The sequence below is a fragment of the Leptospira sarikeiensis genome, assembly GCF_004769615.1.
Lineage (GTDB): Bacteria > Spirochaetota > Leptospiria > Leptospirales > Leptospiraceae > Leptospira_B > Leptospira_B sarikeiensis.
This window is the reverse complement of the sequence record NZ_RQGF01000028.1, coordinates 230,230-460,915: the sequence shown is the minus strand read 5'-3', so window position 1 is coordinate 460,915 and position 230,686 is coordinate 230,230. Positions and strand designations below refer to the sequence as shown.

The following is a 230,686-nucleotide window of genomic DNA, read 5'->3' as shown; positions in this document are numbered from 1 at the left end:
TTATGAGAAGTTAGCGTATTATTATTTGGTAGATGGGGACCCGAATTCTGCCGAAAAAGTATTAAAATATATTATAGATCGCCAAGGAGAGATGGCTCCTACTTATAAAAATTCTCTCTACTTGAAATTAGGAACCCTCGCGTATCTGCAAGGTGACCCTGCTCGAGCACTCGAATATTATTTAAATCTAGACTTTCTAAATTGGTCTTCTAGGATCCTACATCCTTTATTGGGAGAACCGATTTCTATCAATAGTGCAAGGGACTTGGTTTCGGTTGCAGTTTGGAAATCTAAAAATTCTCATAAGGCAGTGGATGCTCTTCAATCCGTTAGCACTCCTAAAAATCTGACTGAAGATGATCTATTTACTAAATTAAGGATCATACAAATACTTTCGGAAGACGAGCCTGAAGTCGCTTCTAAGCTTGCGATGGATTTGAGTTTTCTCGCGCAAAGTAAGGGTTGGAGAAGAGTGGAATATTCTGCGACTCTCTTACACGGGTTCTTACAATTAAAAACCAATAATTTAAGAAAAGCGATTATAGAATTCACTAAGGCCGGCGGTATTCTCAAGGAAGATCCTGGATATAAGGAAGAATGGATCCGATTGAACGGACTCTTCCTTTCTCATAAGGAGTCTACGAATATACGTGGGGTAAAAGGTTTCCTGGATCAGGCTCTGAAAATTTCCGCAATGGGACATACGGATGATAAAACATTCGAGATCAAAAATTATCTCCCCCCTTCGTACGGAAGTAAGGCTTTAGAAAACACTGCAGTTGATTTTTATGCAAGACATGGATATATCCATGATCTTCTTTCTTTTATGATCCATTCCGAGGAAAATTCGGAATTACAAGAAGAGGATTCTCCTCCGGATCTTGCGATCCTGAAAACGGATACTCGGATCTCTAGATATAAAGGATTTTACCCGCCGGGAAGAGAGCCTTGGAAATCTCAATGGTCCGAAATGAGGCTAAAAGAATCCTCTCGCATCCGAGAAGAATCCGATCCTCTTAAAAATGCGAACTTTAAAAGGCTGACCCAACCTTTGATCGCTCTTTTTGTAAAAGATAAAAGGACCTTTTTATTCCATAAGGATTCCGATTCTTCCGAATTGGAAATGAGGGAATTGAGTACGGACAATGCGACCAGTTATACTGCTCAGTCCGCATTAAGGTCCACTTTGGAATCTTTTTCTAAAAAGGATAAGATCCAGATCTATTTGAATTCTCCCGGAGTGGATGCTGCTGAATATTTGAGAAAAGAATTTCCTGATTCAGAGATCAAATTGTTCCTACGTTTTGATAAGAGAGAAGAGTCCGATTCCGTTAAAAAAGTATACGGGCCCGCATGCGATAATCTTTTCCCAAAAACTCTTCCGGAAGGAGAAGGCCATTTGGGTTGGCAATCTTTTCCATTACAGTATTATGATGGATCCAAATTGCTCCAGGGAAAATCCGCTCTACTCGTTTGGAACATGAAAGTCTCCGTAAAGTCCCCGAACGGTTTAAGGGATTATGAATGGTCCTGCGGCGCCGAATCGATTTCTTTCAGAAAGGCAAAGCGCAGATTGGATTTTAGGAATTTACCGGATCGGATCGCGTTTACCAAAGATTCTCTGAGCGGTTCAGGTTGGGGGGATAAGTCGGAAGATTTTCTAGACTGGGCCAGATTCTGGTTATCCGTAGGAACCTCTCGCCTATACTTCGTTAAGTATTGGAATCCAGAGTCTGAATCTGACATAAATTTATTAGAAAGGCTCGCTAACGAAAATGGGGATCCGATCCTAAATTCCAGGATCCTCAAAATGGTCAGAAATGCTGAGTAAACCTGAAAGATCGTGTTCGGAAACGTTCGAAAATTTCATTTTTCCGGTCCCAAAACACTCGACAATGGGCCCTTTTTCAGGGATGTTATCACTAAAAGATGGACCCCGACAGTAGAAGCCGGAATTTTCCGGACCAAATCGTATTCTTCCCCCCTTTGTTTTATTCTTTCGAGCTAGCAATCCGCCTAAATCTTAATTTCGGAAGATCTTGCCGTTAATGGACTTGATTGGATTTTTCGTAATACTGGTTCTTATATTCGCGAACGGATTTTTTGTGTCCGCAGAATTTGCTTTGGTCTCGATCCGTCCTTCCAGATTGGAAGAGATGATCCGAGATAACCGTCCGATGGCGGCTCTTACCAAAAAAGCTGCAAGCATGTTAAACGACATGCTTTCGGTATGTCAGGTAGGGATCACGATCGCGAGCCTACTCTTAGGTTGGGTGGGAGAAGGTTATCTTTCCAGTTGGATAGAGCCGATCTTTCATTATGCAGGTTATCCGGATTCGGATCTGACAGTTCACGGATTTGCGGTTGCGATCTCTTTCACATTGATCACTTTCCTACATATCCTTCTTGGAGAACTTCTCCCTAAAACTGTAGCGATCCAAAAGACAGAAACTCTCGCTCTGGTGACAAGCGCTCCTATATTCTTCTTTTATTATCTATTCTTTCCCATTACGTTTATCTTAAACGGAATGACTTCTTTACTTCTGAAGATGATCGGATTTAAGGAAGACTCTCATCGGATCATTCATTCTCCGGAAGAATTGATGATCTTGATCCAAGAGCAGAATAAACAGGGGAATATCGATCAGGAAGAATTCCAGATCATCCAAAATACATTTCAATTCTCTGAACATCTTGCAAAGGATGTAATGACTCACCGTCTGAGCATTGTAGGAATTCCTGCAGATAGTCCGATGGACGTAGTTCTTTCTGTAATTGCAGAACACCATTTTTCCAGATATCCTGTCTTCGAAGGAACTACGGATAATATAGTAGGTATTATACACGTTCAATCTTATCTAGCTTGGCTTTCCGAATCCAAAAGAAATAAAAAAGCTAAGGTAACAACGATCATGCAGCCTCCTATCGTAGTTCCGGAAGGTATGTCGATCGAGAAAGTCCTTCAGAAACTTAGGACCGCAAAACAACATATGGCGATCGTGATCGACGAATACGGCGGAGTTTCCGGGTTACTTACCATGGAAGATATCGTAGAAGAAGTTTTCGGAGAAATTCGGGACGAGACCGATGATCATGAAATAGATGCGGTTCCTTCTCATTCTCCGGACGCTTTTGATATAGATGGAGAAACCGAGTTGGATGAGTTGAAGGAAATTTTAATCGGGATCCAAGAAGAAGAGTTAAACGATATCCGTACGATCGCAGGTTTCATTTTAGAAAAAGTGGAAGATATGCCTAAGGAAGGAACCGAAGTGGTGATCCCGGAAGGAAAACTTACCGTGGAAAAAATGGACGGGAATAAGATCATGACTGTCCGTTTTACAAGACTTTCGGCTCCTTCTTCATTCGCGATTTAAGTTGTAAATCTGATCCTTTGGTGGGTAATCTGTAAGAATGGACAGGAAGGATATTCTAATCGCAGTTTCCGGCAGTATCGCAGCATTTCGTGCCTGCGAGCTTGTGCGTAATCTTACCAAGGAAGGTTATCCTGTCTCCGTGATCATGACGCAGAATGCTACTAAGTTTATCGGTCCGATCACTTTCGAAGCTCTTACCGGTAAAAAAGTCCAAGTGGACGAATACGAGCATGGAATGGCGCATATAGACGCACGGAATCGCGCTGCATTGATCGCTGTTGTTCCAGCTACTGCCAATCTGATCGCAAAAATGGCGAACGGAATTGCGGATGATCTTGTAACTTCTACTTATCTTGCTGCGAAATGTCCAGTACTCGTTGCTCCGGCTATGAATCCGAATATGTTCACTCATCCTGCTACTCAAAGAAATCTTGCTCGTCTCAAAGAAGATGGGGTGATCATTCTAGATCCTCAAGAAGGCGTGGTAGTTTGTGGTGACGAAGGTTACGGGAAATTGGCCGATGTTCCTGTGATGCAGAAGAAGATCATAGAATTATATCTTCAAACTTCTAAGTAAGATTAGGCTCTTGGACAAATATTCTAAAATTATAATTAGCTCCGGTCCCACAAGAGAGTGGATCGATCCTGTTCGTTTTATTTCCAATGCTTCTTCTGGAAAAATGGGTTTTTGTTTAGCGAATGAAGCATCCAAACTCGTAAACGAAGTAGTTTATATTCGCGGATTGACTGATCCGAAATATTCCGAACCAAAAGGTGCAAGGATCGTTTCGGTGGAAACTACGGAAGAAATGAAAGACGCGGTATTGAATGAGATCAGCTCTTCTGCCATTTTGATCATGGCCGCTGCACCAGCGGATTTTCGTCCTAAAAATTCCAATGAATCCAAGATCAAAAAAGAAGAAGGGACCGACACTCTCGTTTTGGAATTAGTGAAAAATCCGGATATTTTGGCCTCAGTACATGAGAAGATCCAAGCAAATTCTTTGAGTAATATTCTTCGGATCGGATTTTCAGCGGAGACACATTTTTTAGATGAGAATGCTCTCGGGAAATTGAAAAGAAAAAACCTGGATTTTATAGTAGGGAACTACGTCGGAAAAGATTCCAAGGGTTTTGGAGATCTGGACACTAGTGTAATTGTTTATGGAAAAGAAGGTTCCAGAAAGGAATTAGGCCCAGCTTCTAAAGAAACGATCGCTAAAGAAATTTTAGAATATTTGAATATTCGATCTAAAGAAGGGACTTTTTAGTTTTATTTAAAAACTGCTTTGGCTTCGTCCAGGGTATGATAGATCGCCACTTTTTTAGGAAGTTCCATCAATCGGATCACATTCTCTAAGAAATGGTTTAGCCCGCCGATCACGATTTTTCCGTTATGCTGGTCTACTGTTTTGATCAGAGTGAGTAGGGTTGCTACTCCCACACTATTAATATATTCCAAGGAAGAAAGGTCTAAAATGATTTCGTAGATCCCCTCGTCGAAAACGAAATTGATCTTTCTGGAAATTTCGAAAGCGTTCGAATTCGTCACCTTTCCGTTCATGATGACGACTAAGATCTCCTTCTCTCCGACAGAGTCTTTTTTCGTTTCTATAAATAGGCCTTCGAATTCCGTTTTTGCCATTTTGTCCCAATCCGCGTTAAAGCATCAATGTTCCGTCTTTAATGGATGCTGTCAATTCAGTCCATCCGGAGACGTCGTCCGGTTTAAGATCCAATTTTGCGTTTCCGCGAAAAAGTATCTTAAGTCGCCCTTTCTCTTCGATTTCTCCTTCCAAGTCCAGATAAACTCTTCGATGGTCATTCTTTCGTTGAAAGGTTATTTTCGAACCTTTTCGGAGCGGCTCCCAATTAGAGGCAGCTGTTCCGAAGGTGATAAGACGAGAATTTCCGTCAATATCCAAAAATAAATCCAAATGTGGATCCCCAAATCCTTCATGTAAGGATAATGTAGCGGGGAATTCCCTCATACTTTACAATTTGTCTTCGAGTCGAATTGCGACAGAAGGTTCTAAAACCACATCCGAAGTATCAATTCTTCCTAAAGAAGCGGAAATGGAAGCTTCCACGCATGGATGTGTGACCACCACTACTTCCGCAGGTTCTTTTTCAGATTCGTTTTGGCGAACAGAGGAGATGGATACTCCATTTGTTCCCAAATCTTTCGCAATTTCCGCCAAAACTCCCGGTTGATCCAGAGTGTTAAATCGCAAATAATATCTAGCTTCTGTTTGATTCGCTTCGGATATGGACGCTTTAGGAAACCTGTTTTTTTCCATCGGAAGATTTTTGCCTCTTCTTGAGCCGTAGTAAATCAAATCGGAGACTACTGCGGATGCAGTCGGTAATGCCCCGGCTCCTTTTCCTACGATGAGTCCTGGGCCGGCAAAAGAGGTCTTATAATATACCGCGTTTGTCTCGTTCATCACACTTGCAAACGCATGATGTTTAGGGATCATTACAGGTTGCACTCTTGCTTCAATTTTGCCGTCCAACTTTCTTACTAGACCGAGTAGTTTGATCCTGTAGCCCAAGTCGGAGGCAAAAGCTATGTCCAATCGTGTAATCTTTGTTATCCCCTCTACAACAATGCTCTGTAAAGGAATTTTCTCACCAAAAGCTAACGAACCTAAGATGCTGATTTTATGTGCGGTATCAATGCCTTCTACATCGAAGCTTGGATCTGCTTCCGCAAATCCTTTTTCCTGGGCTAATGAAAGAGCCTCTTTATAATCAAGCCCTTCAGTTTCCATTTTAGAAAGGATAAAGTTAGTCGTTCCGTTCAAAATGCCGTAAAGACCTAAAATTTTATCTCCAGCCAAACAGTTTCGGATCGCTCTAATGATCGGGATAGAACCTCCAACCGCAGCCTCGAAGCCTATTTCGGTCCCGCTTTCTTCGGAAGTCCTGTAGATGATCTCTCCTTTCTCGGAGAGTAAGGCTTTATTGGCAGTAATGACCGTTTGTCCTGATTTTAAAGCTCCTAGTACGATCTCTTCGGAGATTGTAGTACCTCCAACAAGTTCGATTACCGAATCTATTTCGGGGTTTCCAACGACTTGTTTATAATCTTCTGTTATTTTTGTTTTGGAAAAAAGTTTGGGAAGACTGGAAATTTTTGAAGGGGTCCGGGTGCAGATAGAATGTACTTGTATGGATATACCGTATTCTTTTTCGAATCTTGCGGATTCTTCCGAAAGAATTTTTAATACTCCGGTTCCGACCGTGCCTGCACCTATTAATCCGATTCGAATCGTCTGCATTCTGGGACAATCCTTTCGTCTATACTGGAAACGTTCGACCTTTTTCCGAATGTCTTAGGGCTTTCCTTTCGGTCGGGCGGTTTTTTCTTTACTAAATGAGCTAGTCTTGGTAGAGAATCTTTTACAGACGATTTTAAGAATACGTCTTGGACTGATCCGAAAGATCCGGTCCAAATCCATCGACTGAAAGGATAACCCATATTATGGCGAACCGTCGTAAGCCTCCCCGCAAAACATCCGGGAATAAAAAACAAGAATCTTCCCACAAACATCAGGGAGGAGGAAATCGCGGTCACCAACAGAAAAAAAGACCCGATCATGGGCGCTCCAATCGACACCAGCAACAGACCGTAGCCTCTAAAATTTCAGAAACAATGAAAGAGTTACCGATGAAGGCCCCTCAATCGAGCGGGAATTCCAGCACTCTTGTAAAGGTCATTGGATTTGTTGCGGTAGCATTGATCGTGTTTTTCGGATATTTTATCGTTCAGGAATATTTAGATAAGACTCCAGTTTACGGAAAACATGGATGGGACGAAGAGGCCGGGGCTCCGGTAGCTTGGGAAGACGCTGTAAGATATTGTTCTTCCCACAAAAAGAGACTTCCTGATAAGGAAGAGCTAAAGACCTTTTCTAAAAGAGCGGATAAGAAGATCAAGGCAATCGGTCTATTCTGGTCGACAAGCGCTGCCGGTGACAAAGGCGATTATATGACTGTTAATCTAGGCAGCGGCGATTTCTCCCCAAGCCCAAGCTCTAACAAATTCGCAGTAATCTGCGTGAAATAATACTTTTCTCCCCGATGAAAGGTTTCTAAAATCGGGAGCGAAAATTTAACCGATAGAATTCTCCTTAACGATCCTTTTTTTCCGACATAGTTCGGGGAAAAGTCGTAAGGAATATCCTCGAAAAGACGCGGACATATCATGCCTGTTTTAACTTTTTCTAGCGTTAGTTACTTAACCGGTTTTATAGTCTCCGGGCTTTGTGCTTTATTCCTTTTACTTCGCAAGGAAAAGTATGAGACTACTCTTCATCTGGGTTGGGTGTTTCTATATTGCGCATTACTTGAGCTTTCTTTCTTTCTTGGGACTTCCTTCTTTCATCCTCTTTCTTTTTTGCACAGATGGATATCACTTCCTGCCGCGTTTTTGCTTTGTGCACATCTTTGTTTATATTTTTTTCTGCTTAACTCCCAGGCTTCCGCTAAGACTGGAAGAATATTATTGGGGGCCGGATACGTACTTGCGTTAAGCATTTTAGTTCTACATATCATCGGAACGATCGTAGCTAAACCAGTATACGATTTCGGGGGCGGGGTTTACGACGTTGTTTATAGGACCGACGAAAGGATCATCTTTTGGTTTGGAATTATTTATATTTCCATAATATTACTTTTTGGGGTATGGAGAGGGTTCCAGGCACATAGATCCGATATCCAACTCATGGCTCTTTCTCTTTGGGTCCCATTCTTGCTTCTTTTAGGAACTACGATCCTTTTTCATTTAAAGGAGATCGCTTTACCTTTAGATAGAGCGGTCGGACTTTCTTTTTGGAATCCTATATTTTTAACTGCGTTATTTTTAGCGTGGTTAGTTCATCTACGCGCTTCCGGAGAAGCTTTTAGTCTTAGAAATCCAATTCTTCTGGGAATTATAATCCTATTATTATTCGTATTCCAAGGAAGTAGCTGGTTATTTCTCCAACCGGGTCTGGAATCATTTAATGAAACTGTGAAAGAAAGATTGAAGGCGCAAGATCTTTCTCCGGAATCTTATTCTCTTTCTCTTCAAGAAAATGACGGCTTTATTCTTTCCGCTTCCGGAGGTTTGGAGACCTCTTATTTTGCAGAATCTAAAAGAGATCTGATCTTGTCTTTTATTTGGACAAGTCCATCGTCCTTAAACAAGGAATTTCCTTCTTACGCAAAAGTTGCGGAGTCCTTTAAGGGTTCGGAGAAATATTCAGAAAGTCTAATGAGTTTTTCCAAAAGCCTGGAAAAGACCAGAAAGAAGATAAAAGCTCTTCCGTCTAGAGAAATTCGTGAGAGTATTCTGGAACAAATTTCTCCGGAAGGAAAAGAAGAAAAACTCTCCTTATTCCTAAAAATACTATCCGGATCCGTTAGAAATTCTTCCGTAGAAGGAGAAACTCTTAGGGCTTTCACGTTGGATCAAATGAGAGAGTTGATACCGGAAGGAGAACCCAGATTTAGAAGGGTTCCCGGGCTTCCTATCGGAGAATATTATTATTCTGTAATTCAAAAATCACCTGGTAAAACCCAGATGAAAGAGATCGGAATTCCGTATAAGGAATATCTATCCTTTGAGACTGGCTTATTAAAAAAACCGGTTCTTGCTTTTCTGATCTGCCTTTTGCTTTTTTCAATCGCTGCTAATTCATTCTTTTCATTCTTTATTCTTCACCCTTTGGAGAGATTATATTCTGCTCTTGAATTGGCTACGGAAGGAGATCTACAAAGAGAGCTTCATCCGGAGGCATGGGATGAGATCGGGAGTTTAGCAGATCAATTTAATCGGATGATCCAGGCAATTCGAGTAGAAGATGGGGCCGGGGCCTGGCAAAACGGAAGGAACGATCTAAGTTCAGGACCTGTGATCAATTCTTGGAGAGATATATCTGATCGAATTAAACGTACGAATTCCGTCTCTGAACTGAAAAGATTTCTTTCCGATCTACAGGGGAGCGCGGAGTCACATCCAATCCGATCCAAATTAATTTTGAAATTGGGATTGAAGATCAAAGACTATCAAACTGCATACCTTGCCGCTCAAGAATTGAGAGCAATGGGGATCGTAAAAGACCCAGAAATGCTTTTTATTCTATCTTATTGCGCAAAAAAAATAGGGGATCTCCAAGAAGCGATACAACTGTCCGAGGAATTGAGATCTATCTCTCCGGAACATACTCAGAATAATTTGCATTTGGCGGATATGTATTACCATACGGACCGTTTGGAAGATGCAAGAGACTTGGCGATCGAGATCCGTAAAGACCAAGGGCCGTCTGCTGCAGTTACGAAACTTTTGAATGCGATAGAAAAAAAAGGCGCCTAAGATAAATTGGGCTCGATGGCTTCTAAGATCCGAAAAATTTCCGGAAGATTCCAAAATTCCAAAGGTTCCTTTGTTGGGACAATCCATTTAGACCCGGAAACTGGGCTTATACAGTTCGTGCAAAAGGATATCATATTCAATTCTTCTAATGAAGAAGAGTTGGCTTTCGATCCCGAAAAATTTGTGATCTTCTCCGGCTTTGGAGATATCCATGTGCATGCAAGAGAAGATGAATCAGGAAAGCATAAATATAAGGAAGATTTTCTATCTGCAGGTTTAGCCGCGATAAATGGGGGAGTCATTCATATTGCGGATATGCCGAATAATCCGATCCCTCCTACGGACGATCAAACTTATTCTAAAAAGAGAGAACTTGCGGATCATTCTCCCGTTCGGATCACATTATACGCAGGTATTGGGCCGAATACAAAACCACTAAACTCTAATGTTCCATACAAAGCATTCATGGGGCCTTCTATTGGAGAATTATTCTTTTATTCGAACGAACAATTGGAAGATACGATCCGCCATTATAAAGGTCGTAACATCAGTTTTCATTGTGAAGATCCTGAGATCTTAGAAAAAAATCAAAACGAAACTTATCACGAAGATAGAAGACCTGCAATTGCGGAAACACTCGCTACTGATTTTGCTTTATATCTGATCGAAAAATACGAATTAATCGGTAAACTTTGTCATTATTCGACGGAAGATGGTTTAAAAAAGATCATAGATGCGAAGAAGAGGGGAGTAAATGTTAAATGTGAAGTAACTCCTACTCATTTGTATTTCGATAGAACTATGTTAACCGATGAAAACCGTCATTGGTTCCAAATGAATCCTCCTTTAAGAGGACCTGAAGACAAACATGCATTGCTTCAAGGAGTGAAAGACGGTTGGATCGATTTTTTAGCAACAGATCATGCGCCTCACTCTATCGAAGAAAAATTAAAAGGAACTTCCGGGATTTCCCAACTGGATACATTTTCTCTATTCGTAACTTGGCTTCATAAAACTGCAGGGATTTCTTTGGAGAAAATTTCTGAAATTTGTGCGGAGAATCCTGGCGACTTTGTGAATGAATTTCTTCCGAAAGAGTACGGAAAAGGATTCGGCAAATTGGAAGAAGGCTTTTGCGGAAGTTTTACAGTCTTAGATTTTCACACTCCTAACACTTTCAAAAAAGAGGATATTAAGAGTAAGAGTGGCTGGTCTCCTTTTGAAGGAGTCACTTTTCCCGGAAGTATCGTTTCGGTCATTCACCGGGGAGAAAAGGTAAAGTAGGAGAATCCGAATTTTTTCCTTCTAACTCGAGTAGGAATTTTTTTCTCCATAAACCTCCACCGTATCCTGTTAGGTCACCATTTTTGCCTACGATCCTATGGCATGGGATTAGGATCGCGATACGATTTTCGCCGTTTGCTTTTGCGACTGCTCTCACTGCATTTTTATCCCCGATCTTGATGGCCTGTGCTTCATAAGAATTCGTTTTTCCGTAAGTTACGGAATGTAATGCTTCCCAGGCTTTCTTTTGGAAATCGGTTCCGAGAACGATCAATGGGATATCGAACTCCTTTCTTTTTCCTTCGAAATATTCTTTTAATTGAGATTCTAAAATAGGGAAAAGTCGATTATCCCCATATTCGAGATCTTCTCCATATACTTTTCGGAGACGACCAAGTTGGAGTTCCAACCTTTCTTTTTCTGTGAATTCCAATAAGCAGATGCCTTCATTTACGGCTCCTGCGAGCAGGACTCCGACCGGACTTTGGATTTCTTTTAAGACCATAAGTTTTTATAAGAAGAGTATAAAAGGTTTTTTGAATTTAGCACAACCCGAAAATTGCTATAAATAGGCTCATGCTAAAATGAGAGAATTTTAGTTTGAAATCGACCCGGGACTAAAGCGGAAATAGAAGCGTTTTTGCCGATCTCAGTTCGAAGTTCGTCTAATTATAGGAAAGGAATACATGGATACCCAACTTAAAAATAAAATAGCATTAGTAACAGGATCAACCGCAGGGATCGGACTCGCCATCGCAGAAGGTCTCGCAAGAGAAGGGGCCCAAGTCATTATCAATGGGCGAACAAAAGCAAGGGTAGAAGAGGCAATTGCCTCTATTCAGAAAAAAATCCCGAATGCAAACTTACTAGGCGTAGAGGCGGATTTTTCTAACCAGAAGGAGATCAGCCAAATCGTTTCAAAATTTTCGAATGTAGATATTTTAGTGAATAATGTCGGGATCTTCGAACCGAAAGATTTCGTGGATATTCCGGATGAAGATTGGATCCGTTTTTTTGAAGTAAACGTATTAAGCGGGGTTCGTCTCTCTAGGGCATATCTTCCTTCTATGCTGCAAAAAAATTGGGGAAGGATCCTATTTATTTCAAGTGAGTCCGGTATACAGATCCCGAACGAAATGATCCACTATGGAGTAACTAAGAGCGCACAAATTTCTTTAAGTAGAGGGATTGCAGAACTTACAAAAGGAACGAATGTAACTGTGAATTCCGTTCTTCCAGGTCCGACTCGCTCGGAAGGTGTGGAAGGCTTTTTAGAAAATCTTGCAAAGCAGCAGAATGTTTCAACGGATACTGTAGAGAAAGAATTCTTTAAAAATGCAAGACCTACTTCCTTATTACAAAGATTCGCTACCGTAGAAGAGGTGGCAAATTTAGTAGTATATCTTTCTTCTCCTCTTTCTTCCGCTACGAATGGTGCCGCGCTTAGAGTAGATGGCGGAGTTGTGAAGTCGGCATTCTAATTTATGATCCAATTAAGCGTTCTTGATCAGTCTCCGATCCGAAAAGGAGGGACTGCTTACCAGGCAGTCCAGGAGACGATAGAGTTAGCGAGACTCGCAGATAAATTAGGTTACACAAGGTATTGGGTTTCCGAGCATCATAATATTCTTGGACTTGCAGGATCTTCTCCCGAAGTTTTGATCTCTCATCTTGCAGGAGAGACAAAGGGAATACGTTTGGGTTCCGGAGGTGTAATGCTCCCGAACCATAGCTCTCTTAAGGTCGCAGAAAATTTCCGGATGTTGGAGACTCTTTTTCCTGGTAGGATCGATCTAGGTCTCGGAAGAGCTCCAGGAGGAGATCGACTAACAGCCGCTATACTGAATCCTTCCAATAGTTTTGTTCAAAATGATTTTATCCAACAGTTGATGGATTTGCGGGATTTTTTGACGGATCATGCGGAACCGGATTCTATCCAACAAAAAGTAAAAGCGATCCCGGTTGCGGAAACTTGTCCTGAACTTTGGATCCTGACTTCTAGTGGAGAGAGCGCGTTAATTGCTGCTCATTTTGGAATGGCATTATCTTTCGCTCAATTTATCAATCCAACGGGTGGTTACGCTAGTATACAGGCCTATAAGGATAGATTCCAACCTTCTCCTGGTTTGCAAAGACCTCATGCGAGTGTGGGAATTTTCGTACTTTGTGCGGAGACCAAGGAAAAGGTGGATGAGCTTCAAGCAGTGATGGATAGACAACTTTTAAATATTGAAAAAGGAATTAGCGAAGGTATACTATCCTACGAGGAAATTAAACCTTATGTTTATTCCGATATGGAAAGGGTAAGGTTGCTGCATAATAGAGGTAGAATGATTGCCGGGACTCCGGATATCGTCAAAGAAAGAATATTGGATCTAACCGAGGAATATGGGATAGACGAGGTGGTTGTTTCTACCATAACCTACGATTTTAAGGATCGGATCCGCTCTTACGAACTTTTGGCGGAAGTATTTGAATTAGAAAAAAGATTATAAAAGCGTAAACTAGGGAAGTGAGAACTGGACTAGGTCCTGCTATTTGAATGCGGGACCTAGTCTTTTTTATTTAGGATTAAGCTTCCGGGTTTTCCAGAATAAGAGCGATACCTTGACCGCCTCCGATACAAAGGGAAGCGACTCCGTATTTCGCTTTTCTGCGTCTGAGTTCATAAGCCAATGTAATAGTTACTCTCGCTCCGCTTGCTCCTAGAGGGTGTCCGATCGCGACTGCTCCTCCGTTTACGTTCGTAATTTCAGGATTCAGCCCCAATTCTTTTTGAACTGCAAGGTATTGAGCTGCGAAAGCTTCGTTTACTTCCACAAGGCTCATATCGGAAAGTTTTAGTCCTGCTTTTTTAAGAGCGATTGGGATAGCAAGTGCAGGTCCAATCCCCATTTTTGCAGGATCGCAACCTGCGTGACCGTAACCTCTAATGATCGCCAAAGGTTTTTTACCGATCTTTTTTGCATAAGATGCGGAAGTCACTATGGTCGCTGCGGCTCCGTCGTTTAATCCGGACGCATTTCCAGCAGTAACAGTTCCACCTTCTCTGAATGCAGGTCTTAAGCCGGAAAGTTTTTCAATAGAAGCTGCGCCTTTGATAAATTCATCTTTTTCTAATGTAATCGGTTTTTTACCGCCGACTGTAACAGGAAGGATCTCTTCTTTGAGTCTACCCTCTAAAGTAGCTTTTTCAGCTCTTGTTTGGGAAATTCCTGCCCACTCGTCTTGCTCTGCTCTACTGATCTTGTATTGGTCCGCAAGATTTTCCGCAGTTGCTCCCATGATCAGACCTACATATTGATCAGTAAGTCCTTGTTCGAGTGAATCTTCGAATTCTGCAGAACCGTATTTGATTCCCCATCTAGCGTTACGCACGACATATGGAGCGTTGCTCATGGATTCGGATCCGCCTGCGAGAACTGCGTCAGCCTCTCCCAGATAGATTTTTTTTGCTGCTTGGATGATCGCTTCCATTCCGGATCCGCAAAGGCGATTTAATGTAAGTGCAGGTACTGTAATCGGAAGACCGGTTTTTAATCCGATATGCCTTGCGAGGTAGATTGCCTCTTTTCCTGTAGGAACAACGTTCCCAAAAATCGATTCTCCGATGTCGGATGCCGAAACTCCTGTTCTTTCCAAAAGGGATTTGGAAACTAAAACTCCTAAATCCACAGCGCTTACGTCTTTTAGAGTTCCTCCGAAATTTCCGAAGGGGGTGCGGATTCCGTCCAATAAAACTGCTTCTTCCATTTTTCCTGTCCTAAGAAATATTAAATCTTAATGCAATCGTTCGAATTACAGATCCATACGAGATACTGCCATTCCAATTTTACGTATTGGTAAGTCATACCTATTTTAGCTCGAATTCCGGGCAATGGATCGAGAAAGGCACCTCTTTTCCTTCCTTATTTATATAAAAGGAAGAATGTTTGAGTCTATAGACCCCCGGAAGATCCGTTTTTTCTGTCTGCCAAACTAGATCCATTTTGTCCTCGAATAAAGGTAAGAAAGATTTTTTGTAATAGAATTTCGTAGACCAATCGGAATCCGTATAAACGGTAATCCAGTTATCTCCTTCTTTCTTTTCTACATCGAAATAGGATTTTTGTTTGGGATAAGAAACATTCGGATTCACTGTGCTTACTTCACAATGGACCAAATCCCCGATCTTAACTTTATTTTCATTTTCAGTTTTTACTTTTGGTTCAAAGGAATTTATCTTTGAAGTTCTTGGGACTTCTGAATGTTCAACGCTTGCACTCAAATCTTTTGGAGCAATGCCTTGTTTACTTGTTTGGTTCTGTAATAAGTCTTTTGCCAATCGATCATATTCTTGTCTGAATAGATCCAAACTGAACGGGCCATGAAGGGTATGTCCGCCCTCGTATTGTTGGGTAGAATATTCTTCTTTAGTTGTAATGTATCCTGCAAAGTCATTAGTCAATCCGGATAAGGCGATCTCCTGGATCTTATCTCCTAAAACCTTTTTGATAGTGGATTTCATTCTCCTGCTGGACATCGTAGTGACTTCGTTAGGTGAAACGATGAGTGCAAAGTCTCCGATGATCGCAATTCCTAAGGGTAGAATTTGAGATAAGGACGGATCCGGTTTTGTTTCTCCCATTGGGAATAGGATCGCTTTCGGTTTCTGGCATTCTCTCAATTCATCAGTCGGGGCTTGTAGAAGTCTTGCTGCCAACCAATCGATATAAAATTTTCTGTCATTCACAGTCATCCCTTCATGGAACAACCAATGGCCGCCACCTTCTTCCGTTGAACCTGCAGCTAAAGCATAACCGTATGCGGATAAACAGGTCCTTTCGTCTTTTCCGGTTTCGGAGAATTCTTTTCTGACGATAGAGTTAGGCATATCTATGAATGATTGAGTGAATTGTAAGCCGGAAGGTAAGGCCCTCAGTTTATCACTGTTTAAGATCTGATTGCTCGCAAGATATTGGCGCTCTCCGATAATTTTCGTACTTTCGAACATATCTTTTCCAGGACCTGTATTGTTCAAATTCAGATTAGGAGTTACATCCCCTTCGTTTGCTTGGGCATAGATCGCAACAAAGTCTTTTTGTCCTTTTTTAGAAGCTTCCGATTCGGAAAGATATGCTGCGTATCCTTTATTGTCTGTAGAAACTAAATGGTTATCGAAAGTCATACTCGTAGTATGAACTCCATACCAGTTCACGAGACCGATCGCTCCACGTCTGGTATTTACCACGAGTTGGATCATTGTTGTATCCGTATTAGAGCCGTATTTGTTTCTTTCTTCTTTCGGGTTCGCTTCGTATGCTGTTACGGATCTATTTACTCCTGCACCTTCTACGTTTGTTGTTCCGATCAATAATTGAGCAGGTTCTTTTTTGGAATAGGCTTCCTTTACAGATTGAACAATACCGTTTACGATCACATTGTAATATTCCGGGAAAAATTTGGTAGTATATATGGAATTTTTAATATAATGGAAAAATCCAGCAGGAGCACTATGCGTATGAGAGGCGTTTAATAGAACATTTGCCAGATTAAAATTTGGATCCACTTCCTTTTGTAATCTTGCTACCACATCCCTTTGGACTTCATGAGGAACTCCACCTAATTCGGCGGTAACATACGCGAGAATTTTGCCGCTCTTTTTGTCCTTCAAGACTAAAGCTCTTGCGAATTGCCTGAGATGGATCCCTTCTCCTTTTTGTCCCTCCTGGGCATATCCCCAGAACATGATCCCGATCGAAGGGCCTGTAATATCCGCTTTGGACATTCCCGCTTCGAAATTAAAATCCTTTAATTGTGGCTTTGCGGTTCCTGAAAATGCAGGCTCTAAACCAAACAAAATGAGAATCGATAAGGAAACGATTATGGAAGAAAACTTTTTCAAGGTGCACCCTCCTTCGGGGATCTGTTCTAGAAATTATATTAAGAAATTTGAATGTATCTCTTATTCTACTATTTCCGCGACTGGGAAAGTAAGATTGAAAGGTAAGGCACTGACCCCTGTTTTCATTCCTCCACCTTTGATGAAGTCTGGAAAAACAGTCTCATCGGACCAAACGGATTCGATTCTTGCAAATTTACCTTTGCCTTTTCCAATGAATGCAGTGCTTAATTTGGATCCATCATCCGCTTTTTGAAGAAGAACATAAGGAAGAATGGATGTGCTGATTGGAAAATTAAATCCTAAGGAGCGGATCTTGATCTTGAAAAAAGTTTTTCCATCTCTGGAAACTTCTATCTTTGTCACTGAACCTTCTTTTTTCCAAACGAAGTCCGCTCTTTCTTTCGGGATCGCCCAATTTCTGATCCCTTCTTCTACTGATGTTTGGCTGGAAACAAAGATCCGCGTGATCCTTTTGTATTTTGAATCTTTAAATTCAAAATTGCCCGGAATATATAAAAGTTCGTAATAAGGTCCGACGTCTGACCTTTCGTAGTTCACTAACATCAAAGAACCTAGTCCGCCGGTATAAGACTTCCTATCTTCTTCATCTAAAAACGCCATTTCCATATTGTAGGACTTCCTACCGAAAAGGGGAAAAAGGAAACCTTCGCCGGTTAAGGACCAAGGGGCCGGAAAATGTCTCTTATTGGATGGGGTTTTGCTCTTAGAGTTTATGGCTTTTTTGAGGGATTGTTGTGTAGTTTTTGAGGCTTTGGACTTAGGTTTTGCCTTGGAGGCGGCCGTTGATTTCATTCTAGGAACCCGTTTCTATATTTTTTGTATCCTATCTTGTGAAAATCCCCAAATTTGAAAAGGAAACTCTTGAACATCCTGCCCATTTTTGGGATAACTGGACATGGCGGACGATATTCGAACCGTTCTCGGCTTTCGAATAGCATCCCGAAGGCAAAAAGTATGACTGCAGTAGCTACGCGTCCCAGAAGACGCACTAGAAATAGTTTAAATAAAGAATCCATTGTCCAAGCGGCCTTGGATATATTGAACGAAGAGGGAATCGACGGACTTTCGATGAGAAGGATCGCCGAAAAATTAGATTGTAGTGTAGCGAGCCCTTACTCGCATTTTAAAAGCCAACAGGATATTATAAAGATTATCATCTCTCAGGGAGAGGCTCAATTGACCGAGACCTTGAGAGCATCCAGATTAAATGGCACTTCTTGTTATGAAAAATTGACTTTGATCGCAAGAGCCTATTATGATTTTTCCGGAAACAATCAGGAATTGCATAAGGTAATGTTCAATACTGTTCATGGCCATATGCACAGGAAAGCGTTCCCTAAATTACCGACCAGTTACCGCGTATTCTTAGAGACCATCCGCGCAGGTGTTAGATCCAAAGAGTTCAGAATTAAAGAAGAAGATTATCCTTCTTTAGCTAGGACAATGTATTCTTGGATGTATGGGATCATCGTTCTGGATATGACCGGAATGTTGAAAAAAAGAGGGATGGGAGATCCTCTCGACGAAGGATTTTTATTTTTCCGTAAAATACTTTTAGGCGAAGAATGAGAAAGAAACTAACTCTTTCTGCGGTAGGATTGATACTCATCATTCTTACCGCTCTTCCATTTGTTCGCTCTCGTGAAAAAGTAGAATTAAACGAGAACGTTCGAACCAATACCAGCGGACAATATGCGAAGTTATCTTCCGGCATAACTCATTACGAGTTATCCGGACCAGAAAAAGGAAAACTAGTCGTTTTAGTTCACGGGTTTTCCACTCCTTATTTTATTTGGGATCCTGTTCAAAAATATCTGAATGCAGGAGGATATCGGGTCTTAAGATTCGATCTTTATGGTCGTGGTTATTCTGACAGACCGGATGCAGTCTATAATCTGGACCTATTTCGAAATCAGATTATAGATCTATTAGATTTTCTGCATATATCTGGGTCTTTCGATCTTATGGGGCTTTCTATGGGAGGTCCGATCGTTGCTAATTTTACTTCCAAACATCCTGATCGTGTTAGAAATATTGTCTTACTAGATCCGTTTACTGCAAAAGCGAATACGTTTCCTCTCGGTATTCCTTTAGTCGGAGAATATTTGAATTCGGTCGTCTATGTTCCTTCTCTTCCCAAAGGGATCTCTGCGGATTTCGTGGATCCGTCTAAGGTTCCGGGAGATTGGGTGGAAAAATACGAAACTCAGTTGAGTTTTAAAGGATTTAGCAGAGCGATCCTATCCACGATCCGAAATATCATTTCAATAGAACCTAAACCAGAATTTGAAAATCTCGCCTTAACTAAGAAACCTGTTTTGGTTTTTTGGGGAGACCAAGATCATACGACTCCGTTGGAAAAAGGAGAATATGTGAAAGAACTTTTAAAGGCAAAATTCGTTTTGGTAAAAGATGCAGGACATCTTCCTCATATAGAACAGCCGGATACAGTGTTACCGGCCATCTATGAGTTCATTTCTAAATAATATTAATATTTAGCGAGAGAAGGATCCACTTCGTCGGAGTAGAAAAGAATTCCGCCTTCCAAATTGAATACTTTGGAAAATCCGGAAGATTTTAATAGTCCGCAAGCGTTTGCGGATCTCGCTCCTGAGCGGCAATACACTACCACTTCCTTTCCGGAAGATTTCCAAGGATCCAGCTCTCCGATCCTTGCAGGAAGATCCGCAACAGGGATCAAAAGATCAGTGCCTTCGATCGTTGCGATCTCTTGCTCATTCGGATTTCTTACATCCAATAGATAGAAGTCGTCGTTTCCTGATTTTCTTGCGTCTAGTCTAGTTTTTAATTCTTTAGGATTCATTCGGTCTCCTTGATATGATACGATTATACCGCTGAAGAAAGTTCTTCCATTTCGATCTGAAGTTTTTCCCAGGTTTCTGTCAAACGAGAGATTTCTTTTTTGGTCTCGTTGTAATTATCCAATTCCATTTGGTAACTACGCTTTTTATAGAATTCAGGGTCTGCCAGAAGTTCTTCGGAATTCGTTTTATTCTTTTCTAATAGAGCGATCTTGCCTTCGATTTGTTCGATCTCTTTCTGTAATTTTTTAACTCTATTTTTGTCTGCGTTCTTTTGAGATCTGGATTTGTTTTCTTCGTTTTGAGTTCCGGATTTGGCCTGAGGTCGGATGAAACCTCCCTCTGCTTCCAGTTCTTCCGGTGGGAATCTAAGATAATCGGAGAAACTCGTATTTAGATCTTTAACTTTTCCATTAGAGACGGAGACGGTTCTTGTGCAAAGGTCCTTTAAGAAATCCGGATCGTGAGAGATTACAAGAACAGCTCCCGGATAGGCCTGCAAAGCCCTCTTCAAATTATCTCTTACCACCAAATCCAAATGGTTGGTAGGCTCATCCAAGAATAAGGTATTCGAACCAAAACGAACTAAAAGTGCGAGCCTAAGTCTACTTTGTTCTCCCCCGGAAAGAAGGCTTACCTTTTTGAAAACTCTATCATCGCTGAAGGAAAAATATCCGAGTAGTTTCCTTGCTTCCACATCCGCAAGATCCGGATAAACTGAAAGGACAGTTTCTAAAAGATTTTTTTCAGGATCCAAATGTTCATGATGGTTCTGAGAAAAATAACCGATTTTTGTTTTTGGGCCGAAGGTCACAGATCCGCTGGTTAATTTATGAATTCCTAATATATTTCTGAGAAAAGTAGATTTACCCGCCCCGTTTGGTCCTATGATCGCTATCTTATCTCCGTTGGAAACATGTAGCTCTGCATTCGAAAAAATATCTTTATTCGAATTCTCATATGCGAAGGATGCATTTTCGATCCTAAAGGAAAGGTTTCCGCAGGGAATATAATTAAATGTGTATTCGGTTTTGGAGTTCCAGAAAGAATCCTCAGGAGCTTCTACCTTATCTCTTTTTTCCAGTTTTTTGATTACGCTCTGGACTTGTTTTGCCTTTGTTGCTTTGGATCTGAACCGTTCTATCCATTCGGTTCTTTTCTTGAGATATGCTTCTTCTTTTTTGAATTGAACTCTTAGTTTGTCTAAAAGTTCATTTTTCTGTTCGAAGTATTCTTCTAAGGTTCCTTTAAATTCGATCACTCCGGAAGGATTCAGTTCTGCAATCGTATCCGTGGTCGCATTTAAAAATTCAGGATCGTGAGTAACAAGTACGAAGGAACGATTTGTATCCACAAGATATTCTGCAAGCCATGCCTTGGATGCATGATCCAAATGGTTGGTAGGCTCATCCAAGAGTAGAAGGTTTCCCGGATTTAGGATCGCGATAGCAAGTCCCAATCTATGTTGGTATCCGGGAGAAAATTCTTTTACCTTCATCTCCATTTGATCGTTGGAGAAACCTAAGCCCCCGATGATCTTTTTTGCCTGAGCTTCTAGTTCGTGAACTCCGTAAGTAAATGCGTATTCTTCTAGAGAACTTTGTTCTTCCAGTAGAGAATTGAATTCGGAAGAATCATGATCCGTTTTATCCATTCTCGCATGGATATCATTCGCACGTTTTATATATTCGTTATAATGTTTATGTTTGGAAAGTGCAGTATCGATCACCTTCGCTTCGAAATTGAAATCCGGGATTTGTTGGAAGAGTGAAATTTCTGTATGTTTGGACTTACTAACGAGACCTTCTTCCGGGTTTAATTCTCCCACGGCCATTCTGAATAACGTGGATTTGCCAGAACCGTTCGGCCCGACTAAGGCGATTTTGGATCCGGGCTTTATATGCCAGGAGAAGTTTTCGAAAAGTGTGGAGCTACCGAACCGGTGCTTTATATCGATGAATTGTAGCATGGTTCCCGGAATTTTGGAGGTCCCTCCGCACGAGTCTGCGGAGGGAAAAAAGGGTTTTGAAAGTAGTGCTTACTTCTTTTTAGCGAGTTCTTCTTTTCTCGCTTTAAGATGTTGTACGTACTTGCTCGTTTCCCCGTTCATCTTCTCGACTGCGTCTTTTAAAGCTTGGTCAAGCTCTCCGGCGCTCATCTTGTTGATTTTCTTGTTTTTCTTTTCGGCTGTCTCTTCAGACATAGGTACCTTCCGATGCGTTCGTATTGCCAAAATTTACGGAAATACCCTGTTCGACAACCTATTTTGCCCGGAAGGGAAGGGATAGTTCCTACATAGAACATAAATTAGAATGGAAATAAGTCAGGATTTAGGTTCCTATGTGACTTAAATCCATGCTCTATCATCTTTTCCAAACGAAAGAAGGTTTAGGCCCGATTTTCATACGACTTGGCCTTGCGATTTGTATCTTCCCACATGGTGCCCAAAAAGCTTTAGGTTGGTTCGAAGGTTCCGGCTTTTATACCGCCATGGACTATTTCACATCTACCTTAGGAGCTCCTTATTTCCTGGGGGTTCTTGCGATCGGTTTTGAATTCATCGGAACGGTCTTTTTGGTGTTCGGATTTTTAACCAGGCTTTCCGCTTTGGGGATCGCGATCACTTTGACTGTCGCCGGATTTACTCACCAAGAATACGGATTTTTTATGAATTGGTTCGGGGACAAAGGTGGAGAAGGTTTCGAATACCATATTCTCGCAGTGTCTGCAGCCTTATCCTTATTCTTTAGGGGAGCAGGTTCTTTTTCTTTCGATAAAAAATTGGGAGAATGGATAGTTTAAGAGAAGGTATAAAAAAACCCGGGAGGTGTAGCCCGGGTTTTAAGAAATCATCTATTTAAAGTTTTCTTAATAAATGATCTTTTCTACCGAATTTTCATCCAGGATATAAGATCCTTTTAAGGTTTGAACGATCAGTTTTCCTTTTTTCTGGGAAACGACCACACCTCTGATCTCACGTCCGTCTTTCATGATGATATGCTCGATACTTTTATCGTAAATTTCTTCCAACTCTTGTTCGGTCTTAGCAGTTTTAAGGTTTTGAGTAGTTTCTAAAACCTCTTTGTCTAAACCGTTCAAGTTCTTGCGCATATCGCCGTATTCAGGCTCTTCGGATTTAACTCTTCTTAGATCTTGGATCACTTCTACTTTTTCACTGGTTACGATGATCAAACCACCAGTGATTAAAGCTCTTCCAGTCTTATCATGAATAAGAGGAGTCACTTCGACTGCACCATCCACTACAAATACGGTGGATTCTTTATCCGAAGCAGTCACTTCGAAAGAAGTTCCTCGAACCGCAGCAACTACAGTAGGAGTATCTACGAAGTAATTTGCGTTCTTCTTTTCCTTTTCTACAAGGTTCAGGATCTTTCCTGACATTAAGGAAATTCTGATTTGAGAAGCTTCGGTTTGTCTTAGACTTTTAAGTACTAATTCGGAATTTTCTTTTAAACGAATTACGCTGGAATCGGTAAGGCCGATATCGATAGACCCACCTTTACCGGTTACGATCCTATCGCCTTCGCTAAGAACATCACCTAAATGTAATGCAACAGGACCTTCCTTAATGGATTTAGCGTCCCCTTTAACGAACACGACTGCAGCTTTTAAAAGAGTTCCTTCTGAAACAGGAGCTTCTTCTTTTTTGAGAACCGTAAAATAAGTTCCGACTCCGATGCCTACGAATAAGATAGCTGCCGCAGCTAAAAACCAAACCTTATTCTTGGAGCCGTTCAATTGAACTACGTTATCCTTGGTAGGAGATTGCATGATATTTGCCTCCACAGAGAAGCGAGGAGACATGCCGATCCAATTAGGATCGAAATCGGGGGCCTTGGAATTCGGAAGAGTCTTTTTGAGGAGCTCTGCGAATGTTTGGAATTCTGAGTTCATTCTGTCCATCCTCTACCGTTTTCTAATCCCGGGCCTGTTTGCCGTGTCCTGCCCGCTCAGTTGGATCAACAAACTGAAGGAAAGTACCTTGCTCGTTTTTTTGAGTGGGGATGGCTTTTTTGACGAAATGAATCACTTGTTCGAAATACATAATTTAGTAAAAATCCTAAGATTTTAAAAAAGAAGAAGGTTGTAGCCCTTTCTTTTTTCCTTCCTGTAAGAGTTGTTTTTCTGCTCTTTCTAACAGTCTGGAGACCCCTGATACGGATAGATCCAATACGGATGCTATCTCTTCTAACTTGCAGCCTTGTGTGTAACGTAACTCAATAGCTGTCTTTTGTTCTTCCGGCAGGGTGTTTAATAGTTCGCTTACGATTTTTCCGAGATTTTGGGCTTCCATCTCGTCCAGGACCTGGCTTTCAGGCCCCTGTCCTTTAGATCCGAATAAGGACGATGTCTCTTCTCCAACGAGAGCAACGTTCTTTTGATAATAGGACTTCCCATGATTAATCATTAGATTCCGGGAGATACGGAATAGGATCATTCGGGAGACTTGCTCATCCGGAAGTTCTTTGCCCGAATAATGTTTAAAAAAGTTCAAAAAGGTGTCTTGTAATAGATCCAGAGCTGTCGATTCATCTTGAACAGAGCGCCGAATAAATGAAAACAAGTGATCCTTATTTTTATTGTATAGTTTTTCGAAAAACAAGGTTTCAGACACGGTAGAATAGAAATTTTTTTCTATTGGTCTTTTTTCAAGTAAATTCGGTTTTTTCTTGTAGAAAGCAATCCGTTTTAAAACGGTTATAGCCAGACAATTTTGGTGTCTGTAATCCTAGATCGAAGGGATTTAACAAAATCATGCCTTATCGTTGGCTTTTTGCAATTTGTTTCCTAACCGTTACGACCTCTATTTTCGGCTCTAGCCTAACCTTAAAAAATGGAAAGGTGCTGAATGGAAAGGTTGTAAACCAAACTCGTACAGAAGTTCAGATCGAAGTGGATGGAAAGGTTCTAACCATTCCAAAGACAGAGATTGCTGAATTGAACTTAAAAGACACTCCTAAGCAGGAAGTAAAAAAAGATCCTGTTAAACCCAAGGAAGAGCCCAAAAAAACGGAAGAAGAAGTCGTCCAGAGATGGTACCAAAAGCCTCGCTGGAACTATACTCTAAAATCTGCAGTGGTTCCGGGTTGGGGGATTTGGAAGGGTGAGAAAAAATACGTGGCAGCGGCAGCATTTGTGGCAGTTGTAGGGATCGCGTATAAGGTAGTCGATACCCAGCAAGATTTTTCCGCGGCAAGGAACGATTATAAGTCAAATGCAACAAATTATTTCGCATTTGCCTTGCAAGATCCTGTCTTATCCTTACCGGCAAATACACCTCAGCGCTTGATCGGGGCTTTCTTAGTTAATAAAGGTTCTTTCAATCATTACCAAAATTTGGCTGGGGAAGGAAATAATTATCAGTATCTACTCGGGATTGCATACGGTTTGCAGTTATTCTACTCTTATTATCTAGGGGTGAAAGCAGAGCAGGGAGCTGCAGAAGGTCCTAGCTCCGGTTTTAGATTCAGCTTTGCTCCGTCTTACCAACCGATGACAGTCGGAGGAAACGGACTCGGTTGGAACGGAGAACTCAAATACGAGATCCGCTATTAAGATCTAAAGTCGCTCTCTAAGTATGAGAACGACTTCTTCTATTATTGAATTACAGTCTTAGGATTTTCGATCCCATTTGAATCTGTAGGATAAATGGTAGAAGTTCCGCCAATTCCCCCCGTAAAATCCGGATCGAATAAGAAAATAGCATCCGAATATTCGTCCCCTGCGCTAATAAAACAGGTAGAATTCGAAGTTCTGCATGTGACGGAAGAGCCTGAGGTTCGATTCGAACCTATTTCCGAAGTGGAATAATCCGTAAAACCTCCCGGGGCTCCGGAAGAGATCGTAACAGGGAAATCGGATACCTCGTTGTAAACCCCCATATCCGCGCAGAAAGAGTCATAGGAAACGAGTAATGTGGTTGCATTTGCCTTTGCAACGAACGGGAGCATATATTGATCCCCACTATTATTCTCAGGGTCGCAACCATAAGGATTTGTTTCCGTTCTTACCGTGCTTGCGGGTGTAGCTAAATTTTTTGCACGCATCAGAGTTGCACTTGTTACATCTCCTGAGCCATTCGTATTTGTTTGGCTATAGAATAACCAAGAGATGGACCCGTCCCAAAAAAGTGCCGGGTAATCTAATACAAGTGAATCCGTTCCATTAGCTGTGCTATAATTCCCGATCAAAGTTCCGGTCCCTGTTGTGAAGCTATATGCGAGTAAGCTATTAGTTCCACTGGTTGTTTTTTGGCGAAATGCTGTAGTATAATTACTTCCATTCCAAATAACATCTGCGCTATAAAAGTTTAAGGAAGTGGTTGCCGGTCTCACATTCGTGACACTGCCAACCGTCGCTCCTGTGGAAGAGTTGATCCTTTGGTATTTGATTGCATTAGCGGCTGTCGCGAATTCTGACCATACGATCGCAAATTCGGAACTACCGAAAGCTGCAGAAACTTTATCTATGGTTACGCTTGTGCCTGTATATACGGTGAAACTAGATCCGCTAGCAGATAGTTCTATATCATAGAATTGCCCTTTGATTACTGAATCGCTGGATTTCCAAACAAGAAGATATTTTGTTCCGTTCCATACTAAATCAGGGTCCACAGCACTAGGGCTTCCTCCAACTGTTAACGAAAGATTTTTAGTGACTGAATAGGGAGAAGAGGAATGATTCACGCCGAATAATTTTAAAACCGGAACTCCGCTGCTTGTTTTCCAGGCAGCTGCGATCGCTAATTGTCTTTCGCAAGTAATTGTTGCCGCTCCTGTGGTTCCTGCGGTCCCGCTTCCAGTTGCTATTGTGCAAGTCTGGCCGCCTGTATAAGTACCAAAAGTAATCGAATACGAATCTCCGTCTGCGAGTTCGGTAGGAAAAGAATAAGAACCATCGGCACTCAATTGTAAGCCCTGAGTAGTACTTGTAGTCGAATCTGTCAGAGTGAGATTCAGATCTTTGCTAGTCACATTGACGTAACCGCTTAAGGTAATGTTGACCGGTGAGGTCGCTGCAGGTGTCGTTCCACCGGCCCCGCCGTCGCTTGTTCCGGTATTTCCGAAGATCCCAAAATCTCCATCGGAGAGTAAAACTCCTACTGCGGAAGAGCTTGCGTCTATATTCATTGCCTTGGCATTATTACAGCCTTGTGTCAACGGAATGAGAATAACTAGAAATAGATACGAATAGTTAAACTTGCACGATTGAAAGATAGTTTTCATTTTTATTCTCCACTGCCAGGTGAGGAAAATTAAGGCGGTTCTCGCCTTCAACAAATCCAACAAATCGCCCTAAACGGGTTGCTTACTTTTTCTGAAGTTGATAATTTTTTTCCAAAGATAGTGGGATAACATTTAAACCGTTATATTAAGAGAATAGAAAAATGGCAGAGTGGTATTTATTCTGCCGTTTAGCCAGGAATGGAAAGGCTAATTTTATTGGGCGATGCAGAGGAAATAGCGAGATTTATCGCATGTATTATAATCAGGAAGTCCGGAACTAGCTTCTTTAGAGATCAGATTCGAATCCTTTGCTGCTAAATTTCCTACAATGCCAGAAATTGTAATCAATTTGCTGGACCAAGATGTTAAAGGTGCACCGGAAGGGCCTAAAGCATTACATTCGCTAAAATTTTTAAGTGTAGCATCGGACCAATTTGGAAGTAATCCCGTCCAAACTAATCCGTTAGAAAGCGTCTGTGAAATCTCCGGATTAAAGTCGTAAATTCTTCCTGCATCAGTGGTAAACATTTTCTTACTATGAATTCCGAAGTAATAACTCGTATTTGCTAAGAGAGGCCAATCATTGTATTGGATCCCTCTTGTTTTCGTCCCATTGCTCGGGCCGGTCACACTTAATAATGCTTTATAGGTTGACGCCACAGGAAAATTGCTAGGCTTACTCGAAGAAGAATTACAAGCATTATCTGCAAATCCCCTCGCGTCATCGTTCAACTTGCCATCGATCGCAAAATTGCCTTGCCAACCTTTTCCGTCATTCGTTGCAACGAAGGCGCATTTATCCAAATCTCTGGTACTGAATGCAAGTTGCTGTGGAACATTGGTCACTGAATCCACTGCTACGATATAATATTTCTGTTCTATACAATCCGCATCATCCAAGTAAAGAGTTAGAACAGCCTGGCTCGCTTGTAATGCAGGATCAAAAGTATATGTATTATCATTACTTCCTGCAACACTTCGGATCTGAACGGAACTGGTATCGTTCGTACCAAATGTAAAAGTAATCGTATCCGAAGTATTTGGATCTAATGGTGTTACTAATTCTAAAGTAAGAGAAGAAGGGTTACGTTCTGAAACAACCGTCGCAGCCGTTGCTCCGGGAGGGTTAATTATTTGTAAGGGGATTGGAGTTCCTACACCGAAAAAGATAGTAGGATCGATCATAATTGCTCCGGTAATCGGGCTTTTGCTACTATCAATATCGATACTATCCGCCTTATTACAAGAGTAAGTGAGAAGGATAAATAATATCAAACTAAGAATACAATGAGAACGATACATACAGGCCTCATCTAATTTCGCTTAAGGGTTTGCCCCAAATATACTACAAGAAGACGAACTGTTATCGAACTTTTTTATGAATTAGGAAAAAAATTTCCTTACTTAGTCTTACTGCCCTACGCAAGCAATGTACCGTTTAGCAGAACATATGGTCTCGATTACTGTAGCAGGATCGGTTGTAGTCATTTCTGCTATAGACTGTCCATTGACAGCGGAGAGAACTCCTTGGGTTCCAGTTGCAGAAGAAGAATACCAAGATGCTTGTGCTCCTTGAGCATTATATATACCCGCGCATTGTGTTGCAGATGGTGTATCGATTCCCCAATCTATAGAACTAAAGCCTGTCCATATTTTACCGGAAGTCCCTAAACTATTTGTCCAAGTTTCAGCGTTTGCAAATCCGATTGTAGTACCGGAAGTAAATGTTTTCGCGAGTTTTAAACCGCTTTGACTATAATAACTTGTAAAGGAAGAAAATACCCAATTGCTTCCGGGATATCTTATACTTGCAGGGCTATTGGTGGCTGCTATCATCGCCTTGTAGGTTACGTCTTTATTAATGCCAGTCGGAATATTCGCATTACAGATCGCATCAGCCACTTCTACCGCACCTAAGCCATCATTATCTATTCCCTTTTTAGCAAAGTTGCCCGCATAACCAGCACCGTTATTCGTAGCAATAAAGATACATTTATCAGCATCACCTACTTTAACTTTGAAGGTCTGTGAATTTCCGGATTCTACTTCTATAGCGACGAGATCATAAGTATTATTTACGCAATTATTGTCTTCTGCACCATTAATATTAAAGCCATTCACATATGTTTCAGTTTGGGGGTTGTACACAAAATCTATGGTAAGATAATTTTGACCGTTATCGGTTACAAAAGTGATCTGATCGGTTGGATAAAATCTGTAAGAAACAATTGTGCCAGTATCAGACGGATTTGCCCGCACTTTGAATGATATATCCGCCTCATCATTTTCTTCTACAGTGATAACAGTTTCACCTTCGTTTAGAAGTGGATCCAGAGGGTAAAGAGGTGAGGGTGTGAAAAAGCTAAGTAGAATTTGTGGGTCTATAATAATTGCACCGGCAACACTTGGTTTACTTCCGTCCAAGGCAGTGGTTTCTGCATTATTACATGCTGAGAGTGTTAAGCTGAGACATAATAGAATAAAAACAGTTTTAATTGATTTTGACCCTTTCATGCTCCCACCCAATCCTAAAGGGAAAATACCCCTTAATGTATGAAAACAGCCAGGCCGCCAAAAAATTGAACGATTTTTTGGAAATTTTTATCCAATTTCTCGGGATCTTTTTAAATGTTAAGAGCTTAGGAATTTTCTCTTCATAAATTAATCCGGAGAATACACACAAACAAAAGGTAAGGAAAGGGGAGAAGAGCAATTCTCTAATGTTTTATACGCTGCATCTCCCGACACCACACTAGAAGTTCCTAAATTTGCGCTGACAGATCCCGAGGTTTCCGTCCAGCTTTCGGATCCTCCTAAACAAGTATTCGAATCCATTCTATGCCATCCAGAATGCATTCCCGTCCAGTAATCTCCTGATTCGATCAGAGGGTTTTCAAAGTCAGAACTAGGAGGCCAGGCTCCATAGATCGCGAATAATTTCACCCAAGATCCATCCGCTTGTTTACGGACATATCTTTTATTATTTCTGAAGAAGGAAGTAGAAGATAAATTTTCCCCTGGGTCTCTATCTCCGCGCGTTGCGGAAATAGCTCCGACCATAGCTTTATAATGAGCCGGATTTCTAGGTAGGTTTTTATTAATAGCAAGATTTTTACAGTGATTGTCCATACCGTCTAATCCTCCCAATTGAGCGAGAGACTTAGATGCCGATTGAAATACACAGTAATCCCCATCTTTTACGTTTACATTATATACGAATGAATCTCCCGTAGAATCTTTCGTGACTCGGAAGCTGAATTTATCTCCGGAACGATCTAAACAATTATCATCATCAGCATCCAAGGCGAAACCGATCGAGTATGTACCGGTATTTGCAGGCAAAGTGAAATTACTATAACCTATAAAATGAGGATGATTAACAGTTGTGTAATTTACTATGGCCATAGTGAAATTTTCGTCTACGGAGCTTTGTGCGGAGAAGTTCAGATCAATAAAAGTATCTCCTGCATCATAGATAGTGTTTGTAGAAAGTTCTGGCAAACCTTCCGGGATCGCGGTATCTGATCCGATAATATCCGGTATAGCAATATGCAAAAGAACTCCGGCAGCACTATTGCTGCCGTCCAAATTGATCGGGTTTGCCTGATTACAATTCGAAAAAATGGAAAAGAATAGATAAAAAAAGGTATTAGAACAAAGAAGTTTCGATCTCAAATCCATAGCTAATGCAGAAATATCTCTTTCGAAGGACTACAAATCTAATGTGAGTTTTTGCTCATTTTTTCTTTTTTTAGGGAATTTTTTATTTTAGCCTTCAAACTTTTCCAACTAGTAAGCGAAAGAAAAACCGGTTTTTCATATTTATATGTCTTGGAAGGACTAGGCTTAGATTTCTGGAGTGGGGGGAAGCTATAGGTCTTGATCGGAGGATTTGGGGTTATAAAGAAGGTATTGATCTTTTTAAGATTTATTCACTTTTCTTAATTTATCAATCTCCTTTTTAAAAGATTCAAAAGGATCTTCCGGATCTGATTTTCCCTTCGGAGCGTTTGGATTCCCTTTTTCCGCAGCCTTATGAGATGCAAACCACTCATCCACATGTTTTATGATCTTAGAGATCCTATTTCGATTATCTTCTTCCTCGGGAGTTCTTACTTTATTTTGTAGGACTTCCAATTTTTCCGAAAGGACCTTGTGTAATTCTCTTGCTTTGTTCCGAAATGATTCAGTTGGAGGATAGCAGATTAACTGATCCATTCTCTCTTTCCCTTTTTCCCAGGCGATAAAGACGAACTTTTCGCGATCTAAAATTTGATAATATAGATCGGCGGAAAAATCCGGGATATTTTCTTGGATCTCGGAAGCGGTAGGAGGAAAACTTTTCCTAAAATAGTATTCGTCCATTACCGAGGAAATTTTGGATTTTTGATCGGCTTGGCGGATCTTCTCTTCTTCTTTGATCTTTTCTTGGATCCTTGCCTGCTCTTCCTTTTTAGAAGTTTCGTGATTACGGACCTTCAATTGGTTTTGTTGCAGTCTGATCTTATCCTTGGCTTGTGCAAAAAATACGTCTTGGAATATTCTTCCGATCCCGAACCAGTCCAGAATGGTATAATACCAAGGAAAATAATCCATATAACCTTTTCTTAATACTTTTCCGTAGGCTTTTACAAGATCTGGCTCTTTAAAGACCGATTTGATCTGAGGCTCGTTGGATTCGACCAATTGCCTGATACAAAGAATTTTCCAAGTTTCAGCATTTGTAGACGCACCTAAGCTTAGAATGATCTGGCGCACGCTGTTTGCGTTTTTGTGAAAGAAGGCGTGGATCGTGGAGGTTTTTGTTTCCCAAGTAGAATAGCCGATCTCCAGATCATCTATTAACATTCTCTTAAGTTCTTCAGGATGCGATTTGAACTCTTTATCTGTTAGAAGAAGTACTTTTCTTTCCCAGGATCCTCCCTCCGATATTAAATTCCTTTTTATTTCGTGGAATTTGTTCCGATCTCTTTCGGAAGATTGACGATGAAGTTCTTTTTCGGCGATTTCAGCGAGACTTCTTAGTAATACTATACTTAGCATTCCGGGAGTTCCGGGGCTTGGATTGCCATTCGGTAAAACTTTTGCGAGAGCTTCTGCCCTGGCTATTTTGAATTGAGAAGTTTCAGGATTGGAAGAATTAGAATAATATAATTTTTCTTCCATAGCGATTTTCTGGAATTCTTCCATCAAAACGTATCTTAAAGGTTTTGCCGCTTTGGATTGTATAAAATCGTCGATATAGTCCATTATCTGGACTGCTTCTTTAGGATTTCGGATCCCGAACAAACCGTAACCGGGAACGTCTATAACTCTTCCTTTTTTGTGAAGATCATCTTCTAATTCGAATAAGAAATCCTTAATAAACTCTGAGTTTGCCGGTATTCTGAAATGTTCATTTTGAAATGATTGTCTTAAGTATAGGAATAACTGAGGGAAGGGCGCTTCTTTCCTGGCTCCCCATTCCCAATCGGATTCTAGATTTTCCCAAATCAAAGATTTGTTCGTTTCCGATTTTCTATCTAGATAATTTAAGAGAGAAGAGACGGAGTAATCCAATAACTCCAAATAGATCCTACTTAGATCCAGGGATTCCGTTTCAGGAAAGGCCGCATAGCAAGGAAGTGCTTTCGGTTGTTCTGCATCGTCACTTACTAAGTATGCAAGTTGTGAAACTGTCCCATCTTCTAAAAGCCTTTTAAGATGAAGATCGATTTCCTTAGGGCCTAATTCAGCTACTTCTGGAACCCTATGATGAGGTTCGAATAATTGCCTTTTTTTGACGTTCTTAAATGAGGTCGCCGCCGAAATAGCTTTGTAAACCGAGTGAGTTATCTTGTCGTTCATGTAATAACTCACGACTTCGTTTAGCTTCTTTACTTTTAAGAAGCTTGGGACGGCTACGTTTCCCGTATGCGGATCTAATGGTTTCGGCCCTTTTGCACTCATCTTGTTAACAATTAATTTATATATTAAAATTTCAGCATATACTTAGCGAAAGATCTCGTTGTGATCCGTTTGGCGGATCGAGATGTTTGAAACCATCATATAATGCTTTCTAATCACTTCCACCGAAAAACCTAAATCTTCCATCTTTTTCTATAAAACCTATATAAACCGAAGTACTTACGCCGAAGTCCTTATGTGAATCCTCTTGACTATGTGTGCACAGGAGCTTTCCTGGAACAGAATGCAGCTGAAGAAAAAAAATCCGTTCTCTCCAAAGAAGTTATTATTCGTGATCTTAGATGGGGTTGGTTATACCCCCAGGGGACCTGAGTTCGGTAACGCGATTGCCGGTGCGAATCTCCCTTTTTTAAACAAGCTTTGGAAAGAATCTCCTACGATCCTTTTGAAAGCACATGGAACTGCTGTTGGAATGCCTTCCGACGAAGATATGGGTAATTCTGAAGTCGGGCATAATGTGCTCGGTTGCGGACGCATTTTTGATCAGGGAGCGAAACTTGTCAATAACTCGATCGCAAAAGGATTGTTATTCGAAGGTAAAGCTTGGCAAGAGATTATACAAAATACTAAAACTAAACAATCTACACTTCATCTAATTGGGCTTTTTTCCGACGGAAATGTCCATGCTCATATCGATCATACCAAGGCTTTGATAGAAGCTGCTATCAAAGAGAAGGTTCCTAAGATCCGTCTTCATATTCTTTTAGATGGTAGGGATGTTCCGGAGAAGTCCGCTTTGGATTATTTGATCCCTTTTGAAGAATGGCTTAATAAATTCAGATCAAACGGCGCTGACATTAAGGTCGCTTCCGGTGGAGGAAGGATGACCATCACTATGGATCGTTACGAAGCGGATTGGTCAATGGTGGAAAGAGGCTGGAAGATACATGCAGAGGGAGAAGGTAGAAAATTCCCGGATGCAAAAACTGCGATTGAAACTTTCAGAAAAGAAGATCCGGCGGTAATCGATCAATATCTTCCTTCTTTCGTGATAGAAGAGAATGGAAATCCGGTAGGAAAGATCGTAGATGGAGATTCGGTCGTATTTACGAATTTTAGAGGGGACCGTGCGATCGAAATCTCCCAAACATTCACTCAAAAGAATTTCGATAAATTTGATCGGAGCTATTTTCCGGAAGTATGTTACGCAGGGATGATGCAATATGATGGAGATCTACAATTACCGGAAAGATTTTTGGTAAGTCCTCCCGCAATCGATCGAACTTTAGGTGAATATATGGCGAAATCCGGTATCGGCCAATATGCGTTATCCGAAACACAGAAGTACGGCCATGTGACTTTTTTTTGGAACGGAAATAGATCCGGAAAATTCGATTCTAATACTGAAGATTATAAAGAGATCCCTTCCGACGTTATTCCTTTTGATCAAACTCCTGAAATGAAGGCAGAGGCAATCACAGTCGAACTCGAAAAAGTTCTAGGGGAGCATAAATCTGATTTTTATAGGATCAATTTTCCGAATGGGGACATGGTCGGTCATACAGGAAATTATCAGGCTACCGTTAAAGCAATGGAGTTTTTGGACGGATGTATGGGCCGTCTTGCAGAAGCATGCAAAAAAAATAATGTAGTTTTACTTGTGAGTGCGGACCACGGAAATGCGGACGAAATGTATCAATTGGACAAAAAAGGAAATGTGGAAAAAGATAAGGAAGGTAAGCCGGTTCCAAAAACTTCACATACCCTAAATCCGGTTCCGTTTAGCGTTTTAGATCCGGAAAATAAGATCAAATTAAGGACCGATGTCAAAGATCCTGGTCTTGCGAATGTTGCAGCGACAATTTTAGATATTATGGGTTTTGAGACTCCGGAAGATTATCATCCTAGTCTAATCGCTCACTAAAGGATCAATCGCTTACGCAATGAACTGCGTAGGAAATGGTCTTATCGAATTCGTTATAGATCCCGTAAGCGAATACGATGGTTCTAGCAAATTGCGGATAAGGAGTGTTTGTTACTCCTCTGGAGGCGGTCCAGGTTGCGGTTGCAACCGGATTTGGAAAGGCGGTCGTGTTAATGAAAGGATTGCTACTACCTTCTACCAATGAAAACAATTCGTCTGCAGTAGGAAGTCTCCAGTTTTGTCTTTGCGCGTATCCGATCCCGGTTCCGTGAATACTGTTCAAGTAGGCACAACCATCTATTGCTTGGTACCAAGGCATTTCTGTCCTGGTTCCAGCTCCGCAAGTTGCTCCACTTATTCCTTCCCAACATGTTTTCCAAGTTAAGCCTGTAGAAGAATCATAGGTCGTATAATCCGCAGTGTATGTCGGATTTTGTGTCGGTCCAGTATAAGTTTGAGTTCCAGAAGGAGTGCTACCAATTCCGGTACTAAATATTCCTGTTTGCGTCATGCTGTTTCCGGCCAAATCTTTTAAAGAGCTGGAAGGAATGGTCCAACGAATCGAAGAACTTTCCGGAAAATAAACCCAACTGATCGTGATGACTAATGTTTGTGGATCCGCCCAATCAAACATAGTATAACTATTGTAAGCCGCCACCCAATTGGTCCCGTCATTAATTTCAGTAGTCATCGACATGGTAAGGCTAGTATCCATCGGTTCGGCAAATTGAATTGTAATACTTCCCGGAGATACAGGTATTCCTGCGGCGCCGTTACTTGGATTAATTGAGGTAGAAGTTGGAGTCTGAGTATCTGTCGCTACTGTAGAAGTATAAACCGTGGATACATTACCCGACTTATCTCTTGCAACGAACTTGAATGTCGTGCTAGTATTTGCAGCAACATTGATCGGAGAAGTGTATTGGGTCCCAACATTGATTGTTCCGGTATCGCCCTGTATATCCGGAGTAGAGCTGTCAGTAACGTATGCGATCTTACTACAACCGGCTCCTCCAGTATCTGAACATACGATCGAAACATTTTTGGAACTATTATATATTCCATTTATAGGATTTGTATCTACACTCGGAGCAGTATCGTCTCGAATAATATTAAAAATTCCTGATCCAAGGTCTCCATCTTCATCATCGATTACGCAAATCCTGAGATAAGTATTTCCGATTGGAATATCCATTGCATCGATTGTTAAGAGATTATTAACTCCTGCTGTCACTGCCCCGGAATCTAAGACAGTTCCATTTGAGCAATTCGTTGATCCGGTAAGAACAGTATAAGTTCCAGTACTGTCAGAGGTCCAGTTTAGGCTAGTGATATTGATTGCGCCGGAAGAATTGCTGATATATTTACTTACGAGTGCCCCGGTGATTTTTGGTCCGGGAACGCATGCTTCTAATTCTCCGGTGATACAACGAACGAAAGTGGTTTCCCACCATTCATTTGAATATAAAATTCCCGGGTTATGCGTATCTACTGGTTTGCATAACATTCCGAATCCAAGTATAAGAAGAATGAAACGGGCTCGCATACAGGCTACACTCAAGGGATGGGTGTTTCGAACTATAGGACGAATTTATCCTAAGATCTATGTCCATCTGGTAAATAAGTTTTTTATCTCTTATTTACTTATTCTATAGAAAAGCAAACACCGACAAAATAAAACGCATCCCATCTCTAAATTCAGTTTTTTTTGGACTGTTTTTCTTTCTTTTTTGCGGCTTCTTGTCGGCGAACTTTTGCGAATCCTTCCCATAACATTTCTGCGGATTGTTCTAAAATAGAAGGTTCTATGTTGTTTGCTTGGATCCTGTGGAATCTTAGTATCCCTGTAAAAGATCCAAGGATTAAGGAAGGATAGATTTGCCTTAGAGATTTATCATGCTGAGAAGGAGCAAAATAATCCGAAATTTTCTGTTTTAAGAGAGCCGCTGCTCTCGCGCTTTCTTCATCCAAAATATAAGAGGATAGATTTCTTTCTATCATGATCAATTGATCTAATTTGCCCTGAGAGAAAAGTCCTAACCCTTTCCAAAAATCAAAGAATTGCTCCTTGGGACTTAGGTTCTTAGAAATAGCTTTATCCAAAAATTGAGAGAACTCTTGAACTGAGATCCGAAACGCCTCGTTGAATAGGTGATCCTTATTCCGAAAATGCCTATACATTGTTCCGACTCCCACTTTTGCATGCGCAGAGATTTCCGGAATTCTCGTTTCGAAAAAGCCACGTTCTGCAAAGAGTTTAAGAGCAGATCGTATAATTCTTTCTTTAGATTCATCTTGTTTCTTTGGGGATTTTTCTTCTGTAGACTCCTTGTCTGTTTTATGAACGGGATCCTGATCCGGTGTGAGCTCTGGATCCGAGGAAATACTTTGGGTTTCTGGCAGAGGGTTGTTTTCCATTCGGGGTACCATTTTCAAATTTTCTTTTTTATTACGAATTCTTTCTATAAAGTAAGGCTGAAAATTTCGCCTAACGGTAATTATTGTCAAGGATGAAAGCCGAAAGATACATAATTTATAGTAAAGCTCAAATCTGAAGTTCTGAATCAGTATGGAAGATCTTGATCAGATTGGATTAGCCATTCTTAAAAAGATTTATCCTAACGGCGGAATCGGAATTCAGATTCCGTAAATCATTAGAATCTAATATATAAACATATTAGAAAGAGATGTTATTTGAGAAATGATAAATTGTGATTTTTATAATGTTGGGTTTGGAATATTGTTTCCGTTTTAGGGAAGAGGGCACTATAAGGGCTGAATTGTTCTGTAAGAAATAAATTTAATGATCAGATCAGGTGGTCATAATAATAGAAAGAGGTTTAATCGATTTGGTTATAAGATCTTACTTTGCTAGTGCTTTCCAAAGAGTAAGTCCTGAAGCATGTAGAGTCTCTGGAGAAAGTCGAATATATCCTCCTTTAGCCATTTTGACCATGCCTACAAAGCTACCATAACATAAGGAGACAAGTTCCATCGAACCTAGGTCGGATCGAATATCTCCTTTTGATTTTGCCTGTTCCAAGAAAGTGCAGATAAACTCCATAGTTTGGGAAGTCGCCTGCTTGCTTGCCTGATCCAAATATGGAGAATGATAATGAAGCTCTAAGAACTCGAATGCTTCTGGATAACGATGGTAGAAGTTCGCCAATGCTTTCCATAAATGGATGAATAGGTCTTTTGATTTTGCATTTGGAGGATAATCTTCTGCAAGAGTTTCTCGGAGTTTATTCTTCCAATATCGATAGAGTTCGTTTACCAACTCTTCCTTATTTTTATAATATCTATAAATGGTCCCTGCTCCGATCCCGGCATCCTTTGCAAGATCGGGTATAGGAGTTCCTTCAAAACCTTTTTCTGTAAAAAGCCTTAGGGCTGAGCTAAGGATTCTTTCTTTTTTATCTTCCGGATCTCGAACTACTGGCATTTTATTTTCCTGGAATCAAGGAATGGAACCGAAGTATTCCACTTCCCTTTCTAAAATTACACCCGTTTCTTTTTCCACTTTTTCTTGGACCGTATTCACTAATCCATATACATCGGAAGCCTTTGCACTGCCGGTATTCACGATAAAATTACAATGTTCCGGAGAAATTTGAGCACCACCGATCTGTAGACCCCTAAGTCCCACTTTGTCTATGAACTGCCAAGCTTTAGTTTCTTTCCCTTGTTCGTCGAATACCTTAGGGTTTTTGAACATGGAACCAGCGCTTTTTTTATTTTGAGGTTGGGAAGAATTTCTTTTGTCTCTTTTCTCTTTTAAAGAAGCTTCGATCTCTTCCAAGTCTCCTTCTTTTAAACCGATCTTTATGGAAAGAATGATAGAATCTTTTCTTTTTAAGAATTCGGTAAATCGATAACCATGTTCGATTTCGGATGGTTTTCTTTTTAAGATCTCTCCCGCTCTTAAAAATTCCACTTCTTGGATCAGGTCGAAAAGTTCCCCTCCGTAACAACCTGCATTTTGGATCACTGCTCCTCCGGTCCAACCCGGGATTGTACTCAGGAATTCTGCTCCTGTATAACCTTTTTGGGAAATTTGGCGAAATACAGGCGTTGTGTTTGTTGCAGCCCCTAATTGGAATACACCGTTTCCTAGGTGTTCATATTCTTTAAAACCGCCGGAAAGTTTCAGGATCACAAAATCATTCGGATGATCTGAGATGAGTATATTCGTTCCACCGCCTAAGATTTTCCAGGGAAGATCTAATTTTTTGAATACGGATAATGTTTCTAAAATTTGCTCTTGGGTTTCCGGTTCTACGATTATGGGGGAAATTCCTCCGATCTTAAAGGAGCAATGCACGCTTAGATCCTGATTTTCTCGGAAGGGTAGACCGGTTTCCGATAATGAATTCTTTAATTCTTTAATCTGTATTTCGGAAAGAGGTGCCACTTTATTCAAGTTTCCTTGTTCGGATTTAGTAGCAAGAAAAAAGTCTCGGGTCCAAAAAAGGCTTATGAGTCGAGTAAATCGGTCCGAACATTCTTTTAGGGGGCCGAAAGAATATGTTTTATTTGCTCTTACAGTCCGTTTACCAAGATTATATCACCGGAAGATCGGATCGGGAAACTTATATCAATTCAGTGATCCGATTGGCTCTGGATCAGGAAAAACTGGCCGGTCTGGTTTAAAACTTAGATCAGACGTACGTTTTTTCCGTCTCCTCTTTCCATTCTTCATCTTCTTCCCAAAGCCTAGACTCAGATAATTTCGCTTCTGCCTGGGCGTAGATCCGCTCTTCTATCCTATGCAATAATGTTTCCAAACCGAAACCTTGGATCGCGGAAACATAGATCGTATCAATATCCGCCTCTCTAAGTAATTCATTTCGAGCTTCTTCCGGAAGACCATCTACTTTATTAAAGACTAAGATGCGCGGAATGTCGGAAAGATTCAAATCTTCTAATATAGTTTCTACCGCTTCCATTTGTTGTCTGAATTCCGGATTGGAAACGTCCACCACATGAACAAGAAGGTCTGAATCCCCTAATTCTTCCAGAGTCGCTTTGAATGCATTTGAAAGTTCAGGGGGAAGATCATGGATAAATCCGACCGTATCCGATACGATGATCTCTCTTTCTTCAGGAAAGCGGATCCTTCTGGAGGTAGGATCTAAGGTCGCGAAAAGTTTATCCTCGGATAATACTGTAGAGTTGGTCATCGCGTTTAGAAGAGTTGATTTTCCTGCGTTCGTATAACCGACGATTCCGCAAACCGGGATCTCGTTTTTCTTACGTCTTCTTCTGGCGATCTCTCTACGTTTTTTTAAGGACTTAAGTTCTTGTTCTAGTCTGGAGATCCTTTCTTCTACTCTACGTTTTCCGATCTCAAGTTTGGTCTCTCCAGGTCCTCTTCCTCCGATCCCCCCGGTCAGCCTGGACATATTATCATCCAATTCGGAAAGTCTTCCTTTCAGATATTTTAACTGAGCAAGTTCCACTTGAAGTTTACCGTCTCTACTAGTCGCGTTCCTTGCGAATATATCCAAGATCAACTGGGTTCTATCCAATACTTTTAGATCTGCATAGTCCGAGATCTTTTTTGCTTGAGAAGGAGTTAGTTCAAGATCGAATACTAAAAGTTCCACTTGTTTCTGGATCGCTTTCAGAACGATCTCTTCTAATTTACCTTTTCCTAATACTGTAGATGGATCCAAACGATTTTTTCTTTGGATAAACGAATCAACTACATGTACCCCTGCTGTTCTGCAGAGTTCTTTTAATTCTTCGATAGATTGAGCAGGAGGGCGGATCCGATTATTCTCAGGATATACTCCTACTAAGAATGCACGGTTCTCTTTTTGGGCGCCTTTTAGGTTCCTACGATATCTGGCCATTCTGCCTTCGATATCCAGGATCTCTTCTAAGATACCTTCTTGTAATTGTCCCGGGACTTTTTTAGAAATTACAGTCCAAGGCTCTCCATCTTCGTCTTCTGGGTTTACATGAGCGGAATAATATGATTTGGGAAGACCCTTCTCATCCATTGTGACTGCAGTTATATAATCTAAACGTAATAAAGCTAAGTCGGTCAAATCTTCCTGGTTCAGACTTTCTTCTTTTAAATGACTATGGACTAATCGAAGTCCTCTTAATCTTGCTTCGGAAGTCCTGATCCGATCCAACCAAGGGATGTCTATGGAGCTATCGGAACCTACGGTAACATGGGTCACATATCCATTGCGATCGATTAGGATCCCGATTTGGCGGCCGATTTCTAAGGAAAGTTCTGTGAGTGTTCGGGAAACTTCTGGTGTGATGATCACATCTTCCCGTATTCTCCGTTCGGAGAGCTTTTTGAGTCTTTGGATTTGGTTGGACTTGAGTCCGGAGAGGTTTCCGCTGAGCTTACTAATAAATTTGCCTCCGCTCTGAGTATTAGACTTCTACCATTTCTTAAAAACAGAGTCAAGCAGTTCCAGGCGGAAGATATTTTCAAAGATATGAAAATTCAGTCAGGATTTTCGGTTATAAAATGGAGAAGGGCTTTCCCTCGTTTGAGTCGTTAATTTAGCAGGATCGGCTAGATAGAACGTAGTATGTACCCGAAATATATCCCGTTCTGGAAAGAAATTATTACTTTTAAGGTTACATTTGTTGCATTCAAGGATTTGCCCCTAAAAAAAGGTAAACGGCCGATAACGGATGGTCGAAAAAAAGAATAGAGGATAGCAAAGGGAAATGTTTCTTGGACCAAAGCTTGCTTTTCAATTCATAAGAATGTTTGCCCGATTGAATTATCGATTTTTACTTCCAGGTTTATTCCTACTCTCCTCGTTTGGGGTATGGTTTTCTCCCGTTTTCGCTCAAGCCGCGGATGATCCAGGTACGAGTTCCGATGTAGGGAATAACTCTACTGACAATTCGGATAATAATGTCGAAGAATCCGATGAAAACCCGAAAAATAAGCCTAAAAAGCCGGTCGTTGACCCGGAAACAAAACGTTATAATGATCTGCTAAAGACCGGCTTATTGAAGGTTTTCGAAGGGGAAGCCACTTTTAATTATGCTCGTTTGGAAAAATTCGGTGCCACTCATCCAATCCCAAGAGTAAGGGCCGCTGTAGCCTTAGCATTAGGAAGGATGGGAAGACCTGCAGGGATTAAAATACTGCATAGAATGATAGAGAGGGATGGAGAGTGGGTAAGACAGGCTGCTTACAAAGGTCTTGCTGATATCGGTTCCAAAACTTCATTAGAATATTTTTATGTAGGTGCTAAATCTTCCGATCGTGAGATCCGGATCGCCTCTTTTCGAGGTATGGGGAAGACCAGAGATCCGGGTGCAAGAGAGGTCCTTTTAAAGAAGGGCTTAAAATCGGATGATAAAGAGATCGTAAAGGCTTCTATTCTAGGTCTTGGATACTATCAAGTTCCAGAAGACATCCGTACTTTTATAGATTATTTAAATTCTAACGATGAAGAGTTGCAAAAAGCATCTGTGGAAGCGCTGGGAAGGCATAAGACCAGAACTTCTATGAAAATTTTGGAAGATTCCTTTAAGGATAAGGTAAACCTAAGGAACCAGATCCTGGATACTTTGACTGAACAGAAAAACTCTTTTGCTATTTTTGCTTTATTAAGGATCCTTGATGCAAACTCAGGCTCTCCGGATATCGTTAACGAGATCAGCGCGAGATTATACAAGTTGAAAGCGGTCGGAAAATATATGACCGTTATTGCAGATAATACTCCTCTTCTAAAAGAACCATACGTAGGAGCTCCTAAGATCAGAGATCTGGAAGTAGGAGAGGTCGGAAAGGTAGTTACTAAAAATTCGGTGGCATATATCCTTCCGGTAGACGGCCAGAGAATAGAGGATTTCTATTTTAAAGTTTTAGTAAATACCAAATATAAGGACGCTTTTACTGAGACTGTCCAAGGTTGGGTTTTCGGAAAGTATATCCAGATAAGAACTATATCCATTCCGAAAGAAGAGAAGGAGCCGAAGAAAAAAGGCAAAAAACCTTCTATCTTAGATGATATGGGGCCTTCCGAACCTGAACCTTCTACTCAACCAGAAGAGTCAAATCCTTGATACTCGGTTTCGTTTCTCCGATCTGATCTCGAATATAGGAGAAAGTTTTGGAAATTGCAGAACTTCAACCTTTTGCCTATTACTTCTTCAGAGTTTCTCCTGCTCTTATATTTACCGGTTTACTTTGGGTTTTAGTAAAACCGGAACCTAAACTTAGAGTTTTAATTTATATACTTCTGTTTGTTCTATTTAGGGATGCAATGACCGGGGCCGGACTTTGGTCTTTGGGTTCAGTCGGAGGTTTTTGGATCAGACTATCCAATTCCGCATTAATTCTGTATTTACTCGGCCTTCTATCCTTGGTCCTGGTTCTTACATTATGGAAATTTGATATTGAAAACCGAAAATGGATCGTATGGCAAAAAGGAAATCCGATCCCCGGTATTGTCACCGGAATTCTTGCCTCACTTCTAATCGCTTTTCCTGTTTGGGCTTTGAATAAGAGTTTATCGGATACTGTTCCCGGTGGCCCTGTAAGCAATTCCCTTCTTTTACCAATGCTTTGGTTTTCATTAGTCGGAAATATGTACGAGGAATTTTTATTTAGAGGTTATGTAAGGGGAATTGCCGAGGAAAAATACGGTTGGGTTAGAGCCTCGCTCATTTCCGGGGCGGCATTCGCTTTCTTTCATATCTTTTTAGCGACGACTGTTACTTCTATCGGATTTCCACTTCTTCTTTTTACTCTATGGGAAGGAACGATTTGTGGATTTCTTGCTTCACGTTTCGGGCTTATATCTTCCACCTTAGCTCATGGATTCGGGATTTGGATCATAGCTTCCGGAACTGTTTAATAAATTTATAATATTTTTATTTATCATAGAATATGATCTCCGATCCTGAAATACTTTCCATTTTTAAGTTTGCTTCTAAGGCGGCAGGAGAAGAAATCTTAAAGTCTTTCGGAAAATTGGGAAACTTCGATCTAAAAGATCCGATGCAGATCTTAACTCAAGCAGATCTGGATTCTCATCTTATTTTGGAAAAGATCCTGAAAGAAAGATTTCCCGATCTACCTTTTGTGATGGAAGAACAACACAATTCCGAACCTCTTCCCGGATCCTTTATCGTTTGTGATGAATTGGACGGGACTACTTTATTCTCCCGAGGGATCAAAGAGTTCAGCGTAATTTTGGCATATGTGGAAAATGGTTCACCTAAGGTAGGATGTATTTATTTCCCTGCCTTAAATATTTATGTAACTTCAATACGCGGCAACGGAACTTATATCAATGATGCCAGGATAAAATTGCAGAATGAGAGGAGTTTGGATCATTCCGTTCTTTCCTTAGAGATCAATAATACGTTTCAGGATGAGGATTACCGTTGGATCTCCAACATGAGTAAAAGAACCTTAGCAACTAGAGCTTTGGCAGCAACCGGAGCCGGATTCTTAGAGTTGCTGGAAGGTAAGACGGACATCTTTATGAACTTAAGCGGAGCTAAGATCTGGGATTTTGCCGCGGGGGTTTTGGCTTTTGAAGAAGCTGGAGGTTTCGTTTTGGATAAGAACGGTAAATCTTTGGAATGGAATAAGATCCGTATGTCTGCGATCATGGGAAAAGTTCCTGAGTTATTAAAAAAGGTTTACGAATACAAATCCTAAATCGTTTCTTTTTTCGCCTTTCTCAAATATTCGCTTTTCATTCTTTTTAAAATACATATTCTCTATTTGATCTAACAAATCGAAGTCTATATAGAAAAAGAGAAATTAAGTCCGAGGAATATGCAGGAACTTTTCACCATTTTAGATTCTAAAACAATCGATACGGTCACAGTCAGTATTCGAATTAGTATGATCATTCTTCTGGGAGGAGTGGTCGGTTGGAATAGGGAAGGTAAAAACCATGGGGCGGGTTTCAGGACACATATCCTGATCGGACTCGCTTCTACCGTGCTCATGCTTCTTTCTATATATATTCCGGAATACTATTCAGTGGTAGGGGGAGATCCTTCCAGAATTGCTGCTCAGGTAGTTTCCGGAGTGGGCTTCTTATGTGCAGGTGCGATCATGAAATTCGGCCTGACGGTTAAGGGACTGAATACTGCAGCTTCTATTTGGATCGTATCTGCTATCGGTTTATTAGTGGGGGCAGGGCTTTATTTCGCGGGATTTCTTACAACGATTGCTACTTTAGTGATCCTAGTCTTATTCGATTTGGTAGAAGAAAGATATTTCGGAAAATATGAATACAAAGTCCTGATCCTTGATCTGAAACAGAAAAAATTCCATCGAAAAGGTTTCAGAGAATTACTATTAAGGAACAAATTGAGACTCGTTTCCGAATCGTTTATGCAAGATTATCAAACGAAAAGTGCTCAGATCAAATTTACCCTAGCAGTTCCTAGGGAATTTGATATCTTAAAAATTGCGGATGAATTTCGCGATTTAGCGGACGTTATAAAGATAAGCATCGAATCGGCATAATTTATTGACTCTAACTTAAAACATGAAATGGGTCGGACAAAAGTAAGGCGAAACTGCTTCGTTTTCTTTTCATAATTTTTCTAGAATAAAAAACCTATCTAGTATTCGAAAAAGTTTTTTCCGATTTTGAATTCATAGAGTATACTCTCACGCAACGATTTTGAACTGCAAAATCCGTACGCATGAATACTCAAGATAGATCCCAAGAAATATTTAATAATCCGGAATTGCTGAGAAAGCTTGGAGATTTTATTCCATGCCCATTGGGCCTATCACATGGAACTCCCGGAAACGGTGACGTGATCTATCTAAATCGATCTTTTTTAGAACAGATCGGTTATAACTATGAAGATATTCCAAATGGTGAAAGATGGTTTGAAGCTGCATTGCCAGATCCTGTATATAGGGAAGAATTTTTAAGAGAATGGAAGGGAAGAGTTTTAAAAGCTAAGGAAGAAGGCCGCGATTTTGCGACTATGACCGTAAGAATCAGATTAAAGAACGGCCAAGATAAATGGTTCGAAATTAAGGGATCCGCTTGGGAAAATTATCTTCTAGTCGCTTTTTTGGATATAGACGAGGTATACAATCAAAGAGAAGAACTACAAAGAAGAAGTGATTTCAAGGACAGAGTTCTTTCCGTATTAACCCACGATCTTAGAACTCCATTGGCACAAGTGAGTGCACTTGCAGAATTGATCGCTACTACGGATATAGATCCGAGTGAAAGAGAAATGTTTGCTAAAAAGATCGTGAATGAATTAAAATCAGTAGGGCATTTTATCAATAACACTGCCCATTGGGCATCGGCTAATTTCGGTTATTTGAATATTAAGAAAGAAGCATTCGACCCGAAGGAATTATTCCTGGAGATGAGTTCCTTTTACGGTGCGATTGCGGAAACAAAAAAAGTGAATTTAACTGTCGAAGTATCTTCGCCCACGATAGTGATCTCGGATAAGGAAATCCTAAGTATCATACTCCGCAATCTCATCTCTAATGCGGTCAAATTTACTCCCCCTGGAAAGAAGGTGATCGTTCGGGCGCATTCGGAAGATCAGAAATATAGATTTTCGATCCAGGATGAAGGAGGAGGGATAGACCCGGATCATTTACGTGATTTGAAAGAGGGTAGGTTGAGCTCCAAACTAGGAACTGTCCGAGAAAAAGGTTTGGGCATCGGTCTATCGATCTGTTTCGATATGGCTAAACGGTTGGATGCCTTTTTGGATTTTGAAAGCGAGCCCGCGATCGGAACCCGGGCCATTCTTCTAGTTTAAAAAATCAGCATGTATTTCTCGTTTTCCGAATAGTGTAAACGGTTTATGTCCCACGAAGGAATCGTTTCAGAATTCGGAATTTGCTATGCTTTTTCTGCGCTTATAAAATTCTACTGACCTGGAACTGATCGGATTTTTCGCCTAACATCCTGTTTCAATTCGGCGAAAAACCAAGTCCAATGGGACAAAAAGATCCCTTTTACAAATGGCCGAAAAAAGAACATCGATCCCCCAGGATCTCGCACAGGAACTAGTAAAAATCATCCGTCTTCTTGCCATGTCCGGCAAAAAGAATTTCAAAAAATATCTGTACGACCCATTCATATACGCAGGTTGGGAAAGAGAAAAATCCCACTCGGCTCTCGCAGCAAGTAAGATGATAGATAAGATCCAAGAGGATTCTAGGAATCCTTCTTATCTTCATACGATTCCTCATCAGTGTAAGCGCCTTATTTCCCAAGGAATTATAGAAAGTCTCTCTGCGTTGGGTGATTCATGTATTTTCTTCTTAGAAAGGATCCAAGAAGCGCAAAATATTGCATTTTCTCCGGAAGCATTGGAATTTGTCGCCGTATTAGAAAAACCTTTAAAAGAATTCGAAAAGGTTACGAGTAATAATAACGAAAAACTATTCGAAGACTCGATCAAAAATTTTTCCAAAGAAGAACTAAAGTCTGCATTCGAGCCGGTAAAACTGGACGGGACAAGGCAGAAGGTATATTTGGACACCGAAGTTCATACTTTATACCAACAAATATTATCCGCGGCGAAAGTGAATAACCTGGTCCGTTGTAAAAAACTACTTTCTAGATATATAATTAACTACAGCGATTCGGAAACTTATAGCGAACAAGAGGTTGATAATCTTTTAGACGCATTAGGAAAACGTGAACCTGGTTTTAAGGAAACGTTAAGGGATTCTTTGGCAATAGAACTTTACTTTTCCATAACAAAAGGTATATTAGAAGGGAACGCCAAAAAAGCGATTCAAGGTATTCGGAAATATGCTCATATTTTCGAAGGAGACCCGAATACAAAATATTATTATGAAATAGATGCATTAGAAAGAAAACTATACGGAATCATACAAGCGAAGGATTTAATGAAAGAATTGAGGAAGGGTGTATAAATGGCAAATCTTACATTCAATGAAAAAGTCGACGGAAGCAAATTGATCCTTAAGGTCGCGGGAGAGATCGATGCTAAAACAGCTCCCGATCTGAAGATCAAATTGGAAGCAGCGGTAGGTAATGGGATCAAAACTATTATCTGTGATTGTTCTGCGTTAACCTATATTGCATCCGCAGGGATCGGTGTTCTGAACTCTATTCAGAAGTTTTTAAAGGAGAAGTCCGGAGAGATCGTTTTCTGCAGCCTAAAGAAGGAAGTGAAGGATACGATGGAACTGATGTATTTCACTAAAAAAGTGAGAGTGTTCCCTTCTTTAGATGATGCAATAGGCGGAGTGTGAATCCTTACAATGGATTCCTCTCTTGAAAAAATACTCTATTACTCTGTAGATTTGGATGAACTTTCCAAAATTCGCGGCGAGGTTCGCGAATTTTTAGGAGAGGAATGCACCGATATCGTTAAGGGTAGGATCGTATTTTGTTTGGACGAGGCGATGACAAATGTGATCGAACATGGTTTTACGGAACCGATCTCTTCTTCCAAAATAGAACTAAGAATGAAAAAGAATAAAGGGAGTTGGAAATTTTCCATCCTTGACGAAGGCGTCCCTTTTGATCCCACCAAAGAAAAAAGCGAAACTTGGAAAGAATTATACGAAAGCGGAGCCGATGGAGGTTTCGGATTACGTTCCATCAAAAAGATCATGGTAGTCCGCTACCAACGTCTGAAAAATCCTCCGCGTAATAAACTTACTCTGATCCATACGAGATAATAAGATGATCAAAAATAAATTCCTTAGAGCAGTTCTTCCCGGCATTCGGGCAAAACTTTCCTTTTTTACCGCGGCATTAGTTATCTCGATATTAGGTTTTACTTCCGTAATTCATTATTCCCAACAAACGAAAGCTTTAGAAGAGAAACTTGAATCCGAACTAAAGGCTCCTTTGGAATACGTCAACTCAGTCGTTTTGGATCTGGAAAACCTGAGTAGAAGTATGATCCTGATTGAAGAGTTCAAAGTCAGGGTAAAAGAAAAAAAGAAACAGCTTAGTAAATTTAAGAGAACTGTGGTTCAGAAAGAAGGCGGATTTTTCGGAGCATTAAAGGCCTTCGGACAATCCATCGGTTTGAATGTTAAAAGAGGGAATGTTTATAAATCGGTAGATACTTATTTTACCAGATATCTTTCCGAAAAAGAGATCCAAGAATTCGAATCTAAAGTACGTAACGAATTAAGAAAAGAGAATGGAGCCCCGATCGATGCCCCCGTATACGAAAGAATACGTGCGATCGCGGAAAGGACAGCTTCTGCAAGAATTAGTGCGGAAACTTCTAAAATCCGAATAGAAGAAATTGTCGAAGAAGTAAAGTTCTTGGACCAAGAATTAGCGAAACCGGATCTGGATCCTAAAAAGAAAAAAACGTATTTATCGGATAAAGATAAGTTAGAAAAAGAAAGAAAGGCCGCAGAAAAAGCAATCCCGGAAGGTGAAAAAAAAGCTGCCGCAGGTGAAACTGCATTAACAAAAGCTCTCCAGAATTTTTTCAGAGGTTCCTTCAAAGATAGGATCTCTTCCTTAGGACTTCTTCCTGATAAAATTAGAATTTTAGCATATGATCGTGTTGGTAAGGAAACTTTAGATACCGGATTGTTATTCTCTCAAAGTTCTGAAACAGGAAAGAAACTTTTTACCCAAGCCGATTTTGTGGAAAGCCGCAAGGGACTTTTTGGAGATACGGATGTTTTGGAAGTTATCCATAATAAATCCGAGGCGGAAAGTTACGAAGTCGGCGGGAGACAATACGAAGTAGTCTATCGTCCTGTATTCCGAAATCCTAGTACTGCGGAAAGATCCAGGGCCATGGCGGAGGAAATCGCGGAAAATCCGAAGGATTGGAAGGATTACTTAGAAGAGGATCGTAAAATTTCTGCAGAGATCGCTGAAATTTCCCAAAGATTGAAAGCTAGAATGGCAGAACTTCGTAAGGACGGAAAGGCCAAACCTTCCGCGGATAAAGAATTTAAGAATCTGGCTCTTGCATATAGACAGATGTTAAAGAAGCGGGATACTAAGCTAGAACAATTACAACCTTATAACTCTGCTTTTGAAAAGGCGGATAAAAAGTGGGCGGACGATCATAAATCCCTAAAGGAAAAGATCGCCAATACCTCTAAAGAGATCTTGGAATGGGAGAAGATGCTGAAGTTCCCTGCAAAAGAAGGAGAGAATAAATCTTCTCCTGAGGAAATCCAAGAAAAGATCAGGATCTTAGAATCTCAAGAAGAGGAATATAAGGATTCTTTAATTCGTTTGGAAGGGACCAAGGGTGATTGGGGGAATTCCTACGAGCATAAGGCCGAAGATGCTTTTTACGGGCTGAGAGAAGCCGCTTTAGAAGATTTTACCTTTATTCCGTTCAAAACCGGCCCTGCTGCTATCAGAAGATATTATAAAGATGAGAACGAAAGAAAAGAGGTCCGTATCAAATGGAGGCTCTTAAGAGAATGGGTACTTTCCGGGAACTCAGAAACCGAACTTCCGAAAACTCCTAAAGGGATCGCTTGGGATTCAGGGATTTTAGTGAGAAGTAGGAGTGAGGCGGAAGAAGTGATGTGGGCTCTGGATTCTACTCCTTTGCTCGCTCCAGGTGAAGAGGAAGGGAAAGGTCTAGTCTATGACCTGCTCAGAAAAGACCTATTAGGATATAATATTATATTAATAGATAGAACGGAAGGTGTTCGTCAAATGCGGACCAACCGAGAGGAGATGATCCGTTATACGGGTATCATCGGAACGATTGCTATCTTACTCGCTTACGGTTTGGCTTGGTTGGTCGTAAGAAGGATCAGAGTGATCAGTAAAAACGCTGAAACGATCGGAGAAGGAAATCTGAATGTGGAATTCCCACCTTCCGGCTATGACGAGATCGGGGTCTTAAGCGAATCTTTGAACGATATGGTTCATGGGTTGAAAGAAAGGGAAGAGATGAAAGGTGAACTTCTCGCTGCAGAAGAGATCCAAAAACGACTTCTTCCTGAAAAACTTCCTTCTAGCTTGAATGATTACGTAGAGTTCGGAGCTTTCTATAAAGCGATGACCGGAGTTGGCGGGGATTATTACGATTTCATTGAGTTAGGTGGAGGAAAGATCGCAATTTGTATCGGAGACGTTTCTAATCATGGTGTCGGTCCTGCGATAGTAATGGCATTATTCAGGGCTCAGATACGGGCAATTTTTAGGAAGGGAGAAAGAGACCTGAAAAAGATCCTGCTCGAGGCCAACGGTTATTTATACGAAGATACACCGGATCATATTTTTATTACCTTCTTCCTTGCAATCTTCGATTCTAATACATCCAAATTAGAATATATTTCCGCAGGACATGTGAAACCTTTATTCTTCGATGCATCCGATGGAAAGATCAAAGAACTTCCTGCGGGAGGACTTCCGATTGGAATGGATGAGAATTCTTTCTTCGAAACTACGATAGAGAAGAGAGTATTAACTCTAGATTCTGGAGATATTTTCTTCGAGTATACCGACGGTTTGGACGAAGCGAGAAGTCCAAGTTCGGATATGTACACTCGTGAAAGACTTGCAAAACTATTACATGCAAACGGCGAGAAACGTCCTGAAGATCTGATCAAAACTATTGTTGCAGACGTGGAAGCTCATACACAACAGGACTTAAGTAAAACGGGATTATCGAAACTATCCGACGATATTGCTATGATCGCGATGAGAAAAAGATAAGGAGCTCGGACTTTTCTGTCCGAACCCCTTAGTTTAAAGATCGAGTTATGGGAGGATGAGATCTTTCCAATCTTCTTCCGGATTTTGAGGACGCGGATATACTTCTCCTTCAGAGTATTTATTCTTATTTTTTCTCCAGGAAGAAAATTTAAGATCCGCTTCTTCTAAACCGGTCTTTATTATATCTCTAAGCTGCAACATAGAGTCATAAGTTCCATCCAGTACACCGGTGTTCTTTGCATCCGAATCTGCTCTGGATTTTTTTAGGAAAGAATCGAAAAATTCCTTTTGTACGGCCCCTATCTCTTCCGTTTTTCCTTCCTTGCGTAGTGCGGAAACCTTTGCTCCTTGGAATAGATCGAAGGCTGAGTTTCCTCCCATCACTGCAAGAGTTGCATCAGCTAACGAATAGTATGCGATTCCAGGTCTTAAAAATCCGCTGAAAGCATGGATCTGTCTTCCCCCGTAATTTTGCCTAAGTATAACTGATACTACCGGGATTTGAGATAGAACATTTACATCTAAAGATTCTCCGCCTATTTGTTGTATTCTTGCTCTTTCTTGTTTTGTTCCTGGCACAAACCCGGGAGCATCGGAGATCATTAAGAGTGGAATGTGATGTTTGTTTGCAAATTCAGTGAACACTCTGAATTTTTCAGTTCCTGGAGCGTCCGGGGAACCTCCTCCTTTAGGTTGATCTGCGATGATCGCCACTGTTCTTCCTTGTACTCTACCTAAACCTGTGATCAGACTTGTTCCCGGATCCCATTCTCCGAATTCTAAAAAACTATTTTGGTCTAAGATCTTATAAACGATCTCTTCTTTCATATCGTAAGATACATTGATCTCGTTTGGAAGTTTTATCGTTTCAGAATTCGGTGTGAATTTGTTTGTTCGTCTTTGGTTCATTAAATAAAAGAATTTTCTAATGATGTCATATGCTTGCGTTTCATTCTTTGCGGTAAATGTCGCCCATCGTTTTTTGTTTGAAAATTCTTTATGTGCTGATGTCTTACTTTTTTCGTTCGGCTCTAATAATAACCAAACGTCCGCGCTGGATGCAAGTTCTGGGATCCTTAATCCTTCTGGATCTTTTACAAAATGTAAACATGCTCCTTGGAAGTTTTGTAATGATTTCTGAAAGTCTCTTCTTGGTCGTAGGGAATCATAATCATCTAGATGAGAACTTCTGAACCATTTTTTCCCATAGATTAAAAGTAAACTTGCGCCTGTTTTCTCCGCGATACGCACCGACTCTTTTGCCTTGATGATACAAGGTAGAGAATGGAATCCATCGCTTGTTCTAGGTCCCATAGAAAGAAGAGAACTTTCCCCCAATCTAATGAATCCGGAAACTAATGATCCTGAGCCTGAATAGTTTTCTTTAACAGGAAGAAAGAAGCCGCTTTCAGAATGATGAACTAATTCGTTTTCATCTAAAACATTCCAATCCTCGGAGAATACTCTTTGGGTTTTTTCTTTTTTGGAAAAAGAACATCCGATCAATGAATCTTGGATCCTTCTGATAAACCAGATCAACTGGATCTTATCGTTGGCTACAAAATCCACAGTTCCTGTTGCTTGGCCCATGATCTTGGCACCGCCGATCTCATAGTTCGTGAATTTTTCTCCAGTCACGGACTCGATTACTGAAGATCCGGTTAGAACTCTGTAAGATTCGTCTTCATTCAAAATTAATTGTAAAGAAGCTTGAGAAGATCCGTAAACGTCCAAGCCGGTAGACGATCCTGTTCCTACTGCAATCGTAAAACTATGGGACGGCTTTTCTTCCGGGCCATACTCTCTAAATTCAGAACAGAATTTTTTCTCCATCGAAGCACATACTTCTCTTAGGATCGGATCCGGATGTGACTCGATTGAGGCTCTGAACTCGGCTGCATTTATTCCTCCGGTCAAAAGGGAGTTCATAAAAAAGCCTTCGGCTGCTCTGTTCAATGAGACCATTCCTTCTTTAATGTTTGCTCCCGCTCCATCGTTCCAAACGTATAAAGGCAGATCTTTTCTATAGGAATAATATGCTACAGCGAGATATTTTCTCCCTTCTATATCTCCTGTGGCTCCTCCTGCGACTCTGGAATCTTTAAAAAAACATAATGCAGGTTTCCCACCTATGTTTCCTTCGAAAATTTTTGCCCCGGGTATATATTTTTCTTCTAATCCTGTTTTTGGATTTTTTCTTAATAGCCCATCTGCACCCGGTACGAGGATCTCATGATATGAATTCGCATCAAAAATTTCGGATACCCAGCATTCGAGAGGCCATTTACCTTTTTGAAAAACAGCCAAGTCTTTAGGATTTGTTCCGTTGCAATAAGGGAATCTGGGATCGTTTGGATGTGCTATATCCATTCTAAGTTTCCCATCTTTGAAGAAGAAAGACAAGGTTACTTGTTTACCTGAATTTTCCGAGAAAAAGTCCATAGTAAACTGGCTATACAATCCGTGTAGGAAGAATCTTAAGACCGAGTTCGCGGACTCCATTATACTATTATAATTAAATATGTTCTCTTCGTTGGATCCTAGATCGAATTGTACTTTTACCCCGGAAACCAATACTTCTAATCTGAAAATATCGGCTTTATGAAGAAGCTGTGCACCTTGTAAGATACATGCTCCTATTTTAGAAGTAGTTTCTAGATCGAATCTTGAAGTTCTTTTTTCGGGAATTCCGGAAAGAGTGGAGAAGAGGATATATTGTTTTTCCCGATCAGTTTCCAAATAATATAGAAAATGTCCTGGAGTAGGGGAAAATACTCTTTTGATCTTTCCGATATTTTCCCAATATTCTATTTTCTTCTCTAACTGGGAAACAAGAGCCTTATCTAAATTTTCCGGCAATAAAGGTAGAGAGTTTGAGAATGATTTTTTAAATTCGGATTCTAAAACTTCAGATCTTTCTTCTGAAACGGAAGACCAAGGAGATTTTAGAAAACGAATATAATCGAATACGTGTTCTCTGGAAATGGTCGCATCTCCTCCCTTAAATTTCTGAGGTCGATTTCCTCTTGAGTTTAAGATCTTTCTCGCAGTTTTTTCGAGTAAAGTTTCTTTCTCTCTTTCTTCAAGATATAGGATACCATTCAAGGCCAGATCGATAGAAGGAGTAGGAGGAGCATAGACGGAGAGAGTTTCCAATAATTTTGCTACGATTTCTTTTCCTTCTCTCAGATTTGCATACGCCTTTACTAAGAACAAAAAAGCATCTTTCTGATCTTTACTTCTGCGAAGTGGGCTCCAAGGTTTAATGCCATAATAATGGAATGCATTTGATAAAAGTTTTTTTGTTGTTTTAGGGGGATTATAACCTTCCGTATCCCATTCTGAAAGTGCTCTTTGGATCTCGCCGTAATGAGAGAATTTTGTTCCGGGATCGGAAGAAAATATTCTTCTTACTAATACATGGAACTTTAAGATCTCTAAATATAGATTCCCCCAAATTTTATTCTCGGAATCGGATCCTCTGGAAAATTCGAATTCTGAAAGTATGGATCCAATTTTTTCAATCGCATCTTGTTCTCTGAATGTTCCTAGGATCCAAGATCTAAATAGGATCCTGAGATCTTCTCCTTTGAATGGGTTCTTTTTTGGGGAGAAGTTTGTATCCGCCTTTTGTTCTATACTTTGCCAGATTTCCCAAAGAGATTCGCCAGAAGCATTATGATTATCTAAATCGTTTTTAATTTCCGGTTTTTCATCCGTTTCTATTTTCGCCAGGATTTCTCCTTCACTTAGCCCTTTTCCTAAGACCATTCCGGATGCGGTTGTTCCTCTAACTAACTTGCTGATGTCTCCATGCTCGATCAGATGTGAAAGTTTTCCCGAAGAAGGCGAAGAAAGAACGGTTTCCATCTTCATAGCAGAAATCACTAAAATTGGATCTCCTGCTTGGATCTTATCTCCTTCTTTCCAAGGAAAATTTGTCTTCGGATTATTGCAGATCTTTACGAAAGTGCCTTGGAAAGGAGATCTTAATAATCCTTGAGTAGATAAATTATTTTTTTTGTCTTTGGATTGAACGGAGAATCTTACGTATCTCATTGTACCGTTCTTATCTAAGAATCGGATGGAATGAAAAGAAGGTCTTCTGTCTACTCGGACTGGAATTGTCCGTCCGGAATATTCTACCATGAATTCCTCTCCGGATTCTCCGCTTAAAGAAACTGAGATCTTTCCCGAGTCTTTTCCGTTTACTAAGATCCTATAATTAGAGAGAGAAGTCCTGAAAAGGCGTGTTTTATAGTTTTTGGTTTCCGATTTTAATTCGAATTCGTAGGAAGAATATTCTGATTCTTGAGAATGAAGAAGTTTAGGTAGGTCTCTATCTCTAAATGATTTTTTAAGATCATTCTCAGAGATAAAAACGGTTTCCGCTAAAGAACAGATGAGGGCTCCTTCTTCTTCCGATTCCGTATCCGGCCTAGTCAATTCTTCATTGATCGCTAAGATCAGATTATCATATTCTCCGGATTTAAATTGATCATGTCTTATGAGTTTGATCAATTGTTCGATGTTTGTGGTGATCCCTTTGACATAAAGTTCTGAAAGTGCTCTTTCCATTCTTACGAGAGCTTCTTCTCTCGTAGTTCCAGTGGTGATCAATTTTCCGATCATCGGATCGTAATCGCCTAAAACTCGATCTCCTTTCCTGAATCCGAAATCACAACGCACTCCGTTAAATGTGGGAAGTTCCAGATCTTTGATCTTTCCGGGAGAAGGGGAATAGTTTTGAAATGGATCTTCAGCATAGATCCTACATTGAATGGAATGATTTCTATCCGAGAACCTTCTTCTGATCACGGACTCGTAAGGTATTTCTTGTTCTCTTCCGTCAAAGAATAGGATTTGCCATTTTGCTAGATCGATCCCTAAAGATTGATCCGTAACAGGATATTCTACCTGTAATCTAGTATTCATTTCTAGAAAACCGAAATTGCCTGTTTCGTTGTCTAGTAGGAACTCCACTGTCCCTGCGGCGCAACCTTCCGAATAACCTGAGATATGAGCGATCTTTTCGGCGGAGGATAATAATTGTAATAGGGTCCTGTCGTCTAAAAATGTTTCTCCACTTTCTTCGACCACTTTTTGGTTTCTTCTTTGAACTGCACATTTACGAATTCCAACTGCAGTGGAGTTAAAGATTTGCACTTCGAAATGTGCAGGTCTTTCTACATACTTTTCGAAGAAGTAAGTACCATTGCCGTAGGATTGGATCCCGATTCGTACTGCACTTTCGATTGCGGGTAAAAGTTCTTTGGAATTTCTTACGATTACCATTCCCTTTCCACCGCCGCCACTATCCAGCTTGATCATTACCGGATAGCCGATCCGTTCGGCTTCTTGAATAGCAATCTCTTCTCCTCCGGTGATAGGTCCGCTTCCTTTTAAGAGAGGGATCCCGTTATCTAAGGCTAATTTTCTTGCATCCAGTTTGTTGCCGACTTTTCTCATTACGGAAGCTTTGGGTCCCATGAATATTATATTTTTTTTATATATGAGGGATGCTTCTTCTAAAGATTCTACGAATCTGAAATCCTCAGATAGGAAGCCGTATCCAGGATATACCGCATTTGCATCGGACAATAAAGTGGCCGCGATGATCGTTTGGGAATTCGTATATTTGTCTGCGGTTCCGATATAAATGATCTCGTCTGCGGATTCATACCATGATTGGTCTCTGTCCGGATCGGTTACAACTGCTACGGATCGGATCCCTTCTTCCCTTAATGCGAGAAAGAATCTTTTTGCGATCTCTCCTCTGTTCGCGATCAATACTTTTTTGAGGATCCCTTTTCTTTTTTGGATCGGTTCATTTTTTTCTGAACGACCTGGGTTTAGTGCTCTTAATTCCTTTAATACGGATTCTATTTCAGGAATACTTAATATTCCTTGGGTTACGGATTCTGGTTCCGGTTTTGTGATTGGTAACATTCGCTTTCTCCTAAAAAACCAAGAGGACTTCCGAAAACGCGTAATCCCCTGTGTGGCTGATACTTACCCGGATCGAATTCGGTTTGAGTTCGTTCAGATAAGTCTGAAAATTTCCGTAAAACCTGAAATAGGGCCTTCCATAATCATCATTACGGATCTCTATTTCGGAATAATTGATAATGAGTTCCGGTTTTTGGAAGAGCCTATATCCATCCAAGGCTTTTATCAATGCTTCCTTTGCTGCGTATCTTCCTGCAAAAAAAGAAGCCCTTTGATTTTCAGGTTTAGAAGTTCCTTTATTTCTTTCCCATTCAGTAAATGTAATTTTAAAGAAGAAAGTTGCCTTATCGTTTAAACTTTCTCTAAACTCAGGCACATAAGTGAGATCCACTCCGACAGAAACGATCGGATTTGAAACAGGATCGGAAAATGAAAGTGGCTCGGACTTTAATTTCATTTTTTTTCTCCAGATCGATACGCTGCATTCAGAAGTATTCCTGTTTCTTCTTCAGGGAAATAGGATTTGGTATGCCTTTCATAGAGAGGTTTTCCGAGTCCCATTCTGATCTCATGATATCTATTTCTGGACTTAGTCTCTCTTTTTTTTCTTAACTCTAGATATCTTGTTCTTTCCTCAGGAGAAAGTGCTGCCAAGAAATAATCCGAATGAACGAAAAGGCAAAGTGCTCCAACATGCCCGAACCCTAATGTGGTAAGCATTCCTGCTTTTATATTATGTTTTCCGAATGTAATGCTTTCGTCGGTGAATGTGACGAATTCGTATTCGTTCATATCCGGATCCACTTCTTCCAAATTCCTGTTCCCGGTCACGATACCTTCTTCTAAACTTTGAAGAACTCCGATCGTTTGCCAAGCGGCAGCGCCCCCTTTAGAATGGCCTGTTAATGATTTTTGAGAAACTACAGGGAGAAGATTTCCTGGAGTTCTTCCTAATTTACTAAGAAGATTGAATAGAAGTTTATTTTCATTCTTATCGTTCGCCTTAGTTGAAGTATCATGTTTGTATGCGACCCCGATATCATCAGCGGTTAATCCGAATGCAGACAAAGCGTTTCTTAGAGGAGATTTTTCTTTCTCGGATTCTGCACCTAAGGTTAGTAATCCTAATCCTGGAGCCGGGATGGAAGCTTGGATACCGTCCGTTTTCGAACCTGCATATGCAAGAATCCCGTAAACCGGAAGCCCTGCTTCCAATGCGAGATCTCCTCTTGCAAGAAGTATGATCCCTCCTCCTTGTGCTTCTACGAAACCTCCTCGTCGAATATCGTTAGGGCGGCAGATCCCTGTAGGATCTATTCCTTGTTCGGCCATCTCGATACTGCTAGCGGTTGCTTGCATATCTCCAAAACCTACGAGGCCTTCTTCTGCAAAATCATCGAAAGCACCTGCAAGCATAAATCCCGCTTTGCCTTCTTTGATCAGACTTGCTGCCATTTCTAAAGATACACCTGCAGTCGCACAGGCTGCTACTGGAGTTTGGACAGGACCATATCCTCCTACATAGGAAGTTAAAGCCCATGCCGCGGTTACATTGATGAGTGATTCTTGCAATGCGTCATGCTGTCTTTCCTTCCCAAGTAGAAAATCTTGGAACATACGTTTGAGTTTTCCCATTCCGCCCATTCCGGATCCGACTGTGGATCCTACGAGCCCAGGATGAATAAATTTATATAATTCTATCGGTTCCATTCCGGAACGTAAGAAAGCTTCGCATGTACAATACAGATTATATACTGTGATCGGATCTACTTGTTTGACTAAGTCTTTCGGAATTCCATATTTTGCAGCGTCCCAACCTTTCGGTATTTGCCCTGCGACTTTTCTTGTGAAATCTATTGTTTTACGTACTTTGATCTGGCTTCCTTTTTTTCTTCTGACAAACCATTTGTCTTTTTCGGGATCATGATATACTTCGGTTGCTTCCGGTTCTGCATTTTTGAATTCTTCCGCTTCTTTTGCATTTGATACCGGCACAAAGAAGTCTTCTTCCAACACAACGTCTACAAAGGAGAATAGAGAAGATGGGTCGAAGCCTACACAATCCTTGTCGATGATCCTAATCCCTGTATGAGCAAGGATCTTCTCCTCGTATTTGGATTTGATTTCCCATTCTTCCACCGCTTCTCCGGTTTCAGAATCTGTCCAGGATCTACCTTTGTCGGAGGCCTGGTATTTTACAAATCCCATCATCCAAGCTAGCTCCAAGGAAGCTTCTAAAGAAAGTATTCCTGATTTTTCCAATTCCCATCTGGTATTGGAGCTTCCTGCAGGACCCAATTCTGCGAATCCTACAATACAAACAGTTTTAGATAAATCTAATGTGTTTAGAGGGCCGATCTCTTTTATCCTATTTTCGTCAGGAATAGAAGGATATTTGTAAACTTCTTTAGGTAGGAACTCCTTCGCCTGTTTTTCTTTCTGTTTCGGTATGAATTTACTCTTTAGCTGAAAGGTTTCCTTTTTGATCTTTGCTTCAGAAAGAATATCATTTCTGATCTGTGCTAAAGTTTTTCCTAGATCGGATTGAGAATCCAAACCTCCGGTAAAATTTGCCTTACTGATCTTTTCTGAAGAATGGAATACAGAATGATGGATCAAACATCCTAAAAGAAGTCCCATTTCTCTTCTGGAGAAAGTTAAAACTCCGGACCTTTCTTCGAGTGCTTGAGAAACTAGGTCGTTCGCTTCCATAAGGCCTGTGCCTCTGACCCAACCGATCACGCAGCCGTGAATTCTTGTATGTTTTCCCCAATCTTCTTCTTCCGAGAATTTTTTTCTAAATAATGTCTCGAGCCCGAGTTTGGTTTCGGCATACATTCCATCTCTTCCGAAAATCCCATGATTTGGCGAAAGAGGAAGAATAACATGAAGAGGGGAATTTTCTGTCGGAGTATTTTTTGTTCTACCAAGAGTTCCGATCAGTTTTTCAACACCTAGTAACATTACTCGAAGTGAATTTAAGGAAGAATCATCCAACTGAGAAGTTGAGTTCTCTTCTCCAACTGCGCCGAATGGAATTAGCACATCCGGTTCCCAATCTTTTTGGATCAACCATTCGGAGAGTAAACGTATGTCCTCCAAAGAACCTTGAGAAAAAGGAACTAAACTTATAGAGGAACCTTTTGCCCCGTATTTTTGGAATACTTGTTTATAGAATTTTACCTTTTCGGAAGAATAAGACGTAGTAGTTAAAATTACATCTGCACCTCCTGATAGAAGAACATAAACAGTTTCTAATGCGATTGAATTGGGTCCTCCGCCTGTGACTAAAACTTTCAGACCGGAGAAAGAGATTCCTTCTTTATAAGATTTGGAAATCGATCCCAAGACGGATTCGGTTTCACTCGGACTTTTTTCCCAATTAGATCCTTGGTCTCTACTTGTCCCGATAGAGATTTTTTCTTTTAGGAATTCTTTTAAATCGGTAAAATATTCAACTTCCTTAAAGTTTAAATTTCCTTCTTCCGAGATGCTAAGATTAGGCCTCAAAACAGAGTTAGAAGATCTGAAAACCGGTTTTTGATCTTGGGTTAGAGATTTGCCGATTGTTTGAAGATGTTTTCTTACGGGCTCTATTCTTTTCTTTTGGTCAGGATACAGATTGAGATCTTGTGCAAACAGTCTATCCCAATATTCTAAAACTTTTAAAAGTAACGGGCTTTTTTGATTTTGGAAATAATGTTCTTCTTCCTGAGTAAAAGTTTCTCTCCGATTTGTTCTAAGTTCCGCTAAACCTTGTAATAATTTTTTCTTAGCCCATTGCTCTGAGTTTGAAAAACGTACGATCTTTTTCTCTTGGAATATGGAAACAGGTGATGTGTCTGCTAAATTTTTAGACCTTGCTTCTTCTAATGTATTTAGATCCTTAACTAAAAATTCTATAAAAGGATCTTCACCTAATAATCTTTTCCGGAAGTCTTTGATCGTTTTTCCGAAAATACCTTCTATCCCGAAGTATTTTTTTTCCAATTCTTCTAATGCCGCCGCATCTACTTTTGCTCCACCGGAAGAACCGGAACCGGAAGAGGATACTTTGCCTATTCGGATTCCTTTAGATTGAGCGAAAAGATCTACCGCATTGTCCAACCAAGAAGAAGCCGCTTTTGAATTTCCAAATCTGGCATTTAGTGAAATAGGGCTCAAAGCTCCTTTGCGAATTGAATCTCCCTCTCTTGCGTATAACGGAAGATAAACGGTAATCGCAAAAATTCCGGAACTACTTAAGCTTCTTTCTTCTTTTAAATGTTTAAATACTTCGGTCCTTCCGAAATCTGGCGGGAAAAATTTCTTTAAAGTTTCCTCAAAAGAAGTCCTAAGATAAGGTCCCGGTTGAGTATAAGCGGATTGTTCTTCCAACAATTTTACCAGATCCTTGATAGACTTCTCGTGAGCTCCATCCAGACTTGGAGTTTTGAATTCAGCTCCAAGATCCGCCATTACTTGATTTCTTTTGGAGGAATTTCCACCGAATAAAGTATCGATACTCTCTTCTTCTGAAATTTCTTCCGGTCTTACGCCGGCCTTTAAGGATAATAAGGAGAGTAACGCGTCCTTTTTGGTTAAAATTACTGAAGCTTCATCTCCTCCTGAAACCTGTATTTCTCGAACCGGTTCTTGGACTTGGACCGATACTATTTTAGGAGTCTCGATATTTTCAGTTGGGATATTAGAAGTCAGAATTTCCGGCGTTTCTTCTATTTTTGAAAATTCCGCATTCTCACAGTCTTCGGATTCGTAAAGGACTTGGTTACGATTTTCTTCTATATGAAGGATCTCGAATGCAGAAGGATCGGATTCCTCTCTGATCGTTTGTTTTGCCATTCCGGCGAGATCGCCTCTCGCTCCCAAGTCGATCAGTCTTTTTACCTTTAAATTTTGGAAGAACTGATCTTGGGTTAAGATCCACTGGACAGGCATCGCAAATTGATACGCGAGTAATTCGATTAATAATGTTCTTCTTAATTCTTTAGGGCTTAATTTAGAAGTTCCTTTTAGAAGTTCGTTCAATATCGGGCTTCCGGAGACTTCCGCCGTATATTTTATAAAATCTTGATGGATTGAAAATGGTTTTGCGACTAAGTTCGGAATGTACTTGCCGTCCAATTCTTCAAAATCTGAATCAGCAGGTATATTCGATTCCAATGTTTTTCTGAATTCGGATACTCCGTTCACTAATACTCTGGAGTGGAAGGGAACATCGATCCCTTCCAGTCGGATCGTAGTTTTTTTACCCCGAACAATTTCCTTAAAACGACTTTCCATTTCGGATAAAGCCTTCAGATCTCCAGTTACGGAGTATTGTTTGTCCCTGATGTTTAAATTGACTACTTCTAACGGAAGTCCTGTCTCTTCTTTTATCTGCTTTACAACTTTGAGGATCGTAGCTTCATCCAATCCAACATGACGATTTCCTAATACTACGCTCATTCCAAAAGGACTTCTGCCTTCGCTGTCCCTTGGGACCAGTCCTTGCATCGTAAGCCCTCTTCCATAAACGATCCGTATTACGTTTTCTAGGCCTAAAAAACCTCTGGCGGATAATGCGGAGAATTCGCCCAAAGAATGTCCTGCGAATGGAGCAGTCTGATCTAAGAAACCTCTTTCTTTCAAAACTTCCCAGTCAGCCATGGACTTGGTTACTAAGGCGACTTGGGTGAATTGAGTAAGATGAAGAACTCCTTTCGGATGGTTCCAAATCTTCTTTCCTACTTTTAATGAAGTCGGATTGTCTTGTACGATCTTTAAAAGAGAGAATCCTAACTCGTCTCTTGTAGTATTTTCCGCTCTCTGCCAGATTTTTTTGGCCTCGGAAAATTCTTCCCTGAGTTTCATTCCCATTCCTTGGGACTGGGAACCTTGTCCGGTAAATACGTATCCTGTTTTTTTAGGAGAAACGATTGCCTTTGCTCCAAGCTTTGTTTCTCCGGCTCTATTTTTCAGATTAACTGAAAGGACTTGGTTTCCTTTCCATTGAGAAATGTGAGAAACTTCTACTAATAATTCTTCTCCCAGGTAAACCGGAGCTTCGAAAGTTTCGTCGAAGGAAATCATTCTGGATGGATCTCCCTCGCATACATCTATTACAATTTGTTTAATTACTCTGGATGATGTCCAAAGTCCATGAACGATCTTATCTTTCCATCCTGCGTATTTTGCAAAGTCCGGATCCGTGTGGATAGGATTTGTGTCTCCTGATGCAGAGGAATACTCGCTCATATCCGAAGGTGCAAGAAAGATCTCAGATATAATTTTATAAGGCTTCTGGAGAGATATTTCAGGATCAACTTCTTCAAATAATGAAAGAAGACGATCGAATGAAGAGTGACCTACGAAAACTTTTTCTTCTAATTTGAATTTCCCCCATTCTTCCGAATAATTTCCCGAAATTCTTTCGATCGTCCCTTCAATAGTATTTAATTCTAAATTAGATCCTAAACCTAATGCCAAACGATTGTCGGAGGAGAATTTTAGTTTAGTTCCGATCTGAACTTGTTTCAAGTTCTGGATCCAAGGGATAGAATGTAGAAGATTCAATTCCGCCTGATTTCGAACGATGATCGTTTTGACCAAAGGGATAGAATCGAATTCATCGAATTTAGAAGAAACGTCCCGTATCAAAAATCCGGTTTGAAAGGAGCATAAAATTTTTCCGTCTTTGGAAATTTCACCTTGGATTTGAATTTCTTGGCCAGTACCTAATTTGCGAAGTTTCGCAAGTTTTGCCTTTGATCTGAGAGTATCTCCTGGAACCAATTCAGTGATCTCTTTTTCCCAACGGAATTTCTGGGAGAAGTGGAGAAGTTTAAATAAATTCCGATTTTCTAATGTAAATAGTGGAGCCAGTAACACTTTCCATGCGAAAGCAGTACTCATTCCTAAAGGAGGATTTGGATCGGATTTTAGATCTGCTCTTCTTAATTCTCCGATTGCTTTTCTAAAGTTTAGGATCGAATCCTTATCGATGGTTATTTCCGATTCTAGTCCTTTCGAGAAATTCGATTTTGATCCTAAATTGTTTCCGTCAAGTCCCCAGGTCTTTAAATACAATTCTAATCCGGATCTTTCTTTAAGAATAAGATCTTCTTCTATAAAACTTTCTGAAATTTTGCCGGGATAGAATCTTCTTTGGAATGGAATGACAGATTGATCTTTCGGGTTATAAAAGAGAAATTGTAGTTCTGCAGAATCTTTTTCCAAAAGTTTAAATTCAATTTTTAGTTTATTATTCTCCAAAATCTGGATTAGTATCAATTCTCCCGCCGAACTTGTTTCCCAAATGAATTTTCTTCCGATCCTAGGTTCTAGGATAGATCTTATATCCGATATGTTTGGACCGATTTTAGAGGATTTTAAAACTGCAGAAAGGAAACCTTCTCCCAGATCCGAAAGCGCTAGGGCCCAATCTTTCTGAGTTATATCTATATTTTCTAATATAGAAACCGAGTTGTTCTGGATTTGTTCTTCCGGAAAGTATTGAAAAATATTTTTAGATGGTTCGGAAGATTCGAATAAACTTTTCCAGGAGATCTTTTTGAGTCTCGAAGACTCCAAATTTTTATGTAAAAACGATCCGAATATTTCTGAGATAGGTTCGTTAACTTTATAGATACCTCGAATGGCTTTAGGTCCCGGGATCCAAGCGCAAGTATCCGGGTCCATTCCGATACAATGAGAATACCAGAGAGAATCGGAACGGATCCATTTTACAAGATCTTCATCGATCACTGGGATAAAGTTCACAGGCTTTCCGGGACGTTTACATACATCTAAGAAAAAGATCCTGTCTTCCGGAAGGATCGCAATATTTCCCGCATTTGAGTATTTCAGTTCCCAGCTTTGTAGGAATTCCTTCGGTTCAAAACTTTCTTCTATATTTTCTAATATGGAATTAGTATCCGAAGTTTCGGATACTCTGGATTCGAATCTTCTAGCTAGTTCCAAAAATCTGGTTCTATAACTTTTATCTATAAAAGGGTGATCCGGCCAATTTCCTTCTGGAGAGCGAAGTTTTTCTCCCGGGCAGGTCAGTTCCAAATATCTGAATAATATTTCGGAATAGCTCATTTCTTCCAGGTCCCCGAAATATGGCTTTGCCGTAGAATCAATCAGTGAAATAAGTTCATTCTTTTTTTCTAATACAAGTCTTCTTGCTTCTTCTGATTCTTTTCCTTTGGTCAATTCTTCTGCAAATGAAGAAAGTTTAGTCCAAGAGTTCTCGGCATAATAAATATCCGCACCTAAACCTGATCTTCCTGAGATGATTCCGCCTGCGTTTTTACCTTCCTGAGTTTTTTTCCAAGTTTCGGATCCGGCGATGGAGACTAAGGATTGTTTGATCTTTTCTGAAGTGGCACATTCTTTTGCGGCCATCAATCTGGTCCCAAGGAAAACTGCATCAACAGGCATAGGATTTTTTCCTGCCCAAGTCCCGAATAACCAAACTTTTGAGTCTTCAGGTTCCGCGATCCCTCCGCCTACCGCTAGTATGATATTTTTACATTCTCTGATCTCTGAGTAAGTAGAACGGACCAAATCTTCCAGATCTTCCCAGCTATGATGACCGCCAGCTGCGCCACCTTCGATTTGCATTAAGATTTTTGAATCCTGCATCTTGTTTGCGATCGATATGACTTGCCTGATCTGTTTTTGTGTTCCAGGTTTAAAAGAATTCAGCCAAATCCCATGTGCTTCGAAGTCCTTTAGGATCTTAACGGCTTCTTCAGTCTCTGGAATTCCTGCGGAGATGGTTACTCCTTCGATAGGAGCTCCTTCAGATTTCAGACGTTTTACTAAGGGAACTTGCAAATTCCATAAATAAGCATCTAAATAGAGAAGGTTTATTACAATGCCGACTCCCTGAGGCAATTCCTTCCGAAAGATCTCTATTCTTTTTCGAAATAACTCTTCGGTTACCTGTCCTCCGCCAGCCCATTCGACTAGATAGCCGTCTTTTGCTGCTGCGATAACTATTCCAGGCTCGACTGTAGAAGGAGTCATCCCTCCGCCGAAGATAGGAGGTCGTCCTGTCCAGACGGAGTAATTGTTTTTTAAAAGGGTTCTTCCATTCGGAAGTTCTACCGTTTCAGGTTGGAATTCCTTCCAGGATTTAGGAAATTCTAAATTAGATTCTTTAGAGAAGGATCTATAGAGATCCGGCTTACTGATGTTTCGGATTAAGTAAGACTTTCCTCTTAAAGTTGGGATACAAAGTTTTTCGGCGTCAGAGCCCGGCCCAAAGGAAAGAAGAAGAATTCTACCTTCTTCTTTTTGTAAACTTTCCAAACAGACATCCCAATCTAAAAGTTCTGCGACAGCCATTCTGGATAAGGAAACTGCGAGATCGGATTCCTCTCTTAAGTCTCTTCCATCTCTGGTATCGTATAATGGGATCCTAAGATCGGACGGTTTTGGGTTGAAGCCGATATTCTTAGCATCATTTTCTAGAAGGATCGGAACTCTTCTTAGTAAAGGAGAATGGAACGGAGCTGAAATTTTTAAGAATACCCAAGACTCCAAATTAGGGAAATTTGTTGAGGATAAGAAGTTACGGAACTCAAGTAATGTTTCCGGCGATCCGCATATGACCCTAATTTTAGGACCATTCTTCAAACCCAGATAGGCCATGTCCTCTGAAGTCCTACCTGAATTAAATTTTTCTAACTCTTCTAAAAGTAAGTGATCGTTTTCAGATTTGATCGCGGCCATTGGAGACGGTGTCTCGTCTTGTTTAATATATTTTTTGGATGAGACGTCCAATTCTAGAATAGGGAATTCTTCTTGGGCCCTTATCCCCAAATGGATCAAATTTTTTAGGATAAGAGATAAATTACTTAGAAATGATTTTTTATTCGAAGAAGAAGATAATAAAAGACCTGCATAAACTCCCTGAGAATGCCCGAAGATCCCAGAAGTCTCTTTTAATAGGATCTCCCAGTTCACTTCATCCTTTACTATTCTAAAAAGACTGGATGCTTGTGCTAAAAATATCAGAGGAATACTGTAGGAACAATTCTTTAGGACGGAATGATTCGGAGTGGATTCGGGTTGGTTTAGCCATTCTCTTAATTGGAATCCGAAAGGAAAATATTTATGAAATCGATCTCTCTCGATCTGTTCAGATACTTCATCGATCGAAGAGAAAACGATATCCCAAAATTCTGAGTTTGAATGTCCTTCTTCATAGAAGGAGCGAAGTTCAGGTATTGGATCTATCCCTTGACCCCCGAATACAACGAAGGTCTTTGCAACTTGGGAAGAGATATATTTAAAGACAGGTGATGTTTGTTCGGATGATAATGCTCCGTCTGAATAATTCGTTTTCATTAAATGACCCTTCCATCTTGTTTTTTCAAATCTTGATAATCTCATTTGTAATCGGTGAGTTTACGTTTTGATTTCAAGAAAAAAATTTTTTCTAGTTAATAAAAAGAAAAACGTAACTTACGAACAGTGTTTGAATAAATGTAACAAATGCTATAGCTAATCTATTTTCCTAATTTATAATATGAATGTACGATTATTATACTAATGAACGAACATTAACTAACATAAGTTAATTAACAAATGTTCGCTAATATAATGATCAACCAGTATTCCTTTTTATGCTTAGATAAACATGGGTTCATAAAAAATGAACAAATGTTTATTATATATTAATAAAACATTAAATACTTTTGAGCATTCCTATGCTGTTCTTATCTTTTGGCTATTCTTTTTCTGGGCTATTTATGAGAAAGGGAAGGCAATTTGAAGCCGGTTATCTTACTTGACCGATCCTTAGGTAAAAGGCCTATACTTTCCGATAGATTTGTTTGTGAGAATATCCTTAGAACATGAAGAAATACTCTCTTTATAGTATTATATTGATAATTGCCGTATATGTAGTTTGGGCAAATACGGACTTAGCTTCCGGGGCTGCGGGTTTCAATTATGAAATCTCTTTTTTTTCCTATGGAAGTGATTCAAAGAAAGGAAACTTGATTGGTGTGGAGCCTTTTATGACTCCTGAGGATTATTCTAGTCCGAAAAAATTTTTAGATAAAACCGAATCTTACTTTTTAAAAGCTAAAGAGCAAGGTTGGACAGGAGAAAAAACTATATTTGTTTTTCCTGAGTATTATGCAACCTGGCTCGTAGTATCTGAAGAAAAATCTTCTTTATACAGTTCACCGGATTTGGGATCGGGGATGTTGTATTTTATACTTAGAAATCCTTTTAAATTTTTATTCTATTTCCTTTCTTCTAAGGAGAAGGATCCGGTCCAAGCTGCAATATTTAAGACAAAATCGGAACGGATGAAAGAGATCTACGAACAAACTTTTGCAGAGCTTTCTAAAAAATATGGAGTTACAGTTTTAGCAGGATCCATTGTTCTTCCTTCTCCTTCTGTCCAATCAGGCAAGATCAAACTGGATATAGATCGTGGTTTGTACAATACAAGTTTTGTTTTTGGAAAAGAAGGAGCCGTTTTAGGAGAATCTATTCGTAAAAAATTCTTAACAGAGGATGAAAAACCTTTTTTGGATATTTCTTCCGAGCCTGGGGCGGTAGTCGATACTCCCGCGGGGAAATTAGGAGTTCTTGTATGTGCGGACTCATGGTATCCTGAGTCTTATCAAAACTTAAGAATAAAAAGAGCGGATCTAATTGCCGTTCCTTCTTATATCAATCGTGGAGAAGAAACAGTTTGGGATAAACCCTGGGCAGGATATAATGGAGAAAAAAATCCGTCTGATGTGGATTTTAGGGACATTGGAAAAATTACAGAAGGGGAGGCCTGGAAAAAATACGCATTGGAATCCAGGGCTTTGAAGTCAGGCTTTAAGAACGGAATTAACGTATTTTTACAAGGTAAACTTTGGAATTTAGGATCGGACGGAAACGCGTTCATTCTGCGAAACGGAAAAGCTGAAACCGTTCCCGCATCGGATCATAATAAAAATAGAATATATAATGTTTGGCTTTAGGCTTTAAGTTTTGTAAGAAAATCCGAAGAGTTCTCATTTGTGGGAAGGAGCAAAACTTCTCCTCTTTTTAAAGGAACTTTCGGGACCATGTATTCTATTCCAGCAAACCATGGAAGAACATATTTGCTAACAGCCATAACACCGGCTACGTCGAAACCTGTGGTTGCGATTACCTTGATCCCCTTAAACCCGTCTTTGTGGATTTTTCGGATCATCCAAAGTCCGGAAGTCTGGGTTTCCATAGTAATATCAGTGATTACTGCTTTTAAATTCTGTTTATTTGCAAGGTAAAGATCCCAACCTTGAGAAGCGTCGATTGCACGAAGCACCTCGCAACCGTTTTCAGATAAATATGTTTTTAAATTATTCGCATAACGATCATTATCGTCGACTACAAGAACTAAAGGTTTCAAGGTAATATTCCCGCTCCGGCATATTGATTGTCGGTAAGTTTACGATATAATCCGTTTTTTTCCATTAGAGAAATATGATTTCCCTCTTCTACGATCCTACCGTTATCCATGACAAGGATCCTCGGAATATCTTTGATCGTAGAAAGTCTATGTGCGATCACGAAAGTAGTCCTGTTTGCGAATAATCTTCGGAATGCGTCGCTTACCAAACGTTCCGATTCTGCGTCCAATGCGGAAGTCGCCTCGTCCAAGATCATAATTTCCGGATCTCTTAGTAAAGCGCGTGCGATTACCAATCTTTGTCTTTGGCCGCCCGATAAATTTAAACCTCTAACACCCAGGATACTATCGTATCCATTGTCCATTTTTTTGATAAAGTCGTGAGCGTGTGCAAGCCTTGCTGCACGGATCACATCTTTTCTGGTCGCTCCAGGTTTTCCGTAAGCGATATTGTCTGCGACTTTTCCATGAAATAGGAAAATGTCCTGGGTCACGATCCCGATCTTTTTTCTTAGATTGGAAAGAGAGAAGTCTTTAATATTTTGTCCGTCGAACTCGATGGATCCGATGCTCGGATCGAAGAATCTAGGAATTAAATCCATCAATGTGGATTTTCCGCAGCCACTTGCTCCCACGATTGCGATCGTTTCTCCGACTTTTACGTTCAGATTGATGTCTTTTAAAACTTCTGCGGTTGTACCCGGATATGCGAAGTTGATCCCTTTGAATTGAATGGAATCAGAGACTTTATGAACTTGTATTTTTTCTTCTTCGCTATGATCTTCCGTCTCTAGATCGATGATCTCGAAGATCCTTCTTCCTGCAATGATCGCCTGTGAAATTTTTCCGACCATCTGGGATAACTGAGTTAAAGGTCTTAAAAGGAATAATAAGGTCAGAAGGAAAACCATAAACTGACCTACGGTAAAAGGAGATCCTACGTTCCCCGCTAAAATATATCTCGCTCCCAATGCAAAAAATCCGAGAGCCACGAGAGAAGAAGTCAATTCGACAAGGCTTGGAGCGATCTGAAGATAATACTGACCTTTAAAATTCCTTCTATAAACATTCTGATTGATCTTTCTGAATTTTTCCTTCTCGTAGTTTTCCGTATTAAAAACACGGATTACTTTGATCCCGGAGATCATTTCTTGTAAATTTGCATTTAGATCCGCAAGTTTCTCTTGGAATCTTTCGGTTGATCTTGTGATCTTTTTAGTGAATAGAGTTACAGGAAGAATGATCAAGGGAACTGTTCCACACGCAATAAGAAGAAGTTCCGTATTCAAATAAAGTAATACTAATAGGTGGGTGATCACATAGAAAAAGTTGATCGTAGCGTCTCGGAAGTTGGAAGATATCACTGCGGCAACCACTTCTACGTCATTGATGATCCTACTCATCAATAACCCGGTTTTCTCCTTAAAGAAGAATGTAAGAGGGAGCATTTGATTTTTTTCGAATAGTTCCTGTCGGATATCCCTGACGGCCCAGTATCCTGCGGTAGCAAGACAATATACGGAAGCGAGATAGGTCAGAAGTTTTAAACCGTACAATGGGAGTATCAAAAGACATACTGCCCAAACGACTTCCTTTGGTTCCATGTATTTGGTGCGTCCGTTGGACCATCTTTTAACGTCTATTAATACTTTTTTAGCACGTTCGACGGGATTTAATCTAATTTCTAAATTGGATTCTTCCTTAGTGATGATCTCTTGTTCCGCTTCTGTGAATTCGAATTGGAATCTAACATTCGGGTCTGCAGCCATCGTATCGAAAAGTGGAATGATGGAAGTTAAGGAAACCGCGTTCAATACCGCAGTGAGAAGAGCGAAAGCGATACCTAATGAAAATCTGTACTTATAACGTACTGAATAACTCATTAAGCGGAAGAAAATTTTCATTTGATTTAAGCTTCTGATACGATTCTAGAAAAGTTTCTTACTATTTCCAATCCGTCTTGTGTCATTATTGATTCAGGATGGAATTGAACTCCATACAAATGTGGTTTCGTTTTATGACGAACTCCCATAATAATTCCATCTTCCGTTTTAGAGGAAACTTCCAATTCTACAGGAAGGCTTTCCGGTTGGATCACAAGAGAATGATATCTAGTCGCTAAAAAAGGAGAAGGTAGGGATCTATAAATATCCTTACCGTCATGTTGGATCAAACTTACTTTCCCGTGCATGATCGTAGGAGCGTTTACTATCTTTCCTCCATGCACTAAACCGATCGCCTGATGTCCAAGGCATACTCCTAAAATAGGAAGTTGTCCTGGAAGTTCTTTTAGAACATCGATACAAACTCCGGAATCCTCCGGGCGCCCTGGGCCCGGACTAAGAACAATACCTTTCGGATTTAATCTTTTGATCTCACTCAGATCAATTTTATCATTTCGGAATACTTCTACTTTATTCCCGATCTGTGAAAAATACTGATATAGATTGTATGTAAAAGAATCGTAATTGTCTATGAGAAGGATCATCTATTCCATTCTCCTTTCAATCCGTTTCGAGCAAAATCAACCGCTCTTAAAAGGGCCGCCATTTTATTTTTGGTCTCTTCTAATTCGCCTTCCGGAGAAGAATCATAAACTACACCACCGCCAGCCTGCACGAACGCCTTCTCTCCATAAAAGGAAATCGTACGGATCACGATCGCCATGTCTGTATCTCCCTCGTAGGAAATATAACCTAAGGCTCCCGAGTAAATCCCTCTACGAGTTCTTTCTAGTTCGTCGATGATCTCCATTGCTCTGATCTTAGGTGCTCCGGAAACGGTTCCAGCAGGCAAGGTCGCTCTTAATAGATCGTATACGGATTTTCCTTCCTCTAAGATCCCGGAGCATTGGCTTACGATATGCATTACGTGGGAATATTTTTCGATGATCTTAAAATCTTCCACTCTCACACTTCCTGCTTCGCAAACCCTACCTAAATCGTTTCGGCCTAGATCTACGAGCATGATATGTTCTGCGATTTCTTTGGGATCTGCGAGAAGATTTTCTTCCAAAAGTTTGTCCGCTTCCGGGGTTGCTCCTCTTGGTCTTGTTCCAGCGATCGGTCTAAGATAAGTTTTTCTATCCTTACACTTAACCATAATCTCAGGAGAAGAACCTACTAAAGAGATATCATCCAATTTCAGGAAATACATATAAGGGCTTGGATTTACGGTGCGAAGTCCGCGATATACTTGGAAAGGAGGAACTCCAGGTCGGAACTCCAACTTTCTGGAAGGAACTACTTGGAAGATATCTCCAGCGTAAATGTATTCCTTCGCTTTTTGGACCGCTTTTTTATAATCTTCATCAGGAATATTCGGTTGGTATTCCAACTTCTCTTTGGACTCAAGAGGATGTTTCACCCAGCCAGGGAGTTCTCCTTCTCTAAGTTCCTTTTCGATTGCATCAATTTTTTCTAATGTAGCTTCGTAACAAGCCTTAGGATCTTCGTATTCCGATAGCCTCGCGTTGACTACGATCCTAAGAAGGCGATCCACATGATCCACTACCAAAACTTCGTCATATAATGCGAAGTAAGCGTCCGGTGCCGGTTCGTCCTCTGGTTTTGTATCCGGGATCTTTTCGTAATAACGTACTGCAGCGAAAGAAAGGAATCCTACAGCACCACCTTGGAAAGAAGGCAATCTATGATCCGGTACGTATTTATCATCTCCCATACAATATTCTAATAAGAATAATGGGTCGTAAGTGATGATCTCTGTTTCAGGTTCTTTTCTTTTGGAAAGGTAAAATAATCCGTTCTTACCGTACAATAATCTGTAAGGATCTTTTCCTAAGAAGGAGTTTCGACCTACATTTTCTCCGCCTTCTACGGACTCTAAAAGAAAAGAATGTTTTGCCTCGGTGCCACCCCATTTTGCAAAAAGGGACACCGGGGTCTCCAGGTCTAGAAAGACCTGTTTAAATACCGGGATCAAATTTCCGGAATTGGTTCTTTCCAGAAATTCTTCGTATGTTAAGGAAAATTCCTTCAGATGTTTGGTCCTTCGATTCCCTTACCTTCTGTAAGATAACGAGAAATGATCAATCTTTGGATTTGAGAAGTTCCTTCATAGATCTGGAATATTTTTGCATCTCTCATCAACTTCTCTACCGGATATTCGGAGTTAAATCCGTAACCGCCCAGAACCTGGACCGCATCGGTAGTAATTCTCATACAAGCATCGGCACAGAAAGCTTTTGCAATAGAAGCTTGGTAAGTATTGCGGAAACCATTATCGATCAACCAAGCTGCTTGGTGGCAAAGTAATCTTCCTGCCTCGATATCTCTCGCCATCTCAGCGATCATAAAAGAGATTGCTTGGTTCTCTATGATTGGTTTTCCGAAAGCGGTCCTAGTTTTAGCATATTCTAATGCATGTTCCATAGCAGCTCTTGCAACTCCGACAGCACCTGTCGCAACTCCCGGACGAGTATGATCGAAAGCTCCCATCGCGATCTTGAAACCGTCGCCTTCTTTTCCGATCATCTGGCTTTTATGGACTTTTACTTCTTCGAAAGTAATTCCTCTGGTGTCGGAACATCTTTGTCCCATGTTCAATTCTTTTTTGCCGACTACTACACCCGGAGTTTTGGAACTTACTATAAATCCAGTGATCCCTTTATGTCCAGCTGCAGGATCCGTTTTTGTAAGAACAAAGAACCAATCCGCATAACCCGCGTTAGTGATCCACATTTTGGATCCGTTGATGATATATTCGTCCCCAACTTTACGAGCAGTAGTACGAATACCTGCAACGTCGGACCCTGCACCCGGTTCAGTCACCGCATATGCACAGAGTTGGAATTGTTCTGTCATTGGTTGGACCCATTTTTTCAGGACCTCATCGCTTGCTCCGATCAGAACGGGAGCAAGTGCAAGGTTATTTGCTAGAATTGCAGTCGCCATAGCGGAACAACCCCAGAACAATTCCTCGCCTATGATGGTGTCATCCAATTCGGCCATTCCGGCGCCGTTATATTTTTCCGGAATGTGGATATTCATCAAACCGATCTCCCAGGCTTTTTTCAAGATCTGAAGAGGATATTCTCCCGTTTTGTCATGATGTTCTGCCTTAGGGCGGATCTCATTTTTTGCGAAGTCTCTCGCGAGGCCTCTAAGCGCTTTTTGATCGTCTGAAAGAGCGAAATCCATAATAACTAACCTTAATTGGAATGAGGGTCTCTAAGGGAGAACGTGATGTACGGGATCACGTTTCTTTTGAAAAGATTAGCAAATCTTCCAAAAGATAAAAATACGATTCCAATCCTAAATTCGGACCGGATAAAAAATCCCTACGAAAAACCCTAAGGAACAGGTTCTAAGCGGAAGGGTACCGAGTCAAGAACGTACGGCTGGACTTGAACAAGTAGTCTGAATCCTGAAATTAAATAAATGCCGAAATTAGGGCACTGAACGGGCGCTCAAATATTGGAAATAAATTTCCAATGGAGTGAAATCGGGGGAAAAACTCTCTTCCGCTAAGACCCAAAATCGAATTTATTTCGTTCCATTCTCATTCTCTTAAATTAAGATTTTAAATACGTTTTATAAAAAAAAGAAGAAGGCTATTTTAGCGAAATTTTATATAAAGTCGCGAATTTTGATTGTGGGCGGCCTATAATTTTTTGGATTATCTTTTCCCTTGAGTTCGGAAAATTCCGGGTTCAAAAAACTAAAAGGATAAAATCCATGAAAAAACTAGTATTAGCGCTTACAGCTCTTTCTCTCGTTGCAGCTTTCGCACTTAGCGCAGAAGAGAAAAAAGAAGCTCCTAAAAAAGAAGAAGCTAAGAAAGAAGCTCCAAAGGCTGACGTAAAAAAAGACGCTAAAAAATAATCCTACAAGGGTTTAAAAGCGTCCGCACTGGATATAAGAGTGCAGCGACAAGAAGGGCCTTCGTTGAGAGGGCCCTTTTTTATTTATACATATATAAAGAGTCCGTTCAGTTTAATAAAAGCTAGAGATAAATAAGATCATTAAACGAATTGATCCGCTTTAAGAAAGTATTCTCGGAGTTGGATCTGATCTTAAAAAAGAATCCGGCCAGATTAGACAGCGCCGGATATAAGAGTGAAGCGACGATGGAGTCCTAAGACTCCTGTTTCTTATTCATAAGATCCTTTTCTCACTGTCAGCTACTTTTTCCCAATTGGGTCCCCGGACGCGGTTCAAAGATCCTTTGAAATGCCGAATACTCAGGCTTTAGGTCTGTCCTTAGGCGATTTTTCTGAAAAATGGTCGTAAATGAATCGCGATGTTATTTTGAAAAAATATTCTGTTATAGTGAATTTTATGCTTGTAAAACAGACGGATTGCTGTATAAGAATTCTACTCCAACTCGGGGGAATCCGAGGAGGAAGTTCAGAAAAGGAAGAATCCAAATGAAAAAACTAGTATTAGCAATCACCACTTTATCTCTCGTTGCAGCTTTTGCATTAAGCGCGGAAGAAAAGAAAGAAGCTCCTAAAAAAGAAGAAGCAAAGAAAGAAGCTCCTAAAGCTGATCCTAAAAAAGACGCTAAGAAGTAATTTAAGGACTGAGAAGAAATTCTCAGACGATTATTCTCTTATCATTTCTCCGGGCCGTCCGTTTGGGCGGCTTTTTATATTATAAAAGATTAATTTATCCGATTAGGATTTTCCTAAGATCTGATCCTTCATAAAATGAGCGGACCTTCTTCCTAATTCCAAGGCCAATCTTCCGTTTTCCATTTTATTCGGATGAAGATATGGAGTATTTGTGACGACCCGTATAATCTTCTTCCCGTATTTTTTGGCCAAAAGTTCTTTTAGATCTTTTGTTTCGCTTGAGATCACGCTTACGCAAGAATCGAAAGCTCTCAGCAAAATTTTATCCGAAACTGGTTTACGGTTCTCAATATCATGGACCACGATCCTTTTGATACTCGGATCCAAAATAAATTCTTTGATCGGTTCCGCATCCGCAACCCCTCCGTCCAAAAATTCTTCTCCCTGAAAGTTCGGGATCTCGAATAGGATCGGAAAAGTCATAGAGGCAAGGATCATATCGATTATATTTCCTTCGGTCTTAAGTTCTCTAATTCCTTTGGTAAGATTAGATACAGCGATCCCCATTCTGGTAGGCATATCGGAGATATCTTTTCCACCAATATATGGCTCTAATAATGCTCTGATCTTCTTTCCGGACAATAGGCCGGAATAATTTTTAAGCCCTTTGCGGAAAGGTTTCAAAATTTGACTGAATAGATTTCCGTCCCAAAAATCGCTCTTTTTCAAAGTGAGTATAAATCTGGTGATCTCTTCCGGGGGAAGTCCTGCTGCAATTAAGGATCCGATCAATGCTCCTGAACTAGAGCCCGCAATTGCAGCCGGCTGAAAACCAATCTCTTTCAACCCCAGGGAAAATCCTGAATGGGCATAAAAGCCGAAAAAAGCGGAGTTCAATGCAAGGGCATCGTATGATTTTCGAAATATAAGGTTCGGCGATTTTTTAGAAGCCATTGCGAATTTCTTAATTTGGAGCCAAACTTTGTCCAGAATTTTCCCTCTTATACAAATCCTTAGGAATATGGATTTTATATCTTTGGAAAACGATTTTAGGGTAAAATTATCCCTCGTTTTTTCAGGAACTTTTATCGATCCGAAATTCTGATTTCAACGAATCATTCTTGAAACAAAGCTTTCTCGGGAGTATTACTAAGGAATGAGCTATCGAACTTTTTACGTCACCACTAAAAACGAGGACGAGGCTTTGCATATCGCGGAGACTCTAGTGAATGAAAGATTAGCGGCTTGTGCCAATCTAATACCTGGAATGAAATCCATTTATCGATGGCATGGTAGGCTCGAGCATAATCAAGAAACCGTTCTCCTATTAAAAACCAAAGATTCGGTTGCGGAAAAAGTTTTGGCTAGAATTTCGGAACTCCATAGTTACACGGTTCCATGCATCGTGTCCTGGGAAATCAAAGAGGCCAACCAAAAGTATTTGCAATGGGTAGATTCGGAAATCGGAAAATAATTCTTTCCCTTTAAACAATCTTTCCATACATTCGGATATTTTTGTCGAATCTTCGGAGCCGAAATCCCGATAGATTTGTAACCGAGGCGGATGAATGGAAGAAAAAGCGGAAAAGTTTTGGACCTGGTTTTCCCAAAATAGCCGGTATTATACAAAACTGGATGATCTGGAGGATAAGGAAAGAGACCGTCTTTTGGACGATCTCATGGACAGGCTCCAGGAAGTGAATTCCGAGTTTTATTTCGAAATAGGCGGCGGAGACGAGAGTCCTTACGAATTTACTGTAATTACCGCCGGAGACGAGGATCTGTACACTGATGCAGAAAGGTTTGTAGATCTTGCTCCTGAAATTTCAGGCTGGGACGTCTATTCCGTCGACCAATACCAGGAAAAAGGAACCGTTATCTTTCACGAAGGTTTGGAATTAGATTCGGAAGAGATCTGGTTTCTTCCTTTAGAAAACACAAATCTTCCCAAAAGTTTCGGAGTTAAAATTTGTTTTCCTGATTTTCCGAATGTGGAATCTAATCCTCACCTAAATAAAGCGGTTGGACTTCTACTCGAGACTCTACTCGGAGAAGATACATTCACAAAAGAGATCGGACATTACGAGATTGGAATGCTTCCAGACGACCCTGAAGAAGAAGGATTTATAGAACTGACCGAATTGCCTGATTATATCCAATGGAGAAAGGAAAGAGAGGCATAAAAAAGGGCGGGTCTAACCCGCCCCAAAGAGGGATGGAAATTCAAGACAGATTATTCTGCTTGGACCACTAAAGTAGACTGAGGTGTTTTACCATGTTTTACATCTAGTCCGTAAATCAAGGCCGTAGGAACAGAATACATTATATCGAAAGTATCGATCGCAATCGCGATTTTATTTCCGACAGGAACATCGTAAGCTACTGCGTTTAAGTCTATAGAAATATCCCTAGTTTCATACCAGCCCGCGTCGAAAATAGTCCCGGTTCCATGAGTGATCAAGGTCGCAGTTCCATATTTATCCACATCGTAGAAATAAACGTTAATATTCGCTTTTCCTAAACTAGAAGAAACTCTTCCGTTCCAGAACATTTTCCCTCTGATCTTTAAAATAGAGCTTAGATTGGAAGATTGGTAAACGATCCCATTCACTCTACTTACAAAACCTAAATTGGTTTGTACCGGAATTTCCGCATGAGAAGCGAGAATATCCCCTAAGATTGGAAATCCAGTCGTAGCAACCGTATCCGCTCCTGAAAGAATTCCAGTCGAAGTGGTAGTTGTGTTCTGGCTTGTGGAAATTTCTCCGTTAGAGAATAAACTTCTAGGTTTCAAATAGAAAGTTTTATCGGATACAGTAGGAGAAGGCCAAGAAGGAAGAGTAACTCTCGGACCGGCAAAACGTTTTTGGAAAGTAACCTGAGGTTTTGCCATGATCCCGTTATTGATCCCTTTCAACCAATAATCGAACCAATCATACGCGTTATCCCAAACAGTACCGGAAAAACCAAGTATCCCACCGATTTCCGCGGATGCATGAATTCCTTCGTTCATTAAAAGTTTTTTCGGGATTTGGATTTGTGCGTAATAGTCCAGAACCGCATTCGGATTGAACAAATAATCTTCGAAATTATTCGAGATCAATACCGACTTCCCGGTTGAAGCATTCAGTTGTCCTACAAAAGTTTCAGGAGAACGGTCTGCTGCCCAAGTAGTTACGAAATCAATATCCGTATGTTGGATAAGTTTTCCGAAATTTTGTGCGATAATTGGATCAGGTTTTCCGGTGATATAGCTGGAAGCTACTAAAAGTAAGCCCCAAACTAATCTTGGAGTATCGTTTCCATAAAGAGAACGTTTTAGGTTTCCCCAACCACTCATTGCGACTGCAGTTTTAATTCTAGGCTCAGTGCTAAGACCTGCGAGGGCAATTCCAGCTCCATAAGAAATTCCAGAAATACCGATATTTGCGGGATCTGTAGGGCTGTTTGCAAGCAACCAATCTATAATTTTACCTAAATCTGATCTATCTTTAGGACCTGCAGTGTCGATCAAACCGCCTGAAGCTCCAAAACCTCTGGTGCTATAGGTAATTACTATAAACCCTTTTTTTGCAAGTTTTGCGGCCGGAACCAAATACTCGTATTTGTTCAATGCCCAGCTATTTACAAAAATCACAGCAGGATACTTTCCTGTAGGAGAGGGAGCTGTAGGTTGGAAGAGACTTGCTTCAAGTACTACCCCGTCGAACGCAGTCACCTTAACATTATTATTAAAAGTGAAAGTTCCGTCGTTCTCTTGAGCAAACGCGTTTTGGATTTGAGTGCTGGAATCTTCTAGTTCGGAAACTTTTCCGGATCCAGCAGCCTGTCCTAAACTAGGATCTAAGGAAGCAAGCAGTGCAGCAGCTTCCGTATTTTTTGAAGAATCACTATTACAAGATGTAAAGGACCCTACTATTAGCATCGCAAGTATGCAAAGTTGCATACCTAACGTTCGATATTGTTTTCTCATCACTATTCTCCATAAGCTTTTCAGTCATTGCTAATTTATCGCTTAATGGAGAAGGAGTATAATCCGTATGTAAGTTAGGGTCGTCTTGGATTCGGATTTTGGACAAATTAAAAGGTCTTAATTTTTTATTTAAACAAATTCGGAGTAAAACGTTCGTTCAAATTAGGACACTTTAGTTTTACGTAAAAATTCTCTAGGGGAAACACCTTGGATAGATTTGAATGCAAGGTTAAAAGTTGCCTTTGAATTGAATCCGGATCTGTACGCTACGGAAAGAATGTTCGCTCCGTTCTCTTTTTCTAAAATACGAACAGCTTCCGCGACCCTGTATCCGTTTACAAACTTTGAAAAGTTAGTTCCCTTTATTTGACTTAAGAATTCGGATAACTGATATGGTTTGATATCCAATTGACTGGATAGTATTGTTAAAGAAAGATCTTCTTGTAGATAGATTTTTTCTTTGGACATCAAATTATCTAAACGATTTTCTAAATCTTCCGTATCGATCCCTTCTAATCTAGAATTTCTATAAGCGTCTCTCATAGAAGGTCCGATCTCTCGAAATACTTCCGGCAAATAAATTTGGGCCAAGTAACCTGTTACCGCATATACAACCGTACCTAAAACCGAAGCGAATAACAGGTGTATGTCTCTGAATAAATAAGCTAATACTAAAACTAAGGTAGCGCTTCCACTTCCAATAACTATATAAAGAAGAAGTCTTGCTCCTGAATCTCTTTTTAATCTATCCCACTGAAAGGATCTTCTGGTTTGCCAAACGATCGCGGAATAATAAACTAAATTGCTGGTATAAGCTCCTACTAGTAGGAGGTCCAACCAACTAGTGGATCCTTGCTCAAAGTAGTCTATGGGATGGGCTTGAAAGCTTTGAGGTAAAACTAAATGTATGATCGGGAAAAGAATAGATAATCCGATCCCGGGGAAGTAAAAACTTCTTTCGAATGTGCTAAATTTTTCCTCTCTTACGGTAACTGAATATAAACTGTACATTCCCGGCCCTAAAAACCAAGCTAAGGGAATATGTAGATGGTTTAAAAACGAGGGTTCGAAATAAATACCCTTTAATAGAAAGTAAACATATAAGAATTGGATCGAAACACAAAAAGATAATAGGGATAAAATCTTAAAACCAGCGGTTCTTTCCGGCCGAAGTAATCCTGCCACACATAATAACATGCAGAATAGAACTCCAAAGAACACAATCTCTTGAAAATGAGGAAGCACGAAGAATTGGATGGAATTTTTATCCCTTCTTGTCAAGTTCTTCCGATCGAAACTTAGGTTTCTAAGTAGTATTATAAACAGGAAAAAATCGGTATTTTTAGTCTAAGTCTTTGGAAAGGGGCCTGTTTTTTAAGATTCCTTTCTAAGTTTTTAGGGAAAAATTTCGAAACTATAACTATGGCACTACGAGGGTTTCTACTCTTATTATTCCTAATACCCTCCTATGTATTTTCAGAATCGCCTGTCTTATTTCGTTGGAAAATGAAATCTGGAGACGATCTAGAATTAAACGAATTTCATAGAGTAAAAGCCCGCCAAGGTTCTAGGGTCATCCATAGGGAAGATAAAAATAGGATCTTACTAAAAGCGGTCTCCTGCAAGAAGGAAGGTTGCGACTTTTCTGCAATATTCGACACCTATATTAAGTTTCCGGAATTAGATCCCGCATTCTATAAGGACAAAACTTTCAAGAGTAAATTTTATATTTCGGAAACCGGTCAATATACCGTGCCTCCCGAATACAGTATGCCCAATCTTAGATCGTTGCCTAGCTTTTCCTCCAAGGAAGTTGCAGTGGGGGAAGAGTGGGTTAAGCCTGCTTCCGAAAGTTTTCAATTTCCTTCCGCCAGAATAGAGATCCCTGTTCAAGCAAAATACTCATATCAAGGAAAAGAAGATTGGGAATATGCAGGCAGAAGAGGTAATGCGGACCTTATAGAATATAATTATAATCTAATGAAAGAATCCGAACCTCAGGCGCAAAATCTTCCGTATAAAATTTATGGATTTGCGAAGGGGAAAGTATTTTTTGATTCGGATGCTGGTGTTCCTCAATATAAATATGTTCAACTTGCATATACATTCGTCTTTCCGAACGGGATCGCACAGGAGATGTCTTTTGAGATCCATGGTCTGTATAATAAACAAAACTCTGTAACAGAAACTGATAAGGACAAAATTGCCGACGAAGTAAGAAGGCTTTTAGGTCCTTTTCCGGAAGGATCGACTCGTCCTAAAAAACAACCGAATGGGAAAAAAGGGAACGGGTTGGAATGGCCGGAATGGGAAGGAAATCCGGAAGAAGAAGTTGCGGATCGTGCTCCCGTTGAGATCAGAAAATCAAATGAAGGAGTTGTTCTTTCGTTAGATAATCTTCTCTTTGATTATAATAAGTCAGATCTAAAACCAGAATCCAAAAAAGTTTTGGATAGAATTGCAGACGTTCTGAAAAAGTATCCGGATAGAGAGATTAGGATCAGCGGCCATACAGACGACAGAGGAAGCCAAGAATATAATTTAAAACTTTCTCAAGATCGAGCATTGAGCGTCTTACAGGAATTAAGAGATTCTCATGGGATTGAAGAAACTAGAATGTCTTATAGAGGATACGGTAAAACCCAGCCTGTCGTAGAAAATTCTAGCGAAGCAGGCAGAGCTAAAAACCGAAGAGTAGATATCACTATCGTTTTAGAATAAACGATAGTTTTCGTTAAAAGTAAGTTTCGTTCTGACAATCGCTGAAATGGTTACTTTCCAATAAACAAGCAGTTAATATATCGTTATATGATTGTGTTCCGGGTTCGTGAGCGCCCACCGCTTGGCAGACCGCGTCTCTCATTACTTTTCTTCTGTCTTCGCAACGTTTCACTGGATCGCTGCCGCAGGATAAAAAACTAAATATTAAAGTAATATAGAACGCGTAATTTCTAACTTTCATTCTTTTCACCTGATTTATATGGATTGGCAATCGGATAAGTTAAAGTAGGAAACGGAAATTGCAAGGAGTTTTGGTGGAAAGGTGCCTAAACTTTTATATAAAACGTTTTTTATTCGTGAATATATCCCCAACTTTCCAAAACTTTTCTCACCTCTTTTCCTAAAGCTGCTTGTTCGGTCGAATCCGAGTTTCCGGAAAGTCCGGCGTCATTGTATATATATGGTATTTTAGAAGTTTTGAATTCGTATGGTTGTCTATTTGATGCGACTATTTCCGGCGAATCCCTATAAATTTTAGAACTTGCTTCGGAGAGAATTCCCCATTTTCCGGATTTATAATCTTCCGTTTTTCCGTCTTTCTGAACGGATAAACGAAAACCAAAAACAGGTTCTACTGTAAGAATGGAAATAAGAGCATCTTTTCCTTTTGGTTGAGAAACAGTTAAGGAAGCGGATTTTGTGTCTACTCTGTTCTCAGTTACGGGATGATCGGAGACTATCTTATAGATCCCGCCTTGGATCCCGATCTCGATTTTTCGGATACAATCTTGTTCGCATGCAGGTAATCTTAATTTAAAGACATTCTTTTTTAGGCTGTGAGAATTCAGATCGTTTCTGGCCTGTTTTAAAAGTTCCGGATCCTGAGTGATTAGATTTTTTGATTCTCCCGGATCTTTTTCCAAAGAATAAAGTTCTTCCTTCATTTTATGAGGTTCTCCTTCTTTGGTCCTTCTTACGAAATCATAACCTGGATATCTGCGTATCAGTTTGTATTTTTCAGTGCGGATGGATTCGGAAAATCTTCCTTCCGTATATACGAATTCCTCCGTATCAGGACCGTCTTCTCCAAATATCACTTTGGAATAATCGTTTCCATCACATTGATCTTTACTGCAAGGGATCCCTAAGGCTCCTACTAAAGTCGGAAATAGAGAAAGAAGAGAAACTTGCTTTGCGAATTTCTTTGTTTGAATATCAGATCTTGCAGAAGCAGGAGGGTGAATGATCCAAGGGACTTTTATCTCTTCGTCGTAATGAGTTTCTCCGTGAGCATGTAAATTCTCCGCGACGAAATGATGATGATAATAATGTTCTAAGGATTGAAGTTCACCATGATCTGCTACTACAGCAATCCAAGATCTATCGAAGGCTCCGGTTTTTTTTGCTTCTTCTAAAATTTTGCCGATCACTTCATCTGTGTATAAAATTTCAGCCAGATATTTCTTAACATATGGATCGTATTGGTTCCAAACTTCAGGAGGAGTCTGTTTGGAGAGCTGATCCAGATATTTTCTCTCAGGTAGATATGGATAATGAGGGGTGTTGATATTGATATGTAGGAAGAATCTTCTATTTTTGTTTTGGTTCAGGAATTGGACGGATTCCGCAAGTATGAGCTCAGTATCGTCTTTGTCCTTTCCGGGTTGAAATAGTTTATGAAAGCCTAAATCTACTCCAACTCCGGTATAATCCAAAAGAAAAACATTATTCATTAAACTTGCAGTCAGATAACCCTTGGATCTTAGATGATTCGGGAGTGTACTCGGCTTTTTTGAATAGAAAATTTTTCTATGTAAATTGCTTGAATAGAACCAAGCGTTTCCGAGTCCAAGTTCAGAAGCGATCTTTCCTGTAAAAAATGAGATCATACTTGGCTTGGTCCAATTTCCGTTTGCAAAAGTATTCTCGAAAATCACCGAGTCTTTTGCTAACTCATCCAAATGTGGACTAGTTGCAACGGGAGAACCTCCAAATCCCAAACGATCCGGCCTCAAGGCATCTACTACGATCAATATTACGTTTTCTTTAGGTCCCCATAATTCCGGATCGGTTACGGAAGAATACAGTATCGGTTGTCCTAAGAATAGTAGATCTCCAGGATTTTTAGGGGCCCATTCGAATTTCCAAAGAGGTTTTGGATCTTCTTCCAAACTTCTTGCTAGATGTTCAGGCAAAACGATCTTATGATCGATCCATTCTTTGCCCTTACTTTCCAATTCTTGAGAGAACACGACACCTTCTCCCAAGCGGATCGTTAGTTTTCCGGAAGAAGAAATATTTTCTCCTACCGAAGAGAGTTGTGTGTTTGAAAAGTCTAAGGTAACATTTTTAAAATCCGAGATCTTTCCTTCAGGAATCAGAAACTCGGATGAGATCTCACAATCTCCATTTTGGAAAAGTAATAAACTATCTCTAGATTCATTCAGAAGAGTTTGTTTATCTTTTAATATAGTAAGTTGAGTGTTTCTCCATTTTTCCTGGATAGGAAGTTCCGAATATCTGGAAGGATTTTTTTTATAATGATAAGAGATCTTTTGGATTGCGATCTCCGGATTTCCTTTGCAATGACTTCCGGTTTTTTTTAAGGAGCGTAGGCCGTCCCAAATCGGAATTATGGTCTCTTCTTCTCCTGAAACTGATCTTGAAAATATTTGTCTGCAATCATAAATGAATAATAGAAGCAGGAAATAAGCCAAAACCCTGAAAAGTTTGGAGTCAAAAGAAATCATAACAGAACAAATACAGGATTTTTTTTAAGGGGAGGCTTTACAACCTTTATCATCCTGATGAACAGTATTCGGTGAACATTCGTTTTGTCGAACAGAACGTTCGTTAGTAAAAATTCAATGGACCGGAGGAGTCGGTGTCTAAATAATAGGGCCATAGAAAGGATCTTAGATCCTTCAAAGGTTTTTAAACCAATCCCAAGGAAAAGGATTATGGCAGAAAAAGGCATTTCAAAAGACCTGATCGGCACAAAACTCGACGCCTACGAATTCGACGTTGAACGCGGAAAGATTAAAGAGTTTTGTTTAGCGATCGGTGAAAGCAATCCGATATACTTCGATGTAGAAGCAGCAAAAAAAGCAGGTTATGAAGACATTCCTGCTCCTCCTACATTCCCAACAGTGATCCAGTTTTGGGGATATCCTAAAATTTGGAAAGATATGGAGAACATGGGAGTAGACACTTCCAGAATTCTACATTTAAAAGAAAAATATAATTATGTTAAAACTCTTTATCCTGGTAAAGTTTCTTCCCAGGGAGAATGTGTTAACGTAACCGTCGGTAAGATGGACACTATGACCTTCCGTACTACGATCCGTAACTCTAAAGGTGAAACTGTTATCGAAGCGGAAATGTCCATATTCATCCGTAAGCCGGAACAATGATCGGAGGAAGACAATGAGTAAAATTGAATTCGACAAATACGAAGTAGGACAAGAACTCCCTCCTATAAAAGTGGACGCAATCACTCATGCGCATTTAGTGCGTTATGCGGGAGCAAGCGGAGACTTTAATCCGATCCATAATGATCCTGATTTTGCGCGTAAGACCGGATTGGACGGTACGATCGCTCACGGAATGTTCGTAATGGCTCAGATCGGAAGACTTTGCACTTCTTGGGCAGACCAAAAGCAAATCAAAGAATTTGGAGTCACTTTCAAAGCTATGACTAAACCAGGACAAAAATTAACTTGTTCCGGTAAGATCAAACGTAAGAAAGAAGAGAATGGAGAAAAACTTCTGACAGTTGCTGTTGAAGCTTCCGACGAATCCGGAGAAGTAAAAGCTTCTGGAGAATTAGTGGTTTCCTGCTAATATATCCATTTCCAAATTTGAAAAGCCTCCGAAGTTTCGGGGGCTTTTTTATGCCCGCGTGTAAAAAGCGGTTGTTCTTCGATTAATTTAGGATATGCATACTGCCCATGATTAACGCGGCAAAAAGTGTGCAATATTTCGGAGTATTCCTTTTGGTGGAAGGCCTGCTTTTAATAACGATCCCAAATCTTTTCTTAAGTTTATTCCTATTGAGTGCAAGCGATGTCTGGGTCAGAGTAGTAGGGCTTACTCTTGTCATATTAGGATATTTTTATTTTAGAATGGGGCAAGAAAATATCCGACCTTTCTTGAAATTAACGACTCATTCCAGAAGTTTTCAATTTTTGGTCCTGGCGATTTTTGTAGTATTAGGATGGATCCATCCAATGATATTATTACCGAGCGGTTTCGAATTTTTATGCGGGATCTGGACTCTTCTTCTTTTAAAAAAGGAGAATTCCTAAGTTTTTCGAGCTAACTTAAGATCTCTCTGGATTCTATGGCGATGATCGTGATATCATCGTATCTTTGTTCGTCGCCTCTGGATTTTTCTTCCATTACAACAAGATCTTCTAATAGTTTTTGAAGACTTACGCCGGATAATGTGCCCGCTCTTGCAGCGATCGTTTCTACTGTGCTCCATCTATTTTCTTTTCTACGATTTTCTATAAGACCATCAGAAAAAAGTAATAAACGACTTCCTAAGGGGAATTTGTAAGTAGAGAATTGTATTTCCAAGTCATCGAACAATCCAAGGATCGGCCCTGTCTTGTGCAATAATTCAAATTTACCATCCGGAGATAGTAACACTTGATCAGGATGTCCTGCAGATGCATACAAGACTTCCTTTTGTTCTAGATAAATATCCGCTACGAAACAAGGAAATATACTTTCTAAGGTATCGAATTTACGTAAGAATCTTCCGTTCAATTCTTTCAATACATGAGTAGGGCAGTCTAATTTTTTTAATTCTTCGTATTCGGTTTTGAGGGCCATAGTCATCAAACTGGCCTGAACACCGTGACCCACTGCATCCGCTAATAGAACTCTGACTTGTCCAGGATTGATCTCTGAAATATCTAAAAAGTCCCCGCCCACTTTTTCCAAAGGTTTATATACATAGTCGAAACGGATGCCTTTGATCTCCCTTTCCGGCGGAGTGAGGATCTTTCTTTGTACGTTCTGGGCGATCTCTAACTCTCGATTGATCTGTTGAAGAGTGTCGTTTAAGGTTCTTGTTCTATCTTCTACCTTTTGAACTAACTTTTCTTTCATTTCAAAAAGTTCTAAGTTCATGGTTTGAAGATCTTCAGTAAGTAGTTTCGCTTCTTTATATTTAGAAGACCTATCCGAAGCGATTACCAAAGATTGAAGAAATACGAAAAGTACAAGAGCGATATGAGAGATCTGGTGAGAAGACACTTTCAGAACATATGTATAGAATAGATCTATCATAACTCCCAAGAATAGTATCCCTGAACCATAAAGAATGTAGGAAGAGTTACTTTCTTTATCGAAATCGATCCCGAATATAACGTACAAGACGTAACCGATCGTAAGTCCTATAAATAGGTGAAAGTAAGCGATCTTATTGCTATTAAATTCTAATGACCCGAATAATGTGATCAGTATAAAGATCGCTACTATACCGAGAGAAATTTTAACGTACAATTTAGAAACGTACAGACTAAACGTTTCATAGAAGAATAGAATATATAATGCAGTCGCAGACATCATAGAGATCTGCTCTATCATTTGTATTCCGCCCTGCGGGATTGTAGGAAAAAATTCCATAAGTAGTCTGGTGTTCGTTACGAGAGTGCGTAAGCCGATTGCCATACTCATAAATCCGAAATAAAGAGGGGCCTTACTGGATCTTAAATATAAATACAGGGATATATGATAGATCCCCATGATGACTAAACTTGAAAATGCGAAAATATCAGTAAAGATGGTGCGGGTCCTAGTGGACAACATAACTTCTGAAGGACCCAGTTTCACTGGAGAGGAGATCCCTCCTTGTCTAGCAAAATTATTCGTAACGAATAAGGTGATCTCTATCTGACTAGAACTTGGAACGAAAGAAAAAGACCTAGGCTGCACTCTTGCAACAATTTGTTCTGGGGATGTGGCGGGAATACCGGATTCTCCTAAAATTTCCCCATCCAAATAGATCCTGTAGGAACTCCAAACCGTTCCCATTCCGATAGTCAGGACCTTTCCTACCCAAACATCAGGTAATAGGACCTTTAATCTATAAGTAGCATATCCGAATCTTTCATAAGAAGAATGTAATTCTGTTTCTCTATTCCAGGAACCTGGAACGGTCATATTTCCATGGAAGGATTCTAGGATCTTGCCTGGCTCTTGGCTCCAAAAAAATTCCCATTCTCCGGATAGATCGACCGGGCCTGAGCTCGCACTTTGGATCCCTCGAAGATCGATCGCTCCCCGATATGCACGTAAATTTTCTTCCTTATGCCATGGAGTGAGGGAAAGAAGGAAAATTAAAAAGCCGATGGGGCCTAATAGAAAAAATAAATATTTAGACGTGTGCATTTAGCAGGAAGGTAGAACCATCCTCCATCGGTTTATATTTTCTCGTCAATCTTTCTCCGACTAACAAGAGTATTCGTTCGTAATTTAGGAAAATAATAATTTCCAAAATCACTTTAGGAATATTTAGCCTTACGCTGTTTATTTGGTCTTCGCTTATAGAGAGAAGTCGCCCTAAGGTCTAATTCGGGGAACTTCAAAGATTATTAGAGGAAAAAAAACGAGGAATCATACGTCCAATACCTCCTTTTTTCTTAAAAAAATAGGATTTTAGAGATTATCGTGGATCACTTGGAAATTCCTGTTGCCTTGTCGGTGATCAGATCCAGTATGAAAAAGAATAGTACGTATTCTAATATGAGATCCCCGAACTTACTACATTCTACCTTACTCGTTTTAGCTATTGCTACATTCCATTTTGTTTCCTTTCTCGCATGTTCGGGGGAGAAGGATGAGCCTTCTATTTTAGAGATCCGCGATTTAATGGACTCGGGTCATTTGGCTGAATCTGTGCAAAAGGCTAAGGATAAGGCGATAAAGACAGGCAAAACGGATCAGGTGCATTATTTAAGAGGTTGGATCTACTATCTTCGTAAGGAAGACGCGGCCGCCGAAAAAGAATATAAACTTTGTTTAAAAGAGAATAAGAACTCTATCGATTGTCTGAGAGGGATCGCTCAGTTAGAAAAGAATAAACAAAATTATGAAAAATCTGAAACAAGATACAAACAAGCTCTCATAATTGCGCAAGCGTCCGGAGATAAGGAATATACTTCCATGCTCCTAACCGATTTAGGTAATCTTTCTCTTGCTCAAGACGAAAGAGAGGAAGCTATCGATTGGTATAATAAATCTGTCCAAGTAAAACCGGAAGGTTCTGCATATTACGGACTTGGTTTCGTAAACTTATTGAATAGAGATAAACTTTCTTCCGTTCAGTTTTTGAAGAAGGGACTTGAGACCGAATACAGAGATCTGATCATCAAAGCTGAAACATACTACTTACTCGCAAAGTTACAAAATGATTTCGAAAAAAATCCGAAAGCAGCAAGTGAGTCCGCAAAAAAAGCCTTCGAATTATTCCCTGCTATGGAGAAATACTCTAAATCTTGGGAACAATATTCCAAACTTTCCCGTTCTAATTAAAACAGGGACCTAGATGAATTTTTTAAGAATGATCTGGCGGATCATCCATAAACAGATAATTTTACCTTTTCAGGAATCTCACGCACCGATCCACGAAGTTTGTTTAGGAACAACCGTTGGATTGATCTGGTCTATGACTCCTCTTATTGGAGTACAGATGTATTTAGGTTTAGGAACCTGGCTGATATTCCGTTTGATTGGGATCCGTTTTTATCTTCCTATCGCAATCGCTATGATCTGGATCACAAATCCGATCACTCTTCCATTTTTCTATTCCTTATTTTATTGGATCGGAAAGCAGGTGCTCATCGTATTGGGGATACAATTCCAAGAGATCAGTTTCGATACATTATTGTCGATTGCGAAAGAATCCGAATCCATGGATCTGTTATCCGGGTTTTATCATTGGAGCGTTTTTCTTTTGGATAAGATGGGACTTCCTATGTTTATCGGAGGTTTCGTTTTTGGAATTCCGTTAGCGCTTATCGGATATCCAGTCACTTATAATTTATTAAACGCTTATCGTGCAAGAAGAGCTTCGGAAGAAGGGATCAGTCTTTCCGAATGGGAAGAGAAACATGTCCGCAAAGACGTGGGATTATTCTCTTCTTCCGAAAAAGTCACTTAAAGGATCAGATCATTCCGAGTTCTTTGGAGAGAGATTCTGCGCTGTATTTTACAGTTCCGGATCCATTCTCAGCTTCTTGCACCAAGGAAACGATCTTACGATTGATCGGTGCCTTATGACCGATCTGATCCGCAAGTTTTAGGATCTCTCCGTTTAAATAGGAAATTTCAGTCTTACGGCCATGATGTAGGTCTTCCCACATAGAGGATCTCGCTTCCGGGTCGATCTTTACCATGCTAGATGCAACAGTGAAAAAAAGAAAATCCGGTAATTTAAGAATGATCGGAGCAAGCCAAGGGATCATTTTTCCAGCCCTTGCAGGTTTGATCCCGGAGAGTTTTAAAATTTCGATCCCTTCTGAGATCATATCTGAAAGTATCTTTCTAAATCCTCTTTGAGATAATTCTTCTCTTAAAGGAATGCCAACCAATGCGTTTAAACTATTATTTAAGTTGAATAGAAGTTTTCCCCAAAGAACACCTTCCATATTTTTATGGACCATGGAAGGTAGTCCGGATCCTTTTAGATAAGAATTAATTCTATCTCCAAACTCGTTGGATTGAAGTACTAGTTCTCCGCTTGTCCCTCTATGGAATTTACCTTTTCCTTTTGCGACCACATTGAATGGAACCATACCGGGGATATTTCGATCGCCTAATTCAGGTAATACGGATGCGAGTTCTTGGGAATTTCTGACTCCATTCTGAAAGCTTACGACTATAATTTTAGAAAGTTCTTCTAGGGAAAAAAGGGAGCGGATCGATTTTCCTAATTCTATAGTATCCTTACTTTTTACCGTGATCAGGAAGATATTGGAATCCTTAGCTTCTTTGATATCCGTAACATATCTGACTTGGTTAGGTGCGAGTGTGAAAGAGCTGCCCGTATAGTCGCTGATCCCCAATCCGAATAATTGTATTTCTTGTTTTAATCTTTCTCTTCCTACAAAAACGACGGGATAGCCCGCCTTTACTAAATGTGCCCCAATGTATGTTCCGATACTTCCGGAGCCTAAAATTGCAAATTTCGGAGAAAAACTCATAACAGGAAAGAATGGGGAAAGATTGGAAAATACCAACTATAAAATGGATCGAGCGAGAATGGATTTGGGCATAAAAAAAGCCGGGTTTTAAATCCCGGCTTTTTCCTTCAAATTGTTCGAAATTATTGGTTTGATTTAGCGTTAGAAGCCATTTTCAAGAAATAACCTTCTACGTCATACCAAGGTTTTCCGGAATTCAAAGTGTTAGAAGCTTGTAAATGGTCTACACCGGTTACAAGAAGACCGTAGTCAGGTCCACCTTTGAAAGTTCCCCAAGTTAGAGAAGAATAAGGAACGAGACCATCACAGGTTCCGCCTTGCCCATTAAACAATCCCCCAGCAACACATGCAGGTTGAATGATCCCCATTAAAGGGTGTTGGATCAGGTCCGGAATAGTGATATAAGATCCGTAGGAGTAGTATTTAACTGCAGAAGCGTTAGGAGTACGGTTATTGAAAGCCGCAGTTCCGCTTGTAGTTAAGGAACCTAATGCTGCAAGAGCGTCTTGGTTTCCTCCGCCATAAACTAACTGAACTACTGCTCCTAAGATTGAACTTACGAAAGGTTTGATCCAATCAGGAAGAACTGTAGTTACGATGTCCGCAATTGGGGATCCTCTGTGAGGAGTGTTCAAAGTGGTCAAAGTAGACACTTTAGAAGAAAGTCCGAGGTTGGAAATTGCGTAACGGCTATCTAGTCCACCTTGAGAGTGGCCGATGATATGCACTTTGCTGAAGCCGTTTGCTGCAATATATACTAAAACTTTATTATTTAGCTCTACACCGCGAGTTTCATTGGATTGAGCCGCAGTTTTTGTAGGAGCATATACCGTTGCACCTTGGGATTGAAGATATGTGTCCATTCCTCCCCAGTAGTTAACGATACTGATGATTCCAGAAGAATCCTTTCCCCAACCGAAAAGTCCATGGGAAAGAACGATCGGATAAGATCCTGCCAAAGGCTTGGAGGAAGATCCCCCGCCGGAAGCGAACAACGAGCCGCTACAAATAAATAGGATTAATACCGCTAGTCCTAATTTACGCATTTGAGTTTACCTCTTCACTATTCTCTTGATGTCTGTGTGTTTCTCAGATTGAGATTCGCTTAGTTCTTGTTCGCTTTTTTCTCTGTATCACTCGGTACAAACCCGAGCTTTTGAACGTTAATTCATCGCTTTTAACTGTCAAGATAAAACGTTCGAAAAAAGTTCTCTAAATATAACGTTTGATATGAAACTAAAATTTATTTCTAACGGTCGGTTTGAATAGCAAATCCCTTGAGTGGTGATTTCGGAAATCCACTCTAGTTCCCGCTAAATGAGAAATTTCAAGAATGTCTAACGTGAATTCCGGTTCTTAAGCTTCTCTTTTCTATATTTCTAATCAGAAATTATATCATGTTCTATTTTGTAAAAAATTATGTCTCATTAGATAGAATCTCAAGGGCTGAGTTTCTGAAGAATATACGACTAACGCAGAGAATTTCTGCGGATCGGTTCCTTATCCTCCTGAGTGGAAGGGGCAAGCCTGGGTATTTGGAGAGCGCCTTTCTTAGCAGCAATGTAAGAAAAGGAGGTTCTAAAGCATCCCGGATCCTTAGAATCGCGAGAATCTTTGTTCTATAATAGCCCTTTCGCTTAGAAAAAAAATAAACAAAAGAAGGACATCTCTTCAATATTGAAGAGATGTCCTGGCTTGTATTGTTAGTTCTACTTGAACAACTGTTTATTCTACTTTCATTGCAATATTTCAAAGGAAGAAAAATTCTTTGAGATTAACAAACCTTATTCCATATAACTCGAATTGAGTTTTTGAGTAAAAGGATCCTATTTTATAATTAACGTTTTAATATAAGTTTCACGTTATTTGTAAACGTATGTTCATCTATATGCAAAGAACATGAAAAAGATTGACGCTGAATAATTATAAAGTTTCGTATCGAGTCTCATAGATATAGAATAGTCGAGGAGATAACCGAGATGAAATACGATGTGCTGATCAAAAACGGCAGAATATTCGACGGTGAGGGGAATCCATCTTTTATCGGGGATATCGCAGTGTTGGATGGAAAGATCGCAGCAATTGCTGAAAGTATTCCAGTAGATGCAGTTAAAGTTTATGATGCAAAGGGTCTTTGGGTAACTCCGGGTTTCGTAGATTTACATACTCATTATGATGCGGAAGTGGAAGCTTCTCCAGGATTAAAAGAATCGGTGATGCACGGAGTGACTACCATTACGATGGGAAGTTGTTCTTTGAGCCTTTGTATTGGAACTTCTGAAGACCTAGCTGATATGTTCAGTAGGGTAGAAGCAATTCCTAGAGAGCAAGTCCTTCCTCTATTACAAAAAAAGAAAACTTGGAACTCCATGAAGGAATACGCGGATCATTTGAATTCGCTTCCCCTTGGACCGAATGTTTCCACCTTCTTGGGTCATTCTGCAATAAGAGCTTATACGATGGGTTTAGAAAGATCTCTTTCCTACGGCGTAAAACCTACTGAAGAAGAGATGCTTAAAATGGAGAAACTTCTGCAAGAAGCGATCGACTGCGGATATCTCGGCCTTTCTATCAATACTCTGACTTGGGACAAAATGGATGGGAATCGTTTTAGAAGCCGACCTCTTCCTTCTACATTTGCAAAATGGTCTGAGATCAGCAGATTGAATAAGATCGTAAGAAGAGAAGGTAGGATCTTCCAAGGCGTTCCGAATGTTTCTACCAAATACAACGTATTATTATTCTTTAAAGAAAGCCTAGGGATTTTCAGGAAAAAATTAAAAACTACGATTATCTCTTTAATGGATCCAAGATCCAATCGTTCTATTTACAGAGTGGTCGCATTGTTGACTCGGATTGTGAATACGGTTTTCAGAGGAGATGTGAGATTACAGGCAGTACCTGCAGTATTCGATCTGTATGCTGACGGTGTGGATGTAGTTGTTTTCGAGGAATTTGGAGCGGGAACTGCAGCGATCCATTTGGCGGATCTTGCGGAACGTAGAAAGTTACTAATGGATAACGGATATAGAAAATGGTTCCGTCGCCAATGGACCAATTGGTTCTTGCCTAGAGTTTTTCATAGGGACTTTAATCAATCTAAGATCGTGGAATGTCCGGATCAAAAATTGGTCGGAAGATCATTCTCTGAATTAGCAAAAGAAAGAAAACAGCATGTTGTGGAGACTTTCTTGGATCTTTGCGCGGAATATGGAAATGATATCCGTTGGTACACAGTAATAGGAAATGATAGAAAGGGACCTTTAAAATATATCGTAAGCCATCCAGACGTTTTGATCGGTTTCTCCGATGCGGGAGCTCATTTAAGAGGAATGGCTCATTATAATTTTCCATTACGTTTTCTGAAATTAGTCAGGGATGCGGAGTTGGAAGGAAAACCTTTTCTCTCCACTGAGAAGGCTGTATGGAGAGTGACTGGAGAGATTGCGGATTGGTTCGGATTAGATGCAGGCAAATTAAAAGTCGGAGCACAGGCTGATATTGTTCTTTTGAACCCTAAAGGATTGGATGAAAAGGTGGAAACTATCCAAGAAGTTCCTATGGAAGAATTCGGCGGAATGGTTCGTTTAGTCCGTAGGAATGAAGATGCAATTCGTGCAGTCTTAATTAACGGTAAGGTCGCTGTCGAAAAAGGAAAAGTTTTACCTGAGATCGGTAATGAAACAGGTTTTGGAAGATTTATGGCCTATAAAGAAAAAGATTATCTTTATACTTCCAGAAAAGAATCCAAACGAGTGCCTGCGTCTGTAGCTTAACTTAAAAGGAGAGGCGGAAAATATTAAGGAATTCGAACAACGATCTTTCCGAAATGTTTTCCGTCTTTCAGATACTCTAAAGCATCTTTAAATTCAGAAAGTTCGAAAACTTTATCCACTACAGGCTTCAATTTCCATTCTTCTATTGCTTTGTTCATAGCAAGGAAACCTTCTTTATGGCCTACCACAATCCCTTGTACTTTGATTTGATTCATTACCAAAGGTAGAAGATTCAGATCTTTGATTGCTCCGGCTAAAATTCCGATCAAATGGATCGTGCCGAAAAGTTTTACCGCTTTTATGGATTGTTCTAAGGTTCCAGCCCCGCCGACTTCTACGATATGATCCGCTCCTTCTCCACCTGTAAGTTCTCGGATCTTTTCTCCCCAAGATATTATGTTTTTATAATTGATTAGATGATCTGCGCCTAAGGCTTTCCCTCTTTCCAGTTTTTCATCAGAAGAAGATGTCAGATATACTGTTGCTCCGACTGCTTTAGAAAATTGTAATGCGAACAAGGAAACTCCGCCGGTTCCTTGCACTACGACGGATTCTCCTTTTTGTAGTTTGTTTTCCACGAAAAAAGAAGACCAGGCGGTTAGAGCAGCACAAGGAAGAGTAGCCGCTTCTTCAAAGCTTAAATGAGAAGGCATCGGAACTACTCCGGTTGCTGGGAGGATCGCATACTGTCTCAGAGTCCCGTCTAAAGGTCCACCTAGAGTGGTTCTGAGTTGTTGTTTATTCGCGGGGCCTGATAGCCAATACGGAGCGAATGTTGCATTTACTTTATCGCCGGACTTAAAGCCGGAAACCCCTTCTCCTACTTCTACTATTTCTCCCGCTCCGTCGCTGCAAGGAACCATTGGGACAGGGAATTTCGGGTTATATTTTCCTTGGACCACTAAGTAGTCTCTGAAATTTAAGGAAGCCGCTTTGAAACGAACCAAAACTTCTCCCGGGCCAGGTTTTCCAGGATCAGGTAAATCGATTAAGGAGAGATTTTCTTTTCCGAAGGAGGAGAGTTGTACGGCTTTCATGATTGTATTTTAAGATTTTTGAATGGAGTTAAATGAGAAGGGCTCGGGTTTTAATCCCAAGCCCTTTTTGTTTCAGGTTATTTTCTACCTAATCCGAGCTTATCCGCTCCGACTAAGATACTCATGTTCCCTGAAGGGTGTTTGTTTTCTTTCATCAACTGGTGAGCCTGTGCAGTCTCTTCAAACTTATATGTATGAGAGAGAGCAGGATCCACCTTTTTGTCGATTACTAGTTGGTTCAGACCGGCTGCGTTTTCATCGTTTGCGAAGTGAGAACCTTGCAGGCGTTTTTGGCGCATCCATAGATATCTTAAGTCTACAGTTGCGTTATATCCTGTGGTTCCCGCGCAGATAACTACCATTCCGCCTGTCTCGCAAACGAATACTGAAGTAGGGATGGTTGTTTCACCTGGATGTTCGAATACGATCTTAGGATTGTTTCCTTTTCCTGCGATGTCCCAAATAGCCTTTCCGAATTCTCTGGCTTGTTTAGTCCATTCTACAAATACTTCAGGCTTATTGATATCCGAAGTAAGTGCGCCCCAATGTTTGAAGTTATTTCTGTTAATAACTCCTGCAGCGCCAAGATTCTTACAGAATTCGATCTTATCGTCGGAAGATACAACAGCGATCGGGATTCCACCTGCTGCCTTTACGATCTGGATCGCCATTGCCCCGAGTCCGCCGGCTCCTCCCCAGATTAAAACCACGTCTCCAGGTTTTACATCGTTCGGTTTCCAGTGATGAAGCATTCTGTATGCTGTTGCTCCAACGAGCATATAAGCTGCAGCTTCTTCCCAAGAAAGATGTTTTGGTTTAGGAAGACATTGGTGGTCTTGCACTTTACAGAACTGAGCAAAAGATCCCCAGTTCGTTTCATATGCCCAAATCAATTGAGAAGGTGCAAACATAGGATCGTTGCCCGCTTTGATCCAAGGATCGTTTTTGCCCCAGATCCCACAGTGGAGAACTACCTCGTCTCCTACTTTTACGTTCGTAACTTCGGAACCTACTTTGTATACGATCCCGGAAGCGTCTGAACCACCGATATGGAATTTTTCAGGTTCGCCTTTTTTATTCCTAGCGCCGATCACATCGACTGGAAATCCGAGTCCGGCCCATACGTTATTATAATTAATTCCGGCTGCCATCACTGCAACCAGCACTTCGTCTGGAGCGATTTCAGGGACATCTATCTCTTCAGGTTGAATAGATTTGATCGGGTCTCCAAAACGCTCTGGTCGGATGACCTGTGCATGCATTTTTTTAGGGACAACCCCTAACGGAGGGAGTTGGCCAATTGGTACGATTTCAGGTGCGCTCATGGGGACCAGAAAACCTAACCGACCGAGGCTTACGAGAAAAAAAAGGGTCTTAAATCGGCTCTTTCTACCTAATTCAGTAGGATATGATCGATCCTATCTTCCAAACCTCTGACCCGATCTTCGAAAAACCGCTCTGAGGAGATAGATAGTATCAAACTATGTAATAAATCTACGAGAAGCGAAAGTTTAAGCTCTGCATTTTTTGCAGGAGGGTTCCTGTCTACTGCCGCATCCAATAACTTCCTATATTGGGCCCCGTAATGGTTCGTATATTCTTGAACTAAGTTTTCAGGTGCAGAATATACTAAACTGAACGGAAGTTTAGCTCTATCAGGAAATTGCCTAGCGATATCCGAGATCGCTCTGAATACGGAGACAACCTCTTCTCTTAAACCTCTATCTTTCACGACTCTACTTCTGATATCGTTCAAGATCATAAGGTGAGTTGCAACCAAAGCCTTTCTGAATAAATTTTCTTTGGAATGAAAATGATGATATATGCTAGGCTGTTCCAACCCGCATTCTCTGCTGATCTCTCTTAAGGAGGTTCCATGAAAACCCTTGCGGGCAAAAGCAATCGCAGCTCCTTCTAAAATTCTTTCTCTAGAATTTCTGAAAACTCCATTTGTGGGGTAGACTGGGCTACCGTCCTTCTTTTTCACCGATCCAAACCTCTTTTAGAATAGATCCGACGAATTAGTATTTATGTCTTAAGATCGAAGATCCAGAAAATCGTCGGAAGGCTATCCTAAGGGATAGAATTAATCACTTTATGCGAAGATATAACAAACGCCAGAATTCCGCAATTCATTAACTTATTGGGAATGTTTAATTACACCATTCCGCACTAGACTTGGATTCAATTGATCTATATCAGCTTTTAAGGTCTCAGAACTCTTTCTTAAAAACTTCGAAGTAGTTATTGAGTTCGCTAGTACCAGGAAGTCTTCCTTCTGCCCCCGGTTGTTTTTTCCCAGGTGAGCCTGGCTGATTCAGGTTTTGATCCTTTTCTTCTCTTCCGAATGCAGCTGAAGGAGTATATAATTGACTACCGAATAGAAGTTCGAAGTTTGCAACGTTAGACTCTGATTCGTCCAATCTGATCTCTACTAAGAAATGGTTCTCACCAAACCTTGCTTCCCACTCATAAACGAAAGTCGGCTCTACGAATCCTGTGAACAAAGGAGATAATTTTCTGTCTTCACTATCCGATTGAAAGATATGTACCATTACGGATTGGTCTGGATTTTCATGAGCGAGACCGACCCCTAATTTCCGTACGATCTTTCTGTCCTTTCCTTCCGGAAACTGAAGTTTAAAAGATACTGTATTTCCTTTGAAAACCGAGCCGCTGAATTGGGATCTCCGATCTACAATGTAACCTCTGTCTTTTAAGGAAACTTTTACATCCTCAACGAGTTTTTTGAATGTAGGAACTCCACCTGCGATGGATTCTTTAGAAGTATTTGGAGTTGTCGGTCCTGGCTGAGCATACGAGCCGGACTGGCTAAATAAAAATAAAAGTAAAATTGCGGGAAAGAATCCTACACGACGAAGTTCTAATAGAAAGGATTGCATGATTAACTAACAGACTAACTCGGATAAGACATTCTCGCCAGATTTTTTCGAAAATAATTCAGAAAATAACGGAGAAACTCTACCGAAAACTCCAAAAAAAACGATAGTTATTAGTATGCAGCCCCATTCTGAGAACAAACTCGGAGGAATTATGAGAACGACTTTAGGTTTTCTTGTAGTAACTTTTATTACTTTTTCGTTTTTACAGAATTGTGTCACCCAAGCCAAGTATGATGCCTTACAGGCACTTTATGATCAGAAATCTAAAGATCTTTCTTCTTTAGAGAATGATAAATCTTCTCTCCAAAGATCTGTCGACGACATGAAAAGGATCCAGGAAGAATCAGAGAAGAGGATTGCGGATTACCGGAACTTACTTGCGAGTTTCAAAAGTATGATCGACTCCGGAAAGCTGAAGATCAGGATCGTAGACGGTAGAATGGTCGTAATACTTTCTTCCGATATTCTATTCCCTCCAGGGTCTTCTACACTTTCTTCCAAAGGGATAGATGCGATCAAAGAAGTGACAGGGATCCTCTCTTCATTGCCAGGAAGAAGATTCCAAGTAGAAGGCCATACGGATGATGTTCCTACTGGGATCAAAGGTTTTTCCAACTGGGAGCTTGCTTCTGCGCGAGCATTGACCGTTCTACATACGATGGTCAAATCCGGAATGCCGGAAGATAGGATCAGCGCCGCTTCTATGGGATCTTCTCGCCCTTCCGTTCCGAACGATAGTGTGGAGAATAGGACCGCCAATAGAAGGATTGAGATCGTGATCGTTCCGGACCTAACCAATCTTCCCGGGATTGAAGAGATCAGAAAACTTAGTGAGTAAGTTTTTAACTTATTCATATGATTTGAATTCTTTCTTTTGAATATACTTGCCCGATCCTCATCGATCGGGCTTATGTTTCGTATCCTTTCCTTTTAAATTGCCAGTAGGTTTCGCTTGGCGGATTTACGCCTTTTCGAAACTATGACTTATCCCCTCTTTTTTAAAATTCCTTCGGTGTTTAGGTAGGTTGTATGATCAGCGTTTCGGGTCTCTCTTTGAATTTTGGCAAAAAAATTCTCTTCGAAAACGTTACTGTAAAGTTTAAGGAGAACTGCAGATACGGTCTGATCGGTGCAAACGGATCGGGTAAATCTACTTTTATGAAGATCCTTGCTGGAATGGAACAGGCAGCGGCCGGTTCTGTGGCGATCGACGTAGGTGTTAAAGTCGGTTACTTAAAACAGGATCATTACGAATACGAAAACGAGACAGTGATCAACACTGTAATGATGGGGAATAAGGAACTTTGGACGATCGCCAAAGAAAGGGACGAAATTTATTCCAAACCTGAAATGTCCGATGAGGACGGGATCCGAGTTTCCGAATTAGAAGAAGCGTTCGGAGAGATGGGGGGGTATGAGGCGGAAAGTACCGCAGGCGAGTTATTGGAAGGTTTAGGAATTCCTACGAACATCCATGGCCAGACTCTTTCTTTTTTGACCGGCGGTTTTAAACTTAGGGTTTTACTCGCACAGGTTCTATTCCAAAAACCTGATGTTCTTCTTTTGGACGAACCTACCAACCACTTGGATATCAAGACGATCAACTGGTTGGAATCTTTCCTACTGAATTATAAGGGAGTAGTTATTGTAATCTCCCACGACCGTCACTTTATTAACTCGGTCGCTTCTCATATCTGTGACTTGGATTATCAGACTATGACTGTGTATCCAGGTAACTACGACGAGTACATGGAGGCTTCTCAAGCAGCTAGAGAAAGAGCTCAGTCGGACAATAAAAGATCAAAAGAAAAAATTGCAGAATTGCAAGAGTTCGTAAGTAGATTCAGTGCCAACGCCGCAAAATCCAAACAGGCGACTTCTCGTCAGAAAATGATCGAAAAGATCAAAGATAATATGACTGAGATCAGACCTTCTTCCAGATTATTCCCATATATAGTATTCAAGATGAAACGTGTTTTGGGAAAAGATGTGATCATTGCAGATAATATTTCTAAAGCCTATGAAGATCGAGTGATCTATAAGGATTTTACGATCAATATCACTAAGGGTGAGAAGATCGCGATCATCGGAACGAACGGTGTAGGAAAAACTACCTTATTAAAAACTTTGATGAAACAGATTAATTCCGATTCCGGTTCTGTTGCATTTGGAGATTCGGTGGAACCTTCCGTATTTCCTCAGGACCATAGAGAAGGGATCGGAGAAGATGCAGATTCTATTATAGAATGGTTATATAGATATGCTCCTCCAGGCACTGAGATGGAAGAAATTCGTGCAGTTCTGGGAAGAATGTTATTTAGCGGCGATATGGCTAAAAAACCCACCCAGGTTCTTTCCGGAGGAGAGAAGTCTAGGATCATTCTGTGTAAAATGATCATGGCCCAAGACAATCTTTTGGCCTTGGACGAACCTACGAACCACTTGGATTTGGAATCTATCGAATCCTTAAACTATGCCTTAACTAAATTCGAGGGAACGATACTTTTTGTTTCTCACGATAGAGAGTTCATAAGTTCGATTGCTACTCGAATTCTAGAAGTGACTACAGAAGGAATTCGAGACTTTAAAGGAACATACGAAGACTTCTTAGAAAGAGAAGGTCAAGAATTCTATAAACGTCTTGCCGGCGGCCCGGTCTTAACTGAAAACTAATCAGATCTAAAAGTATTTATCTATTAGTTTGGAAATAATAGGAAGGAATACCGGGATCGCAAGAGCGGTCGCCAGGATCCATTTCGTTTGATTAGAGATCGTTTCTTGGATCTTTAATAATTCTTTGTAAATATTTAAGAACCCGAATTGCATTTCGGTTCGAAGAGTTCCGATCTCATGTTTTAGTTCGGCTCTGATATCTGATTTGAATACTTCGAAGTCCATTCTTAATTCTTTGATCTCCCGTTGGGTTTTTTCAATTTGAGCACTCATTTCTTTTGAGCTTGTCTCAAGCTTCGTTATCCTTGTTTCCAGATCGTAGATTTGTTTTCTAATGGAAGCGATCTCATTTCTTGCGCTTGCAAAAGTATGGATAACGGAATTTTTGAAGTCGGAGAGCTCTTCTCTTATTTTACCAATTTCGTCCGAGAGAAGTTTTTCGAATCTTCTTTGAGACTCTTCCAAAAGCATTTTGCCTCCTGATTCCCAATTCTTATGTAAAAAATCCAAGAACGCGTCACTCGCTTCTGCGCCTAAAATTTCCTCTAATTCTCTCGGGAATCTTTTGTTCATAGGTAATTTCATTGTAACCTCCGGGAAGTTTCGATCAACTCCTTAATGGTTACGTGTCGGGAAAGTAGATTTTTGCTTACGTTTTTTGGGAGAAAAACGCGGAATTTTCGTTCTGAATGTATATTCAGTTTTATGAATGCTTTTTTAGGAATTCTACAAGCTGATCTAATGCAAACTTGCGATGAGAAACTGAATTCTTTTTCTCATCTGTCACTTGAGAAAAATGAGCAGAGAAGGGAGGATAATAAAAAATAGGATCGTATCCGAATCCGTTCCCACTTGTTTCGTAATGGTCCGAGATCAGGCCCTTACATTCTCCTTCGAATGTATATTCTCCGTCTGGAGTAACAAGGGACATGACACAAACGTATTTGGCATTTCGATCGGATTCACCCTTCATTTTTTCCAGAAGAAGCCTTGCTCTTCCTTCGTCATCCAGACCTTCTCCTCCGAATCTCGCCGAGTAGACCCCGGGAGCTCCGCCCAGAGCATCTACACAAATTCCGGAATCGTCCGCAAGAGCAGGAAGTTTAGAAAGATAGAATAATTCCCTGGATTTAAGAAGAGAATTTTCCGCAAAAGTTTTCCCGGTTTCCTCCGGACCGAATTCAATTCCTAACTCCTTCGGGGTCGACAGTGTGAACCCTAAAGGAGAAAGGATGGCTCGAATTTCGCGAACTTTATGGGAGTTGTTGGAAGCGATTATAAGGGATTTCAATTTCCCAATTTGAATTCGTCAAAAGCGTCTTCGATAGTAGGAAGAACTTTGAACACTTTATCCAACATTGTGATTTCGAAAAGTTGGAGGAGATCGTCGTCGTTTACAACGATGATGATATCTCCTTCTGCGGAGTTGAATTTCTTTTTGTAGGAGACTAAGATCCCCAACGCAGTCGAGCAAATATGACTTACCTCTGTAAGATCGATAATGATCTTAGGGGAGGGTTCGAAATTATGGTCGCTCAGGTTGCGGTCCAGTTCCTCGCTGTCGGATTGCAGAATGGATCCGGAAATTTTGATGATGTGGATGTCGCCTTGAACCGTTATTTCCATGTGGGTAACGAACCTTGTTTGCATATTCGATTTTTTAATAGCAAGCAAAAAACGCCGTTTCGCGGGTTTCTAGACCGCTTCTTCCGGAATAAATGCCGAAAAAGATCTAAGACCTTCTTATTTTTACATATTCATCCGGAAAAAGTTCATTTATGTCCCACTAAGACAAAAACCGATCTGGAATTTCTAACCAAAAAACATTAGTTCGAAGAAACCTTTTGCAATTGCTCGCTGAAAATTTGGGAGGTCATCTTGACCTTGTATTTTGCGATCAATTTATCCTTCAGGATCGCAAACGGTTTTTCAGTGAGCAAATGATAGAAATACGCGAAGAAGAAAACCGCCAGTCCAACCGGAATAGTATAGAGCAAGAATTCATGTTGTTCTAATTTTTTATCCGCATATAACAATTTTCTAGAGATAGGCGTCATCACCACTATGTGGATAATGTAAGCGCAGTAAGATAATTTTGCAAAAGGAGAGAAACCTTTCCATGAAAGGAATTTTCCGATCGGATCTCCTTTTCTCATAGAGAGTATGAAAATTCCGATCCATAGTAGAGCGAAACTTGGGTAACGAATTACTTGATGAAATCCCATTTCAAATTCGTTCGCTAATGCTGTGTAGGTTAGTAGGCCGATCCAAAGTCCCGCATGTAGATAATTTGCCCAAGGCCCTAATTGAAGCGCTTTTTCGACCCATGTTTTATGAAAATTGAATATATATGCGAATATGATCCCGTAAAGAACAGAATCTATATGTCCATGGAACGGATAATAAATATATCCATTATACAGATCCACACTTTCAGAACCTGAGGTTTTTAATACAACCGTATACATAAATATCGCACGGTAGATCAGAGGAAGTGCCGTAAGAAAGATCAAAAATCCTAATCTAAATCGTTTCGGAACGTATCTGAAAATCACTAAAAGAAAGATAGGGAAAGCGATATAAAATTGTTCCTCTAAAGAAAGAGACCAACCGTGGAACATGGTTCCCTTGAAATAGTCTGAAATATAAAGAAAATCGAACCAGATCTTACTTTTAGCGGCTATTATCTGATCTACGAATTCAGGCGGTGCACTTTTAAGCATCGCGGGAATGAATACGAAATATTGCAGTATTAGGAAAATATAAAATGGAGGGAAGATCCTCAAAGATCGTTTTAAATAGAAAAATTTCCAATTGATCGTGCCTTTGGATTCTAACTCAGCGAATAATGGACTAGCGATCAAAAATCCGCTCAATGGAAAAAATAGATCCAAACAAACTGAACCGTTATTTAAGAAATTTCTTAAGTAGGGGTCTATATCCGGAATAAATACCTGAACAGTACGGTACATATGCCCGTAGATCAGCATAAAAAAGCCCAAGGTTCTTGCCCCGTTAAAGGGTGCGATCTCCCTTTCGTCGGGTCTAAAAATTCCTAGGAAATATTCTTTCATTCAATGATCCTTAAGATTGTGGATTTATAGAGAAAGGAGTTCCTTTCCAAAGTTTGGAAGTTCTCACTTTCTTTTTCGGGGGTCTCCAGAGTTATAGTGGTTGCTGACTCTGAATCTAGGCAACGGAATGATTTCGGAGCTAAAAAATGCCATTCTTCATTCAGGCAGGCTTGGTATCCTTCTCTTACAAGTCTTAAGAGGATCCCCAAACTCAAATCTCCTTGGCCGAAGTCTTTTGGATTGGATTTCCACTGGATCCTATATTTCGTTTCTTTATTCGGATGGATCGCAGTTATGAATTTTTCCGGTCTATCATCATATTCGAATTCCGTATTTTTTCCATACAGTGCGATACAGAGGAATAAAATGGAAATAGAGTAGATCCGAAAATTCTTTATATCTGGGAAGTCGATATTGGCCAGAAAGATTTTTAAATTTAAATAATATAGAATTCCTGCAAGTATATATGTGAACCAATAGATATGGGATATTTGCCCACCTTTCATTTTGAAGGCACCAAATAGGGTGATAAAAAACGCCCAGATCAAAACTTTAAGTAAAGATCGGTCAAATTCCTGTAACTTTTCCTTCCAGAAAATCGGAATACCGAATAGTAATCCCACGATTAAGAATGCCGGGAAATTTTTCAGAAAACTGATCGGTGAAATATAATAAGAAAGAACATATTGAAGAGTAGGTCCTAACTTATGAAAAGTGGAATTTTTTAATGCGAGTCCTACAATTTTCGTAAGATTTCCGGGAGAATTGGAGAATTCTTCCGCGAGAGGTGGGATCCAGCAAACTATCGTGAAGATTACGGAAGCAATGATCGCTATTATAAATTCTTTACTTTTGTATTGTGAGAACCCTTTATTCTTATAAAAATAAAAACTTCCTACCAAGAACATTGGCACTATGAATGAGATCCCAACGATCTGATTCTGAACGATAATATTTGCAGAGACCGCAAACCAGAAAAAATTCTTGATCGAACCATGTGAAAGATCTGCAAGAGAAAGGATTAATAATAAAGTAGGGAATAATACTACGCCTGGTCCCCAGATATTAGAGATCGCATTCGGAAGAAGGGGAGTTAAGCCGAGTATCAATGCCGCTGAGAATATACTTATAGATCTTATACTTTCGATCCGAATATAAAGAATTCTTAAACTAATTATCAGAAAGAAAAGATTATACAGAACAATTCCGATAGAATGAGCTCCATGTGGAGATTTAACAAAGAAGAATATTTTTTCTGCGAGGGCTAAGTAATAGAATACGATCGGCCCAGGATGATTCACTACAAATCGCGAATATGCTCCTAGGGCCTCCTGAAATTTTCCTGCCTTCCATATTTGGAGTGCATTAGCGGCGTAATCTCCCGTTTCCTGATAAGGTTGGGTGAAAAATCCAGGATTAGCCAGTAAGAAGCCAAACGCGAATAAGATTGGTATGGAAAGTAAGAAGAGAGGGTATTTCTTGTTAGGTATTGTTTGCATGAATCGGAGGAATTATGGAGGGCCGATATTTCGAGTAAAGTTCCGATAATAACCTGCTCGGTCAAGTAGATTCTTTTTTAGAACACGCTTTATCCCAAAAAGTCTTAAGATCCGATGGGATACAAATTTTGTAGGAGTTCCTAAGAAATTTTGGAAATAAATTCCGCTTGATTGGAGTCCGATTCTTCTTCTAAGCTTCCGAGACCGCTTTCAGACACCAAATAATGAATCCTATTTTTTTTAATTTTTACTCCTTCGGTTCGATCTTAATCGTTCTCTACTTTTTATACACCGGGTTCTTCTTCCTTACGATCAAAGAAAGAAGTAAGGCAGCTTTTCATTTAGGCGTATGTGCGTTAACTACCGTATTTCATAATATAGGATATTTCTGGGGATTTATATCCTTCGAAGAAAGTACCATCCATCATAGGATCATCGCAGTCGCAGGCCCCTTGATGAGCTTCACTCAGCTTGTTGGATTCTTTATTTATTTTCCAGAACCAAGGAAGAAAGGGATACTGCCAGGTTTGATATTTTATTGGCTTTTGTATCTTGGAGTTCTATTAGTAACGGGTTATTACGCGGTTATTTGTTGGAACGCTCCTAGATCTTTCGTTCCGGGATCCCATTATTGGGATTATGAAGTGCATGTATTTTACAGTTATTTTATATACGTCATTCTTTTTTATGAGGTGTGCTATCTAGTTATCGGGATCTGGAAAGCGATTATAGAAACCGGAAAAGAAAGAAGATCCGTAATCTATATTCTACTCAGCTACGCCGTTATCACTGTGGTCCCCGGATTACTAAATGCTTTGAGCCGGAACGGAACTGTCGCTCGTGCGACATACCAGCAATCGTTTAACCTTGGAATGGTTACTGGAATGTTCCTGATCATGATCGTCTACGTAAACGCAACTAAGGAAAGAACTACGATCTTGAATCGGATCATAGGAGTTTCTTTGGCGACCTTCTTCGTATGTTATCAATTAGTAGGTTATTCAATTCTGAACGGGTATGAAAGATCCTACGATGAAATGAAAAGGCGAGACAGTTCCATTGCCGTTTTGGAAGGGAAAAATCCGGAAGGACTTGCATATATCGTTTCTTTTGATCCCGAAAAAAACGAATTTAGGTCCGAACGTGGCAAAAAGGACCCCCGCTTTAAAAAAGAAGACGAGTTAGAAGTCCGCTTCTTTCGAGAAAAACAAAAAATCAGCAATCTTGGAAATCTGCCCGGAGATAAGAGACTAGAAAGAACAAAGGAATTATTGGAGACTTCTCCTTCTGATTTTAAGGCGTATGAAGAAGGGTTGATCATATTCCTAAAATCTAAAGGAAAACAAATAGTAACTGATCAGGATATAGAGGATTATTTCAAAAGTATATACGGAAAATTGAATATTATCCGGAATAAATACTATAGGCTCCCAGATAGAACGAAGGAAAAATCGATCACCGGCTTATTGAGCTCTACGGATCTTGGATTGTCTGAAACCCTGAAATTTACGCGCGAAGCTGCATTAAACGCAATACATTCGGGAAAGCCCGCAGACCAGGTCTCTAGGATCGTATTAAATTCCCTATCTCCGATACATTCTGCTGGAGATAGGATCTACAGAGGGACTCGCATCTATTCCCCTTCCGATCCTAAGCCGGTGATGTATCTTTCCTATTATTTAGCTCCCGATCCGAACGGAAAAATTTATGAAGTAGGTTTTGAATATAAGGATTATAGAATATTCCATAACGAACCTAGCTCCATCTTAGTGATTTCCATGATCCTTACATTTATAGTAATCGTGATTGGATTTAGATTCTTCTTTCAAAATGCGATCGTATCCCCAATGGACGAAGTCGTAGTTGGTTTGACGGAAGTGAACTCAGGTAATTTGGAATATAGATTAACTCCAAGGGTAGAAGATGAGATAGGTTTTATTGCAAGATCCTTCAATAAGATGGCAAGGAGTATTCAAGCAGCTCGAAAAAGGCTCCAAAAATATGCGGATGAGTTAGAGGAAAAAGTAAAAGATCGAACCAGGGAATTGGAAAATACTTTGGAAGAGGTAAGAGAGCTAAAACAACAGCAAGACGGCGATTATTTCCTTACATCACTTCTGATTAAACCTTTGGGTGCTAATAAGACCGTATCCGAAAATGTCAAAGTGGATTTTCTAATAGATCAGAAGAAGAAGTTTAGCTTTCGCAGGTTTAACGACGAGATCGGCGGAGATATGAATATCTCCAATCAAATCACATTGAGGGGAAAACGTTATACCGTATTTTTGAACGCAGATGCAATGGGAAAATCCATGCAAGGAGCAGGCGGTGCGTTGGTTTTAGGCTCCGTGTGCGAATCGATTATAGAAAGAACAAGAAATGCGGAAAGTATGAAAGAACAATCTCCTGAGAGATGGTTAAAAAACGTATTTTTGGAATTGCATAAGGTTTTTGAAAGTTTTGAAGGCTCGATGTTAGTATCATCCGTAATCGGTCTGATCGAGGAGAATTCAGGAACATTATATTATATTAATGCGGAGCATCCGTGGACCGCTTTATTCAGGGATGGAAAAGCAAGTTTTATAGAAGACGATTTGATGTTCAGAAAATTGGGTACTACAGGTATGGAAGGCAAAATTTCGGTTAAAACCTTTCAGTTACTTCCTGGAGACGTTATTATCGCAGGTTCGGACGGTAGAGATGATATTCTTCTAGGCAATGACAAGGAAGGTGGAAGGATCATCAACGATGATGAAAAACTTTTCTTACGATTGATCGAGCAAGGTAACGGAGAACTTCCTAGAATATACGATTCTATTCATGGCGTAGGATCCCTTACAGATGATCTATCTATGATCCGGATTTCCTTCAAAGAGGAAGGAGGAATAGAAAGGATCCGTGAAAAAGAAAAAATCAGACAATTGCTTCGGAGCGCCAAAGAAAGATCGAAAGATAAGAATATCAAAGAAGCATTATCTTATTTAGAGCAAGCCGACTCCTTGGATAATAATTTGCCCGAAGTCAAAAAAGGATTACTTAAGTATCATATTCGATTGAAAAACTATTCGAAGGCATCACAATTCGCAGAAGAATATTTAAATATTCGCCCAGTCGATAAAGAGATCCTATTTATAGCTTCTTATGTTGCGAGAAGAGCGAAACAATTTCAAAAAGCTCAAGATTTCGGCGAAAGATTACTACTAAGAGAACCGACTCATGTCAGGAATTTGATCAATTTAACTAGAGTTTGTATAGCTTTAAGAAATTATGAAAGAGCAAAGGAGTTATTGAGAGAAGCTTTTAGATTGGAGCCTGAAAATTCGCAAGTATACAAAATTAAAAAAGCACTCGAGTCTATCGAACTCAGCTAGTGTCTTTCCGTTAATGTGACTTAATTCGTGGAGGATTTCTCTTCCGAATGCATTGGAAATTAATTTTGTCTAAATTGTGTAAATATCTTGCAAAATCGAGTCAAAAAATTTAAAGTACGCGGATCAAACTCGAATACGTTTTAAAAGATTAAAAACTCTTAAAATGTGTTTTTCCAAATCATGTTCTCGTATGACTCGAAATTAAGATTCGGAATTATTGGAATTGGCTTTCTCGGTCTATTGATCGGCCTTTCCTCCTGGATTAGCAGTCGAAATTTAACTGAATCCAAGGATTGGGAATCCCATACTTTCGGGGTTTTATCCAGGCTTGAAAGTTTAACATCCAGTTCAAAAGAAACTCAAATACGATTTCTTACTTTTCTTTCCTCTGGGAAACGAGAGGATTTAGAATATTATAAAACTGAAAAACAGAATTTATTCTTAAAGCTTGGAGAGCTTAAGTATATTACTCGGGACAATCCCTTTCAGCAAAACCGCATTGAAGAATTGGAAAAGATACTTCGAAAGAGAGACGATCTGATCCAAAAAAACCAAGATCCTGCATATAGGACCATTCAAACAAAGACGGAAAATGCGATTTTAGAACGGGAAATTGATCGTTATATAGACACTCTTAAAGACAAAGAACTAGATCTTCTTTCAAGTAGGACCTCCGACGCGAAATCGAAAGCTTCTATTACCGATTGGATCTTATTTTTATCCATTTCTTTTAATCTTATGATCTTAGCAGTTTTATATAGATTCATAAAAAGGGAATCGGATTTGAGGATCGCTGCCGAAACGGTACTTTCAGACAAGAATATACTTTTAGAAAGTACATTAGATGAGAAAGAGAAGAATTATAAAGAAATTTTAATGATAAAAACTGCTTTGGATTGTGCCTCGAGCAATCTAATGATCGCGGATAACGATTTAAACATTGTTTATACAAATCGTTCTATTGTGCATATGTTCGAAGCTGCAAAGGAAAATATTCGTAAAGAATATCCGTTCTTTGCACCTGAAAAACTTTTAGGGTCCTGTATCGACTCCTTTCATGCAAATCCAGAGAAACAAAGAAAAATACTTTCTACATTCACGGATACTTTTAAAAGCTCTATAGCGATCGGTGGGCAAGAATTCAATTTGAGCGCAGATCCGGTCATGGACGTTTCGGGTAATCGATTGGGGAGCGTGGTGGAATGGCTTGATGTTACCGAAAGGAATCTAAAGGAATTTCAGATCAATCAATTGAACCGTGACTTGGAAGAGAATATCGGTAAATTAGAATATGCAAATAGAGAGTTAGAAGCGTTTAGTTATTCGGTTTCACACGACTTAAGAGCTCCGATCCGAGGTATAGACGGTTTTACTAAAATAATGCTCGAGGATTATTCTTCCGTTTTAGATCCGGAGCCTCTTCGACTCTTAAATATCATCGCGACAAATTCAAAATTTATGGGTCAATTGATAGATGATCTTCTTGCGTTTTATCGAGTTTCAAAATTAGAGCCTAAGTCAGATTCGATAAACATGAAACATATGGTTTCCGATTCAATTCAGATCATAAATCAACAATACGGAGAAGAACCTCCTTCAGTTACGATTTCAGAACTTCCTTTCGCTAGAGGGGACGCTTCTATGTTGAAACAGGTTTGGTTGAATTTGATCTCAAATGCATTTAAATATTCTTCAAAGTCGGAAAAACCTTTTGTAGAGATCGGTTCTTTAAACGGAGAAGGAGACAAAACATACTTCGTAAGGGATAACGGAGTTGGTTTCGACGAACAATATTCTCATAAACTATTTAAAGTTTTTCAAAGACTACATTCAAATGAGGAATTTACCGGAACTGGAATCGGACTTGCGATCGTAGATAGGATCGTAAAAAGGCACGGAGGAAGAGTCTGGGCCGAGGGAAAAATGGGACAGGGTGCCACATTTTATTTTACAATACCGAACAAGGAATAGAGAAAAATGAATCAATCGGGAAACTATGATATACTTTACGCGGAAGATAATCCGAATGATGCGGAGTTGACTTTACGAGGTTTTAAAAAAAATAATTTAGTAAATCAAGTTTTTCATGTAAAAGATGGTGAAGAAGCTTTAGAATTCCTTTTTTGTAGGGGGAGATATGAAAGAAGAGATTCGGGAGGAAAACCTCTGTTCGTACTTCTGGACCTGAAAATGCCTAAAGTGGACGGATTGGAAGTATTAAGAGAAATCAAATCCGACGAAAAATTGAGGGCTATCCCGGTCGTGATGTTAACTTCTTCTGCTGAAGAGAAAGATATAGTAGAAAGTTATAAACTAGGTGTTAATAGTTATATTATAAAACCTGTAGAATTTGAAAAACTGATCATAACAGTATCTGAAATAGGACAATATTGGTGTATATTAAATAAATCGGTGCATTGAGATGACAGCCCTAAAATTCCTATTTTTAGAAGATTCTTCTACCGATTTGGAGTTAATCCAGAGGGAACTGAAAAAGGGAGGAGTAGATTATATTCCCGTTCATGTTCAGGATAGAGATGAATATCTAAAAGCGATTGAAGACGAAAAACCAGACTTTATTTTTTCGGATTACTCACTTCCTAATTTCGATGGTTTGTCCGCACTTTCCATTGCGAAAGAGCAATGCCCAACCACTCCATTTATATTCGTATCAGGAACATATGGAGAAGATGCTGCAATCCAAACTTTAACTCGGGGTGCTACTGACTACGTATTAAAAGACAGACTCGTTAAGCTTGTGCCCGCTTTAAGAAGAGCGATACGTGAAATAGAAGAACATCAAGCATTACGTAGAGCTGAGCAGGAAAAATTTGAGATCGAAGAACAACTCAGACAGAGCCAAAAAGTAGAGGCTATGGGTTTTCTCGCCGGCGCTATGGCTCACGAAATTAACAATCCGATCATGGCGATCATAGATTACGCACAACTTATATCCAAGGGAGAACTGGATCCAGATAAGGTCCAAAAGATATCTTCTAAGATCAAAACGGAAGGAGAAAGGATCTCCATAATGGTCAAGGATCTGCTTAGATTTGCAAGGCATGAGAAGGGAAACTTCGAACCTGTAAGCGTATTTGCATTAGTGTCCAAAGTAAGATCGATCGCAGAACAGAGAATGAAAATGAGTCGGATCGAGTTGGAATTACATATCGATACCGCTTTGCCATCCGTTCTATGTAAAGAAGGACAGATATTGCAAGTGCTTTTGAACCTTATAAACAACGGGATCGATGCGTTAAACCAACGTTATCCGGAATACAATGAAGATAAACGTATGATCATACAAGCTAAGCCTGAAGAGATCGGCGGCAAATCTTGGATTAGGATTACGGTAGAAGATCAAGGTTCTGGAATTCCTCAGGAAATCGCTAAGTCCATATTCAATACTTTCTTCACAACAAAGGGCGCGGATAAGGGAACAGGTCTCGGACTTTCTGTCAGTCTAGGCATTGTAAAAGAGCATGGATGGTTCCTATCTTTTGAAAGTATGCCAAATGAATACACTCGCTTTTTTCTAGATTTGCCTGCCGTCTAACCTGGATTTTAGGACCTTCTTTGCGATTTTATTGTCAAATAATTATTACACACTGGTTATACTAGATGATGGAATCGGCTGAATATACAGACTTAGTTTCGGAAAAACCTTTTGCGGATCTGGATTTAAGGATCGGTAAGGTAATCGGTTTTGAGATAGTATTGGATCACGGCGAGAAAGCATATCGTCTGATCCTCGATTTTGGAAAAGACTCAGGCATTCGTAAATCGAGTGAACCTATTCTTTCTTTGGGAGAAGAGAAAGAATTTTTGGGCAAACAAACTTTGTGCGTAATGGACTATCCTTCTGCAAACGTGGCCAGAATGAGAGCACAGGCTTTATTCTTAGGATTTTTGCAAGACGAGGGAGAGTTCAGTAAATCGGACGCAATTAGTTTCGTTCAATTGGCTTGCTAAAATAAATTTTTCGACTTGTAGGGCTTCACTCGAGGCCGCTTAATATATAAATATCCGCTTCTTTCCCCTTGACCTAGTTCGCTTTTTCTGTATAGTGAACGCTCCCGAGATCAATTCGAATCAATTTTATGCCATACAAACCAACAGAACCCAGTATGAAGCTGGGAAAATTTGCAGTTTCTTTCGCGAGAGATACTTCTCTCGGAGTTTTATCCGGAGTAAAGTCCGCGCTTGCCGGCTCTTTTGAATGGTGCGCCAAAAGTTTATCTGAAATATCTACAACACCTTTGGTTCAAGGTACTCAGTTGGGGGAATTCCTACAGAATACCGGAAAAACATTAGGGGAGGCTGGGAATAAAACGGAAGAAGGATTATCAAAGGCATTCGAATCTACCGCCCAAGCAATGCATACAGCCTTAGAAGCATTGAGTAGCGCGGAGTCCAAGATCCAGAGAAAGGTATTCGAGAATATTTCAGTATCTAGTATCGTGGGAGAATCTTTTGCAGGATTCGTGACTACTTCCGAGATCCAAGGCTCTTTTAGATTGAATGGAGAAGATGTAAGTCCGGAAAGAGTGATAGAAGATTGGAAAAAATCAGGATCCAAAAAACCGATCCTATGTATTCCGGGATTATTTTGTGACGAGGGACTTTGGATAAACAATGGAGAAGTTCCTTTCTCTGAAATTCTATTAAAAGAAAATTATTATCCTTTTTACCTAAGATTTAATCCGGGCGCTCATATCTCCGACAACGGATCTAAACTTTTGGAGTTGTTTAAAAAACTTCTTGAGGATCAAGAACTCCAAAAAAACAAATTCGATATCGTCTCTTATAGCCAAGGAGGACTTATACTTAGGAGCGCTTTGTATAAATCGATAGAAGAGGGAAAACCTCTTTCTTCTAATATTAGGAAAGTATTATTTATTAGTTCTCCCGATGGCGGTTCTTATATAGAAAAAGTGGGATTTTGGCTGGGCTTAAGCGCCGAGGCGATGCCTATATTTCCAGTCCAGCTTGTAGGATATATCGGAAACCAAAGAAGTGATGCAATGAAAGATCTCTCTCACGGGATTATCCGGGAAAAAGATTGGAAAGAAGGAACACATCTTTCTAGATACGATAAAGGAAAATACTTCGGAGAATTGGACGATATAGACGCATATCAAATCTATAGTTTTGTTTCTGAAGAAGAGGGGGATTGGTCTTCCTGGATCGGTGATGGGATCGTAGAGAAACCTAGCCTTACACTTTTGAGTGATCCTGTACTTAGAAAGAAAACAAATCCGGAAAAAAGAGTAAAACTTTTAAAGGGATTATCTCATTATCAGATAATGCCTTCTCCCGAATTAAGAGAATATTTTTTGGAGATATTTAAAGAAAGTTGATCGGTCATTTTGCCCAACCTTTCTTTTTGAATTCTTCATATCCTAATTTTAATGCGTCTTTGATCTGAGAGAAAATGATAGGATCTTTCTTTTTTATATAAAAGCAACTTTTGCCTTTTAAACACTTAAGAAGTTCCGGCTGAAAAATTCTTTTCATTTCAGGTTTTGCATAAACGGGCATAAAATAAAACCCAACATAACCTTTTTGTACGAGAAGCCCTGCGAAATAAACTTCGGGTTTCTTTTTACCTTTTATTTCTATCTCCATTTCGCTGACTAAACCGTATTGTCCGCCAGTTCCTCCTCTTTCTTTGATGCTTCCTTTTTTATAAGGTTTCATTAACTTTTTAAGGCTATTGAAGATCGGGACTAATTCAGGTTGCCCAGGAGATTTGTCTTGATATTTGATCCCCTTCTTCGCAGGTTTTGAGGTCTTCTTCTTTGCAGGCATAGTTTTGCATTTTTTACGTTTAATCTATGGAAACAAGTTATTTTCATTTAGGATCGAGGCGTTTATTAAATACGGATAGTAGCATAAAAGCGAGCATTATAAGTCGATTTCAAAGTATATTAAATATACATAATGTATTTATCCGTACTTAGTGAACTCTGTTTGTTTGCCTTCCCACTAATTTTAATAGTTTATTAAATAACGGTTGTTCTTGATAAAAACATGCCTATATAAGGGGTATATAAGAAGAAGTTTGTTACAAGTTAAGGCCGGGAAATAATATGCTCCACAGTAAGTAAAAAGGTGAATGGAAATGAAGAGAAAATTAACCCTGCTTTCTGCTTTGTTGATTTGTTTGTCTTCGACAAGCATATTTGCAAGTAGAGGGGCGGTAACTGAAAGCCCGATAGATATATTCGAAAAATCTGCGGAAGCGAAATCCTTATCAGTCCAAAGACAAGTCCAGGTGGCTGCGAATTTACCAGTCCATAAGGCGCTGTTCTACGGAACTCATAACTCCTATAATAGTAAAGCATACGCGGGGCCATTTTTCTCGTACGCTTTTCCAAATCAACAGTTGTCTTTGACCGACCAGTTGAGATTGGGAGCTAGATTTATAGAATTAGATATTCATTATTATCTAAGCACAAACTTCAAAAACGATTTCTTACTCTGCCATGCAAAATCGGATGATTTAGGTTGTAACGTGTTCGATCGTCCTGCGAGTAAAGGTTTGGAAGAAATTCGTAACTGGATTTCTCAACCACAAAACAGGAACGAGGTTCTGGTCCTTTATTTTGAAGATTATCTGGATGGAAGACAAGACGAATTCCTAGGGATCGTAAGAAGTTACCTAGATCCATATTTATATAGATATAGCGGTTCTTGCGGAGATATTCCGAACGCAGCAAATATGCCTAAACTTAAGGACATCGTTTCTTCCAATAGAAGGATCCTTATGATGAGCAATGGTTGTTACGACGGAGCATGGAATCAATACTCTAAGAGAATTTTCTTCGGAAGTAATACCATCAGTCCAAAAGCATTCCAAGGTTATCCAAGCTGTAATTGGTCCAGAAACGTTTATGATAACACCATGACTCGAGTGTTTAACGATAGTACAAATTATTTCGGGATTTATGACGGGGTCAAAGAAAGCGGTGTATTCACAAATGATAATATAGCTCAAATGTTAGCTTGCGGTATTAGCGTGTTCGGAATAGATCAATTTAGTCCCGATTTTGCAAAACAAGGACTTTGGTCTTGGGATAACGCGGAGCCGAATGATTACGGTGGAGCAGAAGACTGTCTTCAAATCGTAGGAAGCGGACGTTGGAATGACAATAAGTGTTCGAATAGTTATCGTTATGCTTGTAAGGATCCAAGTGGAAATTGGGCGATCACTGATGCTTCCGGAAACTGGGCGAACGGAAAAAGTGCATGTTCTTCCAGAGGATGGACATTCTCTTCTCCAGTTACTCCTTATGAGAATAAAAAACTCCAAGAAGCAAAGAATACGAAAGGAGTATCCGAGGTTTGGGCAAACTTAACTGACCAATACTCGGAAGGATATTGGGAAGCAGGAAGATAATCCTAGCCTAACTATCTTTCCTTAATATAAGAACGGAAGTCTTCGGAAATCGGGACTTCCGTTTTTTTATACGTTTCAGTTATGGAAGGATTTTATGATCCTTTAGATCTTTTTTGGAAAGCTCCGTGACTTTTAAGATCGTTTTCAGATCAAAGTTCAAAGAGATCATTTTCCTTGCGATATTCAATTTTTCTAGTTTCACTCCTCTTCTAAAACCTTGTCTGTTTAATCTTTCTGCAGTTGTCATAATTTCCTCTTTATAATAAGATCTTTCGGTTTGGTTTAAAACGGATAGGATATCTTCTACCTTTTCTTTTCGAACACTGAATACGTATGATAATCCTTTTTTCAGAATGGATAATCGTTCTGATTCGGAATCGATGTTCTTAAGTTCTTGAAATCCTTTGTAAAAACTTTTCAAAAAAACGGATTTATTTGCTCGGATATTTTGTGCAAGATAGAGGGAAAATTTTAAATTAGGTTGAGAAAAGAAGGAGGGAATATCTATCTCGGATAATGGAAAGAGAAGTATTTCGAAATCCGGGATATAAGGATGAAGTTGCGGATTTCTTTTTGCATCTAGCTCGAATTGATCGATGAATCTTTTCCCTGAATCCCATTTATTTTGAGCCTGATAAAATATAACCGGAATGACTACAGAGAGGGAATTTCTATTTTGAGATTGGTTTTTATAGATTTCCGTTAGATATCCTAAAATTTGTAGAAAGGCTTTCGTATCTCGATAAGATTTATGTTCGAATAGAAGATAAATTTTTGCAGAAGATCCGGAAGATAATCCTACGGAGAAGAGAAGGTCAACTTCTCTCTGTTCTAAATTTTCTAACATAAATTTGTTATCCGCGGAATGAAATTCTTTCCAATCCAGTAATCTCGAAATTTCCTTTGGAAGACTCGTTTTAAAAAAGGAAACTGCATTCTTCTCTTCTTTAAAAATATCTCTAACAAAACGATCATGAGGATTTCGGAAAACTTCCATTTGCATGGAACTTCCGTTTTAGAGATGCTTAGTCAACGGTAATTCCTAACCATAGGCCGGAATATCGATTCCAACTTGAAATCAAGAAGAATATAGTAGAGAATAGCAGAATGAAAAAAACTGTATTTATCACCGGCGCCGGACAGGGGATCGGAGCCTTCTTGAGCCTTGAATTTGCAAAATTAGGATATCACGTTTTTAGCATGGACTTGGGAGATGGTAAGTATCTTCTTCAAAAAACTTCGGAAGAGGGGTTGGAAGATCGGATCTATTTCCAATCGGGGAATGCAGGAAAAGAGGAAGATGTCGAAAAATCGGTGGAAGTATGTATCCGAAAATTCTCCCAGTTGGATGTACTTATCAATAATGCGGGTAAATTTGTATCTAAACCTGTCGAAACCTTGAGCTGGGAAGAATGGAGCCAAGTTTTACATTCCAATTTGAGCTCCGTCTTCTTACTTTCAAAATATTGTGTCCAATATCTGAAAAAGACAAAAGGAAGTATTATAAATATCGCATCTACTCGGGCATTTCAGTCGGAACCAAACACTGAGGCTTATTCCGCTTCTAAGGGTGGAATTGTCTCTTTAACACATTCTCTTGCGATCAGTCTTGGCCCGGAAATTCGGGTCAATTCGATAAGCCCTGGATGGATCGATGTGAGGCAATATCGGATAGGAGGAGAAAATTCTCCCGAACTAAGCCTTTTGGATCATTCACAACATCCTTCGGGTAGGGTCGGGGAACCTGGAGACGTATTTCGGACCGCTCTTTTTTTGGCAGATCCGGAGAATAAGTTTATCACCGGTCAAAATTTTATCGTGGACGGAGGCATTACGAAAAGGATGATTTACGAAGAATGAAAGTTTTATGTCGGTCTCTGTAGGAATTCCGACAAAATCCTCGAGGAAACGTTTAGGGTTATGAACCAATCTTTCTTTAAAATTTTATTCGCCGAAGATAACGAAAGTTCTGCCGAACTTCTCATCCATTATCTAGAACGGTTCAATTTCGAAGTAGACCATGTAGTGGATGGAATGGCTGCGGAATTGAAATTAAGAAAAAATAAATACGATTTTATCCTTTTAGACAATATGATGCCCGTTCTTTCCGGGGCTCGGTTAGCCAATAAGGTTCCGGATCTGAACAAAAATACTCCGATCATTCTGCTCACTGCAAGTAATGAAAAAGAAGAAGTGATCTTAGCCGCCCATAGTAAACAGCTCGTGGGTTATATTCTGAAACCTTTTGATCCAGACAAACTTCTCGTAAAAATCGTCTCCGTTCTGAGAATTCCGGCGGATATGATCGTTGATAAGAAAAAATTCCCGTTCTCTATAGAAAGAACTCAAAACGTTTCCTATGGAACTGGGGTAAAATTGAACGGATGCCCGTATCAGAAAAACGCGGAAAAAATCGCCCAGGAGATCGCGTTTGTAATGAAAGAATTGCCCGGATCTCGGAAGTTTTTCATCGAAGTATCCGAAGAATTCTATTATCATAAGAAAGCCCAGGAAATACTTACTTCTCTGATTACTCGTTTAGCCTCCAAATACGAGATAAAAGAAGAGGATATTCTGATCCTTTCCCCTTAATTTTTTTGGAACCGGCCTTTTCGCCTCCGGTCCCAGGAGCATAAAGAGGAGAAATTAATGTTTCGCAAAATTTCGAAAATAACCGCGATTTTGTTGGTGCTGGGGACTGTTGGTCTTTTGACTCAAGGTTGCCATCATAAGTGGATGTCCCACGAGAAAAGAGCCAATTATATCGTCAAAAAACTTAAGTCCGAATTGGATTTAACTGACGCACAAGCAGCAACTTTGGATAAGATCAAAGAAGACGTTCTTGCTAAACGTAAAGAACTGAAAATGACAGGACCTTTCCTTCCGAAAGAAGCTGTGGAAGAACTTCGTGCAGATAAATTGAATCCGGACAAATGGAATAAATTGGGTGAAGAAAGAGAGAAAAAGATCGCTACTCTTAGAGTATTCTTCACCAAAAAAGCGGTCGAGTTCCACGCAGTATTAACACCTGAACAAAGAGGTAAGCTGGCGGATCTAATCCTTAAGTTCCAAAGTAAATTTGATAAGGACGACGAGGATTAATATCCGGAGTTCTCGGAGGTAAAATGGGAGAGGCAGAATTTTCCCGCTTCGTAGAAGAAACAAGGGAGATCGTCTTAGCGGCGGTCTCCCGTTACTTGTATGAACGCTTTGCATACGCGATAGACGATGTCGCGCAGGAAACATATCTTCGCGCTTATAAGGCATTACAAAAAGGTCAATTCAGAGGAGATTCTAAATTGACCACTTGGTTATACACGATTGCCAGAAACGAATCCATTCGAATGAATGAAAATTTGGTGAGAGAAGAGACCAAGGCTGAAAAAGCCGGAAAAAGATCCGAAGAAGATTCCAGAGTTTTTGCGATAGAAAAAGATTCCGAAGTTATGGAAGATCTTCCAACTTGGGAAAAAGCAAAATTATGGATCTCGAATTTACCGGAAGCGTATAGGAGTGTGATCCAATACTATCTGTCCGGTTATTCCGAAAAGGAGATCGCGGAAGCTCTAGGAGTTCCTACAGGAACAGTAAAATCTAGAGCAGCACGCGGAAAGGAAATGTTAAGGCGAATGCAAAACTCCGAAAAAAGAGAAGGAGGGGAAGTATGGGGAAAATATTAAAAGATTGTCTGCCTATGAAGGATGAGATCGAGAAAAGGAAGATGGATCCAAACTGGTCCAGAAATCTCGCGTCTTGTGTGATCCAAAGATATACGGAAGAATCCGAGAATTCCAAAAAGGTAATTCAATTTCCGATTAGAAAAGTTTTGGCGGCAGCTGCCGCTCTCCTCTTGGGACTTTCTATCGGTTGGTATTCGCTTACAAGTCAGACGAATACCGAAGATGAATATTATCTTGGGATCTCTTCTATTCTAGAAGGTGAATCTTATCTTTCTAGTTTAGAAGAATAGATCTTCCAAATGCGGGCCTCATTCGGGGCCCGTTTTTTATTTCTTACCCGGAATCATAATTCCGGAAAAAAATCAAAAAAACGTAATCATTCTCGCATCTTAGCGACCTGTTTTCTTCAAGTTCCCAGGAGGAAAATCAGAATGAAAAATCTATCACTTACAGTTTTGGATGGTTATTTAACTTCGGACCCGGAGTTGAAAAAGACACAAAACGGAAAATCAGTCACAAATTTCACCGTAGCGGTAAACCATAATTACAAACGATCGGATGGAGAAGAATCCGAGGTTTCGTACATGGATATAGAAGTTTGGGAAAAATTAGCGGAGGTATGCTCCGAGTATCTCAAAAAGGGGAAAAAAGTGACGATTGTCGGCCAGCTAAAACAGGATCGTTGGAAAAATCAAGAAGGCCATAGCCGTTCCAAGGTCAAAGTAATAGCGGATGAAGTACGTTTCGATAGTTTCGGAGAAAGAAAAGAAAAAGAAGCAGCCTAAGTTACTCCTTTCATTGGGTGGGATTTCTAATCCCACCTTTCTTGACGGTTAGGCTATATCTTAGGTTTATGTAGGAAAAGATGCTTACGATTATTTGGATGGCCGGGCAACCCGGGAAAATATCTGACTTAAAAAGAATAAGCGAGGCGGATTGGGAACTTCTGCAGAAAGACCTTCCGGCTAACGCAAAAACACTGATTGATTGTGATGAAGACACTCTATTGGTTGTTCATCCGGAACTTTCCGAAGCGGATCTTATCGAAATTAAAAGTTTTGAAAATCTAAAATTCACAAATGGTTTGATCCCTGTTATCGCTCAAGACCTTCAGGGGAATATACTCATGCAAGCGTTCTCCAATTTGGAAAGTTTAGAATTAAGCCTGAAAGAATCCAAGGGGATCTATTTTAGCAGATCCAGGAACGAAATATGGAGAAAAGGGGATACTTCCGGTCATATCCAAAAATTGAAAAGGATCCTTGTTTCTAAAGCGGGAGATTTTGTTGTGTACGAAGTGGAGCAGGAAGGTGCAGCCTGTCACGAAGGATACTATTCCTGTTTTTTTAGGGAGCAGGATAAGAATGGGGTCAAAAACTTAGTTGCAAGCGTTCCTTTTTTAGGGAAGTAGAGGTTCCGTAAATTCGGGACTTCGCCGATAGAAATACTAGGCACACGGGTATGATTTTTAAGAATAAATTCGTTGTAAGATTAGGTGTATTGCTGGGCATTCTTGCCGTTTTAGGACTTCTAGCATTTTTCATTGTAGATGAGATCAAAGGTGGCGCAGTCGGTGCCGGCCAGGTCAAAGTAGATATCATTATAGAACCTGGAGATTCTCCTGGGGAAGTTACAGAAAATCTTTCCAAAAACGGACTGATCAAGTCTTCCACATATTTTCTTTTTCTGATCAAAGCGACTCGTTCTGCCGGAAAGATCAAAGCAGGTCTTTACGAAATTAATGACGGAATGGATTCCAGAAAAGTGTTGCAGGTCATCACGGAAGGAAAAGTTAAATTAGTTACATTTACAGTTCCGGAAGGATATAATAACCGTCAGATCGGAGATCTTTTAGTTAAGAAAAACTTAATTAAGACCAGAGCAGATTTTTTAAACGCAGCTTCCAGAACCGAATTATTGAGAGAATTTAAGATCCCTGCGAATAATGCGGAAGGATATCTTTTCCCTGAGACTTATAGTGTTCCTGTGAATTTTCCTGTGGATAAGATCGCAAGAATGATGATCAAAAGATTTTTTGCAAGACTCGAAAAGGTCCCGAATGCAAAAGAATTGGATCCGAAAAAACTGCATGAATTAGTAGTTCTTGCCTCTGTAGTCGAAAGAGAAGCTAAGAAAAATGAAGAAAGACCTTTGATGGCCGGTGTTTTTCTAAATCGTTTGAAGCAAGATATTCCTTTGGAATCTTGTGCTACGATTCAGTATTTATTCGACAAACCACATCCACGTATTTTTGAAAAGGATCTAAAGATCGTTTCTCCTTATAATACTTATATGAATAAGGGATATCCGCCTGGGCCTATCTCCAATCCGGGACAACCTTCTTTGGAAGCTGCGTTGATGCCGACTCAGACGGAGTATTTATTCTTCTTATTAAAACCGGATGGTTTCCATTACTTCTCTAAAAGTTTTAAGGAACATGCCGAAGCTAAGAAAAAATACATCGATGTTCTTTACGAATAAGGTACCGGTATGAATTCTCCTGTCGAAGAAATCGTTTCAGTTACGGAACAATTGAAAGAGGTCCAAAAAGCTTTGGACCTTTTCAAGGAAAAACAGCAGAAAAGGGAATCTGCGAGCGACGCGGCCGTAGAATTCGTAGAAAAGGCGAGCTTAGTTCTCGATCGAGCCGAAAGAAAAGAGATCCGTTTGACAGAAGATCAAAAACGAAGGATCCGAAATAATCTTTTAAAGATCCGTTCTTCTTTGGTAAAGAACCAAGAAAATTAATCGTATTGCCTCTTTCTTATATTCTGAAAATAGCTTTAGTTGATTTTTTTAATAAAAATCTGTCTTAAAACTATCGCTCGATTATATAATCAATGATCCTTTTCGCAGATATTTGAATTGTAGAATCGATCGTTTGGAATAAATACTATGGAAGATTTCTTAACTGGTGCATTTATAGTATTCGCCGCACTCGCTATTCTTTCCTTTATAGCTGGCTGGATTTCGATGATTATCATCGCTAAGAAGGTAAGTGATACTTGGGTAATTTTTTTAGTCATAGCGCACTTGCCTACTCTCGTTATCTTTTCAATTTTACATTGGAGTCATGCTAAAAAGAGGATCTGGCTCTATTTGCTCGCAATCGGCTTTGGCTTATGTTGTATTCCTCTAAACAAGTGGCAGGGGACCATACTCGCAGAAAATTTGACAAAACAAGTTGAAACAAATCCGAAAGACCCAGAACTTCATTTCAAATTAGGTCAGACATTATTATCAATCGATCGCAATGAAGAGGCTATAGTCCATTTTCAAAAGGCAACCCAATTAGTACCGAATAGCCTGACATATGCGATGTATCTTTCCAGGTCATACCGCAAGAATTCAGATTTCAAAAATATACTTATAACTTTTGAACCTTTTCTTCCTTTGAATGATGATTTGCATGAATCCGTATATTCGGAAGTTTACTGTAGATTGGAAAAAGCTTATAGAGAAGAGGGTTATAACGATATTGCGAATGAGTATTTAGCACATTTTGCCCAGACCGGTTTTACCTGCAGATCGGATTGATCTTTTCTGCAGCGGATCGCCTCTTTCTTATATTCTGTCCCATATTTCACCGAGACATCCGTTCAAAAACTTAAATGACAGGCCGAATCGACCCCAGGTTATAGTATTTTAGGCGCTTGGGTCCAGGCTTTTGGCGTCAATAAGCAATAATTCGCAAATCGGCAGGATAAGAGATAATGGCAACGATAGCTCCGACGGATTCCACCTCGGCAAAACAGGCTTTAAGCAAGTCTTCAGCAGTAATCGAACAAGTAACTAAAGCACTCGCGGCTAAATGTAGTTCTAATGGAAAAGTTTCCGTTTCCAAAATGGACCAAAATCAATTCGTTCAGTATCAAATCGCATGGTTGACTTCTGAACAAAAGATCGCGGAAAACTTTATCGAGTATGCTTGGAACGATTCTCTTGGAACGGGCGACCTGGAAAAATTGATGGCTCAAGTTTTTGCTGCCGAAGTTGTTTCTCATATCCGCACAGAGTTTAGCTCCAGAACCTCCGAATACGGAATTTCTACCCAAGATCTGATCTCTAAATTATTCGACGAGTCCACAAACAAGTTCTTAGAAGAAGCAAGCGCGATCGAGAACTACAATCATATCGCCGATCTTATCGTTTCATTAGGACATTATGGTGCTTATGGTCTTAGCGAAGATCACGAAATGTTCCGCCAAACTTTCAAACAATTCGCAGAAGAGGTCGTTGCTCCTAAAGCTGAGCATGTTCACCGCCATGACGATATCGTTCCGGAAGAGATCATCCAAGGTTTAAGAGACATGGGATGTTTCGGTCTCTGTATTCCTGAAACTTACGGTGGATTACAACCGAACGACAAGCCGGATAATATTTCCATGCTTGTAGTTACAGAGGAACTTTCTAGAGGATCTTTAGGGATTGCTGGATCTCTTATTACTCGTCCTGAAATTCTTTCTAAAGCATTATTAAAAGGTGGAACAGACGTTCAAAAAGAGAAGTGGTTACCTTTAATCGCTTCCGGTGAGAAGATGGGCGGTATCATGGTAACCGAGCCAAATTACGGTTCTGATGTTGCCGGAGTTTCCGTAACAGCTAAAAAGGTGAACGGAGGCTGGTCCATCAACGGCGTAAAAACCTGGTGTACTTTTGCAGGTTATGCAAATCTTCTTCTGATCCTAGTAAGAACTGAATCCGATCCTGAATTAAAACATAAGGGGCTTTCTATCGTTCTTGCGGAGAAGCCAAGCTTTACCGGTCACGAGTTCGATTATAAACAAGACGGCGGCGGAAGGATCAGCGGAAAAGCGATTGGAACCATCGGCTATCGTGGTATGCACTCTTTCGAAGTTTCTTTCGAAGATTATTTTGTTCCGGAAGAAAACTTGATCGGTGGAGAACCTGCAAGAGGAAAAGGATTCTATTTCCAAATGGAAGGTTTCTCCGGCGGAAGGATCCAAACTGCAGCACGCGCAAACGGTGTGATGCAAGCGGCTTTAGAAGCGGGTCTTCGTTATGCACAAGAGAGACAAGTTTTCCAAAAACCTATCTTTGATTATAACCTGACTAAATACAAAATCGCTCGTATGGCGATGATCGTTCAAGCTTCCCGTCAGTTCACAAATACTGTAGCGAAACTTTTGGACAATCATCAAGGACAAATGGAAGCGACTTTGATCAAGTTCTACGCTTCTAAAGTTGCTGAATGGGTAACCAGAGAGGCAATGCAGATCCATGGCGGAATGGGATACGCAGAAGAATATGCGGTTTCTCGTTACTTCGTAGATGCGAGAGTGTTCTCCATTTTCGAAGGTGCGGAAGAAGTAATGGCATTGAGAGTAATTGCAAAATCTCTAATGGACCAATACGCTTCCTAAACGTCCGGTTTAAGTTCCTGAAACGAAAAAAGGAAGTCGAAAGACTTCCTTTTTTTATGCTTTAATCTTGTTTTCCGGATTTTCGGTTTAGCTAGCGAGTTGTTCCACGAAGGCAAGAATGTCTGAGTTATCTCTTTCTAAAAATTCCAGAGTTCTTTCCACCATATGATCCAAGAAATAACTCGGATTATGATAATCTCTTAAGAAAGCTTTTACCTGCTCTACCTTATCTTCGGGAATTCTATCTTCCAACACGACTTGCGCCAGTGCATAGATCCCGAATGCGGATTTAAATGGATCGTTTAAGGATGAGATAGAGATGATCTCATCTATATCCACCTCTTTGAATGTAGGGATTAGATCACCAATGAGTTCCAATGCTCCGATCGGGATGGTGCGATCCAGGGACTTTACATAATTGATGAATAATCTATAAGACTGAGAGTCTCCGATCCGGGAGAGTACATGAAATATTCCGGAAAGTAATCTTTTATGAAATCCCCAGGACAATCTTCCCGAGTCCGCTTCCCGTATTGCCTGGTATAAAAAACTCCAAATGAGTTTATCGCCTGACTTTGCTCTTTCTGCGAGTTCATCCAACCAAAGATCAAAGTTCGGATTGTCCGATTCTTTTCGTAGGAAATCCATCAGTTCGGAAGGAGTTTGGACGGGGGGAAGAGAGAGGGCAATTTTCGACATAAGGGGAAGATACTCCTTTTTAAGATCGGTTTCCAGTCTTTTTATGAGACGGAGTTTTTTTCTTATTTCTCGAAGCCCAGTTTAGGAATGTTTTTTGTCTCATAAAAACATTCCTAAACCTATTTGGGGATTATTCTTTTAGGGATAGATTAAAGATGCTCCACTTGGCCTACATCTCTAACAGCTCCTGTATGAGCGGAAGTAGTCAGTGCAGCATAAGCTCTGAGTGCTGCAGAAACGGTCCTCTTTCTGGACTTAGGCTTCCAAGCATCCTTTCCTTTATCGTTCATCTTATCTCTACGATCCGAAAGATCTGCGTCACTCACTCTTAAGTGAATGGATCTGTCAGGAATATCTATCTCTATAATATCTCCTTCTTCCACAAGACCGATGACCCCACCGGCAGCCGCTTCAGGAGAAACGTGTCCGATCGAAAGTCCGGAAGTTCCTCCGGAAAATCTTCCATCGGTCAGAAGTGCACAGGCTTTACCTAATCCTTTGGATTTGAGATAAGAAGTAGGGTACAACATTTCTTGCATACCAGGTCCGCCCTTAGGTCCTTCGTATCGGATGACTACGATATCTCCCTCTACAACTTCGTTTCCTAAGATCTTTGCGACCGCTTCTTCTTGGCTTTCCATTACTCTGGCTCTGCCTTTGAATTTCCAAATGGATTCGTCCACACCAGCGGTTTTTACGATACAACCTTCGGGTGCTATATTTCCGTAAAGAACAGCTAATCCTCCGTCTTGAGAATATGCATGTTCCACATCTCGAATACAACCATTGGATCTATCTATATCAAGTTCAGGCCAACGTTTGTCTTGGGAGAATGCTTCCGTTGTAGGAATTCCTCCAGGTGCTGCGGAGAATAATGCGTACGCTTTTGAATTCGCGTTCTGACGAACGACGTCCCATTCTTCCAATGCTTTTCCTAATGTTTCAGAATGAACAGTAGGAACATCTCTATGGATCAATCCTGCTCGATCCAACTCGGAAAGAATACCGATCACTCCACCGGCGCGGTGAACATCTTCCATATGATATTTCTGAGTAGCAGGGGCTACTTTACAAATACATGGAACTCTTCTGGAGATGAGATCTATATCATGCATTTTGAAATTGATCCCAGCTTCGTGAGCTGCTGCAAGAATATGTAATACTGTGTTTGTAGAACCACCCATTGCAACATCTAACGCCATTGCGTTTTGGAATGCCTCGTATGTTGCGATATTTCTTGGAAGAACGGATTCGTCGTCTTGTTCGTAATATCTTTTTGCAAGATCTACGATCAATCTTCCTGCGGTTAAGAAGAGTTGTTTTCTATCTGCGTGGGTCGCTAAGGTGGAACCGTTTCCAGGAAGAGAAAGTCCCAAAGCTTCGGTAAGACAATTCATAGAATTTGCGGTAAACATCCCGGAACATGAACCGCAGGTAGGACAAGCGGAACGTTCGATTTGATTTACCATTTCATCAGAAACATTTTGGTTCGCGGCTTCTACCATCGCATCAACCAAATCCAATTTTCTGATATCGCCGTTCCAATTTACTTTTCCGGCTTCCATCGGGCCTCCGGAAACGAATACGGTCGGAATGTTTAATCTTAATGCGGCCATTAACATTCCTGGGGTGATCTTATCACAGTTAGAAATACAGATCAGTGCGTCCGCAGTATGAGCGTTCACCATATATTCTACGGAGTCAGCGATCAGGTCGCGGCTTGGTAAAGAATACAACATGCCGCCATGCCCCATTGCGATCCCATCATCCACTGCGATGGTATTGAATTCTTTTGCGACAGCACCTGCCTTCTCCACTTCTCTTGCGACCATCTGGCCTAAATCTTTTAAGTGAACATGTCCCGGAACGAATTGAGTGAACGAGTTTGCGATTGCAACGATCGGTTTTCCGAAGTCTCCTTCTTTCATACCGGTGGCTCTCCAGAGTGCTCTGGCTCCGGCCATATTGCGTCCATGAGTGGAAGTACGAGATCTTAACTGAGGCATATTTAAGGCTCCCTGGTACAAGTTTAGACGTCGAGTTTTTTACTAATGGATGAAAGGAAGAAGGTTCGGAACTAGTTTTGAGAATGGACCTCAGTTTGTAGGAATTCCTACAAAGAGACTATACGAAGATAAGTTATTCTGATCAAGTTTGAGATAGGTACGTTTTTTGCTAAATAGGGAGAGAATGGAACAGAAAGAAGAGTTCAATCGTAGTTTAGGACCTTGGCTTTTATGGGGATTAGGAGTCGGATACGTGATTTCCGGAATGTATTTCGGATGGAATTTAGGTCTTCCGGTCGGAGGAACTCTAGGTTTGGGAGTTGCTACCTTACTCATCATTCTGCTGTATATTTGTTTTTCTTTCAGCTATACCGAACTTGCATGTATGATCCCGAAAGCGGGAGGAGCATTCGATTATGGAAGGGAGGCCTTAGGAAATGCCTGGGCCTATCTGGTAGGAACTGCTCAGTTGATAGAATTTTTATTTGCACCCCCCGCAATAGCCGCAGCGATCGGAGCGTATTTTTCATTATTCTTACCAGGTGTAGATCCGATCTGGATCGCGATCATTGCATATATATTTTTCACTTTGTTGAATATAATCGGAGTGAAGTTTGCCGCTTCATTCGAATTTGCGATTACTATATTAGCAGTTTTTGAATTACTCTTATTTTCCGGGCTTACATTTCCCTCTTTTTCATGGGAGAAATTTTCTCACAATCCATTACCGAATGGTTGGAGTGGTGCCTTATCCGCATTACCATTTGCAGTTTGGTTTTTTTTAGCGATAGAAGGAGTTGCAAATGTTGCCGAAGAAACGAAGGATCCTCAGAAAAATATTTTAAGAGGATTCGGTTCTGCTCTCGCAACTTTGGTAGTACTTTGTGGTTTGGTTTTTTTCTCTTCTATCGGAGTGGGGGGATGGGAGATGATCGTATATCCTGAGCCTGGGGCAGCCGCATCTGATTATCCTCTTCCTTTAGCATTGAGGAAACTATATGGAGAAAGCGGCTGGGCATTTCATTTACTGATCACGATCGGATTATTCGGTTTGATCGCATCTTTTCACGGGATCATTTTAGCAGGAGGAAGAGCAAGTTTCGAATTCGGAAGAGCAAATTTTCTACCCGGTTTTTTTGGAAAGATCCATCCTAAATTTAAAACACCAGCAAATGCATTAATTGCAAATACCATCTTTGGGATTGCGGCCCTATGTACAGGTAAAACTTCCGAACTGATCACCTTGTCCGCATTCGGCGCTTTACTTTTGTATTTTTGCTCTATGATCAGTTTTTTCATTTTAAGAAAAAAACAACCGGAAAGAGAAAGGCCATTTATAGTTCCAGGGAAATTATGGATGCCTTCGATCGCTTTGATCTTATCCGCATTAGTCTTGGGGGTTTCTGCATGGCAACATCCAATCTTATTCGTAATATTCGTTTTAATTTTAGGAAGCGGTTTAGTTTGGGCCAGGTCCGCGATTTTTGCAAAATGAAACTTGCACTTTTATTAGATTCGGTATGAGATCAATAGGGAATCTTTATGGGTTATAAAACCGTTCTTGGTAGGAAGTCCTACATATTTTCCGATCTCAAAACTTTAATGGCAAAGGCAAGTCCTCTGCGTTCCGGGGACCAACTTGCAGGAATTGCAGCGTCCACTCAGGAAGAAAGGGTAGCGGCACAGATGGCTCTTGCAGACCTTCCTTTATCAGAATTTTTGAATGTAGAATTGATCCCGGGAGAAAAAGACGAAGTAACTCGATTGATCTTTGATTCTCATAGCGGATCCGCTTTTTCAAAAATTTCCTCTTTCACTGTGGGCGAATTCAGGGATTATCTTTTGAACGAGAATACCGACTCAGGATCTATTTCAGAGATCCGGGACGGCATAACTCCAGAGATGGCTGCAGCGGTTTCCAAGATCATGTCCAACCAGGATCTGATCTTAGTTTCTAAAAAGTCACCTGTGGTGACTAAATTCAGGAATACGATCGGACTTCCAGGAAGGTTATCCGTTCGTTTACAGCCGAATCATCCTACCGATGATCCGAAAGGAATTGCGGCCAGTATTTTGGATGGACTTCTTTTGGGTAGTGGAGACGCCGTGATCGGAATTAATCCTGCTACGGATAATGTTCCTACAGTTATAGCCCTACTTAAAATGTTGGATTCTATCATTGAGAAATATTCTATTCCGACCCAATCTTGTGTTCTTTGTCACGTGACTACTTCTATGAAAGCGATGGAAGAAGGTGCACCTTTGGATTTGGTTTTTCAGTCCATCGGAGGAAGCGAGGCTTTGAATAAAAGTTTCGGGGTGAACCTAAATATTCTGGAAGAATCTTGGCAGATGGCTTTGGAGCTGAATCGAGGAACCGTTGGAAAGAATGTTATGTATTTCGAAACAGGGCAAGGAAGTGGATTATCCGCCGGAGCTCATTTCGGTATAGACCAACAAACCTTAGAAGCAAGAGCGTATGCAGTCGCTAAAAAGTTCGACCCGTTGCTCGTGAATACGGTCGTTGGTTTTATCGGCCCTGAATATCTATATAATGGAAAACAAATATTAAGAGCAGGATTAGAAGATCATTTTTGCGGTAAACTTTTGGGTCTTCCGATGGGAGTGGATGTCTGTTATACGAATCATGCAGACGCAGACCAGGATGATATGGATACTCTTCTTACTTTGCTTGGAGCAGCAGGATGTAATTATATTATGGGAGTTCCCGGAGCCGACGACGTGATGTTGTCTTACCAAAGTACTTCCTTTCATGACGCTTTGTATTTAAGACAGATATTCGGATTAAGACCTGCTCCCGAATTTGAGTCTTGGCTTTTGGAAAAAGGCCTTTTTGAGTCCGACAAACAATTTCTTCCTAAAGAAAATCCCGGCAGGCTTTTGCTCGAAGGAATTTTAGAGGATAAGATCGGATGAGTTCAAGGGAATTTTGGAAAAGTTATACTTCTGCTAGGATCGGTATCGGTAGATCCGGAGGTTCTATTCCGACTTCCGAACTTCTAAAATTCAGGCTGGATCATGCACGAGCAAGAGATGCTGTACTCGTTGAACCGGACTTCGGGGCATTGTACAATGAGTCTGAAAAAATATTTCGACCCTTAGGAATAGAAACCATTTCGGTAGAAAGTTTAGCTAAAAGCAGGGAAGAATATTTACTTCGACCGGATTTGGGTAGAAGGATCTCGGAACCTTCTCGCGCAAGATTGGAACCTAAAAAAGGAGATTATGATCTCGCCTTACTCGGAATAGACGGTCTTTCTGCAAAAGCATTAGATTCGAATCTGATCCCTTTCTTACAAGTTCTGGTTCCGATCTTGTCGGATAAAAAATATTCCTTAGCTCCTTTCATTTTGGGAAAACTAGGGAGAGTGGCGATCGGGGACGAGATTGGGGAAATTTTAGGTGCGAAGGCGGTCATTCTATTGATAGGCGAAAGGCCTGGTCTAACTTCTGCGGATAGCATCGGGATGTATTTAACATTCTCCCCTAAGTTAGGCAAAACAGACGAGAGTCGAAATTGTATTTCCAATATACGACCCGACGGCTTAGATTTCAGGAAAGCATCCTTAAAAACCGCTTATTTGTTAGCCGAATCTCTCAAAAGAGGTATATCCGGAGTCGACTTAAAGGATGAGATGCCGCCTGATTTTCTGGAATCATCTCCTTCGGGTCGCATTTCTAATGGGTCCTGATTTTTAGAACCGGTTTTGGCTCAAACGAATTCAGTCTATAAAAGATTTCCATTATGTTATGTAAAAGGAAAGAATTCGTAATAATATTATAAATTCGGCTTGAATCCTTGTCCTAAGAGGAATACATTTTAAATAATACTTCGATAGGCTCCTGGCAGTTCCTATCGAAAGGCGAAAAGGGAAAAGAGATGTATAAGAATAATATAGAATTCATAATCAATTCCACAAACAAGGACGAGCCTGTTTACGGGATCCTCGCTTTGATCAGTGATACTCTTGAATCTATGAAGGCCGATGTTTCGTCTCAAAAAATAGATGAAGAACAAAAGAAGGCTTTTAAATCAGCAATGAAAGATATGATTTCCGGCCTGATCAAATTGGACGGGATTGTAGAAGGCCTAGGCCAAAGAGTAAGATAATACTTTGTTCTTAAAAAGAATATTTTAATTCTGCAAAATATTCAGTATTAGATGCGGACATTCCCATTGCTCGAGTCTCGTACACTTGGCTATTCGGTTGCACTCTAAAATTAAAACGGAACCCGGAGGTAAGTTTATCTTTATTTCCGGAAAAAAAAATCGCATCTAACAAACTGATCGTCCAAACTGCAGCTAAAGCTCCCCAGATATTTCCTCTTAGTATCTTTGCATCATCCAAATTTTCTTTGGAACCTTCCGCTCTTATGATATTCGATGAAAGAAGAGGAATATCCCATTCGTAACGAACAACAGGATACGGATTATAATAGGTAACGATCCTATCCGAATTTAAGATTTGATCTTTATCTGCGTTGTATTCCCTTCTAGCTGTTCTGATATGATTGTCTTGGTAAATTCCTGCAGCGAATAAAGATGCTCCCAGAGTTAAAAATACATAACCTTTGCCGGGTTCTTCAGCGTAGATCTGTCCCCAGCCTGGAAATAATAGAGAGCGAAATCCTCTTCCGTACCAAGTAGTCTTTTTGGGGCTAAATCGTAATGGTTCTCCTGAATAAGTTCCTTCATTCCAAGAAGAAGCCATGATACTGGAAGTAACCGCATCCGTTAAAAGTAAAAGCCCTAAGATTGCTTCTCCGAATATTGTGTCTTGGGTATTTTGGGAGGCGGCAGTTACAGAAGAACTTCCTTGAAAGGCTCCTCCATGTAAACCCTGCCTTGAAGAAATAGAGATCAAGTTTGCTGTAGCAGCTAACTCTAAAACTGTAAATGTCCCGGCTCCCCAATAATTTTTTGTTCTATACAATCCGGAGTATCCGGGGATCAAACCTAAGAAAAAATTAGAAACGGGAGAGATCTTATCTTCTTCCGGTCTAGGAGTATAAATATTACCTTTTTCGGATAATTGTTGTACCCGATCTCTTTCTTGGATCTCTTCAGCCGCGTTCGGGATTTTTTTATTCCATTGTACAGGTTGGATCTTTAATAATTTCCAGGTACCGTTGAGTAAGGAAACAGTCTTACCGTTTTCAAGGCTTAGTTCTAAATATTGTGGGCCCATCTTCGCTTTTACATTCTCTATCTTTTCATCTGATTTCAAGAATACAGTATCTGCGGATAGATTAGAAGATGTGAATAGACAAAGGAATATTATAGCTCGAAAAAATGCCACGAATGATCTGCTTAATCTTTCCCTAAAAATAGTCGAATCCCTTTTGCAATGGTTTGTAATGTCCTTGCCATCAAACCTTCCAGTTTGGTTTGAAGGAACAATTCCATAATCAGTTTTCTAAGAGCTAAATCGAAGGGAAGATTAAAATCATTCCAGTCTACTCCGAATCGGAAAGGATAATTTTCGGATTCTTCCTCTTCTCCCGGGCTCGTATGTAGCAAAGTGCCTTCGAAATCTGTATGATGTTCATCTATATGGCGAAATTCTAATGCAAGATGAACTTGTTTTTTGAAAAGAGGAAGTGGGATGATCTCAAGCCCGGCTAATTCTCCCCAGGTAATTCCGCTCAAATTGAGATAACCTCTGTCCCCGTTTTTGAGAGTTCCCGTCCTGAGTAAACCTTCTCTTCCTAACCTACAGGAGCCAACTCTACTCCTAAAAAGAATTTCGAGAGGGGAACCTGCGTCTAAAATTCCGTTTTCGATCTTAATATCACGGATCTGAATATTAAAAACAGGAGTTAAAGTTTTATCCTCGATATCTATGCTGGAATGAGCGACTTTTTCCAATCTAAATTGGATCCTTCCTCTTTTTGGAAGGTATTCTATCTTTTTTCGGGACTCTACTCGATTGGTGTAGTCCATATGAAAGGAGCGAACATTTACTCCTTTGAATATTAGTTTTCCTTTAAATAAATTGGAAAATGAAATCCTAAATCTTACGAAACTTCCCTTTGCGTGTACTATGTCTGTCCCGAGTTCTCCCGGGAAAAATACGATAAAATGTCTGGCCCAAACCCAAAGCCCAGGTAGAATAATTCCAGGTGTGAGCCAACGAAATTTAAAAAGTCTAAAGGAGAAAATATTGACTACGAGTTGGACAAACGGGCCGCTTAGGATGAATTGTAGTCCTAGATAAAAGGAAAGAAATAATAGGATCGGAAGCGGCATGAGAGGGTGGGCGACTAAAATTTTAGTCTTCGTCGCCGCCCGTATATTTATTATCTATGTTCTTCTTATCCATAGGAGAGATCTCTAGTTCTTTTGCTAGGTCTTCTAAAAATTCTTTTTCTCTATCGGTGAACTTTCCGTCCGTAGTTACGATACAAACTGCGTCTTCGTAAAAATTAGCCGCTAAGACCGGATTTCCTTCCGCAAAATCAGTGATCATTTTAACTGGAAGCGGAGATTCGAAAACTTCGGAAAGTTCCTCTATGATCTCTGCTTTTTGGTCATGATGATGATCGAAGATACAATCCTTATCGAACATCGCTTTTACCATTTGTCCGACTAGGTTCCCTTCCTTTCTGTGGAAGACTCCATCCGCGTGACATGAATAAGACCAAAGACTTACTAATACTTTGGCATAATTCATCTTGAGTTGAAAAATCTCGGATTCCATATCCAGACTTTTCTGAAATTTTTCGTAAAACTCATGGCCCGGCAAAACTTTGCTAGCCAAAGATGAAACCCTTTCCATTTTTGATGCCTTCCTTTGAGGGCGTTCCCGTTTTCCGATGTATTTTAACTCAACCTGCGGTTTTGCAATGAAAAATCCATGTTGATTTTGGAGGAATTTTTCTCAGGCTGACTATGTGAGAGCCGAAACAAAACGAAAGATCCTCGTTACTTCCGCTTTGCCTTATGCGAACGGCCCGATCCATTTGGGTCATGTTCTGGAAGCGATCCAGACGGATATATATGTTCGCTATCAAAAGTCTTTGGGCAATGAATGTTATTTTTTCTGTGCGGATGATACGCATGGAACACCCATCATGCTTGCAGCTAGAAAAGAAGGGATCAGCCCGGAAGAATTGATCGACCGAGTTAGGTCGGAACATTACCGAGACCTTTCCGGATTTTTAGTAGAATACGATAATTATTATACCACTAACTCTGAAGAAAATCGGATCCTTTCCGAGGAAATTTATCTTTCCTTAAAAGGAAAAGGCCATATCGCAGAACGCGAAATAGAACAAGCATATTGTGATACGGATAAGATGTTCCTACCTGATCGTTTTATCAAAGGTACTTGCCCGAATTGCGGGACCCAAGATCAGTATGGGGATAGTTGTGAGAATTGTGGAGCGACTTATTCTCCCAAGGATCTAAAGGATTCTCATTGTTCTTTATGTGGGACTCCTCCCGTTAGTCGAAACTCCAAACATATTTTTTTCAAATTGGGTGATTTCGAGAAATATCTTTCTAACTGGGTGGAGAAAGAATCCCATGTCGCAGACGGTGTTCGCAAAAAACTAAAGGAATGGTTTGAAGCAGGGCTACAGGATTGGGATATTTCTAGGGACGGACCTTATTTCGGTTTTAAGATCCCCGGAGAAGTCGAAAAATATTTTTACGTCTGGTTGGATGCGCCGATCGGATACATGGCTTCCAGTTTGAATTATTTCAAAGGGGATCGTAAAAAATTCGATTCTTTTTGGAAGGATGAAAATGCTGAGATCTCCCATTTTATCGGAAAAGATATATTATATTTTCATACTTTATTTTGGCCTGCGACTTTGGAAGGTGGAGGATATAGATCTCCTACACAAGTGCATGTTCACGGTTTCATTACCGTAAACGGTGAAAAAATGTCCAAGTCCAGAGGGACATTCATCAAGGCAGAAGGATATCTTAAACATTTAGATCCTGAACATCTACGTTTTTATCTGGCTGGAAAACTCGGGTCCGGAATGGACGATCTAGATCTTTCTTTCGATGATTACACTGCAAAAGTGAATTCCGATCTTGTGGGAAACTTCGTAAACTTAGTTTCCAGAGTTTCCACATCTATATTAGATAAACTGGATAGAACTTTAGGAAGTTTGGATCCGGAAGGGAAGAAGATCCTGGATGAACTGAGAAGTTCAGAACCGAAGATCAGAGAATGGTATGAAACACGTAACTACACTCGGATCATGAAAGAATGCTCTCGTTTGGGAGATATCGCGAATAAATACGTAAACGATCTGGCTCCTTGGATCCAGATCAAAACGGATGCAGAACTTGCGAGACAAACTGTGACAGTAGCGTTGAATGCGGCTCGTATTCTTGCGATCTATCTATGTCCGGTTCTCCCTAAGGCTTCCGAAAAAATATACAAACTACTGGACCTAAATAAAAAACCAGAATTTGCGGATCTGGATTCCGATTTAGAAAAAACAAAAGTATCCGCTTATGAAATGATCACCAAACGAGTGGAAGAAAAGGCCATCCAAACTATGTTAGAAGAAAACGCTGCAGAAACAAAATCTACACAGGCTCCAGCTCCGGCTCCGACAAAAACGGAAGGAGTTTTGGAAATCTCTATCGATGACTTAAGCAAAGTTGATCTAAGAGTTGGCAAGGTCTTAGAAGCAGGTCCTGTAGAAGGCGCGGATAAACTTGTACAAGTGAAACTGGATCTTGGACCACTCGGTACAAAAAACGTTTTCGCAGGAATAAAGGCTGCTTACCAACCTCAGGATCTTGTAGGCCTTAGCGTAGTAGCGGTTGCAAATCTCAAACCTCGTAAGATGAAATTCGGAATGTCCGAGGCTATGTTACTCGCTTCCGGAGAAGGCGAAACTTTGAGCTTATTTGTTCCTCATCGAGGGGCAAACCCAGGCGATAAATTGAAATAAATCGAGTCTAAGAGCTGTAGGAACAATCAATGCCTTTAGAATTAGACATCTCCTATAGCTTCCAAAGGCTTTTGGAAAAAAGTAGGACCGTATCAGGTCGTCTTGTCTCTAGGCAACTTACGTTTATCATAGATTCTTTTTTAAGAGCAAGATTCGAAAAGTCTTCGGGCATCCTAAAAAAGGGAGAAGAGGTTGCTGTTGTTGCCCTCGGCGGCTATGGTCGTATGGAGATGGCTCCCCATTCGGATGTGGATATATTATATCTGCATAACGGAGTTCCGGACCATAAACTTTCAGAGATCATCTCTTCCATCAATACGTATCTATATGATTCTGGTAAAGAAGTAGGTCATACTTGTAGGACGATCAAAGAATCTTTCCGGTATTTGGATGATATGTCCAGCTATCATGCAATCTTAGATAGTAGATTCTTAACAGGCTCTAAAGAACTGTTCAAAAAATATGAAGAAGAGTTTTTAGCAAAACTTCCTACAAAGTTTTCCACAAGATATAATCAAACAAAAGAAGAACAACTTTCCGAAAGGTTTTTAAAAGAAGGAAGACCGATCCTTCTGTCAGAACCGAATTTGAAAACGGATCTATGCGGGCTAAGAGACATTCAATATTTATATTGGACTGAAAAATCCAGAGGGCCTATCCGTTCATTGGGTGGGCTTGCAGTTCTTCCATTTTTTCAGAATGGAGAGATCCAAGCCTTGGAAGAGGCGTATGATTTTTTGATACGGGCAAGAACCGCGCTTCATGTTCTGACCGGGAGAAAACATGATCGTTTGGATCTGAATCTACAGCCGGAAGTAGCAGAATATCTAGGTTTCGGTAAAAAAGAAGAAATGCAGACCATAGAGAAGTTCATGAATACTCTCTATAGCCATCAGAAAAATATTTACTTCACGATCCGTATCTATTTGGATTCTATACTCGCTTCTCATAAAGGTGGAGAGACTGAAAATTTCAGTTATGAAGGGATCCGATTCATAAGAATTGGAAAAACGGTCTTTCCTCCGAGTGAAGGAAATCTTTTCGCAAACCCTCATACTTTATATAAAGATCTATTACTTACATTCAAAATGATCCAAGAGACCGGCTTCGAAGCATCCGGTAGTCTATTAAGCGAGATCAGATTTGCTTCCCATTTCTTGGATGATGATTTTAGATATTCTGCAGAAGTAAACGGAGAGTTCCTGAATATTCTTCGAAATAGCAAAGATCGTGGAAGAATATTAAAATTAATGCATGAATGCCAGGTTCTCGGAGAACTTTTACCTGAGTTTGGGGCCTGCACCAATTTTCCATTATTCAGTTATCATCATGAATTCACGGTAGATGAACATACACTTCTGATACTTCACGAATTGGACCGTTTGGATAAGAATGAATTCGAAGACAGAGAGATCCAAGAAGTTTACGGAGAATGTGAGAAAACCGAAATTCTTGCGCTCGCAATCCTTTTGCATGATGCAGGAAAAGTGAAAGAAGGAGATCACTCCGAATACGGTGCGGAACTTGCTGTGTCTGTCGGCTCTCGTCTTGGGCTTTCCGAAGAAGATACAGATGTATTCCGCTTTTTAGTGGAGAAACATATTCTGATGTCGGAGCTTTCCTCTAAGCGAGACATCTCGGATAAAATTTTGATCCGTAATTTTGCGAGAACCGTTTCCAATCCGGACAGACTGAAATTACTTTATGTTCTTACGATCATAGATACTAAATCTGTCGGAACGAATGTTCTTACCAATTGGAAGAAGGCGATCTTAAACGTTCTTTATAAAAACTCCATAGACTTCTTTAAAAATAAAAGAACGGATTACGAGGATTCTCATGGAGAGGAAGAAAGGATTGCGCTTTCGAAAGATTTAGTCGCGTATTTAACCGAAAAAGAGGGCCAGGATCCTAAGATCGCAAAAACAATCGCTTCCTTTGCATATTCGGTGATCCCTCAGAGTTTTTTAAAAACGGTATCTAACCGAAAAATATTAAAATATTTTAAATCGATTACTTCCCTTAGCCAAGGAGAAACATCCGATCTACTTTTCGATCTGGAGCAGGATCCTGCATTCGTGACTGTAGAAGTTGTGAGCCGGGATCTTCCTGAAATTTTATTGGATCTCTGTTGTTCTGTTTCTTCAGAAGGATTAAATCTTGTAGGAATGCAAAGTTATACTTTCGAAGATTACCAAGTGCATATCCTTCAAGTGACCGACTCTCAAGGGAGCGGGAATATTTCCGGAGATAAACTTTCCAGAATGGAAGGTAAACTTAGGCTAATGGCTTCCGGAACATTACAAAGAGATAGTATTGCATTCGAAAGGACTGAATGGAATCCACGTAAGACGATACCGGAGAGTATCGTTAATAGATCCGTTCGTTTTTCCAATGAAGATGTTACTGATACAACGATTATGGAAGTTAGAATGCCGGATATGGTTGGACTCGTGTATAGAATTTTACGAAAAGTTTTCGATTTCGGTTTAAAAGTTTCCCACTTAAGGGTATCCACTTCGGCGGACTATGCTTATGACTCATTCTATCTTCAAACAAAAGAAGGCGAACAGGTCAAGGATAAGGAATTATTAAAATCTTTAGAAGCTAGGATCCTAAGAATTCAGCCTGTGGAAAGGATGACAGGGGAACTCGTTTTTTAAAAATGGTCCCCAGTATGGATTCGGACAGTCGTTCCACAGTAGCTTCTAAAAGAAAAAAAGAAACCTCCTCATCGGTTCGGCTTCTGAAAAAGCCAAATCCTCCTCGTCGTGGGAAGAAAGTGGATGCCGACTGGTGGAAAAACGCGGTCGTTTATCAAATCTATCCTAGAAGTTTTAGGGATTCCAATGGGGATGGGATCGGCGATCTAGAAGGTATTATCCAAAAGCTGGATTACCTCAATGATGGAACTCAGAACTCATTGGGGATCGATGCGATCTGGCTTTCTCCTATTTACCCTTCTCCTATGTTCGATTTTGGATATGATATTTCGGATTACGAAAGTATCGATCCAGTCTTCGGTAACCTGGAAACATTCAAACGTTTATTAAAAGAAGCTCATAAACGAAAGATTCGGATCATCATGGACTTGGTGGCCAATCATACTTCTCATCTTCATCCTTGGTTTATAGAATCCAAATCTTCTAAAAATAATCCGAAGAGAGACTGGTATATTTGGAAAGATCCTGTAAACGGAAATCCTCCGAATAATTGGATGGGTACTTTCGGTGGAAAGGCTTGGACCTTCGACAAAACTACAGAACAATATTATTATCATTCTTTCTTAGCGGAACAACCTGATCTGAACTGGAGAAATCCGGAAGTCAAGAAAGCGATCTTCTCTATGGTCAAGTTTTGGCTAGATATGGGAGTCGACGGTTTCCGTTTGGACGTGGTGAATCTATTCGTTAAGGATTCGGAACTCAGAAGTAATCCTCGTAAAAGATGGATCGCAAGACCTTTCGATCAGCAAAATCATATTTATGATCGTGATCGTCCTGAGATGCACGATATCCTAAAGGATCTTAGAAAACTTTTGGATTCCTACGGAGATAAAATGTCCGTGGGCGAAGTGATGATGGAGCCTCCGGGCACTAGCGCACTTCCTGCTTCCTATTACGGAGCGAAGGGCGATGAACTTCATCTAGCGTTCAACTTTGCTTTCTTTTATACTCCTTGGAAGGCCGAAAAATTCCGGGATGTGATCAAGGAATGGGAGAAGTACCTTAGAGATAAGGGTTGGCCGAATTATACATTAAGTAATCATGATTTTCGTCGCCATATCACAAGATATTCCAAAGGAAGAGAAACGGTCCAAAGAGCAAAAATCGCTGCACTAATGCTTCTTACCTTAAGAGGAACTCCGTTTTTATATTACGGGGAAGAGCTTGGAATGATGGACGAAAGAGTCCCTAAAAATCGGATCCAAGACCCTGTCGGAAAAAGATATTGGCCGGTTTATCCAAGCCGTGACAACTGTAGACTTCCTATGTGTTGGTCTTCCGACGTGAATGGCGGATTCAGCCAGGGCGAACCTTGGTTACCTGTGTTCTCCAGATACGAGAATGTGAATGTGGAAACACAATCCAGATCTATCGATAGTCTATTAAATTTTTATAAAAAACTGATTTGGCTACGCAAAGGAAATGAGATCCTGAAAAAAGGAACTCTTGCTTTGGATTACGATTCTCCTCCTGGTGTTCTTCAATACACTCGAGAATTCGAAAAGAAAAAATGTCTTATCATTTTAAACTTCGAGAATGAATCCAAAAAGATCGTAGCGAATGCGAACCGTACTGCACAGATCCTGATCTCCACTCATAGAAAGCCGGAGAAAATGGAGATCCCTGTAGTCTTCGAGATCGCACCGTATGAGGGAATGGTTTTAGAATATTAAACGAACCCGTTTTTTATTCTAAAAAATCATTACTATACTTTTTTCTCCAAACAAACGACGTTCGACTTAAATCCAACGTATCCTAGAGTCCTAAAAAGTTCTGGCAGTCGGGTCCTATTCGCTTATGATTGCGATAGCGGGTTCCCGTTCTTATAAAGGAAATACTATGACTCATCCAAACCATTTATCCGAAAATCCAGGATTGGCTTCTTATGATTTAACCGGTTACAAGGGGAATCGAGGTAAGAACTTTTACGAAGAAGATAAAATATTACAAAGGATCATCGATAGATACTCTGCAGATTATAAGGCAGATCATAAGAAGGCGATGGTCGATCATTTGAAAGGTTATGGAGAATTGGTCGGTGGTACCTTGGACGAGCTCACAGAGGCGTCTCACAAGGAAGGAAAATACGGAGAAGTAGTCAAATACGACAGATCCGGAAATAGGATCGATCAGATCGTATATTCTCATGAGCAAAAACTTTCCAGAAAAATTTCCTACGATTATGGTATCGTTAATTTAGATTTTCATGATGAATGGAAGTTTCCTTTTACGGACCTACATAGACAGGCATTGACCTATCTTGCAAACCAGAACGGAGAGGGAGGAGTCACCTGTCCTTTAGCAATGACCGAAGGTATGATCCGTGTACTCCAAGGGATTGGAACCGAGGAACAAAAAAAGAAATATCTACCTTTGGTAGCTGGTAAAGGATCCTTTTCTCATTTTATGGCGGGACAATACGTAACCGAAAGAGTGGGTGGAAGTAATGTAGGAGCCAACAGGACTATCGCCACGAAAGGTGAGAACGGAAAATGGATCTTAAACGGAGAAAAATGGTTTTGTTCCAATCCGGGAGATCTTTGGGTCACTACCGCTAAAATAGAAGATACGGAAACTGTTGGTTTATTCTTGGTCCCAAGGATCAAAGACAACGGAGAGCTGAACGGACATCATATATTAAGAAAAAAAGATATTATCGGTTCTAAAGGGAAACTCACCGTAGAGATCGTCTACGAGGACTTGGAAGCGGAAGCTTTAGGAAGGCCAGCACATGGGATCGCAAATTTGATCCGTTATGTGATCCGAACTTCCAGAGTGCATGTGGGCCTTGCCGCTTCCGGAATGTCCAGAAGGGCGTTTATGGAAGCAAGAGAGTATTCCCGCTACAGAACCGCTTATGGAAAGAAGATCCAGGATTTTTCCGCGTATTCCAGAGAACTTGCTGAGCTCCGAATTTTGTATGCAGCTTTAGTAATGCCGATCTTCAGAGGGATCGACTGGACCCAAAAAGGGATTTTAGCAGAACAAATTTCCACTCCTTTAATGAAATACAGATCCTCTTCCTTGTCTTCTCAGATCACTCATAGGGCGATCATGGCTCTTGGCGGTTCAGGGATTATCGGTGATTATACATGTCTTCCTAGATTGCATAATGATTGTATCATAAACGAAACTTGGGAAGGAACTCATTTGATCATTACGGATCATGCTTTAGGAGCGATGAATCGTACAAAGATCCGAGATTCGTATGTCTCAGAATTGAAGAAGAATTTCGATGCTGCAAAAAAATATCCTGAGCTGGAAGAGATCTCCAAATTGGGAGAATACTTACTCTTGGATTGGAATAAGAGTATAGAAGAAAAACCTAGAGAATGGAAAGAAACCTATAGAGTGGATCTTTCCGATCAGGCATATGGAGCTCTTGTTCTTTCCGAATTTTTAGAGCAGGCTGTATATGACCGAGTTTCCGGTGCAAAAAGATCCAAATTCGATTCTTTTGCAAAAGGATTTGGGGCCTTCTTGTTCAAAACACTTCCTAAAACTTACGGAGACTATGATTCCTTCCGCCTAGACCAGGAAGAAGTGGATGAGATCGTAAACTGGTAATTTTGTCTTAGATCCGTTCCTGCAGAATATATTTCTTATGAAGAAGTTTTTACCGCTCTTCGGAACGGTTCTGTTTTTGTTTGTCCCGATCTTTGAGCAGAAAGCCGAGTCGAGATCTATCCGAGACATTGCGACTCCGAAAGGTTGTGTTAGAGAAGAATATCCTAAGGGTTCCTACCAGGAATGGTTGAGAGATCTGGATTTAAAGCCTGATCCTAGGATCTTTTCCTACAAAGGCCAGGAAATTAAAAGAGAACTTTATAATGTTCATTCGGTTATCTCTAAACCATTACTTTTCGAGATCGATATAGAGCAATGTGCGGATTGGGGAATGAGATTTTGGGCGGACTATCATCGGGATTCCAAAAAGTTAAGCCGATTGTATCTTTATAATTATTCGGGAAAGAAGAGATACTACTCTTCCTACGGAAAAGATTATTTAAGTTTTTTGAAAGTAAGTTTCGATGAAACCAATTCCTGGTCTGTTAAGAAAGGTGCTAAAACCGTTTTGGAAGATAAGCTTGTTCCGGGAGATATGATCTTACAGAATGAGAACGGTGGAGTAGGGCATCTTTCCGTTTTGATGGATTCTTGCAGTTTTGCAGACGGTAAAAGATTATTTTTGATCGGTTATAGTTTTATGCCTGCACAAGAATTCCATATAGAAAGAAATCCGAATCGAAAAGACGGCTGGTATGATATAGCTAGCTTTGTTTCTTATTTAAAAGAATATTTTCCTTATGGAGAGCCTGTATTTAGGAGATTCTAACCGCGACAGCGATACGCAGATTGCGAAGCAGTCACGGTATCTCGCTCGGAATATATACTAGAATAATATGAATTATATACCGGGACCGGAGCGAAAGCGTAGATCGGAGTAGCGCGGTCCGAGCGTAGCGAAGGAGTCGCCCCTCGTGCCCGGACCGAAAGAAAATTTTTAAGCCAGTTTAGGAGCAAAAACTTTCTCCATATGCGCCTGTGGAATTGCTCCCACTACTTTTTCCGCAATCTCTCCACCTTTAAAAAGGATAAGGGTCGGAATGGATTGGACTCCGAATTGTTGAGCCAGTTCAGGCTTTTCGTCAATATTGACTTTTACTACGGTGACTTGTCCAGGATGAGCTTGGGCAAATTTTTCCAGCTCAGGAGCGACCATTTTACAAGGACCGCACCATTCGGCCCAGAAATCCACTAGAATGGGCTTTTCGTGTGTTTTAAGTAGTTCGTTGAATGAACCAGGCATTGTGTTTTCCATACAGAGATTAGACCCATTCTAAATCCAAATGGACAATCTGTTTTTGGATCTTGGGAGGATTTTTTGAAGGGTGGAGAGACTGTTTTGGCAGGATTTTCGATACATTAAAAAAGGGGCTTAAGTCAGCCCGGAATCAACCGAGGCGGAGTATATTTCTATTTTATAATATACAGAAATGTCTCCGCCTTTTGTTTTTATCTTAATAAATTTCTAAGTGCCGTTTCCAAATTAGGATATCTGAATTTGTATCCTAATTCCTGAAGTCTTCTCGGCACGACTCTTTGTCCGTGAGTTGCTACGATAGAACCTTCGCCCATTGCGAGTGAAACTGCAAATGCAGGCATTCTTGTGAATGCAGGCCTTCCTAAAGTTTTTGCAAGCACCTTGCTGAACTGTTCGTTTGAGAGTGGTTCCGGAGATACTAGGTTGTATGCTCCTCTTGCTTGTTCCTTACGTAGTAAAAATAAAATTGCAGAGAGTTGATCTTCGATATGGATCCAGGATAGGACTTGGTTTCCGCTAGCGATCGGGCCACCTGCGAATAATTTGAATGCGGGTAGCATAGAAGAAAGCGCTCCGCCTTCCGTAGTCAATACGACTCCTGTTCTTAATAGTACCGTTCTGATCCCTACTTTCTCCGCTTCTAAAGCTTCTTCTTCCCAATCTTTGCAGAGAGAGCCGAGTTCATCTTCTGCTGCGGGACTATCTTCGTCGAAAGGAGGTGTTCCACTTTCGTAGGATCCATAGATACCGATTGCCGAGGAATTGAATAATGTTTTTGGTGCGAATTCTCCTAAGGAGCTGAGTCTTGCGACTAAATCCCTTGTGAAATCCACTCTAGAAGATCTGATCTTTTGTTTGTATTCCGGAGTCCATCGGACTGCGATCGGTTCTCCAGCAAGATTGATGAGTACGTTCACTCCTTCCAAGTCTGCTCTTGTAGGAAGAGATCCGATCCTTACATCCCATTCAGAAATTCTTTGTAAACGAGGTGGTAATTTTCCACTGCGGCTAAAAATCCGAACTCTATATCCTTCCGCCTTTAAGCGGATTGCCAGCATGGATCCTATGAGTCCAGTGCCGCCGGTGATTCCAATTAGCATTTTGCAAACCGCTCCTTTTTCTTTGTTCCGGAAGAATTAAAAAGTTTTTGCCTAATTTCTTTCCGGGATCATGATTCGAAATCGGTTTTCTTTCGACAAGAAGAAAGGAAATCCTGGTTGCTTCCCGGAAAGGAAATCGATATCGTTGGGAAGGGAGTATTTTCAGAAATTGAACGCTGTTTCAAAAATTTGGGCCCTCGTTTTCGTAGCGGGTCTGGTTCTTTCTAATTATTATCTATATTCTACTACGAATTCCAAATTGGAATCTTATAAATCCGAGCCTCCTTTTTTACGATTCGATTTCACGGATTCTTATCTGTCGGATCGTTCTTCCCAAGCTCCTTATTTAGCGGATGGAAATTTGGAGACTAAATGGAGAAAATTGCGTCCTTCTAACAGAGAAATGGACTTTGATCTGGAGTTAAGGCTTTCTCATCGTTTGAAGAACGGTTCTTATGTTCCTACAAATTGGAAAGAGATCCGAGTCATTGCATGTTCAAATCAAACTCCGCCTCTTTCTTTGAAAGTTTTGGAAAGAGAGGCGATCAATGTGGACAAAGAATCAAGATTGCCGGATGATACTGAGTATTTAAATACCATATTGGATTTTTCAAAATCGAATGTAGTCAGTATTCCTCTTAATAAAGCGGCAGGGATTGTTCCCCAAAAAGAATATCCGAATGGAATTTGGATTTGGTCTGTCCAAGGAACTTTTGCAGTCTCGGGACAAGGATCCTGTATTCAGGACATCCAAATTATAGAATAGATTTTTGATCTATCCGGGAGTTCGTTTTGAAAGAAGAAGGAAAGGATCTTCCGTTTTATTCTGCAGGTAAAAGAGAAGGTTTACTGATCTTATTCAGTGCAGTTCTTTTTACTTCTTCTGTTTTTGAAGAGGTCCGAATTCTATTTATCGCTCCGGTCCTTCTTTTTCTTTTCTTAATACTGGGTCGTTTGTTCGGATTTAGATCTTTATTCTATTTAAACATCCCGTTATTCGTTTTATCTTTTATTAATATATTTCCTTACGCCAAAAATTTATGGCCAGGAACTTTGATCCTCGCATTGCTCTTCTATTTTTTGTTTTATAAAAGGATCAAAACAGATGGGCTTTTGGGTTGGTGGAGAAGAGGGGAATTTTCAAGTAGCGTCTTAGGATTTTCCGTTTTATTCATTCTGGCTGCAAGTTTAGCTCTCGTTCTCTGGTTTTATTTGCTGTCCCCTGATATTAGCGATATTAAAGATAATTTTCCGAAAGGAGAATTATGGGTTTTGATTTCTGCAGGGATCGGTTTCGCAATTTTGAATGCGATTGCGGAAGAGTTTTTGTTTAGAGGGATCTTATTCGAATCTTTTCTGAGCGCGAATATTTCAATTAGATTGTCTTGGATCTTACAGGCGATTAGTTTCGGGATCTTACATCTGCATGGATTTCCTAGAGGTTGGATCGGAGTCGGACTTGCTTGTATTTACGGTTTGATGACCGGCTGGATCCGAATATTGAGTAAGGGGATCGTATATCCAATAGCAGTGCATTTTTTCGCGGATATCACGATCGCAACCATCGTTCTATTTTTTGCGACTTAGCTCCTTGCAAGGCCCTACTGGTTTTCTCGTTTTTCGAATTTATAGTTGCTTTTAGCAACTATTTGGGGCAATATTTTCCTATGAAAGGTTATATAGACTCTATTCGAGAATTTAATCGATATTACACGAATGCTCTCGGGCTTTTAAATAATCATTTTCTGAACAGTGAATATTCTCTAACTGAAGCCAGATTATTATATGAGATAGGACATTCTAAAGGTATTACTGCTGTCCGGTTGGCTCGTTTGTTAAATTTAGATAAAGGTTATTTAAGCCGAACAATTCAACAATTTGAAAAGAAAGGAATTATAAAAAGGACTGCAAACCGTGAAGATTCTCGTATTCTTCATTTGGAACTTACAAAAAAAGGAAGAGAGGTGATGTCTAAATTGATCCATGCTTCTAACTTACAGATCTCTGACTTGATCAAGAATTGTTCCGACACTGATAAAATGGAATTGGTGTCTTCTATGAATTTTGTCAGAAGGACTTTTTCTAAAGAAGTTTCTCCTGTGATCTATCGTGAAGCAAAAGTCGGTGATCTTGGTTATATGATCCATAGACAAGCAGTATTGTACGAAGAAGAATATCAGTTCAACAATTCGTTCGAAGAATACTTAATATTGGGAATGTCGGAGTATTTGAAACATAAATCTAAATTCGATAAGGTTTGGGTAGCCGAGTCGAACGGAAAGATTGCAGGCGCAATCGCGATCCTTTTTTCTAAGAAAAAACTTTCTCAGATACGTTGGTTTTATACGGAACCTAATTTCAGGAATCTGGGAATTGGGAAAAATTTGCTTTCTCTGGCAGTAGAGTATGCGAAGTCCAAAAACGTTTCTATTTTTCTGTGGACCTTGAGTAATTTAGATTCCGCGAGAAGTTTATATAAACGTTATGGTTTTACCTATTCCGAATCTAAACCGAATCATATCTGGAAAAAAGGTTTAATGGAAGAGAAATGGATGCTGGAAGATTTCTAACTAAGAATGAATTGCTGAGGGTTTTGGAGAAAGATTTTGCTTAGCTAGGTAACCTTGAAATTTTGCAAAAAGCCCCCACCCTGAATCGGGTGGAGGGGAGGGCTTTCGTGGGAAGGCGCGGTTTTTCTCTATCATAGAATTTCAATTTATGCAAGCGCGATTTATATTAGAATTTTATGTAGGAGCTCCTACAAATCGTTTCGAAATTTAACTTGTGAAAGGTGGGTTTTTCTGCGATAGAAGATTTCCACCGCTACGCTCCGGCCCCCACCCATCAGGGCGGGGTCTGAGGATTTTGTATGAACTAATGGGAATTTTCATTCAGCAATGCTCTCTTACGACAAGATTTAGAATCGAAGAGCTCGAGCTGAAAAGATTTCTGAATTCGAAATTGTAAACTCTCTACGAGTAGCTAGGTTGATCCGTTTTAAAACTTAGAAATAGAATTTCTCTCGATGGGTCGAAATTCTGTGCAGTCTCACTTCGTGTTAGACTTGGCTCCACGGCGTCTCAAGCTTGCCCCGACGCAGTTGCCCATCCTGGCCAACTATGCTCTGGGGCGTCCTTTACACTCGCTTCGCCATCCATGGCTTGCGGCGTATTTGCGACGCTCTCTACGGATCGCTGCAAATACTTTCGTGCAAAAGCTTCAAGCCACTTTGAATCTTTTTGATTAAGTTAAATTGATCTTTTTGATAGAAGAAAACTGGGGTGAACGACGGGGCTTGCCGTTACGCAGTCTCGCATCCTGCTCGACTTGGCTCCACGGCGTCTCTTGCTTGCCTCGACACATCCTGTGTCTCGGTCGCGTTCATTTACGCTTCCGATGGGTCGCTATGAACGCTTTCAAGCATTCGCTTCAAGCCCTAACATTATTGATTGTTTGAATTATTTTCTGATCTAAGGAAGAAAACTGGGGTGAACGACGGGGCTTGAACCCGCGACAGCCAGAACCACAATCTGGAGCTCTACCAACTGAGCTACGTCCACCATGTTTGGTGACCCGAGAGGGATTCGAACCCCCGACCCACTGCTTAGAAGGCAGTTGCTCTATCCAACTGAGCTACCGAGTCTTTTGCTTTGTAAAAGAGGGATTCGGGATGACAGGAGTTGAACCTGCGACCCTCTGTACCCAAAACAGATGCGCTACCACTGCGCTACATCCCGGATCGAAGTCCATAATTTCGCAGAAGGTCGAGGTGTCAAGTCGCTTGTTTATTTGTTTGAGAGAGTTTTTTCAGGTGCTCTAAAATGATATCTTCGGCCGGGGCTTTGATGATGGCCTTTTCGAAGGCTTTGCGAGCTTCTTCGGTTTTTCCCAATTTGGAAAGTAGAACTCCGAAAGAATCCAAATAGGCTGGATTTTCGGGATCCAATTGAAGTGCTCGTTTGATATTCTCCATCGCCATTTTGATCTCTTCCGGATTTGGCTCTTTTCCTTCCAAAAGAAGATAAGCTACGGAGTTTAAGCTGTTTTTTTGGTCGGGCCTCAATCGTAGGATCCGTAGATGTGTTTCTACTGCAGCCTTGATGTCTCCGGATTTTTCCAAAGCGGAGGCTTTTAGAGAAAGTAGAATGATATCGTCCAAAGAAAGTTTAAGCCTTTCTTCCGTTTTTTCCAGAGCGGTCTTATAATTCCCGGTCCGTATCAAAGAGTAGATCATCATACGGAAAGCGTTGTCTCTCTCGGAGAATTTAGGGAATTCTTCCATCAATTCTTCTATCACGGACACGCATTTTTTGTGATTTCCGGTCCGAGAGCAACATATTGCGAAATTATAAAGTAGTTCCGGGTCTTTTCCGGACTCAGAAATTTCCCTGTCTATAAGAGTAATAGCGAAAGTATAATTCTCTTTTAGAATTTCAGTGAAAATCCTTCTTTTCGCAGGGATCTTTCTTTGAGTCTTTTTTTCCATTATTTCGATCTTACCCGGATCCTTTTTCTAAATTCTTCCAATTCATTTCCGGAAGTTTGATCCAGGCTTAAAGGTGTGATCGGGATCTTCCCACGAAAGAATATATCGAAGTCGGTACCTTCTTCCTGTACATGTCCAAGATCGGATCCACCCAAAAAGAAATCGGAAATTCCTCCAATGATCGGTTTGGATTCGTACGTATCCACATAGGTTCTTTTTCCGAGTCTTGCAACTTGTATGGAGGAAAGAGAACTCTCGAACTTTTCGGGAATATTAATATTATAAACCGTTCCTGGCAAAAATTCTTCTAACCAAACGTTTAATATGTCTTTAACTAATTCTGCTTCCCTTATGTAATCGTAAGTTTTATCCCAATTTCCGGAACTCACCGCTACACTTCTATAATTATGGATCGCTCCATGCCTTGCAGCTCCGACTGTTCCGGAGTAATGAACATCGTGGCCCATATTCACTCCTCGATTAATCCCTGATAAGACTAGATCGATTTTAGGAAAGATATTCCCATGCAAGCCTATGTTCACACAATCGACGGGAAACCCATCCACGATATAATGGTTTTCGTTTACTCTTTCTACTCTTAAAGAATCGTGAATACTAAGTGCCATAGAAGTGGCGGAACGTTCCTTTAACGGAGCTATTAGGAAAGTATTATGCTCTTTTCCTAAAACTTTTTCGAGCGCAAGAATTCCATTTGAAGAAATTCCGTCGTCGTTAGTGATTAATATGTTCATATTATAAATTAAGGAAGAGAAGGGTTAAACGACGTTTTTATTACGAAATACATTGTTACTGGAAGTGAGAACGTAAGAATAAATGTGAATATGTTTATCATTAAGGAATCCCTAAACTTTATATCATAAATATAGGAAGTTCCTCGGACCAAAACTGCGATAAAAAATCCATAATGTATGGAATATAAAGTGATAACCCCGAATTGCCCTTTGAGTCCTAATTGGGCTAGTAGAATTGCCCAGGCTGCGATGGAAATAAAAAGGGATAAAGAAAATTTTGCAAAACGTACCGTAATATTAGCATTTCCCTTTTTACCTTTTGATTGTGCGAAGCCGTCGATAATGTATGCGATTATATAAGGTAAGAATAGGAAGAACAAAAAATGAGCCGCTGTAGCGACTACAAATTGTATGAAACTTCTGCCTGTAAATGGTGGAGATATAAATACATACCCTCCGCCTGCACTTACGGAAGCCAAAACTAGGATCAGGATACTTATAATTTTAAGCGGGCGCGTCCCCCAAGAGGAGATTACATTTTCGACTCTGAACGGTTCGAATAAAACCGCGTCTAAAAGATCTATAAATCTACTGAATAATTCTTTGAACACGGATCTTCTTACCAAGCCATTGACTGAGGATATAGGACTAATACCGGAGAACGTTTGAGTTCCTGTAGGAATATTTTTTCTCCACCGAAAAATCCTCCTGACTTCGCTTGCAAAAGTTGGATCAGTTTATCCAAAGGATTTACTTCTTCTTCATATAAAGGTAATATACCGTCGTAATTGCAAAGTTTGGAAAGTTCTTTTAAGGCTTCTCGTCTGCCTCCGATATCATCCACTAATTTGTTTCTGAACGCATCTTGTCCCGAGTAAACTCTACCTTCTGCCATTGCTTCTACGAATTTTACGGTTTGATTTCTTCCTTTTGCGACATCTTCGATGAATTCTTCATACGTATCCGAAAGCATTTTTTGGATCATAGCATCTTCTTCCGGGGTATTGTCCCGAAAAAGAGAGAGTGAATCCTTATACTTTCCTTCTTTAAACGTCCGGACTTTTACTCCATATCTTTCCAGTAGCCCTTTGATATTCGGAGCGATCGCGATAACTCCGATCGAACCGGTAAGAGTTCCACCTAACGCGAAAATTTTGTCCGCAGCGGAAGCTATATAATAACCGCCTGAGGCAGCGATGTCCTTCATGGAGACGACTACCTTCTTATTTTTTTCTTTTCGAAGATACATCAACTCTTGGTAGATCTCTTGAGAAGCTCCTACGGAACCCCCCGGAGAATTGATCTCGATCAAAACCCCCACTATATTCGAGTCGTCTTCGATCGATCTGAGTTGTTCCAATACGGTTTGCGCGCCGGCGGAATCATAGCTGGAATGACCGGAGTGAATTTCTCCTTCGATCTTAACTAAGACCGCTCCCAACCTGTCGGTCCCAAAGCCGGAACCTGCATCTACTTTTGTAAGCTTGGAAGAGGATAGGTTGGACACTAAATTGATAAGTCCTACGAACAAGGAAAGAATAGTGACAACAAAGGTGACTGCTAAGGCGATACGGTTTCGATCCACAAAATAGATTGGAACTCGGTACGTATCCCCTGTCAATGAAATAGCGAGGCATCATCCCATTTGGGGGAAGTAGAAACGGGGAATTAGCGAAAATATTTCATTTCAAAGAGGAGTTGCCAGATGCCTTTATTGTCCTACTTGACAAACTTTTGTCTAAGGAATTATTCATGTCATCGCGAATTAAGGAGTCTATCTTTGTTTAAAAAAGTTATTCTTTTTATAATATTCATCTCTTCGATCGTGAGTTGTTCTTCCTTCGGAGAAGTCGTAATTTTCCGAGACAATTTCAAAAAAGCTCATATTGTAAATTTAAAGATGTCTCAAGATTCGTATGAAGAACAGCCCGAGAGTTGGCGTCAATACAAAGTTATTCTTGATTTTACTCGAGAGATTGGTGATACGAAGGTGGTTCCTACAATCGTTAGATTTACGATTTTCGGCTCCGGATTAAATAATTCTCTCGAGCGAACCGGATTTATAAAGATCGGAACTAAAAGTACGGATTTAGTTTTCGGAAATGTCGGGACTCAATCCGTTACTACCTATAGTTCCAGCTCCTCTACTTCGAGTGGAGGGCTAGACAATTTTGGTAAACCGATAGTCGGCCAAAAAACGAGCGTAAGCGTGAGTAGTAAGGTTCATAAAGAGTTTAGCGGAACTTTCTTAATATCTTCTGAGCAAGAGCAGGAGATTCTAAAAACAAATTCGTTCGTAATTCGATTTTATGCAGGAGCTTGGCCAATCACCATTGCCTTTACGGATTATGATCTGGATACCGTAAAATACTATTTAAAAGCGAAGCCCGGGATGGAGTCTGATTAAGTTTTTGGGCTTTATTAATTAATTATTATATTTGGGATAACGTTGTTTTGAACTAGCTTCCATAGATCAATTTTTTATTAGAATTATGCATAAATACGCTGTTGACTTGTCGGAAGTCCAACATTGATTGGATTGTATCTATATTGGAGATTTGAATGTTTAGAAGGTTATTCGCTATATCCTTATTATTAATATCAGCAGTTGGTTGCACTTTTGGAGTCGTGAGGATTACAAAAGATAATTTTAAGAATTCACACACGGTTAACTTAAAATTAGAACTGAAGTCTGAAGAATCTATATTAGGGACTCTAATAGACACCCCATTTACTAAATACCGCGTTGAAATGGATTTTACCAGAGAGATCGGAGAGGGTAAATTGGTTCCTACAATAGGAAGAGTCACTGTCTTCGCGACTACCCAAAATACAGGGCTTGAACGTAGCGGTTTTTTGAAGATTGGAGAAAAAATGAGCCAATTGGCTTTCGGAAATTCTTCCGTTCAATCGGTAACTACTACGGTAACTAGAAGTAATGCTCAAGGTGGAAATACTTCAGCTCCCTCTTACGGTTATGGAGCAGGAACAGGCACTGGGGTTACTACTAGTAGCAGTACTCATCTTAGATTAAATACAACTTTCCTACTAAAGAAAGAAGAAGAAGATGAAATTCTGAAGTCGAACAGCTTTACGATAAGATTCTATTCTGGTGCGGAGCCGATTACCGTCGTAATCGAAGAGAGTGATCTGGATAAATTTAAAGAATATCTAACTGCTCGACCTGAATAAGGAATTAATATAAATTCGTAATATTAGGAGTGGTGACTTGTTTCGGATTTTGACTTTGATTTTTTCTATGATGTTCTTTCTGGAAGGTTGTAAGACCTTCGGAGAAGTAATCATTATAAATGACGATTTCAAAAAGACTCATATCGTAACTATGAAAATGAGGCAGGTCTCTGATGAGAAAATCGGGAACTCTTGGGTAAGATATATTACTCTTTTTGATTTTTCTAGGGAAATCGGTGAAACAAAAACCACTCCTACGGTCGCGAGATTTAAAGTATTCGCAAATGAAGATAGCCATCCTTTAGAAAGAAGTGGATTCGTTCGGATCGGGGATAAGGATACGACCTTGGTTTTAGGAAATTTGGATTCTCAAGCAGTAACAACCTATCATACGGATGTTACAACTACCACGACCACAAAAAATAATTCCTCGGGTCTTTCTAGCTCGACTAGTTCCGTCGGCAAAGGTCAATCTACAGAAACTAAAACGTCCACAAGCACTAGTAGCAGTACTCATAAGGAACTTACTGGAACCTTTTTATTAACGAAGGAACAAGAATTAGAAATATTGAACTCTAAATATTTCGCTATAAGGCTTTATTCCGGAGCATTCCCGATTACTATTCCGTTCGTCGAGTCAGATCTGGAAGATGTGAAAAAATTCCTGAAAGCTAAGCCGGGAATAAATCAATAAAAAGAGTATTTAAATTGTTTAAGAAGATATTTATATCCTTTGTTTTAACTTTAGTCCTGATCGAATGCAGTTCATTAGGAAAAGTAAAAATTACGAAGGATAATTATAAAAATGTTCATGCAGTGAATTTAAAATTGAAACTTAAATCCGAAGATCCCGGCGCCGAAACTTTATTCGGGACTAGTAAGAAAAAATATAGCGTTACAATAGATTTTACTAGAGAAATCGGCCAAGATAAGGTTTATCCGACTGTCGCTAGGTTTTCTTTGCGAGCTCCAGCTCAGTATGGCTCCATTGAAAAAAGCGGTTTTTTGAAGATAAACGAGAAAACTAGCTCTTTAACTTTTGGAAATGCCACCGCACAAACTATTACTAAAGTAAACGCAAACGTCACGCCGATGGGAGTTATTGCTTCATCTCAATCGCATAAGGAACTTTCAGGCACCTTTCTTTTGAAAAAGGAAGATGAGGACTCAATTCTTCAGTCCAGCGAATTTACGATCCGATTGTATGCTGGCTCGGAACCTATTACTATTCTTGTTGCTGATAAAAGTTTAATTTTGTTCAAAGAATACTTAAGAGCAAAACCTGAAGCCGGGAACTGATTTCTATTAACAACGGGGATGATTTTGTCCCCGTTATCTACTTTCAAAAACTATTTTTAGTTAATTCCTTGCGTAATACGCTTTTTTTCCGTCTCTTAGGTTATCTTTTTGATGGAAGATACCTTTATGGAATTCACAATTCGGCCGATCGCAAAGGTCTCAAATTCAAGATCAGAAATGCAGGACGATTATTGGGCGGAGATCGTTTCTGAAATAGAGCTGGAGCCTGATATTTCTCCTGAATCCTTGGACGGGATAGATACTTTCTCGCATTTAGAGATCATCTATATATTTCATAAAACAATTGAAAATAAACCAGTACTAGGAAGTGAGCACCCCCGGGAAAATAAAAGATGGCCCAAGGTAGGGATCTTCGCTCAAAGAAAGAAAAATCGTCCGAATCATATCGGATCTACTATTGTCGAGCTTCTAAGAAGAGATGGTCGTAAACTTCTCGTAAAATATCTAGACGCGATTGATGGAACTCCGGTAGTAGATATAAAGCCAGTGATGAGGGAATTCCTACCGATGTCCGGAATATCTCAACCGGATTGGTCCAAAGAATTGATGATAAATTATTGGGAATAATATTCTCGAATTCGATTGACTGAATTCTAAATTCACTTAGGTTTTTCGGCCATGGTTTCCATCAGTCGAAGAACGTTTTTAAAATACGGTATTACTTTCGGAGTTTTTCTCTCAGTTCCTCAGATCTTAAACTATTGCAAGGGCTCTTCAAATACTAGGGCAGATTACGAAAGAAAAGATCCTTTCGATCCGGAATTTCTTTCGGAGAATGTTTCTCCGATCATGAAGGCGATCCGTATTGGGATCACTGCTCCCAATCCCCATAATGTCCAAGCATGGAAATTTAAAATTTTAGACGATCATTCCGCACTTCTATTTGTAGATGAAAAACGTTTATTAAAAGATACGGATCCAAGTTTTAGACAAATCCATATAGGCCAAGGAACCTTTCTAGAGAACTTAAGCTTAGGCATGCAAGTATTGGGATACTCTTCCGATATATTACTTTTTCCGGACGGAAAATATACAACTTCGGATATAGGTAAGAAGCCTATCGCAAAAATAATTTTGAATAAACAATCGGATCTGATCCGTAATCCATTGTCAGGGTTTATTACGGAAAGAGTAACTCGTAGAAGTATTTATGAAGGAGAAGACCTAACTCAAGACGATTTCGAAAAGATCAGGAAAGATTCCGCTGTTCTATACTCCGAATTGAAATTTGTGCAAAGAGCAGGATCGGAAAAATTGATCAAACAATTGATCGCTGCTATGCAGGTCGAAACGGATACAAAGAATACTTATGACGAATCCAGAATATGGTTCCGTTACAACGACGAAGAGATCGGAAAATTTAAAGACGGGCTTTCTTTAAGGGCCACCGGAGTTTCCGGTATAAAATATTTTTTCGCTCGAAACTTCTTCTTAAAGCCGGGAACGGAAAGTTGGCATTCGGATGAAAATAAAAAAGCCGGAATGGAAATGTTCTCTTCTCAAGTAGAGAGTTCTAAAGGTTTTATTTTTCTCAAAACAAAACAAAATGAAATTATAGATTGGGTGCAAGCGGGAAGGGACTACTTACGATTACATTTGGCGACAACTAAGAATGGTTTCGCACTTCATCCAATGAGTCAAATTTTACAAGAATATCCTGAAATGGATACTTTGCGAAATGAATTCGAATCCACTCTGAAGCCTGGAGAAAAAATACAGATGTTGGTTCGTTTAGGAAAAAGTGACTATCATTATTATAGCCCAAGAAGAGAACCTCAAAGTTTTATTACAGGGTAGAATGGAAATTAAGATCAAAAGAGTTTACGAAGCTCCTTCCAGACAAGACGGTAAGAGAATACTTGTAGATAGGTTATGGCCGAGAGGCATCAGCAAAGAAGCTGGAAAGATAGATCTTTGGCTAAAGGAAATATCTCCAAGTAACGAACTTAGAAAATGGTATGATCACGATATAGAACATTGGAAAGAGTTTAAACAAAGATATTGGAAAGAATTAAGATCCAATCTGGAAGGTGTCCGAAAATTGAAAGATGCCTTAGATGTAAAAATAATTACGTTCCTCTACTCTTCTAAAAATCTAGAATACAATAATGCGATCGCATTAAAGGAATTTTTGGACCGTTAAACTTTATTGAAGGGTCTTATTCTTTTATATAAAAGAGATAAATATGTTCTTAAAAATTAAATATTACCTTATCCTTATTTTATTGATCCTGGCATTTCCACTGATCCCTAAGGAAATAAATCTTAATCCGTCTTTATTAAAAGAGGGGGATATTATTTTTCAAGAAACGAATTCGGAACAAGCAAAGGCGATTAAACTGGTTACAAAATCCAGATACACTCATACAGGGATTATCTTAGACAGAGGAAACGGTTTGGAAGTATTGGAGGCTGTTCAACCGGTAAGATGGATATCTTTGAAAAAATTTGTGGATAAAGGGATCTCAAAACATTATGTGATCAAACGAGTAAAAGATAAAAATTTATCCAAAGATATCCTAGATAAAATGAAAACCAAGGGAGCTTCCTTCCTTGGTAAAAATTACGATCTTTATTTTGAATGGTCCGATGATAGGATCTATTGTACTGAATTGATTTGGAAATTATATAAAGATTCGGCTAATATTGAGGTCGGAGAATTGAAAAAATTGGGAGATTATGATTTGAGTCATCCGATGGTGAAAAAAATCATGAAAAAACGATACGGTAAGAACATTCCGTTGGAAGAAGATGTAATTTCTCCTCAATCCATGTTTGAATCGCCAACTCTTATTACCGTTTCAGAGAATTGAATTTTAGGAATTTTTCAGAAGAATGAATCTATTTAAAAAAATCTTATTTTGGTTCGGAGATATTCTATTTCTGCTTATTCCTATTTGTATTATCCTCGCAGAAGCTGGTACTTGCACTCAGAAAGACAATAGTATTTTCTTTCTGTTCACTCAAGTCGCATTTTCAGTTTCAGTCTTAGCTCTATTTCTGGTTTGGTATGGGCTTCCTTCGGGAGGACTTGTCGGAATGGCGTTTGTAGTTTTTCCTTTTTTGATCTGTTTATATTTTTATATCGCGTACATTCCGATTTATTTCGTATATTCTACATTAAAAAATTACAATTTATGTACTGTAATCCAAGAGGATCTGACATTATATAATACTACTAAAGCAATTACGGAAGATGTAGAATCTACTTTCTCCAGATTCTACGCTATATTGATGTTATTGCCTGTTTTAGGCAGTTTTCTACCGGTTTACAAATTTTGGAAGGTAGGATCTTTTTCCAAAAAAATCCCAAAATAGACTGCTTTTTATGCCCTAGGATTTTTCCGAATTTCTGTCAGTAAAGGGACGGATTCCTTGGATTTTCTTCGTCAAACAGTGATAACACTAATTTTCTAATGGAGAAAATAATGAATCGTCATCCCTTATGGGTCCTTCTAGCGAGTTTGCTAGTCTCCAGTGCTATTTTTGCTCAAACTCCGCCTAGCACAAGTTCGACTCCTCCAAAGTCAGTTGCTCCTAAGGCCGAAACTTCTAAGCCAGCGGGGACAGAAAGAGAAACCTCTTCAGAAAAACCGGATCTTTATATCAATTCTCAATCTTCTTTTGAATTTAATTCGAAAGATGAAGGTTCCACTGTAGATTATATCGAGTATAAGATTGGATCCGGTGATTATACTAAATATGTTTCTTCCATAACTTTAGTAAGAGAAGGTTTGACGAAAATCACTTATAGAGCTGTGGACAAGGCAGGAAATAAAGAACCTGAAAAACATTATAATGTTCTTGTGGATAATACCCCTCCAAGCACTAAGATCACTCCAAGTTCTGCATTAGTAGTTCATGAAAATACGAACTATGCTACAAAGGCTCTTACTTATTCTATTACCGCTCAAGACAATCTCGCGGGAGTTCAAGATATTAAGGTTTCTATCAATGGTTCTGAGCCTAAAGTTTATGACGGTAAACCGATTTTACTTGAAAAAGCGGGAGTAAATACGATCAAATTCTCCGCTACGGATAAATCCGGAAATACTTCAACCGACTCCGTTTTGGCAGTTACTGTAGATCAGGAAAAACCTTTAGTAGAACTTTTCGGTTCTGCGATCGTTAGTGTTAAAGATAAAATTTTCGTAAAGAGCGGGAATGCTTTCACGATCAAAGCTTCCGATACATTATCCGGAATTAAACAGATCTTTTACAAATTGGATTCTGGAGAATGGAAAACTTATGCTGATCCTGTTTCCGTAGAGGCACAAGGAAATCATACCATCGAAGCAAAATCTGTAGATTCGGTAGGAAATGAAAGCGAAGTCAAAAAGATCGCTTTTATAGTGGATACCACTCCTCCTGAAACTAAGATCCAAAAAGTGGATAATAAACCGAGTGCTCCTGCTCCAGCAGCTAAACCTGCTACTCCTTCCGCTTCTTCTCCTTCTACTGAAAATTAGAGATCAAAAGGGGTTCTTCTTCAAGAACCCCTTTCTTTATTTTATCTATTCTTAATTTTTTAAAAGATCCGGATCTAAAGAGAAGAAGTCTGATTATTTCTCTTGGAGTTCCGATCCCGTTTTCTGCCAATCGGGTTTGATTGCATTTATCTTAAGTTTAAACTCTGATTGATTTCCTACTCGGTCCACTGCTTGTACTATTAACGAATGTGTTCCGGAAGTGAAGCTGATCGGAGATTGATACTGGGTAAGAGGGCCGTTCCCGATCTTGTATTCTAATTTAGAAAGCCCTGAGCCTGTTCCTGGATCTTCGCATCGTATTGCTAAGGATCCATTTTCTTTTAGATAATAAACCCCATCTTCTCTCAGCTTTCCTTCTGTCGGTGCGAACACACAAGCAGGCGGCTTTGCATCTACAAGCAAAGGAATTTCGGATTGAATATAATTCCCTGCCTTATCGTTCGTTTCCCAGCGTAATAATGAAAGGCCGTCGATACCGGATGAAGAAACTTTGATCGGTTTTTTTGCCTCTTCTCCGGAGAGAGTGAGATTTACCTCTTCTCCGCTACCATCCCTCGCAGAAAGATTGATCGTGATCTCGTCCATTCCGGAACCTTCTTCAGTAACTTGTAATGTAAGTTCTGCTCCGGATTTGATCTCTATAAGACCTGACTGTCCTTTTTTTTCTCCGATCAGTTTTACTTGAGGTGGAGTAGTATCTTTTAAATATTTCGTTTTTTTAGGAGTTTCTTTATTCCCTAAAATATCTTCCGAATAGAATTCAACTTCGTTCCAGCCTTCTTCGGAAAGAGAAATAGAACCTTCGTATTTTTGCCAATCCCCTCCATTCACTCTATAATAAGTAGAAACTGGTACTTGTTTTTGGGAATTTGCGGAACCGGGAGAAGAAGAGGAAGAAGAAGTTCCACCTGTCTTAGGATCTCCTAATGAGATCCTTAATTCTTCGGAAGCAGCTACGACTGTAGAAGGTCTTTCTACCTTAACTTTAGGTGCTGCGGCGAATTTTGCTTCTAGGGAAATGATCGGAGAAGAAACTCCACGGACACCGTCTGCGTTAATTCCAACAACTCTAACATAGTATTTAGAATCATGGGGACCGAATTCATAACGATAGTTTTTCGTTTTATAAAAATGATGTACTCTTAGAAATTCCCGATCTTCGGAAAGTTCTATTAGATAGTTTTCGGCTCCCTGGCTAGGTTTCCAGCGTAAACTTACCCTTTGTTGTTCCGAAAACGTTTCCCCCAATGAGAGAAACAATATGAATGAAAAAAATAAAAATTCGAGTTTTTTAATATTCCGCTTTTTAGATGTCACTCTAACTCCACCTTTTCGGGAAGTTTTTCAGGTTTAGTAGGTGCCTGACCTTTTACGACAGTAGTTCCGAATCCTGCTGGAACTGCAACCGTCTTACCTTCTGCGGAAACTTCTAATTCTCCTTTGTAACAACCCACCATAGTGTTATTATCGTCAGGAGTGCTTACATATAGTTCGGTTCCTCTCACTCCAACCACTGCTGTAGGAGTTACTACCATGAATTTACGGGAATCGTCTCCCGCTTTTTTAGGAGGTACTTTTGCTTCCAGATATCCCGATTTTAACTCTAGGATCCCTCCGTCCTTATTCATTTTATAATCAGCGATCGATTCAGAACTTGTTTTTAGGATCCTAGTGATCGTTTTTTCTCTAAGCTCTACGGTAGTTCCATTTTTAGTAAAAATAATTCGAGAAGAAGCGCCTTGTCCAGTTTGGATCCAGTCTTCCGTGTTCAAGATCTGATCCTTTGCAAGTTTGGACCAACTTGCAGGTAATCCGGTTGGAGTAAAATCCCTAGAATATTGCACTTGCCCCTTTTGAAAATCAGCAACGGCTACAGGTCCTGAGTTCGGTTGGATCTTTTCCCCAGTTGCAGAGATCGTATCTTTTCTTAAAAATCCAGGGATTAACAGAGTAGTGCCTTCGCGGATCAAAGAAGGATTAGGTATTTCATTATATTTTAATAATTCTTTCCAGTTTCTTGGATCTTGCAAAAATTCTTTTGCGATCTTTGAGAGTGTGTCGTTCTTTTTCACCTTATATTCGAAAACATCTTCTTGGATCCCTTTTTTCGGTTCTGCGAAAACAACGTTTATAAGTGCGAAAGAAAGTACGATAACCGCAATGATATTTATCAACATGCGGAAGAAAATCGGAAGTCTGAAATTCTGGAGAGCCATGATTATCCTGGAAACTAGTTCTGTATTATTAGAGGAGAATATTGTAGGAATTACAACAAAATACGGCGTTTAGGCGGAAAAGGGCTCTTAAGAATTGGCCTGATTTTCGCGGAAAATGATTGCCTAATTTTCTGAAATGCTAATGATTTAGGCCTCTTTCGGAAATTTGAATGTCGGGCCACCTTCCTCCACTTGTTCCAATTGTTTTCGGCTCCACCGTATTCGCTATTTTAGGGTATTTTTTCTCTCTAGTTTTTAGTACTAGAAAAAGTTGGCTAGGATCTTTATTTATACTTTTAGTTTTGGCCTCATGGTTAGTATTACAGACGGTCTTAAGTATTAGCGGATTTTATCTAGTTACGGATACTTTTCCCCCTAGATTTTTATGTATGGTCCTGCCGCCCTTACTGTTTTTGATCCTTCTCTTTCTATTACCTGCAGGACGAGATTGGATTGATAAGATCCCACCGGAAAGTTTGGTCTATTTACATCTTTCTCGGATACCTGTAGAATTGGTCTTGTACTGGTTAGCGATGTATGGCTGGCTCCCGATCCATATGACATTTGTAGGATGGAATTTTGATATACTCGTCGGGTTAACTGCTCCGATCATTGCCTATCTGATCTTAAATAAGCCGAGCGGATCCAAAAATTTGATTTTACTCTGGAATATAATTGGGCTCATTTTTTTATTCAATATAGTGTTCTTGGGAATATTATCCGCTCCGGGGCCTTTTCAGAAACTTTCCTTTGAAACACCTAATAAGGCAGTATTACAGTTTCCTTATGTGTGGCTTCCTTCTTTTGTTGTTCCTTCCGTATTATTCGCTCATATCGTTTCTATTCGAAAAAGGTTTTTGACGAATTGAATCTTATCTTACTATTTCGAGATCCTAAAAGAATTTCGATAATACTTACTATCTCTATTTTGATGCTTTCCTGTTTTCCTGATATGGTCCGGAAGAAAAAAACGGAAAACGATTGGTTTAAACTCGAAAAAGTAGATTACGTAGTCGAAGGAAAGAAATTAGGGATTGTGATAAGTGCCACAGTCAAAAATCCCTATGTAGAAAGTGTGGAAGTATATGAGCTTCAAGACGAAGAGAAAGATATTCTTTTATTTAAAAAGGATAAGCCGATCCAAGCAGGAAAGTTACTTTTAAAAGCAGAAATAAAAATTTCGGAAAATAAGGATTGGATAAGAAAGATCGGAACAACCCGTAAATGGATCAGAGTCGAACTCAAAAATGATACGGACCTGATCAATCATCTGCAAACTGAAGTTTTGGTCCACGAGTCTGATAAAAAACAATTCAGAAAAAATTTGTCGATAGAAGCGGAAGGAGAGATCATTCATTTGGACGGTAGAGAATGGAAATTGATCTCCGATATTGACCGTATAGACCAAGCATTATTGCAATATATCCCAAAATCGGATCCTTTTCTTTTATGGAATGAAATGCTCTCCATTCATGTTTATAAGGTAAGAACCTCCTCTCCTTTGGAAATCTATTCCTTATTAGAATCCGGAAAAAAGAAGGAATGTTCGAATTTGAATTGGGCTTCCGAATCTCAAAATTCTGATCGTATTTCCTATTACTGGGAACATTCAGGTTGCGGAAAACAAGCCGCCTCTTCTCAAATTGCGAAACTGTTCCGTGGCGAGTTTGGAATTTATAATATTCGATATGATAAAAAAGGAAAAATAAGTATCGAAGATCGACGAAAATGGTCGAGCCTATTGGATTCGATTCCGGGAAAATAGGACTTTTTTAAACTAAAAACCCTAAATTCAATTTAGTTTTGTATTGACCGACTTTGGGGGAGCGTCGAATCAATGTAAATACACATGTGTAATTACATATATGTAAATGCACATAATTCGGCTTGGAGATATTTTTATGGAATTAACAATACAGAAACCGCCTCTTTCCCCTCATAGTTTCGCTAGGATCCGATTCCAAGATTGCGATCCTTTCGGGCATTTGAATAATGCCAGATACATGGATTATTTTTTAGAGGCTCGTTCTGAGCATCTAAGAGAAACGGGTAATTTCGATTTTTACGAATACGGGATCCAGTCGGGAAGATCTTGGGTAGTAAATAAGGTAGAGACCCAATATCTGGAACCTGTAAAACAAAACGACATAGTGAAAATAGTGACTAGACTTACAAAACTTACCCAAGGAACCATCAGTAATGAATACTTGCTTATGGATAAAGATGGGTCACGTTTGAAAGCGTTACTTTGGGCAGACTTTACTTATATAGATCTAAATCGGGGGAGGCCAGTTCGCCATGAGCCCGAGATGATGTCTTTTCTCGGAAACTTCTTATACGACGAACTCGGATTAGAGGAGACTTCTTTTGAATCTAGGGTAAAACAGTTGCGAAAACAGATCACCGAAGGAAAATATTCCCAAGGCTAAAACCATTGCCTTTTCAAACAGATGTCAAAGAAAGCTCAAACGATCTCGGCTCGGAAATCCGAAAAGTATCCGAGTAAAGCGGATATGCTCAGCGCAGGTTTAAATTGTGTAAATTTTAATCTGCGAAGGGCGTCCAGGGCGGTTACCCAATTTTATGATAGAGAACTAGAGAGGGCAGGTCTTACTTCCCAAAGATTTAGCCTATTACACACGTTAGGTGCTTCGGAAGGTTTGGAACTTTCCCAACTAGCAGATCTTCTCGTAATGGACCGAACCACATTGCTTAGAAATTTAACTCCGTTGGAAGAGTTAGGTTATGTGGCAGATATTCCATCCGAAAACAAAAGAGCAAGAAAAGTGTCTCTAACTCAAAAAGGTTTGGAAGCCTTGAGAATTGCCTATCCAATCTGGGAAGAAGCACAAGCTTTGGTGACCGAAGCCATGGGAGAGGACGATCTGAAACGTCTTCTCAAAAGATTAAATTCCATTGTGCGCAAAAGGAATTTTAAGGAATTTTCAAAATAAAACTCGATCTGTAAATTCAAAAAATATTATATATTCTGCCGACCTCTTTGTCGAACAAGGCCTATGAACAAAAGTTATTATTCTCTTCTTTTTATCCCCGTTTTATTATTCATAGCATATTATTTTTTCTCTCCTAGTTGTATTTCCGGCGACTGCAAGAATGGCAAAGGTATAAAAATGCTTTCCGGTTCTTATAGATATGAAGGTGAATTTCAAAACGGATTAGCAAATGGATATGGGAAACTGGATCTAGGCGGAGTAGAGAAGTACGAAGGCGATTGGGTAAAAGGTAATAAAGAAGGTTATGGTATATATAAATATGCTGATGGAAATTCTTACGAAGGAGAATGGAAGGCGAATAAAAGAGATGGAAACGGTAAGTTAACAAATCCCCAAGGAAATACACTCTACGAAGGGACTTGGAAAGACGATAAAGAAATCGGGTTGAGGGCTTCTGAATGAAATATGTATTTATTTTATTACTTTTAATTTCTCTTTCAGCTTATGCAGAAGAACCCAAGATCAAAATAACAAAACTCGATAAAAACGTATATGTTCATACTTCTTACAAACTTTTAGGAGATGGATATTTTCCATCCAACGGGCTTATTGTTGAAACCGACAAGGGTATTGTACTTATAGATACGGCTTGGGGCCAAGAGCAGACCATAGAGTTATTAAGTTGGATCTCTGAAAATCTTAAAAAGCCGGTATTGTCCGCAATAATCACTCATTTTCATGAAGATAGAGCTAGTGGAATTGAAGTATTAAAAAAACAAAATATAGTTTCTTATGCCGGGTATAGGACAGTTGCCCTATTGAAAGAAAAGGGCCAGGAAGTCCCGGAAAAATCTTTGAAGGATCTTGAAATTCTCTCATTCGGCAAAATTAAAATTAAAACCTTCTTTCTCGGGCCAGGACATAGTAGGGATAATATTGTTGTCTGGGTCCCTAAATCTAAATTACTTTTTGGAGGATGTTTAGTGAAAAGTCCCGAAGCATCCGAGATAGGAAATATTAAGGACGCTGATCTGAAAGAATGGCCGAATACGATCCGCAAACTACAAAGTAAATTTCCGGAAGTTTCTATGGTTATCCCTGGGCATCAGTCTTGGGGAGGAAAAGAGGCATTTACTAAAACTTTGGATCTTTTGGAAAAGGGTAAATAATTTATCGTTGCGATTAGCCGCTTAATTCTTATGATTATATGTTTCGGAAGAAGGAAATTTCCTATTTTACGAATATAATAATCTTGGATGGAAAGAATTCGGAATATCCCAGTATTTTGTTCCGATTTACTGGCGGTTTACGTTCTTAGAAAGTATAGATTTAGCGGTCGATCATGATGAAACAGTTTTTTATAATATTTCTTTTTTTAGGAAGTTTGTCTTCCACATTCGCTAAAAATTACTACTCTCTTTATGGGATCCGTATCGACCAATCTTTGAAGCATACTCAAGCCGAGTTGGGGGACCCATCTAAAGTACATTCTTTCGAAGATGGATACCAGGCGTTCTTTTTTAAAAAGGACGGGCATATTCTTGTATTGGAGACTGAGCCGTTCCAGCCGGATCGGATCTGGAGTATTCAGATCGAGGGTGCAAATGTTCCTGTCGAAAGAGGCTTAAACGGTGTAATACCCGGAGACACTAGGGCAAAAGTGATCGAAGTGTTCGGTCCTCCTGAAAAAGAAAGAAAAGCTACAAATAGTCTGGATAATAAGGAAATTCCAGGAACATCTCTGATGACTTATTATGAAAATGGAAATTTCAGTTTTGAAATAAAGAACGATAAGGTCTCGAGCATTAAGATAGTATTACGTTTAGAGAAAGATCCTAAAGAACTGCCCGATCCTATGGATTTCATTTCCGTATTAAAAACAAAAAATGAATCGGAGATGATCCGATTAATGGCTGGAGATCCAGTGTTTTCTCAGGATGGAAAATCATTTTATCCACAAGAGTCTATGCTATCTTTTTTGAGGAAAAAGGAGACCGTTGATTTTCTATTTGGTAAAGAAGGAGTCAGTGAGCTGACTGGGCGGGATCTATTCAATTCTAACATGAGATTTTTTGAAAACGGGCCTTTTGGTTGGGCGATCCGTTACACCAAAAATCGTAAAGTTTTCGAGTTCGTATATGTGAAACTTTATGAAGAGTGGGTGCTTTGGGAGATCAATACTTTCTCTCCTGAATTTGAAATGAAAAAGTAATATCGTAATAAGGCACAACTAGCCACGGTTTTGCCGAAAATTCAAAATATAGATTGGAGAACTTTGATCGTTTTACTTCGATAGGTGATTTCTTCAAATTCTCCTTGATTCTCTACTTTTGCTTTCATACTTTACCGTAAAGATTCAGTTCTCCATCGAACTCGGCAAAATGATGACGAAATATCTCCAATCCAAGAGCTTTTTAACGTTAAGCATCGTCATTCTATCCGCTATTCTTGGGACTTCTATCTGCTTTTTCTTTTTCTATGATCCTGAAATTCAAGTATTCGTAGATCGTTTTGAATTTAAGAATTTAAGTCGAAATGATGCAGAAAGATTGGGGATATTAGGGCTTCCAAGTGGAGTATCGGACTATTTTATTAAACGTTGCGCTTTCCGTGGCTCTTGGCTTGTTTATTCCAAATATAAAATTCAGGATCCTAATTATAGAGAAAAGATCTTGGAACGTTTTAAGCAACATCCCGGTTTAAATAAAAGATCCGGATCTTACCCTCAAGATTGGCCCCAAAATTTCGATAAAGGAAATTGTAAACCGGATTGGTGGGATCCTTGTCCAAGCGGCCTTTGGGCGGAAATAGCGAAAGAGGATCCTATACCAGTGAGCAAGAATGGGTTTTATCTTTGCGAAAGCGATAAGGAGCTTAGGTGGTTTGTGTTCCATTTTAGGAATACCTATTAATTTAAAATGAGAAATATATTCAAAAAAATTAATATTGAAGATCAATCCCTACAATACGCAAGTTTATCCCGTCGTATATATGCCCAATTCTTGGACTTTTTGATCTTATGTCCTATTTTAATCCCTCAAATCCTGGTGTTTTATTATCATGATAAGACGGTATATCAGATCTTTCCATTTTACACTGCCTTACATTCTCTTCTTTATATAGGGTATAGATTTGTTATGCATTCTTTGTATGGTAGGACCTTTGGGAAAGCATTTGCCGGCATTATCGTATTGGATTCAGGAAATCGGCCCTTAGGTTGGGTTAGATCTTTTATACGCGTATTGCCAGAATTTCTGTTGTCATTAATTACGATCCTTAGTGCCGTAAATGATTCTAGGATATTTATGGAGCATCAGGCTGAAATGGAGGGTGTCCCCCTGGCTGTAGTCCTTCGCATGCAAAATAAACTGAATCCGTTGGATAATATCACTTTTTGGGATTCGGTTTTGTATTACGGTCTTTCGGTTTTATGTATATTGTTATCTCATAAAAAGACTGCATTACATGATCTATTTGCCGGTTCACGTGTACTTCGTTATAAAAACCATTCTTAACATTTTTCGTTAGATCCGATAAACTAGCTTAAATCGGTTTATAATAGAATAGTAAGTTTACTTTCCGAAGATCTTGACTCGTATTCGGTTAATGTTATACTAAAAAGATGCGGATCTTCGATTCTCATTTTCATATCATAGATCCAAGATTTCCTTTGGTACCAAACAACGGCTTTTTACCGGAACCGTTTACGGTTTCGGATTATAATAAACAAGCACATTGGCTCAGGATAGAGGGCGGAGCTGTGGTTTCCGGATCCTTCCAAGCGTTTGATCAATCGTATTTGCTGGATACACTTTCTTTATTAGGGGAAAATTATGTAGGAGTGACCCAGCTTCCCGCGACTACGAAAGACGATGAAATTCTTTCCTTACATAAATCTGGAATACGTGCAATACGATTTAATGTAAGAAGGGGAGGTTCTGAAGAAATTTCCAAGATCCGAGAATTGGGTGCGAGGGTATACGATCTTGCCGGTTGGCATGTGGAATTATATATAGATGCCAAGGAAGTCGACGAATTTCTAGAAGAAGTTTTATTATCTCTTCCAAAGGTGTCCATAGACCATCTAGGCCTTTCTAAACTAGGATTTCCTACAATTTTGCGCCTGGTAGAAAAGGGTGTAAGAGTGAAAGCGACCGGTTTCGGCAGAACGAATCTGGATATCAGATCCGCATTAGTAGAGATCGCTGAAATAAATCCGGACGCTTTGTTATTCGGAACAGACCTACCTTCTACACGTTCTCCAGCTCCATTTACGGAAGAAGATCTACATATAGTTACCGACACCTTTGATGGAGAATTATTGCAAAAAATATTATATTCGAATGCGTTGCAGTTTTACGGATTGAGTCGAAAGGTCCGTATTTAATTTTTTTTAAAGATCATATTCGCGCTCTTCTTCACAAACCAAATCGGAAAAATTTTTGTGGAATAATAATGAAGTCGATTTAGTAAACCGGGCACGGATTTTCTTTTACAGTTTTCAATTGCGGAAAATGCGACTAAGGCAACGTCTTTCGGGTCCATCGCAATAGAATAAGCTAAATTTCCTAATGATCCTTTTTTCTTTTCCTCATGAATCCCTGCGGTAGATAAAAAATTCGTTCTTGTCGTCCCAGGAAAGAGGATGCCTAATTTCACTCCATACGGGGCCAATTCCTCCGCCAAGGCTTCCGAAAAACTGACAACATACGCTTTACTTGCGGCATACGCTGCCATGTACGAAAGAGGTTGTAAAGACGCGGTAGATGCAATGTTTAATATAAAACCTTTCCTACGTTCGATCATTCTCCCGGCGAATGCATTACTTAACTGAGTGACTGCAGTCATATTAAGAAGTAGCATAGATTCTACTTTTTTTGGATCCAATTCCCAGGACTTACCCCAAAGCCCGAACCCCGCATTATTCACAAGGATATCTATTTCGATCTTTAATTTAGAGATCCAATTTAAGATTTTCTGTGTGCTTTCCGTTTCGGTCAGATCTAATTCTAAGGTCTCGACTTTTCCGGATGGATCTATTGTTATAAGATCCTTAACTAATTCAGACAGTTCTTTTTTCGAAATGCTCACTACAAGAACCTTGTAGCCTTGTTTATATAATAAAATAGTAAGTTCTTTTCCGATTCCGGAAGAACCGCCTGTGATCAATACGGTTTTAGATAGTTGATTCGATTTCACTTGGATTTCCTTTTCGATTTCGAAATAGGTTCCCCGGGATTTTAAATCTGTCAAAGCCTTTCGAGAGACCTAAAAACTAGCTTGCCTGTTTGAAAACTCTACTTAAGGTCTTTGGAATGTCTCCTTTATTCCAACCCTTAAAAGTTTATTTGGAAACGAAACTATCCCAAATCGAAAAGATCCCAAAAGAAAGAAAGGCCGTATTATCCTCGTTAGCAGATTCTATTCTGCAATCTTTCGAAACGAAACAAAAAGCGAATTTAGTTTTTATATGTACTCATAACTCTAGGAGAAGTCAGATTGCTCAAACATTTGCTGCGGCAATTCCACACCTTTTCGATTTTCCTGGTATCAAGTCCTTCTCCGGCGGAACAAGTATCACGGAACTTCATCCAAATGTTGTACTTGCATTAGAAGATTGTGGCTTTCGGATAGAAAATCAAGGGCCTCCTCGTAATCCTAAATATTCGATCCGTTGGGCAGATGGTGCTCCTGCATTGATCGCTTATTCTAAAAAATTCCAGGATGCCCCTAATCCGGCTTCCGAATTCGTTGCGATAATGGTTTGTTCCCAAGCGGATGAATCATGCCCTTACGTATCCGGTGCAGAATTCAGAATTTCCTTACCTTTCGAAGATCCTAAATCCGCTGACGAGACTGAGAACCCGGTCCCTAAGTATCTAGAAACCTGTGATCGGATTTCTTTGGAGCTTCTTTATACCTTCCAAGAAGTAAAACGGAAGCTGTAGTTCGGTAGGAATTCCAACATTTATCGTTTGCCATCTAGTTTCTATCTATAGAATTAAACTTTATGACGGTTCGTAATAAGGAAGATTTAGAGGCTCTCAGAAAGATCGGCAAGATCACTGCAGAAACTCTTCTTTGTATGAGAGAGGCTGCCAAGCCTGGGATAACCACAAAAGAGTTGGATCTGATCGGCTATTCTTATTTTTCTAAGTTCGGAGCAAGAAGCGCTCCTCAACTCATGTATAAGTTTCCCGGATACACATGCATTAGTTTAAATACTGAAATTGCACACGGGATCCCAAATGATCGTGTATTAAAAGAAGGTGATCTTTTAAATCTAGACGTTTCCTTGGAATTGAACGGATACTTTGCGGACACAGGTTTTACTCTTATTATAGGAAAAGATAATAAAGGTCTAAGTAAACTATTAGATGTTTCCTCGGATGCTTTAAAACGAGCGCTTGCGGGCGTAAGGACAGGAGAGAAGTTAAATTCGATCGGCAGAACGATAGAGAATACAGCTAAGTCCAATGGGTTTAAAGTGATCCGGACATTATGTGGACATGGTGTGGGCAAATCACTTCATGAAGAACCTTTCGATATTTGTAATTATTACGAACCAAGAGATAAGCGGATCTTAAAATCAGGGCAAGTGATCGCAGTGGAGACTTTCGTTTCTACCGGAGCGGAAGACTTTGTAGAAGGTAAGGACGGTTGGACTTTAAGAACACCCGACGGAACCTATACGGCTCAATTTGAACATTCCGTTATCGTAACCGAACATGGCCCGATCATTCTAACGGCTGCATAAAAATAATGAGAACTATAATTTTAAACTTAATCCCGATCCTGACTTTTATATTAGTATTTTTTGTTTCTCTTTGGGATAGAAAGAAGAAGGAAACATTTTCCAAAAACTTTTTTGGTTCTATTTTCCCTTCCATCTTATCCGGAAAATTGAACTCCGATCTTGAGGGCGCGGTTTCCAAATTCCAAAAAGCGGGATATGTAGTTCAAAAAGATGGAGATAGACTTTTATTCCAAAATGCATCTCAATTGGAGAAGCATAGGAATTGGATGTGGTCTTTCGGCTATGTTTCCAAAAAAACGGACGGTTCCATTCAATACAAATTGTTCATTAATCTTGGATCGATCATTACTGTTCCTGCCGCCTTGCTTGTAGTTGTTTTTTACGGAATGTTGGTCCAAAATAATGTTCCAAAAGAACAGATCTCTATTCTTCCTTACTTTTTCCTAGGCTTCGCTTTCTTTTTTGCGATCTCTAGCTTTATTTCCCAAACATTTAAAGAGAGAAACTTTCTTAAGAAAAGTCTTTCTGAAAATTAGAAAATGCTAATAAGGATCGTTTTAATTCTTCTCTCCCTTTCCTCTATGTTCGGATTGGGATTAAGGATTGAAAAAAAGGAATTAGGCTCTTGGTCTAAATTTGTTCCGATCCTTTTGTTTGCATTCTTGTGGAATTTCGGGATCTTACCTATCTCCGTATTTTTTACCGGAAAACTTTTGGAGATCTCTCCTTTTGCTTTTGCAGCTATCTTTTTATGCGCTTCTTCACCTGGAGGAGCTTCGGGCGGTTTATTCGTATTAAGAGCAAAAGGAAATCCTGCCTTGGGGGGATTACTCATCGCTTTATTGAACGGAGCAAATACGATCTTAACCCCTTTAATCTTTTCCATTTATCAAGGGGGAAAAGGATTTGACCCGGACTTATTCGTAAAACTTTTCCTGATTGGATTTTTTTTACAGGGGTTACCTCTTTTGTTGGGATTGGGCTGTAAATATTTCTTTTCTAAAACTTTTGATCCGATTGCTCCATGGGTAGAAAGATTCAGTACGTTCTGTTTGATCTTTTCTATCATTCTATTGATCGTTCAATACGGAGAGTTTGCATTAACGTTAGGGCCGGTTACTTGGATCGGAGCTTGTTTAGCCGTTTTGATATCTCTTCTTCCCGGTATTTTGGTATTTCGTTCTGAAAAAGAGACCAAGGCTTCGTTATCCATGGTTTCCGGGATCAGAAGTTTGTCCTTGGCCTTACTTCTTGCAGAATTGCATATTAAACATAGCGAAACCTTGCTTACGGTTTTAATGTATGGAACAGTTATGTATCTATTGAGTGCGATTGCGGCAGAGTTTTGGAAGGGTAGGAACTCCCACTCGGTCGTATGAAATAAATTTTCGAAATTTTACACAATTAGGATACAATTCGATCAGCTTAAGGTCCGACGGTTATGCGGTTTAAATTTTATACCTTTCTACTTTCTCTTTTCGTTTTTATCGCATGCCAATCAGTTACTGTGGAATATCCTATTTATCCTCCTACAAAAGAAGGTAGGGACTTAAGACAGTTCTTGAATGGAGTAAAGACAATCGCTTTGGTAGTTGCTCCTATGAGTGAGGAAGTTTGGGGATATGAGATCAATCGTGCATTTTCGATAATGCTTCCTGCCAAAGTTTACGAGAGTTTTTCGGAAGATTCTTATTTTAAAATTTTAGATCTAAAAGGTAGAACGGATATCTTGGACGCGAAGGATTTTACTCTGGAGGGTATTTTCAAAAATCGCAAAAGGATCGGAGAACAATTGGATGCGGATGCCGTTCTGTTCGTCTCTTTTAGACAGCCTGAATCAACATGTTATATCGAAAAGAAAATGGATTATCTTGCGTTCGGTATGGCTGTGTTACGAGTAGCTGCGGCTGCAAAAGACAGAGACAACAGTGCAAGAGCTTTGGCCGGGATCGCAAAGGATCCGATCGTTAAACCTACAGGAGTTCGTAAAATATTCATGCCTATCGAGGCAAATTTAATACGGATAGATACTGGGGAAATGAAACAGGCATTGATAAGCAAACCTTCTATCGTTTATAACGGAGTAGGAGATCCAAGTTGTCCCGGATTACTTACTTCACTTTCCACTGCTTTAGAAGAAACAATCCCTGAAATAGAAAGAAGATTATCTCCAAAGGTGGAATCGGAAGATATTTCCATATTCACGGATTCGGAAGATCCTGAAGTGGAAGCGTTTTTGTTAGAAGGATATGAGGAGATCACCGGAGAGAATCCGAGTTTCAATCGAGCAAGAATTTCATGGGAGAAAGCGGATCAAAAGGCCAAAGGTAAATCTTGGGCAGCAAAAGCAAATCTTGCTACGTACTATTTTTCCGAAGGCGATTATCAGAAAGCGATACAATTTTATGAAGAGGCCATCCATTTAGGTGGCCCCGAAAATGATTATCTAAAGGAATTAAAGGAGCTTATGGCAGCTCCTCCGGTTCAGGAAGAGAATTTAGAAAATTCCGATAAAAAAGAATTTCCTTAACCTCTTCCTTTTTCTCCTCTTCTCAAGAAAGCAGGAATATCATAATCTTCTTTCATATTTGCGGAAGGATTTTTCGCCTTAAGAGCGCGATATGTTTCCGCTTCATTGATCCTTTCAGGTTCCGTTTTGAAAGTTTGACGAGGTTCTTCCATTTCCGGAAGTCCAACAACTTTTCTTTGAGGCTGAGATTGTAATTTAGGAGCCGTGCCGACGCCCGGATTTCTTTTATTAAATCCTGTTGCGATTACAGTGATACGAATTCTTTTTTCAAGTTCCGGATCTTCAGTTAAACCAATGATGATATTTGCATTCGGATCTACTTGAGAAGTGATGATCTGAGATACTTCATTCCAATCGGAGATGGTAAGATCTGCACCTCCGGTAACATTAATTAAAAGTGAAGTTGCTCCTGCAATAGAGCGAGAATCCAATAGGGCATTATCGATCGCGAAGTTGACAGCTTCGGAGACCTTATTTTCTCCGTAACCTTCTCCGACTCCCATGACTGCGTCGCCAGTATCTCTCATGATCGCTTTTACATCGGCGAAATCCACATTGATGATCCCAGGATTGTTTACTATATCACTGATACCTCGAACTGCGTTTAATAGAATATCATCGATGACCCTAAATGCTTGATCGATCGGAGTGTCTCTTTCCACAACTTGGAAGATAGACTCGTTATTTACTAAGATCAAAGTGTCTACATAAGAGCGAAGTTGTTCGATCCCTCTTTTCGCGAACTCCATTCTTCTTTTTCCTTCGAATGAGAATGGAATAGTAACAACTCCTACAACTAAACATTTCTGTTCTTTCGCGATTTTTGCAATGATAGGTGCAGCACCAGTCCCGGTTCCGCCTCCCATACCTGCGGTTACAAAAACCATATCGGAGCCTTGGATCACGGATGCGATCCTTTCACGATCTTCTTCCGCGGCTCTAGCACCTAGATCAGGATCTCCGCCTGCTCCCATTCCTCTTGTAGTTTTGGATCCGAGTGCGATCTTACTTTCTATTTCGGAACGTTTTAATACTTGCTCATCGGTATTCATGATGACGTATTCCACACCTCTTAGGCTGGAATTTGCCATCCTAGCGACTGCGTTCATTCCGCCTCCGCCGATTCCCAAAACTTTAATAATTGCGGGACTTGATTTTTCCTCTTCTTCGAAACGCAACATGTTTCACTCCTTAGAGGTTTTCCTCTATCCATCTCCGAATTTTTTTGCCCCAGGTTTCACTTCTGTCCTGGGATTTTCTTTCCATGTCCCCTAATCGGGAAGCGTATTTGATAAGTCCTACTGCAGTCGCGAATTCAGGGGAAGAAACTCTATCCGATAATCCGGAAAGACCTGCAGGTCTCGCACGGGTTACCGTTAGACGAAACACGTCTTCCGCCAAACTTTCGATCCCTTCTAGAAGGCTTCCGCCTCCTGTTAGTATCACTCCTCCGGCCAAAAAGGATTTTTTTCCGGACTTGATGAGTTCCGCGTCTACCATCTCGAAAATTTCTCTCATTCTAGGTTCGATCACATGAACTAATTCTTCTCTTAAAACCGTTCTTGCAGGTCTTCCGCTAATTGGAGGGATTTCCACGGTTTCTGTAGGATCAATCTCTTCTAAAGAACAGTGACCGTATCTTTTTTTCACGAGCTCTGCGGTTTCGATCGTAGTTTTTAAACCGATAGAAAGGTCGGAAGTAACATTATAACCCCCGAATGGAATTACGGAAGAATAGGCGATCCCTCCGTCCACATAAACGATCAGATCACAGATCCCGGCACCAATATCTAATACTGCAGTACCTAGATCTTTTTCACCTGATGTTAAGACCGCATCGGAAGAAGCGAGGCTAGAGAGGACCCTTGTCTCTTCTGCGAGGCCTGCTGCTTCTATACATTTTTCTAAATTATGAAGTGCTGTTAGACCTGCAGTGACTATATGAACTTCTGCTTCTAATCTAACTCCTGTCATTCCGATCGGATCTTTGATAGAAGTTTGATCGTCCACGGAGAATTCTTTGGAGAGAACATGAAGAATTTCCTGATCCGCAGGAACTCTTACCGCCTGTGCTGCCTCTATCACTCGAACGATATCAGGTTCAGTTACGACCCGGTCTCTATTCGTGATCGCGACCACTCCCTTGGAATTATCTGCACGAATAGATTTGCCGGTTACGTTTACGACCACATATCCGATCTCTTGTCCGCACATAAGTTCGGCTTCGCTGATCGCTTCTATGATGGAACGAGTGGTCGCTTCTATATTGATGATAGAGCCGTTCTTGATTCCGGAAGAAGGGAACATTCCGGTCCCAATAATTTCAGTTTCGTATTCGGAGATAGGACGTCCTACAACTACTTTAGTAAGAGCGGATCCTAGATCCAAGGAGACTATGATTCTTTCTGAAGATTCCATATTCTTAATGGTAGACCGCGTCTTCTCCACGTATATCTACGAGTTTGGGATGCACTTTTTCTTTTTCAAGATATGCTAATACAGCATATAACTTTCTGACCTGTTCTGTTTGGAATAAGGTCCCTACTTGGACTCGGACTGAGATCGGAGTATCCGCATATACGAAAATTTCTCCGTCTTCATGCAAAGACACTTCAGAGATCCTGGACTTCAAAGCTGGATAAGAACGAAATGCATTCTCTACGGATGTATGAAGATCTTTAAACGCCGCACCTGACATGGATCCTTTCTCTCTAGGGAATGTTCCGGAAAGAACGGTTAAACCTTGGCTTCTAACATCATCCATGGATAAAATTTTAAGTTCGGGATCTATCTCGAAGATATGCCCGTCAGAATTCACAAGAAAGTTCGGTTTTCTTTCCGTGATCTCCACAAGAAGTTGATCTTCGGTTTTTTTTTCCAAATGAGCGGATTTGATCCTGGGATGAGAGCTGAGTCGGTGTTCCATTTGGCCGAGGTCGTAATTTTCGAAAGAGGTTCCCGGTTGGATACCCATGATCTGAACAATTTCTTCCGTTTTAAGAGTTTCGTGTCCTGTCAGTATAAGCTTATTCAACTCCTGGGGGAGGGTTCCCCTCTTATATCCCCAACCCAAAGTGCTTGCCAATAGAAAGAGGAAGGCCAGAAGCCACCAACTCGTTCTTTTTTGGACGGATTCCTTCAAAAAGTCAATTATATTATGTCTCATAGGCGTTTGGTGTGGGTTTTTTCTTCTTTTCCCTTTAAATTATCGGGAAATTTCCCAAAATTTAGCCCATCTATTTTTATTTCAGGTTGGGATTTAGTTGCTACGAATCTTGGGTCGAAGTTTCTAATAAGAAGAAAGTATGAAGTTTCCGATCCCTTCTCCAATCCATCTTGGTTTCGTTTTCTTTTGCGCCTTTTTTGTACTCATGTACCATTCGGTGATCGAAAGATCCGGTTCCGAAGAGGATTATCCTTATACTTTAAAAATTTATTATCCTAAGTCCCAAGGCATCCGGCCTGGAACTCCTGTTAGTATTTTAGGATTGGAAAGAGGGATTGTTCGGGATGTAGATGTTGTTTCAATAGAAGAAGTTCCCGACAAAAGATTTTTGGATAAGAATAGGACCAAGGCAGTAGAGATCACCATTCGTCTTGCGGAACCGATCACTCTTTATTCCAATTACGATATCAGCTTTAGGACTGCTACAGTTCTTTCAGGAAGGACAATCGATATCAATCCTGGAAATGCGGAAGAGAATACGAACCAAACATTCTTTAAACCTACTTACAAAGAGGGAGAGGATTTACAGCCTGACTTTGCTCCTTCTGCTAGATATTATGATGATTTTTTTGCGGCGTCTACCGGGGTGATACGAGAGAATAGAGATGATATCAATCTTCTATTTGGAAATTTAGAAGAGATCTCTTATAAGCTCAACGGGCATACTGGTTCTGTTCCTAGGTTCATAAACGATCCGGATACGTACGATAATCTTGCAGAAACTCTTACGGATATGAGGATCTTGGGAGATGATGCCAGAAGGTATGTAGAAGGTTATCGCAAGCTGGAAAGAAGTGCTCCGATCCCATTTTCCATCAATTTGTATCGTAGGACCACTATCATCGGTGGAATTTCCAGCGATTTCTATCTAAACAAACTATAATGTCTTCTCGATCCAGGTTTTTACTCTAAAACTAAGCTAAGAATCTATTCGAAAAGGCGGGGACAAACTAAGCTTCTCTGCCGATCCTAGTATTTATGAAAGTCGCAGTGATCCATGATTGGTTAAACGGAATGAGAGGAGGGGAGATCGTTCTAGATTCCATCCTCAAAGTGTTTCCGGATGCGGATCTATTCACTCTTTTTTATGAAAAAGGAAAGCTGAACGAACGAATTGAAGATCGTAAGATCGTAACTGCGTTCACTGATAGATTACCTTTTAAATCCAAATACCGTTGGTATCTTCCATTATTTCCTACTGCGATAGAATCATTGGATCTGAGAGGATATGATCTGATTCTTTCTTCCTCTCATTGTGTTGCAAAAGGTGTGATCCCGGATCCGGATGCGATCCATATTAGTTATGTTCATTCTCCTATGAGATATGTTTGGGATCTGTATTATGATTATTTTCCTGCAAGGAAAGGACTGAAATTTTTCGCATTCCAATTGGTCTCGAATTATCTTCGTAACTGGGACTCTGTTTCTTCTAACAGAGTGGATTCTTTCTTATGCAATTCTGAATTCGTTTCCAGAAGGATCCAGAAATTCTATAGAAGAGACTCTAAGGTAGTATACCCTCCTTGTTTGCCGGAAGGATTTAAGGTTAAATCGGAGAAGAAAGAAAACTTTGATCTGATCGTGTCCGCCTTCGCTCCTTATAAACGGATCGATCTTGCGATAGAAGCGTACCGTAAGAATGGAAGGGCACTGAAAATTTTAGGAAGCGGACAAGAATACAAGAAACTCGTAAAAGAGCTTCCTCCGAATGTTGAGATCCTACCTCATAGGCCAAGAAACGAGGTCCAAGAATATATGTCCAAGGCTCAGACCTTTGTTTTTCCAGGAATGGAAGACTTCGGGATCGCTCCGGTGGAAGCCCAAGGGTATTCCACTCCAGTGATCGCTTACGGAAAAGGTGGCGCCTTGGAAACAGTGGTCTCCGGGAAGACCGGGCTCTTCTTCAAAGAGCAAACGGTCGAGGCATTGAACTCCGCCTTGAACCAATCCGAACGAAAAGAATGGAAAACTAAGGACTTTCAGGCCTCTGTAAACCGATTTACAGAGGAAAAATTCATCATCCAAATCCGCAAGACGGTCGAGACTATAAACAAGAACTCTGGAAAAAGGAGGGGCGTTTGATTACTTTACATAGATTGAAAGGAAACGAATTCGTTCTAAACGCCTCTCATATAGAATGTATCGAAGCCAATCCGGATACTACGATCACATTGTCTAATGATAGAAAATACGTGGTGCAGGAAAGTATTCCCCAAGTGATCGAGAAGATCCTAGAGTTCAAAAAACGGATTCTTGTGTTTCCTTTGGGTTCCGAGCCGGATCAGTTTAAGAGGACAAATTAAACTACAATGGATATAGCTACAATCATAGGTTTTGGTTCCGCGGTCGCATTATTCGGGTTCGGAGTTCTTTCTGCCGGATTGAACCCACTCGATATCGTGGATATTCCTTCGATCTTAATTACATTCGGGGGAGCGACTGCTTGTACGGTAATGGCGGTTCCTTGGCAGAATACTTTGGATCTAGGAAAGGTAACTCGAAAAGCCTTCCGTGAAGAAAAAAGCGACCTCATAGGACTTATTAAAACTTTAGTTTCCTTCTCTGAGAAAGCAAGACGAGAAGGACTGCTTGCGTTGGAAGACGACGTGAATGAACTTCCTGAGGAGTTCCTACGAAAAGGAATTACCTTAGTTGTGGACGGAACGGATCCGGAGCTTGTTCGCAATATTATGGAAACTGAAATGAGTAATATTTCATCTCGCCATAATGCTGGAAAGGCATGGTGGGAAAACTGGGGATCTCTTGCTCCTGCGTTCGGGATGATCGGAACTCTGATCGGACTCGTTCAGATGTTAAAGAACCTCGGGTCCGGGGACGCGAGTGCGATCGGAACCGGGATGGCGGCTGCTTTGATCACCACATTATACGGTTCCATGGGTGCGAACATGGTTGCGATCCCGATCATGAAAAAACTCATGCGTAAATCCGAGGATGAACTTTTAGTAAGACAGATCATGATCGAAGGTACTCTTTCTATTCAGTCCGGAGATAACCCTCGTATCGTAAAAGATAAACTCGCGAGTTATTTACCTCCTGGCGAAAGAGACGTTCTGAAAGACGAAAACGATTAAGACTTAAGTTCGGAAGAAGAAGATGGCAAAAGCAAAATGTCCAGAATGTATCCAGAATATTCCAGAGTACATGCTTACCTACGGGGACATGGTAACTCTACTTCTGTGCTTCTTCATTATGTTATATCGTACAGGTAAAACGAACGCGATCGAGATGCAGATCATTCTCTCCGCGTTCAAAACTACCACGGGCTTTTTTGACGGGGGCCAAACTCTCTCCAAAGGAAAATTGGAAGAGATGGGAATGAACATTGAAAGTCTTCCGTCCATGACAACAGGAAAGGCACTTTCTAAATCTAAGAAGACCGCAACTGAATTGTTCAAGCCTGAGATAGAAGCAGGAAAAGTAAGGGTCACAGAAGACGAAAGGGGTCTTGTGATCAGTTTAGTAGGAGCGGATTATTTTAACCCTGGATCCGCAATTTTACAAGAACCTATCAAAGGAACTTTAAAGAAGGCGAGTGGACTCATCAAAGGATTGGAAAGATTCGTAAGGGTAGAAGGCCATTGCGACGCGGATGCAGTATTGCCCGGAGCCAATCCAAACAGGGAAGAAAGAACGTATTTGAATAATTGGGATCTTGCAGGAGCAAGAGCGATCAACTCTACAGATTATGTTGTGGGAGTCGGAAAGTTAGATCCAAGTTGGTTTCAAGCAGTGAGTTTCGGATCTTATCGTCCATTGGTTGTAGAGAACCAAGGAACGCCCGAAGCAAAAGCGTTTAACAGAAGAATTGATATCGTAATCTTAACGGAAAAATCCACCAAACGAAACGAGTACGAATCGAATTTCGGCCTACCTAAGAGCCGAGTTCCAGGTTCGGAAACTTCCACCGAAAGTGGATTATAGAAGAGTAAAAGGAGAATACCCATGGGCGATCCCGAAATAGACGAGGAAGAAGGCGGTTTACCCGCGGCGGATGCCGGCGCCGGCTCGTCTCCGCTCATTAAATGGCTGATCTATATTGCCGGTGCCGTATTCGGTATTATCATAGTTGTACTTGTTTCTATGTTCGTAGCGAAACAGGCAGCGACTAGCACGTTCAGAGAAATGAAAAACGTGGCTCTTGTAAAACCACCTCCTCCTTTAATGACCTTCCAGTTTCAGGAAGAATTCCGTATCAACACTGCGGATAAAGGAGAAACACATTTCGTAAAGATGAAATTATCTTTCGGAGTTGCAAGAGACGATGCAAAGATCACTGCGGAACTTGCTGAGCGTATCGCTCAAATGAGAGACTTGGTGAACCTGATCATAGGAAGAAAAACCAAGGACGATTTGATCGATGTAGAAGACCAATTGGATTTGAGAGAAGAGATCAAAGCACAGATCAATCATATTCTCTCCGACGGAAAGATCCAAGAAGTCTATTTTACAGAATTCATCGTCAACTGATGACAGGACCTAAGATCCTAGGGGTTATCCCCGCAAGATACGGAAGTTCCCGATTTCCGGGCAAACCTTTGGCCCAGATCGGGAATTTTCCTATGATCGCTTGGACATATAAAAATTCTCTCCAATCTTCTCTTCTTCATGAAGTAGTAGTCGCAACAGACGACGAAAGGATCCGAAAAGCGGTTTTGGATAATGGAGGAAAAGTTGTGATGACTTCTCCGGATCATCCTTCCGGAACAGATCGAATCAGAGAAGTCTCTCTTCAATATCCTGATTCCGGGATTATAATTAATATACAAGGTGACGAGCCCGGAATAGAGTCGGAACTCATTGACGGAGTTGCTAAACTTAAATTGGATCGTAAAGACTGGGCAATGAGCACTGCAGCGGTCCTTTTGGAAGAAAATGAAATTTCGGATCCGAACCGAGTGAAAGTGGTGTTGGATAAGAATGGAAAGGCATTATACTTCTCCCGTTCTCCTCTTCCAAGCCAATTTAAAAAGACAGTCCCGGCGTATAGGCATCTTGGAATTTACGGATACGATCGGGATTTTTTACTAGGGTATCCTGATCTTCCCCCAAGCGCGTTGGAAGAATCCGAATCTTTGGAACAATTAAGAGCGATGGAAGCGGGTTATTCTATCGGAGTGTACATAACGTCTCAGGCCGCGTTAAGTGTGGATACTCCGGATGATTTGGATTTGGTGATAAGAGATTTTAAGAAGAAGGGACTGATCCCTTAACTTAGAGCTTCTTGTAGAGTGTTATGGATCAGGACGAAATCCGTAAGTCCTACGATATCCATCACTTTTCTAAAATGATCGTTTAAACCTGCGAATTCGATTTTGGAAGAAGATTCACTTGCTTTGGTGATCAAACTGATCAAGGTAGCAAGTCCCGCCGAATTGATGTAAGACGTTCCATGAAAGTTCAAAATGACCCGAGTTCTACGTTGTTCGGGAATGGATTGATATTTTCCCAAAATCTCGTCATCCGCTTCGGAGGTGATTTCTCCGGAGATATGAATTACCGGGACATTTGGTTCTAGATCCACGTTTATTTTGAATTCGTCAGACATCTGCCTTATTTAGCACAAAAGACCTTCCCTCTCAAAGACAGTCAATCCCGTTTCCTGGGAAAAACCGGCCCCCGTCGGGTTTGGCTTAAACGTGGTGCTCTAATTCCTCCGGAGAAAGTCTATCGAAGACCTGCCCACATTGGGCACATTGAAAGGAAACGGTGGTTGGTTTAGAGGAAATTCCGAAAAGAATTAGAAACCAGGCCCATTTTCCGTAGGTTTTTATCTCTCTTGAAAGAGGAGATTTTCGGTCTGTTCCACAACTATCACAGTGCGGTAAAGATGAGGATCGGCTCACATAGCTAGGATGAAATGGGGGTGGAAAACTTCCAGAAGAAAAGTGGGGAAAAAATGAAAACCGGGAGTCGAAGAACTCCCGGAAATTTGAAATTAATTTTGATTTAAATAAACTACGTACTTAGCAACTTTCTTTAATTTTTCGTCGCCTAAGAATTTGTAAGAAGCCATTACAGGGTTACTAGGAATTCCGTTGTTCAAAGTTTTAAGAACTCCTGCTTCGGTAGGTCCGTTTTTCCACTGGTTAGCTGGCGCTTTATAATTTCTTGGTTTAGGATTTAGGCTCGCTGCAGCAGGTCCGTCTCCGGCACCGGTTTCTCCGTGGCATGTATTACATCCGTTTTCAAGAAAAAGTTTTTTACCTTCTTCAATCTCCGGACTTAAAGTAGAAGCGGGTGCGGTACTTGCGACAGGTGCTTCTTCTTTTGGTTTTTCTTTATCTCCGCAGTTCGTAAGGAAAGTGAGTGAGAGAATGGAAACAAAAAGGGAAATCAGGATTGCCCGAGTTTTCATGGAGTACTCCTTTGTATTGGTTCCAAGTTTCTTTTTGAGAAAGAGAAAGCAAAGAACTTTTTGTCACGAAACTGTCCGGAGTGATTTTACAAACAATCCTGGAGTTAAGTCGAATTGTTTTGAAGATTGATTTATATCAACGAATCGGTAGATGATTCTTAGTATCGATTTGTAAACTTAAGAAAGAATTTGTTTTATTCGTTTTGAATAAAACAAAGCGGGGTTAGTCCCACCCCGCTTCCTTTTTGATCAAGCAGGTTTAAAAATAAAACCCGTTGAAGTTTCTGTTCTATCAAAACGGACCGGCATGTCTATAGCGATGGATTCAGTTACAGGTTTTCCTTGGTATTCCCCTTCGATAATACTCATGGTTTTTGCACCTTCTTCCAATTCTACAACTGCAAGTACGTAAGGAGCTTTCGGAGCAAGATGTCCGAATCCTACGTGAACAACTGTGTAAGTATAAACCTTTCCTTTTCCGGAGAAAGTTTTGGCTTCCACTTCTTCCGAACCGCAGCTTGTACAAGATACGACTGGGTCGGTCGCTTCGAAACCGCAGGACTTACATTTTTTTCCGGTTAAAGAATTTAATTCCATTGTCTCAGCCATCATTCTCCCCTTTGCAGAATATGCACGATACTTACTGCACCTGGTCCACCTAAAACATGGGTTAACGCGGTGCGAGCATTTGTTACCTGGCGTTTTTCGGATTGGCCTCTGAGTTGGAAAGTCATTTCAACAACTTGGCCTACACCTGTTGCTCCTACCGGATGGCCTTTTGCTTTTAATCCGCCAGAAGTGTTTACAGGAAGTTTTCCGCCTAAACGAGTATGGCCGTCTTTTGTGAATTGGCCGCCTTTTCCTTTTTCTACAAAACCAAGATCTTCTATATTGATGATCTCAGTGATGGTGAAACAGTCATGGCATTCCAAAACGTCGATGTCCTTTCTTTCGACTCCTGCCATCTTAAATGCCTCAGTAGCCGCTTGGATAGAAGCCGGAAAACTAACCGAATCTTTTTTAAGAGCTACGTTGAAATAATCTCCACCAATACCTGAACCTTTTACGACCACAAAGTCTTTACGCACAGATTTTGCTTTTTCTTTGGTAGTGATAACGACTGCTGCAGAAGCGTCGGTAACTAAAGAAACATCATGAAATCCGAATGGAGTTGTGACCATTCTTGCTCTCATAATATTATTAAAAGAGATCTCTTTTTGTTTATGAGCGAACGGATTCAAGCTGCCATGGAAATAGTTTTTTTCCGCGACTGTTGCTAACATTTCTTTGGTAGTTCCGAATTCATGCATATGACGGATCGCGTTTAATGCAAAACCGGAAGGACCAGAAATACAATATCCGCCTTCCACGTCCTGGTCCTGTCCTCTTGCTACGATTTCCATAGTAGTTTCGGGATCTAAACCGTTCATTTTTTCTACGCCTAAAACCAAAACAGTGTCGTATAGACCGGATGCAACTGCAAGAACTCCTTGTCTCATTGCAATCCCGCCGGATGCACAAGCACCTTCCGTTCTGATTGCAGGCTTGTCACCTAATCCGAGTAAGTTGGCAGCATAAGAACCCATCGTGTTTTGCGCGTTGAATTCGTTTCCTGCGTAGTTACCTACGTAAACTGCTTGGATCTCTTTTCTATCGATGCCAGAATCTTTGATCGCTCCGTTGCCTGCTTCGGTAACTAGATCTCTAAGAGTTCTGTCTTTATGATTTCCGTGGACCGTTTCGTAGGCCCCTATGATCGCTACTTCTCTCATTGATGTTCTCCTTACATTCCGATCCCGGCGCCGCCGTCTACTCTTAGGAATACGCCAGTGATATAAGATGCTTTGTCTGATAGGAAAAATTCTACTGCGTTAGCGATCTCTTGTTGAGTTCCAGGTCTTTTTAAAGGAATGAACATCGGATCCGTTAGTTTTTTCTGAACTTCTTCAGGAAGAGAGGCTGTCATATCTGTTTGAACATAACCAGGGCAAACTGCATTTACAAGAACTCCTCTTCCGGAGAATTCTCTTGCTGCTACTTTAGTAAGAGCGATTACAGCAGCTTTGGAAGAAGAATAATTTGCTTGTCCTGGTTGGCCAGATAGACCGGAAAGAGAAGAAATATTTACGATCCTTGCAGAAGGAGCTTTGAGAAGAAGTTTAGAAGCGGACTTAGTCATTAAGAAAACTCCCTTCGCATTTACATCCATTACGAAATCGAATTCTTGCTCGCTCATTCTGATAAAAAGGTTATCTTTTAGAACTCCTGCGTTGTTTACTAAGAAGTCTAGTTTTCCGAATTTTTCCTTAACAGCGCTGATCGCTGCGTCGCAATCTTCAGGCTTAGTTACGTTTACGGGAATTCCTAAGGTTTTTACTCCGAATTCTTTTGCGATATCTGCAGCTGCTTGTTCGATATGTTCTTTGTTCAAGTCGACTACGACAACATCTCCGCCGTCTCTTGCTATTGTGTTTGCGATCGCACGTCCTAAACCTCTAGGAGATGCCGCTCCGGTAACTAATGCTACTTTTCCTTCGAATTGTTTTGCCATTTGGATTCCTCTTATGTCCTCGGATAAATGAATATTTGAACCTGCGGATCGTTTGGATTGATCTCGATCCGTTTGTAGTAGAACGAATGTTCTGGTAAAAGATGGATCTTACCTGGATTCCCGACAAGAAAAATTCGGTCGTTTATATGGACATGAAACACTGTTCGTTTTTGTTGAACATTTGTTCGCTCGAATAAGGTCGGATTGTTTGGGGCCGAACGAACAACTCATTGTTTGAAAATATGTCTCCGCGATATAGGATATTAAGATAAAAGTTTTATTAGCGATAGGAGCAATTCAAGCGTTCGGGAATGTTACTAATGGATCGTGCAGTAGAGATTTTATTTGGTCTTACAAATCTAAGAACCGTGGAATGCAGGTACGTGTTGTAATGCAAATTAGAAGAATTAAAGGGCAGAGATATTTGTAGTTGGAGTTGAAAATATTCCAATTGTAAATTCTTACTTCGTCGAAGTCCTTTAATGATACAATAGCAGATGAGATATAGACTTGGAGAAACGATGAATAGTAATGTTGAAATAATTGAAAGGAACCTACTTGCAGTAATTGAGGAAATTGCTAAGCAAGAAAGCGTAGGTGCATTAATCCCAGATACAATGCTTAGTTTAGAAGGGCTTGTTGAAAGATTAAGAGAATATATAAATATAGCTGGTGAATATGCAATAGCTTACGAAATTATAACCAGCTCACTTGAGAAATTACCCTTTACTCTCCAAGGAGGGACCATCATCAAATTGATTGATGTGGCGCTAATCATGGGATATCGATATAAGAAAGATTTATAGGGTCCTAACATTACTGAAAGATCTCATTTATATCCCATCTGGGTTAGCAATCCATTCTAATTTCTGAATATTGTATAACAATTGGGGTATTGCAGATTTCGAAATACTAATAATATCATATTTTATAATTATTTTTGTCTGAGTTTTTCTCTATAGGAACTATTACGTTTAGCATATGAAAAATGCATAACGTGCTATATAAGGAAAAATGTATGAGAAAAAGTTTCTTTTTGGGAATGATCTCCCTTTTGGTTTTTGCGAATTGTTTGGCGGTGGACTCTCTCGGTTTATCGGACAGTGTGAAAGGTTCTGAAGCAAGAGAAGAGATCAAACAAGCCGCTTTAACTTCGGATATTCTTTTTTATGGATCTGTTGATCCAGCAAATGCGGCGATGATTACTGCGATCGACCTATTCTTAACCGATCTATATTTGAAGATCGATGATAGTAAGTATTATAAAAAGGCGGATGTGGACAAATGTGTTTCGGATGTTCGAGTGATCGGACTTTTGGTTATGGATCCAAGTACTACTGTTGCTACGAGCGCTAACTGTAATAAACTAAAAGCAAACGGAGCAATTCTCTAATTTTGTAAAGGCCGGAGGAGAGTTTTGTTGAAATCGGAATATCCGGAAATTTTTGAGAGATTCGGTTTTCGCTTTAACACAATAGATTTTCTTTCGGCCAGTTAAGGCAGGATAATAAAGTAATAGACCCCTATTCTTTTCCTGATCATTCTTTCCAAAACTATTTTCATCTGGATGATTGAATGTGCTTGGCCTTCCCCTTTGTTTATCTCGTTCTATTTCTGATTTTTGCATTCCTAGTTTATTATTTTATTGAAGTGGTCGAAACGCCGGTTCTTCAATTCAGTGAAGGCGATTTTATTAGTAGGGTAATTGCAAATTGTCCCCGCTTAACTGAGAAATATTTTCCTACTTTCTGGTGTTTTAATAATCATTTGATGCTTGCTTTATTACTTTTTAGAGAGCATCGCTCCCAATCTTTTCCCTATGATAAGATAGAACATCTTAAGATGAAGGATGGAGGGATCACTGGACTTGCTTGGTCTGATCCCAAAGGTAAGAAAAAGTTGGATACTGATCCAATCGCGATTATTTTTCACACAATCAGCGGTGACGAACAGGACGTTAAATCAATTGTAAAAGTCATCGGAACTCAACTGGGTTGGGTTTCTGTCGTTTGTATTCGGAGAGGACATGGGAATCTTCCTCTTTCTAAACCTCAGATAAATACGATGGGATCTAGTTCTGATCTAAAGGAACAACTCTTATACGTTAAAAAACGATTTCCGAATAGTCCTTTATTTGGGGTCGGGATTTCTGCGGGCTCTGGTTTACTCGCGCGATACTTGGGAGAATCAGGGACCAAAAGTTTATTGGATGCTGCTGTTGCAATTTCTCCCGCCTATGATATTGAAAAAGCATTTCATAGAGTCCATCCTGTTTATAGCAAGATCATGGGTCAAAGATTGATTAATTATTTTTTGAAGCGTCATTATGAAACCTTGTCTTCTCTAGGTGGATTTCAAGAAGTGCTAGAATCAAAAAATCTGGGCGAATTTCAGGATCGTTTGCATAATCTTTCAGGTTTTGATGATAAGGAAGAATATTACAGATACTCGAATCCAGCTGTGGTAATGAGAAATATCAAAACACCAATTATGATCTTGAATGCTAAGGATGATCCAATCTGCGTAAATCAAAATGTTTTAGAAAATCTACATTGGTTAGAAACTCTTCCGAACTCGATCCATGTTTATACAAAAAGGGGAAGTCATATCGCATATTTTGAGGGATGGAAAGGTACATCTTGGTCGGACCATCTAGTATGTGAATATTTTAAAGCAGTTCAATGGCAATTACCTAAGAAGAAAAAGAAACCGAAGGCTAAATCCGCGAAGAAACGTTAGTATAAACGGAGTTTAAAATATAGATTTTTGAAAGTTAGGAGATCTTATGCTTAATCAATTTTTAGTTCTGTGTATGACATCGATACTTTCTTACTTATGTATTTTTCGTTCAGATACGATGCAAAATTGGTTAATAAGTAACGAACGAACTGAAAAAGTTAAAATAGAGGCATCGGATTTTAATACTATTTACCGTATTAAATTTATTGGAGCCGGTGCAGCTGTTATGAGTTTAGTAAATTTATATGCGATCTTGAAAAAATACGGAGTAATATAGACTTCTTCATTTAATTTTTATGGAGATTGTACTTGTTTTAGTGTGATTTTGAGGGGGTAGCGTAAGACGCGTATAACGCGGCTGGAGCGAGGGGGAGACTTCCCCCTACAAACTCGAAACTGGAAAGATGACTCGGTTATAAATTCTCACCTCGTCAATGCTACCTTGGTAGAAAAAAGATCCAAGAGGCGAAAATCCTAACGAGAATGAATTATACGTATTCCAGGGGCGATTGTTTCCGAATTTTCCTGAAGAAACAAAAACATTATTCACATATAGAGAAGCAGTTAGGCTATCAATATCCCAAATAAAAACCATATGATACCAGGTATTTTCGGAATATGCCCCGCATGAACTCGAGACATCCACGTCTCCGCTACCACCGCTATTATTCGTAAATGTTCTTAGCCTTCCTGTGCAGGATATGGAAGAAAGTGCATAGAATTGCATTCCAAGTCCTCCGTCTTGGCTTAAAAAAATAGACTGTCCTCCATTCGCTCCCGGTGGCCATTTTCCACTTACCCAAACACTGATCGTAAAGGAGGAAACAGTCCCGTCCATAAACAAAGGGCCTTGGGCTAATGATCCGTGATAAGCTCCGCTTCCATCATAATAATATGCTCCTCCAGGCAATCCAAATCTATCCGCGGTGAGTGTAGGAGTTCCTGAGACTGCAGTTAAATCTAAACCACCTACTATATCCTGGGTATGTCCGTCCAACGGCCAATAATGTACTAGTCCTATAGAAGAATCTAACAAACTCAATTGGATTAGGTTTTCGAAGGCTCGATCATTCTTAGAGTTCAAGCTATCTAAAAGTAGATAGGTTCCGCAGTTTAGGTGAAAGAAGAGGATAAGGAAAAGAGTTATAATAATTCGCATAGAGACTTTATTACATATAACCTAACAGTACGTTGGTTTTTTCAACAAGACCATTAAATTTTAATGAAATAACTTTGAAAATCGAGATATTTGGATCGAACCGAATATTCTATTCTTACTTAGATTTGGGTAGAGAAGTTGTCCTGAATAGCAGTCAGAGCTCTCTTCATAATAGCTTTGTTCCGTAAGTTCACTCAAATATAACATTGCCAAATTAGAACTTATTCGTTACAAGGAAACCATGTATGATATCCCACTTATTCAATTAGGACCCGTTAAAGCAGCTTGTATCCAAGGCGATCCGAATGGTGCTTACGTGATCTTCCTACATGGATACGGAGCGAACGCTTTCGATCTTCTGCCTTTATATTCTTATATGGATGTTCCGGAAGGGACCAATTTCATTTTTCCTGATGGGATCTTGGAAATTCCGATCGCTCCGGGCTATAACGGAAAGGCATGGTTCCCGATCGATATGGAAGCCTTACAAAGAATGATGGTCGCGGGCGGATCTAGAGAACTTTTTGAACGTTATCCTGCGGGATTGGCAGAAGCAAAGGAAAAGATACTGGAGATGATCCGCGCTTTAAATGTTCCAATGGATCGGATTATTTTAGGAGGTTTCTCTCAAGGCTCCATGCTTGCTACTGAAATTACATTAAAGTTCGAAGAAAAGCCGAAAGGACTCGTAATTCTGTCTGGAACTTTGATCGATGAGACCAACTGGACTGAATACGCGAAAAAGATGTCGGGGTATAAATTCTTTCAAAGCCATGGTAGAATGGATCCTGTCCTCGGTTACCCTGCTGCGAAACGTTTGGAAACTTTGTTAAAAGAAGCGGGCTGGGTAGGGGAATTACTCGCATTTCCTGGTGGACATGAAATACCGGAGGCGGTATTACACGGTATGAACCGCTATTTGCGAGAACTGTTCGAATGACTTATCTGATAGAAAAATACGTAGCTCTTAAAAACAAATACCGCAACTACGATACTAAAGAAGCTTTGCGAAGAATGCAAGCCTGTCGTATCGCATTAAAAGAACTCGAAGATAAAGGTTTCAGGACGGGTGTGGAGATCCTAGGTTCGATTAATTTTGGGATCGTGGAGCCTTCTTCCGATATAGATTGTATTCTATTACATTATTGTGATTTACATAAGGACCAAGAATGTCCCGAATATTGCCCTAATTTTTTATACGAGTCCGAGGAGATCAAAGCAAGCCTTCGCAGAAGATTGAAGAACGAAAATTTAAAGATCGAATTTTTAGACTGTATCAATCTTAGAATGGTAGAGAGGGCCTTGGAAGCGGGCAATTGGAAGGACCACGAGGTTCTACGCAGGCTTCTTTTCTATAGAACTATAGGCAGACCTGTGAATCGTCCTCTCTTTATACCTTATGCGGAAAGGTTGGAAGAGAACGAAGAATATATCCGGGATATTTTAGAATGGGGTTCCGAAGCATTAAGTGTTTATCTCGGAACGTCTCGCCATCGATTCTCTTTTAGTAAGTATAACGAAAGAATAGAAAGTTCCGGCTTACAACTTCCTCACGGTTTAAAGGAAGAACTGGAAAGTTATTTGGAACAAGGAGAAGGTTCAGATCCTGCTTCTCCGCAACCAGCTCATTATAGAGATCCGGCATAATACCAGGAAATTTCTTGCAAAACGGGTCTTTCGGGTTGTTATTATAGTGAGATGAAAGCGTTATTCGGAAAGCCGACTTCGATCATTGTAGGCCTTTACTTTTTGGTCCTTATCTTAGGATGCGCAATACCTTCCGATAATTCCGGAGACCCTAGTACTAAAGAATATTACGAAAATGCGATTATAAACTGTTTATTGAATGGATGTGATAGAGAGATCAATATAACCGGAGGGAATCAACTCGCAGAAAATGGAACTCTTGTCCTATCTGTTTCATTAGTGCATCAACCGGAAACTTCTTCTGCCACTTATAATTTTACGATCAGTAATCCTGCTATTGCTTCGATTGCTCCATCTTCCCTTATTTTTACTCCTGAAGACTATAGTACACCCCAAACGTTGACGATTTTAGGACAGCCCGATGATGCAGATTCTAAGAACGATACGCTTATTTTATCCATTCTAACTCCGGATTCAGGTACAATTCCTTATCCGATCCAACAGCTGGATAATGATAAATTTTTGTTTGCAACGGATCCTTTATATGCGGGAAATCTTTCGACTACCTTTGCAGATGTGATTTGCCAAAGTGAAGCCGAGTCTAGATATTCTTCTTCTCCTCCTCTTCCTGCCGGTACTTATAAAGCTTTTATAGTAGCCGGAACATTTCGCCAAGCATCCCCGAGCTTCATTAACTGGGTCTTAAAACCGAATAAAGAATATATAGATTTCGACAGTGGAAGTTTTTCTAAAGCATATGATACGGATGGAACTTCTTTATTCGTGTTCGGGAGTGGCAACGGGATCAATTCCGGATCGAACGGGCATTGGACTGGAATGCAACCAACCTGGCCGACTGGGAACACTTGTTTGGACTGGGGATCGAGTTCCAATGCAGAATTAGGTAACTTCGGAAATAGTATGGACCCAACAAGTGGCGGGATTTTTTCAGGAGCTCCTGATTTTTGTAATGCAGTGAAATCCTTGGTCTGCATCCAGCAATAGTATATTCAGATTTCTGAATTAAGAAGTTTTTGTTTTCTCGGTCACTTGGACAGGATCGGAAAGATGTCTAATGTCCATTCCTGTGTTCAGGCGGACCAACTCTTCTGCGATGTTTACCGCATAGTCTCCTGCTCTTTCGATCCCTAAGATCATTCTGTATAGATCTGCGAATTGATTTTTATCCAATCTAGGATCCAATACGAATTTTAAGAATGCTGCATGACAAAGATTATTTAGCTCTTCTTCCACAGTATGGACGGAACCGTAAAATCGATTCTTTTCCTCTACTAAGGATTCGACCGCCATTCCTACAAGGGTTACGACCCTAGATAACATCTTGTCCAAAATTTCTTCCTGTCTGAAAAAACCTTTGGGCAATAATCCTCTTCGATAACAGGTCGCGCAGTTTACGATTTGATCTCCCATTCTTTCTAAACTTCTATTGATACGAATGGAAGAAAGTGCGAAGCGTAACGGATCTCTTTTTAGGATTACTTCTCCGTCGATTTGGTCCATCCCGAGAAGATTTCGGTTTGCGACGGCTTCTAAGATAGCATTTTGGGAAAGATTATCGTTTTGTTTTTCAAGGCTATCGATTAGATCATCCCTTTCGATCACTTGTTTTGCAAGATCAGGGTTCTCTTGCTCGATTGCGTCATCCAAGATCAGGACTTGCTCTAGGCAAAGCTCCGCCATCGCATACAGATTTTTTCTAAGATAATCGAACTTGGATGCCATGGATGTCTTCCGAAGGTTAACCTTGGATGTACGGAATGGTCAAGAGGTTTTTTAAAACGGTCAAAATCGGCCTAAAAAACCATCGAAATCGGAGAACCGGGAACATTTGCTCCCGGTTTTTTAAAATTATAGAAGGGAGCGTACTAGGATCACTAACATCGTAGCGAAACTGATATGTTGGATCAAAAATCCTGCAAATCTTACGTTCACGTTCCAAACTCCTCCGCCACTTAGATGAGCGCTAGTCTGAAGTATTCTTGCTCCGAAAACGATCCAAGCAAGTAGATCGAATGTATCGTTTTGGTATCCTGAAACGAGAAAAGTAAGTACTAAGACCCCGAAGATAGGAAGGGTTTCCACACAGTTTAAATGTGCGCGATTGATCCTCCAATAAAGATCGGAACCGTGTTGTACCCAAGCTGGGAACTCATTCGATTTTTTTTGTCCTAAAAGCACCTGAATACTTCTGAATGATGCAACTGTTAGGACTAGTAGAATGGTCCATGCAGTGAAAGCGATTAATGGAAATACTGAATTCAACATGCCGGTTAGAGAAATTGCAAACAGGCTCTTTGGCAAGAAAATTTTGAATATTCGTTAGGAACTAATGTATATCGTTTTTACCTCAAACGATATACATTAGATTTTTATAAACGGATCAATCCCCGTCCGCTGTAGGAGGTAGGCTTGGCACACCGAGAACCGAGAAAGCGTCCACGTTAAAGTTTTCCTTTAGTGGAGTCGCTATATCATAGATCGGTTTTACGTTATTATTGATACTTGTTGTACCGTTTTGTATTTGATCATACAAATCATTGGAAGTATTGATTGCTGCTTTTAATGCAGTAATAGCAGCTTTGATATCCGTATCCAATTGAGGATTTTGGGCCTCGACCATTTTGGAAATCGTATGTGAGTCAGTATCCGCAATGTTTCCTAAATACCCGGCTTCGAATCCTTCTATACTATCGAATAGGCCTTGATAAGCATCTCTTGAGAATGTTGCTTCCGTTGCTTTTGGATTTGCTATCGAATTTGAGATACATCCTGGAGTGAGGCATGCAGGACCTCCCAATTTAGGATCCCAGATCTGATATAATATATTCCCTAAAGATTGAACATACGTATCGAATGCAGCACCTTGATTGGTGAAGTAAGATCCGTTTCCGGCAACAAAATTCCCTAAGAAATTTCCTTCTGCTGGATCCCATATAGCTCGTAAACTTTCTGCATCTTGTCGGATCAATTGCGCTAATGATTTTAGATACTCTAGTCTTCTGGAACTCGGAGCGTTTGCAGTGTTGATCGCAGTCGAATCCCCAGGGTTGTTTGCATCTCCGCCTGACGAAAAGATCAACATTTCCAAGGCTTCAAATCCTTTGTAGATGACTGAACATTGGGATAAGGCGGTACTTGTGACAGGATTGGTAGTCGCACAAGGCGCCGCAGTATTTGTAATCACTTTATTTACGTGAGTCCAAAGAGGTCTCGCAGAGATCGTTTCAAATGCATCCAGTTTGGTATAATAATTCTTGGCGGAAGGAAATGAGGCTGGGCCGAAATAGAAAGGTTCAACTCTTTTTAATGAAATACGTGCTGTTTTCCAAGCGTCTTGTAGTTCTCCTAACGTAGTCGTATTTTGGGTGGTATAATAAGCATTCGCTTTCGTTTCTAAAACCACCGTATCCGCCGCCAAATTTTCTAAAGCAGGTAGAATTACTTTTGTTCCGGAGTATTTTAGGACTTTTGTATAATCTGCGCCGGAGTTGAATAAAAAGGCAAGAGCGCCTAAATTATTGCTCGAACCTCCATCGCAACCTACGAGAGTGAAAATGGAAAATATTCCGGATAAAATTATAGTTTTATAATGTTTTTGTTTTTCTTTAAAGCTCATTGTTTTTCCTCTCTAAAGGGACTCTAAAAATTTGATCAGTTGTTGTCTCTGGGAAACGTTTAAACTTTGGAAATTTCCTCGAGCGGTATCCGCTTCTCCTCCATGCCAAAGGATAGCTTCCTCGATACCGTTTGCTCTTCCATCATGTAAAAGTTTTGTATGACCATTGACCGTTTGGAGCAGGCCAAGTCCCCATAGGGGAGGTGTTCTCCATTCTTGCCCAGTTGCATCAAAATCTTGTCTTCCATCCGCAAGACCGGGACCCATATCATGTAGGAGCAAATCCGTATAAGGTTTAATATGTTGAAAAGAGATTTCCGGAAATCCTGGAACATATCCTGTCTGAACATATGGTTTATGACAAGCTGCGCAACCTACATTACTAAAATGAACCTTACCTGCTGCAACGTCTGGGTCAGAAACATCTCTTCTTGCAGGAACTCCTACAAGCTTAGTATAAAAATTGACCGAATCCGCTAAGTTCACAGAGATCTCAGGACTTGCAGTTCCGAGTGCAACAGTCGCACAAGTTGTTTGAGAAGAAGGACAATTGTCTGTTGAAAATAAAGGGCTCGTAATTCCTATATCTCCTAAGAATGCGCCTTGATTTTGTTGGAATAGACTAGGCTCGTTTGCCTTCCATCCAAATCTTCCAAGCACTTTAGCTCCCGCTGTCACATCCCATACTTGATTCGTTTTTCCGGAAATTCCATCCGAGTCTGCATCAGTCGGATCCGCCCAAGAGAGGATTGTACTTTCAGGTATCGCTTCTAATAATCCGAGACCAGGGATCAGAGGTGCCGTTCTTGGTGAAAAATGAAATCCATTTGGAGATCCGGTTGGATCACCGAAGAGCGGGTTCCAAGCGAAGGAGTAAGTTGGTTTGCTTAACGTTATATTTGTTCCTTCCGGATAGGTGTTTGCCCCACTCGGGTAATTTGGAGCCGCTACCGAACTATAAGAAACGGAAGCGGATCCTTCCGGTGGAGTAAAGTTAGCACCGGATACACTTCCACTGCCAGTATCACAATTAAAATTGGAATCGTATTTGATCGGGTTACAACCAAGAGCCTTATGATTTAATTGAAGCCCGTAATTATCCAAACCGACAGGTCCTCCCGTAGTCGGATCGGCTCCGTCTTCTGAAAGACGAATTAAGATCCCTGCAAAATTGTTCAAGGAGCCGGAAGAAGGAGGAGCTCCTCTTCCATCATGTTGATGGCAATTTTGGCAAGCGTTCGTATTAAAGGTTGGCCCGAGGCCCGCGGGAGCGCTACTTCCTTCTGAGACCCAAGTGATATTAAAGAAGGAATTCCCACGATTAAACTTAGTAGCTCCACCATTTCTTAAATTGGCCGCTCTAATATCGAATGCAAAAGCATTTGATACGAAGTTTGTCGTGTAACCGCCCGAATATTCTTCACCTGGATCGGCTTGAGCAGAAGTATTTAATGCTGCTAATAGCGCGAGAGAGTCGGCATTACTTCCTCCGGACGGATCACATCCGAAAAAAGTAAGAGCGACGGATATAAATAATAGGACCAGCCAATTCTGGTTGATCCGGTTTTTATGATCTCCTTTTTCAAGGAGATCTTTGTTTTGTTCACAGTTCATTTTTATATGTTTGCCGAAAGATACCATGAGTTCGGCACTCAGAGTTTTCATTTTGCAGATCGACTTAGAGTCCTAAGCTGTTCCTTGCAATTACCATATTTTGGGCTAACGCAGAACTGATCAATTGACCGACATTCTCCAGGATACCGTGCTGGCTATCACCAGGATGCATAATTACTTGATCATAACGATGACTTAAAGTACCGCCCGAACAAGTAGCTGTGTAGTTCGGATCTGCTGTTTCATCGTCAAGATTGATACAAAATGTATTTCTTGCAGTTGTGATCTGAGCGCCGATCGATCCTTGGTTTCTTCCGCTAAGAACATCAGCAATCCCAGGTCCGCTGCTAAGAGTTACGCCTTTTTTGATGCTGAAGTTACCGGTCCAAATGTTTAAAACACCTTGAGCGTCGTAATAGAAGTCAGCTTTTGTAGTATCGCTAAAACAAGAATGTTCATCTTCTTGCAGTTCGCTATCGAGCCCTGCTAAACGATCTCCACCCCATTCTTGGACCATAAAAGAAGTAAGTCCTACAAATACGTCTTTCAAAGATGTGTTCGTATTTCCTTCTGCTAAGAAAGTATCTGTTCTATAAATTCCGGAAACAGTAGCTGGATCCCATTGGTCTCTAATTTGAGTTAAGTGACCGATCAACCCTTTTGTAGTTTCTAAGAGGTATGCTCTTCTATAACTAGGAACACCACCGCCTGAAAAATCAGTAGCTGGTCTTTGTCCAGGAACGGTATTATCGCCGCCGCTTGTATTGTCTTGTCCCCAAAGAAGATATTCGATAGCATGATAACCGGTCATAACTACTTTTTCAGTATCACCTTCGCTACCGCCAGCTAAACTCGCGTCTCCATTTTTAGAATAGATATCAGAGAAACTTGGAGCAGAACCTAAACTGTTGATATAATTATCAATGACAACTTCATCTAAAGGCCATGCATTGATCGCGCCTTCGCATTCGTCTGTTCCGGTGTAATTCGTACCACCCGGAGCTCCGCAGAATCCTGGATCAGCATCGATCGGGCCGTTGCTAAAACGAAATGCTTCTGTTACAAGATAGCTGGATCTTGCGACTACCCAAGCGTTTCTTGCAGCAGTTAAATTTGTTTCATTAGGGGTCGTATTGAATGTTGTAATTGCGGTTTGTAATGCAGTAGCATCTACAATCGCTTTGCTATACGATTCGAAAGCAAGATCAGCGTAACGTGATAATGCTTGTGCTTTCGTTGCAGTAGGAGGTGTGTCAATTGCCAAAAGAGCGGCAAGAGAATTATCACCACCTGGACCTCCGCAGGAAATGAGAGAACCGAATAAGGTAAGACTGAACAGAATTGAAATTATCTTTTTGTGGATGTTCCGCATGGAAAATCACTCCTTCAAATTTGGGAAAAATCCCCGGTCCGGGTAAACTGGCCGGGGCCAGAGATGAACTGTGGGGATGACTCCCTCCGGTACCTGGGACAGGGACCGGCTTGATTTTGCAAGTGAGAATAAGTCTCAAAAAAAGTCAATCAGGTTTTTTTCCTGAGCAACATTCCATCTCGGGCCGACTCCAGGATTTTTATTCAAAACCCCATTTTGCTTCATTCTACCAAGAGAAACTAATCCTTTTGGGTTAAAAGAAACTGAGCCTGACTCTCAAAATTTTCGAGAAAGGGAACCCGGTCAATTCGAAAAAGGTCGGTCAAAAAAGATTCTTAAATTTCAGGGAATAAACCGTGTGAGAAATCATTAGTAAGGATCTCGAATGCTGCACTTCTGGCAGATTGTAATCGGAGAGGAGAAGTTTCTCCTTTCCGTTGTATTAAAATTTCTGCTCTTGCGATCTTAGAATTCAAACAGTGTTTCCATCCTCCAGGAGGATTCGCATAACGTAAGCAGGCGAAATCTTTTTTATCTGCGTGTATCCTTCCCTCAATTTTGATCACATCCGAAGATGCTTGGAAATTCCAATTGAAGTAATCGTACTTTGCACGTCCGAAAGAGGAGAATAAACCGTTTAATAAGTATTCTTTCCCCTGAAAACGCAAAACGATCGGAGTAATTGCAGGTGTCCATAACGGCCCGATCTTGATCTTTGCGGTAGCTAATTCTAAGAAAGAGTCTGTCTCTCCATCAAATCCGGCTACTTGTCCCCAAGCGTATTGATCCGTATGTTTCGGGCCCCAGTTATGGTTTTGGCTTCCTCTCCAATTTTCGATAGATATTTTATTATTTTCTAATTTTATAAATCCATTAAGTAGAATGGATGGACGTCCTACGAGTACCTTTGCTTTAGGAAAACCTCCGGAGTATAAATTTTGTGGGAAAAGAAATAAAGGCCTATCTCCTCCGGAAAAATCCAGTTCCCATTCTATCTGAACGGAACCTTGTTTGTTTCCCGATTTTCCTTTGATACCGTTCTTATCTTGTATAGAAGGGCCGATCTTTATTAGAAATGGGTCACCGGTAAATTTACATTCTGAGATGGGGATTTCCGATTTGGAAACATAATGTTTTCCATTTTCACCATCAAAATAGATTGCCCATAATTCTCCGATCGCGTCCTTTGCGGAATTTTTTGGAGAAAAAATAGTATAACGGATCCAAATTGCCAGAGGTCGACTAGGATGATTTCCTCTTACAAACCAACTCTCATAGTGCCCTGAATTTGAATCAGGACGAAATCTGGGAAAATCATAATCTTCGTTGATACTCATGCAGAAAATATTCGTGTTATCTAGGTTTGGGGCAACTAGAATCCGATTTCTTCATGTGGGAGTTCCCACAAAATTCCATTTAAAAAACAATTCCGAAAGATTTATAGTGTCGACGAGTTTGAAGAGAAAAACGAATCTTTGAATATGGAAATCCCTTCGTATTCTCTCTCGGATTGGAGAGCCGCCGTTTCAAAATATGCAGAGGAAATTCTCCGCGTAGGTCATGAAAAGTCGCCGTTCTGGATCGCTGTCCGTACATTCGTATCCGCTTCCTGCGAAACTGATGATCCAGAACCTTTTTACGACGATCTAGATTCCGGATTTAAACGGGAGTTGACAGAAGAGGATGAGGCTCGTTTGGACGAGGCATTATCCGTTTTTTGGGATCAGGCAACTGCAGTTCTTATCGCAATCTCTGAAGCTTATAGCGATGAAGATGAGGAAAGAAGCGAAGAAATTACAGACGAGGCCATATCCGGATTATTATCCGGCCTGAATGATGCAGGTGTGAAGACTATGTCCGACGGGGAACTTTTGGAGATCGCCGTTCTAGTCTTAAATATTAGATTAAATTATCATAATGTTCCTGTCGAAAAGACCTTCACCGTAAAAAGTCTGAATTCGATCCCCGATCTGGAAGAAAGAAAGATCCTAGAACCTTTCGTGACTTTCCTGATCGAAGATTTTCAGACTGTAGAAGATAGAGAGGAAAGGTTCGCGTTACTAATGCAGATCTTATTCGATACTCTTTGGGCTCTTTTCTACCTGGGATTGGAAGAAGACGAAGAATAATTATTCTCCGCTTTTTTCTCCCACTCTCAACTTTTCTTTTCTGAAAGAGATGATCGCGATCACAAGGCTTAATGCAGCGAGAATTGAGCTAACTATAAAAGGTGCTCCCGGAAAGTAAGGGCTTGCTCCTTCTCGAGTGAAATACGCAAAAACGGAACTCATTAATAAGGGACCGGTAATAGCGCTAAGGCTCATCATACTTCCCATGATCCCTTGGAATTCTCCTTGTTGAGAAGCGGACACGTGATTGGAAATATAACCCTGGATTGCAGGAGTCGCTATAAAACAAAGAGAGAATGGAACAAGTAAAACGTACAACATCCATTCTTCCCAAGCAAAGGCGAATAAAGAACTGATCCCGACTCTCGCAAGTATCCCTAAGTAGGCGGAATTTTTTTGTCCGAGTTTCGGGATAATGATACGAAGCAAACCTCCTTGGACGGCTGCAAGAGAAGCTCCAACAACCGCTAAAGAAAATCCTATTTTAGTCGCAGTCCATTGGAACTTATTCATAGTAAAATAAGACCAACTGGTTTCCATACAATGATTTGCGACGAATATTAGAAATAATGAAAGTACAAGTCCGCTTAAAGGTCCTGGATATCGGATTAATCCGATAATGGAACCGAATGGATTTGCCATGATCCAATTGAATTTCCTTTTATTCTCCTCTAAAAGAGTTTCAGGTAATACGAAATAACCATATATCCAGTTCAGGAGTGATAAAGAAGAAGCTACCCAAAAAGGAGCTCTAGGGCCGAATTCGGAAAAGAGGCCTCCGATGATCGGACCTATAATAAATCCCATACCGAAGGCCATGCCTACTAATCCCAAGTTTTGGGATCTTTTTTCCGGAGGGCTTATATCCGCAATGATCGAACCTGCAACTCCATAACTCGCCCCCGTAATTCCCGCGATGATCCTTCCTACAAATAACCAAAACACATTCGGAGCGAAAGCTAAGAACGCATAGTCAACTCCTAGGCCGAATAATGATGCAAGAAGAACCGGTCTTCTTCCGAATCGATCGCTTAAACCTCCTATGATAGGTGCACAGAAAAATTGAGTGATTGCATATGCAAATGAGAGAAGTCCTCCATAAACCGATGCGGTGCTTAGATCCCCGTTTAACATCTCTTTCAAAAGATTTGGAACGACTGGGATAATGATACCGAAGCCGATAAAATCGATCAGTAATGTAAAAAGCAAAAATTGAAGTGCGGATTTTTTTTGAACTGTCATAATTCTATTTTCTTTATAAGGCCCGAGGAGGGTTGTTTTGAAATTCAGATCGACAACAATGGGTCCATAGTAAAAAAATTTCGTAAATCAGAATCCTAAAATGATCTCTGAAAATTGGAAATAAAATGAAACAGAAAATCAAGATCAAACTAGAGGATCCGAATTCCAAATCTGCAGTTTCTATGATGAATGCATTATGGGAAGAGATACAAACTAGATACGGATTCCAAGCGCCTAATCCGATGAAAGGAGAAGATTTTCAAGGACCTAAAACCGGATTTTGGATTGCAGAGTCGGAAGAAAACCCGATCGGTAGTATCGCAATTGTACCCTGGAATGATTCGGTTGCAGAATTGGATGTGATGTATGTGGATCCTAAATTTAGAGGAACAGGAGTCGCTTCCGATCTAATCATTTCTTTGGAAAACTTTGCAAAAGAAAACGGATTTACTTCGATTCGATTGAGAGCGGGTGCACCTCAGCCGGAAGCATTACGTTTTTATGAAAAACATGGATATTCAAGAATAGATTCTTTCGGAAGATGGGCTTCCGACGAAACCGCATGGTGTTACGAAAAAAAGATCTAATTACACTCTTTCTATGGCGATTAGGCTGATATCGTCTTGAGGTTGAGAATTTCCGAGCCAGGTCTCTAGATCTTTCATTACCATGTCCGGGATGTTCTCTATAGGTTCATCGGATAATTCGGAAATTCTACTTCTTAATCTGGATTCTCCCCATGCTTCTCGTCTGGAGTTGAATTGTTCGAATACTCCGTCGGAAAATAAAAACATTCTGTCTCCGTAGGAAAAATCCAACTCTTCGTTCTGATAACTTTTTTTGTTCTTCAGACCGATGATCGCTCCAGTTCTTCTTAAATTCTTAAGGTGAGAAGAATGTACTAAGATCTGATCCGGATGTCCTGCGGAAGCATACACTAATCGATTCTCTCTTGCGTAAATATCTACAATGATAGAAGAGAATATAGTCCCTAAGGAAGAGAATTTTCGTTGGAATTTATCATCCAAAAGATCCAAACAAAATCCAGGGTCCTTAGCTCCGAATTTAATTCCTTCGTATTCGGCTTTGATTGCCATTGTGACTAACGCAGCTTGGACTCCATGGCCCGTTGCGTCGGCTAAGAAGATACGAAATACTCCAGGGGACACTTCGAATATATCATAAAAATCTCCTCCAACCTCGTCTCTTGGAAGATATTTCACCGCATATTTTAGCTCTTTGTAAGACTCCACATTTTCCGGGAAAAGTTTCATCTGGATCCTTTGAGCAACCAGCAGATCTTTTCTGATCCTTTCCAGGGAATGATTTAATTCGGAGGTTTTTTCTCGGACTAAAGTTTCCAGATTATCTTTCAAAATATTTAATGCACTGTTAGTGATCCTGAGATTTTCACTTAAGATCTCCGATTTTCGAAAAGCTCTAGCGATCCTTCTAGAAAGAACTAAAGACTGAGAAAGAGTGAAAACGAGCAAACCGTATGGAGATAAGTTCATACCTCTCATGTTCAATTTATCCCAAAGAAGATCGATGCCTACTGTGATCCCGAATGCGAAAAATCCGGTTAGGAATAATAGTGAATCCTCTCTTCTTCTTACTGCAGCCAAACATACTGTCGCTAAAACATAGATCAGTCCGACTGCGGTTGCGATCTGGAACGGTGTCACAATTTTAGTGTAGAATCCGATCGGAAATAATAGAGTAATATCGTAGCCGATCGCTAAAATCCATGCAATATGAGATGCCCATTTCCAAGTGTCTTCCGGAAACAAAGAGCGATGGAACATTAGAAAGATAGGAACTGCAGTATAAAAGGAGAAGAACTCCAATCTGAAAACGGAATCCCAAGGAAAGTCGGGAAAAATTTCGAGGACAAGCCTATTTCCGATCAATGCAACTCTTAAGGTTAATAAAAACGTAAATAATGCGAAGTAAAATGCGGACCTTTCTTTTCTTCTAAAAAGAAATAAACCAATATGATAAAGTCCTATTAGTAGAAGCCCTCCGAATAAAAAAGATTCTCTTGCCTGAGTGATCAATTTTTCACGATAAACGGATTCCAGAGTTCCGATTTTTGGAACTTGCCAGAATCCTCCGAAATTATTGATCCAGTTGGAACCTTGGATTAATATTTCAGTATTTTGTTTTTCTACACGAAGTGGAAGATATACGGATTTGATCTTAGGGATCTCGAAATGAGGATCCGTACTAGGGGTTCCGGAGGAATATACCAGTCTTCCATTATAATATAATTTGTATGCCGACGCAAAATCAGGCATTAATATCCCGATTTCTTTCTTTAATTCCTCTTCTGGGAAAGAGAGTAATAAACGAAAACTCGCAGCACCTTCTCTTGGTAGAATTCGATCTCCCTTCTTCTTATCTTGCCAAGATTCGGGAACGGAAAGTTTATCCCAAACGACTTGAGAAGATCTTTCGGGAGAAACAAATTCACCGTATATAAATTGCCAGTCACCGTTTAATGGGATTAGCTCAGAGTTTTCTTTCAGATCCTCTTCTGAAATATTGATGCTACCGTTCTGAACGGGAGATGATTGTACGGATAATGTCCCAAAAAGAGTAAAGACCGAAAAGATAACGATATAACGTTTCACTTCCTGTTAAAATAAGCGAGACCGAAGCTATGTCTAATATTTTTTAAAATGTAGGAAGATCAAAAAATTATAGGATCTATTTTTTATTTTGATGAATGTAATCATCGAACGATCGTTTAAGTTCTTTTCAGAAATTTTGACCGGCTTTCGACATAATCCGAAGAGCTAAAAATTAGTCAAAACGGCTTACCTTAAACGGGGGAAATCGGTTTTGTAAAAAGGATGACTGTTTTGTTTTGGATCAAATCTTTTGGACTGTGCTAAAAGATTTAGCTCGTCCAATCGACTATGACCGCTTCCACCAAAAGATCGGCACTTAAAATTTCTATCATATACTCTGCGTTAGGTGGTTTCTGGATACTTGGGTCGGACCTTCTTCTGGAAGTGATTGCTTGGAATGAACCGGTTTATAAAGAGCTCCAAACTTTAAAAGGATGGTTGTTCGTAGGTATTACTGCATTCGTATTATATTTACTTTTGAGATCGGAGTTCTGGCATAGGGACCTGGTAGAGTCCGAATTGAAAGATAGTTTGGAAGAGAAGAAAATATTGATTAACGAGATCCATCATAGGGTGAAAAATAATTTGAACTCTGTAATCTCTTTTCTTTCCCTTCAAAGGGACGGCCTGGAAGAAGGATTACAGAATCATTATACGATAGCGATCCAAAGGGTGTATTCGATCGCACTTGTGCATGACTTTTTATATAAATCGGAAAGTTATAGTAAGGTGGATTTCGGGGAATTTCTTCCGAAACTTCTGGACTCTATACAAAACGCGCAAAAAGGAGAGAAGGAAAATATAGACTGCAAGGTTCGGGCAGATGGAGTGAACATGGATATCTCCAAAGCGATACCTTGCGGAATTCTGATCAACGAGATCGTAACGAATTCTTTAAAACATGGGTTCCCAACCGGAACCGCCGGAAAAATTTACGTACATATTGAAGAGAAAAACGGAAATTTCCAACTTATAATCCAGGATGATGGGGTTGGTATATTGGAGGGTTGGGAATCTAAATTTGGACAGGGATTGGGTCTAACGTTGATTTCTGCTTTGTCAAAACAGCTGTCGGCTAAGATCGAGGTGGACGGAAATCAGGGGTTAAAATACGATATTCGCTTTAGGGCATAAATGAAAGAAACCCGTAAGCGAATCTTGATTGTTGAGGATGAAGCGTTAAACGCTCTTTTCCTGCAAAACATCCTCGGAAAAGAATTCGAAGTGGTTGCGATCGTGGATAATGGCCCGGAAGCAGTCCTTTGCGCAAAAGAAGAAAATCCGGACTGCATATTAATGGATATAAAGATCAACGGTCCGATGGACGGTATCGAGACTATTCATCAGATCTTGTCCGAAAAACGGATCGATCATATTTATTGTACTGCTTATTCCGAAAGTAGCGTAACGGATCGTGCAGATGCCACGAAACCCAAGGGAATTCTTCCGAAACCCTTGGATGTTCTTGCTCTAAAAAATTTGATTCGCAATTAAGGAGAAGGAGTTTCCTTTAATACTGAATTTAAACGGTCGGGATAGTCAGTGATAATCCCGTCTACACCGGTTTTGATCAATCTTCTCATTTCATTCGTATCATTTACAGTCCAAGGGATCACTTTAATTCCTAGAGAATGTGCCTTAAATACGAACTCATCCGTAACATAGAGAAAGTAAGGCGAGATGATATCCGCTTTTAATTCTTTTGTTTGGTTTAATACAAGTTCTCTTCTAGAATCTCCGAATCCGAATTTCATAGCGGCGCCTTGAGGATAGGTAAGAGAGAATAATGCTGAAGTTTTGATCTTCGGATTTTTCTTTTTTGCCAGTTGGATGGCCGGAAGATAGAAAGATTGTATCGTGGTTCTATCCGCTACTTTTGCAGTTTCAATTGCCTTGATCAATAAGCTTACATGAGTTTCTAAAATTTCATTCGAGACCTGTGATTCAGAATCTTTCGGAAATTTAGTCTCTATATTAAATTTAGGGATCAACTTTCTCTTTCCTGTTTTTTCCCAGGTTTGGATTTTTTCGAAAAATTCCTGAATTGTGATCAATTCTGTTCCAGGAATAGAGATCTGCTCAGGGAATTTCGGATTTTTTTTAGTTCCACAATCCAACTCTTTTAATTCAGCGAGAGTGAGTTCGTAGATGGATTTGGAAATGATCTCAGATCCATCCTTTTTTGTACACAATGCAGGATTGGACTCTGAGTCATGATGTATTATGATTTTCTGATCTTTTGTGAGAACTGTATCCAACTCTATTGTGGTCATTCCTTGGGAGAGAGCTTCTTCGAATGCAGGCCAAGTATTTTCCGGTTTTAAACCTCTTGCACCCCTATGTCCTTGCAGATCCAAATTACCATCTATCGGTTTATTTCGGATCTGTTCCCCTCCGCAATAGACGGAAAGAAGGATAAAACATGCAGAGAATATCCTTGTTTTAAAAAAATTCATAGATTCCTCGAATTTAATAGAGCAATTGTTTGATACACTTCTTCTTTTGTAAAAGAGCAAATCGTATCTTATTTTAAATTACGATTACAGGATCAACTTTAGAAATAATCCTGCGGCAGATCCTCCTACAAAAGGAGCTAGGATCGGAAGCCATGAATATTTCCAACCGGAGCTTCCTTTGTTTGGGATCGGTAATAAATAATGCGCGAGTCTAGGTCCTAGATCTCTTGCAGGATTGATCGCATATCCCGTGGTCCCTCCCATAGAAAGCCCGATCACCCATACTAAGATCCCTACGAAAAATACTCCGATTGGAGTTGTTACGTCCGGGATTTGAGTGGAGAAGATGGAATGGATCCCCACAATCAAAACGAAAGTTCCTAAAAGTTCGCTGATAAAATTGGAAGGAGGATGAGAGATTGCCGGGTCCGTTGAGAACACCGCCAAAATTTTTCCCTGATCTTTTGTTTCTTTCCAGTGTGGAAGATAATGCAGATACACTGCGATAGCTCCCAAGAAAGCTCCTAAAAACTGCGCAGGCAAATAGATTGGGATTTTGGAATAATCTCCTGATTGGACCGCGAATGCAAGAGTGACAGCTGGATTTAAATGTGCATCTGCGCTTCCGAATGCTTTCGAAACAAATACACCTAAGATCACAGCAAATGCCCAGGCCGAAGTGATCACTATCCAGCCTGAATCTTTTGCTTTAGATTTTTCTAATAGAACTCCTGCGACTACTCCGTCGCCTAAAAGGATTAATATGAACGTTCCGAATAATTCTCCTAAAAAAGGGGAAGACATCTATAAATTACCTCATTTTTCCCATCAATCTAACTGTTGCTTTTCTTCCGATCAGTTTGGAAACTTTTACCAAAACTTTGTTAGGAAGTCCTGACACTACAGTCGGTGTGCTTCTTTTTTTCAAAGCTGAGAGAGCGTATTCCACCAAGGTTTCCGCAGACTGAGCGATCGCTTTCGGAAAGTCTTTTGGATTCCCTCCTGCTCTTTCAAAAAAGTTAGAAACAGTAACTCCTGGGCAAAGACCCATTACGTATACTCCTCTTTTTTTCTGTTCATACCATAATGATTCGCTGAAGGAAGTCACAAACGCTTTTGTCGCGGAATAAACTCCCGAAGAAGGCATAGGTACAAGTCCCAAGGTAGAAGAGATATTCATCAAAGAATCTCCAGACTGGGAATTTTTTAAAAAAGAATAGGATAAGGAAACCAAGGAGTCAATATTCAAACGAGTCATAGATTGGAGCCTGGAAAGATCCGCCTTATGGAATGGTCCGTATACCCCGAACCCCGCATTATTTATTAATAAATCGTAATGATTTGTTTCTAGTTCTTTTTGTATTTTTGCCGTGGATTTCGGATCGGAAAGGTCTGCTACGATAAACTTATGACCTTTTCCGAGTTCGTCGGTAAGTTGTTTGAGTCTTACTTCGTTTCTTGCGACCGCTGTGATCTTATATCCTTTTGCAGCTAATTGTTTCGCAAACTCTCTTCCGATCCCTTCGCTGGCTCCGGTTACTAATGCTTGCATTCTCTTACTCCTATCTCGAATTTTCTGTGTTTAGCTAATTCGGCTTAGTTCTAAAAGTTTTCGCAGAATTATTTCGTAGGATCGTCAGGCTAAGCAAGCTTAAAAAGAAACACCAAATAGTAGAATCTTTCTAAAAGATTTAAACGTTCGGTCGGTCTTTTAGAAGTTTTTCTCTTTCTTCTTCCATGATCCGGATGGATTTGCGCGTATAATCCAAAATGATCTTTAACTCGTCCGCAGTGTAGGAGGAGAGTTGTTCCCACACGGATTTCGCCAGGCTTTCGAACAGAATTCCGATTTTCTGCAGAGCTGCAAGATCTTGGGTTAGAAAGACCCGGACTTTCCTTCTGTCTTCCGGATCATTCTTTCTTTCTACTAAGCCTTTTTTTTCCAAACGATCAATGAGAGAAGTCACGGATCCAGTGCTTAAACCCATTGTTTTCGCGATTTCTCCCGCTGTTTGAGGCCCATGAGTAAATAGAAGATCCACACATTTATGGTCCGTAATATGAAGGCCTAGACGATCGGCGATTGTTTGGTGGAAAAGGATAGAGACCGTTCCTAGATCTTTGGAACTAGTGAGAATGGATTCCATTAATTCCGGCTTCGTTTTTGGGATTTTTTTGTCTTGCAATTATTTCGACCATCAAATATCTCGATAATCAAGATAATAGATTATCGAGTTAATTCGATTTAAGGAGAATAAATATGCTGGAAAATGGCAAGAACGAAATTCCGGACTTCCCTTGGTATTCTTGGGGATCTCCCATAGGTCTCGGGATCGCAATGATTTCTGCATCCCTTTCTATTTCAGTGTTCGCTTATTCATTGGCGCTTGTTTACGGATTGGTGAAGGCGAGTTTCGGAGGCTGATCTGAAAAAGAAAAAGCCCGATCTTTTGATCGGGCTTTTGTATCCAATCTCTGCCTTATCTAATTTTAGGAAAGGCAGAGAGTAGAATTTGAAGAAGAGTTATAGTATCAGTAGGACTTCTTCCATAACTGATTGTTTCCCCCATTCCATGTCCATTGGCTTACTAAGGCTCCGTTACCGGTTCCATTTGCATCCACTGCGAAATTGGAGTTAATTCGATTTCGAATACTATCTCCTACAAAATCGAATCTCATATTATTCATATCCTTACAATCCCAGAGCGCGATCTTTCCTCCGTCACGAGCTTCGCCGCCGTTATCCATACATTTATTAGGATTCAATTTGCTTCGAAGGAAACTGTTGATAGGATCATAATACCATTTTTGAGCATCGGTCCCGTTACAGTTATATACTTGGATCCTTGCTCCGTTTGCAGTACTACTATTGCTTATATCTAAACATCTATTAGAAGCTTGGTTGACTAGTGTAAAGTATGGAGATTCGTAATTTTTCTCCCAACGTTGGTTATTTCCACCATGCCATGTCCATTGACTTACTAAAGAGCCGCTAGTAGAACCGTTTGCATCCACCGCGATAGACTCATTTTGTCTGACTCGGATCGAATCATCATAAAGATCGAAACGCATATTGTCCTTATCCTTACAATCCCAGAGGACGATCTTTCCTCCGTTCCAATTTTCCGCTCCGTTATCCAAACATTTGTCAGTGTTCAATTTGCTTCTTAGATAACTTGTAGAATGTTCATAGAACCATTTTTGTGCGTTGGTCCCGTTACAATTCCAAACCTGAACTCTAGTGTTATTTTCTGTTCCGCTATTGTTTACATCTAAACATAGATTGGACTGTTTGCTCTTAAGAGTGAAATATCTAGGTTCCAGATCGTTTACGTCCATACAAGCTTCGAATGCATATTGAGAGAAACGAGGGCCTGCAAAATCCACCATTGCGATATTGATCCTTTGTCCCGATTTTTTTGCCTCTCTGTCTAAGTCGTAAACGAAACTTGCATGATCCAACTTATCATTGGTAAGATCTTCTATACTTCCCCAGTAAGGAGGGAAAATGATCTGAGCCGCGTTCGGAGTAAGGATCATTTGAGCTACGTAGAATTTTCCACCTCTATCATCCTTAATTCTTGCTCTTAATGCATTGATCAGGTCGGACTCGCTTCCGGTATTCTGCCAGTCGCTTTTCATAGTCTCACCTTGGTTCCAGTAAGAAGAAGATAATGCGGAATAATTTCCTCCGCCCCAGATAAGAATTACGTTTTTATCCAAATTCCATAATTGGTTGAAGTTCACGGAATTTCCTAAAGAACGAGGAGCCATTCTGGAACCTAGATAAGGAAGAACCAATTGGTCTCTTAATTGATAATGTTCATCGTCGCTCATACTGTCCACGTTTTGGATATGAACGAAAACAACTTCCTTCTTACGATTGTTTACAAAACTGGAAATATGTTGGAATACTTCAATAGCCGGAACGGAAACGCTAGATCCGTGATGGATCTTAAATTGCCCGTCTATCTTCTTGATCCTTAGATCGAAGTAACGATAACCGATCGCCAATTGTTCTCCGACTGTGTATTCTTGGGTTTGAGAAATATTTTCGTCGATTCCCTGGATGCCGTAGGTTCCTGAGTCATGGGTTCCTGGGATACAGATGTTTCTTAATTGAGTGTCCCCTTTTGCTTGGTATCCGCTTGTCATCCAGCTTTGTGGATCGATCTGCAATTTTGGAGCATATACTGGAATTGGGCTTCTTCCGCTTTTTCCTTTTGTTCCGCCGCCTTCAAAAGGGATCCCGCTTGGCTGATCCAAAGGGGCAGGAACTAAATATTGGGCCTTATAATTGGTGTCTGCAGGCAAATAAGCCCCAGATTTGCCTCCTTGTTGTAGGAGACCTAATAAATACTCGTTATCGGAAGAGGAGTCCTTACAGCCTAATTCAAGGAAGAAGGCAGAGATAAATAGAAACCCGGCTAAAACCGGACCGGAAGACTTGGAAATTTTCATTTTTTCACCATTCAAATGATCTATTTTTATGCATTATGAAACTTTAATGCTTATGTTTCCAAATGAGGAGACTCAAAACAAATATGAGGAACAAATAGTATGTCAATGCCCTTTCTTTCTTTTTGAAAAAGTTAACATAACGATTGTTTTTAAAAAAATTGGAGACATCAAATCATGATAGAAACTTCTCATCCATATATAATTGGAATATAAGAATCGGAAGAACTTGTTCTTTTTGAGAAGTCCCATAACGAACATTGCTTTTTCCGGAAGAATCTTAGTTGCGAGAAATGATCCAAAATGGAATTTGAAAAAAGGCCTTATGGTTTTTATCCGAATGGAAGGTGAGATCATTTTATTCTCAAACCATTCCTTCAATTTTAGAACTGTAATAAGGATTATAAAAATAGAATATAGATCTGATATAGGATCTTACTTCAGGAATTTATATGAAATTATATTCGAGCGATAAAAAAGAATCTTTCTCTTCTTGGTGGTTGCGCTTTCGTCTGAACTATTGGCCCTGCGTTTGGTGCACGGGAGGAAAGATCCAATTCATTTCTTCCGATCTGAGAGAGTTACATGTCAGTCTGAAAAAGAATATCAGGACATTAAATCGTGTAGGAACAATTTACGGAGGGAGTATTTACAGTTCGGTAGATCCTTATTATATGTTGATGATGATGTGGATCCTAGGAGAAGACTATGTGGTTTGGGACAAGGCTGCAAAAGTCAAATTTGTAAGACCGATCCTCAATAAAGTTAAAATCAGATTTTTGATCACTGAAGAACTGATCGAAAAAACAAAGCAGGATATTTTAGAGAAAGGAGAGATCGTTTTTGATCTCCCTGCAAAGTATGAAGACGAACAAGGAAACGTCTACGCGACTTTTGAAAAAACGATCTATGCTGCATCTAAAGAGTTTTACGAAAAGAAATTGGCTGCAAAAAAACAAACCTCTGCTTTTAAACCAAGCAAAGGAAGTTGAGTCTCTAAATTATTTGACTGCGATCCAGCCACCTACATGTAGGCTTTCGAATTTTTGAACAGATCCTGAAAAACCCGCTTCTGTCAGAAGAGTTTCGTATCTTTCTTTTGGAATTCTATGTAGCTCGAATACTCTTTTGAGATACACTTCTACCGCTTCTTCTTCCCAACCTTGGAAATTCTTTAAATAAGATTTAATGTTTTGGAACAATTCTTCTCTTGCTTCCGGTTCTGGGTCAAATAGATCGAATAGGATAAAACTTCCGTTTGGTTTCAATCTAGAATGGATCTCTTTTAAAATGGAAAGTTTTGCGCCGTCGTCCGGTAAAAAATGTAAAACGAATAATAGTGTGATCGAATCGTATTCAGGTATGGCAGGAAGTTCGCTAATCGTGGAACATACGAATTTTAGATGAGGAAATTTTCTCTCCGCCTGTTGGATCATTTCGGGAGAAGGATCTAAACCGGTGATCGAGAACTTATCCGGTGCAATCTCTAAAAGTTTTTTGAAATCGGCTCCCGTTCCGCAACCTACGGATAAAATTTTTCCATTCTTGGGAGTTTTCTCTAAAAGATAGATCGCAACGAGTTCCATAATCCCGGAATAGAAAGGGATCATTTTGCCGATCCTTCTCTCGTATACTTTTGCTCTTTCCCCTTCGAATTTTTCAACGTATTCCATTGATTCCTTTATCTAACGAATAGAATATAGATCCATCGAATTTTAGTTTTAATTTTTATCGTTTATTCCCTTGAAAACCACTTTGTTTTTGCCGGAATGTTTTGCGATCTCCATCGCCTTTTGAGCTTCTAAGAGTAAATGATCTCTGGTGGAACCGTCTTCTGGATACATTGCAACTCCTACAGATACGGTTGTTTTAATCTCTCCTAAAGGATCAGGCTGTCCGTATTCTGAAAATAATCTTCTGATCTTTTCTGCTCGATCCAAAACAATATCCTTGTTTGCTCCGGGTAGCAGAAGTAGGAACTCTTCTCCCCCGATCCTAGAAGTGATATCACTTCTTCTGGAATTTTCTAAAAGGATCTTTCCCATTTCTTTCAGTAAAAGATCTCCTTTTTGGGTCCCGAATATCTCGTTGATCTCTTTTAAACGATCAATGTCCAGATAAATGATGCCTATTTTTGACTCTGTTCTTTCAGCCCTGAATAATTCCGCCTGGAAAGATTCGATCGTATAATCTCGATTGAATAGCCCTGTAAGTTTATCACGGATTTCTAATTCTTTAATCCTATTCTCTCTTCTTCTGAACAAAGTCTCGTATCTTTGAGCTTTTGCTTCGGATAGGATCTTTTCGGTAAGATCTCGGAAATAGAATGCTTTCGCAGGTTCTTTATCATCCAGAAGAATTGGGACCGTCCTACAAACGAATCTTCTTTTTACGGAAGAAAGCACCAAAGTAAGATGAGATTGTTCTTTCGGATCCTTCTCCGCTAATGATAAATACCAACGAGTCAATTTTAGATCGGGTTTTTCAGGAACCAGCCCTAGTTCCTGAGCAGAAGAATTATGATCCAAAAGTTTTCCTTTCGGATCTGAGATGAGTATCGCGTCATCCAGGGTCTCCAGGAAGTTTAGATTTCGGATCCAGTAATTTTTTAAAGAGGAAGACATTGATTTCTATATTAGAAGTTCATTTATTCTAAATTACTCCTAAAATTATAGAAAATCAATCTTCTTACGCGCGATGTTGTATTTTAAAAATTAGCCGTAAGTTTTTAAGATCTGTTTCGCCTTATGTCGAATTGCTTCCTGTAATTCCAAAGGTTCCAAAACAAAAACCGAATCGCAGTATTGTAGCATGCTTCCCAAGGCCCATTCTCTGGTTTCAAGATCCAAGGTCATTTCTACGAAACCTTTTTCCATAGGTTTTATGTTTAGACATTTTACGTAGGAGATCCTTTTCACATGATCCGCGTCCGCTTCTGAAATTTTGACTTTTACGATGTATTTAGGAACTCTGGATTTAAATTCTGTGATCCATTCTTCCCAGTATTTCGCTAGATCGAATTTTTTAGGTCTTTCAAATCTTTCCGTAGTAAGAGTTGCTTCTTTGATCCGAGAAATTCTATAAACTCTCATCTCCTTACTTCTTTTTGCGACTACATACCAGATATTATCTTTAGCGACTAGGCCGTAAGGTTCTATGATCCTCTCCTCTGGCTTTCCTGCTTCTTTTTCGTAAATGATCTTTACCTTTTTTTCTTCCCATACCGCATCTTGTAAGACCGGAAGCACTGGAAGTTCTTTGATAACACGATGCCATCCGAGTCCGTCTATATGGATCCTTTGTCTTGCAGTCTCCGCATCTTTTTTGTAGGCGGGAGGAAGAGCGGCTAATAATTTTACGAATGCTGAATCGAAGTCTTTTTTCTTGCCCAGATCTTCCAACACTCTGGAGGAATGGACGAGTAATAAGGAAATGACTTCTTCTTTTTTGAAACCAGTGAGATTGGTGCGATAGCCGTCGCTTAAGCTCCATCCGCCTCCAATCCCTCTTTCCGCGTAGATTGGGATACCAGCAGCTGAAAGAGCCTCCATATCCCTATGAACGGTTCTTTCGGAGATCTCCAGCTTTTTAGAAAGTTCCTTTGCGGTGGTTCTTCCTTTTGCCTGTAGATGTAATAGAATATTTAAAAGTCGATCCGCTCTCATAACGACGAAGAGCCTCTGATTGAGGCAGATCCTGCTACATTCGTATCCTGAATTTTGCAGGTTTTATTAAGAATAATAATAAATCCTAAATATGACAGATCTTGTCATGTATATTCCTTTATACTCGTTTTATGAAAGAAAAAAAGCTGAAAGGCAAAATCGCTTTGGTCGCCGGAGGGACTAGGGGTGCTGGGAGAGGGATCGCTATTTCTTTGGGAGAAGAGGGGGCAACAGTTTATGTAACCGGTAGGACCTCCAACGGATCCATATCCGAGATCGGCAGAAAAGAAACGATCGAGGAAACTGCCGAACTGGTAAATAAGGCAGGCGGTGTCGGAATTCCGATCAAAACGGATCATACGAACAAAGAGCAAGTGAAAGCTTTGATCGATAAGATCTCTTCCGAAAACGGAGGTCGTTTAGATATTCTGATCAACGATGTTTGGGGAGGAGAACATCTTTCAGAATGGGGCAAAAAATTTTGGGAACAGGATTTGGGCAAAGCATTAAAAATGTTTAATAATTGTCTACAATCCCATTTGATCACCGCTTATTATTCTGCGCCTCTTCTACTTAAATCGGATTCCGGACTTCTTATAGAAGTTACGGACGGGATCGATTATAGATACAGAGGAAATCTTCCTTATAGTCTTGTAAAATCTTCCGTGATCAATCTGGCAGTTTGTCTTTCGGAAGAATTAAAGTCGGACGGTGTAACCGCAATTTCTTTAACTCCGGGATTTTTAAGATCCGAACAGATGTTGGATTATTTTGGAGTTCAGGAATCGAACTGGAAAGACGCGGTCAAAAAAGAAGAACATTTCATCGCTTCCGAAACCCCTACCTTTGTAGGAAGAGCTGTTTCACATCTTGCCTCCGATCCGAATATCTTTCAAAAAACAGGAAAGCCTTGGAGCAGTTGGAAACTTTCGGATGAATACGGATTTATCGATTCAGATGGATCCAGACCTCATTGGGGAAATTATTATAAAGAAAAGTTCGGAGAAAATCTGAACTAAAAAAAAGAGATATGGAGTATACATCATGATAACTTTAGCTACTTCCGTTTTTGGGATCGTCCTTTGTAAAGGAGAGATCATTAAAACATCCGTTCACGGACCTACCGGAAAAATTTCCTATAAGGACGAAGGTTTCGGTGGGATGCCTGTAGTGTTTGTGCATTCTTTCGGAGGGAATGTATCTCATTGGGATGGCATCAAAGATTCTTTGGTCCAAAACCGAAGAGTTGTACGGATCGAATTGAGAGGACACGGAGATTCCGAATTTCCGAAAGATGGAGATTATAGGATCTCTTCTATGGCGAAAGATTTGGCGACAGTCGTCAATCTTCTTGGTTTACAAAGATTTGTATTAGTCGGTCATAGTATGGGAGGAAGTGTTGCGCTTCAATATGCTGGAGAAAATCCGAGTAGGGTAGCGGGTCTTGTTCTTGTAGATTCCAACGGAGATCCTAAAAAAAATCCGGAAGAAATTCGGACTCAAATTAAAAATGTTTTATTCTCGGATGCATATGTAGAAACTACCGAAACTTATTGGAAACAATTATTAGAAAGATCTAAGCCTGAAGTGCAGGAAAGATTGTTCGAAGAATTGGTAAGAGCTCCTAAGGATATGGTAATTAAGATCACTTCCGAGTTATTGGATTATGATCCTACCCTTTCTTTAAAAAGATATGTAGGGCCGAAATTGGCGATTGTAACTCCAGAAAACGACGATAAGTTCTCATTACATCGTCTGCAATTAGGATTCCCTCATAAAGTGATCCAGAATGCAGGGCATTGGTTACAATTGGACCAGCCGGAAGCATTTAGAGAGATATTGGAAACTTTTCTTCAAAGATATTGAGTAGAACCCGGACATTCGTCCGGGATTTTTCTAAGATCCATTTTTCATCGAACGGGGGTTATAGATTCTAAACCGAAAAAAAATTCCAAAATCCAACCGAAATGAGAAATTTCTGATTTAATAGAATTCAGAATCTGATTACTATTGCTCCCGCTTTCCGGATTTTGGGTGGGGAAAATGCCACTCAATCTGCGGGAAACGAAAAAGTACCTCGTCCAATTCTCCAACGAAACCATATGAAATACGCAAAAGTTTTTTCGCTCTCGATTTTTTTGATCCTAACGTTACTCTCTTGTCGCACTAAAGTTTCTTCTAAAATATATCCACTCGCCGAGAACGGTGTGTTGGATCTTCGCGACTGGAATTTTGCCGAGGACGGTATCGTAAAACTGGATGGAGAGTGGAAATTCCAATGGATGAAGCTTGCAGTTTCAAGACCTGAAATCGGTAAAAAAGACCAGTCACCGATCACAGTAAATATTCCGGGAAATTGGAATCAAATCGGCCATTTGGAAGGAATGAATCCTTTAATGGCTTTTGGATACGGAACTTATACTTTAAAGATCATTCCCGGCCAGAACCAAGGACGTTTGATGATCCAATTCCAAGGCGCTGGAACCGCAGCTGCAGTTTATTTGGACGGCAAAAAAATTCTGGGCAATGGAGTTGTGGGTCCTGACGAAAATTCTTCCCAGCCTCAATATCTTCCTCTTTATATTTCGATCGGACAGCCGAACAAGGAAATGCTCCTACAAGTGGAAATTTCCAACTTTAACCATTACAAGGGTGGTCTTTGGGAATCTCTTCGTTTAGGAACGGAAAGGGATCTTCTAAATTTAAGAGATACGAATTCTTTTAGCGAGATGTTCCTATTCGGAAGTATCATCATCATGGCATTATATCATTTCGGTTTATTCTCTTTGAGAAGAAGAGACATGACCGGATTGTTTTTCGGAGCATTTTGTGCGAGTATCTGCCTTAGGATTTTCGTAACTGGAGAAAGATTTTTAATCCATAAATTCCCAGCTCTTCCTTGGGAATTTTTTAGCAAGTTGGAATATCTCTCCTTCTATCTTGCGGTTCCATTCTTTATTTATTATGTGGATGCACTATATCCGAATTCTTTCTCAGCAAAGATCAGAAGGTTTTTTCTCTGGTTTAACGGCATCATCTCGTCGATGGTTGTATTTACTCCTGCGAGTATTTACACTCATACATTGATCCCTTTCCAATTGGGATTGGTTTTTGTGATCTTTTGGATCTTCTTCGTTTTAGTTCGTTTAGTAAGAAATAGGGCAGAAGGTTCCATTATGGCTTTGGGCGGGGTGATCGCTTTGACTGCCGCTGCGATCAACGATAGCCTTTATTCTCAGGCGGTAATCAATACAGGATATTATCTTCCTTTGGGATTATTCGTATTTATTTTCGTTCAATCCTATCTGCTTTCTTTCCGCTTTTCCCAAGCATTCTTATACATAGAACGTTTATCGGATAACTTATTGGAAGTGAACAAGGCATATAGCCGATTCGTTCCATTGGCATTTTTAAGATTTTTAAATAAGAGTGATATAACGGAGATCGGCTTAGGAGACCAGGTTCAAAGAGAAATGACCATCTTATTCTCTGATATCAGATCCTTTACAGTTCTTTCGGAGAAGATGACCCCTAAAGATAATTTCGACTTCTTAAATTCTTATATGAGAAGAATGGGACCGATCATCCGTAAGCACGGAGGTTTCATCGATAAGTATTTGGGAGATGGGATCATGGCCTTATTCCCGAATGTTCCGGATCAGGCTTTAGATGCAGCAATGGAAATGTTAAGAGAGCTGGACGCTCTCAACCAATCCAGATCGGATCGTCATTATGAACCGATCAAGATAGGGATCGGACTTCATACCGGGACTTTGATGCTCGGTACTATCGGAGAAGAAGAAAGAATGGATGGGACAGTGATCTCGGATGCAGTTAATCTTGCTTCTAGGATAGAGGGTCTTACGAAAGAATTTGAAGCAAATCTTCTACTTAGTGAAAGCACTTACAGAAAATTGAAGAATCGCCGGAAATATTCCTTTAAAAAATTAGGAAAAGTAAAAGTAAAAGGAAAAACTAAATCCAGCGAAGTATACGAAGTAGTCGGCTAAACTATTTTTTCGGGAACTTCTGTTTATAAAAATCTAATGCTCTGAGGATCAGCTCTTTCGCTACCTCAGGGCCTTCCGGCTCTTCTACCCTAACTTCTTTCTTTTCTAATTGTTTATATACCGAGAAAAAATGGGTCAGCTCAGCTCTAAATGAACTTGGGAGCTGGGATACATGCTCCACTCCATCAAAACTCCTGTCTCCCGAAGCGACTGCTAAGATCTTTTCGTCACCTTCTCCTCTATCAATCATTCTCATGACCCCAACAACTCTAGCGGGGACCAAACAGAGAGGGGGAACTTCTTCCGAACAAAGGACCAAAATGTCCAAAGGATCCTTATCATCTCCTAAGGTTTGAGGGATAAATCCGTAATGAGCTGGATAATGAGCAGAAGCAAAAAGCACCCGATCTAACTTGATGAGCCCGGATTCCTTATCCACTTCGAATTTCGCCTTACTTCCGGATGGGATTTCCACAAGTGCGTGAACTTCATGGGGAGGATTGGGGCCAGGACTTGCTTCATGCCAAGGATGCTGTATCATGCGGCAAATCTAGGGTTTTGGCCGGGTTTGAGCAAGGAGATTCGAGAATTGAAAAAAGGGATTCTGGGTTTAAAAAATATGTTGACCGGTCTATTTATTTATGTTTTAAGAATTATATGGGTCAGAAAGGGGAAATCGCAAAGGAAAAAATGGTTCGTGCCATGGCGGATCGTTTAGAGATCGGGGGTTACGCCGGAACCGGATTGAATGATATTGTGGAAGATGCAAAGGCTCCCAAGGGTTCGATCTATTTCCATTTTCCGGGAGGGAAGGAGGAATTAGCCTCTCTTGCCTTACTTGTTTCCGGGAATGAATTGGCTAAGGATCTAAAGGCGGTTTTAGATTCTGCCAAATCAGTCTCCTCAGGGATCCAGAGGATCTTTTTTGCTCTTGAGCAAAGATTGGTCTCTTCCGGTTTTTCCAAAGGTTGCCCTATCATGACCACCGCCTCCGAAACTGCTTCGGAACCTTCTTTAGTAAATTCAACCTGTGCTGCGGTTTTTCAGGATTGGATCTCTATTTTAGATTCCTTTTTCCAAAAGAACGGTTTTGAAAAAGACAAAGCTTCCGAACTCGCGATCGGGATCCTTTCTTTGTTGGAAGGAGCCATTTTAATTTCTAGGACCAATCGAAATACGGATGCGATCCGATCCGCTTCTAAAACCGCAAAACTTCTAGTCTCTTTGGAGAAATAGTATGAAACTTAAAATCACTCTTTTGGCACTTTTTGTAGTTCTATCCTTCGTTTTATGTACTGCATTAGGAATTCCTAAACTAATAATTTCGGAAGTTCCCGAATTTAGTCGATTGTCCAAGGATCCTCGATTGGAAAAACCTTCCGGTCTGACTAAGTTTAAATTTGCCATCTTTAAAACCGGAGAAAAGAAAGCATCTTCTGCTTTCATTTTCGAAGGAGGGCCCTTACTTCATCGAAAACCTATCTATCACAGTGTAGTGTTTGTGGAACATCCGAAAGGGACTTTTCTTTTCGATTCCGGCCTTGGAACTCAGATACAAGATCAATTTAAGGATCATCGATTTTATGTGAAACCGATGGTAGCTTTTGAAAATCCGAATCCTCTTGTTTCACAATTGAAAGAAGTAGGGATCGATCCTAAAAAGATAGGAGATATCATTCTATCTCATTTGCATTGGGATCATGCGGGTGGTGTGGAAGATTTTCCTTCTGCTAAGGTTTGGTCTACAGAACCCGGTAGAAAACATCTGCAAGAATTCGGAGTAGAGAAGGGTTATCTTCCGAAACAATTGGATTCGGAAAATATACTCTGGAAGGATCTAAATTTCTCTTCTAAACCTTATGAGAATTATTCCAGAAGTTTGGATTGGTTTGGAGACGGTTCAGTGGTATTGGTCCCGATGGAAGGACATACTGCAGGGGATGTAGGAATGTTCTTAAATCTTCCTTCCGGAAAAAGATACTTTTTCACAGGAGATATTACGTGGGCAAGAGAAGGATTCGAAATTCCTTCTCATAGAACTAGACTATTAAGATCGCTTGTAGACAGAGATAAGGAACTTGTAGGGCGTGAGATCTTTAGGGTTCATTCTCTTTTGAAAGTGTATCCGAATTTGGAAGTGGTTCCTGCTCACGATGGAGAAGTAATAGATCGTATCGGTTTATATCCTCACTGGACTGAGTAATTTAAGATCAAACAAAACCGATCTCGGTTTTACTTCATAGTTTTCTATGTTTTAAAGCCGGGATTTTTTTTCTTACATTTTGGATCTCTTCCGGATCAATTTCCGAGATCAGTAATTTTTCTCCTTCTTTTGCATCCGCTAAAATTTCTCCCCAAGGATTGATTACCAATGAATGCCCGTAAGTTTCTCTTCCGTTTAGATGTGTTCCGGTTTGAGCAGGTGCAAATATAAAACATTGATTTTCGATCGCTCTTGCCCTGAGTAAAATTTCCCAATGCGCCTGACCGGTGATCTTAGTGAATGCGGACGGGACGAAGATCATATCCGCTCCTTTATTAACAAGTTCTCTGAACAATTCCGGAAATCTAAGATCATAGCAGATTACGGAAGAAACATTTCCGAGCTCTGGACTTTTATAAACTTCCGGTATATTTTGCCCGGATTCTACACTTCTGGATTCCCTATATTCTACTCCGTCTCCCGGATCCGTATCGAATAGATGGATCTTATGATATTCAAATTTTTCCTCTCCGTCAGCTCCGTATAAAATTGAGGTATTGTATACTTTGCCATTTCCCGAAGGTGTGGGAAATCCTCCTGCGAGGATAGATACATTCAATTTTTTTGAAATACTGGAAAGCAATGACTTTGTCTTTGAGCCGATCTCTCGGGATCTTTCCAACTTCTCCTTTTCGGAACCTAAAAAAGGAAAATTTTCAGGAAGCCCGATGAGTTTAGCTCCTTGGGCTGCAGCTTCTTCTATGAACTTCTCACATTTATTTAAATTGGAATCCAGATCGAAGCTACTATTGAGTTGGATAAGTCCTAAAAGAAAACGAGGCATAGGCTAAGTATTTCAGATCCCCTTACAAAATGCAAAATGTATATTCTACGATTCTGCTTGTCTGTGGATTGTCAGATCCGAATTTAGTAGAAGTATGGCATTCGCCCTAAAAGAATTCAAATCTATCCAAAACTTCTATATAGAAAAAAAGCATAAGGAGAATGTTTGGGCCTTAGTATATCTTCTCCTCCGTTACTTAAGCAGCGGAGAAGGTGCGATCCAAGCTGTCCAGACTTCCTGGCTCCAAGGTTTACCGGGAGATGTTTCCGAAGAAGTGAAAAAGGATGCATCCGAAAAAGTCCTGGAGCTCGCGGATTTACTTTTAGACGCGATTCGTTCTTGGAGAGATCTTGCTGACGAAGACGGTTCTGAAGCGGTGATGGAAGATGTTTTGGAATTCGGGCAATCGATCCTCATCGAAACAAAAGAAATGGGAGAATTTTCGGAACTTGTAAAAGAAGAATCCTTGGATATTATCTCGGATCTTTGCACTGTTTGTGGTGTGGAAATTCCAAAAGCGGGTTATAGGAAGATCGATCTTTCCGCTTTCGATGATTCTGATATCGCAGAAGAAGTAGAAGAGTGGATCATTGCTCTTTCTTCTTTTGAAAAAGCAGAAGAGGCCTCCGAATTAGAGGACGGCTTTTTGGTTTTATTTGTGAAGATCTTTTTATTTTATATTTTCTTTAAGTAGAGGATTCCAAGGGGAGTTGAAATTTGCCTCGACCGTGTGCAGGAATAATGATTCCGGCTGATTCGAATGAAAAATTTCTTCTTATAGATCCGTAAAAATTTCTTTTACCGCAGTGACTACATCTTCTATATCCGCGTCAGTCATTCCTGCAAATAAAGGAAGAGAAAGAGTTCTTCTATACATAGCATCTGCATTCGGATAATTCTTTTTTTCATAACCGAATCTTTGGTAGAAAGGATGTTCGTATAAAGGAATAAAATGAAGGCTAGATCCTATATTTCTTTTATGAAGTTCGGAGCATAGAATATCACGGTTCATTTTGTTTTGAACGGTATCCACTTCTACTCTGAATAAATGCCAAGAATGTTCCCCGTCAATTGCAGGAAGTGGAAGATGTAAGAAAGGCAATTGAGCAAATTCGGACCGATAGATCTCTGCGATTTGGATCCTTCTTCTCCAAAGGTCTTCCGCTTCTGCCAGCTGAACGATGCCCAAAGCCGCGGCGATATCGCTCATATTATATTTAAAACCTGGAGAAACTACTTCGTAATACCAGCCTGGTCGTCCGTAAGTTTCGCGATTGATCCCGTGAAGACGCATCAATTTCATTCTTTCCGCGAAATGTGCGTGGCGAGTGGTGACCATTCCACCTTCTCCGGTGGTGATCCCTTTCGTAGCATAAAAACTGAATACGGTAAAATCTCCGTGAGTTCCGACCCTTTCTCCCTTATGGACTGCAGGGAATGCGTGAGCGGAGTCTTCGATTACATAAAGATGATATTCTTTTGCGAGAGAATTGATAGAATCCATATCGCAAACTGCCCCGGCCAAATGTACAGGCATTACTGCACGAACCGTTTTGCCAGTTTTCTTGTGAACCAGACTCCCTTTTGAAAATACACATTCTCTTTGAATGGTTTCTCTCAAAGTTTCTTCGGTCATTAGGTTGAAGATCGGGTCTACGTCGGTGAGGATTGGCTCTGCCCCGAAATAACAAACTGTTTCTGCAGTCGCAGTGAATGTTACTGCAGGGACAAGGACTGCGTCTTCTGAACAAAGTCCGATAGACTCAAGCGCAAGATGAAGTCCTGCGGTTGCCGAGTTCATTGCGAGTGCGAATTCTGCCCCGGTGTATTTTGCGAATTCTTCTTCGAATTCTTTTACTTTGGGACCAGAGGTGATCCAGCCGGAGCGCAGTACCGCCGCTACTTCTTCGATCGCTTTTTCTGAAATCGAGGGGAGTGCGAAAGGTAAAAACGTTTTTCTTGCTGTGATCATGCGACAAAATCCTCCGGCGCTTCTTTTAGGATCGGAAGATTTCCGGAAAAGATAAGGGAAAACCTGCGAAATCTTTTTAGGAATTGAAATCCGAAGGGGTTTTGCTTACTCTGCTCAACGTGGGTTTGAGTTTTGCAGAAATTTTGGAAAGGATCCGGATCTTAGACCGGGACGTTTCCGAATTAAACCGTTTGAAAAGCAGGCTGCCTGCAGACAGACCCTATTCTTCTTCCCTTCAAATTTCTTTCGATAAACAGATCAATAATCTACTCAACGAAAGGATCCGGCTCTTGGATCTGGAAATTTCAGATCCTCCTCGTTGGCTTTTGGGAGATTCGGACGCCTACGAATCCGGCCAAAAGACAGCTTCCGCATTTTTGGAACCTGCCGATCTTTCTTCCAAAAAACTACAAGACCAAGACGTTATCAATCTGATCCGCGAATTACCTAAGACGGAGATCCATCTTCATTTGGAAGCTTGTGTAAATAAGGACACAATGAAGAAGTTGATGGCCAAGAACGGGATCAAACTTAGCGACGAGGAGTTCGAGGCCAAGTTTAACTTTAAGGATCTGAACGGATTTATCCAAGTATTCTTCTTCATTCAAAGTTTGGTGAAAGAACCTGCCGACTTATATTATTTCGTGGGAAGTCTTGCGGAATATATGAGAGCGAATCGGATCTTGTATACCGAAGTATTTTTTGCTCCTTCTAAATTCATTCAGAACGGTTTGGATTTCGACGAGATGGTCAACCAACTTGTGGAAGGTATTAGAGAAGAAAAGGCAAAAGACGGAATAGAGATCCGACTTCTCGTAGACGTTTCTCGTTCCTTCGGTCCTGAAAACGCGATGAACAATCTGAATCGTGTATTGAAGATCAAACATAAGGAAGTGATCGGAATTGGGCTCGGCGGCGCCGAGCTTATGGGACCTGCGAGAGATTACGCCGACGTTTTCAAAAAAGCGAAAGAAGCAGGACTTAGAACGGTTGCTCACTCAGGAGAAGACGACGGTCCTTGGGCGATCTGGGAAGCTGTTGAACTTTGTAAGGCGGAAAGGATCGGTCATGGAACTTCCGCGATCCAAGATCCTGAACTTGTGAATTATCTAAGAGAGCATAAGATCCCGATAGAGATTTGTGTTACGTCTAACGTGTTTACCGGAAAATACGTTAGAAAAGAACAAAATCACCCCGTTCGTTATTATTACGACCAAGGTCTTCCTCTTTGTATCAATACGGATGACCCGGAGATCTTTAACGTCAATCTAACATACGAGTATTTTAAACTTTGGAGATTTTTGGATTTCTCTTTGGATGAGATCGTGGATCTGATCCGCCAAGGTGTATATGCGACTTTCCATCCTCAAAAAGAATCCTTATGGAAGGATATGGAAGTTCAGATCAAAAAAGTAAAAGAGAAATATGGACTTTTAGAGCCCAGCTTAAAATAATAACTTTCCTAGTTGGCCGATATTGACTCGGTCAAAATCTTTCTTGCAATCGGATCAGATCTTCGTTTAAAATTCCCTTCCGGAGTTTTATTATGAAGCTGAAAATTTTACTCGGTATAATTGTCTTCTTGTTCGTTTCAGGGGTCGGATACTTTTATTATTTAGGTGGATTCGATAAGATCCAAGTGAAAGAAGAAGAGCTGGGACCTTATTACGTTCTATCTCATGATAGAGTCGGAAATTATAGAAAAGTAGGAGATACTTTCGAAGCAGTTCAAAAGGAATTTTCGGAGAAAGGATTCAAAAATTATAAACTTTTTGCGATCTACAAAGATGATCCAAACAAGATCCCTGAGGATCAACTCAGATGCGAGGTAGGAGTTTTATTCGAACAACCTTTGGCGGAAGTTCCTACAGGTTTCTCCTTACCTTTACAATATAAAACAATCGAAAAGAAGAAGTATCTTTCGGTAGACTTTCCTTTAAAAAGTTTTCTCTCTATTTTTCTAGGGATTGCGAAAGTATATCCCGAGCTTATGAAAGCATGTTCGGATCGAGGTTGCGATCTGAATGGGAAAGCCTCAATGGAGATCTATGAACCCGTTGTGGAAAAGAAAACTAAATATTTGCTCCCTTTGGATTGATCTGAGGCATAAGAATGGAAAAGTTTTCGCAATTAAAGGAACTTCTGAATGTTCATATTCCGATAGATCGTAAGAAATTTTTTATCACAGGCATTTTTCTATTCTTCGTTAAATATAGTCTGGATAGATTCGTAGCGTTTTTCTTTTTCGATCGTGTATGGTGGATCGCGGAATATTTCAAAGACCCCGGAAAAATCGTCCTACTAAAGAAATTTTATTCGGACGAATCCGGATTTTATCTCACTCTGCTCGGGATCTCTTTTCCCTTCATTTATTTGGGAACCGTATTTTGTATCAAAAGATTACGAAGCATCGGTTTAAGTTCGTTTTGGGTTCTTTTATTTTTTATCCCACTTCTGAATTTCCTAATGTTCTTTTTATTATCCGTACTTCCGGAAAATTTATATAACCGTTCCGATGAAGAAACTCCTTCCAGATTTTTTCCCAAATCCAAACTTATCGTATCCATATGGTCCATTCTATTTACGGCTAGCATCACTCTTCTATTCAGCATCTTTTCCACGGATATATTGAAAACATACGGAGCGAGTTTATTTGTAGGCGGTCCGTTTATGATCGGATTCATTTCCGTGGCTTTGTATTCTCGGGCCGAACCGTTGGATTTTAAACATGCTATGGCGATTGCATCCGCGGCAGTTTCGATCGCGGGAGTTCTTACGTTTATCGTAGCAATCGAAGGGATTATTTGTTTGATCATGGCGGCTCCTTTGGCCTATTTTCTTGCATTCTTAGGCGGAGGACTTGCTTATCTTCTACAATCAAAATCCGCATTCGTTTCTTCCGTTTTACCCTTCTTCTTTCTGCTTCTTCCTTCATTCGCATATTTGGAAGCGAATCTGGGAGAAGAGAGAGAATTATATATGGTGGAGACAAGTCTTAAAATTTCCGCATCCAAAGAAAAAGTATGGAAAGGTTTATTTGAATTTTCTGATATACCTGAGCCTAAGGAATTTCTATTTAATGCAGGGATCTCGTATCCGATCCGAGCAAGAGTCGAAGGAAAAGGAATTGGAGCGATCCGATATTGCGAATTTAATAACGGAGTTTTTGTGGAGGCGATCACAAATTGGGAGGAACATTCGACTTTAGCATTTGATGTAGTCAAACAACCGGACGCAATGAGAGAGCTTAGTCCTTATAAGAATATTAGACCGCCTCATCTAGACGGATTTTTTGCATCTAAAAAGGGAAGCTTCGAATTGGTTTCCCTCGGTAAGAATGAGACATTATTGATCGGAAGGACTTGGTTTCTTAATCGATTTTCTCCGGCCTCTTATTGGAATATTTGGATCCATTGGATCTTACATAAGATCCACTATAGAGTTTTGGATCATATTCGTGTGTCTGTGGAAAAAACTCCATAGGACAGAGTTCATTCTGCTCGACTGAATTTTTAAGATCAGTATAAATATGGATTTTCAATTCCGGAAATTATCTGTGAAATTGTCGCCAATGAGCGTTTTAAAAACTTGGATTTCATACTGTAGGATCCCAGAAAAGATCTGGAAACAGTTATTATCCATAGGTGTAGACGATGCACCAGGAGCAAGATACATCGTTGCAAGCAATGCAGTAGTCCTGATCACAGCAATTTTTACTTTAGTATATTATATTATTTTTTCCAGTTTCGGTTTAGTATTCCCGATCTGGCTTTATGCACTTTGGATGGTGAATATTTTCGGATACGCTCTTGTGCTATTCTTAAATTTCACCCGATCTCATCGGGCTGCAAGATTGCTCCTCGCGTTTGTAGGAACAATGCAATTATTGATGATCTCTCGGATCCTGCCTCAGGAAGCAGGATTGGATCTTTATATTCTCGCGAGCTTTGCATTTCCGTTCTATATTTTTCCTCCTGAAGAAAAGAAGTTCATTTATATGATGGAGACAGCTCTTGCACTTCTATTCGTTTCCGTGCATATCATTCCTTACTTTTTCGAGCCTATCCTGAGTTTAGATCCAAAATACAAAAGTTACTTTTATTTTACTAGTTTGGTCCTTGTTGTGGCTTGGTTCTCTTTTATAGGCAAAGAATTGGCGCAGGCGGCTTGGGAGGCGGATCGCTCTCTCAAAGAAGAAAAGGCCAAGACTGAATTACTTTTATTGAATATACTTCCTAAAGAAACCGCAGATGAGCTGAAAAAAACCGGAAGTTCAGAGCCTAGATTGATTACCCAAGCCACCGTTTTGTTTACAGATTTTTACGGATTCACTTCAATCGCTGAAAAACTTACCCCAAACGATCTTGTGAAGGAATTGGATTTCTGCTTTAGACATTTTGATTCTGTTACGGAAACTCATAGATTGGAGAAATTGAAGACCATCGGCGATGCATATATGTGCGTTGCCGGAGTTCCTTCTTATCGATCTTCTCATGCAGTTGATAGTTTGCTTGCAGCATTGGAAATGTTAGAACGATTGGAAGAACTATCAAAATTAAAAAAAGGGCCTAATTGGAAGGCAAGGATCGGGATCCACTCAGGACCCTTAGTCGCAGGAGTGATCGGGGCTAGGAAATTTTCCTACGATGTTTGGGGAGATACAGTCAATCTTGCTAGCAGAATGGA

Annotated in this window: 214 protein-coding genes and 3 tRNA genes (2 of these 217 running past the window's edge); 122 read left to right on the top strand and 95 right to left on the bottom strand. The window is 40.2% G+C overall.

Features of this window, described 5'->3' with window-relative positions; translation table 11 throughout:
* The 4 genes from EHQ64_RS13360 to EHQ64_RS13345 all read left to right on the top strand — a co-directional run.
* Nucleotides 1–1,831 carry the 3' portion of a tetratricopeptide repeat protein gene (locus EHQ64_RS13360; protein WP_135649990.1) on the top strand. The gene continues 818 nt to the left of window position 1, outside the view, so 1,831 of the gene's 2,649 nt are visible here — the last part of the coding sequence; the start codon falls outside the window, past its left edge; the stop codon is at nt 1,829–1,831.
* A gap of 217 nt (nt 1,832–2,048) precedes the next feature.
* Nucleotides 2,049–3,377, top strand: a complete 1,329-nt coding sequence (locus EHQ64_RS13355; RefSeq protein ID WP_135649988.1) for a hemolysin family protein — start codon at nt 2,049–2,051, stop codon at nt 3,375–3,377.
* 37 nt (nt 3,378–3,414) lie between these two features.
* Nucleotides 3,415–3,954 carry a phosphopantothenoylcysteine decarboxylase gene (locus tag EHQ64_RS13350; RefSeq protein WP_135649986.1) on the top strand — a complete coding sequence of 180 codons (540 nt, stop codon included), beginning with the start codon at nt 3,415–3,417 and terminating at the stop codon, nt 3,952–3,954.
* A 10-nt stretch (nt 3,955–3,964) separates the two neighbouring features.
* Nucleotides 3,965–4,648: a phosphopantothenoylcysteine decarboxylase domain-containing protein gene (locus EHQ64_RS13345; RefSeq protein ID WP_135649984.1), complete on the top strand. Its 684-nt coding sequence runs from the start codon at nt 3,965–3,967 to the stop codon at nt 4,646–4,648.
* 2 nt (nt 4,649–4,650) lie between these two features.
* Here the strand turns inward: EHQ64_RS13345 and EHQ64_RS13340 are convergent, their stop codons facing one another.
* From EHQ64_RS13340 to EHQ64_RS13330, 3 genes are read right to left on the bottom strand one after another with little or no spacing between them, the layout of a single operon-like run.
* The gene (locus EHQ64_RS13340; protein WP_135649982.1) at nt 4,651–5,022 is read right to left on the bottom strand and encodes an STAS domain-containing protein; all 372 of its coding nucleotides are present in this window, start codon (nt 5,020–5,022) and stop codon (nt 4,651–4,653) included.
* 16 nt (nt 5,023–5,038) lie between these two features.
* A complete protein-coding gene (locus EHQ64_RS13335; protein WP_135649980.1) occupies nt 5,039–5,368 on the bottom strand; it encodes a hypothetical protein in 330 nt (109 codons plus the stop codon).
* 3 nt (nt 5,369–5,371) lie between these two features.
* Entirely contained in the window at nt 5,372–6,661 is a 1,290-nt protein-coding gene (locus tag EHQ64_RS13330; protein WP_135649978.1) for a homoserine dehydrogenase, read from the bottom strand.
* A 203-nt stretch (nt 6,662–6,864) separates the two neighbouring features.
* Here EHQ64_RS13330 and EHQ64_RS13325 point away from each other — a divergent pair, with 203 nt between their 5' ends.
* From EHQ64_RS13325 to EHQ64_RS13315, 3 genes are all read left to right on the top strand, one after another.
* Nucleotides 6,865–7,449, top strand: a complete 585-nt coding sequence (locus EHQ64_RS13325; RefSeq protein ID WP_135649976.1) for an LIC_10572 family protein — start codon at nt 6,865–6,867, stop codon at nt 7,447–7,449.
* 138 nt (nt 7,450–7,587) lie between these two features.
* The gene (locus EHQ64_RS13320) at nt 7,588–9,738 is read left to right on the top strand and encodes a tetratricopeptide repeat protein (RefSeq protein WP_135649974.1); all 2,151 of its coding nucleotides are present in this window, start codon (nt 7,588–7,590) and stop codon (nt 9,736–9,738) included.
* Between the two features lie 15 nt (nt 9,739–9,753).
* Complete coding sequence (locus EHQ64_RS13315; protein WP_135649972.1) at nt 9,754–11,022, top strand: amidohydrolase family protein; 1,269 nt, start codon at nt 9,754–9,756, stop codon at nt 11,020–11,022.
* Here the strand turns inward: EHQ64_RS13315 and EHQ64_RS13310 are convergent.
* On the bottom strand, nt 10,994–11,527 hold the full coding sequence (locus EHQ64_RS13310) for a methylated-DNA--[protein]-cysteine S-methyltransferase (RefSeq protein WP_135649970.1): 534 nt from the start codon (nt 11,525–11,527) through the stop codon (nt 10,994–10,996). The genes EHQ64_RS13315 and EHQ64_RS13310 overlap by 29 nt on opposite strands.
* A gap of 181 nt (nt 11,528–11,708) precedes the next feature.
* Here EHQ64_RS13310 and EHQ64_RS13305 point away from each other — a divergent pair, with 181 nt between their 5' ends.
* The gene (locus EHQ64_RS13305) at nt 11,709–12,503 is read left to right on the top strand and encodes an SDR family NAD(P)-dependent oxidoreductase (RefSeq protein ID WP_135649969.1); all 795 of its coding nucleotides are present in this window, start codon (nt 11,709–11,711) and stop codon (nt 12,501–12,503) included.
* 3 nt (nt 12,504–12,506) lie between these two features.
* Complete coding sequence (locus EHQ64_RS13300; protein WP_135649967.1) at nt 12,507–13,517, top strand: LLM class flavin-dependent oxidoreductase; 1,011 nt, start codon at nt 12,507–12,509, stop codon at nt 13,515–13,517.
* Between the two features lie 76 nt (nt 13,518–13,593).
* Here EHQ64_RS13300 and EHQ64_RS13295 read toward each other — a convergent pair whose 3' ends face one another.
* From EHQ64_RS13295 to EHQ64_RS13285, 3 genes are all read right to left on the bottom strand, one after another.
* Nucleotides 13,594–14,775, bottom strand: a complete 1,182-nt coding sequence (locus EHQ64_RS13295) for an acetyl-CoA C-acetyltransferase (protein WP_135649965.1) — start codon at nt 14,773–14,775, stop codon at nt 13,594–13,596.
* Between the two features lie 100 nt (nt 14,776–14,875).
* Nucleotides 14,876–16,906 (bottom strand): neutral/alkaline non-lysosomal ceramidase N-terminal domain-containing protein, encoded by a 2,031-nt coding sequence (locus tag EHQ64_RS13290; RefSeq protein ID WP_135649964.1) that lies wholly within the window; start codon nt 16,904–16,906, stop codon nt 14,876–14,878.
* Nucleotides 16,907–16,966: 60 nt separating this feature from the next.
* On the bottom strand, nt 16,967–17,719 hold the full coding sequence (locus tag EHQ64_RS13285) for an acetoacetate decarboxylase family protein (RefSeq protein ID WP_135649962.1): 753 nt from the start codon (nt 17,717–17,719) through the stop codon (nt 16,967–16,969).
* A gap of 162 nt (nt 17,720–17,881) precedes the next feature.
* Between EHQ64_RS13285 and EHQ64_RS13280 the strand changes: the two genes are divergently transcribed.
* Together EHQ64_RS13280 and EHQ64_RS13275 are read left to right on the top strand one after the other, a co-directional pair.
* A complete protein-coding gene (locus EHQ64_RS13280) occupies nt 17,882–18,496 on the top strand; it encodes a TetR/AcrR family transcriptional regulator (RefSeq protein WP_135649956.1) in 615 nt (204 codons plus the stop codon).
* Nucleotides 18,493–19,413, top strand: a complete 921-nt coding sequence (locus EHQ64_RS13275) for an alpha/beta fold hydrolase (RefSeq protein WP_135649954.1) — start codon at nt 18,493–18,495, stop codon at nt 19,411–19,413. The genes EHQ64_RS13280 and EHQ64_RS13275 overlap by 4 nt, the downstream gene beginning before the upstream one ends.
* 2 nt (nt 19,414–19,415) lie before the next feature.
* Here the strand turns inward: EHQ64_RS13275 and EHQ64_RS13270 are convergent, their stop codons facing one another.
* From EHQ64_RS13270 to EHQ64_RS20245, 3 genes are all read right to left on the bottom strand, one after another.
* Nucleotides 19,416–19,751: a rhodanese-like domain-containing protein gene (locus tag EHQ64_RS13270; RefSeq protein ID WP_135649952.1), complete on the bottom strand. Its 336-nt coding sequence runs from the start codon at nt 19,749–19,751 to the stop codon at nt 19,416–19,418.
* Between the two features lie 23 nt (nt 19,752–19,774).
* A complete protein-coding gene (locus EHQ64_RS13265; RefSeq protein WP_135649950.1) occupies nt 19,775–21,718 on the bottom strand; it encodes an ABC-F family ATP-binding cassette domain-containing protein in 1,944 nt (647 codons plus the stop codon).
* Between the two features lie 69 nt (nt 21,719–21,787).
* A complete protein-coding gene (locus EHQ64_RS20245) occupies nt 21,788–21,952 on the bottom strand; it encodes a hypothetical protein (protein ID WP_165780449.1) in 165 nt (54 codons plus the stop codon).
* A gap of 152 nt (nt 21,953–22,104) precedes the next feature.
* Between EHQ64_RS20245 and EHQ64_RS13260 the strand changes: the two genes are divergently transcribed.
* A complete protein-coding gene (locus EHQ64_RS13260) occupies nt 22,105–22,551 on the top strand; it encodes a DoxX family protein (RefSeq protein ID WP_135649949.1) in 447 nt (148 codons plus the stop codon).
* Nucleotides 22,552–22,617: 66 nt separating this feature from the next.
* On the opposite strand, the gene EHQ64_RS13255 is transcribed toward EHQ64_RS13260, so the two are convergent.
* Together EHQ64_RS13255 and EHQ64_RS13250 are read right to left on the bottom strand one after the other, a co-directional pair.
* The gene (locus tag EHQ64_RS13255; RefSeq protein WP_135649947.1) at nt 22,618–23,673 is read right to left on the bottom strand and encodes a FecR family protein; all 1,056 of its coding nucleotides are present in this window, start codon (nt 23,671–23,673) and stop codon (nt 22,618–22,620) included.
* A 157-nt stretch (nt 23,674–23,830) separates the two neighbouring features.
* Entirely contained in the window at nt 23,831–24,385 is a 555-nt protein-coding gene (locus EHQ64_RS13250) for an RNA polymerase sigma factor (protein ID WP_425460426.1), read from the bottom strand.
* Between the two features lie 140 nt (nt 24,386–24,525).
* Between EHQ64_RS13250 and EHQ64_RS13245 the strand changes: the two genes are divergently transcribed.
* Nucleotides 24,526–25,326, top strand: a complete 801-nt coding sequence (locus EHQ64_RS13245; protein WP_135649945.1) for an LA_0442/LA_0875 N-terminal domain-containing protein — start codon at nt 24,526–24,528, stop codon at nt 25,324–25,326.
* Nucleotides 25,327–25,367: 41 nt separating this feature from the next.
* Here the strand turns inward: EHQ64_RS13245 and EHQ64_RS13240 are convergent, their stop codons facing one another.
* The 5 genes from EHQ64_RS13240 to EHQ64_RS13220 form a co-directional block, all read right to left on the bottom strand.
* Nucleotides 25,368–26,996: a hypothetical protein gene (locus EHQ64_RS13240; protein ID WP_135649943.1), complete on the bottom strand. Its 1,629-nt coding sequence runs from the start codon at nt 26,994–26,996 to the stop codon at nt 25,368–25,370.
* Between the two features lie 213 nt (nt 26,997–27,209).
* Nucleotides 27,210–28,298: a DUF1554 domain-containing protein gene (locus EHQ64_RS13235; RefSeq protein WP_135649941.1), complete on the bottom strand. Its 1,089-nt coding sequence runs from the start codon at nt 28,296–28,298 to the stop codon at nt 27,210–27,212.
* A gap of 108 nt (nt 28,299–28,406) precedes the next feature.
* Nucleotides 28,407–29,255 carry a DUF1554 domain-containing protein gene (locus EHQ64_RS13230; RefSeq protein WP_246048763.1) on the bottom strand — a complete coding sequence of 283 codons (849 nt, stop codon included), beginning with the start codon at nt 29,253–29,255 and terminating at the stop codon, nt 28,407–28,409.
* A 402-nt stretch (nt 29,256–29,657) separates the two neighbouring features.
* Nucleotides 29,658–30,677 carry a DUF1554 domain-containing protein gene (locus tag EHQ64_RS13225; RefSeq protein WP_135649939.1) on the bottom strand — a complete coding sequence of 340 codons (1,020 nt, stop codon included), beginning with the start codon at nt 30,675–30,677 and terminating at the stop codon, nt 29,658–29,660.
* Between the two features lie 240 nt (nt 30,678–30,917).
* On the bottom strand, nt 30,918–32,945 hold the full coding sequence (locus EHQ64_RS13220) for a hypothetical protein (RefSeq protein ID WP_135649938.1): 2,028 nt from the start codon (nt 32,943–32,945) through the stop codon (nt 30,918–30,920).
* Nucleotides 32,946–33,186: 241 nt separating this feature from the next.
* Here EHQ64_RS13220 and gpmI point away from each other — a divergent pair, with 241 nt between their 5' ends.
* On the top strand, nt 33,187–34,827 hold the full coding sequence (gene gpmI / locus EHQ64_RS13215) for a 2,3-bisphosphoglycerate-independent phosphoglycerate mutase (RefSeq protein WP_135649937.1): 1,641 nt from the start codon (nt 33,187–33,189) through the stop codon (nt 34,825–34,827).
* A 4-nt stretch (nt 34,828–34,831) separates the two neighbouring features.
* Here the strand turns inward: gpmI and EHQ64_RS13210 are convergent, their stop codons facing one another.
* From EHQ64_RS13210 to murB, 4 genes are all read right to left on the bottom strand, one after another.
* Nucleotides 34,832–36,373 carry an Lcl domain-containing protein gene (locus tag EHQ64_RS13210; protein ID WP_135649936.1) on the bottom strand — a complete coding sequence of 514 codons (1,542 nt, stop codon included), beginning with the start codon at nt 36,371–36,373 and terminating at the stop codon, nt 34,832–34,834.
* A 152-nt stretch (nt 36,374–36,525) separates the two neighbouring features.
* A complete protein-coding gene (locus EHQ64_RS13205) occupies nt 36,526–37,245 on the bottom strand; it encodes a TetR/AcrR family transcriptional regulator (RefSeq protein WP_246048760.1) in 720 nt (239 codons plus the stop codon).
* 445 nt (nt 37,246–37,690) lie between these two features.
* Entirely contained in the window at nt 37,691–38,272 is a 582-nt protein-coding gene (locus EHQ64_RS13200) for a TetR/AcrR family transcriptional regulator (protein WP_135649934.1), read from the bottom strand.
* Nucleotides 38,273–38,287: 15 nt separating this feature from the next.
* The gene (gene murB / locus EHQ64_RS13195; RefSeq protein ID WP_135649933.1) at nt 38,288–39,241 is read right to left on the bottom strand and encodes a UDP-N-acetylmuramate dehydrogenase; all 954 of its coding nucleotides are present in this window, start codon (nt 39,239–39,241) and stop codon (nt 38,288–38,290) included.
* Nucleotides 39,242–39,354: 113 nt separating this feature from the next.
* Here murB and EHQ64_RS20485 point away from each other — a divergent pair, with 113 nt between their 5' ends.
* A complete protein-coding gene (locus EHQ64_RS20485) occupies nt 39,355–39,480 on the top strand; it encodes a hypothetical protein (RefSeq protein WP_020769644.1) in 126 nt (41 codons plus the stop codon).
* A gap of 8 nt (nt 39,481–39,488) precedes the next feature.
* On the opposite strand, the gene hflX is transcribed toward EHQ64_RS20485, so the two are convergent.
* Nucleotides 39,489–41,159 carry a GTPase HflX gene (hflX, locus tag EHQ64_RS13190; protein WP_342775366.1) on the bottom strand — a complete coding sequence of 557 codons (1,671 nt, stop codon included), beginning with the start codon at nt 41,157–41,159 and terminating at the stop codon, nt 39,489–39,491.
* A 370-nt stretch (nt 41,160–41,529) separates the two neighbouring features.
* On the opposite strand from hflX, the gene EHQ64_RS13185 reads away from it, so the two are divergent.
* From EHQ64_RS13185 to EHQ64_RS13145, 9 genes are all read left to right on the top strand, one after another.
* A complete protein-coding gene (locus EHQ64_RS13185; protein ID WP_425460425.1) occupies nt 41,530–42,885 on the top strand; it encodes a HEAT repeat domain-containing protein in 1,356 nt (451 codons plus the stop codon).
* A 47-nt stretch (nt 42,886–42,932) separates the two neighbouring features.
* On the top strand, nt 42,933–43,679 hold the full coding sequence (locus tag EHQ64_RS13180; RefSeq protein WP_135649931.1) for a CPBP family intramembrane glutamic endopeptidase: 747 nt from the start codon (nt 42,933–42,935) through the stop codon (nt 43,677–43,679).
* A 32-nt stretch (nt 43,680–43,711) separates the two neighbouring features.
* Nucleotides 43,712–44,491 carry an inositol monophosphatase family protein gene (locus EHQ64_RS13175; protein WP_135649930.1) on the top strand — a complete coding sequence of 260 codons (780 nt, stop codon included), beginning with the start codon at nt 43,712–43,714 and terminating at the stop codon, nt 44,489–44,491.
* A gap of 120 nt (nt 44,492–44,611) precedes the next feature.
* On the top strand, nt 44,612–45,313 hold the full coding sequence (locus EHQ64_RS13170) for an MgtC/SapB family protein (protein WP_135649929.1): 702 nt from the start codon (nt 44,612–44,614) through the stop codon (nt 45,311–45,313).
* A gap of 182 nt (nt 45,314–45,495) precedes the next feature.
* Nucleotides 45,496–46,593, top strand: coding sequence for a sensor histidine kinase (locus tag EHQ64_RS13165; protein WP_135649928.1), 1,098 nt, complete (start codon nt 45,496–45,498; stop codon nt 46,591–46,593).
* Between the two features lie 205 nt (nt 46,594–46,798).
* Nucleotides 46,799–47,722 carry a hypothetical protein gene (locus EHQ64_RS13160; protein WP_135649927.1) on the top strand — a complete coding sequence of 308 codons (924 nt, stop codon included), beginning with the start codon at nt 46,799–46,801 and terminating at the stop codon, nt 47,720–47,722.
* Nucleotides 47,723–48,064, top strand: a complete 342-nt coding sequence (locus tag EHQ64_RS13155) for an STAS domain-containing protein (RefSeq protein ID WP_135649926.1) — start codon at nt 47,723–47,725, stop codon at nt 48,062–48,064.
* A gap of 9 nt (nt 48,065–48,073) precedes the next feature.
* A complete protein-coding gene (locus tag EHQ64_RS13150) occupies nt 48,074–48,496 on the top strand; it encodes an ATP-binding protein (RefSeq protein ID WP_135649925.1) in 423 nt (140 codons plus the stop codon).
* A gap of 4 nt (nt 48,497–48,500) precedes the next feature.
* On the top strand, nt 48,501–51,479 hold the full coding sequence (locus tag EHQ64_RS13145) for a PP2C family protein-serine/threonine phosphatase (RefSeq protein ID WP_135649924.1): 2,979 nt from the start codon (nt 48,501–48,503) through the stop codon (nt 51,477–51,479).
* A gap of 45 nt (nt 51,480–51,524) precedes the next feature.
* Here EHQ64_RS13145 and EHQ64_RS13140 read toward each other — a convergent pair whose 3' ends face one another.
* Genes EHQ64_RS13140 through EHQ64_RS13130 form a run of 3 tightly spaced genes read right to left on the bottom strand, consistent with a single transcriptional unit; the run spans nt 51,525 to nt 67,772 of the window.
* Nucleotides 51,525–57,428, bottom strand: coding sequence for a carboxyl transferase domain-containing protein (locus tag EHQ64_RS13140; RefSeq protein WP_135649923.1), 5,904 nt, complete (start codon nt 57,426–57,428; stop codon nt 51,525–51,527).
* A 10-nt stretch (nt 57,429–57,438) separates the two neighbouring features.
* Nucleotides 57,439–57,885, bottom strand: a complete 447-nt coding sequence (locus EHQ64_RS13135; RefSeq protein WP_135649922.1) for a holo-ACP synthase — start codon at nt 57,883–57,885, stop codon at nt 57,439–57,441.
* On the bottom strand, nt 57,882–67,772 hold the full coding sequence (locus EHQ64_RS13130; protein WP_135650583.1) for a type I polyketide synthase: 9,891 nt from the start codon (nt 67,770–67,772) through the stop codon (nt 57,882–57,884). The genes EHQ64_RS13135 and EHQ64_RS13130 overlap by 4 nt, the downstream gene beginning before the upstream one ends.
* Nucleotides 67,773–68,281: 509 nt before the next feature.
* On the opposite strand from EHQ64_RS13130, the gene EHQ64_RS13125 reads away from it, so the two are divergent.
* The gene (locus EHQ64_RS13125) at nt 68,282–69,415 is read left to right on the top strand and encodes a carbon-nitrogen hydrolase family protein (RefSeq protein WP_135649921.1); all 1,134 of its coding nucleotides are present in this window, start codon (nt 68,282–68,284) and stop codon (nt 69,413–69,415) included.
* Here EHQ64_RS13125 and EHQ64_RS13120 read toward each other — a convergent pair.
* The 5 genes from EHQ64_RS13120 to EHQ64_RS13100 all read right to left on the bottom strand — a co-directional run bounded on the left by EHQ64_RS13120 (nt 69,412) and on the right by EHQ64_RS13100 (nt 74,987).
* The gene (locus tag EHQ64_RS13120) at nt 69,412–69,828 is read right to left on the bottom strand and encodes a response regulator (protein WP_135649920.1); all 417 of its coding nucleotides are present in this window, start codon (nt 69,826–69,828) and stop codon (nt 69,412–69,414) included. The genes EHQ64_RS13125 and EHQ64_RS13120 overlap by 4 nt on opposite strands.
* A complete protein-coding gene (locus EHQ64_RS13115; protein WP_135649919.1) occupies nt 69,825–71,732 on the bottom strand; it encodes an ABC transporter ATP-binding protein in 1,908 nt (635 codons plus the stop codon). The genes EHQ64_RS13120 and EHQ64_RS13115 overlap by 4 nt, the downstream gene beginning before the upstream one ends.
* 5 nt (nt 71,733–71,737) lie before the next feature.
* Nucleotides 71,738–72,316: an anthranilate synthase component II gene (locus EHQ64_RS13110; RefSeq protein ID WP_135649918.1), complete on the bottom strand. Its 579-nt coding sequence runs from the start codon at nt 72,314–72,316 to the stop codon at nt 71,738–71,740.
* Nucleotides 72,313–73,737: an anthranilate synthase component I gene (trpE, locus tag EHQ64_RS13105; RefSeq protein WP_210410866.1), complete on the bottom strand. Its 1,425-nt coding sequence runs from the start codon at nt 73,735–73,737 to the stop codon at nt 72,313–72,315. Before trpE ends, EHQ64_RS13110 begins: the two co-directional genes overlap by 4 nt.
* A gap of 86 nt (nt 73,738–73,823) precedes the next feature.
* Complete coding sequence (locus tag EHQ64_RS13100) at nt 73,824–74,987, bottom strand: acyl-CoA dehydrogenase family protein (RefSeq protein WP_135649916.1); 1,164 nt, start codon at nt 74,985–74,987, stop codon at nt 73,824–73,826.
* Nucleotides 74,988–75,524: 537 nt separating this feature from the next.
* On the opposite strand from EHQ64_RS13100, the gene EHQ64_RS20240 reads away from it, so the two are divergent.
* Both EHQ64_RS20240 and EHQ64_RS20235 read left to right on the top strand, forming a co-directional pair.
* Nucleotides 75,525–75,671 (top strand): hypothetical protein, encoded by a 147-nt coding sequence (locus tag EHQ64_RS20240; RefSeq protein ID WP_167882403.1) that lies wholly within the window; start codon nt 75,525–75,527, stop codon nt 75,669–75,671.
* Nucleotides 75,672–76,216: 545 nt separating this feature from the next.
* A complete protein-coding gene (locus tag EHQ64_RS20235) occupies nt 76,217–76,363 on the top strand; it encodes a hypothetical protein (RefSeq protein WP_165782587.1) in 147 nt (48 codons plus the stop codon).
* 102 nt (nt 76,364–76,465) lie between these two features.
* Here the strand turns inward: EHQ64_RS20235 and EHQ64_RS13095 are convergent, their stop codons facing one another.
* Nucleotides 76,466–77,317, bottom strand: coding sequence for a patatin-like phospholipase family protein (locus EHQ64_RS13095; RefSeq protein ID WP_135649915.1), 852 nt, complete (start codon nt 77,315–77,317; stop codon nt 76,466–76,468).
* 202 nt (nt 77,318–77,519) lie between these two features.
* Here EHQ64_RS13095 and cutA point away from each other — a divergent pair, with 202 nt between their 5' ends.
* Together cutA and EHQ64_RS13085 are read left to right on the top strand one after the other, a co-directional pair.
* Complete coding sequence (cutA, locus tag EHQ64_RS13090; protein WP_135649914.1) at nt 77,520–77,837, top strand: divalent-cation tolerance protein CutA; 318 nt, start codon at nt 77,520–77,522, stop codon at nt 77,835–77,837.
* A gap of 94 nt (nt 77,838–77,931) precedes the next feature.
* Nucleotides 77,932–78,546 (top strand): hypothetical protein, encoded by a 615-nt coding sequence (locus EHQ64_RS13085; RefSeq protein ID WP_135649913.1) that lies wholly within the window; start codon nt 77,932–77,934, stop codon nt 78,544–78,546.
* A 50-nt stretch (nt 78,547–78,596) separates the two neighbouring features.
* Here EHQ64_RS13085 and EHQ64_RS13080 read toward each other — a convergent pair whose 3' ends face one another.
* Both EHQ64_RS13080 and EHQ64_RS13075 read right to left on the bottom strand, forming a co-directional pair.
* Nucleotides 78,597–80,288: an alpha/beta fold hydrolase gene (locus tag EHQ64_RS13080; protein ID WP_135650581.1), complete on the bottom strand. Its 1,692-nt coding sequence runs from the start codon at nt 80,286–80,288 to the stop codon at nt 78,597–78,599.
* Nucleotides 80,289–80,498: 210 nt separating this feature from the next.
* The gene (locus tag EHQ64_RS13075) at nt 80,499–81,533 is read right to left on the bottom strand and encodes a helix-turn-helix domain-containing protein (protein ID WP_135650579.1); all 1,035 of its coding nucleotides are present in this window, start codon (nt 81,531–81,533) and stop codon (nt 80,499–80,501) included.
* 225 nt (nt 81,534–81,758) lie between these two features.
* Here EHQ64_RS13075 and EHQ64_RS13070 point away from each other — a divergent pair, with 225 nt between their 5' ends.
* Nucleotides 81,759–83,057: an OmpA family protein gene (locus EHQ64_RS13070; protein ID WP_135649912.1), complete on the top strand. Its 1,299-nt coding sequence runs from the start codon at nt 81,759–81,761 to the stop codon at nt 83,055–83,057.
* A gap of 13 nt (nt 83,058–83,070) precedes the next feature.
* Here EHQ64_RS13070 and EHQ64_RS13065 read toward each other — a convergent pair whose 3' ends face one another.
* Both EHQ64_RS13065 and EHQ64_RS13060 read right to left on the bottom strand, forming a co-directional pair.
* Nucleotides 83,071–83,298 carry a hypothetical protein gene (locus EHQ64_RS13065; protein ID WP_135649911.1) on the bottom strand — a complete coding sequence of 76 codons (228 nt, stop codon included), beginning with the start codon at nt 83,296–83,298 and terminating at the stop codon, nt 83,071–83,073.
* A 109-nt stretch (nt 83,299–83,407) separates the two neighbouring features.
* A complete protein-coding gene (locus EHQ64_RS13060; RefSeq protein ID WP_135649910.1) occupies nt 83,408–85,807 on the bottom strand; it encodes a sulfatase family protein in 2,400 nt (799 codons plus the stop codon).
* A gap of 210 nt (nt 85,808–86,017) precedes the next feature.
* Between EHQ64_RS13060 and EHQ64_RS13055 the strand changes: the two genes are divergently transcribed.
* The 3 genes from EHQ64_RS13055 (at nt 86,018) to EHQ64_RS13045 (ending at nt 87,364) form a co-directional block, all read left to right on the top strand.
* Nucleotides 86,018–86,470, top strand: coding sequence for an FAS1-like dehydratase domain-containing protein (locus tag EHQ64_RS13055; RefSeq protein ID WP_135649909.1), 453 nt, complete (start codon nt 86,018–86,020; stop codon nt 86,468–86,470).
* Nucleotides 86,471–86,483: 13 nt separating this feature from the next.
* The gene (locus EHQ64_RS13050; protein WP_135649908.1) at nt 86,484–86,900 is read left to right on the top strand and encodes a MaoC family dehydratase; all 417 of its coding nucleotides are present in this window, start codon (nt 86,484–86,486) and stop codon (nt 86,898–86,900) included.
* A 107-nt stretch (nt 86,901–87,007) separates the two neighbouring features.
* Complete coding sequence (locus tag EHQ64_RS13045; protein WP_135649907.1) at nt 87,008–87,364, top strand: hypothetical protein; 357 nt, start codon at nt 87,008–87,010, stop codon at nt 87,362–87,364.
* Between the two features lie 10 nt (nt 87,365–87,374).
* Here EHQ64_RS13045 and EHQ64_RS13040 read toward each other — a convergent pair whose 3' ends face one another.
* Nucleotides 87,375–89,459: a SpoIIE family protein phosphatase gene (locus tag EHQ64_RS13040; protein ID WP_135649906.1), complete on the bottom strand. Its 2,085-nt coding sequence runs from the start codon at nt 89,457–89,459 to the stop codon at nt 87,375–87,377.
* A 279-nt stretch (nt 89,460–89,738) separates the two neighbouring features.
* Here EHQ64_RS13040 and EHQ64_RS13035 point away from each other — a divergent pair, with 279 nt between their 5' ends.
* Both EHQ64_RS13035 and EHQ64_RS13030 read left to right on the top strand, forming a co-directional pair.
* The gene (locus EHQ64_RS13035) at nt 89,739–90,602 is read left to right on the top strand and encodes a tetratricopeptide repeat protein (RefSeq protein WP_246048752.1); all 864 of its coding nucleotides are present in this window, start codon (nt 89,739–89,741) and stop codon (nt 90,600–90,602) included.
* A gap of 13 nt (nt 90,603–90,615) precedes the next feature.
* Complete coding sequence (locus tag EHQ64_RS13030) at nt 90,616–91,230, top strand: DUF2062 domain-containing protein (protein WP_135649905.1); 615 nt, start codon at nt 90,616–90,618, stop codon at nt 91,228–91,230.
* Between the two features lie 4 nt (nt 91,231–91,234).
* Here EHQ64_RS13030 and EHQ64_RS13025 read toward each other — a convergent pair whose 3' ends face one another.
* Together EHQ64_RS13025 and EHQ64_RS13020 are read right to left on the bottom strand one after the other, a co-directional pair.
* Nucleotides 91,235–92,272: a 2-dehydropantoate 2-reductase gene (locus EHQ64_RS13025; protein WP_135649904.1), complete on the bottom strand. Its 1,038-nt coding sequence runs from the start codon at nt 92,270–92,272 to the stop codon at nt 91,235–91,237.
* Nucleotides 92,273–92,394: 122 nt separating this feature from the next.
* On the bottom strand, nt 92,395–93,318 hold the full coding sequence (locus EHQ64_RS13020; RefSeq protein WP_135649903.1) for an esterase/lipase family protein: 924 nt from the start codon (nt 93,316–93,318) through the stop codon (nt 92,395–92,397).
* Nucleotides 93,319–94,251: 933 nt separating this feature from the next.
* Here EHQ64_RS13020 and EHQ64_RS13015 point away from each other — a divergent pair.
* Entirely contained in the window at nt 94,252–96,048 is a 1,797-nt protein-coding gene (locus EHQ64_RS13015) for an N-acyl-D-amino-acid deacylase family protein (protein ID WP_135649902.1), read from the top strand.
* A 23-nt stretch (nt 96,049–96,071) separates the two neighbouring features.
* Here the strand turns inward: EHQ64_RS13015 and EHQ64_RS13010 are convergent, their stop codons facing one another.
* The 4 genes from EHQ64_RS13010 to EHQ64_RS12995 all read right to left on the bottom strand — a co-directional run bounded on the left by EHQ64_RS13010 (nt 96,072) and on the right by EHQ64_RS12995 (nt 99,988).
* Nucleotides 96,072–97,085: a zinc-dependent alcohol dehydrogenase family protein gene (locus tag EHQ64_RS13010; protein ID WP_135649901.1), complete on the bottom strand. Its 1,014-nt coding sequence runs from the start codon at nt 97,083–97,085 to the stop codon at nt 96,072–96,074.
* A gap of 77 nt (nt 97,086–97,162) precedes the next feature.
* Nucleotides 97,163–98,410, bottom strand: a complete 1,248-nt coding sequence (gene ccrA, locus EHQ64_RS13005; protein ID WP_135649900.1) for a crotonyl-CoA carboxylase/reductase — start codon at nt 98,408–98,410, stop codon at nt 97,163–97,165.
* A gap of 68 nt (nt 98,411–98,478) precedes the next feature.
* Nucleotides 98,479–99,072, bottom strand: coding sequence for a TetR/AcrR family transcriptional regulator (locus EHQ64_RS13000; RefSeq protein ID WP_135649899.1), 594 nt, complete (start codon nt 99,070–99,072; stop codon nt 98,479–98,481).
* A gap of 226 nt (nt 99,073–99,298) precedes the next feature.
* Nucleotides 99,299–99,988 (bottom strand): hypothetical protein, encoded by a 690-nt coding sequence (locus EHQ64_RS12995; RefSeq protein WP_135649898.1) that lies wholly within the window; start codon nt 99,986–99,988, stop codon nt 99,299–99,301.
* A 151-nt stretch (nt 99,989–100,139) separates the two neighbouring features.
* On the opposite strand from EHQ64_RS12995, the gene EHQ64_RS12990 reads away from it, so the two are divergent.
* The gene (locus EHQ64_RS12990; RefSeq protein WP_246048751.1) at nt 100,140–100,826 is read left to right on the top strand and encodes an OmpA/MotB family protein; all 687 of its coding nucleotides are present in this window, start codon (nt 100,140–100,142) and stop codon (nt 100,824–100,826) included.
* Nucleotides 100,827–101,017: 191 nt separating this feature from the next.
* The gene (locus EHQ64_RS12985; RefSeq protein WP_135649896.1) at nt 101,018–102,661 is read left to right on the top strand and encodes an ATP-binding cassette domain-containing protein; all 1,644 of its coding nucleotides are present in this window, start codon (nt 101,018–101,020) and stop codon (nt 102,659–102,661) included.
* A gap of 6 nt (nt 102,662–102,667) precedes the next feature.
* Here EHQ64_RS12985 and EHQ64_RS12980 read toward each other — a convergent pair whose 3' ends face one another.
* From EHQ64_RS12980 to EHQ64_RS12960, 5 genes are all read right to left on the bottom strand, one after another.
* The gene (locus EHQ64_RS12980; protein WP_135649895.1) at nt 102,668–103,246 is read right to left on the bottom strand and encodes an LA_3696 family protein; all 579 of its coding nucleotides are present in this window, start codon (nt 103,244–103,246) and stop codon (nt 102,668–102,670) included.
* A 118-nt stretch (nt 103,247–103,364) separates the two neighbouring features.
* Entirely contained in the window at nt 103,365–103,952 is a 588-nt protein-coding gene (rdgB, locus tag EHQ64_RS12975; protein ID WP_135649894.1) for an RdgB/HAM1 family non-canonical purine NTP pyrophosphatase, read from the bottom strand.
* Nucleotides 103,949–104,287 carry an STAS domain-containing protein gene (locus EHQ64_RS12970; protein WP_010514772.1) on the bottom strand — a complete coding sequence of 113 codons (339 nt, stop codon included), beginning with the start codon at nt 104,285–104,287 and terminating at the stop codon, nt 103,949–103,951. The genes rdgB and EHQ64_RS12970 overlap by 4 nt, the downstream gene beginning before the upstream one ends.
* A 200-nt stretch (nt 104,288–104,487) precedes the next feature.
* Nucleotides 104,488–105,735: an acyltransferase family protein gene (locus EHQ64_RS12965; protein ID WP_135649893.1), complete on the bottom strand. Its 1,248-nt coding sequence runs from the start codon at nt 105,733–105,735 to the stop codon at nt 104,488–104,490.
* The gene (locus EHQ64_RS12960) at nt 105,732–107,234 is read right to left on the bottom strand and encodes a hypothetical protein (protein ID WP_135649892.1); all 1,503 of its coding nucleotides are present in this window, start codon (nt 107,232–107,234) and stop codon (nt 105,732–105,734) included. Before EHQ64_RS12960 ends, EHQ64_RS12965 begins: the two co-directional genes overlap by 4 nt.
* Nucleotides 107,235–107,458: 224 nt before the next feature.
* Here EHQ64_RS12960 and EHQ64_RS12955 point away from each other — a divergent pair, with 224 nt between their 5' ends.
* The 6 genes from EHQ64_RS12955 (at nt 107,459) to EHQ64_RS12930 (ending at nt 115,965) form a co-directional block, all read left to right on the top strand.
* Nucleotides 107,459–110,605 carry a SpoIIE family protein phosphatase gene (locus EHQ64_RS12955; RefSeq protein WP_135649891.1) on the top strand — a complete coding sequence of 1,049 codons (3,147 nt, stop codon included), beginning with the start codon at nt 107,459–107,461 and terminating at the stop codon, nt 110,603–110,605.
* A gap of 240 nt (nt 110,606–110,845) precedes the next feature.
* Nucleotides 110,846–112,576, top strand: coding sequence for an ATP-binding protein (locus EHQ64_RS12950; RefSeq protein ID WP_246048749.1), 1,731 nt, complete (start codon nt 110,846–110,848; stop codon nt 112,574–112,576).
* A 6-nt stretch (nt 112,577–112,582) separates the two neighbouring features.
* Complete coding sequence (locus tag EHQ64_RS12945; protein ID WP_135649889.1) at nt 112,583–113,026, top strand: response regulator; 444 nt, start codon at nt 112,583–112,585, stop codon at nt 113,024–113,026.
* 1 nt (nt 113,027) lies between these two features.
* A complete protein-coding gene (gene lvrB / locus EHQ64_RS12940; RefSeq protein WP_135649888.1) occupies nt 113,028–114,161 on the top strand; it encodes a hybrid histidine kinase/response regulator LvrB in 1,134 nt (377 codons plus the stop codon).
* Between the two features lie 65 nt (nt 114,162–114,226).
* Nucleotides 114,227–114,577 (top strand): CsaA family protein, encoded by a 351-nt coding sequence (locus tag EHQ64_RS12935; protein WP_135649887.1) that lies wholly within the window; start codon nt 114,227–114,229, stop codon nt 114,575–114,577.
* Between the two features lie 155 nt (nt 114,578–114,732).
* Nucleotides 114,733–115,965 (top strand): esterase/lipase family protein, encoded by a 1,233-nt coding sequence (locus tag EHQ64_RS12930; RefSeq protein WP_135649886.1) that lies wholly within the window; start codon nt 114,733–114,735, stop codon nt 115,963–115,965.
* Between the two features lie 4 nt (nt 115,966–115,969).
* On the opposite strand, the gene EHQ64_RS12925 is transcribed toward EHQ64_RS12930, so the two are convergent.
* The gene (locus tag EHQ64_RS12925) at nt 115,970–116,416 is read right to left on the bottom strand and encodes a DUF1801 domain-containing protein (protein ID WP_135649885.1); all 447 of its coding nucleotides are present in this window, start codon (nt 116,414–116,416) and stop codon (nt 115,970–115,972) included.
* Nucleotides 116,417–116,729: 313 nt separating this feature from the next.
* Here EHQ64_RS12925 and EHQ64_RS12920 point away from each other — a divergent pair, with 313 nt between their 5' ends.
* Nucleotides 116,730–118,007, top strand: coding sequence for a phosphoinositide-specific phospholipase C-related protein (locus tag EHQ64_RS12920; protein ID WP_210410855.1), 1,278 nt, complete (start codon nt 116,730–116,732; stop codon nt 118,005–118,007).
* Between the two features lie 79 nt (nt 118,008–118,086).
* Here EHQ64_RS12920 and EHQ64_RS12915 read toward each other — a convergent pair whose 3' ends face one another.
* A complete protein-coding gene (locus EHQ64_RS12915) occupies nt 118,087–119,004 on the bottom strand; it encodes an Rpn family recombination-promoting nuclease/putative transposase (protein WP_167882402.1) in 918 nt (305 codons plus the stop codon).
* A 110-nt stretch (nt 119,005–119,114) separates the two neighbouring features.
* On the opposite strand from EHQ64_RS12915, the gene EHQ64_RS12910 reads away from it, so the two are divergent.
* The 11 genes from EHQ64_RS12910 to EHQ64_RS12860 all read left to right on the top strand — a co-directional run bounded on the left by EHQ64_RS12910 (nt 119,115) and on the right by EHQ64_RS12860 (nt 127,071).
* Entirely contained in the window at nt 119,115–119,867 is a 753-nt protein-coding gene (locus EHQ64_RS12910) for an SDR family oxidoreductase (protein WP_135649883.1), read from the top strand.
* Nucleotides 119,868–119,927: 60 nt separating this feature from the next.
* Nucleotides 119,928–120,599: a response regulator transcription factor gene (locus EHQ64_RS12905; protein ID WP_135649882.1), complete on the top strand. Its 672-nt coding sequence runs from the start codon at nt 119,928–119,930 to the stop codon at nt 120,597–120,599.
* A gap of 57 nt (nt 120,600–120,656) precedes the next feature.
* Nucleotides 120,657–121,109 carry a Spy/CpxP family protein refolding chaperone gene (locus EHQ64_RS12900; RefSeq protein ID WP_210410854.1) on the top strand — a complete coding sequence of 151 codons (453 nt, stop codon included), beginning with the start codon at nt 120,657–120,659 and terminating at the stop codon, nt 121,107–121,109.
* A gap of 23 nt (nt 121,110–121,132) precedes the next feature.
* Nucleotides 121,133–121,687 (top strand): RNA polymerase sigma factor, encoded by a 555-nt coding sequence (locus tag EHQ64_RS12895; RefSeq protein ID WP_135649881.1) that lies wholly within the window; start codon nt 121,133–121,135, stop codon nt 121,685–121,687.
* Entirely contained in the window at nt 121,672–121,977 is a 306-nt protein-coding gene (locus tag EHQ64_RS12890) for a hypothetical protein (RefSeq protein WP_135649880.1), read from the top strand. Before EHQ64_RS12895 ends, EHQ64_RS12890 begins: the two co-directional genes overlap by 16 nt.
* Nucleotides 121,978–122,118: 141 nt before the next feature.
* Nucleotides 122,119–122,472: a single-stranded DNA-binding protein gene (locus EHQ64_RS12885; RefSeq protein ID WP_135649879.1), complete on the top strand. Its 354-nt coding sequence runs from the start codon at nt 122,119–122,121 to the stop codon at nt 122,470–122,472.
* An 80-nt stretch (nt 122,473–122,552) separates the two neighbouring features.
* The gene (locus tag EHQ64_RS12880) at nt 122,553–123,098 is read left to right on the top strand and encodes a phosphoribosyl-AMP cyclohydrolase (RefSeq protein WP_135649878.1); all 546 of its coding nucleotides are present in this window, start codon (nt 122,553–122,555) and stop codon (nt 123,096–123,098) included.
* Between the two features lie 50 nt (nt 123,099–123,148).
* Nucleotides 123,149–124,168, top strand: coding sequence for an endolytic transglycosylase MltG (mltG, locus tag EHQ64_RS12875; RefSeq protein ID WP_135649877.1), 1,020 nt, complete (start codon nt 123,149–123,151; stop codon nt 124,166–124,168).
* Between the two features lie 9 nt (nt 124,169–124,177).
* On the top strand, nt 124,178–124,435 hold the full coding sequence (locus EHQ64_RS12870) for a hypothetical protein (RefSeq protein ID WP_135649876.1): 258 nt from the start codon (nt 124,178–124,180) through the stop codon (nt 124,433–124,435).
* 147 nt (nt 124,436–124,582) lie between these two features.
* Nucleotides 124,583–125,224: a tetratricopeptide repeat protein gene (locus EHQ64_RS12865; RefSeq protein WP_135649875.1), complete on the top strand. Its 642-nt coding sequence runs from the start codon at nt 124,583–124,585 to the stop codon at nt 125,222–125,224.
* Between the two features lie 176 nt (nt 125,225–125,400).
* Entirely contained in the window at nt 125,401–127,071 is a 1,671-nt protein-coding gene (locus EHQ64_RS12860; protein WP_135649874.1) for an acyl-CoA dehydrogenase family protein, read from the top strand.
* Between the two features lie 87 nt (nt 127,072–127,158).
* Here EHQ64_RS12860 and EHQ64_RS12855 read toward each other — a convergent pair whose 3' ends face one another.
* Nucleotides 127,159–127,770 carry a hypothetical protein gene (locus EHQ64_RS12855; RefSeq protein ID WP_167882401.1) on the bottom strand — a complete coding sequence of 204 codons (612 nt, stop codon included), beginning with the start codon at nt 127,768–127,770 and terminating at the stop codon, nt 127,159–127,161.
* 149 nt (nt 127,771–127,919) lie between these two features.
* The gene (gene ilvD, locus EHQ64_RS12850) at nt 127,920–129,776 is read right to left on the bottom strand and encodes a dihydroxy-acid dehydratase (protein WP_135649873.1); all 1,857 of its coding nucleotides are present in this window, start codon (nt 129,774–129,776) and stop codon (nt 127,920–127,922) included.
* A gap of 184 nt (nt 129,777–129,960) precedes the next feature.
* Here ilvD and eat point away from each other — a divergent pair, with 184 nt between their 5' ends.
* From eat to EHQ64_RS12830, 4 genes are all read left to right on the top strand, one after another.
* Nucleotides 129,961–131,271: an ethanolamine permease gene (gene eat / locus EHQ64_RS12845; RefSeq protein ID WP_135649872.1), complete on the top strand. Its 1,311-nt coding sequence runs from the start codon at nt 129,961–129,963 to the stop codon at nt 131,269–131,271.
* Nucleotides 131,272–131,318: 47 nt separating this feature from the next.
* Nucleotides 131,319–132,713: an ethanolamine ammonia-lyase subunit EutB gene (locus tag EHQ64_RS12840; protein ID WP_135649871.1), complete on the top strand. Its 1,395-nt coding sequence runs from the start codon at nt 131,319–131,321 to the stop codon at nt 132,711–132,713.
* The gene (gene eutC / locus EHQ64_RS12835; protein WP_135649870.1) at nt 132,710–133,489 is read left to right on the top strand and encodes an ethanolamine ammonia-lyase subunit EutC; all 780 of its coding nucleotides are present in this window, start codon (nt 132,710–132,712) and stop codon (nt 133,487–133,489) included. The genes EHQ64_RS12840 and eutC overlap by 4 nt, the downstream gene beginning before the upstream one ends.
* Before the next feature lie 188 nt (nt 133,490–133,677).
* The gene (locus tag EHQ64_RS12830; protein ID WP_135649869.1) at nt 133,678–133,908 is read left to right on the top strand and encodes a hypothetical protein; all 231 of its coding nucleotides are present in this window, start codon (nt 133,678–133,680) and stop codon (nt 133,906–133,908) included.
* A gap of 10 nt (nt 133,909–133,918) precedes the next feature.
* On the opposite strand, the gene EHQ64_RS12825 is transcribed toward EHQ64_RS12830, so the two are convergent.
* From EHQ64_RS12825 to EHQ64_RS12815, 3 genes are all read right to left on the bottom strand, one after another.
* Nucleotides 133,919–135,025, bottom strand: coding sequence for a hypothetical protein (locus EHQ64_RS12825; protein ID WP_135649868.1), 1,107 nt, complete (start codon nt 135,023–135,025; stop codon nt 133,919–133,921).
* Between the two features lie 83 nt (nt 135,026–135,108).
* Entirely contained in the window at nt 135,109–136,047 is a 939-nt protein-coding gene (locus EHQ64_RS12820; RefSeq protein ID WP_135649867.1) for a hypothetical protein, read from the bottom strand.
* A 22-nt stretch (nt 136,048–136,069) separates the two neighbouring features.
* Nucleotides 136,070–136,576, bottom strand: coding sequence for a tellurite resistance TerB family protein (locus tag EHQ64_RS12815; protein ID WP_135649866.1), 507 nt, complete (start codon nt 136,574–136,576; stop codon nt 136,070–136,072).
* 115 nt (nt 136,577–136,691) lie between these two features.
* Here EHQ64_RS12815 and metG point away from each other — a divergent pair, with 115 nt between their 5' ends.
* The 5 genes from metG (at nt 136,692) to EHQ64_RS12790 (ending at nt 145,781) form a co-directional block, all read left to right on the top strand.
* The gene (gene metG, locus EHQ64_RS12810; protein ID WP_135649865.1) at nt 136,692–138,719 is read left to right on the top strand and encodes a methionine--tRNA ligase; all 2,028 of its coding nucleotides are present in this window, start codon (nt 136,692–136,694) and stop codon (nt 138,717–138,719) included.
* 29 nt (nt 138,720–138,748) lie between these two features.
* Nucleotides 138,749–141,382 (top strand): [protein-PII] uridylyltransferase family protein, encoded by a 2,634-nt coding sequence (locus EHQ64_RS12805; RefSeq protein ID WP_135649864.1) that lies wholly within the window; start codon nt 138,749–138,751, stop codon nt 141,380–141,382.
* Nucleotides 141,383–141,396: 14 nt separating this feature from the next.
* On the top strand, nt 141,397–143,118 hold the full coding sequence (locus tag EHQ64_RS12800) for an alpha-glucosidase (RefSeq protein WP_135649863.1): 1,722 nt from the start codon (nt 141,397–141,399) through the stop codon (nt 143,116–143,118).
* Nucleotides 143,119–143,284: 166 nt separating this feature from the next.
* Nucleotides 143,285–145,012 carry an acyl-CoA dehydrogenase family protein gene (locus tag EHQ64_RS12795; RefSeq protein WP_135650569.1) on the top strand — a complete coding sequence of 576 codons (1,728 nt, stop codon included), beginning with the start codon at nt 143,285–143,287 and terminating at the stop codon, nt 145,010–145,012.
* A gap of 37 nt (nt 145,013–145,049) precedes the next feature.
* Entirely contained in the window at nt 145,050–145,781 is a 732-nt protein-coding gene (locus EHQ64_RS12790) for a DUF4846 domain-containing protein (RefSeq protein WP_135649862.1), read from the top strand.
* Nucleotides 145,782–145,949: 168 nt separating this feature from the next.
* On the opposite strand, the gene trxA is transcribed toward EHQ64_RS12790, so the two are convergent.
* Both trxA and EHQ64_RS12780 read right to left on the bottom strand, forming a co-directional pair.
* Nucleotides 145,950–146,255 (bottom strand): thioredoxin, encoded by a 306-nt coding sequence (gene trxA, locus EHQ64_RS12785; protein WP_135649861.1) that lies wholly within the window; start codon nt 146,253–146,255, stop codon nt 145,950–145,952.
* A 206-nt stretch (nt 146,256–146,461) separates the two neighbouring features.
* Nucleotides 146,462–147,370: a TIGR01777 family oxidoreductase gene (locus EHQ64_RS12780; RefSeq protein WP_135649860.1), complete on the bottom strand. Its 909-nt coding sequence runs from the start codon at nt 147,368–147,370 to the stop codon at nt 146,462–146,464.
* Between the two features lie 169 nt (nt 147,371–147,539).
* On the opposite strand from EHQ64_RS12780, the gene EHQ64_RS12775 reads away from it, so the two are divergent.
* From EHQ64_RS12775 to EHQ64_RS12765, 3 genes are all read left to right on the top strand, one after another.
* A complete protein-coding gene (locus tag EHQ64_RS12775; protein ID WP_210410853.1) occupies nt 147,540–148,136 on the top strand; it encodes a hypothetical protein in 597 nt (198 codons plus the stop codon).
* A 26-nt stretch (nt 148,137–148,162) separates the two neighbouring features.
* The gene (locus EHQ64_RS12770) at nt 148,163–148,957 is read left to right on the top strand and encodes a CPBP family intramembrane glutamic endopeptidase (protein WP_135649858.1); all 795 of its coding nucleotides are present in this window, start codon (nt 148,163–148,165) and stop codon (nt 148,955–148,957) included.
* 80 nt (nt 148,958–149,037) lie between these two features.
* Nucleotides 149,038–149,940, top strand: coding sequence for a bifunctional helix-turn-helix transcriptional regulator/GNAT family N-acetyltransferase (locus EHQ64_RS12765; protein ID WP_135649857.1), 903 nt, complete (start codon nt 149,038–149,040; stop codon nt 149,938–149,940).
* Nucleotides 149,941–150,854: 914 nt separating this feature from the next.
* On the opposite strand, the gene EHQ64_RS12760 is transcribed toward EHQ64_RS12765, so the two are convergent.
* The 7 genes from EHQ64_RS12760 to sppA form a co-directional block, all read right to left on the bottom strand.
* Nucleotides 150,855–150,930, bottom strand: a tRNA-His gene (locus EHQ64_RS12760).
* Nucleotides 150,931–150,936: 6 nt separating this feature from the next.
* A tRNA-Arg gene (locus EHQ64_RS12755) sits at nt 150,937–151,013 on the bottom strand.
* A 22-nt stretch (nt 151,014–151,035) separates the two neighbouring features.
* Nucleotides 151,036–151,107 (bottom strand) — tRNA-Pro (locus EHQ64_RS12750).
* Nucleotides 151,108–151,142: 35 nt separating this feature from the next.
* Nucleotides 151,143–151,856 (bottom strand): tetratricopeptide repeat protein, encoded by a 714-nt coding sequence (locus tag EHQ64_RS12745; protein WP_135649856.1) that lies wholly within the window; start codon nt 151,854–151,856, stop codon nt 151,143–151,145.
* A complete protein-coding gene (gene surE, locus EHQ64_RS12740; RefSeq protein ID WP_135649855.1) occupies nt 151,856–152,608 on the bottom strand; it encodes a 5'/3'-nucleotidase SurE in 753 nt (250 codons plus the stop codon). The genes EHQ64_RS12745 and surE overlap by 1 nt, the downstream gene beginning before the upstream one ends.
* Nucleotides 152,609–152,616: 8 nt before the next feature.
* Nucleotides 152,617–153,219 carry a hypothetical protein gene (locus tag EHQ64_RS12735; protein WP_135649854.1) on the bottom strand — a complete coding sequence of 201 codons (603 nt, stop codon included), beginning with the start codon at nt 153,217–153,219 and terminating at the stop codon, nt 152,617–152,619.
* Between the two features lie 8 nt (nt 153,220–153,227).
* Nucleotides 153,228–154,193, bottom strand: coding sequence for a signal peptide peptidase SppA (gene sppA, locus EHQ64_RS12730; protein ID WP_135649853.1), 966 nt, complete (start codon nt 154,191–154,193; stop codon nt 153,228–153,230).
* Nucleotides 154,194–154,388: 195 nt separating this feature from the next.
* Between sppA and EHQ64_RS12725 the strand changes: the two genes are divergently transcribed.
* The 10 genes from EHQ64_RS12725 to ompL47 all read left to right on the top strand — a co-directional run bounded on the left by EHQ64_RS12725 (nt 154,389) and on the right by ompL47 (nt 161,589).
* Nucleotides 154,389–155,015: a hypothetical protein gene (locus EHQ64_RS12725; RefSeq protein ID WP_135649852.1), complete on the top strand. Its 627-nt coding sequence runs from the start codon at nt 154,389–154,391 to the stop codon at nt 155,013–155,015.
* Between the two features lie 155 nt (nt 155,016–155,170).
* Complete coding sequence (locus EHQ64_RS12720; RefSeq protein WP_135649851.1) at nt 155,171–155,800, top strand: hypothetical protein; 630 nt, start codon at nt 155,171–155,173, stop codon at nt 155,798–155,800.
* Nucleotides 155,801–155,837: 37 nt separating this feature from the next.
* On the top strand, nt 155,838–156,494 hold the full coding sequence (locus EHQ64_RS12715) for a hypothetical protein (RefSeq protein ID WP_135649850.1): 657 nt from the start codon (nt 155,838–155,840) through the stop codon (nt 156,492–156,494).
* Between the two features lie 14 nt (nt 156,495–156,508).
* Nucleotides 156,509–157,099 carry a hypothetical protein gene (locus EHQ64_RS12710; RefSeq protein ID WP_135649849.1) on the top strand — a complete coding sequence of 197 codons (591 nt, stop codon included), beginning with the start codon at nt 156,509–156,511 and terminating at the stop codon, nt 157,097–157,099.
* Nucleotides 157,100–157,210: 111 nt separating this feature from the next.
* A complete protein-coding gene (locus tag EHQ64_RS12705; protein WP_246048787.1) occupies nt 157,211–157,687 on the top strand; it encodes an SAM-dependent methyltransferase in 477 nt (158 codons plus the stop codon).
* A 51-nt stretch (nt 157,688–157,738) separates the two neighbouring features.
* Nucleotides 157,739–158,917, top strand: coding sequence for an Acg family FMN-binding oxidoreductase (locus tag EHQ64_RS12700; protein WP_135649848.1), 1,179 nt, complete (start codon nt 157,739–157,741; stop codon nt 158,915–158,917).
* Between the two features lies 1 nt (nt 158,918).
* Nucleotides 158,919–159,263, top strand: a complete 345-nt coding sequence (locus tag EHQ64_RS12695) for a DUF488 domain-containing protein (protein WP_135650567.1) — start codon at nt 158,919–158,921, stop codon at nt 159,261–159,263.
* 43 nt (nt 159,264–159,306) lie between these two features.
* Entirely contained in the window at nt 159,307–159,933 is a 627-nt protein-coding gene (locus EHQ64_RS12690) for a YiiX family permuted papain-like enzyme (protein WP_135649847.1), read from the top strand.
* Nucleotides 159,934–159,955: 22 nt separating this feature from the next.
* A complete protein-coding gene (locus EHQ64_RS12685) occupies nt 159,956–160,438 on the top strand; it encodes a hypothetical protein (protein ID WP_135649846.1) in 483 nt (160 codons plus the stop codon).
* Nucleotides 160,439–160,548: 110 nt separating this feature from the next.
* Nucleotides 160,549–161,589, top strand: coding sequence for a multi-beta-barrel domain surface protein OmpL47 (gene ompL47 / locus EHQ64_RS12680; RefSeq protein WP_135649845.1), 1,041 nt, complete (start codon nt 160,549–160,551; stop codon nt 161,587–161,589).
* A gap of 93 nt (nt 161,590–161,682) precedes the next feature.
* On the opposite strand, the gene EHQ64_RS12675 is transcribed toward ompL47, so the two are convergent.
* Complete coding sequence (locus EHQ64_RS12675) at nt 161,683–162,927, bottom strand: hypothetical protein (protein ID WP_135649844.1); 1,245 nt, start codon at nt 162,925–162,927, stop codon at nt 161,683–161,685.
* Nucleotides 162,924–163,826, bottom strand: a complete 903-nt coding sequence (locus EHQ64_RS12670) for a FecR family protein (RefSeq protein WP_135649843.1) — start codon at nt 163,824–163,826, stop codon at nt 162,924–162,926. The genes EHQ64_RS12675 and EHQ64_RS12670 overlap by 4 nt, the downstream gene beginning before the upstream one ends.
* 170 nt (nt 163,827–163,996) lie before the next feature.
* Between EHQ64_RS12670 and EHQ64_RS12665 the strand changes: the two genes are divergently transcribed.
* The 10 genes from EHQ64_RS12665 to EHQ64_RS12620 all read left to right on the top strand — a co-directional run bounded on the left by EHQ64_RS12665 (nt 163,997) and on the right by EHQ64_RS12620 (nt 171,167).
* On the top strand, nt 163,997–164,695 hold the full coding sequence (locus tag EHQ64_RS12665; RefSeq protein ID WP_135649842.1) for a hypothetical protein: 699 nt from the start codon (nt 163,997–163,999) through the stop codon (nt 164,693–164,695).
* A complete protein-coding gene (locus tag EHQ64_RS12660; RefSeq protein ID WP_246048748.1) occupies nt 164,692–165,591 on the top strand; it encodes a hypothetical protein in 900 nt (299 codons plus the stop codon). Before EHQ64_RS12665 ends, EHQ64_RS12660 begins: the two co-directional genes overlap by 4 nt.
* Before the next feature lie 136 nt (nt 165,592–165,727).
* Nucleotides 165,728–166,255, top strand: coding sequence for an acyl-CoA thioesterase (locus tag EHQ64_RS12655; RefSeq protein WP_135649841.1), 528 nt, complete (start codon nt 165,728–165,730; stop codon nt 166,253–166,255).
* A gap of 21 nt (nt 166,256–166,276) precedes the next feature.
* Nucleotides 166,277–166,780, top strand: coding sequence for a MarR family winged helix-turn-helix transcriptional regulator (locus EHQ64_RS12650; protein ID WP_135649840.1), 504 nt, complete (start codon nt 166,277–166,279; stop codon nt 166,778–166,780).
* Nucleotides 166,781–166,843: 63 nt separating this feature from the next.
* A complete protein-coding gene (locus EHQ64_RS12645) occupies nt 166,844–167,242 on the top strand; it encodes an MORN repeat-containing protein (RefSeq protein WP_135649839.1) in 399 nt (132 codons plus the stop codon).
* Nucleotides 167,239–167,949 (top strand): subclass B1 metallo-beta-lactamase, encoded by a 711-nt coding sequence (bla, locus tag EHQ64_RS12640; protein ID WP_135649838.1) that lies wholly within the window; start codon nt 167,239–167,241, stop codon nt 167,947–167,949. Before EHQ64_RS12645 ends, bla begins: the two co-directional genes overlap by 4 nt.
* A gap of 173 nt (nt 167,950–168,122) precedes the next feature.
* Nucleotides 168,123–168,992 carry a hypothetical protein gene (locus EHQ64_RS12635; protein ID WP_210410852.1) on the top strand — a complete coding sequence of 290 codons (870 nt, stop codon included), beginning with the start codon at nt 168,123–168,125 and terminating at the stop codon, nt 168,990–168,992.
* A 169-nt stretch (nt 168,993–169,161) separates the two neighbouring features.
* On the top strand, nt 169,162–169,692 hold the full coding sequence (locus EHQ64_RS12630; RefSeq protein ID WP_246048747.1) for a hypothetical protein: 531 nt from the start codon (nt 169,162–169,164) through the stop codon (nt 169,690–169,692).
* Nucleotides 169,693–169,698: 6 nt separating this feature from the next.
* Nucleotides 169,699–170,295 carry an RDD family protein gene (locus tag EHQ64_RS12625; protein ID WP_135649836.1) on the top strand — a complete coding sequence of 199 codons (597 nt, stop codon included), beginning with the start codon at nt 169,699–169,701 and terminating at the stop codon, nt 170,293–170,295.
* Nucleotides 170,296–170,402: 107 nt separating this feature from the next.
* Complete coding sequence (locus tag EHQ64_RS12620; RefSeq protein ID WP_135649835.1) at nt 170,403–171,167, top strand: amidohydrolase family protein; 765 nt, start codon at nt 170,403–170,405, stop codon at nt 171,165–171,167.
* Here EHQ64_RS12620 and EHQ64_RS12615 read toward each other — a convergent pair.
* On the bottom strand, nt 171,164–171,979 hold the full coding sequence (locus EHQ64_RS12615) for an SDR family NAD(P)-dependent oxidoreductase (RefSeq protein WP_135649834.1): 816 nt from the start codon (nt 171,977–171,979) through the stop codon (nt 171,164–171,166). The genes EHQ64_RS12620 and EHQ64_RS12615 overlap by 4 nt on opposite strands.
* A gap of 116 nt (nt 171,980–172,095) precedes the next feature.
* Between EHQ64_RS12615 and EHQ64_RS12610 the strand changes: the two genes are divergently transcribed.
* The 5 genes from EHQ64_RS12610 to EHQ64_RS12590 all read left to right on the top strand — a co-directional run bounded on the left by EHQ64_RS12610 (nt 172,096) and on the right by EHQ64_RS12590 (nt 176,067).
* The gene (locus tag EHQ64_RS12610; RefSeq protein ID WP_135649833.1) at nt 172,096–172,728 is read left to right on the top strand and encodes a low molecular weight phosphatase family protein; all 633 of its coding nucleotides are present in this window, start codon (nt 172,096–172,098) and stop codon (nt 172,726–172,728) included.
* A gap of 62 nt (nt 172,729–172,790) precedes the next feature.
* Nucleotides 172,791–173,537, top strand: a complete 747-nt coding sequence (gene map, locus EHQ64_RS12605) for a type I methionyl aminopeptidase (RefSeq protein WP_135649832.1) — start codon at nt 172,791–172,793, stop codon at nt 173,535–173,537.
* 5 nt (nt 173,538–173,542) lie between these two features.
* Nucleotides 173,543–174,073: a hypothetical protein gene (locus EHQ64_RS12600; protein WP_135649831.1), complete on the top strand. Its 531-nt coding sequence runs from the start codon at nt 173,543–173,545 to the stop codon at nt 174,071–174,073.
* A gap of 3 nt (nt 174,074–174,076) precedes the next feature.
* Nucleotides 174,077–174,916: a bile acid:sodium symporter gene (locus EHQ64_RS12595; protein WP_135649830.1), complete on the top strand. Its 840-nt coding sequence runs from the start codon at nt 174,077–174,079 to the stop codon at nt 174,914–174,916.
* A gap of 62 nt (nt 174,917–174,978) precedes the next feature.
* The gene (locus EHQ64_RS12590) at nt 174,979–176,067 is read left to right on the top strand and encodes a lipoprotein LipL41 (protein ID WP_135649829.1); all 1,089 of its coding nucleotides are present in this window, start codon (nt 174,979–174,981) and stop codon (nt 176,065–176,067) included.
* Here EHQ64_RS12590 and ftsZ read toward each other — a convergent pair.
* The 3 genes from ftsZ to EHQ64_RS12575 are packed head-to-tail and all read right to left on the bottom strand — an operon-like array spanning nt 176,064 to nt 179,233.
* Nucleotides 176,064–177,248: a cell division protein FtsZ gene (gene ftsZ / locus EHQ64_RS12585; protein WP_135649828.1), complete on the bottom strand. Its 1,185-nt coding sequence runs from the start codon at nt 177,246–177,248 to the stop codon at nt 176,064–176,066. The two genes, EHQ64_RS12590 and ftsZ, sit on opposite strands and share 4 nt — an antisense overlap.
* Nucleotides 177,249–177,258: 10 nt before the next feature.
* Nucleotides 177,259–178,485, bottom strand: a complete 1,227-nt coding sequence (ftsA, locus tag EHQ64_RS12580) for a cell division protein FtsA (protein WP_135649827.1) — start codon at nt 178,483–178,485, stop codon at nt 177,259–177,261.
* Between the two features lie 4 nt (nt 178,486–178,489).
* Nucleotides 178,490–179,233: a cell division protein FtsQ/DivIB gene (locus EHQ64_RS12575; protein ID WP_135649826.1), complete on the bottom strand. Its 744-nt coding sequence runs from the start codon at nt 179,231–179,233 to the stop codon at nt 178,490–178,492.
* 139 nt (nt 179,234–179,372) lie between these two features.
* Between EHQ64_RS12575 and EHQ64_RS12570 the strand changes: the two genes are divergently transcribed.
* The 7 genes from EHQ64_RS12570 to kdsB all read left to right on the top strand — a co-directional run bounded on the left by EHQ64_RS12570 (nt 179,373) and on the right by kdsB (nt 184,524).
* Complete coding sequence (locus tag EHQ64_RS12570; RefSeq protein WP_135649825.1) at nt 179,373–180,176, top strand: MlaD family protein; 804 nt, start codon at nt 179,373–179,375, stop codon at nt 180,174–180,176.
* A 95-nt stretch (nt 180,177–180,271) separates the two neighbouring features.
* Complete coding sequence (locus EHQ64_RS12565; protein WP_167882400.1) at nt 180,272–181,375, top strand: glycosyltransferase; 1,104 nt, start codon at nt 180,272–180,274, stop codon at nt 181,373–181,375.
* Nucleotides 181,372–181,596: a flagellar FlbD family protein gene (locus EHQ64_RS12560; protein ID WP_135649823.1), complete on the top strand. Its 225-nt coding sequence runs from the start codon at nt 181,372–181,374 to the stop codon at nt 181,594–181,596. The genes EHQ64_RS12565 and EHQ64_RS12560 overlap by 4 nt, the downstream gene beginning before the upstream one ends.
* Before the next feature lie 6 nt (nt 181,597–181,602).
* Nucleotides 181,603–182,385 (top strand): motility protein A, encoded by a 783-nt coding sequence (locus tag EHQ64_RS12555; protein ID WP_135649822.1) that lies wholly within the window; start codon nt 181,603–181,605, stop codon nt 182,383–182,385.
* A gap of 22 nt (nt 182,386–182,407) precedes the next feature.
* A complete protein-coding gene (motB, locus tag EHQ64_RS12550) occupies nt 182,408–183,235 on the top strand; it encodes a flagellar motor protein MotB (protein ID WP_135649821.1) in 828 nt (275 codons plus the stop codon).
* A 21-nt stretch (nt 183,236–183,256) separates the two neighbouring features.
* Nucleotides 183,257–183,781, top strand: coding sequence for a flagellar basal body-associated FliL family protein (locus EHQ64_RS12545; protein WP_008591739.1), 525 nt, complete (start codon nt 183,257–183,259; stop codon nt 183,779–183,781).
* The gene (gene kdsB, locus EHQ64_RS12540; RefSeq protein ID WP_135649820.1) at nt 183,781–184,524 is read left to right on the top strand and encodes a 3-deoxy-manno-octulosonate cytidylyltransferase; all 744 of its coding nucleotides are present in this window, start codon (nt 183,781–183,783) and stop codon (nt 184,522–184,524) included. The genes EHQ64_RS12545 and kdsB overlap by 1 nt, the downstream gene beginning before the upstream one ends.
* Here kdsB and EHQ64_RS12535 read toward each other — a convergent pair.
* The 6 genes from EHQ64_RS12535 to EHQ64_RS12510 all read right to left on the bottom strand — a co-directional run bounded on the left by EHQ64_RS12535 (nt 184,521) and on the right by EHQ64_RS12510 (nt 188,220).
* Nucleotides 184,521–184,859, bottom strand: coding sequence for an STAS domain-containing protein (locus tag EHQ64_RS12535; protein ID WP_020769614.1), 339 nt, complete (start codon nt 184,857–184,859; stop codon nt 184,521–184,523). The genes kdsB and EHQ64_RS12535 overlap by 4 nt on opposite strands.
* 85 nt (nt 184,860–184,944) lie before the next feature.
* Entirely contained in the window at nt 184,945–185,157 is a 213-nt protein-coding gene (locus EHQ64_RS12530; RefSeq protein ID WP_135649819.1) for a hypothetical protein, read from the bottom strand.
* A 92-nt stretch (nt 185,158–185,249) separates the two neighbouring features.
* Nucleotides 185,250–185,669 (bottom strand): c-type cytochrome, encoded by a 420-nt coding sequence (locus tag EHQ64_RS12525; RefSeq protein ID WP_135649818.1) that lies wholly within the window; start codon nt 185,667–185,669, stop codon nt 185,250–185,252.
* Between the two features lie 249 nt (nt 185,670–185,918).
* Nucleotides 185,919–186,278, bottom strand: a complete 360-nt coding sequence (locus tag EHQ64_RS12520) for a Zn-ribbon domain-containing OB-fold protein (RefSeq protein WP_135650562.1) — start codon at nt 186,276–186,278, stop codon at nt 185,919–185,921.
* On the bottom strand, nt 186,278–187,441 hold the full coding sequence (locus EHQ64_RS12515) for a thiolase domain-containing protein (RefSeq protein WP_135649817.1): 1,164 nt from the start codon (nt 187,439–187,441) through the stop codon (nt 186,278–186,280). The genes EHQ64_RS12520 and EHQ64_RS12515 overlap by 1 nt, the downstream gene beginning before the upstream one ends.
* A gap of 11 nt (nt 187,442–187,452) precedes the next feature.
* Nucleotides 187,453–188,220, bottom strand: a complete 768-nt coding sequence (locus EHQ64_RS12510; RefSeq protein WP_135649816.1) for a glucose 1-dehydrogenase — start codon at nt 188,218–188,220, stop codon at nt 187,453–187,455.
* A 521-nt stretch (nt 188,221–188,741) separates the two neighbouring features.
* On the opposite strand from EHQ64_RS12510, the gene EHQ64_RS12505 reads away from it, so the two are divergent.
* From EHQ64_RS12505 to EHQ64_RS12495, 3 genes are all read left to right on the top strand, one after another.
* Nucleotides 188,742–189,026 (top strand): hypothetical protein, encoded by a 285-nt coding sequence (locus tag EHQ64_RS12505; protein ID WP_135649815.1) that lies wholly within the window; start codon nt 188,742–188,744, stop codon nt 189,024–189,026.
* Between the two features lie 212 nt (nt 189,027–189,238).
* Entirely contained in the window at nt 189,239–189,613 is a 375-nt protein-coding gene (locus tag EHQ64_RS12500) for a TIGR04452 family lipoprotein (protein WP_135649814.1), read from the top strand.
* Nucleotides 189,614–189,795: 182 nt separating this feature from the next.
* Entirely contained in the window at nt 189,796–190,959 is a 1,164-nt protein-coding gene (locus tag EHQ64_RS12495) for a YheT family hydrolase (protein ID WP_135649813.1), read from the top strand.
* Between the two features lie 382 nt (nt 190,960–191,341).
* Here EHQ64_RS12495 and EHQ64_RS12490 read toward each other — a convergent pair whose 3' ends face one another.
* On the bottom strand, nt 191,342–192,001 hold the full coding sequence (locus tag EHQ64_RS12490; RefSeq protein WP_246048745.1) for a LamG domain-containing protein: 660 nt from the start codon (nt 191,999–192,001) through the stop codon (nt 191,342–191,344).
* Between the two features lie 358 nt (nt 192,002–192,359).
* Between EHQ64_RS12490 and EHQ64_RS12485 the strand changes: the two genes are divergently transcribed.
* The 3 genes from EHQ64_RS12485 to EHQ64_RS12475 are packed head-to-tail and all read left to right on the top strand — an operon-like array spanning nt 192,360 to nt 194,770.
* Nucleotides 192,360–193,058: an alpha/beta hydrolase gene (locus tag EHQ64_RS12485; RefSeq protein ID WP_135649811.1), complete on the top strand. Its 699-nt coding sequence runs from the start codon at nt 192,360–192,362 to the stop codon at nt 193,056–193,058.
* Nucleotides 193,055–193,765, top strand: coding sequence for a hypothetical protein (locus tag EHQ64_RS12480; RefSeq protein ID WP_135649810.1), 711 nt, complete (start codon nt 193,055–193,057; stop codon nt 193,763–193,765). The genes EHQ64_RS12485 and EHQ64_RS12480 overlap by 4 nt, the downstream gene beginning before the upstream one ends.
* A gap of 51 nt (nt 193,766–193,816) precedes the next feature.
* Nucleotides 193,817–194,770, top strand: coding sequence for a DUF1554 domain-containing protein (locus tag EHQ64_RS12475; RefSeq protein WP_135649809.1), 954 nt, complete (start codon nt 193,817–193,819; stop codon nt 194,768–194,770).
* Nucleotides 194,771–194,788: 18 nt separating this feature from the next.
* On the opposite strand, the gene EHQ64_RS12470 is transcribed toward EHQ64_RS12475, so the two are convergent.
* From EHQ64_RS12470 to EHQ64_RS12445, 6 genes are all read right to left on the bottom strand, one after another.
* Nucleotides 194,789–195,508 carry a phosphate signaling complex PhoU family protein gene (locus EHQ64_RS12470; protein ID WP_135649808.1) on the bottom strand — a complete coding sequence of 240 codons (720 nt, stop codon included), beginning with the start codon at nt 195,506–195,508 and terminating at the stop codon, nt 194,789–194,791.
* A 126-nt stretch (nt 195,509–195,634) separates the two neighbouring features.
* The gene (locus EHQ64_RS12465) at nt 195,635–196,051 is read right to left on the bottom strand and encodes an MAPEG family protein (protein ID WP_135650560.1); all 417 of its coding nucleotides are present in this window, start codon (nt 196,049–196,051) and stop codon (nt 195,635–195,637) included.
* A 115-nt stretch (nt 196,052–196,166) separates the two neighbouring features.
* Nucleotides 196,167–197,402, bottom strand: a complete 1,236-nt coding sequence (locus EHQ64_RS12460) for an imelysin family protein (RefSeq protein ID WP_135649807.1) — start codon at nt 197,400–197,402, stop codon at nt 196,167–196,169.
* A 12-nt stretch (nt 197,403–197,414) separates the two neighbouring features.
* The gene (locus EHQ64_RS12455; RefSeq protein ID WP_135650559.1) at nt 197,415–199,016 is read right to left on the bottom strand and encodes a di-heme oxidoreductase family protein; all 1,602 of its coding nucleotides are present in this window, start codon (nt 199,014–199,016) and stop codon (nt 197,415–197,417) included.
* A gap of 64 nt (nt 199,017–199,080) precedes the next feature.
* Nucleotides 199,081–200,388, bottom strand: coding sequence for an imelysin family protein (locus EHQ64_RS12450; RefSeq protein WP_135649806.1), 1,308 nt, complete (start codon nt 200,386–200,388; stop codon nt 199,081–199,083).
* 335 nt (nt 200,389–200,723) lie between these two features.
* Nucleotides 200,724–201,725, bottom strand: coding sequence for a hypothetical protein (locus EHQ64_RS12445; protein WP_135649805.1), 1,002 nt, complete (start codon nt 201,723–201,725; stop codon nt 200,724–200,726).
* A 144-nt stretch (nt 201,726–201,869) separates the two neighbouring features.
* On the opposite strand from EHQ64_RS12445, the gene EHQ64_RS12440 reads away from it, so the two are divergent.
* Nucleotides 201,870–202,517 (top strand): hypothetical protein, encoded by a 648-nt coding sequence (locus tag EHQ64_RS12440; protein ID WP_135649804.1) that lies wholly within the window; start codon nt 201,870–201,872, stop codon nt 202,515–202,517.
* On the opposite strand, the gene EHQ64_RS12435 is transcribed toward EHQ64_RS12440, so the two are convergent.
* Nucleotides 202,518–203,759: a TCR/Tet family MFS transporter gene (locus tag EHQ64_RS12435; RefSeq protein ID WP_135649803.1), complete on the bottom strand. Its 1,242-nt coding sequence runs from the start codon at nt 203,757–203,759 to the stop codon at nt 202,518–202,520.
* A gap of 125 nt (nt 203,760–203,884) precedes the next feature.
* On the opposite strand from EHQ64_RS12435, the gene EHQ64_RS12430 reads away from it, so the two are divergent.
* Entirely contained in the window at nt 203,885–204,346 is a 462-nt protein-coding gene (locus EHQ64_RS12430) for a GNAT family N-acetyltransferase (RefSeq protein WP_135649802.1), read from the top strand.
* Here the strand turns inward: EHQ64_RS12430 and EHQ64_RS12425 are convergent, their stop codons facing one another.
* Complete coding sequence (locus tag EHQ64_RS12425; protein WP_135649801.1) at nt 204,347–206,392, bottom strand: PP2C family protein-serine/threonine phosphatase; 2,046 nt, start codon at nt 206,390–206,392, stop codon at nt 204,347–204,349.
* Between the two features lie 288 nt (nt 206,393–206,680).
* Between EHQ64_RS12425 and EHQ64_RS12420 the strand changes: the two genes are divergently transcribed.
* Both EHQ64_RS12420 and EHQ64_RS12415 read left to right on the top strand, forming a co-directional pair.
* A complete protein-coding gene (locus EHQ64_RS12420; RefSeq protein WP_135649800.1) occupies nt 206,681–207,526 on the top strand; it encodes a sensor histidine kinase in 846 nt (281 codons plus the stop codon).
* Between the two features lie 24 nt (nt 207,527–207,550).
* A complete protein-coding gene (locus EHQ64_RS12415; RefSeq protein ID WP_167882399.1) occupies nt 207,551–207,886 on the top strand; it encodes a response regulator in 336 nt (111 codons plus the stop codon).
* Here the strand turns inward: EHQ64_RS12415 and EHQ64_RS12410 are convergent.
* The 4 genes from EHQ64_RS12410 to EHQ64_RS12395 form a co-directional block, all read right to left on the bottom strand.
* Nucleotides 207,883–208,848, bottom strand: coding sequence for a glycerophosphodiester phosphodiesterase (locus EHQ64_RS12410; RefSeq protein WP_135649798.1), 966 nt, complete (start codon nt 208,846–208,848; stop codon nt 207,883–207,885). The genes EHQ64_RS12415 and EHQ64_RS12410 overlap by 4 nt on opposite strands.
* 84 nt (nt 208,849–208,932) lie before the next feature.
* The gene (locus EHQ64_RS12405; RefSeq protein WP_135649797.1) at nt 208,933–209,652 is read right to left on the bottom strand and encodes an MIP/aquaporin family protein; all 720 of its coding nucleotides are present in this window, start codon (nt 209,650–209,652) and stop codon (nt 208,933–208,935) included.
* A 7-nt stretch (nt 209,653–209,659) separates the two neighbouring features.
* Nucleotides 209,660–210,400, bottom strand: coding sequence for an SDR family NAD(P)-dependent oxidoreductase (locus EHQ64_RS12400; protein WP_135649796.1), 741 nt, complete (start codon nt 210,398–210,400; stop codon nt 209,660–209,662).
* A 139-nt stretch (nt 210,401–210,539) separates the two neighbouring features.
* A complete protein-coding gene (locus tag EHQ64_RS12395) occupies nt 210,540–210,995 on the bottom strand; it encodes a MarR family winged helix-turn-helix transcriptional regulator (protein ID WP_281275530.1) in 456 nt (151 codons plus the stop codon).
* A gap of 113 nt (nt 210,996–211,108) precedes the next feature.
* Between EHQ64_RS12395 and EHQ64_RS20230 the strand changes: the two genes are divergently transcribed.
* Nucleotides 211,109–211,273, top strand: a complete 165-nt coding sequence (locus EHQ64_RS20230; RefSeq protein WP_167882398.1) for a hypothetical protein — start codon at nt 211,109–211,111, stop codon at nt 211,271–211,273.
* 107 nt (nt 211,274–211,380) lie between these two features.
* On the opposite strand, the gene EHQ64_RS12390 is transcribed toward EHQ64_RS20230, so the two are convergent.
* Complete coding sequence (locus tag EHQ64_RS12390; protein ID WP_135649794.1) at nt 211,381–213,309, bottom strand: ricin-type beta-trefoil lectin domain protein; 1,929 nt, start codon at nt 213,307–213,309, stop codon at nt 211,381–211,383.
* 449 nt (nt 213,310–213,758) lie between these two features.
* On the opposite strand from EHQ64_RS12390, the gene EHQ64_RS12385 reads away from it, so the two are divergent.
* Nucleotides 213,759–214,298: a DUF4442 domain-containing protein gene (locus EHQ64_RS12385; protein WP_135649793.1), complete on the top strand. Its 540-nt coding sequence runs from the start codon at nt 213,759–213,761 to the stop codon at nt 214,296–214,298.
* Nucleotides 214,299–214,307: 9 nt separating this feature from the next.
* Here the strand turns inward: EHQ64_RS12385 and EHQ64_RS12380 are convergent, their stop codons facing one another.
* From EHQ64_RS12380 to EHQ64_RS12370, 3 genes are all read right to left on the bottom strand, one after another.
* A complete protein-coding gene (locus tag EHQ64_RS12380; RefSeq protein WP_135649792.1) occupies nt 214,308–214,979 on the bottom strand; it encodes a class I SAM-dependent methyltransferase in 672 nt (223 codons plus the stop codon).
* 48 nt (nt 214,980–215,027) lie between these two features.
* Nucleotides 215,028–215,930 carry a GGDEF domain-containing protein gene (locus EHQ64_RS12375; protein ID WP_135649791.1) on the bottom strand — a complete coding sequence of 301 codons (903 nt, stop codon included), beginning with the start codon at nt 215,928–215,930 and terminating at the stop codon, nt 215,028–215,030.
* A 90-nt stretch (nt 215,931–216,020) separates the two neighbouring features.
* Nucleotides 216,021–216,971 carry a helix-turn-helix transcriptional regulator gene (locus tag EHQ64_RS12370; RefSeq protein ID WP_135649790.1) on the bottom strand — a complete coding sequence of 317 codons (951 nt, stop codon included), beginning with the start codon at nt 216,969–216,971 and terminating at the stop codon, nt 216,021–216,023.
* Between the two features lie 131 nt (nt 216,972–217,102).
* On the opposite strand from EHQ64_RS12370, the gene EHQ64_RS12365 reads away from it, so the two are divergent.
* From EHQ64_RS12365 to EHQ64_RS12355, 3 genes are all read left to right on the top strand, one after another.
* On the top strand, nt 217,103–217,990 hold the full coding sequence (locus EHQ64_RS12365) for an SDR family oxidoreductase (RefSeq protein ID WP_135649789.1): 888 nt from the start codon (nt 217,103–217,105) through the stop codon (nt 217,988–217,990).
* A 25-nt stretch (nt 217,991–218,015) separates the two neighbouring features.
* Nucleotides 218,016–218,837 (top strand): alpha/beta fold hydrolase, encoded by an 822-nt coding sequence (locus tag EHQ64_RS12360; protein ID WP_135649788.1) that lies wholly within the window; start codon nt 218,016–218,018, stop codon nt 218,835–218,837.
* Nucleotides 218,838–219,073: 236 nt separating this feature from the next.
* On the top strand, nt 219,074–220,981 hold the full coding sequence (locus EHQ64_RS12355; protein WP_135649787.1) for an adenylate/guanylate cyclase domain-containing protein: 1,908 nt from the start codon (nt 219,074–219,076) through the stop codon (nt 220,979–220,981).
* Between the two features lies 1 nt (nt 220,982).
* Here EHQ64_RS12355 and EHQ64_RS12350 read toward each other — a convergent pair whose 3' ends face one another.
* Nucleotides 220,983–221,519, bottom strand: coding sequence for an inorganic diphosphatase (locus EHQ64_RS12350; protein ID WP_210410865.1), 537 nt, complete (start codon nt 221,517–221,519; stop codon nt 220,983–220,985).
* Between the two features lie 164 nt (nt 221,520–221,683).
* On the opposite strand from EHQ64_RS12350, the gene EHQ64_RS12345 reads away from it, so the two are divergent.
* Together EHQ64_RS12345 and EHQ64_RS12340 are read left to right on the top strand one after the other, a co-directional pair.
* Nucleotides 221,684–222,217 (top strand): TetR/AcrR family transcriptional regulator, encoded by a 534-nt coding sequence (locus tag EHQ64_RS12345; protein ID WP_246048743.1) that lies wholly within the window; start codon nt 221,684–221,686, stop codon nt 222,215–222,217.
* 1 nt (nt 222,218) lies between these two features.
* A complete protein-coding gene (locus EHQ64_RS12340) occupies nt 222,219–223,184 on the top strand; it encodes an MBL fold metallo-hydrolase (RefSeq protein WP_135649784.1) in 966 nt (321 codons plus the stop codon).
* 34 nt (nt 223,185–223,218) lie between these two features.
* On the opposite strand, the gene EHQ64_RS12335 is transcribed toward EHQ64_RS12340, so the two are convergent.
* Nucleotides 223,219–224,028, bottom strand: coding sequence for a carbon-nitrogen hydrolase family protein (locus EHQ64_RS12335; RefSeq protein ID WP_135649783.1), 810 nt, complete (start codon nt 224,026–224,028; stop codon nt 223,219–223,221).
* 94 nt (nt 224,029–224,122) lie between these two features.
* On the opposite strand from EHQ64_RS12335, the gene EHQ64_RS12330 reads away from it, so the two are divergent.
* Nucleotides 224,123–224,722, top strand: coding sequence for a hypothetical protein (locus EHQ64_RS12330; protein ID WP_135649782.1), 600 nt, complete (start codon nt 224,123–224,125; stop codon nt 224,720–224,722).
* A gap of 81 nt (nt 224,723–224,803) precedes the next feature.
* Here the strand turns inward: EHQ64_RS12330 and EHQ64_RS12325 are convergent, their stop codons facing one another.
* Complete coding sequence (locus EHQ64_RS12325) at nt 224,804–226,000, bottom strand: DegT/DnrJ/EryC1/StrS family aminotransferase (protein WP_135649781.1); 1,197 nt, start codon at nt 225,998–226,000, stop codon at nt 224,804–224,806.
* Between the two features lie 119 nt (nt 226,001–226,119).
* Here EHQ64_RS12325 and add point away from each other — a divergent pair, with 119 nt between their 5' ends.
* From add to EHQ64_RS12305, 4 genes are all read left to right on the top strand, one after another.
* On the top strand, nt 226,120–227,454 hold the full coding sequence (gene add / locus EHQ64_RS12320; protein WP_135650558.1) for an adenosine deaminase: 1,335 nt from the start codon (nt 226,120–226,122) through the stop codon (nt 227,452–227,454).
* Between the two features lie 98 nt (nt 227,455–227,552).
* The gene (locus EHQ64_RS12315) at nt 227,553–228,098 is read left to right on the top strand and encodes a GyrI-like domain-containing protein (RefSeq protein ID WP_425460437.1); all 546 of its coding nucleotides are present in this window, start codon (nt 227,553–227,555) and stop codon (nt 228,096–228,098) included.
* Between the two features lie 14 nt (nt 228,099–228,112).
* The gene (locus EHQ64_RS12310) at nt 228,113–229,483 is read left to right on the top strand and encodes an SRPBCC family protein (protein WP_135649779.1); all 1,371 of its coding nucleotides are present in this window, start codon (nt 228,113–228,115) and stop codon (nt 229,481–229,483) included.
* An 88-nt stretch (nt 229,484–229,571) separates the two neighbouring features.
* Nucleotides 229,572–230,686, top strand: partial view of an adenylate/guanylate cyclase domain-containing protein gene (locus EHQ64_RS12305; protein ID WP_135649778.1) — the 5' portion only. It continues 244 nt past the right edge of the window; the window shows 1,115 of its 1,359 coding nt (coding positions 1–1,115); it begins with the start codon at nt 229,572–229,574; the stop codon falls past the right edge of the window.

Coding starts and splice junctions, on each gene's coding strand:
- EHQ64_RS13355 (WP_135649988.1), top strand. CDS start 2,049: ATGGACTTGATTGGATTTTTCGTAATACTGGTTCTTATATTCGCGAAC.
- EHQ64_RS13350 (WP_135649986.1), top strand. CDS start 3,415: ATGGACAGGAAGGATATTCTAATCGCAGTTTCCGGCAGTATCGCAGCA.
- EHQ64_RS13340 (WP_135649982.1), bottom strand. CDS start 5,022: ATGGCAAAAACGGAATTCGAAGGCCTATTTATAGAAACGAAAAAAGAC.
- EHQ64_RS13335 (WP_135649980.1), bottom strand. CDS start 5,368: ATGAGGGAATTCCCCGCTACATTATCCTTACATGAAGGATTTGGGGAT.
- EHQ64_RS13330 (WP_135649978.1), bottom strand. CDS start 6,661: ATGCAGACGATTCGAATCGGATTAATAGGTGCAGGCACGGTCGGAACC.
- EHQ64_RS13325 (WP_135649976.1), top strand. CDS start 6,865: ATGGCGAACCGTCGTAAGCCTCCCCGCAAAACATCCGGGAATAAAAAA.
- EHQ64_RS13320 (WP_135649974.1), top strand. CDS start 7,588: ATGCCTGTTTTAACTTTTTCTAGCGTTAGTTACTTAACCGGTTTTATA.
- EHQ64_RS13315 (WP_135649972.1), top strand. CDS start 9,754: ATGGCTTCTAAGATCCGAAAAATTTCCGGAAGATTCCAAAATTCCAAA.
- EHQ64_RS13310 (WP_135649970.1), bottom strand. CDS start 11,527: ATGGTCTTAAAAGAAATCCAAAGTCCGGTCGGAGTCCTGCTCGCAGGA.
- EHQ64_RS13305 (WP_135649969.1), top strand. CDS start 11,709: ATGGATACCCAACTTAAAAATAAAATAGCATTAGTAACAGGATCAACC.
- EHQ64_RS13300 (WP_135649967.1), top strand. CDS start 12,507: ATGATCCAATTAAGCGTTCTTGATCAGTCTCCGATCCGAAAAGGAGGG.
- EHQ64_RS13295 (WP_135649965.1), bottom strand. CDS start 14,775: ATGGAAGAAGCAGTTTTATTGGACGGAATCCGCACCCCCTTCGGAAAT.
- EHQ64_RS13285 (WP_135649962.1), bottom strand. CDS start 17,719: ATGAAATCAACGGCCGCCTCCAAGGCAAAACCTAAGTCCAAAGCCTCA.
- EHQ64_RS13280 (WP_135649956.1), top strand. CDS start 17,882: ATGACTGCAGTAGCTACGCGTCCCAGAAGACGCACTAGAAATAGTTTA.
- EHQ64_RS13275 (WP_135649954.1), top strand. CDS start 18,493: ATGAGAAAGAAACTAACTCTTTCTGCGGTAGGATTGATACTCATCATT.
- EHQ64_RS13270 (WP_135649952.1), bottom strand. CDS start 19,751: ATGAATCCTAAAGAATTAAAAACTAGACTAGACGCAAGAAAATCAGGA.
- EHQ64_RS13265 (WP_135649950.1), bottom strand. CDS start 21,718: ATGCTACAATTCATCGATATAAAGCACCGGTTCGGTAGCTCCACACTT.
- EHQ64_RS20245 (WP_165780449.1), bottom strand. CDS start 21,952: ATGTCTGAAGAGACAGCCGAAAAGAAAAACAAGAAAATCAACAAGATG.
- EHQ64_RS13260 (WP_135649949.1), top strand. CDS start 22,105: ATGCTCTATCATCTTTTCCAAACGAAAGAAGGTTTAGGCCCGATTTTC.
- EHQ64_RS13255 (WP_135649947.1), bottom strand. CDS start 23,673: ATGGACAGAATGAACTCAGAATTCCAAACATTCGCAGAGCTCCTCAAA.
- EHQ64_RS13245 (WP_135649945.1), top strand. CDS start 24,526: ATGCCTTATCGTTGGCTTTTTGCAATTTGTTTCCTAACCGTTACGACC.
- EHQ64_RS13240 (WP_135649943.1), bottom strand. CDS start 26,996: ATGAAAACTATCTTTCAATCGTGCAAGTTTAACTATTCGTATCTATTT.
- EHQ64_RS13235 (WP_135649941.1), bottom strand. CDS start 28,298: ATGTATCGTTCTCATTGTATTCTTAGTTTGATATTATTTATCCTTCTC.
- EHQ64_RS13225 (WP_135649939.1), bottom strand. CDS start 30,677: ATGGATTTGAGATCGAAACTTCTTTGTTCTAATACCTTTTTTTATCTA.
- EHQ64_RS13220 (WP_135649938.1), bottom strand. CDS start 32,945: ATGAGTGCAAAAGGGCCGAAACCATTAGATCCGCATACGGGAAACGTA.
- gpmI (WP_135649937.1), top strand. CDS start 33,187: ATGCAGCTGAAGAAAAAAAATCCGTTCTCTCCAAAGAAGTTATTATTC.
- EHQ64_RS13210 (WP_135649936.1), bottom strand. CDS start 36,373: ATGCGAGCCCGTTTCATTCTTCTTATACTTGGATTCGGAATGTTATGC.
- EHQ64_RS13205 (WP_246048760.1), bottom strand. CDS start 37,245: ATGGAAAACAACCCTCTGCCAGAAACCCAAAGTATTTCCTCGGATCCA.
- EHQ64_RS13200 (WP_135649934.1), bottom strand. CDS start 38,272: ATGCCAGTAGTTCGAGATCCGGAAGATAAAAAAGAAAGAATCCTTAGC.
- EHQ64_RS20485 (WP_020769644.1), top strand. CDS start 39,355: ATGTTTTATTTGCTCTTACAGTCCGTTTACCAAGATTATATCACCGGA.
- EHQ64_RS13185 (WP_425460425.1), top strand. CDS start 41,530: ATGTTTCTTGGACCAAAGCTTGCTTTTCAATTCATAAGAATGTTTGCC.
- EHQ64_RS13175 (WP_135649930.1), top strand. CDS start 43,712: ATGATCTCCGATCCTGAAATACTTTCCATTTTTAAGTTTGCTTCTAAG.
- EHQ64_RS13170 (WP_135649929.1), top strand. CDS start 44,612: ATGCAGGAACTTTTCACCATTTTAGATTCTAAAACAATCGATACGGTC.
- EHQ64_RS13165 (WP_135649928.1), top strand. CDS start 45,496: ATGAATACTCAAGATAGATCCCAAGAAATATTTAATAATCCGGAATTG.
- EHQ64_RS13160 (WP_135649927.1), top strand. CDS start 46,799: ATGGCCGAAAAAAGAACATCGATCCCCCAGGATCTCGCACAGGAACTA.
- EHQ64_RS13155 (WP_135649926.1), top strand. CDS start 47,723: ATGGCAAATCTTACATTCAATGAAAAAGTCGACGGAAGCAAATTGATC.
- EHQ64_RS13150 (WP_135649925.1), top strand. CDS start 48,074: ATGGATTCCTCTCTTGAAAAAATACTCTATTACTCTGTAGATTTGGAT.
- EHQ64_RS13145 (WP_135649924.1), top strand. CDS start 48,501: ATGATCAAAAATAAATTCCTTAGAGCAGTTCTTCCCGGCATTCGGGCA.
- EHQ64_RS13140 (WP_135649923.1), bottom strand. CDS start 57,428: ATGTTACCAATCACAAAACCGGAACCAGAATCCGTAACCCAAGGAATA.
- EHQ64_RS13135 (WP_135649922.1), bottom strand. CDS start 57,885: ATGAAATTAAAGTCCGAGCCACTTTCATTTTCCGATCCTGTTTCAAAT.
- EHQ64_RS13130 (WP_135650583.1), bottom strand. CDS start 67,772: ATGAAAACGAATTATTCAGACGGAGCATTATCATCCGAACAAACATCA.
- EHQ64_RS13125 (WP_135649921.1), top strand. CDS start 68,282: ATGAAGAAATACTCTCTTTATAGTATTATATTGATAATTGCCGTATAT.
- EHQ64_RS13115 (WP_135649919.1), bottom strand. CDS start 71,732: ATGAAAATTTTCTTCCGCTTAATGAGTTATTCAGTACGTTATAAGTAC.
- EHQ64_RS13110 (WP_135649918.1), bottom strand. CDS start 72,316: ATGATCCTTCTCATAGACAATTACGATTCTTTTACATACAATCTATAT.
- EHQ64_RS13100 (WP_135649916.1), bottom strand. CDS start 74,987: ATGGATTTCGCTCTTTCAGACGATCAAAAAGCGCTTAGAGGCCTCGCG.
- EHQ64_RS20240 (WP_167882403.1), top strand. CDS start 75,525: ATGAAAAAACTAGTATTAGCGCTTACAGCTCTTTCTCTCGTTGCAGCT.
- EHQ64_RS20235 (WP_165782587.1), top strand. CDS start 76,217: ATGAAAAAACTAGTATTAGCAATCACCACTTTATCTCTCGTTGCAGCT.
- EHQ64_RS13095 (WP_135649915.1), bottom strand. CDS start 77,317: ATGGCTTCTAAAAAATCGCCGAACCTTATATTTCGAAAATCATACGAT.
- cutA (WP_135649914.1), top strand. CDS start 77,520: ATGAGCTATCGAACTTTTTACGTCACCACTAAAAACGAGGACGAGGCT.
- EHQ64_RS13085 (WP_135649913.1), top strand. CDS start 77,932: ATGGAAGAAAAAGCGGAAAAGTTTTGGACCTGGTTTTCCCAAAATAGC.
- EHQ64_RS13080 (WP_135650581.1), bottom strand. CDS start 80,288: ATGCTAATAGTAGGGTCCTTTACATCTTGTAATAGTGATTCTTCAAAA.
- EHQ64_RS13075 (WP_135650579.1), bottom strand. CDS start 81,533: ATGTTATTATGTGTGGCAGGATTACTTCGGCCGGAAAGAACCGCTGGT.
- EHQ64_RS13070 (WP_135649912.1), top strand. CDS start 81,759: ATGGCACTACGAGGGTTTCTACTCTTATTATTCCTAATACCCTCCTAT.
- EHQ64_RS13065 (WP_135649911.1), bottom strand. CDS start 83,298: ATGAAAGTTAGAAATTACGCGTTCTATATTACTTTAATATTTAGTTTT.
- EHQ64_RS13060 (WP_135649910.1), bottom strand. CDS start 85,807: ATGATTTCTTTTGACTCCAAACTTTTCAGGGTTTTGGCTTATTTCCTG.
- EHQ64_RS13055 (WP_135649909.1), top strand. CDS start 86,018: ATGGCAGAAAAAGGCATTTCAAAAGACCTGATCGGCACAAAACTCGAC.
- EHQ64_RS13050 (WP_135649908.1), top strand. CDS start 86,484: ATGAGTAAAATTGAATTCGACAAATACGAAGTAGGACAAGAACTCCCT.
- EHQ64_RS13045 (WP_135649907.1), top strand. CDS start 87,008: ATGATTAACGCGGCAAAAAGTGTGCAATATTTCGGAGTATTCCTTTTG.
- EHQ64_RS13040 (WP_135649906.1), bottom strand. CDS start 89,459: ATGCACACGTCTAAATATTTATTTTTTCTATTAGGCCCCATCGGCTTT.
- EHQ64_RS13030 (WP_135649905.1), top strand. CDS start 90,616: ATGAATTTTTTAAGAATGATCTGGCGGATCATCCATAAACAGATAATT.
- EHQ64_RS13025 (WP_135649904.1), bottom strand. CDS start 92,272: ATGAGTTTTTCTCCGAAATTTGCAATTTTAGGCTCCGGAAGTATCGGA.
- EHQ64_RS13020 (WP_135649903.1), bottom strand. CDS start 93,318: ATGCGTAAATTAGGACTAGCGGTATTAATCCTATTTATTTGTAGCGGC.
- EHQ64_RS13015 (WP_135649902.1), top strand. CDS start 94,252: ATGAAATACGATGTGCTGATCAAAAACGGCAGAATATTCGACGGTGAG.
- EHQ64_RS13010 (WP_135649901.1), bottom strand. CDS start 97,085: ATGAAAGCCGTACAACTCTCCTCCTTCGGAAAAGAAAATCTCTCCTTA.
- ccrA (WP_135649900.1), bottom strand. CDS start 98,410: ATGAGCGCACCTGAAATCGTACCAATTGGCCAACTCCCTCCGTTAGGG.
- EHQ64_RS12995 (WP_135649898.1), bottom strand. CDS start 99,988: ATGCAATCCTTTCTATTAGAACTTCGTCGTGTAGGATTCTTTCCCGCA.
- EHQ64_RS12990 (WP_246048751.1), top strand. CDS start 100,140: ATGAGAACGACTTTAGGTTTTCTTGTAGTAACTTTTATTACTTTTTCG.
- EHQ64_RS12985 (WP_135649896.1), top strand. CDS start 101,018: ATGATCAGCGTTTCGGGTCTCTCTTTGAATTTTGGCAAAAAAATTCTC.
- EHQ64_RS12980 (WP_135649895.1), bottom strand. CDS start 103,246: ATGAAATTACCTATGAACAAAAGATTCCCGAGAGAATTAGAGGAAATT.
- EHQ64_RS12970 (WP_010514772.1), bottom strand. CDS start 104,287: ATGGAAATAACGGTTCAAGGCGACATCCACATCATCAAAATTTCCGGA.
- EHQ64_RS12965 (WP_135649893.1), bottom strand. CDS start 105,735: ATGAAAGAATATTTCCTAGGAATTTTTAGACCCGACGAAAGGGAGATC.
- EHQ64_RS12960 (WP_135649892.1), bottom strand. CDS start 107,234: ATGCAAACAATACCTAACAAGAAATACCCTCTCTTCTTACTTTCCATA.
- EHQ64_RS12955 (WP_135649891.1), top strand. CDS start 107,459: ATGAATCCTATTTTTTTTAATTTTTACTCCTTCGGTTCGATCTTAATC.
- EHQ64_RS12945 (WP_135649889.1), top strand. CDS start 112,583: ATGAATCAATCGGGAAACTATGATATACTTTACGCGGAAGATAATCCG.
- lvrB (WP_135649888.1), top strand. CDS start 113,028: ATGACAGCCCTAAAATTCCTATTTTTAGAAGATTCTTCTACCGATTTG.
- EHQ64_RS12935 (WP_135649887.1), top strand. CDS start 114,227: ATGATGGAATCGGCTGAATATACAGACTTAGTTTCGGAAAAACCTTTT.
- EHQ64_RS12930 (WP_135649886.1), top strand. CDS start 114,733: ATGAAGCTGGGAAAATTTGCAGTTTCTTTCGCGAGAGATACTTCTCTC.
- EHQ64_RS12925 (WP_135649885.1), bottom strand. CDS start 116,416: ATGCCTGCAAAGAAGAAGACCTCAAAACCTGCGAAGAAGGGGATCAAA.
- EHQ64_RS12920 (WP_210410855.1), top strand. CDS start 116,730: ATGAAGAGAAAATTAACCCTGCTTTCTGCTTTGTTGATTTGTTTGTCT.
- EHQ64_RS12915 (WP_167882402.1), bottom strand. CDS start 119,004: ATGGAAGTTTTCCGAAATCCTCATGATCGTTTTGTTAGAGATATTTTT.
- EHQ64_RS12910 (WP_135649883.1), top strand. CDS start 119,115: ATGAAAAAAACTGTATTTATCACCGGCGCCGGACAGGGGATCGGAGCC.
- EHQ64_RS12905 (WP_135649882.1), top strand. CDS start 119,928: ATGAACCAATCTTTCTTTAAAATTTTATTCGCCGAAGATAACGAAAGT.
- EHQ64_RS12900 (WP_210410854.1), top strand. CDS start 120,657: ATGTTTCGCAAAATTTCGAAAATAACCGCGATTTTGTTGGTGCTGGGG.
- EHQ64_RS12895 (WP_135649881.1), top strand. CDS start 121,133: ATGGGAGAGGCAGAATTTTCCCGCTTCGTAGAAGAAACAAGGGAGATC.
- EHQ64_RS12890 (WP_135649880.1), top strand. CDS start 121,672: ATGGGGAAAATATTAAAAGATTGTCTGCCTATGAAGGATGAGATCGAG.
- EHQ64_RS12885 (WP_135649879.1), top strand. CDS start 122,119: ATGAAAAATCTATCACTTACAGTTTTGGATGGTTATTTAACTTCGGAC.
- EHQ64_RS12880 (WP_135649878.1), top strand. CDS start 122,553: ATGCTTACGATTATTTGGATGGCCGGGCAACCCGGGAAAATATCTGAC.
- mltG (WP_135649877.1), top strand. CDS start 123,149: ATGATTTTTAAGAATAAATTCGTTGTAAGATTAGGTGTATTGCTGGGC.
- EHQ64_RS12870 (WP_135649876.1), top strand. CDS start 124,178: ATGAATTCTCCTGTCGAAGAAATCGTTTCAGTTACGGAACAATTGAAA.
- EHQ64_RS12865 (WP_135649875.1), top strand. CDS start 124,583: ATGGAAGATTTCTTAACTGGTGCATTTATAGTATTCGCCGCACTCGCT.
- EHQ64_RS12860 (WP_135649874.1), top strand. CDS start 125,401: ATGGCAACGATAGCTCCGACGGATTCCACCTCGGCAAAACAGGCTTTA.
- EHQ64_RS12855 (WP_167882401.1), bottom strand. CDS start 127,770: ATGTCGAAAATTGCCCTCTCTCTTCCCCCCGTCCAAACTCCTTCCGAA.
- ilvD (WP_135649873.1), bottom strand. CDS start 129,776: ATGCCTCAGTTAAGATCTCGTACTTCCACTCATGGACGCAATATGGCC.
- eat (WP_135649872.1), top strand. CDS start 129,961: ATGGAACAGAAAGAAGAGTTCAATCGTAGTTTAGGACCTTGGCTTTTA.
- EHQ64_RS12840 (WP_135649871.1), top strand. CDS start 131,319: ATGGGTTATAAAACCGTTCTTGGTAGGAAGTCCTACATATTTTCCGAT.
- eutC (WP_135649870.1), top strand. CDS start 132,710: ATGAGTTCAAGGGAATTTTGGAAAAGTTATACTTCTGCTAGGATCGGT.
- EHQ64_RS12830 (WP_135649869.1), top strand. CDS start 133,678: ATGTATAAGAATAATATAGAATTCATAATCAATTCCACAAACAAGGAC.
- EHQ64_RS12820 (WP_135649867.1), bottom strand. CDS start 136,047: ATGCCGCTTCCGATCCTATTATTTCTTTCCTTTTATCTAGGACTACAA.
- EHQ64_RS12815 (WP_135649866.1), bottom strand. CDS start 136,576: ATGGAAAGGGTTTCATCTTTGGCTAGCAAAGTTTTGCCGGGCCATGAG.
- EHQ64_RS12805 (WP_135649864.1), top strand. CDS start 138,749: ATGCCTTTAGAATTAGACATCTCCTATAGCTTCCAAAGGCTTTTGGAA.
- EHQ64_RS12800 (WP_135649863.1), top strand. CDS start 141,397: ATGGATTCGGACAGTCGTTCCACAGTAGCTTCTAAAAGAAAAAAAGAA.
- EHQ64_RS12795 (WP_135650569.1), top strand. CDS start 143,285: ATGACTCATCCAAACCATTTATCCGAAAATCCAGGATTGGCTTCTTAT.
- EHQ64_RS12790 (WP_135649862.1), top strand. CDS start 145,050: ATGAAGAAGTTTTTACCGCTCTTCGGAACGGTTCTGTTTTTGTTTGTC.
- trxA (WP_135649861.1), bottom strand. CDS start 146,255: ATGCCTGGTTCATTCAACGAACTACTTAAAACACACGAAAAGCCCATT.
- EHQ64_RS12780 (WP_135649860.1), bottom strand. CDS start 147,370: ATGCTAATTGGAATCACCGGCGGCACTGGACTCATAGGATCCATGCTG.
- EHQ64_RS12765 (WP_135649857.1), top strand. CDS start 149,038: ATGAAAGGTTATATAGACTCTATTCGAGAATTTAATCGATATTACACG.
- EHQ64_RS12745 (WP_135649856.1), bottom strand. CDS start 151,856: ATGGAAAAAAAGACTCAAAGAAAGATCCCTGCGAAAAGAAGGATTTTC.
- surE (WP_135649855.1), bottom strand. CDS start 152,608: ATGAACATATTAATCACTAACGACGACGGAATTTCTTCAAATGGAATT.
- EHQ64_RS12720 (WP_135649851.1), top strand. CDS start 155,171: ATGTTTAGAAGGTTATTCGCTATATCCTTATTATTAATATCAGCAGTT.
- EHQ64_RS12705 (WP_246048787.1), top strand. CDS start 157,211: ATGGAAGATACCTTTATGGAATTCACAATTCGGCCGATCGCAAAGGTC.
- EHQ64_RS12700 (WP_135649848.1), top strand. CDS start 157,739: ATGGTTTCCATCAGTCGAAGAACGTTTTTAAAATACGGTATTACTTTC.
- EHQ64_RS12695 (WP_135650567.1), top strand. CDS start 158,919: ATGGAAATTAAGATCAAAAGAGTTTACGAAGCTCCTTCCAGACAAGAC.
- EHQ64_RS12690 (WP_135649847.1), top strand. CDS start 159,307: ATGTTCTTAAAAATTAAATATTACCTTATCCTTATTTTATTGATCCTG.
- EHQ64_RS12685 (WP_135649846.1), top strand. CDS start 159,956: ATGAATCTATTTAAAAAAATCTTATTTTGGTTCGGAGATATTCTATTT.
- ompL47 (WP_135649845.1), top strand. CDS start 160,549: ATGAATCGTCATCCCTTATGGGTCCTTCTAGCGAGTTTGCTAGTCTCC.
- EHQ64_RS12670 (WP_135649843.1), bottom strand. CDS start 163,826: ATGGCTCTCCAGAATTTCAGACTTCCGATTTTCTTCCGCATGTTGATA.
- EHQ64_RS12665 (WP_135649842.1), top strand. CDS start 163,997: ATGTCGGGCCACCTTCCTCCACTTGTTCCAATTGTTTTCGGCTCCACC.
- EHQ64_RS12655 (WP_135649841.1), top strand. CDS start 165,728: ATGGAATTAACAATACAGAAACCGCCTCTTTCCCCTCATAGTTTCGCT.
- EHQ64_RS12650 (WP_135649840.1), top strand. CDS start 166,277: ATGTCAAAGAAAGCTCAAACGATCTCGGCTCGGAAATCCGAAAAGTAT.
- EHQ64_RS12645 (WP_135649839.1), top strand. CDS start 166,844: ATGAACAAAAGTTATTATTCTCTTCTTTTTATCCCCGTTTTATTATTC.
- bla (WP_135649838.1), top strand. CDS start 167,239: ATGAAATATGTATTTATTTTATTACTTTTAATTTCTCTTTCAGCTTAT.
- EHQ64_RS12635 (WP_210410852.1), top strand. CDS start 168,123: ATGATGAAACAGTTTTTTATAATATTTCTTTTTTTAGGAAGTTTGTCT.
- EHQ64_RS12630 (WP_246048747.1), top strand. CDS start 169,162: ATGATGACGAAATATCTCCAATCCAAGAGCTTTTTAACGTTAAGCATC.
- EHQ64_RS12625 (WP_135649836.1), top strand. CDS start 169,699: ATGAGAAATATATTCAAAAAAATTAATATTGAAGATCAATCCCTACAA.
- EHQ64_RS12620 (WP_135649835.1), top strand. CDS start 170,403: ATGCGGATCTTCGATTCTCATTTTCATATCATAGATCCAAGATTTCCT.
- EHQ64_RS12610 (WP_135649833.1), top strand. CDS start 172,096: ATGTCTCCTTTATTCCAACCCTTAAAAGTTTATTTGGAAACGAAACTA.
- map (WP_135649832.1), top strand. CDS start 172,791: ATGACGGTTCGTAATAAGGAAGATTTAGAGGCTCTCAGAAAGATCGGC.
- EHQ64_RS12600 (WP_135649831.1), top strand. CDS start 173,543: ATGAGAACTATAATTTTAAACTTAATCCCGATCCTGACTTTTATATTA.
- EHQ64_RS12595 (WP_135649830.1), top strand. CDS start 174,077: ATGCTAATAAGGATCGTTTTAATTCTTCTCTCCCTTTCCTCTATGTTC.
- EHQ64_RS12590 (WP_135649829.1), top strand. CDS start 174,979: ATGCGGTTTAAATTTTATACCTTTCTACTTTCTCTTTTCGTTTTTATC.
- ftsZ (WP_135649828.1), bottom strand. CDS start 177,248: ATGTTGCGTTTCGAAGAAGAGGAAAAATCAAGTCCCGCAATTATTAAA.
- ftsA (WP_135649827.1), bottom strand. CDS start 178,485: ATGGAATCTTCAGAAAGAATCATAGTCTCCTTGGATCTAGGATCCGCT.
- EHQ64_RS12575 (WP_135649826.1), bottom strand. CDS start 179,233: ATGAGACATAATATAATTGACTTTTTGAAGGAATCCGTCCAAAAAAGA.
- EHQ64_RS12570 (WP_135649825.1), top strand. CDS start 179,373: ATGAAGTTTCCGATCCCTTCTCCAATCCATCTTGGTTTCGTTTTCTTT.
- EHQ64_RS12565 (WP_167882400.1), top strand. CDS start 180,272: ATGAAAGTCGCAGTGATCCATGATTGGTTAAACGGAATGAGAGGAGGG.
- EHQ64_RS12555 (WP_135649822.1), top strand. CDS start 181,603: ATGGATATAGCTACAATCATAGGTTTTGGTTCCGCGGTCGCATTATTC.
- motB (WP_135649821.1), top strand. CDS start 182,408: ATGGCAAAAGCAAAATGTCCAGAATGTATCCAGAATATTCCAGAGTAC.
- EHQ64_RS12545 (WP_008591739.1), top strand. CDS start 183,257: ATGGGCGATCCCGAAATAGACGAGGAAGAAGGCGGTTTACCCGCGGCG.
- kdsB (WP_135649820.1), top strand. CDS start 183,781: ATGACAGGACCTAAGATCCTAGGGGTTATCCCCGCAAGATACGGAAGT.
- EHQ64_RS12535 (WP_020769614.1), bottom strand. CDS start 184,859: ATGTCTGACGAATTCAAAATAAACGTGGATCTAGAACCAAATGTCCCG.
- EHQ64_RS12525 (WP_135649818.1), bottom strand. CDS start 185,669: ATGAAAACTCGGGCAATCCTGATTTCCCTTTTTGTTTCCATTCTCTCA.
- EHQ64_RS12520 (WP_135650562.1), bottom strand. CDS start 186,278: ATGGCTGAGACAATGGAATTAAATTCTTTAACCGGAAAAAAATGTAAG.
- EHQ64_RS12515 (WP_135649817.1), bottom strand. CDS start 187,441: ATGAGAGAAGTAGCGATCATAGGGGCCTACGAAACGGTCCACGGAAAT.
- EHQ64_RS12510 (WP_135649816.1), bottom strand. CDS start 188,220: ATGGCAAAACAATTCGAAGGAAAAGTAGCATTAGTTACCGGAGCGGCA.
- EHQ64_RS12505 (WP_135649815.1), top strand. CDS start 188,742: ATGAATAGTAATGTTGAAATAATTGAAAGGAACCTACTTGCAGTAATT.
- EHQ64_RS12500 (WP_135649814.1), top strand. CDS start 189,239: ATGAGAAAAAGTTTCTTTTTGGGAATGATCTCCCTTTTGGTTTTTGCG.
- EHQ64_RS12495 (WP_135649813.1), top strand. CDS start 189,796: ATGTGCTTGGCCTTCCCCTTTGTTTATCTCGTTCTATTTCTGATTTTT.
- EHQ64_RS12485 (WP_135649811.1), top strand. CDS start 192,360: ATGTATGATATCCCACTTATTCAATTAGGACCCGTTAAAGCAGCTTGT.
- EHQ64_RS12480 (WP_135649810.1), top strand. CDS start 193,055: ATGACTTATCTGATAGAAAAATACGTAGCTCTTAAAAACAAATACCGC.
- EHQ64_RS12475 (WP_135649809.1), top strand. CDS start 193,817: ATGAAAGCGTTATTCGGAAAGCCGACTTCGATCATTGTAGGCCTTTAC.
- EHQ64_RS12470 (WP_135649808.1), bottom strand. CDS start 195,508: ATGGCATCCAAGTTCGATTATCTTAGAAAAAATCTGTATGCGATGGCG.
- EHQ64_RS12465 (WP_135650560.1), bottom strand. CDS start 196,051: ATGTTGAATTCAGTATTTCCATTAATCGCTTTCACTGCATGGACCATT.
- EHQ64_RS12460 (WP_135649807.1), bottom strand. CDS start 197,402: ATGAGCTTTAAAGAAAAACAAAAACATTATAAAACTATAATTTTATCC.
- EHQ64_RS12455 (WP_135650559.1), bottom strand. CDS start 199,016: ATGAACTGTGAACAAAACAAAGATCTCCTTGAAAAAGGAGATCATAAA.
- EHQ64_RS12450 (WP_135649806.1), bottom strand. CDS start 200,388: ATGCGGAACATCCACAAAAAGATAATTTCAATTCTGTTCAGTCTTACC.
- EHQ64_RS12445 (WP_135649805.1), bottom strand. CDS start 201,725: ATGAGTATCAACGAAGATTATGATTTTCCCAGATTTCGTCCTGATTCA.
- EHQ64_RS12440 (WP_135649804.1), top strand. CDS start 201,870: ATGGAAATCCCTTCGTATTCTCTCTCGGATTGGAGAGCCGCCGTTTCA.
- EHQ64_RS12435 (WP_135649803.1), bottom strand. CDS start 203,759: ATGACAGTTCAAAAAAAATCCGCACTTCAATTTTTGCTTTTTACATTA.
- EHQ64_RS12430 (WP_135649802.1), top strand. CDS start 203,885: ATGAAACAGAAAATCAAGATCAAACTAGAGGATCCGAATTCCAAATCT.
- EHQ64_RS12420 (WP_135649800.1), top strand. CDS start 206,681: ATGACCGCTTCCACCAAAAGATCGGCACTTAAAATTTCTATCATATAC.
- EHQ64_RS12410 (WP_135649798.1), bottom strand. CDS start 208,848: ATGAATTTTTTTAAAACAAGGATATTCTCTGCATGTTTTATCCTTCTT.
- EHQ64_RS12405 (WP_135649797.1), bottom strand. CDS start 209,652: ATGTCTTCCCCTTTTTTAGGAGAATTATTCGGAACGTTCATATTAATC.
- EHQ64_RS12400 (WP_135649796.1), bottom strand. CDS start 210,400: ATGCAAGCATTAGTAACCGGAGCCAGCGAAGGGATCGGAAGAGAGTTT.
- EHQ64_RS12395 (WP_281275530.1), bottom strand. CDS start 210,995: ATGGAATCCATTCTCACTAGTTCCAAAGATCTAGGAACGGTCTCTATC.
- EHQ64_RS20230 (WP_167882398.1), top strand. CDS start 211,109: ATGCTGGAAAATGGCAAGAACGAAATTCCGGACTTCCCTTGGTATTCT.
- EHQ64_RS12390 (WP_135649794.1), bottom strand. CDS start 213,309: ATGAAAATTTCCAAGTCTTCCGGTCCGGTTTTAGCCGGGTTTCTATTT.
- EHQ64_RS12385 (WP_135649793.1), top strand. CDS start 213,759: ATGAAATTATATTCGAGCGATAAAAAAGAATCTTTCTCTTCTTGGTGG.
- EHQ64_RS12380 (WP_135649792.1), bottom strand. CDS start 214,979: ATGGAATACGTTGAAAAATTCGAAGGGGAAAGAGCAAAAGTATACGAG.
- EHQ64_RS12375 (WP_135649791.1), bottom strand. CDS start 215,930: ATGTCTTCCTCTTTAAAAAATTACTGGATCCGAAATCTAAACTTCCTG.
- EHQ64_RS12370 (WP_135649790.1), bottom strand. CDS start 216,971: ATGAGAGCGGATCGACTTTTAAATATTCTATTACATCTACAGGCAAAA.
- EHQ64_RS12365 (WP_135649789.1), top strand. CDS start 217,103: ATGAAAGAAAAAAAGCTGAAAGGCAAAATCGCTTTGGTCGCCGGAGGG.
- EHQ64_RS12360 (WP_135649788.1), top strand. CDS start 218,016: ATGATAACTTTAGCTACTTCCGTTTTTGGGATCGTCCTTTGTAAAGGA.
- EHQ64_RS12355 (WP_135649787.1), top strand. CDS start 219,074: ATGAAATACGCAAAAGTTTTTTCGCTCTCGATTTTTTTGATCCTAACG.
- EHQ64_RS12345 (WP_246048743.1), top strand. CDS start 221,684: ATGGCGGATCGTTTAGAGATCGGGGGTTACGCCGGAACCGGATTGAAT.
- EHQ64_RS12340 (WP_135649784.1), top strand. CDS start 222,219: ATGAAACTTAAAATCACTCTTTTGGCACTTTTTGTAGTTCTATCCTTC.
- EHQ64_RS12335 (WP_135649783.1), bottom strand. CDS start 224,028: ATGCCTCGTTTTCTTTTAGGACTTATCCAACTCAATAGTAGCTTCGAT.
- EHQ64_RS12330 (WP_135649782.1), top strand. CDS start 224,123: ATGGCATTCGCCCTAAAAGAATTCAAATCTATCCAAAACTTCTATATA.
- EHQ64_RS12325 (WP_135649781.1), bottom strand. CDS start 226,000: ATGATCACAGCAAGAAAAACGTTTTTACCTTTCGCACTCCCCTCGATT.
- EHQ64_RS12310 (WP_135649779.1), top strand. CDS start 228,113: ATGGAAAAGTTTTCGCAATTAAAGGAACTTCTGAATGTTCATATTCCG.